Source organism: Streptomyces agglomeratus, from assembly GCF_001746415.1.
Classification (GTDB): Bacteria; Actinomycetota; Actinomycetes; order Streptomycetales; family Streptomycetaceae; genus Streptomyces; species Streptomyces agglomeratus.
The window spans coordinates 969,053-1,199,738 of record NZ_MEHJ01000001.1 but is presented as its reverse complement, the minus strand read 5'-3'; the positions used below and the strand labels follow the sequence as shown (position 1 = coordinate 1,199,738).

The window sequence follows — 230,686 nt, the reverse complement described above, 5'->3', positions numbered from 1 at the left end:
ACCGGGCGGGCGACGACGCCGGTGACATCGGCGCCGCTCTCCAGGAGCAGCTCTGCTACACACCGGACGCCCTGGGCGGCTCGGACTCCGGCCCGGCGTTCAACAACTTCTCCGCAGCGTGGCAGGCCGAGGCCAAGGTGCTGGAGAGCGCCCTGCACGAGCTGGCCGACAAGGTCCGCATCTCAAAGGCGAACTACCAGGGCGCCGACGTGCAGAGCATGAACGACCTCCAGGCGAGCGGCGGCGGACTGACGACCATGCCGGCCCCGGCACCCGCCGGTGCCGCGCCCGGCGTACGCACCATGCCCGCCCCCGGTTCGCCCCCGGTCGGCCTCGCCGACTTCGGCTGAGCACTGCCTCCTCCCTCCCCCCGTTGACTGCTCCGAACCGAATACCGGAGGCCGCGAAGCCATGCCCGCCGCAGGCGAATCCACCACCGACCGCCGGGAGAAGCTCGCCGGACACCAGCGGTCCATCGCCGGTGCCGACGACAAGAACACCCTCATCGAGGCCATCCGCGACGCCCTGAACGTCTCCGCGCCCGTCGGCTCCCCGAGCACCCTCGACGACATCGCCAAGCGGTACGCCAAGCAGGCCGACGAGGCGAGGGACGTCCAGGACCGCGTGGAGCAGGTCGCCCTCACGGGCCTGCCCGACGCCTGGGTGGGCAGCACCGGCGCCAGGGCCCAGGAGGTGGTCTCGGCGGCGGCGCGAGCGGCCGCGCAGATGGACGAGGCGATCCGCGGCGCGCGAAGGGCGCTGATCCTCCTCTCCGACGCACTGACCACCGCGCAGTCCGAGGACAAGGGCGGCCGCGAGCAGCTGCGCGAAGCGCTCGGCATGCTCGGCGGCGAGGACGGCTTCTTCGACGACATGGTCGAGAAGGACGCGGAGGAGGCAGAGCGGCTGCGCGCCCGCAACATCGCCTCCGCCGGTGCGAAGACCATGCACGCGGCGGCGGAGAAGGCCGACGACGCGGCCCGCGAGGCCGCCCGCGACCTCAACAAGTTCGCGGCCGAGGCCCGCGCCGGCAGGATGAAGACCGACAACATCTCCGCCGCCGACCGTCTCGTTCTGGCGGACATCGGGGTGGCGGGCAAAGACCCCGAGACCAACGAGCTGCTCACCGCCAACGACCTGGAGCGCTCGGGCAAGGCCATGGAGCGCATGAACGCCCAGGACCAGGCGAAGTTCGAGCGGATGCTCGCCGAATCCAAGAGTCCCCAGGAGCGCGCCTACCTGGTGAAGGCCCTGGCCGCCGGACACGACATGAACGCGGTCTCCGAGTTCCGCGACAAGATCCACGGCAAGGACCCGGCCTGGCTGCAACGGCACCTGACGCCGGTGACGACGGCGGGGGACAGCATGGACAACGAGGGCCTCAACCCCGACGGTTCGAACAAGAACACGGACCAGCACGCGTTCAAGGGGGAGAAGTGGTCCCAGGACGCCCCCACCTGTGTGCCATCGACCGTGGTCACCGGCCGTGCCGTGGTCGATCCTCTGTACGCCCTCGAACTCACCGGAGGTCCCTCGGGACAGGAGGACGACCCCGCCGCCTTCCGTGAACGGCTGCACGACGAGCAGATGCGGCTGCACGAGGACGGTGACGGTGCCAACGAGTACGACTTCCCCTTCGGCAGCACGCCGGCAGGCATGGACGAAGAGGGCAAGACCACCATCACCAACAATGAGATGAGCCCGCACACAGGCAGCGAGTACACGTACCAGGAGACGGCGAGCGCCGACGCCCGGCGTGAGGTCCTGACCGACGTCGAGAAATCGGTCGCGGAGGGCAAGCCCGTGCCCATTACCGTCGAGGGGAAGGACAAGAACGGTGACTACGTCGGCCACTCGATGATGATCGTCGGTCAGGAGGGCAACATACTTCAGGTCTACAACCCCTGGGGCACCACCACCTGGATCAGCGAGGACGACTTCATCAACGGGAACATGCAGAAGGCGTCCGACAACCGCCTGCCCAACGCCTCCGGCGTCCACCTTCCGGCCGAGTGAGGAACTCCGTCATGCGCAACCGACTGGCAGCCGCCCTCGCCCTGCCACTGTCCGCCCTGGCCCTGGCCGGCTGCGGCCTCTTCGGTCCCGAGACCTACGAGGTCGACGAGAGGTCGGTCGAGGTGGACGCGGGCGACGAGTTCACGCTGTCCCTGCCGGCCAGTCCCTCCATGGGCGAGAACTGGTACCTGGCCGACCCACGTCCCGACCGTGACGTCGTCCGGCTCCAGGGCCAGGACGAGGACTGGGAGGACGACGGCGGGAACACCGGCGGAGGCGGCGGAACCCAGTCCCTCACCTTCCGGGCGGTCGAGCCGGGCACCACCGAGATCAAGCTGCTGTACTGCCGGCTCGGCAGTTGCAAAGCCGAGTTCGGCGACCCCGCGCCGTCTCCCTCACCGTCGGAGTCGCCGTTCCCCGTCGCGAGCGGATCGCCCGGCGAGCACGACCACGAGTACTTCATCTACACGGTCACCGTCCGATGACCGGATCCGAGGGACCCATGGACTCCAACCCGCCCCGCCCCACCAAGACCGACGACGACTGCGCCCGCCTCGACACCGCCAGGATGCTGCGCTACGGCGTCCCCGCCGAAGGCCCGCACCGCACCGCCCTCTTCGGCGACGGCGCCGTCGGAGCGGCGGTCGTCCTGGACCGGCTCGGCGTCCTGCCGCGATCGGTCGCGTTCCTCGCCGAGGTGGTGCGCAGCGGCGGGGTGCGTTACGCGGCCCGGCTCCCCGAACTGCTCCCGGACCCGGCCGCCACGGACACCCTCCGCCCCTGGCTGGAGGCGGCCGGGACCGTCGCCCGCCCGGTCGTCGGCGACGAGACGACCGCCCGCTGGCTGGAGTCCGTGGCCGAGCTGATCGGACTGCGCCGCACCAGCCGCGCCCGCGGCCGCTGACCGGCGTTTCAGGACGGCCGGAGCTCCCGGGCCAGGTACGGCGCCGTGCGGCTGTTTGCCGCCCGCGCGACCTCGGCGGGCGGACCCGCCGCGACGATCCTGCCGCCCTCGTCGCCGCCGCCGGGGCCCAGGTCGATCACCCAGTCGGCGGCCGCCACCACGGCCATGTCGTGCTCGACCACCACCACCGTGTGGCCCTGGTCCACCAGCCCGTGCAACTGGCGCATCAGCACCTCCACATCGGCGGGGTGCAGCCCGGTCGTCGGCTCGTCCAGTACGTACACGGTGTGCCCGCGGCGGGTGCGCTGGAGCTCGCTCGCGAGCTTGACGCGCTGCGCCTCGCCGCCGGAGAGCTCCGTCGCGGGCTGCCCCAGGCGCAGATAGCCGAGCCCCACGTCCAGCAGGGCCCGGAGCGAGCGCTCGGCCGCCGGCGTACCCGCGAAGAACCCGGCCGCCGCCTCGACGGTGAGGTCGAGCACCTCGGCGATGCTGCGGCCCCGGTACGTGACCTCCAGCGTCCCGGGGTTGTAGCGCGCGCCGCGGCAGTCCGGGCACGGCGCGTACGTACTCGGCAGGAAGAGCAGCTCCACCGACACGAACCCCTCGCCCTGGCAGGTCTCGCACCGCCCGCCGGCCACATTGAACGAGAACCGGCCCGCCTTGTACCCGCGCGCACGGGCGTCCTCGGTGGCCGTGAAGAGCTTGCGCACGACGTCGAAGAGGCCGGTGTACGTCGCCAGATTGGAGCGCGGCGTACGGCCGATCGGGCGCTGGTCGACCTGCACCAGCCGGTCCACGGCTTCCAGTCCCTCGGCCGAGGCGCAGCCCGTTGTGCCGCCGGTGGCCCCGTCCGCCAGGACCCCCGCCAGCACCTGCCCGACGAGCGTCGACTTGCCGGAACCCGACACTCCGGTCACGGCCGTGAACACCCCGAGAGGGAACGCGGCGTCCACACCGCGCACGTTGTGCCGCTCCACGCCGTTCAGCCGCAGCAGACCCGACGGCTCGCGGACCTCGCGCGGGGGAGCGGGTTCACGGTCGAAGAGGAAGCGGCGGGTCGCCGATTCGGCCACCTCCGCCAGAGCTGCCGGCGGCCCGCTGTGCAGCACCCGGCCGCCGTGCTCGCCCGCGAGCGGACCGACGTCGACGAGCCAGTCCGCGCTGCGCACCACGTCCAGATGGTGCTCCACGACGAAGACCGAGTTGCCCGCGGCCTTCAGCCGGCCGAGCACGACCAGCAGGGCCTCGGTGTCGGCCGGGTGCAGCCCCGCCGACGGCTCGTCCAGGACGTACACGACACCGAAGAGGCCCGAACGCAGCTGCGTCGCCAGCCGCAGGCGCTGGAGCTCGCCGGAGGAGAGTGTCGGCGTCGTACGGTCGAGACTCAGATAGCCCAGCCCCAGCTCCGTGACGACCGCGATCCTCGCCCGCAGGTCACCCGTCAGGACGCGCGCCGTTTCGCTCCCGTCGGCCGCCGGGTCCAGTGCGCGCGCGAGCGCCGACAGGGGCAGCCCCGCCAGCTCGGCGATCGTGCGGCCGCCGAACGTCACCGCCAGCGCCTCGGGACGCAGCCTGCTCCCGCCGCACACTGGGCACGGCGCGGCGGTCAGGAAGCGCTCGGCGCGCGCCCGCAGGGTCTGGCTCTTGGAGTCCGCGAAGGTGTGCATGACGTAGCGGCGGGCGCTCATGTACGTGCCCTGGTAAGGGCGTTGGATACGCCCCGCGTCGCGCACCGGGTGCACCGTGACGACCGGCTGCTCGTCGGTGAACAGGATCCAGTCGCGGTCCCGTTGTTCCAGCTCGCGCCAGGGCCGGTCCACGTCGTACCTGAGCGCGTCCAGCACGTCGCGCAGGTTCTTGCCCTGCCAGGCACCCGGCCACGCCTCGATCGCACCCTCGCGGACGGAGAGCGACGGGTCGGGTACGAGCAGTTCCTCGCTGGTGCGGTGGATCCGGCCGAGGCCGTGGCATTCGGGGCAGGCGCCCGCCGCCGTGTTCGGCGAGAACGCGTCCGAGTCGAGGCGAGCGGCACCGGGCGGATACGTTCCCGCGCGGGAGAACAGCATGCGCAGGGAGTTGGAGAGGGTGGTGACCGTCCCGACCGAGGACCGTGAACCCGGCGCGGACCTGCGCTGCTCCAGCGACACGGCGGGCGGCAGGCCGCTGATCTCGCCGACCTTGGGCGCGCCCACCTGGTGGATCAGACGGCGTGCGTACGGCGCGACGGACTCGAAGTAGCGGCGCTGGGCCTCGGCGTAGATGGTGCCGAACGCCAGGGAGGACTTTCCGGAGCCCGAGACGCCGGTGAAGACGACGAGCGCGTCGCGCGGAATGTCGACGTCGACGTGCCGCAGGTTGTGCTCGTCGGCGCCGCGCACACGGACGTAAGGGTCATGGGCGGCATACGGGTCGTGGGGGGCGTACGGGTCGTGGGCACTGGGCATCGGCGGGACTCCGTACGCGGGACTGTTGCGACAAACGGTTCGATACTAGACCCGTACTTCGCGGGTGACCGTTTCAGGTCTGTGGCCAGCGGGTTTGCGTGATGTCGGTGTCGAGTAGGTCGAGGAGGTGGAGTTGGACGCCGCGGTTGATCTGGACGGTTGGCGGGTCGGTGACGTTGCCGATCCGCAGGGTGAGTTCGCCGAGCTGGTAGAGGATCATCCGGCCGGTGGGGCGGACGCGGCGGTTGTCCGGGTAGAGGCCGGGCATGGTCTCGTCGGGGCCGAGCGCGCGTCTAACCTGCCGCTCAATCAGGCAGAAGACGAGCAGGGCCAGGCAGATGACCTGGATCAGCGCGGCGACGCGCCGGTTGTGCTGCACGAAGACCGGTGCCACCGCGAGGGGGCCCTTGAAGTCGTGGTAACGCCGTTCGACGGTGCCCTGGCCCTTGTAATGGATCAGGACGTGGGCCGGGCCGGCTTTCTCGGCCGGGACGCTGGTGATCAGCGCCCACCAGCCGTCGACGGCTGTTTCGGCTCCCAGTACGTCCTGGTCGAAGTGCCAGGTGAGGCTGGGGGTGCCGTGCTCGTCGGTGGTGATGTGCCAGCGCAGGCAGGAGGTGACGCGGCGCTTGGTCGCGATGACGCCGATCCGGGCAACGATCTTCTCTCTGGTCTTGTAGTGCCGTCCGCCCGCCGCGGCGGTGAGCCTGTCGAGGTCTTCGGCGGCTTTGGCCAGTCGTTTGGCCCGGGCAGCCTGCTGGCCGGCCGCGACGGCGGTGGAGTGGACCAGGATCCGGCGCACGGTCAGCGGCGGATCGCTTTTGCGGCGGCCGGTCAGCGTGTGGGTGTCCTCCAGGACCCGGTAGGTCTCCCGTTCCGCCTCGGGTTTCCTCTCGTCCCGTCAGGCACCCGGTCGACGGGCTCGCCCCGCTGAGGATCCAGGACCGCGTAGACCTCGTCCTTGATCTGCGCGGCTGGGACGGGCGCGACGAACTCCACCCCGGCCTCAAGCAGGGCGGTGATGTTGGAGTAGGACACCAGCTTGGAGTCGGCGACCATCAAGAACTCGCGGGTGCCGGCCATCGCTTTGAGGTCGTTCATCGCGCCGACGACCTGACGGACCTCGGCGGCGGCGCCGTCGAAGACCCGGGAGTGCACGGGGATCCCGCCGTCGGCCGTCACCGCGAGCCCGGTCTGGATCTGCTTCAGGTCCAGCCGCCGGTCCTTGGGATGCCCGTTGCAGGCGATCAGCGGGTACTGCTCGTCCTGGTCCTGGGCGGGGAAGGCGCCGTGGACGGACATGCTGGTCATGTCCCAGTGCAGCCGCGAGACGTCGATCCCGAACTCGGTGATCGCCCGCGCGCCGACGGTGCCGGCGACGACTTCCAGCTTCGGGGCGATCGCGTCCAGCGCACGGGCCAGGCGATCGTCGTTGAGGAGGTCTGGTGTGATGCCGAAGACCTCCTCCACCGCCCAGGTGCGGGCCCAGTCCCCGACGCGCACCAGCGGTGCGGGCGAGGTCAGCCGGTTGGCCACCAGCGCCTCGATGACCTGCCCGTGCGTCAGATGCGCGCTCGCGCCGCCTGGACACACCTCGTCGACGATCCCGGCCACGTCCAGCCGGCGCAGAAACTCGGCAGCGACAGGCGAGCGCCCAGACGCTTTTCCACCACGGACGTCACCACCACTTCAAGGCGCTGACGCTCAGATCGTGGCCGCGGGGACCGGGAAGTCATCGACACATCCGGACCAACGCCATGCGACCGGCCCGGGACACTCCCGGACCGGTCACACCATACGAATCAACGACCCGCGAAGTACGGGACTAGACGGCGTCCGCTCCGGCGTCCGTGCCCCCGAGGCCCACCAGGCGGGCCAGCCGCCGGTAGGACTCCAGCAGTGCCCCCCGATCGTACGTACTCGTCGCTACCAGGTACTCGTCGGCGCCGCTGCGGCCGAGCACCTTCTCCAGGGCGTCGGCGACCTCGTCCTCCGTGCCGTGGATGTGCCCCCGCCGGGACTCGTCGAAGAGGCCCCGCTCACGGTCGCTCATCGGTCGGGCCAGGATCTCGTCGACGGGGGCGAGCGGCGGGAACGATCCGTGCGTGCGGGAGTACGCCGACGCCCACGCCTCCGGCACCAGGAGCCGCCGGGCCTCCTCCGTCGTACCCGCGACGGCCACCGTGCCCGACAGTACGACGTACGGCCGCTCGCCCCATACGGACGGCCGGAACTCCTCCCGGTAGCCGTCGACCGCCCGCAGCATCTCCTCCTCGCCGCGCGCCGCCGCGATCACCAGCGGCAGCCCGGCCGCCGCGGCGACCTGCGCCCCGGCGCCCGTGGCCAGTACGAACGCGGGGACGCGCAGCCCCTCGGCGGGGTGGGCGTGGACCTGCGGATGCGCGCTCTGGTCGCCGGTGAAGTAACCCAGCAGCTCACCGAGGCGCGTGGCGAAGTCCCCGGCGTCCTTCTTGTCGTGGCCCAGCGCGCGGCGAATCCCGTCGGTGAAGCCGACGGAGCGGCCGAGCCCCATGTCGACGCGTCCGGGGAACAGCGACTCCAGTACGCCGAACTGCTCGGCCACGACCAGGGGCTGATGGTTCGGCAGCATCACACCGCCGGTGCCCACCCGGATCCTCGACGTGGCGGCGGCCACGGCGGCGGCGAGCACGGTCGGCGCGGAACCGGCGACACCGGGCACGCTGTGGTGCTCCGACACCCAGAAGCGGTGATATCCGAGCGCCTCGGCCCGCCGTGCGAGGTCCACGGTGTCCCGCAGCGCCTGCGGGGCGTCGTGCGCCTCGCGCGTACGGGAACGGTCGAGTACGGAGAACCGGGTCTGCGCGATCACTGAGCTCACACCCCCTTCAACGCCTCACCCGCGCGAGGATTCCCCGCCCGCGCCCGCGCGTGGGCCGGACACGTCCTAAGGTGCCGGAATGACCTCCGGTACGACGCACAGCAGCAGGCCACTGGCCGTTTTCGACCTCGACGGAACCCTCGCGGACACGGCGCACCGACAGCGCTTCCTGGAGCGCACCCCGCGGGACTGGGACGGGTTCTTCGCCGCGGCGCCCCACGACCCGCCGATGCCCGAGGGACTGCGGATGGTCCGGGAGAGCGAGGAGGAGTGCGAGATCGTCTACCTCACCGGCCGCCCCGAGCGGTGCCGGCGCGACACCGTGGACTGGCTCGCCGCGCAGGGTCTTCCCGAGGGGCGGATCTGGATGCGCCGCGACCACGACCGGCGGCCCGCCCGGCATACCAAGCTGGAGATCCTGAAACGGCTGGCGGCGCGCGGCCGTGAGGTCCGCATGCTCGTGGACGACGACGAGCTGGTGTGCGCCGCGGCCGAACAGGCGGGCTTCACGGTCGTGCGCGCCCGCTGGGCCGCCGCGTCGGCGGCGCTCAGGGACGCGCAGGAGCGCGAGGGCCGTACCTGAGGCGTGCCGGCCTACCGCCTCACGCGGTGTCCTCGAGGCGGAAGCCGACCTTGAGACCCACCTGGTAGTGCTCGATCCGGCCGTCGACGATGTGGCCGCGCACCTGTGTCATCTCGAACCAGTCGAGGCCGCGCAGGGTCTGCGAGGCGCGGTCGATGCCATTGCGGATCGCCTGGTCGAGGCCCTCTGTCGAGGTGCCGACGATCTCGGTGACGCGGTACGTGTGGTCGGACATGCGGCGCTCCCTCTCTGCTCCTCGCGGCGCGGGGGCGTCCCGGCGCGCGCTTCTACCACCGTGCCCCAGCGGGCGCCGGGGCGCATGTCCGGCTTCCGGCGTCGTGCGTGGGCCCCGCGGGGCTTCGCCCGCACACGCCGGAGGGGCCGGACCTGCCCGAGGGCGGTGTCCGGCCCCTCCGGCGTTCGAGGAGCGTGGTGGGGACCGCTGGCCCCTACACCGCCACTGCCAGCGACAGCGCGAAGCGTTCCGCCTCGTCGGTCCACCACTCGCGCAGATCGAGGCCCGCCCCGGCGAGTTCCCGGCGTACCCCGTCCCGCCGGAACTTCGCCGAGATCTCGGTACGTATCTCCTCACCCGCCTCGAAGGACACCGCGAGGTCGAGCTCCCGGATCTTCACCGTCACATCGGTCCGCGCCCGCAGCCGCATCTCGATCCACTCGTGCCCGCGGTCCCACACCGCGACGTGGTCGAAGTCGTCGGGGTCGAAGTCCGCGCCCAGCTCCCGGTCGATGACCGCCAGGACGTTCTTGTTGAACGCCGCCGTGACACCCTGCGCGTCGTCGTACGCCGCGACCAGCGTCCGCTCGTCCTTCACCAGGTCCGTGCCGAGCAGCAGCGCGTCCCCCGGTGCCAGCAGCGACCGTACGGACTTCAGGAAGACCGTCCGCTCGTCCGGCAGCAGATTGCCGATCGTGCCGCCCAGGAAGGCGACCAGCCGCGGACCCGGCGTCCCGGGCAGCGCCAGACCGCGCGTGAAGTCCGCGATCAGCGCGTGTACGGACAGTTCCGGCCGCTCGTCGAGGAGCGCCGAGGCGGCGGCCGTCAGCGCGCTCTCGCTGACGTCGACGGGCACGTAACTGCCCAGCTCCGGGACCAGCGCGTCCAGCAGGTGGCGGGTCTTCTCCGAAGAGCCCGAGCCGAGCTCCACCAGCGTGCGTGCCCGGGTGGCGGCCGCGATCTCGGGCGCGCGGGCGATCAGGATCTCCCGTTCCGCGCGCGTGGGGTAGTACTCCGGCAGCCGGGTGATCTCCTCGAACAGGTCGCTGCCCCGGGCGTCGTAGAACCACTTCGGCGGCAGCACCTTGGGCGTGCGGGTCAGCCCGTGCAGTACGTCGGCACGCAGATCAGCGCCGGTCGCGTCCTCGGGCAGGGTGCGGGTCAGCAGGAACGGGCTCACGCAGTGGGCTCCTTGAGCGGTGTCAGCAGGACATCGGTGCGGGTGGCGGCGAGGAGGGTGTGGTCCGGGACCTCGCGCCAGTGCGGATCGTCGTCGTACGGCTCGGACGCCACGACCGTGCGGCGGCCCGGTTCGGCGTAGTACCAGAGCGTGTCGCCCCAGGCCGTCGCCGCGACCGTCTCGCCGTCCGTGAGGAGCAGGTTCAGCCGCGAACCCGGGGCGGCCTCGGCCAGCTCCAGGACCGTGTCGGCCAGCGCCTGCCCCAGTTCGTCGCCGTCGCGCAGCCGGTGCAGTACGAGCGCCCAGACCAGCGCCGAGTCGCACCGCGCCTCCAGCGCGAGCAGTTCGGCGGCGGGCAGTGCCCCGGCGAGCGCCGCGGCCGACCGGGGCCAGCCCCTGAGCGCCCCGTTGTGGCTGAACAGCCACGGTCCGGCGGCGAACGGCGCCGCCGCCGCCTCGCCGTCCGCGCCCGCCTCCGTGGCGTCGCGGACCGCGGCGAGCACCGCCCCGGAGCGGACGACCCGGGCCAGGTCGGCGAACGAGGCGTCGGCCCACATCGGCCCCGTGCGCCGGTAGCGGGCCGGCACCGGGTCGCCCTCGGCGTACCAGCCGACGCCGAAACCGTCCGCGTTGACGGTCCCGTACCGCTGGCGGCGCGGCGCCCACGCCTGCCGGTACAGACCGTGTGCGGGCTTCACGAGCAGGTCCCCCAAGGGCACCGCGGGCCCCAGGCAGGCGAAGTGACGGCACATCAGGACACCACCGCGCCGGGTACGCCCCTGGTGTCCGGTGCGTCCCGCGCCGTCCGGAAACCCGCGAAGATCTGGCGGCGTACGGGCAGGTCCCAGTTGCGGAACGTGCCCCGGCACGCCACCGCGTCGACTGCGAACGAACCGCCGCGCAGCACCTTGTGCGCGCTGCCGAAGAAGACCTCGGAGTACTCCCGGTACGGGAAGGCCGCGAAGCCCGGATAGGGCAGGAAGTCGCTCGACGTCCACTCCCACACGTCGCCGATCAGCTGCCGTACGCCCAGGGGCGACACACCGGCGGCGTACGCCCCCACGGGAGCCGGCCGCAGATGCCGCTGTCCGAGATTGGCCAGCTCCTGGGTGGGGTCGCCGTCGCCCCAGGGGTAGCGGAGCGAACGGCCCGACACCGGGTCGTGCCGGGCCGCCTTCTCCCACTCGGCCTCCGTGGGCAGCCGCCGGCCGGCCCACCGTGCGTAGGCGTCCGCCTCGTACCAGCTCACATGCAGGACGGGCTCGTCCTCCGGTACGGGCTCCACGACCCCGAAGTGCCTGCGCAGCCACTGGCCGCCCTCGCGGCGCCAGAACAGCGGGGCACTCAGCTCGTGCTTGCGGATCTGCGCCCACCCCTCCGGCGCCCACCAGCGTTCGTCGGTGTAGCCGCCGTCCTCCATGAAGCGCAGATACGCGCCGTTGCTCACCGGCACGGTGTCGATGTGGAACGCCGGGACGAAGCGGTGGTGCGCGGGCCGCTCGTTGTCGAGCGCCCACGGTTCGGTGGAGGTACCCATGGTGAACGGGCCGCCGGGGACGAGGACTTCGCGCGGCAGGTCCACCGTCGTCGCGGCCGCGGGACGCGGCGGCGGGGGCGCGGTGAGCACGACGGGCCCGCGCCGCAGCTGATGGGTGATGAGCATGGTCTCGTCGTGCTGCTGCTCGTGCTGGGCCACCATGCCGAAGGCGAACGCCGCGTCCAGCAGTGGCGTGCCGGTCAGCGGGCTGCGGTCCAGCACGTCGAGGGCCCGGCCACGTACGTCGGCGGCGTACCCGCGGGCCTCGGCGGGGGCGAGCAGCGGGAGCGAGGGGCGCTCGGAGCGCGGGTGCTCGAAGGCGTCGTACAGGGAGTCGATCCCGGGGCGCATCGCGTCCCGCCCGGCGACCGCCCGCAGCAGCCACAGCTCCTCCTGGTTGCCGATGTGCGCCAGGTCCCAGACCAGTGGTGACATCAACGGGGAGTGCTGAGCGACGAGTTCACCGTCATCCACGCAGTCGGTGAGCCCGGCGGTTCGCTCACGCGCCCTCAGCAGCGCGTCGACGGCGCGGGCGCGGAGCGACTCCGGGTCGGTGGCGGGACCGGCGGGCCCGGTGGGGGCGCTCATGTGTGAAGGTCCTTCCCGTGAGCGGGGTCGAGCAGATCGTCGGCGGGGCATCGCCCGTGTACGACGTACCGCTCGGTGAACGCGGCGACGGCGCACTGCACGGCGGTGGACGCGCCGAGGCGGGGCAGCGCTTCGAGCGCCACCTCGAAGCAGGTCTCGGCGGCCGTCCGCAGCTCGGCGTCGGCCAGTCCGTACCGTGCGGCATTGGTCCACAGGGGGTTGCGCGGCGCGGGCAGCGAACCCGCCGTCTCGGCGAGCGGCTTGACGCTCCGGTACGCGATCTCGGAGGCCGCCGGGTCGTCGAAGAGCGCGGTGGTGACGGCGAGCGGAACGATCCAGCCGTTCTCGCCCGGCTGCGCGTCGATCATGCGCAGTTCGAGGTGGCCGCGCGGCCGCACCGGTGGAAAGAGGGTGGTCAGGTGGTAGTCGAGGTCCGCGCGGGTCGGCGGCCGGGGCGCCCCGGTCCGCATCCAGGAACGGAACGACAGCCCTGCCGGTACGTCCCAGGGCCGGCCCGCGTCTCCCCTGACGCACATCACGGGAGCGTCCAGCACGCGGTCCGTCCACGCGCCGCGCGGCTCCGCGTCGAGCGGCGGGGCCAGGGAACGGCCGGGTTCGATCTCCGTCCACAGGGCCTGGCGGGTGGACCGCCAGCCGGTCCGCCGCCGGTGATGGAACGGGGAGTTGGCGAACGCTGCCGACAGGACCGCCCCGAGTAGGTGGGCGAGCCGCCAGCGCCGTCCGTAGCCGAGCGGCCCGGGCTCCTCGTGGCCGGCGTCCAGACACACCTGGACGGACGCCGACGAGCACATCATCGCCCGCCCGGCCGGACCCGTCCGGTCGAGGTACGCCTCCATGGCGTCGTAGCGGGGCTCGCGCAGAACGCGCTTCGGGGGGTGCCAGGGGTCGGTGCCGATACCGGTGAGGCCGAGGTCCCGGGAGCGCAGAACGGCGCGGACGGCGTCCAGATCGGCGGAGACGGAGTCGATGCACTCCGTCAGGGACGGGGCCGGAGGGGAACTGAGTTCGAGCTGTCCCCCCGGCTCGACGGTGAGGGACGAGAGCAGGGGCAGGGCCCGCAGAGCGGTCACGGCCGCTTCGAGGCGGGCGGGTGCGACGGGCAGTTCGGGGAGGTGCAGCTCGTGGACGAACCATTCGAGTTCGACGCCGACGGTGCTCGGCGGACCGGTCTTGAAACAGATGCCGCGCAGTAATGCTTCCGCACCGGCCTCGGTGACGGGAGCGCCTTCCTGTACGAAGTCGCCTGTGGGCATGGCCTGTTCCTCCTTGTCGTCTGTCGGTCGGTGGACGGTCGCGATCGTGCCTGAGCCCGCCCCGGCGACCGGGACGGGCATCGCCCTCCAGCTAAGCCACTGAGACCGGATCGCACAAGGGTGTCCTTGCAGCGCGGAAACCCCGTTGCGCCGGGGGCCGCCGGTCACCGACGATCTCACCTGTGAGTGCACGACTGCGCGGAATCGCGAAAGAGACCGAAGAGATCGTCCGGGCGGGCCGGTACACGGCCCCCGACGGCCGTGGCGTGCCGATCGGCGCGGAGGTGGCCGCCGCCCTCGCCGGGACCAGGCTCTTTGGTCCCGCCCCGGTCGCTGTCACGCCGGACACGGACCGTACGACGGTCTTCGAGGTCACAGGCGAGAGCAGCCTCGAGGCCGCGCGGAGGCTGACCGCCGCGGGGCCCGGCCCGGTGGCCGTGCTCACCTTCGCCTCGGCCCGGAACCCCGGCGGTGGCTATCTCAACGGCGCGCAGGCGCAGGAAGAAGCACTGTGCCGCGGGTCGGCCCTGTACGCGACCCTGCTGCGCGCCCCCGAGTTCTACGCCCACCACCGGGCGGACCGCAGCCCGTTCTACCTCTGATCTTGCGCAGTGCTTCACCCTTCAGGGTGGGGGTGAAGCGCATCGTTGCCCCGGAGGCGCGGAGCGCCAGAGTAGATCATCTGTGACAACCAAGCGGTGGCAGTGGAAGACCTGGCGGTCAAGGGACTGGCCCGTACACGCATGGCCAAGTCCGTACACGACGCAGGATGGTCGGCATTCGTCATGATGCTGGAATACAAGGCTGCGAAGTTCGGCCGTTGTTTCCACCGCGTCGGACGTTTCGAGCCGACCTCTCAGGTCTGCTCCGTATGCGGTGTCAAGGACGGACCCAAACCCCTGGGCATACGCGTGTGGGAAAGCGGAGCCTGCGGGGCTGTCCTTGACCGGGACATCAACGCGGCGGTCAACGTCGCCAAGGCCGCCGGACTGGCGGTATCAGCCTGCGGAGCGCGGGTAAGACCGGGACCCGTCCCGGCACAGCGCGAAGAAACAGGAACCCACCCGAAGCCCCAGCCGGTGACCACCGACAGGCAGGCGGGAATCTCCGCCCTTTAGGACCCCGTTGCTGATCTTTCATTTCGAGGGGCGCGCGAGGAGGCGGCATAAGTGGGTGGTGCGGGTGCGCTCAGGGCGGTGGCCTTGCTGCCAGGCATCGATCCGGATGAGGTTGACGGCCGTGGCGGCAAGGCAGTGTCCGAGGTGGGTGGCGGCTGCGGTCCGGTAGCGGCTGCGGCGTGCGCGGGTGCGGTGGATGATCTGGCAGACGGTGGCCTCGATTCCGGCGCGTCGGCGGTAGCGATCCCGCCAGGCGTCGGTTTCCTGTTCGCGGCGGCGCTGCTGGAGGGCCGCTCTCTGGGCGGGCTCGCGCAGGGTGAGTGCCCGCCCCCACTTGCCGTTGCCCGCTGTCGTGCACTGCGAGCGCAGCGGGCAGACACGGCAGGTCGCCGCGTCGAAACGGATCTGGACCAAGGGGACGCGTGTGCGGCGACTGCTGCGGGTGGCAGCCCAGGAGACGCTGGTGTGCCCACCCGGACAGATCGCCTCACGTCGAACGTCGTCGATCTGGAAGTGGTCGTGGCCGAACCGTTGGAGGCCGTCGCCTCCGGCGACAGGGCGTGCAGGGCCGACGAGGTCGATGCCGTGTTCCTGACGGGCGCTGACCAGGGTGCCGGCCGTGACGTAGCCGCTGTCGACGAGCTGCTCGGTGGGCAGCAGCTTCCGCTCGGCGAGGCGGGTATGGATGCCGGGCAGGGCCTCGCTGTCCCCGTCGGCCGCGGTAGCGGTCGCAACGTCCGTGATCAGCCGGGGTGTTTCGTCGTCGCAGGTCTCGGTCAGGTGCAGCCAGTAGCCCGTCCAACTGATGGTCTTCTTGGTGCCGTAGCGCGCCTCGGTGTCATAGGGGCTTACCAGCATCTGGTGCGCAGGGGGCAGGTCCTCGCCTTCACGGACGTGCACGCCGCCCGGACCACGGTGGTACTGCTGCACCCACACCTGGCGCAGGATCTGCAGGGCGGGGATGCGGCGCAGCCAGTCGGGCGCATCGGGCCTCCAGGTAGCCGTGAGCAGGTGGAATCCGTCCTCGCCGACCTGACGCAGCCAGCTGTCGCGGTCCTGGCCGTCGGGCAGCCCGTGCCAGGAGTCCACGCGCTCTCCGTACCGGCCCAGCCAGTCGGTCTCCCGTTCTGCCAGGGACTGCTCCAGCCAGTCCGGTGCAGCAGCGGCGAGCGCCTCCAGGGCAGCACGCAGGGTCTCGGCGACGAACTCCATCCGGTTCAGCAGGCGCACGTCGGCGACCACCCGGGTGGAGTCGGTGCGCTGGCGTCCGCCCCGGCGCAGCAGCCCCTGGCCCGCGGCGGCCTCCAACACCGCCTCCAGGACGCGCTCTTCAAGTCCGTGTGCGACCAGCCGGGCCCGGAACCGGGCCAGCAACGAGTGGTCGAACCCACTGTCGTCGAGATCCAGGCCCAGCAGGTATTTCCAGTCGATCCGCGCCCGCACGGCCTCGGCGGCCTGGCGGTCGGACAACCTCTCGGCGTACTGCATCACCGACACCATCGCCAGCGCGCCGGGCGAGGCTGCCGGCCGCCCATCAGCCGGGAACGCGGCCGCGAACAGTGCGTCATCGAAGATCTGTCCCAGACTGTCGCGCAGCCGTATCGCCAACGAGCTCTTCGGGAAGGCCCTGCGCGCCACCCGCCGGGTCAACTCCGGGATCTCTCCACCCGCCCACGACTCCAACGACACTTGAACATCACCGCCAACGAACTCGATCCTCCACCCCACCATCCCGCTTCCGCACCGGGTACGAGGGGAGATTTGAGAGATCAGCAACGGGGTCCTTTAGGGCGGAGAGGATGTCAAACCGACCGGGTCATCCACTCACCGGGAGTCCCCGTCTTCCGCGACGACCGCGGCGCGCTGCTCGGAGCGCCGTACACCGTGGGCTTCCTGACCTCGCCCGCGCCCAACGCGGGCGTGATCCGCAGCCGCGAGCCCGAACAGGCGCACCGCATCCCGGCGGCGCTCGCGACCCGCGCCGGGCGGGTCCTGGAGACGGCCGCCGCCCTCGGGTACGGCGGCTGGTGCTGGGGGCCTGGGGGTGCGGTGTCTTCATGAACGAGCCCGCCGCTGTGGCGGGCGCGTTTCACACGCACCTCATGGGAGAGGGCCGGTTCTCCGGCCACTTCGACGAAGTGGTCTTCGGCGTCCTCGACCGCACGCGCGGAGAGTCGGTGCTGGGCGCCTTCCGCGCGGCCTTCGCCCCGCCGGTACGGCCCGCCGCGCAGCGGTAGTCCCAGCCGGACGCGGAGCGCGCGGCCGTGACCCGGCGCACCCCTGGACTCGGTGGGCCCCCGGATTCCGGCGCGCGCAGGAGCGCGGGTGGCTCTCAGCTCCAGCCGTAACGCTGCCGCAGGCGCCGCACCACACCGTCGAAGCGCGGCCGGTCGAGGGCGCACGCCTCCCGGCGCATCCCTTCCTCGTGCACCCGGATCACCCGGTCGAGATCGACCCAGGACTCGCGCCCCCTCGCGTCCCACGGACCGGAACCGATCGCCACCCACTCGCGGTCGCGGTCGTGCCGCTTGCTGGACAGCCGTACGGCGAGCAGCGTGCCGGCGGCCTCGCGGGCGACCACGAGCACCGGCCGGTCCTTGCCGCGGCCGTCGTTCTCCTCGAACGGCACCCAGGTCCAGACGATCTCGCCCGGGTCGGGATCCCCGTCGCAGTCCGGCGCGTACGAGGTCCGTACCGGACCGGTCGCGCGGGGGTCGGCCTCGGTCGTCGCGGCCGGTCCGCGCCGGCCGGGCAGGTCGGTGATGCCGTCGGGAGAAGTCGTCACCCGGGTGAGGTTAGGGCCTGGACGGCCCAGTCCGCAGGGCGGCCCCCGCGACCGGACCACAGCTTCGGTCCATGGCCACACGCATCGTCATCGCCCTCCTCGCCGCCGGACTCGCAGGCACGGCGGCGCAGTTTCCGGACCCGGCCGGACGGAATCCCGCCGGACCGGAGCCCGCCCGAGCAGCCGCCGCCCAACCGGAGCCCGCCGGACCGGAGCCCGCCCGAGCGGCCTTCGCGCGAACGGACCCCGCCCGGTCGCCGTCCGCGTCGCCCCCCGGCGCCGTGGCCCCACCCCGTACCGTCTCCGGCTGGCTCCCCTACTGGGACCAGGAGGGGGCGTACGCCGATGCGCTGGCCCACGCCGACCAGCTGCACACCGTCAGCCCCTTCTGGTACCAGGCCGTCTCGGCCGGGCGGGTCGACGGCCATCCGGGCGCGGGGGAGCGGCGCATCGTCGACGGACTGCACGCGGCCGGCGTCAAGGTCGTGCCCACCGTGATGGAGACGATGAAGCCCGGCGCCCTGGGCTCGATCCTCACCAGCCCCACCCGCCGCGCGACCCACGTCCGTACCCTCCTCGCCCTTGCCGGGAGCCGCGACTACGACGGACTGGACCTCGACTACGAGAGTCTCGCCGCGTCCGGCGACGCCACCTACCGCAAGGTGCGCGCCGGGTACGCGAAACTGGTCGAAGACCTCTGCCGGGGCCTGCGCGCGCTGGACAAGCAGTGCGTCATCACGGTGTCGCCCAAGACGGCGACCACCGGCCGGATCTGGGACTACGCGGCCATCGGGCGCGCGGCCGACCGGATGCGCATCATGGCGTACGACTACCACTGGAAGGGCGGCAAGCCGGGCCCACTGTGCTCCCCGCAGTGGTACGACGAGATCCTGCGCATCGCCACCGCCGACGTCCCGGCCAGCAAGATCGAGGTCGATGTCCCGGGGTACGGGTGGGACTGGCCCGCCGACGGCAAGTCCCGGGCGAAGCACGTCACCTGGAAGGAGGCGGAGGCGCTGCGCGTCGCCAAGAACGTGCCGTACGCGCTCGATCCGGCCTCCCGGACACCCCACTTCGGCTACCAGGACGGGGAGCAACGGCGCGAGGTCTGGTACCAGGACGCGCGCGGTGTCGCCGAGCACCTGCCGGTGCTGCGCAAGTACGGCGTGGCCAACACCGCCCTGTGGGCACTGAACTTCGAGGACCCCGAACTGTGGCCGGTGCTGGCGCGCGGCTGACGCGGCGTACGCGTGTACGCCGCGTCCGTGCAAGGGTCATATCCAGCCGTCCAACGACGCCATGAAGGCGTCGAAGTCGTCCCGGTGGATGGTGTGGCCCGCGCCCCGGACCGTACGGACCTCGAATCCGCGCTCCGCCAGCACCGCGGCCTTCGCCGCGTCGATGAGGAAGCTCGGGTCCGCGAGCTGCACCAGCGAGGGCACGACGGGCTTGGCGGGCAGCAGATCGACGCCGGGCAGCGCGGCGAGGCCCAGCGCCGACGCCTCGTCCCAGACCCCGAGCGTCGCCAGTTCGATGTCGATGTCCTCGGCGTCCCAGCGCGGGTTCATCGCCGCTATCCGCTCCCGGGGCGCCGCCTTGAACCGGGCGAACAGCTCGGGACCGAAGCCCTCCTCCGCCGTGCCGAGGTGCCACGCCGGGTCGGAGAAGACCGCACGCCGTGGCCGCAGGCGGTCCACGGCGAGGGACAGGGTGAGGCCGCCGAGGGAATGGCCGATGGCGAGGTCGGCGCCGGCCGGGAGGGTCTCGACGACGTCGTCGGCGAAGAGCTCCGGTGTGTACTCACCACGACCGCTGGCGCCGTGTCCACGCAGGTCGACGGCGATGACCCGGTAGCCCTTGCCGGCGAGAGCGGGGCCGACTCGTCGCCAGGTGCGGTGGTCGGCCATGATGCCGTGGATCAGGAGCGCGAGCCGGTCGCCCTCGCCCCAGGTCCGGGTGTGTAGCTGCACGGTGATGCCTTTCTGACGGTGGGGAAAACGGGATCGGCGCACAGGACCGGCGCACGAGTCGGCGTAAATGATCCGGCGGAAGGCCCGCGCACGGAGTCGGCGCACGGAGTCAGCGCACGGAGCGGATCGGGCGTACGGCGAGTGCGCCGAGCACCGCGAGCCCCGCCGCGACCAGGAACAGGGTGGTGTACCCGCCGACGCCGACGATCACCGAGGCGATGAACGGGGCGACGATCTGCGGCCCGGCGTTGGCGATGTTCAGGACGCCCATGTCGCGGGCGGCGTCCTCCGCCTTCGGCAGGACCATCGTCACGAGCGCGGTGTCCACGGCCATGTAGCAGCCGAAGGCGAGGCCGTTGACGGTGGCGAAGGCGATCATCGCCGCCCAGCTCGTCGACACCGCGGGGATGACCAGGGCGACGGCGGACAGCGCGGCCGAAGCGCCGACGAACAGCTTGCGCCGGTCGAAGCGGTCCGACAGGTAGCCCCCGAGGACGGTGGACACGATCATGGCCACGCTGGTGACCGGCATCAGGACCGCCACCGCGTCCTCGGGCTCCAGCCCGCCGTGCAGGACGGTGTGGTCCTTGATGATGTAGAGGAGGAAGCCGTTGACGGCGAAGTACCCGAGGATCAGCAGGGCACGGCCGATGAAGGCCCAGCGGAAGTCGTGCGACTTCAAGGCCCCCGCGAACGCGGTCAGTTGTTCCCGTACGGGCAGTGGCCGGCGGGCGGGCATCCGCTGCTCGCGGGCACAGGTGGTGAACAGCACCGCCGAGGCGGCCACCAGCGCGCCGAAGAGGAGGTAGCCGGTCCGGTAGTCGTCCGAGAAGGCAGCGCCGATCAGCGCGCCGAGCGTACTGCCGAAGGGCAGCCCGAGGCCCACGGCGGCGGACGCCTTGCCGCGCGCGGTCATCGGCACGCGGTCGGGGACGACGGAGGTGATGGCGGCCTGGTAGACGTTCATCACGGCCTGGCCGAGACACCAGGCGATGGTGATCATCAGGACCGTGTGCACACTGCCGAGCAGGAACATCGCGGGTACGGCGAGCAGGGCGCCGCCGAGTATCCAGGGGTTGCGGCGTCCCGAGCGGTCGGAGAGGGCGCCGGCGACCGGGTTGAAGACGGTCGCGAAGATTGCGGAGACACCGGCGACCAGACCGAGGTTGGCCACCTTGTCCGCCGGGTCGACGTCCTCGACCTGGAGCGCGAGGAGTACGCCGCCGACGCCGATGTAGAGCGCGTACATCGCGGTGTTGCCGACCAGGAGCAGGGGCAGCAGCCCGCGGCTCGGCGGGGCGAGGGGTGGGACCGGCGGTGGTTCCGGCGGTGCCGGGGGATTCGGGGGTGCCGGGGGTGCCGGGCGGGGACAGGGCCACGCTGCCCTCCATGAGGAGTGTCGTGGGAGACGACGAGCGAATGGGAAAGCCGACGCGAGGGGGAAAAGATGTGAGGTGACACGTGTCAGTGACGCGTGTCAGCATTGTTAGCACTCAATTCCGGCCATCCGCCAGACCCTGTTCCGTACCGATCTGGAAAGATGCCGAACGCGATGAGCCAGCCACCAAAGCAGTCCGCCGACCATCCCGTCCCGACCAGCACCGATGTCGCGCGCCTGGCAGGTGTCTCGCGCGCCACGGTTTCGTACGTCCTGAACAACACCTCGGCGGTGCGGATCAGCGAGCCGACCCGCCGCCGGGTGCGGGAGGCCGCCGAGGAGCTGGGGTACGTACCGCACGCGGCGGCGCGCAGCCTGCGGGCGGGACACAGCCGGATGGTGCTGCTGCCGACGTCGCACGTCCCGGTCGGCCCGCTCTACAGCCGGTTCCTGAACGAGGTCCAGTGGGCTCTGCGGGCACTGGACTACACGGTCGTGCAGTACGGCAGCCTCGGGCTCGGAGCCGACGAGGCGGCCCGCGCCTGGGCGGAACTGCGGCCCGTGGCGGTCCTCTCCCTCGGCGAGATCGCGCTCAGCGCGCACGGTGTCCAGGTGCTCAAGCGCTCCGGCGCGAAGGCCGTGATCACGCTGGGCCCGCAGCGGGTCGAGGGCGCGCACGCCTTGGTCATGGACCAGCGGGCGATCGGCAGCGCGGCGGCGCGCCACCTGCTGGAGCGGGGCCGGCGCGCGATCGGCGTGGTGGTGCCGGCCGAGCCGGGCCTGGAACTCTTCTCCAGGCCGCGCCTGGCGGGCGTACGCAGGACGGTGACGACGGCGGGGGAGGCTTCCGGTGCACGGGTCGAGCCGCTCACGATGGCGTACGACGAGGAGTCCGCCGCGCGCCTCGCCGCGGGGTGGGGCGCGCTCGGCCTCGACGCGGTGTACGCGTACAACGACGAGTACGCGCAACTGCTGATGCGGGCGCTACAGGACGCGGGTGTCGACGTACCGGGGGAGTGCGCGGTGGTCGGCGCGGACGATCTGCTGCTGGGCAAGCTGCTGCGGCCACGGCTGAGTACGGTGCACATCGAGCTGCCGACGGGCCGCGAGATAGCGGAGCTGGTGGACCGGGTGGTGCGTGATCCGGACGGCGAGGTCGAACGCCACGACCTGATGGCGGCGCACACGGTGCCCCGCGAGTCCAGCTGACCGTCGACGACTGAGTACGTGAGGGGGCCGCGCAGCACCGCCCCCGCTCCCCACGCGGACGTGCGTCCGCTGCCGACGCAGCACCGCCCCCGCGTCCACGCTTCCCCGCGTCCACGCTTCCCCGCGTCCCCGCGCGCCCGCGTCCCGCGCGCCCGCGTCCCCGCGCGCCCGCGTCCCCGCGCGCCCGCGTCCCCGCGCGCCCGCGTCCACGCCCCGTCACACCCCCAGGGCAGGCCCGCCGTCCCAGGGCCCGCAGATCCGCCTCGATCAGTGCCGCCGTCTCCCGCAGCGCCGGCAGCAACGCCTCCCGCATCTCGTCCGGAGCCCCGTTCCCCGCGTGCCGGGCCACGTTCAGCGCGGCCACGACACGGCCCCGGCCGTCGCGTACCGGCACGGCCAGGGAGCGCAGGCCGTCCTCCAACTCCTCGTTCACCAGGGCGAATTCCTCGGACGCGGCCTGCTCGACGATCCGGTCCAGCTCGGCCGGCGAGGTGACCGTACGCCGGGTCAGCGCCGGCAGCGCCTCGGGCAGCGGCGGCCGCTCCCCGCGCGCCAGGCCCGCCAGCAGCACCCGTCCCATCGAGGTCGCGTACGCCGGGAAGCGCGTACCCACCGTGATGTTGACGCTCATGATCCGCACGGTGGGCACGCGCGCCACGTACCGGATGTCGGCGCCGTCGAGCACCGCCAGCGACGCCGACTCGCGCACGCGGCCCACCAGCGCCGCCAGATGAGGCTGGGCGACATCCGCGAGCCCCAGTCCGGACAGTCGTGCGCAGCCCAGTTCGAGCACGCGGGGCAGCAGCCGCCACCGGCGCCCGTCCGAGGTGACGTACCCCAGTTGTTCCAGCGTGAGCAGCGAGCGCCGCGCTGTCGCCCTGGCCAGCCCGGTCGCCTCGGCGACCGCCATCAGCGCCATCCCCTCGCCCCGGTCGGCGCCGAGCGAGCCGAGCACGGCGAGTCCGCGCGCCAGTGACTGGAGGAAGCCGGGACCCAGCTCACGCTTCGCCTCCAGCGAGCTGTCCCGTGCGGGCGCGCCCTCCGCCGCCGGTCGCGGCGCCGCCAGCGCGGCCTCCAACTCGCCCCTCACCGAAAGCAGCCGGGGAAGTACGGTCTCCCGCAGCGACTCCAGGGTGTGACGGCTGGTGTGGCTGACCACGCTCACCGCGCACACCGTCCGCCCCCCTTCGTCGCGTACGGGCACGGCGACCGCCACCAGTCCCGGCTCGATCAGCTGGTCGTCGCCCGCCCAGCCGTCCGCACCCGCCCGCGCCGCCCGCCGCTCGAAGACCTCCCGGCCCCCGGCGGCGCCCGGCGGTGGTGCGGCGAACCCCCCGCCCAGCGGATCTGCCTCCCGCCGCTCGTGCCACGCCCGCCATTCCCGCGCGTCCCACTGGGCCGCGAACAGCGCCCCGGGGGCGCACCGCTCGGCAGGCAGCAGGTCGCCGATCCGGAAAGCGAGCGACATCGTGCGCCGCCGCGTGGTCTGGAGGACGAACCGCGCCCCGGCGACGGCGTCGTCCGGCACCGCGACCGACACCGACTCGTCGAACTCGTCCGCGAGCCGCTCGGCCGCGGGCCCGAGCGCCGCCGGAATCCCGCACGCCGTGAGGTACGCGCCGGGCAGGGCCATCAGCGGTGGCGCGAGCGCGACCTCCCGCCCGTCGCCGCGCGCCAGTCCGAGGCGGTCGAGCGTGGACACCACCCGGTCGACCGTGGAGCGGGCCAGGCCGGTCGACCGTACGAGATCGCTGTGCCGCATCCGGTCCCCGGCGCCGGGCGCGGACAGGGCCCGCAGCACGGCGAGCCCGCGCTCCAGGGGGCCGACCGCGTCTCCCGGGCCGGTGGACGCGACGGACGCGGCCGTTGCGGCGGATTCGGTGGCTTCGGCGGATTCGGTGCTCGGCATGGGGGTCCTCCTGGCAGACCGTTGACACCGGGCGGCGCGCGGCAGAGACTTCGGAGCGAAGTCGGATGTGAACGATAGTTCACTGGGCGAACGGCCACCACCGGCGAACCACCAGCTACCACCGACCGCCGAGCAGTCCACGACTCCGGGAGAGACCCGATGAGCATCCGCGACGTCTACATCGTCGACGCCGTCCGCACCCCGATCGGCAAGTTCGGGGGTGCACTCTCCTCCGTACGCCCCGACGACCTCGCCGCCCACGTCGTCAAGTCGCTGGTGGCCCGCACGCCCGACCTCGACCCGGCGAGGATCGACGACGTCTACTTCGGCGACGCCAACGGCGCCGGCGAAGACAACCGGGACGTCGCCCGCATGGCCGTGCTGCTCGCCGGACTCCCCGTCTCCGTCCCCGGCGTCACCGTCAACCGCCTCTGCGGATCCGGCCTCGAGGCCGTCATCCAGGCCGCCCGCGCGGTGGCCCTCGGCGACGCCTCCGTCGCCGTCGCGGGCGGCGTCGAGTCCATGTCCCGTGCCCCCTGGGTGCTCCAGAAGCCCGAGCGTGCCTTCCCCGCCGGGCATCAGCAGCTGCACTCGACCACGCTCGGCTGGCGCATGACCAACCCGCGCATGCCCGACGAGTGGACCGTCCCGCTCGGCGAGGGCGCCGAGCTCATCGCCGACAAGCACGGCATCACCCGCGAGCAGCAGGACGCGTTCGCGCTGGCCAGCCACCAGAAGGCGGCGAAGGCGTGGTCGGACGGCCGGTACGACGGCGAGGTCGTCCCGTACGACGGCGTGGACCTCATCCGTGACGAGTGCGTCCGTGAGGGCTCGACCATGGAGGCGCTGGCCAAGCTGAAGCCGGTCTTCCGCAAGGACGGCAGCGTCACGGCAGGCAACGCCTCTCCCCTCAACGACGGCGCCGCCGCGCTCCTGCTCGTCGACGAGGAGGGCCTGCGCGCCACCGGCCGCGAGCCGCTCGCCCGCATCCGCACCTCCGCCGTCACCGGCATCGAGCCGCAGCTCTTCGGCCTGGGCCCGGTCGAGGCGGTCCAGCGGGCCCTCGCCAAGGCGGGCAGGTCCTTCGCCGACCTCACCACCTTCGAGCTCAACGAGGCCTTCGCCGCCCAGTCGCTCGGCTGCCTCGTCGAATGGCCGGACCTGGACCCCGCCGTCGTCAATCCGCGCGGCGGTGCCATCGCCATCGGCCACCCGCTCGGTGCCTCCGGCGCCCGCCTCGCCGGGTCCGTCGCCCATCAGCTCGCCGCCGCGGGCTCCGGCACGGGCCTCGCCGCCCTGTGCATCGGCGTCGGCCAGGGACTCGCACTCGTACTGGAGCGCTGAGCCGGTGCGTACCACTGTCGCGATCGTCGGAGCCGGCCCGGCCGGCCTTCTTCTCGCCCGTCTGCTGCGCAACGCGGGCATCGACTGCGTCGTCCTGGAGAACAGGACCCGCGCGTACGTCGAACAGCGCCAGCGCGCCGGCATCCTCGAACAGGGCACGGTCGACGTCCTCCGGGCCTGTGGTGCGGGCGCCCGCATGGACGCCGAAGGGCTCGTCCACCACGGCATCGAGCTGCGCTTCGACCGCCGGCGCCACCGCATCGGCTTCCCCGAGCTCACCGACGGCCGGTCGGTGACGGTGTACGCCCAGACCGAGGTCGTCAAGGACCTGATCGCCCTCCAGCTGGCCGAGGGCCCGCCCCTCCTCTTCGAGGCGCGGGCCCTCGCCGTGGAGAAGCCGGAATCCGAGCATCCGGTCGTCCGCTTCACGCACGAGGGCCGTGAGCGGACGCTCGACTGCGACTACGTCGTCGGCTGCGACGGCTTCCACGGCATCGCGCGCGCCGCGTTCCCGGACGAGGTCCGCCGCACGTACGAGCGCACGTACCCGTACTCCTGGCTGGGCATCCTCGCCGAAGTCCCGCCGTCCTGCGACGAGTTGATCTACGCACGCGGCGAGGGCGGCTTCGCGCTGCACAGCATGCGCTCGCCCAGCGTCTCGCGCCTCTACCTCCAGGTCCCGAACGGAACCGACCCCGCCGACTGGTCCGACGAGCGGATCTGGGACGAACTCGACCGGCGCTTCGCGACGGACGACGGCGACTGGAGCCTGGCGCGCGGACCGATCACCTCGAAGTCGGTCACACCGATGCGCAGTCACGTCACCGAGCCGATGCGCTACGGACGGGTCTTCCTGGCCGGCGACGCGGCGCACATCGTGCCGCCCACCGGGGCCAAAGGGCTCAACCTGGCGGTGTCCGACGTACGGATCCTGGCCCGCGCCTTCGATCACCACCACCGCACCGGATCGGACGAACTGCTCGACTCCTACTCGGACTTGTGCCTGCGACGGGTGTGGCAAGCCACCCGGTTCTCGTACGACATGACTACGATGTTGCATAGTCAACCGGGCGAGAACGCGTTCGACACCCGCGTGCATGTCGCACGGCTGCACCGTCTCGCGGCCTCCCGGTCCGCTGCCGGGGAACTGGCCGCGAACTACACAGGACTTCCTCTCTGACTGGAGATCCGCAATGCCCCTGCTCGACCCCAAGACCTGGCAGCCCGTCCGGCTCTCGGGCGGTGAGTCGGACGTCGTCGAGCCGGCCACGGGCGAAACGCTCGGCCGTGTCACCCTGGCCACCGCGGACGACGTCGGCACGGCCGCCCGGACCGCGGGGGCCGTACAGACGGCCTGGGCCCGTACGCCCCACTTCGTGCGGGCGGCGGTGCTCCGCCGGGCGGGCGACCTCTTCGCCGCACACGCCGACGAGTTGCGGGAATGGCTCGTACGGGAGTCGGGGTCCATACCCGGCAAGGCCGACTTCGAGCTCCATGTCGCCGCCCAGGAGTGCTACGAGGCCGCCGCGCTCGCCTCCCGTCCCGCCGGGCAGGTACTGCCGAGCGAGGCCCCGCGGCTGTCGTACACGCGGCGGGTGCCGGTCGGAGTGGTCGGCGTCATCGCCCCGTTCAACGCCCCGCTGATCCTCTCCATCCGGTCGGTCGCCCCCGCTCTCGCGCTCGGCAACGGCGTCCTGCTGAAGCCCGATCCCCGCACCGCGGTGTGCGGCGGCCTGTCCCTGGCCGCCGTGTTCGCCGAGGCGGGCCTGCCGGAAGGACTGCTGCACGTACTGCCCGGCGGCGTCGGGGCCGGGCAGGCGCTGGTCGCCGACCCGGACGTGCCGGTCGTCTCGTTCACGGGGTCCACGGCGGCGGGCCGCGCGGTGGGCGAGGCCGCGGGGCGCGGACTCAAGCGCGCCCACCTGGAACTGGGCGGCAACTCGGCCCTCGTCGTCCTGGAGGACGCCGACCTCGAAGGCGCCGTCGCCCAGGCGTCCTGGGGCTCCTTCTTCCACCAGGGCCAGATCTGCATCACCACGGGCCGCCACCTCGTGCACGCCTCGCTCTACGACGAGTACGTCGAACGCCTCGTGGCCAAGGCCGAGTCCCTCACGGTCGGCGACCCGCACCGCGAGCAGGTCCAGCTCGGCCCGATCATCGACCGGTCCCAACTGGACAAGATCCACGGCCTGGTGGAGGCCAGCACGGCGAGCGGCGCGAAGCTCCTGGCGGGCGGCACGCACCACGACCTCTTCTACCGGCCGACCGTGCTCGCGGGCGCCGACGACGACACCCCGGCGTACGCCGAGGAGGTGTTCGGCCCGGTCGCACCGGTCCGGTCCTTCGCCACTCTGGAGGAAGCCGCGGCCCTGGCGTCGGCGAGCCCGTACGGACTCTCCCTGGGCATCGTCACCCGCGACACCGCCCTCGGGATCCAGCTCGCGGACCGCATCCCCACCGGCATCGTGCACATCAACGACCAGACGGTGAACGACGAGGCGGTCGCGCCCTTCGGCGGGGTGGCCGCCTCGGGAACGGGTGCGCGCTTCGGCGGCGAGGCGAACCTGGACGCCTTCACGGTCATCCGGTGGACGACCGTACGCCGTGAGCCGGCGGACCACCCCTTCTAGAGGGCCCGGGCACAGACATGTCGGGCCCCGGCCGTTCGCGGCCGGGGCCCTTCACTTCCTCAGCTCACCACTGCGCGCCTAGCTGTTCTGCCCCGGGAGGTTGTGGACGGGTGAGCCAGGTCTCGGCTGAGGGATCTTGAAATGGGTGAGGGCCTTCCGGTTCGGTGTGGATTGCGACGTCTACACCTCGTGCCCCACCGTAATGCACCCCTGACCGAGACCGGACGGCTGCGTCTTGCCCGTTGCGTGGTCGAGGACGGCTGGCCCCTGCGCCGGGCCGCCGAACGCTTCCAGGTCTCGCCGACCACGGCCCAGCGCTGGGCCGACCGCTACCGCACACACGGCGAGGCCGGCATGAGGGATCTGTCCTCCCGCCCGCACACGAGCCCGCGCCGCACCCCGACCCGCACCGAACGGCGGATCATCAAGGTCCGCATCCTGCGCCGCTGGGGACCGGCCCGCATCGCAGGCCTGCTGCACCTGGTGCCCTCGACCGTGCACCGCGTCCTGACCCGCTACGGCCTGGCCCGCCTCACCCACCTGGACCGGGCCACCGGCCGCGTCATACGCCGCTACGAACGCGAGCGGCCCGGCGAACTGGTCCACGTCGACATCAAGAAACTCGGCAACATCCCCAACGGCGGCGGCCACAAGGTTCTCGGCAGACAAGAAGGCCGCAGCAAACGGCGCGGGGCCGGCTACAGCTATATCCACACGGCCGTCGACGACCACTCCCGCCTGGCCTACAGCGAGATCCTCACCGACGAGAGGAAGGAGACCGCCACAGCCTTCTGGACCCGTGCCCACGCGTTCTTCACCCAAGCCGGAATCACCGTGGAGCGGGTCCTGACCGACAACGGCTCCTGCTACCGCTCACGAGACTGGCGCAACGTCCTCGCCGAGGCCGGGATCACCCACAAGCGCACCCGCCCCTACCGGCCCCAGACGAACGGCAAGGTCGAACGCCTGAACCGGACCCTGCTCGACGAATGGGCCTACGCCCGCCCCTACCGCTCCGAGCAGGAACGACGCGACGTCTTCCCGAGTGGCTGCACACCTACAATCACCACCGCGGACACACCGCGCTGAAGGGCCAACCCCCCGCCAGCCGCGTCCCCAACCTCACAGGGCAATACACCTAGCCCGCTTCCTGGATGTCCTGCGCGCCCTGCGCGGCCTTCGCGTCCTCGACCGACTTGCGGACCTCGTCCATGTCGAGCTTGCGGGCCTGCCCGATGACGTCCTCGAGCGCCGCCTCGGGCAGCGCGCCGGGCTGGGCGAACACCGCCACGTTCTCGCGCACGATCATGAGCGTCGGGATGGAGCGGATCTCGAAGGCCGCGGCCAGCTCCTGCTGTGCCTCGGTGTCGACCTTGGCGAAGACAAGGTCGTCGTGACGCTCGGACGCGGCGTCGAAGACGGGAGCGAACTGCCGACAGGGGCCACACCAGGAAGCCCAAAAATCGATCAGGATGAAGTCGTTCTCGGACACAACCTGATCGAAGTTTTCCTTGGTGAGCTCGACGGTGGCCATGGTGTGCTCCTCTTTCCTGACATAACGGGCGAAGCCGTCCCGCACAACGGCATGCGGGCTCGCGATATTCCGCCTGCCCGGCTGGCCACGGCGCACACCCCCGACCAGACTGCCCGTATGACGAATGCAGCGGACGCGGTCGACGAGGCGCAGTACGACGTCGTGGTGGTCGGAGCCGGACCGGTCGGGGAGAACGTGGCCGACCGTGCCCGGGCGGCCGGACTGACGACGGCGGTGGTGGAGAACGAACTGATCGGTGGCGAGTGTTCCTACTGGGCCTGCATGCCCAGCAAGGCGCTGCTGCGCCCGGTGACCGCACGCGCCGACGCGCGCCGCGTGCCCGGACTGCGCGGATCGGTGCAGGGCCCGCTCGACGTGGCCGAGGTCTTCGCCCACCGCGACTACTACGCGTCGAACTGGAAGGACGACGGCCAGGTGAGCTGGCTGGAGTCGATCGGTGTGGACATCCACCGGGGCAGGGGCCGGCTGACGGGTCCCAGGCGGGTCACCGTCGAAGCCCCGTCGGGCGAGCGGTACACCCTGACGGCGCGGCACGCGGTCGTAGTGTGCACCGGCAGCCGCGCCGTCGTGCCCGACCTTCCCGGAGTGGCCGGGGCGAACCCCTGGACCAGCCGTGACGCGACCAGCGCCGCCAAGGTGCCCGGCCGGCTCGTGGTGGTCGGCGGGGGAGTGGTCGCCGCGGAGATGGCGACCGCCTGGCAGGCGCTCGGCTCGCGGGTCACCGTGCTCGTACGCGGAAAGGGCCTCCTCGCCAAGATGGAGCCGTTCGCGGGCGAGCTGATCGCCGAGGCCCTCACGGAAGCCGGTGCCACCGTACGGACCGGAACCTCCGTCGCGGCCGTGGAGCGGCGCGAGGGCGGCAGCGGTCCGGTCACCGTCGTCCTCGAAGACGGCGACCGCATCGAGGCCGACGAGATTCTCTTCGCCACCGGCCGCGCCCCGCGCACCGACGACATCGGGCTCGACACGGTCGGCCTGAAGCCCGGCTCCTGGCTGGAGGTCGACGAGAGCTGCCGCGTCGGCGGCACGGACTGGCTGTACGGCGTCGGCGACGTCAACCACCGGGCGCTGATGACCCACGAGGGCAAGTACCAGGCGCGCGTCGCCGGCGCCGCCATCGCCGCCAGGGCCCAGGGCGAGCCGCTGGACACCGCCCGCTGGGGCGCCCACTCCGCCACGGCCGACCACGCCGCCGTACCGCAGGTGGTCTTCACCGACCCCGAGGCCGCCGCCGTCGGCCTCACCCTCGCCGAGGCCGAGGCGACGGGCCGCCGGGTGCGGGCCGTCGACTACGACATGGCGTCGGTCTCGGGCTCCGGCCTGTACGCCGACGGCTACCGTGGCCACGCCCGCATGGTCGTGGACCTCGACCGCGAAACCGTACTCGGCGTCACCTTCGTGGGGCCGGGCGTCGCCGAACTCCTGCACTCCGCCACGGTGGCGGTGGCCGGCGAGGTGCCGATCGCCCGCCTGTGGCACGCGGTTCCGGCGTACCCGACGATTAGCGAGGTATGGCTGCGCCTCCTGGAGACCTACCGCGGCTGAGGCGTCCGCCCGGCCCACTGGACCGCCCCGGCGCGGGCCGCCAGCACCGCTGCCACCAGGGATGTCGCGGCCAGTACGAGGAAGAGTGCGGGAGAGCCGCCGAGGGGCGCGGCGAGGGCGGCGCCGGCCCAGGGCGACAGGGCTCCGGCCACGGTGACCGGAGCGGCCAGGAGTGCGGACAGGCGGGGGTACGCGCCGGTACCCCAGCGTTCGGCCACGGAGGTGGCCTGGAGGTCGTACGGGATCACCCGATGGGACGCCCGACTCGGTCCCTGAGGCTGCCGCGATCGCGCGGGCCGCGTCTCGGGCGGGCCGGCCCACGCCGATCAGCGTCGCCGACGCGGGGCCGGTCCAGTCGCCGTACCCGAGCAGGTGCAGGCGCGGCTCGTCGGCCGACCGCGTGCCCGCGGTCGGAATGTGCCCCCGCGCGCCCCGCAGTTCGAGCGGGGCGAGGTGCGAGAGGGCCGGCCGGAAGCCCGTGCACCAGATGACCGCGTCGGCCCCGGCACTCGTACCGTCCGCCCACTCGACGCCGTCGGCCGTGAGCCGCGCGAACACGGGTGACGCCTTGAGCAGCCCCGCGTCCCGGGCCTCGCGCACCGGCGGCACGGCGACGATGTCACCGAGCGACGCCACGCCGCCGCTGTCGGGCCCACCGCTGTCCAGCAGGCGCCGCCGCGCTGTCGCGGCGTCGAAGCGAGTCCCAGGCGTACATCAGCCGTCGTGGCCCGGGGTGGCGGCGGCCGTGGCCGTGAACTTCTTCCGCCAGGCCAGCGACACGTACACGAGCGCGATGAGCACCGGGACTTCGATGAGCGGGCCGACGACGCCGGACAGGGCCTGACCCGACGTCACGCCGAAGGTGGCGATGGCGACGGCGATCGCCAGCTCGAAGTTGTTGCCCGCCGCCGTGAAGGCGAGGGTCGCGGTCCGGTCGTACGCGAGACCGATGGCCTTGCCGAGCGCGAACGTGCCGAACCACATCAGGGCGAAGTACACGAGCAGCGGGACCGCGATGCGGACGACGGCCAGCGGCTGCGAGGTGATCGTCTTTCCCTGGAGGGCGAAGAGGATCACGATCGTGAAGAGCAGGCCGTACAGCGCCCAGGGGCCGATCTTCGGCAGGAACCGTGACTCGTACCGCTCGCGGCCCAGCTTCCGTTCGCCGATGCGCCGGGTGAGGAAGCCTGCCAGCAGTGGGACGCCCAGGAAGATGACGACGTTGAGGGTGATCTTCCCCGTCGAGATGCCGAGGTGCTCGCCCGCGCCGAGGCCCAGCCAGCCGGGCAGCAGGTCGAGGTAGAACCAGCCGAGGACACCGAAGGCGACGACCTGGAAGACCGAGTTGAGCGCGACCAGGACGGCGGCGGCCTCCCGGTCGCCACAGGCCAGATCGTTCCAGATGATGACCATGGCGATGCAGCGGGCGAGGCCGACGACGATCAGACCTGTGCGGTATTCGGGCAGGTCGGGCAGGAAGATCCAGGCCAGCGCGAACATGACCGCCGGTCCGGCGATCCAGTTGATGACGAGCGAGGAGACCATCAGCCGCTTGTCGCCCGTGACCGCGTCGAGTCTGTCGTAGCGGACCTTCGCCAGGACCGGATACATCATGACCAGCAGGCCGGCGGCGATGGGCAGCGAGACGCCGCCGATCTCCACCTCGGTCAGGGCGTCGTTCAGTCCGGGGATCAGACGGCCGAGGCCGAGGCCGAGCGCCATGGCGAGCAGGATCCATACGGCCAGGAAGCGGTCCAGGGTCGACAGCTTGGCGACGATCGAGGCGTCGTCGGGCGCCGCCGGGGCTGCCGGCGTGGTGGCGGGCGTCGTCATCAGCAGGCGCGCTTCCGGTCGGTGGCGGCCGTCGTGCGGGCCGTGGCGGCCAGGTCGGCGAAGGACGCGGCGAGGGCGTCGAGGAAGTCGGCGTGCAGCTTGTAGTAGGTGAACCGGCCACAGGGCTCGGTCTCGACCACACCCGCCTCGCGCAGGACTCGCAGATGGTTGGAGAGGTTGGTCTGCTTCGCGCCCGTCTCCTCCACCAGGTGGGTGGTGCACAGGGTCTCGTGGGCGAGCAGCGTCACGATCTGGAGCCTGAGCGGATCCGCGAGCACGCGGATCAGTTCAGTGCCGGCTGACGTCATCATGGGCTGATACTGCCACATCATTCGAGACTGACACCATCGGCTGCTGATGTCAGCCGCGGCTGAGCCGCATCGCCGCAGCCCGTCGTGAGACAAGAGAGACGCCCTGATGTCCGAGAAGCCCTCCGTGCTCTTCGTCTGTGTCCACAACGCCGGCCGCTCCCAGGTGGCCGCCGCCTGGCTCACCCATCTGGCCGGCGACCGCGTCGAGGTCCGCTCGGCGGGATCCAGCCCGGGTGACGCCGTGAACCCGGCCGCCGTCGAGGCCATGCGCGAGGTCGGCATCGACATCTCCGCCGAGACCCCCAAGATGCTCACGGTCGAGGCGGTGAAGGAGTCCGACGTCTGTGGGCTGCGGTGATACCTGCCCGGTCTTTCCTGGCAAGCGCTACCTCGACTGCGTGCTGGAGGACCCGGCGGGGCAGGGCGTCGCGGCCGTACGCCCGATCCGCGACGAGATCAGGACGCTCGTCGAGGGTCTGATCGCGGAGATCGCGCCGCGTTAGCCGCACACGCCCCGCACTCGCGGACCGCTCCGCGCCGCACGCCCGAGAAGGGGAAGCCCCCGGCGAGTCGGGGGGAGTTCCACCGACACGGAAAACAGGACGATTCGGAAGCCGGGTCGGGATGGCAAGGTGCAGGAGCCGCAGTTGCGACAGGACTGCGGCCGGCGCGGCGATGGTCGGGCCGTGGCACGGAACAAAGGATCGAACTGATGGCAACAGGCACTGTGAAGTGGTTCAACGCGGACAAGGGCTTCGGGTTCATCGAGCAGGACGGGGGCGGCCCCGACGTGTTCGTCCACTTCTCCGCCATCCAGTCCACGGGCTTCAAGGAGCTCCAGGAGGGTGACAAGGTCGAATTCGAGGTCACCCAGGGCCCCAAGGGACCGCAGGCGGAGCAGGTCACCGTCAGGTAGTCGCCCTGCTGGGGCGTAACGCCCTTCCGTGGTGCCCGGTTCCGCCGCTGACCGCCGGGGCCGGGCACCCCGTCCGCCGGGAAAACGCGTTGCCCGGCCGCCCGGCCCCTGCCAGGCTTCCGGTCATGTCGGACAACGAGACCCACGGGTCGCACGGGGTGGCTTCCCTCTTCTCCCACGGGCGCCTGACGGCGATCCCCCGCAAGGCGAACCGCCGCGAGCAGCTGCTCGTACACCTCGCGCGGACGCTGTTCGAGCCGGACCGCGCCTACAGCGAGCGCGAGGTCAACGAAGCCCTGCTCACGGTGCACGAGGACTCCGCGGCGCTGCGTCGCCACCTGGTCGTGGCCGGCCTGCTGACGCGCCCCCGGGACGGCAGCAGCTACCGGCGTGCCGAGGTCAGGCCGCGGTAGCCGCTGGAGGCGCGGGCCTGAGCACCGCGAAGGTCGCGCCGAACGGGTCGGCGAGCCAGGTGATCCTGCCGACGTCCGGGATGTCCGCCGCGGGCATGACCACCGAACCCCCGTTCGCCTGCGCCCTGGTGACGGTCTCGTCCGTGTCCTCCACCGCGAAGTACGGAATCCAGCGCGACTCCTCGGACGCGTCGCGCAACGGGGCGACACCGCCGAACGAGACGTCCTGCTGGTCGCCTTCGGCGGTGGAGAGCACCGTGTACGGCATGCCCGGCGCGTCCATCTCCCGCGCGCGCCAGGCGAACAGCGCGCCGTAGAAGCGCAGGGCGGCCGCCGGATCGGCGATGTGCAGCTCGGCCCAGCACAGGGTGTTGTTTTCGGAGGTCTTCTCCAGCCCCTTGACGGCGGTCGGCTGCCATACGGCGAACTCGGCGCCGCCCGGGTCGGTGAGACAGGCCATCCGGCCGGCGTTCATGACGTCGAACGCCTCGACGCGAACGACCCCGCCGTTCTGCTCGGCCGTCTTGACCGTGGCATCGGCGTCGGGCGTCTGGAAGTACACCGTCCACGCGGAGTTCGCCCCCGCCTCCGTCAGGGGGCCGAGCGCGGCGACCGTCCTGCCGTCCCGCTGGAAGAACCCGTAACCACCGGCCTCGGGGCCCGCCGACAGGAAGTCCCAGTCGAACACGCCGGCGTAGAAGACCGCGGCGGCCGAGGTGTCGGGACTGCCGAGGTCGAGCCAGTTGAGGGACCCGGTGACGAAGTCGGTGCTGAGCATGGTGGTACGCCCTGCCTCTCTGGAGGTTTCCCGCGGGGTGGCCGGTGGAGCACCTGCCAGCCTTGCCGATCGCTTCCGTGCGGGCGTCGGCCACCGCAGGGGCGGCCGTCCGGTTTCATCCTCATGGACCAGCGGGCGCGGCCGCCTCCCGCGCGGGCCTGACGGGGCGGGCCCGCGCGGACAAGGGCCTTGCGGGACGGGCCGGCGTACGGGCGCTTCCGGTCAGTGCGCGTGGCCCGGCTTCTCCTCCTGGTGCTCGTCGGCGGCGGGCCCGGCCGCCGGGCTCCTCCCCGCTTCGACCGTGAAGGCCGCGGTGCGCACCTTGCCGTCGTGCTGGAAGTCGAGGAAGAGGCGGTACGTTCCGGAACTCGGCGCGGTGGCGGTGAAGGAGATCTCCGGGCCCGGCTCGGTGGCGCTGTCACCGGGTTCGCCGTTGGGGTGGACGTGGAGGTAGGCGAGGTCGCCGGAGCGCAGGGCGACGAGGTGGCCGTACGCGCCGAGGTAGGGCTGGAGGTCGGTGACCGGCTCGCCGTTCTTCTCGACGTTCAGCCGCAGCTCGCCCGCCTTTCCGGGGCGCAGTCCGCCGGAGAGGGCGACCTCGTATCCGTCGACCTCCGCGGTGGCGGCCGGGGCGGGCAGGCCGGCCGGCGCGTACGTCCCCGAGACCGCCAGGTCGGCGCCGAGTGTCAGTGCCCCGGCCCCCTTCTTCGCCGGCTTGAAGTCGGCGAAGGCCCGGTAGGCGCCGGCGGCCGGCAGGTCGGCGGAGGTGCTCCAGGTGCCGTCGGCCGCGCGGGTCGGGTGCAGGTGGCGATAGACCGTCAGGTCGCGTGAGGCGACGATGAAGTGGAGTTCCTTGCCGTGCTCGCGCTCGTACGCCGTGACCTTGCGGCCGTGCTCGTCCTGGATGGAGAAACGGAGCTTCGTACGGCCGCCGGCGGCGACGCGGGGGGTTTCCAGGGCGAGGGTGTAGCCGCCCTCGGAGACCTGGAGGCCACCGGCGGCGGATGCCGCCTCGTGCCGACGGTGTCCGCCGCCGGTGGCATCCCGTTCCTTCTTCTCCCCGTGCCCGCCGTGGCCCACGCTTCGCTCCTCGGTCGTCGTGACGGGGCCGACGCCCTTGCCGACGCCGTACGCGGTACCGAACGTCGCGGCGACCGCTGCGGCGAAAGCTGTGATCTTCAGTCCGGTGTTCATGACGTTCCCCTGGAGACAGGAGCCGCTGCTGATGTGGTGCGGCTGATGCACTCCAACATACCCCAGGGGTATGAAGTCAAGAGGAGTGGGTCAGGCATCCGGGATGCCTCCGGCGCACTCCCGGGCCGCGCGCCGAAGGCGGCGACGCTCGCTCAGGCGGTCCGGCCGCGGTGGCCGGGCCCCTGGTCCGGCTCGCCGTCGCGGCCGCCCCGCGCGCGGGGCACGAGCGCGGGTGCGGCCTTGCCGAGCACGGTGTCGCGGTCGACCACCACGCGCGCCACGTCGTCCCGTCCCGGCACCTCGTACATCACGTCCAGCAGCAGTTCTTCGAGGATCGCGCGCGCCGCCCGGGCGCCCGTGCGGCGCAGCAGTGCCTGGTCGGCGATCGCGCCGAGAGCGTCCTCGGTGAACTCCAGCTCCACCCCGTCGATCTCGAACAGCCGCTGGTACTGCTGGATCAGCGCGTCGCGCGGCTCGGTCAGGATTCGTACCAGCGCCGCCCGGTCGAGCGGCTGCACGGCGGACATCATCGGGAGCCTGCCGACAATCTCCGGGATCAGGCCGAACTTCAGCAGGTCCTGAGCTTGACGTTTATCCAGCTCTGCTGCTTGTGATGGTTGTCGTGAGGTCCGGTTGGCCCTGTTTCCCGACGGTGCGTTCGCGTGCACGGTGCTTGTTCTTCGTGCCGATTGGTCGGCCTGGGCCTGCGGTGCTGGGTTTCGGTGCACCGGCCGGTTGAGGGGCCTTGCCGTGGAGGCGGCGAAATCCTCGGCGGACCCGTGCAGGGGTGAGACGTCCTTGGCGTGCGGGCCGCTCCCAGGGTCTGCGAAGGTCCTCGGCAAGGGGCCGGGCCAGGCGGAGTTGGGTGTGGGCGGCGATGACCAGCCAGGTCCAACGGTCAGCGGCGGCCGGCTCGCGGAGTTTGGGAGCCGTCCAGCCCAGCGTCTGCTTGAACATCCTGAAGGTGTGTTCCAGGTCGAATCTGCGCAGGAACGCCTGCCAGAGCCGGTCCACGTCCCCGGCGGTGGCATCGGTGGCCGACCACCACAGCCAGATCGGCCGGGGGTGGCGGTCGCCGCGAAGGTGGTCGACCCGCAGACGGATGACGGTGCCTTCGATGATCGGCAACTCTCCGGGATGGTCGGCCCAGGCCGAGCGCCGGGTCAGCAGTGGATGCAGGCGGTCCCACGCCGTGGCGACGGCCTGCCCGTAGTGAGTGGTGTCGGTCACCGTGGTGATGGACGGGACCGGCAGGGTGGCCGGGTACTCGAAGGTGAACTCTGCCCCGTGCTTGGGTTTACGCCCGCGCTTGCCCGCCGGCTGGGGCGTAGGCGGAAAGTACAGGACTCGGTCCGAACGCATCCGGCCCAGTAACTCCACGGGCAGGTCCGCGAGCAGGAAGGCCAGGCGGGTCACGTCGTAGCCGGCATCAAAGACGACGAGGACGGGCGGGTCGCCGATCTGCCACTGGCCTGCCACATACAACCGCTGGAACACCTCTCGGACCTGGCCGGCGGTGACGGCGATCGCGTCGTCCCAGGGCCGCAGCCGGAGCACGTCCAACACGGCCGTCCACGAGGTCCGGCCCGGCTCCACAGCGGCAACGAAGGAGTAGGGCCAACCGGGGATCATCTGGGCCGAGCCTCTGCCTCGCCCGTATGTGTGGCAGAACATCCGGTCCGGGCTGGTATTCGCGTCCGGCCGCAACCAGTTGCTCACATCGACCGCCAGGACCAGCCGCCCCGACGCCGTGCGGGGAAGCGGCAGCCCTGCCAGCGTCCTGCGCAGGCGTGCCACATCCAGATCCCCGCAGTTCAGGCCGCCGTACAAGGCGCCATGCCCACGCCGGTGCTCAGGCTCCAACGACAGCTCGACCAACGTCCTCACCGGACCATCCGCGCACAGCAGGGCATCACTCAGCTCGAACAGCGCATCGCGCCGCCCGGTCAGACAGGCATAGAGCTCCGTCCGGAAGCATGACAGTTCGGCAAACGCATCCCGCGGGACGCCGTGTTGCAGCACACTCATATCTACGGCCTTCGTGTTGATCCCATGCCTCTGTGACGGAGCACAGGATCAGGCGAAGGCCGCTCTTACGTCCGGAACTCAGGCAAACCCATCAGCAAGTTCGAGGCCGTGTTCGACGGCAGACCATAAACGCCAAGCTGAGGCATGACCGTGGCGAGGGACCCCTCCTCCCGGACCGCCCCGGAGGCCGGGGGCGCCGCGCCGAACCCGATGCCCCGGTGACCGGCCCGCTGCTCGACGATCCGCTCCAGACCGGCGAACGCCCCTCCCACGATGAAGAGCACGTTACTGGTGTCGAAGCTGATGAACTCCTGCTGCGGATGCTTGCGCCCAACCTGCGGCGGCACGCTCGCGGTGGTGCCCTCCAGGATCTTCAGGAGCGCCTGCTGTACGCCCTCACCGCTCACGTCGCGCGCCAGGGACGGGTTCTCGCTCCGCCGGGCGATCTTGTCGATCTCGTCGATGTAGATGATCCCGGTCTCGGCCCTGCGCACATCGAAGTCGGCCGCCTGGAGGAGCTTGAGCAGGATGTTTTCGACGTCCTCGCCGACATATCCGGCCTCCGTCAGGGCCGTCGCGTCCGCGATCGCGAACGGGACGTCGAGCATCCGGGCGAGGGTCTGGACGAGGTACGTCTTGCCACAGCCGGTGGGGCCCAGCAGGAGGACGTTGGACTTGCCGAGCTCGACCTCCTCCCGCCCCGCCGTCCGGGACGCCTCACCCCGGCCGCCGGACGTCTGCCGCGCCCGCCGCCGGGTGGCCGTCGCGGCGCCGACGCGCTTGTAGTGGTTGTGGACGGCGACCGCGAGCGCCGTCTTCGCGTCGTCCTGCCCGATGACGTACTGGTCGAGGAAGGTCCGGATCTCCCTCGGCGTCGGCCGTTCCCCGCGGCCCTTGCGGTCCGGTCCCTCCGGCCCGTCCGGTTCCTCGGCGACGAGTTCGTTGCACAGGCCGACACATTCGTCGCAGATGCAGATCCCGCCCGGTCCCGCGATGAGCTTCTGGACCTGCTTCTGACTCTTCCCGCAGAACGTGCACTTCAGCAGATCGCCGCTGTCACCGATACGTGGCACTCGGGAACGTCCTCACTCGTAACATCGAAATGCTCTCACCATATGGCGTTACCATCTGGATGCCGACGGTATCTTGAACCGACACGGACAGCAACGCGCAGGCAAGTGAGGACCATGGGCCGGCTCAGCAGGGCGGAGCTTCAGGAGCACAACCGCGCCAGGGTGCTCGAAGCGGCCAGGAGCGAGTTCACCGAGCGGGGCTTCCCCGGCGCGAAGGTCGACGCAATCGCCGAACGCGCCGGGCTGACCCGCGGTGCCGTGTACTCGAACTTCCCCGGCAAGCGCGCCCTGTACTTCGCCGTACTGGCCGATCTCGCGGAGCGCGTACCCGAACCCGCGCACCCCCAACCCGGTCGCACGGCCCCCGAGGCCCTCGGCGCACTCGCCCGCGCCTGGGTCGCGGAACTGCCGCTCCAAGGAGCGGGCGCCGGCGAGCGGCTCGGATCGGCGCGCCTGGGCAGGCACCTGATGGCGGAGGTGCTCTCCGAGGAGGCGGTCCGGCAGCCGTTCGCGCAACTGATGAAGCTGAACGCCGTCCTGCTCGGGCTGGCCCTGGAGGAACTGCGGCCGTCCGGCGCGCCGCCCGCCCGCATGGTGCGCCGGGCGGAGGCCGTCCTCACGACGCTGAACGGCGCGAGCCAGCTGGCCGACGCCGCGCCGGGGTTCGTCGACCCCTTCAACGTCGTCAGTGCCTGCGAGCGGCTGGCGGGCCTCGGCCTCGAGGACACCTGGCCGCCGCCTCACCTCCCCTACATCCCTCAGGCGCGTCCGGCCGGCGAGCCCTGGTCGCCGCCGCCCGCGACGGACGCCGTGCGCGGCGAGCCGGCGCGGCTGGACGGCGACGGTGTGGTGGCGGTCCTCGGGCTGCACCGGCTGGAGGCCGTCGAGGAAGCGGTACGGGCCGCACCTCCCGGGGCCGAGGTCACCGCCGTCCTGGTCACCGGAGAACCGGCCGAACTGCTCCCGCTCGCCCGGCTGACCGTCGCCGGCCTGTGCGGCTGCCTGCGCCGGGCGTTCCCGCCGTCGGCGTGGCCGCGACTCCAGGTGGTGTACGACGCGTCCGGCGCCCTCGCGCGGGCGGCCGGGGTACCGGCCGTGAGCGACGCCACCGAGGCCGCGGTTCGTGTCGAAGCCGGCCGGATCGTCGCCCGGGCCGACGGCCGCGGCGCCTGCCATGCGGCGGCGGCCGCGCCCGGCGCCGCCGGTCCGCCAGGGGCGGCCCGGCCGGTCAGCCCAGTTCGAGGCTCGTGACGCCGAACAGTCCCGAGCGGTCGATCGGCGGAACCGGACCCGTGTACATCCGCGCCGTCTCGAACGAGGGCGTCAGGCCGAGCTGTCCCATCAGGGGCCCGGCCGCCGGGTGCGTGTCCGGGACGTCGATCGCCACCGGCCCGCCCGGCACCGTCGCCGCGAGCGCGCTCACCAGGGCGCCCGCCACCTCCGGGCTCTCGGAGTAGAGCGGGCCGATGCGCGAGGCCGCCCGGCACTCGCGGACCACGCCGAAGCCGCACAGCTCGCCGTCGCGGACCGCCGCCAGCGCGGTGCGCCCCGGCGCCGAGATCCAGGCCGCGAGGAAGTGGTCGCGCGCCTCCGGGAAGAACCGGCGGTCGTACGCCGCCAGCCGGGTGAAGGGCAGGCCCTGGGCGTCCATCAGGCGGACGCCGGGCGGCGCGGTGACGTCCCCGGCCGGGACGCCTTCGTACCGGATGTTGTTCCAGGCGGAACGGAACCCTGACTTGCGGTAGTTCTCCTGCTGCTCGACGACGCCGTCGAGCCCGACATTGCGCCCGTCGAGCCGCGCCATACCGGCCTGCCAGAGCTGCATGCCGTAGCCCTGGCCGCGCAGTGGCGGGCGGGTGATGTAGAAGCCGAGGAAGCCGGAGCCGGTTCCGTAGCGCACGACCGAGACGCATGCCGCCGGCCGGCCGTCGAGCCGGCCCATCAGGAAGCCGTGCGGGTCGGTGGCGAAGAAGGTGAGGCCGTCGCCGACGCCGGGATTCCAGCCCTCGGCGCCGGCCCAGTCGCCCATCAGCGCGATGTCGTCGGCGCTCGCGACCCCGATCTCGAATGCGGGCACGTATGGCTCCCCGAGCGTTCGTCGGCCCGGGGACGGCGACCCGGACGGGAGCCTCGACCTCGAGCGCGGTTGATGTCCAACAGTGATCCCGAACCCGGCCGCAGGCGCGAACCGGTGAACACATCAGGAGCGTATGACACGTGCGCGATGCGACCGCACGCTTTCGGCCCGCTCGGAAACCCGCGCTACGGGGAGGGTTCCGGGCCGGTCCCGGGCGAGGGGGAGGTGCGGACCGACGTGCGGCCGGGCGGAGTTCGCACTGCCGTGCGCTCCTGCCGGCCGCCGCCGCGCGAACCGGCTAGCCGGCCGCCTGCGCCCCGGCCACCAGGTGCATGGTGAACCAGTCCCGGGCGAGCTCGGCGACCTTGTCCAGCGCCCCCGGCTCCTCGAAGAGGTGTGTGGCGCCGGGGACGACTTCGAGGCGGTTCTCGCAGCGCAGCTCCGCCTGCGCCTGCCGGTTGAGGTCGAGCACGAGGGTGTCGCGGCCGCCCACGATGAGCAGGGTGGGTGCCCGTACGTCGCCGAGTCGTGGCCGGGCGAGGTCGGGCCGGCCGCCGCGCGAGACGACGGCCCCGACCTCCGCGTCCGTGTCCGCCTCCCTGTCCGCGGACGTACCGGCGGACGCGGCGGCCCGCAGCGCGGCGGCCGCCCCGGTGCTCGCCCCGAAGTAACCGATGGGGACGGGCGTGCGGCGGCGCAGCCAGCGGGTGGCGTCACCGAGTCGTCCGGCGAGGGTCTCGATGTCGAAGACGTTCGCCCGGTGCGCTTCCTCGGCGGGCGTGAGCAGGTCGAAGAGCAGCGTGCCCAGACCCGCGCGGTTCAGGGACTCCGCCACGGCCCGGTTGCGGGGACTGCGGCGGCCGCTGCCGGAACCGTGGGCGAACATGACTACCGCGGCGGCGCCCACGGGCAGCATCAGATCCCCGGCGAGCCGGACGCCACCGGCGTCCACCTCGACTTCCTCCTCGCTTCCCTCCGCGAGGTCTTCCGCGACGTCTTCCGTGCCGTTCCGCGCGACCGTACGGGCCGAACTCCCCGCCGGGGCCGCGGCCCTCGCCAGCAGTGCGACGACCTCCTCGTCGGAGGTCTGGGTGAAGTTCTCGTACCACTCGCCCACCGCGCGGAACATCTGCGGTACGGACAGGCACACCAGTTCGTCGACCGTACTGCTCAGCCGGGCGACGGCGTCGGGCGCCGCCACCGGAACCGCGAGCACCACGCGCGCCGCCCCCTGCGCCCGTACGACCTCGCACGCGGCCTGTGCCGTGGCGCCGGTCGCGATCCCGTCGTCGACCACGACGGCGGTCCGCCCTTCCAGTGCCAGCCGGGGCCGGTCGCCACGGAAGCGCAGCGCCCGCCGTTCGAGCTCGGCGATCTCGGCGCGTTCGACCGCCGCCACGTCGTCGGGCCCGACCCCGGCGCGGCTGACGATGTCGTCGCTGATGACCCGCGCCCCGCCCTCACCGATGGCGCCGAACCCCAGCTCCCGGTGGTACGGGACGCCGAGTTTGCGTACGACGACCACATCGAGGGGTGCGCCGAGCGCCCGTGCCACTTCGTAGGCAACCGGAACCCCGCCGCGGGGCAGGCCCAGTACAACGGGCCGCTCGTCCTCCAGATGGCGCAGGGCCAGGGCCAGCCGCTTCCCCGCGTCGGCGCGGTCGGTGAACAGCACAGCGGTTCACCCCCAAACCAGGGGAGACAGAAACCACGTCCGCACTTTCTTCGAAACAACCCCATGTGGCGCTGTCGCGCAAGTCGGTGCGTTCCGGCAGTCGGAGTAGCCGTGCACGGCGGCCGGACCGGCCCGGCCGCCGTGTTCCCTGGGCCGCACCGGTTGCGGTGCGCGCATCCGGGGGCCACGATGTCCCTGACCCAATGGTGACTATCGCTCACTCTTCGTGTTCGGGGGTCGTTGCTGCAACGAGGTGAAGCATGTGGGCCTCGCGGTAAGGAGCCACGGCCATGACACTTCCCAGCGGCCGGTATTACGCGGTCGAACTGCACGTATCGGCGGAGCGCGTCTCGCAGATCCGGCGCATTCTTGCCGCACACCTGCGGCACTGGAATCTCGAGCTGCACATCCAGCCGGTGTGCAGGGGTGTCGAGGAACTTCTGACCAATGTCCACCGGCATGTCGGCGACGACAACTGGTGCGTCGTCGAACTGCGCTGGACCGGCAGGCATCTCACGGCTTCGGTGGCCGACAACGGCCCCCCGATGCCGCGCCTCACCTCCGCCGGCGGAGGCGGCCTCGCCGCTGTCGCCCGGCTGTGCGACAGCTGGGGAACCTGCGGCACCGCCGACGGCAAGGTCGTGTGGTTCACGCGGCGTGTGGAGGACGCGCGCAACAGTCCGCTGATGCCGCGCCCGCCCGTTCCCGGTGTGGGCGACACCAAGGGGCAGCCGGAACCGGTTCCGGCGCCCGACGTGGCGCCGGCGCCTGCCCCGGTTCCGGCGCCCGACACGGCCCCGGCGCCTGCCCCGGTTCCGGCGCCCGACACGGCCCCGGCGCCTGCCCCGGCTCCGTCCCCCGCGGCTGCCCCCGTCCCCGTGGCGGTTCCCGCGCTCGTCTAGCCCGGGAGATGCCCGGGCCAGGGGGTTAGTCGGGGAAGTCCCCGGACAGCGCGGCGGCGAGCCGCAGATGCGGCGCCGCCTCGCTGCTCCGGCCCTGACGCTCCAGGGTGCGTCCCAGCATCAGCTGGGCGTAGTACTCGACCGGGCTGCGCTCCACTATGGAGCGCAGCTCGGTCTCCGCCTTGCCGAGCTGCGCGGAGTGGTAGTACGAGCGGGCGAGCAGCAGGCGGGGTGCGAGCTGCTCGGGGACCTCGCCGACCAGACCGGTCAGGACGCGCGCGGCCTTGTCGTACTCCTTGGCGTCGAAGAAGAGCCGTGCCCGCGCCCAGCGTTCGGCGGCGGTGCCGTGGCTGTAGTAGGCGTCGTTCAGATTCGTCCGCGCGGTCATCGGGTCCTCCTGTCGGCGCCCCCGGGCCGGGGGCCGTGCGACGGCCTCAACCGTCCGCATTAGTTGAATATTCCACCAAGCGTGGGTGCGGTGTCAGTCGGCCGTTCGGCGGCTCTCGTCCAGGCCGGAACCCAGTCGGTGCGCGGCTTCCCCCGGCGCGAGGTGCTCCACCACCTCGGCCAGCTCCTGGCAGGCCAGCTCGATCTTCAGGCGGACGTGCTGCTGCTCGGTGATGATCGCCGCGAGCAGCAGCGCGGTGAGCGCCGCCGAGCCATTGAGCGCCTGGAGGGTGAGCATGACCTCGAACAGGCTGTGGTCCGCGAAGGGTCCGTCGCGGTCGATGGCCGACGAGATCGCCAGTACGGAGACGAACACCGCGCACGGCGCGCTCCCGGCGAGCTGGAACCGCAGGGCCGCCCAGATGAGCAGCGGGAAGACGAGGAAGAGCACGGACATCTCGCTCCGGGTAGCCAGGGAGGCCACCACCGCGGCCGTGACCGCCAGAGCCAGCACCTCCGCCCACCGGGAGGCGTCGTGCGGCATCCGGACCCGCCGCAGGACGGCCAGGAGCGGTGTGACCACGAGCACGCCCATGGCGTCCCCGGCCCACCACGCGGCCCACACGGGCCAGAAACTGCTCAGGGGCAGATTGCCGCTGAGGACCAGCACGCAGGAGCCCACCGTGGCGCTGATCAGCATCCCGCCGAGGGCCCCGAGGAAGACCAGCGCCACCCCGTCCCGCAGCCGGTTCAGCTCGGCGTGGTAGCCCACGCGGCGCAGCATCAGGTACGCGCACACCGGAGCCAGCGTGTTGCCCGCCATGATGCCCAGCTCGGCGAGTCGGAACGACGTGAGCGACAGGACGACGAGGAGGGTGCCGAGCGCGATCCCCGGCCAGACCCGCAACCCCATGTACAGAAGGGAGCTGAGGGCGATGCCGGTGGGCGGCCACAGGGGCGTGACGACCGAACCCTCGACGGTCACCTGTTCCAGCAGACCGACCTGTCCGGCCGCGAAGTAGGCGCCGGCCACGCCGAGTGTCCGGAGAACGGCTCCGGCCACGCGTCGGATCTCCTCGGTGCGCATCACACCAGCCATCAGACAATGCCTCCGGCCGCGCACGGGCCGTGACACGCCCCCGCGGGGCCGCTTGCCTCAGCCGGGCCGCTCCGCCGACGGCGCCGGGCCGTCGTACGTCAGGACGAGCACGGCGGCGTCGTCCGCGTGGCCGGTGGAGTCCGCCACCTTCATCACCTCGGCGGCCAGAATGTCCGGATCGCCGCCGCAGCCCGCCGCGACCAGGGCCGCCACCTGCTCCAGCCCGTCCTCTATGGGAAACGACGGCCCCTCGACCACTCCGTCCGTCACCAGGACGTACGACCCCGGCTGTGTAAGCCGGCGGCGGACGACCGGGTAGTCCTCGCCCAGCATCAGACCGAGCGGCAGTCCGCCCTCGTCCTCGGCGATGCCGCTCCGGCCGTCGGCCGATGCCCAAACCGTGGGCACATGGCCGGCGCGGGCGCTCTCGAGCTCCTGGGTGGCCGGATCGAAGCGCAGGAACGTACAGGTCGCGAAGAGGCTGCTGTCCACCGACAGCAGCAGCTCGTTGGCCCGGCGGAGCACCTCGCCGGGGTCCGCGGCGGCCACGGCCACCGCACGCAGGCCGATTCTGACCTGTCCCATGAAAGCGGCCGCCTCGGCGTCGTGGCCCTGCACGTCGCCGACACAGAACGCCAGTGAACCGTCGGGGAGCGGGAAACCGTCGTACCAGTCGCCGCCGATGTCCAGGCCGTGGCGGGCGGGCGAGTAGCGGGCCGCGGTCCGCAGGCCGGACGCTGACGGCAGCTCGGCCGGCAGCATCTCGCGCTGGAGCGCCTCGGCCAGCTCCACCCGCGCCTGCTGCGCCTCCGTGCCTGTACGGACTTGCGCCGTGAGCCGCCCGAGCCGGGTCAGCAGGTCGTCGGCGCTCGTGGGACGACGCCGGGTCATGGACCGCTCCGAGATTCATGGGCTCAAGCTCGCGAACCACTGACGGAAACCGCGCGCAGCGGCACGGCCCATCGTATTTCCGGGAGGCGAGTTCCGCTCAGCGAAGGCCCTCGCACGGCGTATCCGGCCGGCTCGCGTCGCCCCGGGGAGGTGGCGGGGAGCGGTTTTCCGGAGCGCCAGGACGCGAACGAGTAGGTTGGGCGGCATGAGCAATCTCGAGCGCCGGGCGGTGCCCTCCGTCTGCGGCGGCCGCGGCTTCGTCGTAGCGGAGCCGGTACGTGAACTCCTCACCGCCCGCAAGGTGCAGCTCGGTGAGTCCACCCAGGTACGCAGACTGCTGCCGAACCTGGGCCGCCGCATGATCGGCGCCTGGTGTTTCGTCGACCACTACGGTCCCGACGACATCGCCGACGAGCCCGGCATGCAGGTACCGCCGCACCCGCACTTCGGCCTCCAGACGGTGAGCTGGCTGCACGACGGCCAAGTGCTGCACCGCGACAGCCTGGGCAGCCTCCAGACGATCCGGCCGCGCGAACTGGGCCTGATGACCTCGGGCCGGGCCATCAGCCACTCCGAGGAGAGCCCGAAACCGCACGCCCGCCTTCTGCACGGCGCCCAGCTGTGGGTCGCGCTCCCGGAGAGCCACCGCGACACCGAACCGCACTTCCAGCACCACGCGGACCTCCCGGCCGTCACGGCGCCCGGTCTCACCGCCACCGTCATCCTCGGCTCCCTCGACGGCGCCGCGTCGCCCGGTACGACGTACACACCCATCGTCGGCGCCGACCTCGCACTGACACGCGGCACGGAGACCCGGCTGCCGCTCGACCCGGACTTCGAGTACGCCGTGCTTTCCATGTCCGGCGAGGCACACGTCGACGGCGTCCCCGTGCTCCCGGGCTCGATGCTCTACCTCGGCTGCGGCCGCACCGAACTGCCCCTGCGCGCCGACTCCGACGCGGGCCTGATGCTCCTCGGTGGCGAGCCCTTCGAGGAGGAGCTGGTCATGTGGTGGAACTTCATCGGGCGTTCCCACGAGGAAATCGAACTGGCGCGCAAGGACTGGATGGAAGGCACCCGCTTCGGCGAGGTCCACGGCTACGCCGGTGACCGCCTCCCGCCCCGAACTCCCGCCGGTGGCGCTGAAACCACGGGGCCGGGTGCGCTGACCCGCGCTGACGCGCGACGGCAGAGAGGCATGCACACGCTCGGCGGAGGCCGTCACCGGCCCGTCGTACGCGGATCAGGCGTCGGCGGCCGGATCGGCGGCCACCGTCCGGTCATGTGCGCGCCTCCCGGCGGCGCGATCGCCGGCACGCTGCTCCTCGCCACTCCGCCCCGCCGCCGCGCGCCCTGCGGTCAGGTCCGGTGGGCCGGGGAGAGGAGGTCCAGGACGACAGCGGCGGTCCAGCTGAAGTTCGTTGTGCCGCACGCCTTTCCGGTCCGGGGATCGACGTATTCGGCGAAATCCGATGCACCGGCCGCGTCAAGGACGGCCTGCCGCACGGCGTCGGCCTGATCGGACATGCCGTGCTGCCGCAGGCCACGCTCCAGGAGCCAGTTGATGTTGAACCAGGCCGGCCCGCGCCAGTAACGGGAGGCGTCGAAGGCCCGACCGCGCAAGTCGTAGCTGGGCACCAGCCGAGTCGTCGCACCCAGCCCGAAATGCGGACCCGTCATGGTCCGCACGAGGGCGCGGGCCGTACGCTCCGGCAGTTCGGGAAGCATGAGCGGCAACAGGCCCGTGACGCTCTTGTCGGGAAGTGCGGTCCCCGTGCGTACGTCCCGGCAGAGGAACAGCCCGGCGTCCTCGTCCCACAGCCGCCGCATCAGCGCCGTGGTCAGCCGGCGCGCCCGCGAACGGTGGGGCTCCGCGTCCTGGCCCAGCTCCTCGGCGATGTCGGCCAGGGCGTACTCGGACATGATGAGCAGGGCGTTGAAGCCGGGGTCCTCGACCACGAACGAGTGCTCAGTGCCCGTGTCGCGGTAGCCGTGGTCCCTGTACTGCGTGGCCAGGCTGACATAGCGGCCGTAGTCGAGGTCGGTGGGCCGGTCCGAGGCATCGCCGAAACTCAGATCGGCGCGGCGGAAGGAGCCGGCGGGAGCGGGCTCGACCCTGCTGAGCGGCTCGTCCCAGCAAGGGCTGTTGTCCATGCCCGTCTCCCACGGGTGGAGTACGGCCGCGAGCCCGTGGCCGCCGAAGTCGCGGCGGCCGGTCAGGTATTCGTGCCATGCGACAAGTCCCGGGCGTACCCGCTCCAGGAACCGTTCGCGGCGTGAGGTGCCGGGATCGCTGCGGTGGACCATAAGGGCAGCCAGGGCGTGAACGGGTGGCTGCACGATGCCTGAAGTCTCCAGGGCGGCAGGTGCGCCCGCGGCCCTGCCGACGGTGGAGGACCGCCAGAAGTCGGGGCTCGGAAAGTATGCGCCGTGTGACACCGCGGGATTGAAGACGATGTGGGGGATGCGCCCGTCGGCCCACTGTGCACCGAGGAGCGTCTCCAGTTCGCGTCGGGCACGCTGCGGCGACAAGTGCCGCAGCCCGATAGCGACGAAGGCGGAGTCCCAGCTCCACTGGTGGGGGTAGAGGCTGGTGGAGGGAACGGTCGACGCGCCGGTCCAGTTGTCCAGCAGGACCTGGGCGGCTGCCTGCCCCAGCATCTCCCGGTCGGCGGTACCCGGCAGGGGAGGCGCGGTGGGGGAGGGGGGACCGGCCTGAGCGGGGACGAAGGCCGTGGGGACTCGGGGAGTGGTCACGGTGCGCTCACTGGAAGTGAGCGCCTCGGAGGACGCTTGCCCGGGGACAAGCGGGTCGCGGGTGACGCCTTCCACTTCAGGAGCTCCAGTTGCTTGGACAGCGCACAGGTAGCGACAGGCTACGCATTCACCCCGGGTAAGCGAACGGGTCTGGAGAGTGATATATCCGACATCGGACCCGTAGTCGCCCGAAGACGGCTCCCGCCCGCAGGCGGCTCGGGCAACGGGTGGGCCCGGAACGCGGGGGAGTTCATGCGCCGGATGCGGCGGGCCGGGCATTGCCACCTCGCCGCCGATCTCGGGGTGTCCGTCCCCGACGTGGGCTCTCTCACGTCGGGAGCGGGGGCCACCGCCCGCGAGTCCGGCTCCACAGCCGAGTGGTGAATCCACAGGCGAGCGGGAAACCACGTCGCCCGCACCTGCCTAGTCCGGCCGCAGTGCCGCCAGCTGCTGCTCGAAGGGCACCGCCGTCACCGACGGCCACCCCGCCGAGGGTCTGCACCCGTTCGGCGAGCGTGTCGACGATGTCGAGCTGTTCTCCCGCGTGCTTGCCCAGGACCAGGTGGAGTTGGTGGAAGTTTGACGGTTCCGAACTCCTGGATCACCGCGCTCTTCTGGTGCAGCCACGGCTGGCTGCTCAAGGGCTGGGACTCGGTGGTCACGATCGGCCTCCTGGGGTGTGCTCCGGTTGCTTAACGGATCGCCTCGGTTCCGGGGCTGGGGACGACTCCGTACTGGACCAACCGGGACGCCATGGCGGCCAAGGAGCTGCCCGCGTCCCTGCTGGTCCTCGGCGGCGGCGTCATCGGCGTCGAACTCGCCCAGGTCTTCGCCCGCTTAGGCTGCGCGGTCACCGTCCTGGAAGGCCGGGAACGGCTGCTGCCGGCGGAGGAACCGGAAGCCGGGGAACTGGCCGCCGACGTGCTGCGGGTGCCCGCGGAGACAAGCCGGTTGGCGGCCTCGCGGTGCAGGGCCTTCCGCGCCGACGGCGGGATGTCGACGTAGACCGCCTGGCGCAGCAGGTCGTGCCGGGAGCACAGGTGGTCGCCGTCGTCGTCCAGGAGTCCGGTGCGCACCACCTCGTCGAGTGCCGCGATCAACTCGGCGGAAGGTTGGCCGCACAGCGCGGCGGCGTCCGCGAAGCCGAACCTGCGGCCCAGCACCGCTCCCATCCGGAGGAAGCGCAGAGTGCCGGGCCGGAGGGACTTGAGTCTGCCGGGCACGCCCACCACGAGCCCCGGGGGCACAGTCTCACCCGGGGCATCGGCGGACCGCAGTCCAGTGAGCATCTCGACGGCCAGAAACGGGTTTCCGCCGGCGCCGTCGAGCAAGCCCCGTACGTGCGTCTACGGCTGCTCCGAGTGTGTCGTCGGCCAGTTGGCCGATGGTCGCGCCGGACAACGGCCGCAAGGGCACGGTGATCGCCGGGATCGCGTCGCTCGCGGCCGCGACGATCTACTCCGCCGGACCGGCGGGGTCCGTCGCCCGGCCAGCATCCACAGGACCGGCGAGCTCCGCAAACGCGTCGGAAGCTGCTCAGGGGCTCTGCGGGTCGGCTCACTGCACGTCGTCCGGGCGATCAGCAACGGCACGCTGCCGGCTCTGGCCTCCATCGCCTCCGCCAGGCGCTCCACCAGCCAGATCCGCTGATCGTGACTGCGCGCGAGATCGCCAAAGGCGTCGCCGGAGAGCAGCGGCTGATCGCCGTGCAGGACGCAGGCCGCCAACGACGAGAGCGGCACAACGCGATGCAGCTCGTCGGCCTCGCCGAGACCGACTGAGAATCCGGCCGGTCGCCGGGCCGCCGGTCAGTCCGGCTCGGCGGCGCTCACCGGACTCCGCCCGGCCACGCCCTCTCCCTGGACGGGGGCGGCCGTCTGCGAGCCGCCGTGCCATTCGCAGAGCAGGACGGTGGCGTCGTCGTTGAGGTGTCCGTGGTGATGCTCGAGTACGGCGCGGACGAGCCGGCGCAGTGTTTCGGGGGTGGCCAGGCCGTCGGCCTGGTGGCGGATGACGAAGTCGACGAAGCGGTCGCGGCCGAACTCGCGTCCTTCGGCGTCGCGGGCTTCGATGATGCCGTCGGTGTAGAGCAGCAGCTGGTCGCCGGGTTCCAGCTGCTCGCGGCACAGGTTCGCGGGAAGTCCCAGGTCGGTGCCGACCGGGTGGCTCGGGGTGCAGCCCAGGTGGGTGGTCCATCGTCGGCCGCGGATCAGGACCGGGGAGTGGTGACCGCAGTTGATCCAGGTCGCCACACCCGACTCCAGGTCCAGGTCGGCCAGCACGGCGGTCGCGTAGCGGGACTGGGTGAACTGTTCGATCAAGGTGGATTCGATGGCATCGCGGGCTTCGGTGAGGCTCTTGCCCTGGCGCCGCTGGTTGCGGCAGGTGGCCATGGCGAGATTGGCGGTCAGCCCGGCGGAGGTGTCGTGGCCCATGGCGTCGAAGACCGCCAGGTGGGCCGTGTCGCCGGCCAGGGCGTAGTCGAAGGCGTCGCCGGCGGTGGCGTAGGCGGGCTCCATGGCCGCGGCGATCGTCACCCGCCTGTTCGCGAACGTGCGCGGCGGCATCAGCGTCCACTGCATCTCCGCGGAAACCGACATCGGGCTGCCCCGGGTCAGGCGGGCGTACGAGTCGCTATGGTGGCGTTTGGAGACCAGCAGCAGACCCACCAGCGACGCGAGATCCTCCATGGCCACCCGCGTGGGCTCGTCCGGCTCGCCCTCGGTCTCGACCCGCAGGACACCCAGGCGTTCCGTGCCGTCCAGCACCGGCAGCCAATGCTGCACTCGGCCGTCGGCAGGCATCGGGTGGGACTGCCCGTCGCGGAAGGCCCGGCCCGGCAGCGTGGCGTCTATCCGCAGTTCCTGCCCGCCGGCTCCGGCGTCCAGGCCCCGCCCCGTGGCTTCGCGCAGTACCACTTCCTGGATGTCGGCCACGTAGATGCGCGCACGCAGGAGTCCCGCCTCGCCGGCGTGTCGCTCCACGAGGTCAGGCAGCTCCTCGAACGCGGACAGATGGCTGGCCCGCAACAACGCGTGGAGCATACGGGCGCTGTCCATGAGCGAAGCCATACCGGTCGACCTGTCGGACACTGACGGCCCGCGTCCGCCCGTCGGCCTCACGATGCGAAGGGCCGCGGGGCACGGTGCTCGGCAGACGAAAACGAGAAGCCCGAACGAATGTCACGACCAGCGTACGACTCGGTCGGTCGTCACGGGGCGATGCGCGGACGAGTGCCGCGTGCCCGGTTTCCCGCAGTCACCGCTCTGTCCGAAGCGGGGCGAGTGTCATAGTGGAAAGAGGCCGCCTGCCCTTTCTTCGCCTCGCCGACGGGGCCGGGGCGGGTGGAGCGCTGGAGGAATTCCCCTGCGGGACCGGAGCCTGGGGCCCCCGGCGGGCGTGCACGGCCGACTGAGGACGTTCGGTCCGAACGAAGGGTACCCACCGTGGCTGACGGGGCATTCGAGGCACCGGATCTGACGGCGCTGCTGCTGGAAACGAACTCGCTGGACGGGTTCTTGTCCGCCCTGGCGGACAGTGCGCTGGCGCATACGCCCGAGGCAGAGGGATGCGGCATCACTCTGGAGCGGCACGGTCGTCCCCTGACCGTGGCGAGCGCCGGTGGCAGTGCGCTGCCGCTCGACGAGAGGCAGTACGGCCAGGACGACGGACCGTGTTTGCAGTCATTGCGCCGCAGCGAGGAAATCGTCGTCACGGACATGCTCAGCGAGCCGAGGTGGGGGGACTACCCGCCCTACGCGGCCGCGTCCGGGACGCGCTCCTCCTTGTCGCTGCCGATCGCGGTTCCCACCGATTCCGCTCATACCGCGGGAGCACTGAATCTGTACTCGCCGAAGCCGGACGGCTTCGCGACCGCCGATCTCGTCTTCCTGCGGGGAAGGGCGGCCCGCGCCGCAGGGGCGATCGCGCTGGCGCAGCGGATCTCCGACGCGCAGGAGTTCGCCGAAGACCTGCACAACGCGCTGAAGTCGCGCACAGTCATCGATCAGGCCATCGGCGTGATCATGGGGCAGCGCAAGTGCTCCGCCGACGAAGCCTTCGCCATCCTGCGGACCGCCTCGCAGCATCGCAATGTGAAACTGCGTGATCTGTGCGCCGATCTGCTGTCCGGCATCGCGGGCCGGCCGCCCCGGGAACCGGGCCTGCGGCCCCGCCCCTGACCAACGGGGCGCGGGCAGTGCCCGCGCCCCGTGTGTGTGCCCCGGTCGTGCTCAGGCGTGTGCCCCGGTCGTGCTCAGGCGGCCCGGTAAGCGGCGGTCAGCTTGGCCACCGCTCCCCGCAGGTCACCGCTGAGCAGCAGATGATCCGCCTCGGCGAACGGCTTCGCCGACGCCTCGCTGATGGTGCCGGCCATTTTCGCCTGCACGATCAGCCGTGCCACGGCGACCAGTTCGCTGCCCTGTGCGGAGCCGCCGAGGCCAGCTGCCTGGAGTGTCCTGGCCGCGCTGCCGATGGCCTTCAGAGCGGCCTCTCCGTTCCCGGCCGGGGGCTTGACCAGGGTGGTCAGGCCCCAGCCGTAGGGGAACGGGGGGTCGTAGGCGGCGTCGCCCACGTTGATGGGCAGCTGCGCCTGCGACTTGGGCCAGGTCACCGGAAGCCGGCCGGTGAAGCGGCGCTTGCCGTACAGGACATCGGCGACGCCGTCACCCTCGGTCCCCGGCAGCCAGGAGGCGACGAGCGCGTCGATGCCGTCCAGCCGGTCCCCGATGAGCTGAGGACGGCCGGAGACGACCAGTACCGCGCACTTCATCGCCGCGCAGACCTTGTCGACGGCGGCCTTGTCGGCATCGGTGAGCTCCAGGTCGTTGCCGTTGCCGACGTCACCGAATCCCTCGGCGTACGGTGTCTCGCCCACGACGACCACGCCTACGTCGTAACCGTCGGTGGCGGCCGAAGCGTCCTTGGAGTAGGTGATCCCGGCGTCCGGGGCGGCCTTCCGCATGCCCTGGAGGATCGTCGTGCCCGTCGTGATCGCGCCGGAGGAGCCCTGCCAGCTGATGGTCCAGCCGCCGGCCTGGTTGCCGATGTCGTCGGCGTTGGAGCCGGCGACGTACACCTTCTGCGACTTCTTGAGCGGCAGTACCGCGCCGTCGTTCTTCAGCAGCACCTGGGACTTGGCGACGGCCTCGCGGGCCACCGCGCGGTGCTCGGCGGAGCCGACCCGGCCGAGGTTCGTCGTGTCCGCGTAGGGCTGCTCGAAGAGGCCCAGCTTGAACTTCTGCGTCAGGATCCGGGACACCGCGTCGTCCACACGCGCCCTGTCGACGCGCCCCGCCGTCACCTCCTCCTGGAGCGTCCGCGTGAAGCCCCGGTAGTCGGTCGCCACCATGATCATGTCGAGCCCGGCCTTGACGGATGTGCGCACATCGCTCGCGTAGTCACCGGGGATCTGGTCGATCGCCTGCCAGTCGCTGATCACGAAGCCGTCGAAGCCCATGCGGCCCTTGAGGACCCCGTTGATCATCTCGGCGTGGGCGTGCATCTTCACCGGTCCCTGGCCGTCGCCCAGGATGTCCAGTGAGGAGTACGACGGCATGACCGTGCCGGCGCCCCGCTCGACGGCCTCGGCGAACGGTGCGAGGTGCACCGCCTCCAGTTCCCGGCGGGTGACCTTGGTGACGCCCTGGTCGATCGTGTACGACCCCGTGGCCGACGAGCCGAACTCGGTGCCGCCGTCGCCGACGAAGTGCTTGGCGCTGGTGAGCACCTTGTCGTTGCGGTCAAGGTCCTTGCCGTTGCGGGCGCCCTGCATACCGGTGATCACGGTCTCCATCGCCGTGACCAGAGCCGGGTCCTCGCCGAACGCCTCGTAGGAGCGGCCCCAGCGCTCGTCCCGGGTGACGCACAGGCACGGCGCGAAGTCCCACGGAATGCCGGTCGCGCGTACTTCCCTGGCCGTCACCGCACCGGTCTTCTCGGCGAGCTTCGGGTCACGTCCGGCGCCGATGCCGATGTTGTGCGGCATGATCGTCGAGCCGATGACGTTGTTGTGGCCGTGCACGGCGTCGACGCCGTAGATGAGCGGGATCTGAAAGCGCGTCGCCCGGGCGCGCAACTGGTAGGAGTCGACCATCTTCGCCCACGCTCCGGCCGTGTTCGGCGTCGGCACGGAGCCGCCGCCGGAGAGCAGCGAGCCGAGGTCGTACGAGGCGATGTCGCCAGGTGTCTTGAGGGCGTTGCGCTCGGCCTGTGTCATCTGGCCGGCCTTCTCCGCGAGGGACATCCGCGAAAGCAGGTCCGCGACGCGCTTCTTGACCGGGAGTTTCCTGTCCAGGTACGGCAGCCCGTGGGCGTCGACGACGACATGCGGCGTCTCGGCGGGTGCCTTGGCGCCGCTGACGGTCAACTTGAGCGGAACGGTCTCGGCCGACTCGGCCGCGCCGTCCTTCCTGGTGCCGACCGCGATCGTACGGCTCTCGCCGGACGCCGTGCCCGCCGGGAAGGTGACGCTTCCGGAGACCGGCCGGTAGTCGTCACCGGAGGTCGCGCTGCCGCCCTCGGTGCTGTACGCGACGGTGACCGGCTCGTCGACCGGGCCGGAACCGGTGGTCGCGACGGAAACCTTCACCTGCGCGGTCCCGCCCTCCGCCACGGGGTACACGGCGGCGTCGGTGACCACCCGGGCGGTCAGAGCGGGTTCGGCCTTCCCGTACAGCTCGATGCCGTCGATCGCGAAGGAACCGGGCGCGCCGGTCGGCAGGGTGAGCGCGTACCCCCACATCTCCTTCAGTCCGAGGACCTGGTCGATGCCGCCGACGGGCTGGTAGTCGGCCCGGTAGACGAAGTCGGAGAACGGGATCTCGACGAGGTGCCAGCCCTCCCAGTCGTCGGTGAAGGACGTCGTCCACAGCTCGGACGCCTCGCCGTTGGCGCCACCGTCCTTGATCTCGAAGTTGACGCGTTTGCCCGAACCGGGCGGGAGGGGAGCGGTGTTCTGGCCGTACCACCAGAAGCGGATGCCCTTGTGGGCGGTCCAGTCCTGGGCCGGCTCGTCGAAGGCGAAGTCGTGGCTGACGCCGCCCCAGCCGCTGATGTCGTACGTGCCCTGGAGCACCTTGGCGCCCTCCGGGGCGTCGGCCCGTTCCTTGATCTCCAGCTTCGGCTGGTCGTCGGCGTCGCTGCCCCAGGTGAAGATCCCTTCGGCCGGCGGGTTGGCGAAGGGGACCTCGCCTTCGAAGCGGTCGATGAGGCGTGGGGCCGGTTCGTCCGCGGCGGCGGACGGGAGGCCGCCGGCGAGCAGACCGCATAGTACGGCGGCTGTGGCCAGCACCGCCGTTCCCGCTCTGAACGGGCGACGTGGTCGTGGCATGACAACTCCTTGACGAAGGGGACGGGAAGGGGGCGGGGAGGAGGCCGGCAGTGCGCTTCTGCCGCAACAGCCGGAACAGACGTAACAGCCGGATCAGCCAGATCCTGCTGATCAGCCGGACCGCCGTATCAGGCTGAGGAGCGGCCCCTCAGGGGCAGGGCGCGGAGCGTCGGACGACCAGCTCGGTGGGCAGCACCACGGGCACCGCGGGGAGTGTCTCGCCCCCGAGTCCGGTGAGGAGGAGCCGGGCGGCTGTTTCCCCCATCTGCCGCATGGGCTGGCGAACCGTGGTCAGGGGCGGCTCGGTGTGACGGGCGATCGGGAGGTCGTCGAAGCCGACGACGGCGATGTCGTCGGGGACGGTGCGGCCGGTTTCCCGCAGGGCCCGCAACGCGCCTGCGGCGATCAGGTCGTTGTGCGCGAAGACGCAGTCGAAATCCCGCCCTTGGGCGAGGGCCCGCTCGACACCGTGGCGGCCGGACTCCTCAGTGAACTCGCCTTCGACGACGAGGTCGGTGGGCAGGACCCCCGAGAACCCGGCCAGTCGGTCGCGTACGCAGCCGAAGTCGCGGCGGCCGGTGAGGACCAGGGGTTTGGTGCGGCCGGAGTCGAGCAGATGCCGTGCGGCGGACGCGCCGCCTTCGCGGTTGGTGGTGGCCACGGACGGGAACGCCGGGTGGCGGCCGCGGTCGTCGATGAGGACGACGGGCAGCCCCTTGCGGTACATCTCGGCGATGGTGCCGAGGGTGTTCTCCGGTTCGATGACCAGGAGCCCGTCGAAGGCACGGGCGGAGACCTGACCGGTGAAGTGCCTGACGGAGTCGGCGCCCCGGTTGCAGCTGAACAGCAGCAGTCCGTAGCCGGCCGCCTCGACGGTGTCGGCCACACCCTGGAGCACCTCGCCCATCCACGGCCAGGTGAGGGGCGGCGTCAACATGGCGATGGTGCGGCTGCTGCCGCGGGCCAGGCCCACGGCCCCGGAGCTGGGGACGTAGCCGAGTGCGTCGATCACTTCACGAACACGGGCGGCGGTACTGGCGTCGACGTCCGCCCGGGTGTTGAGCACACGGGAGACCGTTGTCTTGCTGACTCCCGCCTGACGTGCGACGTCGGCGATGGTGGCTCGCATGCGTGCGCCTTTGCGTCGGGTTCCGGTACCGGTTCCGGTACCGGTTCCGGCTGGTGCGGCGAGTCAACATGCGGGCCGCCCTGTCGTCAAGACTTCACACAGGACATCGAAAAATTCCCAAGTCCCCGCGCGGCAAAGGACCTTGTGCGTTCAGGAAATGAATGTGCGGAGTCTTGACGCGCGTACGCATCGGGAGTTCACTCACGCCTCGATCCGTGGCACCACTTCCCACGCCCCCCACCGTGCCGAGAAGGGCAGTTGACCATGATCAGATCGACGGGCAAGCCGGTTCGGAGACCGGCCCGGCTGACGCGACTGCTCCTGACGGGTGTTCTCACGACCGCGAGCCTCACCGGCCTCACCGGCCTTTCCGAAGGCACCGCCCAAGCCGCCGGTGAGCAGGTGGGCATCTGGCTCACGACGACCGACGACAGCGGCGGCCGCCACGTGACCCGCGGTCTCCAGCAGCAAAGCCCCGTGACCTTCCAGTCCGGCAACGGTGGTGGCGGCACGAACATCACCGTCGACGAGAACACGCGCTATCAGACCTTCACCGGCGGCGGCGCGTCCTTCACCGACACCGCCGCCTGGCTGATGAAGGGCTCCGGCGCGCTGTCGCAGACGACGCGCGACGCCACGATGAAGAAGCTGTTCTCGCCCACCGAGGGCATCGGCCTGTCCTTCGTCCGCAACCCCATGGGCGGCTCGGACCTGGCTCGCTTCGGCTACACGTACAACGACCTGCCGCCCGGCCAGAGCGACCCCACACTGGTCAGGTTCTCGCTGGCGCACGACCTTCAGGACGTGCTGCCGCTGACGAAACAGGCCAAGCAGCTCAACCCCGCCCTCACCACGGTCGCCTCTCCCTGGACGGCTCCCGCCTGGATGAAGGACAGCGGACAGCTCAACGGAGGCTGGCTGAAGGCCGAGAACTACGGCACGTACGCGGACTACTTCGTGAAGTACCTCCAGTCATGGCGCGACCACGGCGTGCCGGTCGACTACGTCACGCCCCAGAACGAGCCGACCTGCTGCGCCGGCTACCCGTCGATGAGCTGGAACGCCTCGGGTCTCGCGTACTTCACCAAGGAAGAACTGCTGCCCGGGCTACAGGCGGCCGGCCTGCCGACCAAGGTCCTGGCGCACGACTGGAACTGGGACACCTACGACGCGTACGCATCCCGGACCGTCGACGATCCGGCGGTGCGCAGCCACCCCAACTTCGGCGGGATCGCCTGGCACGGGTACGGCGGCAGTGTCACCAGGCAGAGCGAAGTCCACGATCAGTACCCGCAGCTGGACGCCTTCCAGACCGAGCACTCCGGCGGAACCTGGATCGCGAACCAGCAGCGCGAGGACATGATGAACATCATCGACTACACCCGCAACTGGGCGAAGTCGGTGACCAAGTGGTCCCTGGCGGTCGACCAGAACAGAGGCCCGCACAACGGCGGCTGCGGCACCTGCGACGGCCTGATCACCGTCCACAACGGCGACGCGCGCCACGGACAGGTCGACTACACCGTCGAGTACTACACGATGGGTCACCTCACCAAGTTCGTGCGGCCCGGCGCCCACCGGATCGCCTCCACGGCGAGCGCGACCGTCCCGAACGTGGCCTGGCGCAACCCCGACGGCTCCAAGGCGCTGATCGCGTACAACGACTCCTCCGCCGCGCAGACCATGACCGTCAACTGGGGCGGTCAGCGTTACACGTACTCCCTGCCGGGCAGGACGTCGGCGACCTTCACCTGGACGGGCGCGCAGACCGGCGGCACGGAGCGGACCGGCGCCCTGGTGGGCCTCGGCGGCAAGTGCCTAGACGTGGCCGGCGGTTCCGGCGCCGACGGCACGCCGGTCCAGCTGTGGGACTGCAACGGTTCCGCCGCGCAGCGCTGGACCGTTCGTTCCGACGGCTCCGTGCAGGCCCTCGGCAAATGCCTGGACGTGACATCGGCCTCGACGGCGGACGGCGCGAAGGTCCAGCTCTACGGCTGCAACGGCTCGGGGGCGCAGCAGTGGCACCACGCGGCTGCCGCCGGGGACCTGGTGAACGTACCCGCCGACAAATGTCTGGACGCCTCCGACAACTCCTCCGCGAACGGGACCCGGGCCCAGATCTGGACCTGCACAGGCGCCGCCAACCAGAAGTGGCAGCTGCGGTAGGGCGCCGCTCCCGACGACGTTCCTCCTCCGCGCACGGAGGAGGAAAGCCACATCCCGCGCACCCCACAGCACGTCGATGAGGAGGACACAGTTGATCAGCAGCTCGCGGATTCGCCGGACATCGCTCGTCCTCGGCAGCACCCTCGCACTCGTCCTCGCCCTCCCGGGCAGCGCCCGAGCCGCTCCGCCGCCGGCCCTGCCCGCCGCCGCGGACGGCCTGGAGCAGACGTTCCAGCCGGCCTTCGACTACGACACCGACGGCTGCTATCCGACGCCCGCCATCGGCCCGGACGGGACCGTCGCCACGGGCCTCAACCCGAGCGGCGCGCTCAACGGGCAGTGCCGCGATTTTTGGGACCTCGGCAGCACCAACGGATACGCGCGCCACAAGTGCAACCACGGCTGCTGCGCCATCATGTACGGCCTCTATTTCGAGAAGGACCAGGCCGTGGCCGGAAGCGGGCTCGGCGGCCACCGTCACGACTGGGAGCACGTCGTCGTCTGGGTCCGGGACAACCAGGCGCAGTACGTCTCCACCTCCGCCCACGGCAGGTTCGACATCCACAGCCGTGACCGGATCAGGTGGGACGGAACGCACCCCAAGGTCGTCTACCACAAGGACGGAGCCGGCACCCACTGCTTCCGCCCCGCGAACGCCGCCGACGAGCCGCCGGAGAACCACCACCGCAGTTGGCAGTTCCCCGGCCTGGTCGGCTGGAACGGCTACCCCGCCGGTCTCCGCGACAAGCTGAGCCGGGCCGGTTTCGGCAGTGCCGTCTTCGGCCTGAAGGACGGCAACTTCACCTACCACCTGGAGAAGGCCAAACCGGCCGGCATCCCGTTCGACCCCCACGCCTGATGCCCGGCGCCCGGGACGGCTCGCCCCGGCGGACCGTCCCAGCCCTGATCACACAGTGAAGCAAGGGAGAGTCATGCACCCCCCACGCCTGCCCCGACGCCTGCTGCTGTCCTTCGTCTCGGTCCTCGCACTCGCATCGCTGTCCACCGGACTCGCACAGGGTGCGCCCGCGCCGTCCGTGCGGCCCTCAGCTCCCTCGGCGGCCACCCAGCCCCCCGCGCCCGCGGCGGCGGCCGCCGTCACCTTCTCCGACGAGTTCGACGGGCCCGCGGGCTCCGCCGTCGACGGCGGCAAGTGGCAGACCGAGACCGGAGACAACGTCAACAACCACGAGCGGCAGTACTACACGGCGGGCAGCCGCAACGCCGCCCTCGACGGCCAGGGACACCTCGCCATCACCGCCCGCCGTGAGAACCCGGGCAACTACCAGTGCTGGTACGGAAGGTGCGAGTACACCTCCGCGCGACTCAACACGGCCGGCAGGTTCACCACGACGTACGGCCGTGTCGAGGCCCGGATGAAGATCCCGCGCGGACAGGGGATGTGGCCCGCCTTCTGGATGCTGGGCAGCGACATCGGCCAGGTGGGCTGGCCCGCCTCCGGTGAGATCGACGTCATGGAGAACGTCGGCTTCGAACCCTCCACGGTCCACGGCACGCTCCACGGCCCCGGGTACTCCGGCTCGGGCGGCATCGGCGCCGGGTACACCCTGCCCGGCGGCCAGGCGTTCGCCGACGCCTTCCACACCTTCGCCGTCGACTGGAGCCCGAACGCGATCACGTGGTCCGTCGACGGGACCGTCTACCAGCGGCGCACACCCGCCGACCTCGGTGGAAAACAATGGGTCTTCAACAAGCCCTTCTTCCTGATCCTCAACCTCGCGGTCGGCGGCTACTGGCCCGGAGACCCCAATGGGAGCACCGTCTTCCCCCAGCAGCTCCTCGTCGACTACGTCCGCGTCAGAACCGACAGCGGTCAGCCGGGCGGCGGCGGTCCCATCACCGGCATCGGCGGCAAGTGCGTGGACGTGCCCGGAGCCAACACCGCCAACGGCACCCCCGTGCAGCTCTACGACTGCAACGGCACCGCCGCCCAGCGCTGGAGCGTGGGCTCCGACGGCACCATCCGCGCGCTCGGCAAGTGTCTGGACGTGGCGTCGGGAGGTACGGCCGACGGTACGCCGGTCCAGCTCTGGGACTGCAATGGCACCGCCGCCCAGCAATGGGCCACCCCCGAAGCCAGGGACATCGTCAACCCACGGGCCGACAAGTGCCTCGACGCCTCCGGCGGCAGCTCGGCCAACGGCACGCGGTTGCGGATATGGACCTGCACCGGGGCCGCCCACCAGAAGTGGACGGTGACCCGGTGACCCGGTGACCACGGGGTCGCTGCCGCTCCGGGAGTCCTCGGACCGGTACCACCTCACCGCCCGGCACGGCGGCGGGGCCCTGAGCCCCACCGCCGTGCCGTTCGGCATGCCTGCATCGGTCCGTTGACGGGCCCCGGCCATCCTCTTGGGAGAGCGCTCTCCCAAGAGCGCGGGGGAGGCGGACACATGACGGAAGAAGAGATCGACCGGCTGCTGGACAAGCTCGACCTCGGGCAGAAGGTGCGCCTGCTCACGGGGGCCACCACCTGGCGCACCCGCGCCGAACCGGCGACGGCCCTGGGGCACATGACGGCGTCCGACGGGCCCGCCGGTGTCCGGGGCGAGGCCTGGGACGAGAGGAAGACGTCCGTACTGCTCCCGTCCGCCTCGGCGCTCGGCGCGATGTGGGACGAGAGTCTCGTCGAGGCGTTCGGCGGCCTGCTCGCGGCCGAGGTCCGCCGGAAGGGCGTGGACATCGTGCTCGCGCCCACGCTGAACCTGCACAGATAGCCCCTGGGCAGCCCCGGCCGGTGGGCGCTCGGGACGAGGCCCACCGGAAGCCACCCGGCCGCCGGCCCGTACTCAGGGGCAGCGGTGCGTCTTCCCGGCCGTCCCCCAGGTGCCCGGGTTGTTCCGGCCGGGGGGCCGGTCGGGCAGAAGCCCGCACGCCATCAGCGTGGTGACGCTCTTGTCGACGTGCGGCTCAAGGATGTAGACGGCCTTGTTCGGCGGGTACTTGTGCCGGCTGTCGAGCGAGAGCAGCCCGGACGCACCCGAGAAGTCCTGGATGCCGGGGTTCGACAGTCGCGCGTACACGTCCGTCGGCTGGAAGCGGGCATCGGTGTTCTCGACGGTCTTGTAGTTGGCGTAGACGGAATTGATCACTTCGGAGGTCACGCGGAGTGCGTCGTAGGCTCCGGCCGCGTTTCCTTCCGGCACCTCCCCGTCCGTGAAGACGCCCCGGAAGTGCGAGGTGAACTCCGAGTAGGGGCTGCCCGGGGTCTCCTTGCCGTTGGAGTCGTTGAGCATCAGGTAGTACGGCTTCAGTACGGCGTGCTTCTTCAGCATGTCCGCCGGATCCTGGAGGTACTTGGCGGCCGTGCTCTCGGAGAGGACGGCGACCTGCCTGCCGTCCTCCTTGCGGCAGTCGGCGCTGCCCTGGAGCGCGTCGAACAGCTCCGGCATCTCCCCGGAACGTCCCGCGTAGACGATGAAGCCGTCCGTGGCGCGGATCTCGGCGCAGATGTTCCTGGCCACGTCCGAGGCGATCTGCCCGTTCCGGTTCTCGTAGTACGGGACGGTCACCGTCTGGCCGCCCTTGTACTTCTCCGTGAACTTCGCCCCCAGATCCGCGCTGAAGAACTCGTCGTCCGGGTCGTAGACCACGACCGCCGTCCTGCCGCCGTCCGCCTTCGTCGTCAGCGCGCCGATCTGCTCGGAGTGCGTGGAGAACTCGGCCATGATCTCCGCGATGCGCTCGTTCGTCGGGGAGACCTGGAAGTACGAGGACGAGGATTTCGCGTCGACCATCCTGCTGCCCGTGACGGAGTTCCCGATCACGGGGATGTTCGCCGCGGACAGCGCCTCCACGGCGGCGAACGACGCGGGACGGCTCTGCGTGATCCCGATGACCGCCGCGATCTTGTCCCGGTCCTTCCGGTCGATGATCTGCCGGGCGACATCGGGGTCGCCCGGTGAGCCCTTCGAGCCGTAGGCGAAGTACTTGCCGGAGTTGGCGATCAGGAGGCGGATCTGCACGATGTCGCCCTCGCGGCCGTTCACCTGGGCCTGTGCGGCCAGGGCGCCCCGCAGGCTCTGGATGCTGACCGGGGTGGAATCACCCGGCTCCGCCGTCAGCGGCGCGAAGAACACCACGGAGCGGTAGGGCCGTGCGCTGTTCACGGCCGCCTCGTTCTGTTTCGCCGCGAGCTTCTCCAGCGCCAGCAGTTCGTCGTCGCGGCCGGCGACCCCCAGATGGCACTCCCGTCCGTCCGTGACACCCACGATCTCGCCACTCTCCACGGCATGGCACGACGGCGGCCGCCCGGGTTCGTCCCTGATGAACAGCGTCACACCGGCCAGGAGCGCGAGCACCAGGACCGGCGCGCCCACAGCGCGTACGTAGTCGCCCCTGCCGTTCGCCCGCACGGAGACCTTCGGATTCGTGTCCAGCCACCGGTCCGCCGGGCCGTCGTCGTCGCTCGCGGACAGCGGGACGAGGTAGACGGCGGACGCGGAACTCCGGGCGTACAGCGCGTGCACCTTGTCGGCCACGCCCGTCACGCTCCGGGGGTCGGCCACCACCGCCTTGGCGTAGGAGGGGGGATCACTGGCGAGGGCGCCGAGCACCATCAGCGGGGCCGGCGGCTCGGTCCGCAGGATGTCCGCATACGTGTCGAGCAACTGGCGTACGGGAGTGCCCTCTTCCCCCACCGCGGGCAGCAGCAGCACGAACGGCCACTGGCGACGGGCCCGGTAGACCCACAGTCTGGACGGTCTGGCGGCCCTCCTCAGGTCGTTCAGCAGAGCCATGAGCAGCATGCGCTGGACCAGGGCGTGGTTGTCCCGGGAAGTGCCCGACCTGGTGAACGCCAATGCCATGCGCAGGAAGTTCGGCCCCTTGGGGCGCCGGGAGCCGACCCAGCGCAGGCTGCGTCGCCGGCTGAGCCACAGTCCGTAGATCCGGCGGGGGAGGCCGACGACGAGCAGCTGGAACAGCGAGAGCCAGATGTTCACCAGGAAGCTGCCGCCGGTGGCGCCGGCCAGCCGTGCGAGGGTTCCCAGGAGCGGCCGCCGGACGAGGAGTTGGTGATAGAGCTCGTCCCGCAGTCGCCGCCGCTTGCCGGCGGCCGAACCGGCGCCCACGGAGATGTCCACCACCGCCCGGCAGGTGTGGAAGCGGGGGAGCCTGAGTTCGCCGGCGTCGAGCGGCATGGAGTTCTCCAGCTGGTCGACGATGCTGTCGAGCAGGGCGACGTGCGGTTCCGTCACGTCGGCGGGGTCTTCGTCGGGTTCGGGGGCGCGCGGGGCGAAATCGCCGTCCTCGATCAGTGCGTGCGGGACCAGGTCGGTCGTACGGTCGAGGTCCTGTTCGCAGAGGCGGTCCCGGTAGCCCACGATGACGGACCGCGGACCTGCTCCGGTGGTGCCGGTCGTGTCGGCGGTGTCTGTGGTGCCGGTCGCGTCCCCGGTCGCGGCAGCGGCTGTGGCTTCACCGGAAGCACCGGAAGCACCGGAAGCACCGGAAGCACCGGAAGCACCGGAAGCGGTCCCCTCGCGGCGCAGCAGCACCACGGGTATCCGCCGCCCGCTGTTCCGGCTTCCCGCGAAGGCGTCGAACTGCTCGATCAGGTACTCGATCCCCTGGGGAAGCGGCCGCTGCACACATGCTCCTTCGAGCCTCGAAGCGGCCGAGGCCGCTGCCTGGCGGGCATCGGAGGACGCCGGCCGTGAAGCACGCCGCCGAACGCGGCGGTCCCGGCCGTCGGGCCTCGCGGTGGCGGCGATCCGGCCACGCTAGTGGTAACCGTCCGATCGCGGAGGGTAAATGAGTGGGTTGCAGAAGTCGGCCCGACGGGCGGGTGCGCAGCCGGTGGGGGCGAGCGGCAGCGCGCGGCGCCGGGGACGGACGGCCTAGGCTTCCACCGGCACCAGCCCCCACCCCAGGAGCGCACATCGTGTTCGACCCCGCACCGGAGCAGCATCCGTACCCCGACGCCCACCGAGCGGACGAGGCGCCCGCCCCGCACGCCCTGCTCTCGCCCGTGACCGGCCTGCTGGGTACCTGGCGCGGCCGGGGCCACGGCGGGTACCCCACGCTCGAAGCGGACTTCTCGTACGCGCAAGAGGTCACCTTCAGCCACGACGGCCGTCCCTTCCTCCACTACGAGGCCCGCGCCTGGCTGCTCGACGCGGACGACGCACCGCTGCGTCCGTCGGCCAGGGAGAGCGGCTGGTGGCGACTCCTGCCCGACGGCCGGGTGGAGGCACTGATCACACAGCCCACCGGCATCGCGGAGATCGCGGTCGGCCGTGCGGCCGGCAATGAGGTGGACCTCTCCACCCACGAGGTGGCCTCCACGCCCACGGCTAAGGAGGTCAAGGCGACCCGCCGCCGCTACACCCTGACGGACGACGGCACGCTCGACTTCGTACACGAGCTCGCGGCGGTCGGCCGGCCGCTGCAACAGCACCTCGTGGCCCGGCTTCGACGCACGGGCGGAAGCTAGGCGTCCTTGGCGCGGCGAGGGCACGCGGTTTCCTCGGCCGCCCCGTCCCGGGTGCTGCCGCTCGCTGCGGTTAGCGTGGTGGCACGGCTGTCCGCGGCGGCAGCGGGACCTTCGGCAGGAGGAGGCGGCGTGAAGGCTGCGGTGCGCAAGTGGGAGGCGGTACGGGCGTTCGCTCTCGGGCTGCCGGGGGCGGCGGAAGAGTTTCCGTGGGGTCCGGAGGACTGCGTGGTGAAGGTCAACAAAAAGATCTTCGTCTTCCTCGGGAACACGGACGGGCCCCAGCCGCCCGGTGTCTCCGTCAAACTCAAGGACCCGGCGCTGCACGAACACGCGATGACCGCGCCGGGTGCCGAGCCCACCGGTTACGGTCTCGGAAAGGCCGGCTGGGTCTCCGTACCACTGGGGGAGAAGGGGGCGCCGACGGCCGAGGTGCTGTGCGAATGGGTGGAGGAGAGCTACCGGACCGTCGCCCCCAAGCGGCAGGTCAAGGAACTCGACGCACGGGTGGAGGCCGACGGCTAGACGAACGCCGGGGGCGCGGTGTCATCGCCGAGGCAGTTCGACGGAGAGGTGCGCGGACAGCGCGCGGAGCATGCCGGGCGCGTCGAAGATCTCGCCGGCTGAGGCGACGCCCACCGCCCTGGTCCGCCCCGTGAGGATGCGGTGAACCGCTTCCACCACGAGCGGCGCGGTGACGGCGTATATGTCCCGGCCCCTCGCCACCGCGCGGCGTTCACTGCCGCCGGAACGCACGACCACGTCGACGCAGAACGTCTGCGCGGACCGCCCGAGTTCGTCGACCGCGGCCGGCGCCGGAGTGTCCGGGCCCGACACTTCCCTCGCCGCCTCCGTCGTCATGTAGGTGGACACCTCGGGGATGGGCAGGTGGCTGGGAACGGTGACCACGTCGGCCATCGTGAACCCGCCGACGACGGCCTGGGTGCCCATGGGGTCGGGGAAGGGCCACTCCAGGACGCGCGGGTCGTCGTTGTGGTACTCCAGCCGCCCGTTCGTGAACCGGACGCCCCGGCCGTCGCGCCGGTCCCGGGAGACCTTGCCTGCGGCGCGCGTCCCGGCGGTGGGGTGCCAACTGCTCAGCCCGTACGCGATGTGCGCCTCGTCGGCCGCCGTCCAGTCGCCCATCGCCGCCGAGACCAGCAGGTCTCCGAGGCCCCCGTAGAAGGCCATCGCCGGGACGACGATCGCCTCCGCCGCGCGGGCGCGGTCCGAGAAGTGCGCGAACGTGTCGACGTTGGCCTCGATCTCCGCCGCCACATCCACGTACGGGATCCCGGCCCGCAGTGCCGCCTCGATCACGGGGGCGGCCGTCGTGGCGAAGGGCCCGGCGCAGTTGATCACGGCGGCCGCACCGTCCAGTGCGCGATCGAGCGAGGTCGCGTCACCGGCTGAGGCCGCCCGGACGTCGAGTCCGGGACAGGACGCCGCCAGCGCCCGCAGCTTGTCGGTGTCGCGGCCGGCGAGAACCGGGACGAACCCGCGCTCCCGCAGCTCTGCCACCACGAACCGTCCGGTGTGCCCGTACGCGCCGAACACCACGACCCTGTGCCCCGGTTCCATCACTTCTCCCCCTCGCTCGGATGTTCCTCTGCGGACATCCTGACGTCCGGGGACGTCCGCCACGAGTGTCCGGAACGACATGGCGCATACAATTTCGGACATGGGTACTGTCGCGCTGGCCGTCACCGACGGAATGCTGCACTTCGAACTGTCCGTGGCGTACGAGGTGTTCGGCGCCGCCCCGGCCGCGGTCGCCGTCCCCTGGTACGACGTCGCCGTCTGCGGGCCTCACGCCGTGCGGGTCGGCCGGTTCCTTCTGGAGCCGGACCACGGGCTCGACCGGCTCCGCCGCGCCGACACCGTGATCGTCCCCGGCTGGGCGGACGTCGACGAGGACCCGCCCGCCGATTTGGTCGACGCGGTGCGTACGGCCCACGAGGCGGGCGCCCGGGTGGCCTCCCTCTGCACGGGTGCTTTCGTACTGGCAGCAGCCGGCCTGCTGGACGGACAGCGCGCGACCACGCACTGGGCGCACACCGGGGCCCTGGCCGCCCGCTACCCGGGGGTGGAGGTCGACCCGGACGTGCTCTACGTGGACAACGGCAGTGTGCTCACCTCCGCCGGCAAGGCCGCCGCGATGGACTTGTGCCTGCACCTCGTCCGCCTCGACCACGGCTCGTCGGTCGCCAACGCAGTCGCCCGCCGCCTCGTCGTGCCGCCGCACCGGGCCGGAGGCCAGGCCCAGTTCGTCGCCGCCCCGGTGCCGGCCGGGGACGACCACCCGCTCGCCGCGCTCCTCCCCTGGGCGATCGAACGCCTTGAACACCCCCTGACGGTGGAGGACCTGGCACGCCGGGCACGGATGAGCTCGCGCAACCTGGGCCGCCACTTCAAGGCGGCCACCGGCACCACTCCGCTGCAATGGCTGCTGACCCAGCGCATCCGCCGCGCCCAGGAGTTGCTGGAAACCACCGACGCGAGTGTCGACGCCGTGGCGGCGGCCACCGGCATGGGCACCGCCACGACGCTGCGCCGGCACTTCAACCGTACGGTCGGCGTGCCTCCGGACACCTACCGCCGCACCTTCCGCTCACAGCCCCGCCTCCGGTCGCCGTGCGAGTGATGTTCGAGTCGCACGGCCCTGTCGTCCGTGCCGTCCCGGCCTCACGGCGTCCGGCCCGAGCCGCGGGGCGGGAGCGCGACGACGCAGCGGCTACCGGCCCCGGTCGCCGGCTCCGACGGGGACGGTGAGGAGGACGAGTCCGGTCCCGAGCACGGCCAGCCCGCACCAGGAGGCGGCGGGGAGCCGTTCACCGAGAACGGCGACCCCCAGGACCGCTGCGACGGCCGGCTCCGCCAGAGTCAGCGACATGGCAACCGACGCGGGGGTGCGGCGCAGCCCGTACCCGAAGAGCCGGTAGGCCAGGCAGACGGTGAACAGGGCGAGGTAGACGGCCACGGCCGCGCCGCGGGTGGTGGCGAGCCAGTGCGTGCCGACGGACAGTACGAGTGGCACCACGAGCAGCCCGGCCGCGCCGAACAGCACGCCCATCACCGCGTCCGAAGGATGTCCGCGCGTAATGAGACGGCCGCCGATCAGCGAGTAGGCGGCGTACGACAGTCCGGAGCATGCGGCGAGCACGACGCCCGTCGGGTCCATCGGCGTGGCATGCCCGGCGAGCCGCGGGCCCAGCACCAGGAGCGCGCACCCCAGCACGGCGGCAGCGGTGGCGCCGGTCCAGCGCGCGGTCGGCCGGGACCGACCGGTGATCCAGGACAGCAGTCCGGCGAAGACCGGCGCACTGCCCAGCGCGATCACGGTGGCCACGGCCACGCCGCTCCGGGCCACCGCCGGGTAGAAGGTGACCGGATACCCCGCCACCGCGAGCGCACCGAACACGAGCAGCCACCGCTCGGGGCGTGTGCAGGTGCCGGGCAACGAGCGGGCGCCGCGGGCGGTGAGGAACAGCAGGACGCCACCGAGGGCGAGACCGGCACAGCCGATCGCCGCCGCCGGTGCGCCGGCCGGTGCCAGGGAGCCCGCCGTCCCGGTCGTACCCCACAGCACCGCCGAGAGGAGGATGGGCGCGGGACCGCCGAGGGAACCCGTACGAGGAGGGCGCGGGCCGGCTGCGGCCGGGCGCGCGGGAGTCAGGGGGCAAGTGCTGTGCGGCACGTCGTGATCTTCCGTCGTCGAATGCGTCTGGGACTCGATCCGAAACGGGCGCACGACACAGCCCTGCCACCGCCCTCGCGGGGCGGCCGGGGCCGGGGAAATCAAACCGTCGGTGTCCGCGCCCGGTCAGGCGTGGAGCGGCGGCAGAACGACGTGCCAGTAGGTGTTCACCCCGCGATCGTACCGGGCAGGGACGCGCACACCCGGGACGCGCACACCCCGGACGGGCCGCGAGGGGCCGGCCCGCGCATCCCGTGCCGGCCGCCGCTACCCGAAGTCCGCCCTGACCTCGTCCGCGATGGTGGTTGCCCGTGAGCCGTCGGCCCGGGGGGCGGCGGGGGACTCCGTGGCGCTGGAGACCGTGAGGTCGTGCGCGGTCTTCGACAGGAGTGAGACGTAGAAGGGGAGATCGGGCAGCGACGGGGTGGTGAGGCTGAGGACGAGGAGTCTGCCCATGCGGGTGAGGGGGAGGTAGACGTCGGCCCTGGCGAGCGGCATGGACGGCGCGGTGTCGTCCCCCGGCTCGGACTGCCATTCGAGTCCGCACAGTACGAGCACGCCCGGCCCGGCCGGTACGCGGATGTCCTCGACCGTGTTGTTCTCGTTCGCGGAGAGCGCCTCGAAGAGGCCGCGCGCGGACAGCTCCGCGTCGGGCTCGTTCAGCGGGTCGAGGCGGGCCAGCAGGGAGGCCGTCGTGAGCCGGCCGTCGGGCGCCTCGTCCAGGCAGAAGCCCGCGTAGAAGGAATTGCCGGCCAGCGCGTGATCGGCCATTTCGCGGTAGGTGTGGAAGGTGACTTCGCGTTGGAAGTCGCTGCCGGTCGGCCAGATCTCCTCCGCGACGGACCAGATCTGTTCCAGGCGCTCTTCTTCGTCCAGGTCGAGCCCCAGGGAGTGGAATCCGCCGGGTATGTCCAAGTGCAGCTCAGCGCTCGGTGCGGTTGTCACATGTTCTCCCACTGGGCCGGCCTCAGACTCACGCTGGGGCGGATGCTGTTGGGCGTCGGTGTATCCAGAATCAGGCGGTGCCGGTGTGCGATGCCCCGCATCACGTTGAGCGGAACTCCCCGGTACTCGCGGCAGCCCACCATGACACCGACCAGGGGGCTTTCGCTGTCCCTGGCGCCGGTCACCCACCTGGCTCCGACGTAGTGGTAGAACCTGGTTCTCCAGCCGTACTTGCCCTTCTGCATCTCCGTAGAGATCCGGCCGAACTCCCGGTCCAGATATCTTTCGTGGTTCGCCGGATCATGTGACATGCGGAGCATGAGCTTGGCCGGGGAGAGGAATCGCCTGGGAGCCTCCAAGATCCGCTCAGTGTAAGACTCACCGCCCAGGAAAAGAATCAGCAGCCAGAGGGGGCGCGTGACGCATTGCACCGGGATCATCACCCACTGAGCGAAAAACCATACGACAAGGCCGATCCTCGAAGCATGGGGAAGAACAGGATCGGCGGATCCTCCGGTGAGCGCGCCGCTCGCGGATTGCATTAAAACGTGTTCCTTTGTGCCAGGCCCACCATCACACCGTCGGTGAGGCGCGATGAGGCCGCGAGTTCGAGGCCGTGTGCTGAGGCGAGGCGGGTCAGGGTACTGAGCGGTACGCCTCGGTACTCCCGCGGAGGCAGGTCGACGCACTTCTCGCTACCGCCCTCGGACAGCCCTACGAGTCGCACCTCGTGATGGATGTACGTACGCCAGCTGAAACTCTGTCGCCTGCACTCCTGCGACAAACGGCTGAACTCCCGGTCCAGGTGGGCTTCGTGCCTGGCCGGACGGTGGGACATCCGGACCAGGAACTCGCGCGGCGAGAGGAAACGCGCCAGTGCGTTCAGCGGGCGCAAGTACACGTCGTCCGTACCGTCTCCGAGGACGAGAGCGACCAGCCAGAGGACCCGGGCGACGAACTCCACGGGGATCAGGACCCATTGCAGGACGAACCACAGCATGAGGCCCAGCCGCGAAGGATGCGGAAGAACCGGGTCGGCGGACGCTTCGGGGAGCGTGCGGGCCATCCCTAGTCTCCCGTCACACTGTCGTAGATGCCGCTCGCCGCTCCGGGCACCGCAGCTGCGAGCAGAGGCCCCTTCGACCACCACGAGAGGGGATCGAGCGTTTCGTCGGCGCGGATGGCTTGCTGGAGACCTGGGAGGCTGCGCAGGCCCGGAGTGTTCGTGATGAGCGCGCCCAGCCCCTTTTCGCCGAAGGACGCTCCGAGGTTCGTCGCCACCGAGTTCTCCCAGGCGAGGGACAACCGGTTCCCGATGCCGCCTGCGGCTTTGAAGGTGTGGATGTCAGCTGCGCCTTGGAAACGGCCGGCAGCTCGGGCGGCTTCGGTCACTTCCGCGGCTCCCTCGGAGACGAGGCGGTTCAGCCGGGTGACCTTGGCCACGTCGTCGATGTGTGCCACCACCCCGTCCCCTACCTTGACCGCGACCTTCACGGATCCGGTGATCGCGGTCTTCGCGAATCCCGCGCCCGGGATGATGCCGATCGCGTCACCGGCGAGGGTTCCCCATCCGACGTCGGCCCCGCCGATCTTCGCCGCGCCGTGCGCGAGGAGGGCTCCCGCCGAGAACCCCGCGCTCGCCAGCGCGAGCGCGCCGGACAGCGGGGGGCACCACAGGGTCAGCAGCGCCAGGATGCCGAGTACGGCGGAGATGTTTCCCAGCCAGTCGCCGATCTTGTTGAGCAGGTCCTTGTTACGGGCGCACCACTCCTGGATCGAGTGCCCGATCTCTTTGAACTTGTCACCGAGCCGGTCCCAGAAGCCGGGGTCGGGCGCGGCGTCGGTGGCCTTGCGCATGTGTCCCGCGACGCCGCGCGCCTCGGCCTGGTGCTCCTCCAGCAGCCGCTCGGCGCGCTTGATGATCTCTTCGAGTTCACGCTGCGCCTGGTCCAGCTGATGGGAGGCGGAGGCGAGTTCGCTGTCGGCCTGCTTGAGCCGGCTGCTCGCCGCGTCGACCTTCGCCTGGGCGTCCTGGAGGGCCGGTCCGGTGAACATCTGGCCGGCCAGCCGGAAGGCGGGGTCGTTCGCCGCCTGGTTGTAGCGGCCTGCCGCGGCGTCGTTGGACTTCTCCGCCGAGGCCACCTTGCCCTTCGCCTGCGCGGCCTGCACCTCGTACGTACGGGCGGTGCTCTGGTAGTGGGTGAGTGCTTCGCGCCACTTCGACAGCTCCGAGGACGCGGTCTGCATCGCCTCGTGGCTGTCCTTGAGATAGCGCGGCAGCTCGCCGACCTTCTGGGAGAAGGCGGAGGCGGCGTCGCCGGCCCAGCTCACGTTGCCCGTCAGGCGCTTGATGCTGTTCTGCGCGGTGTCGAGCGCTGTCGCGGCCGTCTTGGTACGCGCGGCGAGCGTACCCACGTTGCCGGAGTCACCGGGCGCGGGGTCGAAGCCGAGGGAGGGGTACTTGTCGCTCACTTCGCGCCGCCCTTGCCGGCGAAGCCGTCCCGGATGGCCGCCTCGGCGTCCCGGTAGGTGTCGCGGGTCTGCTTGAGCTTGTCCTCGATGACCTGCGTGCCATCGGCGATCTTCTTGATCGCGTCGTCCCAGCTGTCGTGGAACTCGTCGCAGGCGTTGTCGAGTTCCTTGCTCCCCGTGGTCTTCGGGCCGGTGTCACGCAGCGCGTTCAGGGCCGCGCGCATCTCCTCCTGGCTCCGGTGGAGCTCTCTGACGAGCCCGTCGAGCTCACTGACCTCGACCTTGAAGCCTGCCCCCATGGCGTCGTGCACCCCACTCGTGTCGGAAATTCGCAGTCGTCAACCGGTGGAACACGTTAGCCAGCAGGTGCCACGGGGGGTGCGCGTGGGTCCTTCCCGTTCGCCAAACCTTCACAGCGCGCGGCCGGAGGGTTCACGGGTGTGTTGTCGGCGTCCCACCGCCTGAGCCGGGGACGAGGCTCAGTCGGCTCCGGGGGACGCCAATAAGGGCGAAAGAGCCTCAGTGGGTTTGGCCGGCCGCCGGTTCGTTCGCCCCGGGGTCCACCACTTCGTCGAGGACCTTACGGACCGCCTCGTACACGGAGTGGAGGATCTCCGCTGTACGCGGCCCGTTCTCGTCACCCGCCGGGGACGCCTCCGACCGGTGGGCCGACCAGTGCTGCTCCTCCCGCGCCGCCCAGTCCCGTGCGCGGCGAATGCGCCGCAAGAGCTCATCTGCGTCTACGACATCAGCCATGCGCAACGCATACCCAATGGAGCCTCCTGGAAGCCACGCGCCGGCGAAATGGACCCGGCCGGCCGCTCGGGACCCGGCCCACGACCCGGCGTCGCCCGCCGCCCGGTGCGAGCCGGCGCCACCGCGTGCCCGGCGCGCGAACGCGGCAGGTGTCAGCGGTACGTCAGCCGTACGTCAGCGGAACGGCAGAGCGCGGCCCGAAGCTGTGAGCAGACCGTACTGATCGCATGACACGGGAAGCCGTCGCCACGTGCACCTCCGTCCGCACCGGGCGCTTGCCCACCCGATGGTGCTGGCCAGTACTTCCCGTTCCCGCAGGAGGCATCATGCAACGACGCACGTTTCTCACCGGCACCCTGCTGGGCGCAGCGGTCGCCGCTGTGCCGCTCGACGCCCTGCTGTCGACCCGCGCGTCGGCGGCCGTAACGGCGCCCGTCACTTCCCTGGACGCGCTCCAGAACGCCATCGACCGCGCGGTGCCCGGCGATCGGATCGTGCTGGCCGACGGCACGTACACCGTCCCGTCGGGACGCGCCGTCAGCGTCTCGGGCAAGCACGGCACCAGTAGCGCACCGATCACCATCGTCTCGGAATCTCGCGGCGGTGCGGTGCTCCAGGGCGAGCGCAGCTTCGTCCTGAGTAACTCCAGCCACATCACCCTCAGCGGATTCGCCTTCCGCCAGAGCACCACTCTGGAGATCCCCGCGAGCTGCCCCGGTGTCCGGCTGACCCGGAACGACTTCCGGTTCGCCGACATCAGCGGTCTCGACTGGGTCGTCGTACGGGGCGACGACGCCAAGATCGACCGCAACCGCTTCCACGACAAGACGACCGAAGGCATCTTCGTCGTCGTCGACGGGCCGGGCTCGACCGCCATGGCCCAGCGCCTCCACATCTTCAGGAACCACTTCTCCGGCCACAGCTTCGCCGGCGCCAACGGCGGCGAGCCGATCCGGCTCGGCGTCAGCAGCCGGGCGCTGTCCAGCGCCCACGCGGTCGTGGAGTACAACCTGTTCGAGCGGTGCGACGGGGACCCCGAGACCATCTCGGTGAAGTCCTCGGACAACACCGTCCGGCACAACACGATTCGAGACAGCCGCGGCGGAATCGTGCTGCGCCACGGCAACCACACGACGACGGAGGGCAATTACCTGATCGGCGGTACCGAGGGGGTGCGCGTCTACGGCAACGACCACCTGGTCGTCAACAACTACCTCAGCGGTCTGTCGGGCCGTGCCCTGGTGATCGGCAGCGGCACCACGCGCGACCACCACCCCGGCGAGACGACCGAGGAGAGGCGCGGCAACGACGCGTGCGACCGTGCGGTGATCGTGCACAACACCCTGATCGGCAACGCCGGAACGCTCTCGGGCGAGACACGGGACTACGAGCCGCGGGACGTGGTCGTCGCGGACAACCTCCTGGTCGCCGCCGCCGGCAGCCTGGTGGCGATGGGGAAGACGACCGGCTTCACCTGGCAGAGCAACATCCTGTGGGGTGCGGCGTCCAACGGCAACATCCCCTCCGGCGGCTACCGCCGGATCGACCCGCTCCTCCGGCAGGAGTCCGACGGGATCTCCCGGCTCACGGCGGGCAGCCCGGCCATCGGCGCGGCGACGCTGGTGAGCGCCTCGGTGGCCGATGACATCGACGGCCACCAGCGCGGCACCGCCCGTGACATCGGCGCCGACGAGTACACGACACTGCCGCCCGTCCGACGTCCCCTCACGGCGGCCGACGTGGGTCCGAACGCCGCGTGAGCGGCCCCCGCTGACCGGCGCCGGTGAGGCGGACATCCGCCTCGCCGGCTCGGGTCCTCCGGCGGCACTACCAGCGGCGCGCACCGACGGGTGCACCCCTGACACCCCATCAGCGGGCGCTCCGCTACTGTGCGGGCGTGAGCCTTCATCTCGTCATAGGTTACGGAGCCGCCGGTGCGGCCACTGCCCGACTGCTGACCGAGAAGGGGCATGCGGTACGCGTCGTCACCAGGTCGGGCCGGAGCGCGGAGCCCGGCATCGAGCACCTGGCGCTGGACGCCACGGACAGCACGCGGCTGACCGAGGCCGCACAGGGCGCGGCGGCGATCTACGGCTGCGCCGCACCGCCCCTCCATCGCTGGACGAGTCAATGGCCGCCGCTGGTCTCGTCGCTCTGTACGGCGGCCGAGGCGACCGGGGCCGTCCTGGTCATGCTGGGCAACCTCTACGGTTACGGTCCGGTCGACGGTCCCATGACCGAGGCACTGCCGCTCGCGGCGACCGGCCCCAAGGGCCGGGTGCGCGCCGCCGGCTGGGAGCGGGCGCGGGAACTCCACGAGCAGGGGCGTATCACGGCGGTCGAGGTGCGGGCCTCGGACTTCTTCGGTCCCGGTGTGACCGACGGCGGCCACCTGGCCGCGCGGGTCGTGCCGCGACTGCTGCGCGGCAGGCCGGTCTCCACGCTCGGCGACCCGGACGCCCCGCACAGCTGGAGCTACCTCCCCGATGTGGCCAGTGCCCTGGCCGAGGTCGCGGTCGAGGAACGGGCCTGGGGGAGGGCCTGGCACGTTCCGACGGCGCCCGCACTGTCCGTTCGGGAGATGGCCGGCCGCCTCGCCGCTCAGTCGGGAACGGGGCCGGTCGCGGTGCGCAGGATGCCGCCGGCCGTATTGGGCGCGCTGTCCCTGTTCTCGCCGCTGATCCGTGAACTCAAAGAGACCCGGTATCAGTTCGACCGCCCGTTCGTCGTCGATTCGAGCGCGTACGAAGCCGAGTTCACCGTACGGGCGACCCCCGTCGACGAGCAGGTCAAGGCAACGCTGGACTGGTGGCGGGAGCGACTGGCCGCCACCGCGGCGGCGCCTCGTCGGACCGGCCGTGGCCGGGCCTGACGAGGTGGAGCGGGGAGCCGTCGACGCGGTGGCCGGAGGAGAAAAGCGTTTGCCGTTCCCCGGCGTCCGGGGGTCGGATGGCTGCCCATGAGCGCAGCGCAGTCGTATCCCGGCCCGCACCCCGTCGACGACGACCTCGTACGGAGGCTGATCGCCGGCCAGTTCCCGCAGTGGGCGGGGCTGGCGGTGGAGCGGTTTCCGTCCGGGGGCACGGTCAACGAGGTGTACCGGCTGGGCGACCGCATGTCCGTACGGCTTCCGCTGAGGGAAGGCGGCGCCGGGGACGTGGCGCTGGAGCGCGAGTGGCTGCCCCGCCTCGCGCCCCGGTTGCCGGCCGCAGTCCCCGAGGTGCTCGGGGCCGGGGAGCCCGCCGAGGGGTATCCGTGGCCGTGGTCGGTGTACGGGTGGCTGGCGGGGGAGAACCCCGAGGCGGGGGCGCTGAGCGAGCCGGTGGCGCTGGCCGGGGACCTTGCCGGGTTCGTGACGGCGATGCGGAGCGTCACCCTGCCGGGGGCGCCGGAGGCCCACCGCGGCGGGCCGCTCGCCTCGCTCGACGCGTCGACGCGGGCGGCGATCGAGGAGCTGCGCGGGATCCCGCAGGAGGGCATCGACTGTGATGCCGTGGCCGCCGTATGGGAGGACGCGCTGCGGGCCCCGGCCTGGGACGGGCCGCCGGTGTGGCTGCATGCCGACCTGATGCCGGGCAATCTGCTGGTGCGCGGCGGCAGGCTGACCTCGGTGATCGACTTCGGGTGCGTGGGAGTGGGCGATCCGGCCTGCGACCTGTTCCCGGCGTGGAATCTTCTCCCGCCGCCCGCGAGGGAGGTCTTCCGCGAGGCGCTGTGCGTGGACGACGCGACCTGGGAGCGCGGCCGGGGGCGGACGCTCTCGCAGGCACTGATCGCCCTGCCGCACTACCGGACGACGAACCGGGCGATGGCGCACAACGCCCGGCACGTGATCCGGGCGGTGCTGGAAGAGGACCAGCACGACGTTGCCCCGAACCCGGCCCCGCACTAAGGTCGTTCGGGTGACTGCCGGGTCGGCCATGGGCCATGCACGAGTGAGGCTCCCGGCCTCGGCGTGAGCCCGAGGCGGGCCAGAGCCCCGCCCTGCTCCGTGTTCTTGCTGCCGGCGCCCGTGTGGCGCCCCCCTCCCAGCGGATTCGAAGTCACGGAGACACACCCACTGATGTCGTACGCACAGCAGCACCCGCACGCCTCCGAGCGGTCGGTGACCGCCGTAGAGCTGAACCACACCGTCGTTCACGCCAGTGACCGGCACCTGTCGGCGGAGTTCATCGCAGTGATCCTGGGACTGACGGCCGGCGCCCCGTTCGGGCCCTTCCTGCCCGTCGATCTCGGCAACGGCGTGACGCTCGACTACTACGAAATGAGAGACGAGCCGATCCAGTCGCAGCACTACGCGTTCCTCGTGCCCGACGCGCAGTTCGACGCCGTGATCGCTCGGCTTGAGGCGGTCGGAGTCACCTATTACGCCGACCCCGGTCACACCGAACCCGGCAAGATCAACCGTCTCTTCGGCGGCCGCGGCGCCTACTTCGACGACCCGGACGGCCACAACATGGAGATCATGACCCGCCCCTACGTCCGCCCGTAACAGGATCCGGCGGCGATCCGTCGAGCCTCCCCGCCGGGGTGGCCCGGATCGCCGCGGACCGTCGCCCCACCAGGGCCCTTCGGATGCCGTGGGAGTTCATCACGGGCGCGATGGCGTTCCCGGTCGCGGTGTCCGGCCGCCCGGACGTGGCCGCCCGGCCATTGACCCCGGGTTCGGGGCCGCCTTACGGTCTGTCCGGGGAGCCGTTCAACGTCCGGTATGCCGAACCTGGTTGAGGGAGTCATGACCCGTCCCGCGCGCTTCACCCTGCACCCCGACTACACGGTCGGCGACGTGGACCCACGGCTCTTCGGCTCCTTCGTCGAACACCTCGGCCGCTGCGTCTACACCGGCATCCACGAGCCCGGCCACCCCTCGGCCGACGAGGAGGGCCTGCGCACGGACGTACTCGCACTCGTCCGCGAGCTGGGTGTCACCGCCGTCCGCTACCCGGGTGGCAACTTCGTGTCCGGCTACAAGTGGGAGGACTCCGTCGGCCCGGCCGGCGAACGGCCACGCCGCCTCGACCTGGCCTGGCGGTCCACCGAGAGCAACCGCTTCGGGCTCAGCGAGTACATCGCCTTCCTGAAGAAGATCGGGCCACAGGCCGAACCGATGATGGCCGTCAACCTCGGAACCCGGGGCGTGGCCGAGGCCCTCGAACTCCAGGAGTACGCCAACCACCCCGCCGGCACGGCGCTTTCCGACCTGCGGGCCGCCCACGGAGACAAGGACCCCTTCGGCATCCGGCTCTGGTGCCTCGGCAACGAGATGGACGGGCCCTGGCAGACGGGCCACAAGACGGCCGGGGAGTACGGGCGCCTCGCGGCCGAGACCGCACGGGCGATGCGCCAACTGGACCCGTCCGTCGAGCTGGTCGCCTGCGGTTCGTCGGCACAGTCGATGGACACCTTCGCCGAGTGGGAAGCGACCGTACTCGCCGAGACGTACGACCTCGTCGACTACATCTCGCTGCACGCCTATTACGAGGAACTCGACGGCGACCGGGACTCCTTCCTGGCCTCGGCCGTCGACATGGAGTCCTTCATCGAGAACGTCGTCGCGACCTGCGACCACGTCGGGGCGCGGCTGAAGTCGAAGAAGAAGATCAACCTCTCCTTCGACGAGTGGAACGTCTGGTACCTCTCCAGGGCACAGCGCGAGGCCGAGGAGAACCCCCTCGACTGGCCCGAGGCGCCCCGCCTCCTGGAGGACAACTACTCCGTCACCGACGCCGTCGTCTTCGGCTCCCTGCTGATCGCGCTGCTGCGCCACGCGGACCGGGTCACCGTCGCCTGCCTCGCCCAGTTGGTGAACGTCATCGCGCCGATCCTGACGGAGCCGGGGGGACCGGCCTGGCGGCAGACGACCTTCTACCCCTTCGCGCAGGCGTCGCGGCACGGGCGGGGGCGCGTGCTGGACGTGCGGGTGGACGCGCCGGTGCACGGGACGAGGAAGTACGGCGAGGTGCCGTTGCTGCACGCGACGGCGGTACGCGCCGACGACGGCACGGTGACCGTGTTCGCGGTCAACCGGAGCCAGAGCGAGCCGATGCCGCTCGAAGTGGCGCTCCAGGGAACGGGCCTGACGGCGGTCGTGGAGCACAGCGTGCTGGCCGACGCCGACCCCGAGGCCCGTAACACCCTCACCGATCCCGAGCGCGTCACGCCGCACGACGCGACGGGCACGACGCTCCGGGGCGGCACGCTGAGCGCCACCCTGGAGCCGCTCTCCTGGAACGTGATCCGGCTGGGCTGAGGGACCCGGCCGGAACACGGCGACGGTGGGCCGGGCGCGGACCGGCCCACCGCACGGCGCCTCACACGGAAGAACGGCGAGGGGCCGGTATCACCTCGCCGGACAGCGGCAGACCGAGTGTGGACACGGCCCTCGCGACCAGGCGTGACATCTCGGTGGCTCCCTTCGTCTGGAAGTGGGTGTTGTCCTGGACGCCGTTCGGGAAGTTGGGGTACTGCCCCGGGGCCAGCCACAGGAAGAGGCCCTTGGACGCCTCCGCGCCGAGCCTCGTCAGGAACACCCGGCTGAGCTCCGAGAGGTCGACCAGCGGGGCTCTCTCCTCGGCCGCGACGGCGCGCGCGGCGTTCACGTACGCGGGGAAGGAAACGTTGAACTCACCGGTCGACATGTTGTACGAGCAGCGCGACACGGGCGTGACGACGACCGGTGTCGCGCCGCGCGCACGGGTGGCCCTGATGTAGTCGTTGCGCAGGTACTCCTTGTAGTCCGCGGGTGAGGTGTAGCGCTCCGGGTTGCCCACGGTGGCGTCGTTGTGCCCGAACTGCACGAACAGGTAGTCGCCCGGCCGGATCGCCCGGTGGATGGCGGCCAGCCGTCCCTGCTCGACGAAGCTCCGCGAACTGCGTCCGCCTATGGCGTGGTTGGCGATCGTGATGTGCGGGGTGAAGAAGCCGGGAAGCGTTTGACCCCAGCCCGCCTGCGGGTGGTATCCGGCGCGGTACGTCTGCGCGGTGGAGTCACCGGCGATGTACACGGTGGCGGTGGCCGCTGTGCCGGTGGCCGTACGCCGCGAGTCCGCCGCCGCGGTGCCGGTGAGGCACAGTCCGGCGCCGAGTACGGCGGTGGCACCGGTGAGAAAGCGTCTGCGGCTCGTGGCCGTGATCGGAGTCGGGCGGTCGTGGTCGCCGCTGGGGCTCATCTGGCGCTCCTGACGGTGGAGGTAGGGGGACATGCGTCCGACCTCTTGTCGCCGCCGCTCACGCAATGCGTTGCCGGGCACGACGGAACGCAGTCCCCGTCAGTCCTCCAGGGTGAGCGGCGGGGTGGCCCGGTGCAGCACTTCGCCGCGGAAGAACTCCGGGCTGCGACGCCGCATCAGCAGCATGATCACCGCACCGAGGAGCAGCAGACCCACGCCGATGACGAAGACGCTGCCGACGCCGGCGACCGAGCTGCCGCTGCCGTAGGATGGCTCCCAGCTGTCCCTCATTGTGCGGAGGAACACGCCGGCGAGCATCAGGCCGCCGAGGCCCGGCAGGACGCCCTTCATCAGCAGGCTTCCCGGCGAGCGCCGCAGTTCGCCGCGGAAGAACCAGACGCACGCGAAGGCCGTGATCCCGTAGTAGAAGCTGATCATGAGCCCGAGCGCGAAGACGGTGTCCAGCAGGACGTTCTCACTGACCAGGGTCATCAGGGTATAGAAGGAGCCGGTGACGACGGCCGCCGCGACGGTGGCACGGGCGGGGCTCCTGAAGCGAGGATGCACGACGGCGAACGTCGCCGGCAGGGCCTTGTAGGTGCTCATCGCCAGGGCGGTGCGGGCCACCGGGATGAACGTGGTCTGGAGGCTGGAGGCGGCGCTGGTCAGCACCGCGACGAAGAGCAGCACTCCGGTGCCGGAGCCCATGACCGGATAGGCGAGTGCGGCGAAGACGTTGTCCGAGGTCTCGGGGTTGCCGAGACCGGTGCCCTCGGTTCCGATGCCCGCGTACATCTGGGCGGCGACGGCGACGAGCAGGTAGGTGCAGAGGATGATGACGACCGAGAGCAGCGCGGCGCGGCCGGGAGTCCTCTCGCTGCCGACACTCTCCTCATTGACCGTCAGGCAGGAGTCCCAGCCCCAGTACATGAACATCGACAGGGTCACGCCTGCGGTGAAGGCGGTGAAGGACCCGACGCCGAACGGGTCCAGCCAGGACCAGGAGAAGTCGAGCGCCCCTGGATCCTCCCCGGCTGTGGAGATCGCCATGACGATGAACAGGGCGAGTACGGCCAGTTGCAGGCCGACCAGTACGGACTGGAGCCACTCGGTGACGGTGATGCCGCGGTAGCTGATGACGGTGGCGGCGGCGATGAAGGCCAGGGTGGTCAGGACATGGACGGCCTTGTTGTCGTTGAGGTCGGTGAGATCCGGGTTGCCGGCCACCTCGCCCAGAAAGAGGTAGAGGAACGACGCGGCCACCCCGGCGAGGTTGGAGAGCACCACGACGGACGCCATCAGCAGGCCCCAGCCGCACATCCAGCCGGTGCTGGGGCCGAACGCCTTGACCGACCAGGCGAAGGAGGTGCCGCAGTCGGGCAGCACCTTGTTCAGCTCGCGGTAGGCGAAGGCCACCAGCAGTATCGGCACGAACCCGGCGAGGAAGACCGCGGGCATCCGCAGCCCGGCCTCGCCGACGCTCGGTCCGAGTGTGGCGGTGAGGCTGTAGGCGGGGGCGACGGTGGAGACACCGATCACCGTGCCGCCGAGCAGGCCGAGGGTGTTACGGCTGAGGCCCTTGGACTTGAGGTCCTCACGATCCCCGGCGTGCTCGGCTCCCTGATCCATTACCCCAGTCTGGTCGATATCGCCGCAAGAACCCTGAACGTCCCCGGTTCCGTTTCCTGGTGGCGTCAGGCCGACGGCATCCGCGGCACCCGGCACGGGCTCGACCGCTCCCCGCGTGCTACCGGCTTGCGCAGCGGCCGGCCGACGTGCCGCCACGCGTACCGCTTACGCCATCCCGGTCGAGGTGCCGCCCGTCCGGACCCCGTTCGAGGTCCGGGCCCCCGCCCGCTCCTACCTTGGCGTTACGCCGAACATCCGGGGAGAGTGACATGACCGAAACGAACAACGCCGCCGAGGCCGACCGCGCGGTCAAGGCCAAGCACCGCAAGATGTGGGCGCTGGGTGACTATCCGGCCGTGGCCACGCAGCTCATTCCGGAGCTGGGCCCGACCCTGGTGCGCGCGTGCGACGTCCGGAGCGGCCAACGTGTCCTGGACATCGCGGCCGGGTCGGGCAACGCCGCGATCCCCGCGGCTCTCGCCGGGGCGAGCGTCGTGGCGTCCGACCTCACGCCCGAGCTGCTGGAGACCGGACGCGGGTTCGCGGCCGAGCGCGGCGCGGAGCTGGAGTGGCGTGAGGCCGACGCGGAGGCGCTGCCCTTCGCCGACGGCGAGTTCGACACCGTCATGTCGACCGTGGGGATCATGTTCGCCCCGCATCACCGTGCCGCTGCCGACGAGCTGCTCCGGGTCTGTCGCCCGGGTGGCACCATCGGCCTGATCAACTGGACTCCGGAGGGCTTCATCGGCCAGATGTTCGCCACGATGAAGCCGTACGCACCGGCGCCGCCGCCCGGAGCTCAGCCCCCGCCGCTGTGGGGCCGGGAGGACCATGTCCGGGAGCTGCTCGGTGACCGGGTCACGGACGTCGAAGCGCACCGCCGGACCGTACGCGTGGACCGTTTCGCGAAGCCGGAGGACTTCCGGGAGTACTTCAAGACCAACTACGGCCCCACCATCGCCGCGTACCGGAACATCGGGGACGACACCGAGCGGGCCGCCGCGCTCGACCGCGATCTCGACGCCCTCGCGCAGCGCCACGGCGGCGGCGGGGGCACCTTCGTCATGGAGTGGGAGTACCTGCTGTTCACGGCCCGTAAGCGGGGCTGAGGGCCGGGCCGCGGCGGGCGGACGCGGCCCGGATCAGGGCGGCGGGGCGGTGCTGTCGCGTACCACCAGCCGGGTGGGGACGAGCGTGGTGCCGTGCGCCGTCGCGTCGTGACGCATCTGCCGCAGGACGCCCTCGACGCAGCGCCGGCCCACTTCGGCGAAGTCCTGGTGGACGGTGGTCAGGGGAGGCAGGAAGGAACCGGACTCGGGAATGTCGTCGAAACCGATGACACTGACGTCGTCCGGCACCGTGCGGCCCCGCTCGTGCAGGGCGCGCAGAAGGCCCAGCGCCATCTGGTCGTTGGCGGCGAAGACCGCTGAGCAGTCCTCCAGGGAGGCGAGTTCCAGTCCGGCCCGGTAGCCGGACTCCGCCGACCAGTCGCCCCGCACCAGGGGCGGCGGGGTGCGGCCCGCCCGGGTCAGTTCCGCGCGCCACGCGTCGGCGCGGCGCTGCGCCGCGTAGGACTCCTCGGGGCCCGCGAGGTGCCAGACCGTGCGGTGGCCCAGGTCCAGCAAGTGGCGTACGGCGGTACGGGTTCCGCCCGCCTGGTCGGTGTCGACCACGGTGTACCGGTCTCCGGCGTCCGAGTCGGCCACGACGACCTGGACGTTCGGCGGCAGGTCGAGGGGCACCGCGTCGAGCAGGTGCACCTCCTGGATGACGATGACCGCGTCGACGGCCAGTTCCCCCAGCCGCGAGAACGCCCCGCGCACCTCGTCCTGCGTGGGCACGGCGACGGGCAGGAGCGTGACGGCGTAGCCCTCGTGCGCCGCCGAGGTGGCGATGGCTTCGAGCGTACGTACGTTGCCCGTGGTGGAGAGGCCGAAGGTGATGACGCCGATGGTGCGGAACTCGCCGCGCTTGAGTGCCCGCGCGGCGCTGTTCGGCCGGTAGCCCAGCTCCTTCATGGCCGCCAGCACCTGCTGCCGGGTCTCTTCCGTCACGCCCGCGTAGCCGTTCGCGACACGGGAGACCGTCTGCGAGGAGACCCCGGCCACGCGCGCGACGTCCGCCATGGACGCGCTCTGTGCCCGGCCCGCGGGCCGCTTCCCGGTGCGTGTCCGCTGCCGTGGCCTGCCCGCCGAGGTGCCGTCCGCTGTTTCCACCCGTATCCCTCGCTGCCCGAGCCGCTGTTACCGCAGCGACCCTTGACCACCGTCTCCGGGGCAGTGTAGACATGCCGCCACCGGATGTTTACGTAAACATAACAGCCCCGAGCTGCTCACGGCCGGGGATGTTTGCGTAAACATCAGGGCGGCACGAGACGCCGGTTCCGAGAGGACGACGAGGAACGACATGACGACGCTGCAACCGCCGGTGGCCGCGAGACGGCGCCCGGCTCCGGCCGGGGTGAGGAAGAGCCGGCGCTCCTGGACGGCATGGGGCTTCATCGGCCCCTTCGCCGCGGTCTTCACCCTGGTCTTCCTCGCCCCCGTCGGCTACTCCGTCTACCTCAGCCTCTTCCGCGACCGGCTGATCGGCGGCACCGCCTTCGTCGGCCTGGACAACTACCAGCAGGCACTCCAGGACGGCCAGTTCTGGTCCTCCCTGGCCCGGGTCTCGGTGTTCCTGGCGGTGCAGGTGCCGATCATGCTGGGCCTCGCCCTGCTCGTCGCCCTCGCGCTGGACAGCGGCCGTCTGTACGGCAAGGACTTCTTCCGGATCGCGATCTTCCTGCCGTACGCCGTGCCCGCCGTGGTCGCCACTTTGATGTGGGGCTTCATGTACGGCACCCGCTTCGGCCTCGTGGGTGACATCGAGGACACCTTCGGGGTCCCGCTGCCCGACCCGCTCTCTCCCGATCTCGTCCTGGCGTCCATCGGCAACATCGTCACCTGGGAGTTCGTGGGCTACAACATGCTCATCTTCTACTCGGCGCTGCGGGTGATCCCGCACTCCCTGTACGAAGCGGCGGAGATCGACGGAGCCGGCCAGATCCGCGTGGTCACGGCCATCAAGCTGCCCGCGATCCGCGGGGCCCTCGTGATCGCGACGATCTTCTCCGTCATCGGCAGCTTCCAGCTCTTCAACGAGCCGAGCATCCTGCGGAACCTGGCGCCCAACGCCATCACCACCGACTACACGCCGAACTTCTACACGTACTCGCTCTCCTTCTCCGGCCAGCAGCACAACTACTCCGCCACGGTAGCCATCGTCATGGCCCTGATCACCATGGTGATCGCCTATGTCGTCCAGCTGCGCGGCATGCGCAAGGGAGCGTGAACGATGAGCAGCCCCGCCACCACCGCCTTCCGGCCCACCCCGCGGCCGGCCGGCGACCCGCCCCCCTCCGCGCCCCGCCTGTGTACCCCCCGCCGGCACACCGCCGGCCGCCGGCCCCGTCGCAGTGTGCTCCTCACCGTCCTCACCGGCCTGGTCCTGCTCTACGCCCTGGTGCCCCTCCTGTGGCTGGCCGTCAGCGCCACCAAGACCCAGGAAGGACTGGCCGGTTCGTCCGGTCTCTGGTTCGGCGGCGACTTCGCCCTGTGGGACAACATCAGCACGACGTTCACGTACAACGACGGCGTCTTCACCCGCTGGCTGCTGAACACCCTGCTGTACGTCGGTCTCGGCGCCGGCGGCGCCACCTTCCTGGCGGTCCTCGGCGGCTACGCGCTGGCGAAGTTCGACTTCCCCGGCAAACGCGCCGTGTTCGCCGTGGTCATCGGCGCCGTCGCCGTGCCGGGCACCGCCCTGGCCGTGCCCACCTTCCTGATGTTCAGCGGGATGGGCCTGACCGACACCCCGTGGGCGGTCGTCATCCCCTCCCTCATCTCGCCGTTCGGCCTGTACCTGATGTGGGTCTTCGCCACCGAGGCCATCCCCACCGAGCTGATGGAGGCCGCCCGCATCGACGGCGCCGGCGAGGTGCGCACGTTCTTCCAGGTCGGCCTGCCGCTGCTGGCACCCGGCATCGTGACCGTGCTGCTGTTCACGATGGTCGCGACCTGGAACAACTACTTCCTGCCGCTGATCATGCTCAAGGACCCGGACTGGTTCCCGCTGACCCTGGGCCTGAACAGCTGGAACGCGCAGGCCGCGACCGCCGGCGGCGAAGCCGTCTTCAACCTGGTGATCACCGGTTCGCTGATCACCGTCCTGCCGCTGATCGCGGCGTTCCTGCTGCTCCAGAAGTACTGGCAGTCCGGCCTCGCCGCCGGAAGCGTCAAGGAATAGTCCATTCCGCCACGAAGAAGTGGAAGCGCCACCATGCCCATGAACACCCGCCGCCTGCTGCGCGGCATCGGTATCGTCTGCGCCCTCGGCCTGGGGGCGACCGCCTGCGGCGGCTCGGCGGACGGCGGCTCGAACAGCAAGCGGGTATCCGCCCAGGACATCCGGGCGGCCCTGAAGAAGGGCGGCACGATCACCGTCTGGGCGTGGGAGCCCACGCTCAAGCAGGTCGCCGCCGACTTCCAGAAGGAACACCCCGCCGTCAAGGTCGAGCTGGTCAACGCCGGTACGAACAAGGACCAGTACACCGCACTCCAGAACGCCATCGCGGCGAAGAAGGGCGTCCCCGACGTCGCGCAGATCGAGTACTACGCCCTGGGCCAGTACGCGCTGACGAAGGGCCTGACGAACCTCGCGCCCTACGGGGCCGGCAAGCTCGCCACCGCCTACTCGCCCGGTCCGTGGAACGCCGTGAAGACCGGTGAGGAGATCTACGGCCTGCCGATGGACTCCGGTCCCATGGCCCTGTTCTACAACAAGAAGGTCTTCGACAAGCACAAGGTCAAGGTGCCGGCCACCTGGGACGAGTACGTCGAGGCGGCCCGCGACCTGCACAAGGCCGACCCCGAGGTCTACATCACCAGCGACACCGGTGACGCGGGCGCCACCACCAGCCTGCTGTGGCAGGCCGGTTCACGCCCGTACGAGGTCGACGGCACCAAGGTGCGGATCAACCTCGCCGACGAGGGCGCCACCACGTACACCGACACATGGCAGCAACTCCTCGACGAGAAGCTGCTCGCACCGGTCAACCCCTGGACCGACGAGTGGTACAAGGGGATGGGCGACGGCACCATCGCGACCCTGGCCGTCGGTGCCTGGATGCCCGCCAACCTCGCCTCCGGCGTGAAGAGCGCCGCGGGCGACTGGCGGGTGGCGCCGCTGCCGCAATGGACCGCCGGTGACAAGGCGAGCGCCGAGAACGGCGGCAGCTCCCTGGCCCTGCCCGAGCTCGGCGAGAACGAGGAACTCGCCTACGCCTTCACCGAGTACGCGAACGCAGGCAAGGGCGTGCAGACCCGCCTCAAGGGCGGCGCCTTCCCGGCGACCACCGCGGACCTCCAGTCGGACGCGTTCCAGAACACCGCGTTCCCCTACTTCGGCGGGCAGAAGGCCAACAAGATATTCGCCGAGTCGGCCGCGAACGTCGCCGACGACTGGTCGTACCTGCCCTACCAGGTGTACGCGAACTCCGTCTTCAACGACACCGCAGGCAAGGCGTACGTCTCCGACACGCCGCTGTCCGAGGGCCTGAAGGCCTGGCAGGACGCCTCCGCCAAGTACGGCACGGAGCAGGGCTTCACCGTCGAGAAGTAACCCCGCACACCACGCCGCGACCCCCACACGTCGCGCCGCGACCCCCGCACATCACGGCGCGACCCCCACACGTCACGCCGTGATCCCGCATCCCGTGCCGCCCGGGCGGCACGCCGGAAGGAATCTCAATGATCGTGTCAAGCCGTCTGCGTGACCGGTGGGGCGGAGGTGAAGTGCCTTCCGTCACGCAGCATCGCCCAGAGCACGTCGATCCGGCGTCGGGCGAGCGAGAGCAGGGCCTGGGTGTGCAGCAGCCCTTCGCCGCGCTTCTTGAGGTAGTAGTCCCGGGAGGGGCCGGGCCGCATCATCGCGGTCTGCGCGGCCATGTAGAAGATGTGCCGCAGGCGCCGGTTGTAGCGCTTGGGCCGGTGGTAGTTGTTGGTGCGGCGGCCGGAGTCCCGGGCGACCGGAGCCAGGCCGGCATGCGAGGCAAGGCGGCCGGCGTCACGGTAGCCGGACAAGTCGCCGACGATGGCGACGAACTCGGCACCGAGGATCGGGCCCATGCCGGGCATGGACTCGATGATCTCGGCCCGCTCATCGGTGCGGAAGGTCTCGCGGATCTCCCGGTCGTTGTCCTTGATCCGCTCGTCCAGGGCCAGGAGCTGGTGAGCGAGATCGCAGACCAGCTTCGCCGCCCGCTTCTCGCCGGGCAACACGATCTGCTGGGACCGGGCGGCCTCGACGGCCTTGGCCGCGACAGCGTCGGCGCCGCGGACCTTGCGGCGTTCCAGCCAGGTCGTCAGCCGCTTCACGCCGATCCTTCGCAGGGCGGCCGGGGTCTGGTACTCGGTCAGCATGACCACCGGACCCTTGGCCGCGGAGTAGTCGAAGGCCCGCTCCAGAGCGGGGCAGATGCCGACCAGCAGGTCACGGAGCCGGTTGATCAGCCTGACCCGGTCGGCGATCAGGTCGGCCCGGTAGTTCGTCAGCACCCGCAAAGTGGAGACCAGCTCGGGGGGTGTGTCCAGCGGAGCGAAGTCCCGGCGCATGCGTGCCTGGTCCGCGATGACCCGGGCGTCCCTTGGCATCGGTCTTTCCCTCGCCCTTGTAGGCACCGGTCATCCGGTTGACGGTCCGGCCGGGCACGTAGACCACCTGCTGGCCGTGCGCGACCAGCAGGGCCACGAGCAGGGTGGAGGCCCGTCCGGAGATGTCCGCCGCCCACCGCACCTCGTCCGCCTTCTCACGGGCCGTTTCGATGAGAGTGAGGATCTGCGTCTCGTCGTTGATGACCTTCGTCGAGAACAGCGCTTCGCCGTCCGCGTCCAGGGCCACGGCCCAGTGGTGCCCCTTGCCGGCATCAACGCCGACCCATATCCGCCTGCCAGACGTACTCAAAGCCGTCGCTCCATGTCCCTCGTGACCAGCACTGCATGGTCCGAAGAACACCCCGCCGACAGGTCCCTAACCAGCGATGACCGCAGTTCTCAATCAGTGGTCGGAGCGTCCCGGAGAACCGGGCGGCCAGTCCTTCCGAGCCATCAACGACAGACCGCCATCAGCCACACCCGGTCCTCCCGGACCGCCAACCATTCTTAGGGACCACCATGATCTCCACCCTCCTGTCCCACCTGCCGCACGGGCCGGACGGCGACTCCGTCCCGCGCCTCGCTTACGGCGCGGACTACAACCCCGAGCAGTGGCCGCGCGAGGTGTGGGAGGAAGACGTCCGGCTCATGCGCGAGGCCGGCGTCAACATCGTCTCCCTCGGGATCTTCTCCTGGGCCCGTATCCAGCCGGCCGAGGACGTGTGGGACTTCGCATGGCTCGACGAGGTCATGGACCTCCTGCACGCGCACGGCATCGGCGTCGACCTGGCCACCGCCACCGCGTCCCCGCCGCCCTGGCTCACCACGGCGCACCCGGAGATCCTCCCGGTGACCGCCTCCGGCGAGACGGTGTGGCCGGGGGCGCGGCAGCACTGGCGCCCGACCTCCCCGGTCTTCCGCACGCACGCGCTGCGCCTAGTGCGGGAGATGGCCCGGCGGTACGCAGGCCACCCGGCCCTGGTGGCCTGGCACATCTCCAACGAGCTGGGCTGCCACAACATCTACGACTACTCCGACGACGCCGCCACCGCCTTCCGGGGCTGGCTGCGCACCCGCTACACCACCGTGGACGCCCTCAACCACGCCTGGGGCACGGCGTTCTGGTCGCAGCGCTACAGCGGCTGGGACCAGATCCTGCCGCCCCGGCTGGCCGCCTCCCACCCCAACCCCACCCAGCAGCTCGACTTCAAGCGCTTCTCCTCGGACGCGCTGAAGGAGTACCTGCGCGCGGAACGCGACGTCCTGCGCGAGACCACCCCGGACGTACCCGTCACCACGAACTTCATGGTCATGGGCGGCACCAAGGGCATGAACTACGCCGACTGGGCCGGTGAGATCGACTTCGTCTCCAACGACCACTACGTCCACCCCGGCCCCCAGGACCGCGACGAGCTGTCCTTCTCCGCCAACCTCACCAGCGCGGTCGCCGGCGGACGCCCGTGGTTCCTCATGGAGCACTCCACCAGCGCCGTCAACTGGCAGCCCGTCAACGCGGCCAAACGCCCCGGCGACCTCGCCCGCGACTCCCTGCTGCACGTCGCGCACGGCGCCGACGCCGTGTGCTTCTTCCAGTGGCGCCAGTCGGCGGCGGGCGCCGAGAAGTACCACTCGGCGATGGTGCCGCACGCCGGTCCCGACAGCGACGTCTTCCGTGCGGTGGTCGGCCTCGGGCGCACGCTTCGGGCGCTGGCGCCGGTCGCGGGCACCGAGCGGGAGCCGGCCCGGGTGGGGATCGTCTTCGACTGGGAGTCGTGGTGGGCGAGCGAGCAGGACTCCCACCCCACCTCCCGGCTCGACTACCGCCAGGAGGCCCTCGACTGGTACTCGGCTCTGCTCGCTCTCGGGGTACGAGCCGATGTCGTCACCACCGAGGCCGAGATCGGCCGGTACCAGCTCCTGATCACGCCCGTACTGCACGTGGTCCCCGCGGCCCTGGCCAAGGAGCTCACGCGGTACGTCGAGAACGGCGGCCACCTGGTCACCACGTACTTCTCCGGTGTCGTCGACGAGAACGACCACGTCTGGCTCGGTGGCTATCCGGGCGCTCTGCGCGACCTGCTCGGCATCCGCATCGAGGAGTTCGGCCCGCTGCTCGACGGCGACACCGTCGCACTCGACGACGCGAGCACGGGTTCACTGTGGACCGACCGGATCAGCGTCACGGACCCGGAGGTGGAGGTCCTGGCCCACTACCGCACGGGCGAGTACGCCGGCCGCCCCGCCGTCACCCGCCGCGCCGTGGGCGGGGGCTCGGCCGCGTACGTCTCCACCCGGCTGGGAACGGACGGCCTGGCCGCCCTGCTGCCGCGGCTGCTGGACACCGCCGGAGTGCGGAGCGAGCTGCCCCCAGCGGCGCGAGGACGCGTCGAGCAGGCCGTACGCCGCGGCTCCGGCAGCCGCTACCTGTTCCTCGCCAACCGGACCGACGAGCCGGTTCCGCTGCCCGGACTCGCCGGGGACATCCTGACCGGCCGGGCGGACGCCGACGGCGCGCTCGTGCTGGCCCCCAGAGAGGTCGCCGTACTGCGCCAGCCCGCCCCTGACACCCCCGTACGACGAGTTGGGAGCACACGATGGCACACCGCACCCGCACGCGACGACTCCTCGGGGTCATCGGCATCACCGCCCTGGCCACCGGGGCCGCCCTGATCACCGTCCCGCCGCAGGAGGCCCGGGCGCGGACCGCCGCGGCGGCCTTCGCCGCGGACTCCACCGTCACCGTCCGGCCCGACCCCTCCTACCGGCACGAGAGCTTCCAGGGCTGGGGCACCAGCCTCGTCTGGTTCGCCAACGCCACCGGTGACTATCCGGAAGAGATACGTCAGAAGCTCGCCGGCCTCCTCTTCGGTGACGACGGCCTCGCCCTGAACATCGCCCGCTACAACATCGGCGGCGGCAACGCGCCCGACGTCAAGGACTACCTCCGTGCCGGGGGAGCGGTCGAAGGCTGGTGGAAGGCGCCCGAGGGCACCACCCGGGAGGACACCGACTGGTGGAGCGCCGAGGACCTCGCGGACTGGAATCCGCGGGCCGACGCCACGCAGCGCTGGTGGGTGGACCGGATCAAGAAGGACATCGACCACTGGGAGACGTTCAGCAACTCACCACCGTGGTTCATGACCCACAGCGGCTATGTCTCCGGCGGCTTCGACTCCTCCACCGACCAGCTCAAGGACGGATCCGCCGACGACTTCGCCGCCTACCTGGCGGGCGCGACCGAGCGGCTGGAAAAGGCGCACGGCATCAAGGTCGGCACACTCGACCCGTTCAACGAACCCAACACCACCTACTGGGGGACCCGCTTGGGAGCCGACGGCCAACCGGTCGGCGGCCGCCAGGAAGGGGCACACATCGGGCCCGAGCTCCAGCAGAAGGTGCTCCGCGCACTGGCTTCCGCGCTGGAGAGATCCCGTACGGACGCGAAGATCTCCGCGATGGACGAGACCAACCCCGGCATCTTCGCGCAGAACTGGAACACGTATCCCCGGGAAGTGCGCGACCTCGTCGAGCAGATGAACGTCCACACCTACGGCACGGCCGGCCGCACCTCGGTACGCGATCTCGCCAAGGCGGAGGACAAGCCGCTGTGGATGAGCGAGGTCGAGGGCGACTGGGGCGACGGGCAGGACTTCGAGGACATGTCGCCCGGCCTCGGACTGGCCCAGCACATGGTCGACGATCTCCGCGAACTCGAACCGCGGGCCTGGATGTTCTGGCAGCCCGTCGAGGACTACGACAACATGAAGCCCGGCGGGGAGTCGGCCAGGGGCGGCAACTGGGGGAGCATCCAGCTCCCGTTCAGCTGTACGCCGAAGGACACGCTCGCCACATGCCCCATCCGTACCAACACGAAGTTCGACACGGCCCGCAACTTCACGCACTTCATCAAGCCCGGTGACCGGCTGATCGGCGTCGACGACACCTCCAGCGCCGCCACGGTCTCCGGGAAGGGCGACTCGGCGACAGTGGTTCACGTCAACAGCACCACCGGCGCCCGTACCGTCACGGTCGACCTGTCCAAATTCGGCCACCTCGCCCGCCATGCCACCGTCACCCCCGTCGTGACCAGCGCGGCAGGCAAACTACAGCGCCACGGGGCTGTCGCGGTCAGCGACCGGAAGGCCACTTTCACCGTACCCGCCGAGTCGGTGACCTCCTTCGTCGTGAAGGGCGTCTCCGGTGCCGCGAAGGATGCCGCCCTGCTGCGGAAGGGGCACACGTACCGGCTGACCGGAGTGCAGAGCGGCAAGGTGCTCACCACCGCCGCCAACGGCACGGGCCTCGTCATTAGGACCGCGAGCACGGACGCCGCCGATCCGGCCCGGCAGTGGCAGCTTCGGCAGATCAGCGGTGACACCGGCAACCGGCAGCGGTACGTGTTCACCAACCCGGCGGAAGGCAAGCGCCTGGCCGTGCGCGACGGCGCCCCGTTGCTGGAGGCCGACAGCGGCCCCCGCGACAAGGCCGCCCAGTGGATCATGTCGACGACCGGCGACGGCACCTGGACCCTCGTCAACGCAGCCACCGGCAGGCTGCTGGAGGTGGGCGGACAGGCCACGCACGACGGGGCAGCGGTGACGCTGTGGACGCCGAACTCCGGTGCCAACCAGCGCTGGAAGGTGTCCGACGTGACGGCCCGCACGACTGCCCGGCCGGAGTAACCGCTCGGGCACACCCGGGTGCCGTCCCCGCGCGTACGCCCCCGTCTCCGCGCGCCCGTCCCCTTCTCCGCCGTGAGTCCACGGCGGAGAAGGGGACACGTGTCGCCGGGGGAGTCGGCCGGGCGCTCCACCGGCCCGTTACGGGTTGGCCGTCACCTCGAAGCCCCCGCCGTAGATGTCGGCGGGGTCGGCGGCGTCGCGGGCACGGAGGTCGGCGAGGATGTTCGCCGAGCTGGTGTAGACGTAGGGCGGGATGCCGAGGATGCGCGCCTTGGTGATTCCGGCCCACGGCCCCTGGGCCCGGAAGCCGTTGGCCTCGGAGGGGTACGCGCTGCCCGGCACGTGCCAGACGGCCGGGCCGCCCGAATCACCCGCCTGGTGCGGGGCATGGGACTGGTAGATGCCGGACGAGTTGTTGGTGATGCGTCCGTACCAGACCCCCGACTGGCCCGACACCACGAGCTCGTTGTTGTCGAAGAGGCCGGCACCGAGCAGGCGCTCGTTGCTGAGCGCGGGCTTCAGGGCGTTCGGACTGGCGGCGCCGGACGGGACCTCCACCATGCCGGTCTGCTTCAGATGCGGCCCCTGGGAAGAGAGCGTGACCTCGGGGACCAGCTCGATGACCATGTAGTCCTTGGTCGCGTGCCCCGTCATGGAGCCCTCGGGGCTCTTGAAGTACCGCATGTATCCGATCGGGCCGAACGCGAAATCGTGCCGGTCGTAGACGGGCGCGACGTTCTCGTGGATCTCGCGGTCCGCGTACTCCGTACCCCCGGCGCAGTGTCCCGCCGAGATGGCTATCTTGCGCCCGTAGTCGTCCGTACCGACCGCGCCGATCGTGCAGAAGGCGTCGGGGGCGGAGGGGTGGGCGAACTGCATGGCGTTGTAGACGCGCTTCGTCGGTGTGTCGGCGCGGCCCTCGGCCTGAGCGGTGCCGGCACCCGTGGTCACGGTGACCACCAGGGCCGCGACAAAGGTGCACAGTCGTCTGAGCATGCGTGATCCTTCTTTCGGCGCGTCGAGGGCCCGCGGTGAGGGCCGGCGGCTCATGATGACAGTGACGACGACTCGGCCGGCCCGCGAACTGGCCGAACTGGCACCCTCGTTGTACTCGCTGTCAGTCGGCCGGACAGCCCTTCCGCGCCATGCGCCCCGCTGAACCCCGCCGTGCCAAGTTGGCCGGTTCGGCGTACGTGCGACTACCTGGGCTCCGCCTGCGCGGCCGAGAACTCGACGGCTACGTCGTACAAGCCCGGGTTCGATGTGATCGGCACCTGCGAACTGTCACGGGCGGCCTGGGTGCGCGCCCGGAACTCGGTGTCGGCGGTGGCGGCCTCCCACGCCTCCCGGCTCTCCCAGTGGGCCACGTTGACGAGCTGGAACCGGCTCTCGGACGCTTGGGCCCGGTGCAGCCGGGAGTCGAGGAATCCGGGCTTGGTGCTCATGATCGCCGCCCGCTGCCGCCACTGGGCGACGAACGCGTCGAGCTGTCCGGCCGCCACTTCGAAGATGTTGATGAACGTGACGGACGAGGCCGGCTCGGGCACCGGCTGGCTGTCTGTGGTCATGGCAAAACCCTATAGGCGCTGGCCAACTGACCACTCATAAGCCCCGGTTGGGGACGGCGGCCGTTCGCCGCGCAGTGGCGAAGGGGCACGGCGACGACAGCTGCGCGCGTCTGATCGAGCCCTTCGGGAAGGGGGAGGGGCCGGGCGCACCGGCGCCGCCTCGGCCGTGATCGCGGCCGGCCCGCGCCCACGCTCGTGTACGAGCGGGATTGCCGGGCAGTGGACCCTGCATGCGAGCTCTCCTGATCAACTGCACCCTCAAGCCTTCGCCGGAGCCCTCGAACACCGAGGCGCTGGCGCAGGTAGTCACCGCGGAACTGGTGTCCGGGGGGGTGAGCGTGGAGTCGGTACGGGCGGTCGACCTCAATCTGCTGCCCGGTGTGAAGTCGGACATGGGCAAGGGGGACGACTGGCCGCGGGTGCACGCCCAGCTGCTGCACTCCGAGATACTCGTCATCGCGTCCCCGACCTGGCTCGGCCGGCCTTCATCGGTCGCCCAGCGGGTGCTGGAGCGGATGGACGCGATGATCTCGGAGACCGACGACCAGGACCGGCCGGTGGCGTACAACAGGGTCGCCGGCGTCGTCGTCACCGGCAACGAGGACGGCGCCCACCACGTCATCAGTGAGATCGGCGGCGCCCTCGGCGACATCGGCTACACGATTCCGGGCCAGGCATGGACGTACTGGCACCTGGGCCCCGGCGCCGGCCCCGACTACCTCGACGACGACCGCGGGCACGAATGGGCCCACCGGACCGCCCGCGCGATGGCCGCCAACCTGCTCGCCACGGCCGAGGCGCTGGCCGCGCACCCCATGCAGGCACCGCCGGCCTGACACGGGCGAAGCCGTACCGGAGCCGTTCGGCCGTCAGGCCCTGTTCCTGCCGAGCCAGCCGCGCAGCAGCCGGCTGACGGCGGGCATGGCCACGTACGTCATGGTGATGCTCAACACGGCCGATATCACTGCCGTGTTGAGCAGGAGCGGCAGCGCGGTGGCGAGCGGCGGGACGAACGTGACGTTGGCCGCCAGCGAGATCGGGTAGACGGCGAGCGACGAACTGATCGCCATCTTCCAGCGGGGCGGGGCCGGCTCGACCGATCCGGGCTTGGCGAACCACGTTTCCATACCGGTCAGTTCGCGCCGGGCGATCTCGGTGTGGTGGTGCCCCTCGCAGTGGTCGAACCACGCTGCCCGTTCCGGGGACTCCTGCCAGGTCCGGCACGCGGCGGCATCGCGGAAGCGGTGGACGAGGAACCACGGGTTGCCGTCGGCCGACGGCCGGAACAAGCCGTATCCCAGGTGCCCGGGGAAGCGGGCGGCTGTCGAGGATGCCCGAGGCCCACTTCTCGAAGGCGGCCTCGTGGCCGGGCTCCACCTGCCGGGCGATGAGCAGCGTCACCTCGCCCGTGTCGGCCGGTACGGCGGCGTGCTCAAGACTGATCGCGGTCACCAGGTGTCTCCTCGTCGTGCCGTGCCGTGCCGCGCCGGGCCCCACCCTAGGCGCTGTACGCCGAAGGGGTCGCGCCGAGTCCCGCGGGCACAAGCCGGGGCGAGCCCGGGGCCGGGCACCGGTGAGGGCGTGCGGCGCAAGGGGGCGAGTCCGTCCGCCTTCAGCACTCACCGGGCAACAGGTCAGCGGCGGCGTCCCGCACCTCGAAACCGCCATGGCCGTCGAACCGCACTTCCCGTACGGCGTCGAACCCGTCCGAGAGCACCGGCTTGCACAGCCGGGCGAACGTGGCACGCACACCCACGTCCGGTACACGGCTTCGTCCTTCCCGTTCGGCGTTGCGCCGCAGCGAGTCCCCGATGTCGGGCGGGAACCAGTACGCCGTGACCGTGGCGCCGTGGGCGTGCCCCAGGGCCACCAGCGGGCCCCACTCCCGCGGCGACGGGTTGGTGTTGTCGACCGCCACCGACTGCCCGGCGGCGAGGGCCGCCTCCATGAGCCGCATCTGGCGTCCCTGCTTGTTCCGCGCGGCGCGGGGGAAGAGGTCCTTGCTGACCAGCGCGTAACGGCCCGCGAGGCACTGCTCGTAGAACGAGGACTTACCGGAAGCCTGGAGTCCGACGAGCACCGCCACGGCCGGCTCTGTCCCGTCCGGGCATGGCATCCGGCCGGCACCTCCTCGGGGGAGCGGAGCGGCCCCGGCGCCGGCGAACCGGTGAGGAACGGGTGCCGAGGGGTGAGGACGTACCCATCATGACAGCAGGGCGGCCGCCCCACCCGTCCGGTCCAAAGTGCCGCGCCGGCTGTGTGGGCGTGCGCGAGCGGGTGGGAGAAGTTCCGCCGGTGGGGAAGGGGAAGAGCAGCGAGTAACGGCGGCGGCCGGACGGGGGTGCACGAGCACCGCGACGAACGCCGGACGGACGGAGGCGCCCCACCCATGACGCACGTGAACGGAACACCGCCCTTCCGGTGCCTGGTCACCGGCGCCACCGGCTACATCGGCGGCCGCCTCGTGCCCGAGCTGCTCGACGCCGGGCACCAGGTGCGCTGCCTGGCCCGTTCCCCGGGCAAACTGCGCGACCACCCCTGGGCCGGCGGCGTCGAGGTGGTGCGCGGCGACGTCACCGACGAGGCGTCGGTGCGCGAGGCGATGGAAGGCATCGACGTCGCGTACTACCTGGTCCACGCCCTCGGTACGGGCAAGGACTTCGAACGGACCGACCGGCGCGCCGCCGAGATCTTCGGCGCACAGGCCCGCGCCGCGGGTGTGCGGCGCATCGTCTACCTCGGCGGGCTGACACCGCGCGGCGTGCCGGAACACGAGCTGTCGCCCCATCTGCGCTCACGCGCCGAAGTGGGCGCGATCCTGATGGCTTCGGGCGTCCCGACGACGGTCCTGCGCGCCGCGGTCATCATCGGTTCCGGCTCCGCCTCCTTCGAGATGCTCCGCTACCTCACCGAGCGCCTTCCCGTCATGGTCACCCCCAGCTGGGTGCGTACACGCATCCAGCCGATCGCCGTGCGCGACGTCCTGCGCTACCTCGTCGGCAGTGCGGGGATGCCGTCTGAGGTGAACCGCGCGTTCGACATCGGCGGCACCGACATCGTTACGTACCGGGACATGATGCGCAGGTACGCGGCCGTGGCGGGGCTGCCCCGGCGCCTCATCGTCCCCGTGCCGGTCCTGACCCCCGGGCTGTCCAGTCACTGGGTCGGGCTGGTCACCCCGGTGCCGCACTCGATCGCACGGCCGCTGGCCGAATCGCTGCGGCACGAGGTGGTCTGCGACGAGCACGACATCGCCTCATACGTCCCCGATCCGCCCGGCTCCCCGATCGGCGTGGACAGGGCACTCGCTCTCGCGCTCCAGAGGGTCCGGGACGCCGGTGTCACGACGCGCTGGTCGTCGGCGTCGGTGCCCGGAGCGCCCAGTGACCCGTTGCCCACGGACCCCGACTGGGCCGGCGGCAGCCTCTACACCGACCTGCGGGAACTGGCCGTCGACGCGACACCGCAGGCCCTGTGGAGGGTGATCGAGGGGGTGGGCGGCGAGAACGGCTGGTACTCCTTCCCCCTCGCGTGGGCCGTACGCGGCTGGGCCGACCGCCTGGTCGGCGGTGTGGGACTCAGGCGCGGCCGGCGCGACGCCCACCGGCTGCGCGTGGGCGACTCGCTGGACTTCTGGCGGGTCGAGGAGATCGAGCACGGGCGGCTGCTCCGGTTGCGGGCGGAGATGCGGCTGCCCGGTCTGGCCTGGCTGGAGATGTACGCCGAACAGGACGGGGACGGCCGCACCCGCTACCGGCAGCGGGCCCTCTTCCATCCGCACGGTCTGCTCGGGCACGCGTACTGGTGGAGCGTCTCGCCGTTCCACGCCGTCGTCTTCGGCGGCATGGCCCGGAACATCGCCCGCGCCGCGGCGGACCTGCCGGCCGAACGGACCCCCGCCCACCAGGTGTGACGGGCGGGACCGTGCCGCCCGCGCACACTCAGCCCACCACCCCGCGTGCGATGCCCAGCTCCACCAGGTCCTCGGGGCGCAGGCGCAGTTGGCCGGCGGTCTCCGGGACGCGGTCCGGGGTGCGTTTGAGGATGGCGGCCGCCGCCTCCGGCGCGATCACCGAGAAGTAACTGTCGCGGGCGGCCCAGAGGTTGCCGGGCGCGGCCAGGGCGAGCGCGCCGCCCGAGCCGCCCTCGCCGATGAGGAGGGTGGTGAGCGGTACGCGCGCCGTCGCCATCGCGCCGAAGAGGTCCGCTATGGCGGCGCCCGCGCCCGCCCGTTCCGCCGCGGCGTCGTTGGCCGCGCCGGGCGTGTCGACGAGGGTGAGCACCGGGATGCCCAGGCGGTCGGCGAGGCGGACCAGGCGCGCCGCCGTCCGGAAGTCGGCCGGGAGCGTCGCGGTGCCGCACTGGGCGGCGTACGCGATCACGCGGCCCTGCCGCAGTCCGAAGCCGCACCGCACACCGGGGTCCGTGCCGCCGCAGCGGTCACCGCTGATCTCCCGTACCTCGTCGAAGTACGCGGCGAGGTACGCGCCGGCGCGCGGCCGTTCGGGCGAGCGGGCCCGGGTCACCGCCTCCCAGCCGGTCGGGGTGGCCGGGCGGTTCGCGTACGGTGCCGGCGGGCCCGGAGGCTCGGGCGGCCCGTCCCAGGGGGCCGCGGTCAGGTGGCGCAGCCACCCGGCGAGCGAGCCCGCCACCTCGTCGCGGCGTACGACGGCGTCGATCTGGCCCGCCGCCCACTGCCCCTCGGCCGTGTACGCCGCCGGATCGGCGCCCGGCGGCCGTACCCTCGACCCGGCGAAGCCGACCTGCGCGCCGGGCAGCGCCAGGATCACGTCCGCGCCCGCGCCGAGCGTCGCCCAACCGCCTCCGGTAGTCGGGTCGCGCAGGACGGCGAGCTGCGGCACCCCGGCGCTCCGCAGCAGGGCCGACTGGCGGGCCACGCGCTGGAGCTGGACCAGGGCGCGCATGCCCTCCTGCATGCGGCTGCCCCCGGTGGCGATCAGGGAGACGAGCGGGCGGCGGCGCTCGCGGGCGACGGTGTAGGCGGCCTCCAGGCGGTCCCCGGTGCGCTCGGCGAGGGAGCCGCCCAGGAACCCGAACTCGAAGGACACGACGACCGCTTCGGTGCCGCCGACCGAGCCCGTCCCGCAGACCACGGACTCACCCTCGCCGGTGCGCTCCCCGGCGCGGGCGAGGAGCGCCCCGTACCCCGGCCAGCCGATCGGGCCGTCGGAGTCCCCGGTCCGCGCGGAAGGACCGCCCCCGTCGTCGGGCAGTTCCGTGAAGCTTCCCCGGTCCACCACCGCGGCGATCGCCTCGCGGGCCGTCCAGTTCTCAGCCATGCAGCGCCCGCTTCATGACCTTGCCCATGTCGTTGCGCGGCAGCGCGTCGAGCAGCCGCAGTTCGCGGGGCCGCTTGTGGGCGGAGAGCTGGCCCGCCACGTGACGCGCCAGCTCGTCGAGCGCCGGCGGGTGCTCACTGTCCGCCGGGACGATCCAGGCGACGATCCGCTCGCCCAGGTCCGCGTCCGGTTCCCCCGTGACCGCCGCCTCCCGCACGCCCGGATGGTCGAGGAGCGCGTTCTCGATCTCGCCGGCGCCGATCTTGTAGCCGCCGCTCTTGATGAGATCGGTGGCCTTGCGGCCGACGATCCGTACGTACCCGTCCGGATCGCGCGTCGCCATGTCACCGGTACGGAACCAGTCGCCGTCGAAGGCCGCGGCGGTCGCGTCCGGCCGGTTGAGGTACTCCGTGAACAGGTTCGCGCCCCGCACCTGGATCTCGCCGATGCTCTCGCCGTCGTACGCCGTGATCTCATCGCCCGACTCCCCGACGAGCCGTACCTCCACCCCGTCGAGCGGCAGGCCGACCGTGCCGGGCCTGGGCTCGCCGTCGGCGCGGACGCTCGTGTTCATCAGGGTCTCCGTCATGCCGTACCGCTCGACGACCCGTCGTCCGGTCGCGGCGGCGATGCGCTCGTGGTCGTGCACAGGCAGCGCGGCGGACCCGGAGACCAGGAGGCGCGCGCCGGACAGCGCCTTGCTGAGCGCCGGGTCGTCCGGCAGCGCCTCGGCGATGCGGTGGTACATGGTCGGGACGCCGAAGAACATCGTGCCGCCGGCGGCGAGTTCGCGTGCCACGGCGTCCGTCGTGAAGCGGCCGAGGTGGTGGACGGAGCCGCCCCGGCGCAGGGGGCCGAGTACGCCGAGGATCAGTCCGTGCACGTGGAAGAGAGGCAGGGCGTGAACCAGCACGTCGTCCGCGGTCCACTGCCAGGCGTCGGCCAGCGCGTCCAGGGTGGTGGTGACCGCCCGGCGGGGCAGGACGGCTCCCTTCGGCGGCCCGGTGGTGCCGGAGGTGTAGACGACGAGGGCGGGTGACCCGGCGGACGGCTCCGGGAGCGGGGCCCCGTGCCCGCTCCCGTCGCCCGTGCCGACGCCGATGCCGACGCGGACGTCGGTGCGGTCCAGGCCCGCCAGCCTCGGCGGCAGTTCGTCCCCCGGGGCGGCCAGCACCAGGGACGGCGCGCTGTCGGAGACGATGTGCTCCAGCTCGCGTGCGCCGGTCTTCGGGTTGACCGGTACGGCCGGTACGCCCGCCAGGAGCGCGGCGACCACGCCGACCGCGGTCTCCAGCGTGGGCGTGGCCCAGACCGCGACCCGGTCCGCCCCGCGGAGCCGTCCGGCCAGCGCGCCGGCGGCGGTGGCGAGCTCGGCATGGCTCAGACAACGGTCGCCGAAGCGCAGTGCCTGCCGGTTCGATCCCGCGGCCAGGGCCGGAAAGAGAGAGGACACGCCTTCGTACTCCTTGTCGTCGGAACTTCGTCCTGACCGGGCGGTGGTACCTGGAGACATCATCACCTCACCGGAGGACGGGCGGTGCCCACTGGCCGGTATCCGCCGCGGTGCGGTGAGAGAGCGCTTCCTCCGCCTTCGCCCGCCTCCCTCCGCCTTCGTCCCGCGGAGGGCCGTGGGAGCCGTTGCCCGGCTCCGTCCAGGCGCATGCGCGGCTACGGACCCGAGTGATCGCACCCCGCGGACGACGGGAGCGGCTAAGGTGATTTTGTACGAAATGCGCCCTCCCGGGGTTAGGTCGATGCGTTGGACACACACCAGTCGGCGGGCGACGCGCCGGGACAGCCCCCGGGGGTTGTCGGGTACGCGGGCGTGCTCCGTGAACTGCTGCCCATCGCGCTCTGGCGTGAGGACGCGGAGGGGCACGTCGTGGAGTGGTCGCTCGCCGCACGCGACCTGCTCGGCCATCAGCCCGAGGACGTCCTCGGCCGCCCCGCCTCGCGCGTCCTGGTCCCCGACGCCAACCGGGACCTCGCCCAGCGCCTGACCCGGCGTGTCCGGGCGGGCGAGACCGTGGTCGGAACGCTGCCCGTGCGCCATCGTGACGGCCACGATGTGACGATGGAGATGTGGATCGTCCCCGCCACCGACCCGCAGGGCCGGCCCGGCACCCTGCTGATCGCCGTGGAGACCTCCGAGGTCCTGCACATGCGGGACTCCCTGGCGGCCCTGGAGAGCCTCTTCACCCAGTCGCCCATCGGCCTGGCCACCCTCGGCCCCGACCTGCGGTTCCTGCGCGTGAACGACGCCCTGGCTCGGATGAACGGCGTCTCCGCCGCCGAGCACCTCGGCAAACGGCTCACCGAAGTGGTGCCCGGGGTCAACGCGGCGGCCCTGGAGTCGATGATGCGGCAGGTACTGGACCGCGGCGCGCCCGTCGTCGACGCCCGCCGGACCGGCCGGACCGCGGCCGACCCAGACCGTGACCGGACCTGGTCGTGCTCGTACGCCCCGCTGCTCGACAACGCCGGCCGGAGACTGGGGCTGATCGCCTCCCTGATCGACATCACCGAGGGCCAGCAGGCGCATGCCGACGCCGAACGGGCCCGGCGCCGCTTCGCCCTGCTCGCCGAGGCCGGCACCCGCATCGGGACGACGCTGGACCTGCGGCAGACCGCCGAGGAGATGGTGCAGCTGCTCGTGCCGCAGCTCGCGGACTCGGCCGACGTACAACTGCTGGAAGAGGTCCTGGAGCCGGACGAGGCCGCCGCGTCCACCCGTGGTGTCGTCCGCCGGGTGGCGGCGGCCTTCCCCGACCCGTCCGCTCCCACGGCGAAGCTCACGGCGGGCATGAGGTTCCAGATCCCGCTCGGCTCGGTGTACGAACGCGTCATCGCCGACGGGCGGCCCATGAACCTCTACCAGTCCGACATCCCGGCGCTGATCACCGACCCGCACGCCGACCGGCTGCGCGCGTACCTCACGTCCCTCGGTTCCGCGCGGCTCATCCCCCTGGTGGCCCGCGGCAAGGTGCTCGGCGCCGTGGTGGTGACGCGGCAGCGCTCCCGGGAACCGTTCGACGAGCAGGACTGCGTACTCGTCGACGAACTGGTCGCCCGCGCGGCCCTGAACATCGACAACGCGCGCATGTACACCACCCAGCGGGAGGCGGCCCTCACCCTGCGCCGCAGCCTGACGAACAGCGCGCTGCCCGCCGTCACCGGTCTGGAACTCACCGGGCGCTACCTCCCCGCCAGCGACCACGACGTCGGCGGCGACTGGTTCGACGCCATCTCGCTGCCGGACGGCAGGACCGGGCTCGTCATCGGGGACGTGATGGGGCACGGGATTCATTCGGCGGCCGTCATGGGGCAGCTGCGCACGGCCGTACGCACGCTCGCCCGCCACGACGTCTCTCCGGCGCGGATGCTCCGCTCCCTCGACGCCGTGGTGACCGACCTGGGCGAGGACGAGATGGCGACGTGCGTGTACGCCGTGCACGACCCGGCCGCCGCCGAATGCGTGATCGCCAGGGCCGGCCACCCACCGCCCGCCGTGGCCACGGCCGGCGGGGACGTCACCTTTCTCGGCGGTTCACCGGGCGTGCCGCTGGGGACGGGCGGACGCGACTTCAGGACCCAGCGCGTACCGCTGCCCCCGGGCAGCCTGCTGGTGCTGTACACCGACGGCCTGATCGAGGCCCGTGACCGGGACCTCGACGAGGGGCTGGAGCAGCTCGCACGGGCGCTGGTCCACCGTGAACAGCCGCTGGAAGCCCTCTGCGACGGCATCCTCGAACAGCTGCTGGCCGCCCGCCCGGTGCAGGACGACGTGGCGGTGCTCCTGGCGCGCACCCGGCGGGGCTGAGCCCCGGCTGGCCCGGGCCCTGTAGACCCGGTAGCAGGTTGACAGTCAGAGGGTGTCGATGCCGATCTCGTCGATGTCGAAGAAGCCGAGAAGCTCCTGCTCCGGGTCGCCCGAGGGGCCCGGCAGCGCCTGCTCGGCCCAGATGACCTTGCCCGCCGACGTGTACCGGGTGCCCCACCGCTGGCTCAGCTGGGCCACCAGGAACAGGCCCCGTCCTCCCTCGTCCGTGGTGGCGGCGTACCGCAGATGGGGCGACGTGCTGCTTCCGTCGGACACCTCGCAGGTCAGGGTGCGGTCACGCAGCAGTCGCATCCGCACCGGAGCGGAGCCGTAGCGGATGGCGTTGGTGATCAGCTCGCTGAGGATCAGTTCCGTGCCGAACGCGAGCCCCGACAGGTCCCACTCGTCCAGCTTCTTCGCGACGACCGCTCGCATGGCACCGACCGCGCTCGGTTCGAACGGCACATCCCATTCGGCGACACGGTCCGGGCCGAGCGTACGGGTCCGGGCGACCAGCAGAGCCACGTCGTCGCGCGGACGAGCCGGCAGCAGGACGTCGAGAATCGCCCGGCAGCTCTCCTCCGGGTGCCGGTCCGGGTGGTTCAGGGCCGAGCGCAGCAGCTCCAGCCCCTCGTCGATGTCACGGGTACGGTCCTCCACCAGGCCGTCCGTGTAGAGCACGAGCTGGCTGCCCTCGGGCAGCAGCAGCTCGGCGGTTTCGAACGGCATCCCGCCCAGCCCCAGCGGCGGCCCGGTCGGCAGATCGACGATCTCCACCGGTCCGTCGGGTCGGACCACCAGCGGTGGCGGGTGTCCCGCCCGCGCCATGACGCAGCGCCGGGACACCGGGTCGTACACGGCGTACAGACAGGTGGCGCCCAGCATGCCGTCGTCGTCGGCGTTCGCGCCGTCCTCGCCGTTGTGGTCGATGCGCTGCACGAGGTCGTCGAGGCGGGACAGCAGCTCGTCGGGCGGCAGGTCGATGGACGAGAAGTTGTGCACCGCCGTACGCAGCCGCCCCATGGTGGCCGCCGCGTGCAGCCCGTGGCCGACCACGTCACCGACGACGAGGGCGACGCGGCTGCCCGACAGCGGGATCACGTCGAACCAGTCGCCGCCCACCCCGGACTGAGCGGGCAGGTAGTAGTGCGCCACCTCGACGGCGCTGTGCTCGGGGAGGCCGCGCGGCAGCAGGCTGCGCTGGAGCGCTACGGCCACGGTGTGTTCGCGGGTGTAGCGGCGGGCGTTGTCGATGCTGACCGCGGCCCGCGCGACCAGCTCCTCGGCCAGGGACAGGTCGTCGTCGTCGAAGGGCTCCGGCTTCTCCATGCGCCAGAAGTTGACCAGTCCGAGGACGACGCCCCGCGCCTTGAGGGGCGCCGTGATGAGGGAGTGGATGCCGTACTCGACGATGCTCCGCGCCACGGGCGGGTCCTGGGCGAACCAGCCCGGTGCGTCGGACAGGTCCGGCACCAGCTCGGCCTGGCCGCTGTCGAGCCCGCGGGCCTGCGGAGTGGACGGCAGGAAGTCGATCAGTTTGCCGCGCGGATAGAGGGGCTGGTCGTCGCGGATGCCGCTGACCGCCGTACGCCGCAGGTCCGCGCCCGAGCCGGTCGGCTCGTCGCCGTGCAGCACCTGGTCCGCCAGATCGACGGTCACGAAGTCCGCGAACCGGGGTACGGCGACGTTCGCCAGCTCCTCGGCCGTCCGTTCCACGTCGAGCGTGGTGCCGATGCCGCCCCCCGCGTCGTACAGCAGCTTCAGCCGCCGGCGAGCCGCTTCGGCCCGGCCCGTGAGGACGCGCATCTCGGTGGAGTCGCGGATGGTGACGGCGGTCCCCTCGGGCTGACCGTGGGGTTTCGTCGGCCGCTGGTTCACCACCAGCAGCCGGTTCCCCGCCGCCAGGACCTCGTCCGTGGCCTCCCGGCCGGACAGCAGGAGACCGGCCATCCGTTGGTCGAGGCGGGACAGCTCCCCGATGTGCCGCCCCTCGGCGTCGGCCGGAAGGTCGAGCAGCCGCTTCGCCTCGTCGTTCGCGAGCAGGAGGCGGCCGTCCCCGTCGGTGATCAGGACGCCCTCCCGGACGGCGTGCAGGACCGCGTCGTGGTGTTCGTACATCCGGGTCATCTCCAGGGTCCCGAGCCCGTGGGTCTGCCGCCGCAGCCGTCTGGTGACCAGGGCCGTGCCGATGGTTGCCACGGCCAGGCCGGCCGCGCTGACGCCGAGGATGACCGGGAGCTGCCGCTCGACGACACCGGTGACGTTCTGCACCGTGAGACCGGCCGAGACCAGCGCCACGACCTCGCCGTCGTCGGCGGTCACTGGGACGATGGCCTGGATCTCCTGGCCGAGCGGCCCTTCGACGCTCTCGGTGTGCACCTGGCCGGCCAGCGAGGGTTCTATCGTGCCGACGAACCGCTCGCCGATCCGGTCGGGCTGGGGATGTGTGTAGCGGATGCCGCGGGTGTCCATCACCACGATGAAGTCGACACCCGCCCGTTTGCGCGTCTCTTCCGTGAGCGGCTGGAGGATCTTGGACGGGTCCGGGGCCCTCAGCGCCTCACGGAGCCCGAGCGAGTGGCCGAACGTCTCGGCGACCGCGACGGACCGGTTGCGGGCCTCACGGTCGCCGTCGTGGCGCGACTGCAACACAAGGGCCAGTACGGCACCGGCCGCGAGCAGCAGCACGATCGCCACCTGGAGGACGAAGACCTGTCCGGCGACGCTCCGCGGGCGCTTCCTGGTCAGTGACCGCACCGGCACGCCCGGCAAGGGGGAAAACGATCGACCACATTGTCATTTGTACTCCCGCGCGGGCTCCCGCGCCTAGGTGGCGCACGGAGCCGCCCGTGTACGGGTGCGTACGCGCGGCGGGTGAGCCGTGTCTCACCCGCGCCGTGGCGCTTGTCTATGCAACGAGTTGCATAGAAGGATCGGGGCATGGCCCTCGAACACGCGATCCTCGTCTCCTTGCTGGAGAAGCCGGGCTCCGGCTACGAGCTGGCCCGGCGGTTCGAGCGGTCCATCGGGTACTTCTGGAACGCCACCCACCAGCAGATCTACCGCGTTCTCAAGCGCATGGAGAGCGACGGCTGGATCGACGCCCGCGAGGTGGCGCAGCAGGCCCGGCCGGACAAGAAGGAGTACTCCGTCGCCGCCCTCGGCCGGGACGCCCTCGCGCAGTGGCTGCACGAGCCGATCGAACCCGAGAGCGTGCGGCACGACCTCGCGGTGAAGATCCGCGGCGCGGCGTTCGACGACCCGGCCGCGCTGATCGGCGAGGTCGAGCGGCACTACCGGGCCCACACCGACCGGCTCGCGCACTACCTCGCGGGGGAGCGGCGCGACTTCACCGGCCCCGAGGCGCCCCGGGCGCCCGACCCGGGGCGGGAGCTCCAGCACGCCGTGCTGCGGGGCGGCATCGCGTACGAACGGATGATGCTCGCCTGGCTGGACGACGTACTGGCCACACTCCACCGGCTCGCCGCCGGGCGCGGACCCGGACCGGCGGGCGCGCCTCCCGCACCGGCCTGACCCCCGGCGCCTTCCAGCCACCGTCGGCCGTACCCCACCCGTCGTACCCCACCCCTCGTACCTCACCCTCCTGCCTCATCCCTCACCCCTCATCCCAAGCCGGAAAGGCGGACATATCCATGGCCGACCCGCTGCTGTTCAACCCGCGCACCTACGACCCGGTGCACTTCGACCCCGAGACCCGCAGGCTGCTGCGCGCCACCGTCGACTGGTTCGAGGACCGCGGCAAGCGCAGGCTGATCGAGGACTACCGCTCCCGTGCCTGGCTCGCGGACTTCCTCGCGTTCTCCGCGAAGGAAGGGCTGTTCGCGACCTTCCTCACGCCCGCCTCCGCCGCCGGCGGCGAGCAGGACAAGCGCTGGGACACCGCCCGGATAGCCGCCCTCAACGAGATCTTCGGCTTCTACGGACTCGACTACTGGTACGCCTGGCAGGTCACCGTCCTCGGTCTCGGCCCGGTCTGGCAGAGCGACAACGCCACCGCCCGCGCCCGCGCCGCCGACCTCCTCGCCCAGGGCGAGGTGTTCGCCTTCGGCCTGTCCGAGAAGTCGCACGGCGCGGACATCTACTCCACCGACATGCTGCTGGAGCCGGACAGCGACGGTGCCGGCGGCTTCCGCGCGAGCGGCTCGAAGTACTACATCGGCAACGGCAACGCCGCCGGGCTCGTCTCCGTCTTCGGCCGCCGCACCGACGTCGAGGGCCCGGACGGGTACGTCTTCTTCGCCGCCGACAGCCGCCACCCGGCGTACCACCTGGTGAAGAACGTCGTCGACTCCTCGAAGTACGTGAGCGAGTTCCGCCTCGACGACTACCCGGTCGGCCCCGACGACGTGCTGCACACCGGCCGCGCCGCCTTCGACGCCGCCCTCAACACCGTCAACGTCGGCAAGTTCAACCTCTGCACGGCCTCCATCGGCATCTGCGAGCACGCGATGTACGAAGCCGTCACCCACGCGAGCAACCGCATCTTGTACGGCCGCCCCGTCACCGCCTTCCCGCACGTGCGCCGTGAGCTGACCGACGCGTACGTCCGGCTCGTCGGCATGAAGCTGTTCAGCGACCGCGCCGTCGACTACTTCCGCTCCGCCGGACCCGACGACCGCCGCTACCTCCTCTTCAACCCCATGACGAAGATGAAGGTGACCACCGAGGGCGAGAAGGTCATCGACCTGATGTGGGACGTCATCGCGGCCAAGGGCTTCGAGAAGGACACCTACTTCGCTCAGGCCGCCGTCGAGATCCGCGGGCTGCCCAAGCTGGAGGGCACGGTCCACGTCAACCTCGCGCTCATCCTCAAGTTCATGCGCAACCACCTGCTGGACCCGGCCGGGTACGCGCCCGTGCCGACGCGCCTCGACGCGGCGGACGACGACTTCCTCTTCCGGCAGGGACCGGCGCGCGGCCTGGGCTCCGTACGCTTCCACGACTGGCGCACGGCCTACGACGCGTACGCCCACGTCCCGAACGTCGGCCGCTTCCGCGAGCAGGCGGACGCCCTGTGCGAGTTCGTCACCACCGCCGCCCCGGGTGAGGAGCAGAGCCGTGACCTCGATCTGCTGCTCGCCGTCGGCCAGCTGTTCGCGCTGGTCGTGCACGGCCAGCTGATCCTTGAGCAGGCGCGCCTGACCGGCCTGGACGAGGACGTGCTGGACGAGCTGTTCTCCGTTCTCGTACGCGACTTCTCCGCGCACTCCGTCGAGCTGTACGGCAAGGATTCGGCCACCGAGGAGCAGCAGAGCTGGGCGCTGGGCGCGGTGCGGCGTCCGGTCGTCGACGACGCCCGCTCGGCCCGGGTCTGGGAGCGCGTGGAGGCGCTGTCCGGGACGTACGAGATGAAGCCCTAACCGCCCGGCCGGCGCAGTACGGCGTCGACCGTCTCGGCGATCGCCGCGCAGTAGCGCTCGATGCCCGGTGAACGCACCGGGCACGCTCGCGGGTTCTTCGTGGTCGGCGCGAGGCAGAAGTGCAGGTGGTCATCGTCCCGGTGCAGCGGGGTGAGCCCGCCGCGGCAGTCGCCGGGGCGGGCCCGCTCGGCTTCGTTGCAGGGCAGCCGCTGCGCCCAGGTGTAGCGGGCGTCCGCCGGGCTCACCGCCCGGCCGGCGTCCGCGACCACGTCCCGGCCGGCGGCCGCCCGGTCCCGGTAGATGTCGTTGACCCGGCGCACCCGGTCCGGGGAGAAGGCGTCCGGGCCCTGTAGCACCCAGACGATCCTGGGCCGTTCGATGCCGGCGCTGCTCGCCGCCGCCGCGATCTGCTCCGTGAGGGCCTTCGCGTCGGCGGCGTACCGCGTGTAGTAGCGGGAGCCGCCGTCCTGCGGGATCGAGTCCATGCAGGGTGTGTACGCCCACGCGTTGCCCCAGAACTGGAGCACCACGACCTGCGGCCGCTGCGACCTGACCAGGGCGGCCGCCTTGTGCCCGGCCGGTACGAGGGAGTCGCGCGCTGTTCCCTCCAGGTAGTCGCACAGCGTGGTACCGGAGTACGGCGCGCTGTGTACGGTCGCCCGCCCCCCGGCGGCGACACGGTCGGCGAGGACCTGCCGGCTCTCCATGGCCAGCGAGTCCCCGAGGTAGAGCACGCGCGACCTGGCGTGCGGCGGTTGTGAGTCCGGAGCCGCCTCGGAGGGAGGGGCCGGAACAGGCGCCGCCGCCCGGGCTCCGGGCGGGGGAGCGGCGGCCGTGGTGGTGTCCGAGGGGTCCGAGCAGCCGGTCACCCAGGCCAGCGCCAGCGCCAGCGCGGCGAATACCGTGAATCGTCCGCACCTCACGCCTCTCCCCTTCCAGCCGGTGAACGAGACACCACCCTTCACCCGCGCGGGACGGAGGTCCAGACGGCGTACGCGCCAAAATGCGGCAGCGGTGCGGCCGGCCGGTCAGCCCGCCGCTCGCGGTGCCACGGCCGAAAGCACCCGGGGCAGGGCACGCCAGTCGGCGGAGACGACGCTCGCGTGCCGGCCCGCCAGCAGGGAGAGGCGGGCGAGGGCCTCGGCCTCGGTCGGGTTCGTCCCGTCGATCGCCGGGGCGACCTTGTGGGCGTCCGTCATCACGAGGAGGTACTGGTTGCGGGCGTACCAGCCGGTGTCGATGCCGCCGCCCGTGTACGCCGACGCGTCGCCGTCGAAGACCACGAACCAGGGCCGGACACCCGCGTCCGCGTACCGTGACCGAGGGTCGCCGCCCTCGGCCCGGTGCACCGCGGGGAAGGCCGCCGCGTCGCGGAGGCGTCCGGCCGCGGCCAGGTCGCGCAGGTGCCCGGCGTACTCGCGGTCCGTCCACAGCTTGTCGGCCGGATTGCCCTCCTCGACGGTCCCCGGGATGAGCTCCACGACGAACCGGCCCGCGAGTGACGACCGCTGCGGCCAGCCGTCGGCCCGTACGGCGGCGTCGAGCGTGGCGTGGCCGCCAGCCAGATGCGCCGGACGGTAGAGGGCGTCGCCGAGCTTCTCGGACAGCAGCGTGTCCAGTTGGGCCGGCCCGCGGCCGTTCCGCGCCTGGAAACCGTCCTTGAGTTCGACCTTCAGGACCACGGGACGGTGGCCGGGGTGGGCGTCGTGCCAGGCCCGGATGTCCGCCAGGCAGCCGGCCAGGTTCTGATTGCGGGGCTTGGAGCGCAGCTCGTTGGCGTTCGCCGCGTTCACGCAGTTGTTGTCGTTGCCGACGGGGTTGCTGTGGGAGACGCGCCAGGAGCTGCCGAAGACGTTGGTCCATACGTCCAGCTCCAGCATGGCGGCGCCGGAGTCCAGCGCGTCGGCGAAGTAGGGGAAGGCGGCCTTCTCGTACGCGTTGTGCACTCCAACCCCTGTGGTGGCCGAATACGCCGCCACGGTGTCGGCCGCCCCGGTGTCCGCCGCCACGGTGTCGGCCGCCCCGGCACCCACGGCCAGGAGCGCTGCCGCAAGGGCCGTCGCCGGTCTACGCCATATCGCTCTCATCGGTTCCCGCTTCCGTCCGTGAGCCCTGAATCACAACGGGGCGCGACGATACGGGAGTTGGCTGAACAAGAGGAGTACGCGAAGAGGCATTCGCACTGCCGGGTCCCACCCTGTGCGGCCTCACCGTCCCGGACGCGGGGCGCGCCGGGGCCGCGCCTGTACGAGTCACCGGCCACGGGCGGTGTGCTGACCTCGGCATACGTGAGCGGCGCCGCGCGGCCGCGGAACCGGAACAGATCGTTCGCCGCTTATTCTGCGCGCATGACGACGGAACCGACTCAGCAGCCCCAGCAGCTCCAGCCCATGCCCTCCGACTGGCAGCGCGCCCTCGCCGTAGTGGCCCACCCGGACGATCTCGAATACGGGTGCGCCGGAGCCATCGCGGGATGGACCGACGGCGGCCGCCAGGTGGCGTACCTGCTCGCCACCCGTGGCGAGGCCGGGATCGACAGCCTGGAGCCGGACACGTGCGGCCCGCTGCGGGAGCGGGAGCAGCGGGCGAGTGCGGCGGTCGTCGGCGTCACGACGGTCGAGTTCCTGGACCACAAGGACGGTGTGATCGAGTACGGGACCGCTCTGCGCCGGGACATCGCGGCCGCCATCCGCAGGCACCGCCCGGAACTCGTCATCACTCTCAACCACCGTGACACCTGGGGCGGCGTTGCCTGGAACACGCCCGACCACCGGGCGGTCGGCCGGGCGACCCTGGACGCGGCGGGCGACGCGGGGAACCGCTGGATCTTCCCCGAGCTGATCGAACAGGGTCTCGCGCCCTGGGACGGGGTGCGCTGGGTCGCGGTCGCGGGCTCCACCACGCCCACCCACGCGGTGGACGCCGCGCCGGGCCTGGAGCGGTCCGTACGGTCGCTGCTCGAACACCGGGCCTACATCGAGGCATTGACGGACGAGGACCCCGAGACGTACTGCCGCACGTTCCTCACCCAGAACGCGCAGCGGGAGGCGGGTCGCTTCGGCGGGAAGCCCGCGGTGGCCTTCGAGGTCTTCAGCCGCTGAGAACGGGGAGCGCCGGGCGGGTCGGCGGTGAGGGGCAGACGCCGGCGGACGGACGGCCGGACGGCTGTCCGCCCGCTCAGGATTCGGTGAGCATCCCGGCGCGGAGCCTGGTGAGGGTGCGGGTCAGGAGACGGGAGACGTGCATCTGCGAGATGCCCAGCTCCGCGCCGATCTCCGACTGCGTCATCTCCTGGCCGAAGCGCATCTCGATGATGTGCCGCTCCCGGTCGTCCAGCTCCCCGAGCAGCGGTGCCAGGGCGTGCAGGTCCTCGACCGTCTCCATGGCGGGATCGGTCTCGCCCAGTACGTCGGCGAAGGTGCGCGACGACGTGGCGCGGCCGTCGTCGCCGGGATCGCTGGGCATGTCCAGGGAGCCGGCGGTGTAGCCGTTGGACGCCACCAGGCCCTCCACGACCTCGTCCTCACTGAGCTTCAGGTGCCCGGCGAGTTCCTTGACCGTCGGGTCCCGGTCCAGCGCGGTCGCGAGCTCCTCCCGGGCCTTGGCGAGTTCGACGCGCAGCTCCTGGAGCCGGCGCGGGACGTGGACGGCCCAGGTCGTGTCCCGGAAGAACCGCTTGATCTCACCGACGATGTACGGCACGGCGAAGGTGGCGAACTCCACCTCCCGGGACAGGTCGAACCGGTCGATGGCCTTGATCAGCCCGATGGTGCCGACCTGGATGATGTCCTCCATGTCGCCGCCGCCGCGATTGCGGAAGCGGCCGGCGGCGAACCGCACCAGGGACAGATTCATCTCGATGAGCGTGTTACGGGCGTACTGGTGCTCGGGCGTGCCTTCTTCGAGCACCTGGAGCTGGTCGAAGAACACCTTCGACAGACTGCGGGCGTCCCTCGGGGCCACCTTCCCCGCGTCCTCGATCCACGGCAGCTCGCTCGCGCCGGGGAGTGCCCCGGTCCGCGCCGCACTGGTCGCGACCTGCGTCCGCGGAACCCGCGAAGTCCGCACCGGCGTTGTCGTCATGTTCCCGCCTCTCTCTGATCGCTCCGTCCCCTCCGCCTTCCCCGGCATCCGCTTTGTATGTCTCCCGCCGCCGAATGGCGGACGGAAGGCTCATCGGGTGCGGCTATCCGGCCGAAAGTTGACTGGGCGCGGGCGCCGCGCGGAATCGTCCTGATTAGACGTGCGCGCCATTGACAGCCTGTCAGGCCCCAGGAGGATTCTGTGGCGTTGAGATGCGCGACTGCCCACAGTTTTCGCCGGGACCCCTGGAGGACGTGTGACGCTCCGCCCGCGCCCGCTCGCCATGCTCGCCTGCGCTTGTGCCCTCGCTCTCGTTCTCGGTGTCCCGGCCGCCGGCGCGGCCCCCGGACCGCCGGGCCCCGAGACCAGGAGATCCGCCCCCATCATCACTCCGACCCCGCAGGACCTCCGTCAGCGCGACGACCGCGCCACGATCACTCCGACCGTGACCCTCGTCGCGGGCGACAAGGCCGACGCCACCGCCCTGAAGGTGACCCAGCAGGCACTTCTCGACGCCGGGGCGCACCGGGTCGTACGCGCCGAAGGCCCCGTCGCCGGCCGGCTGACCGTCTACGCCGGAGGTCCGGGGGAGACCCCGCAGACCGCCGGGGCGCTCACCGCCCTCGGCGTCGAGGGCCCCGGCCAACTCCCTCCCGAGGGGTATGTGCTGGCCGTCGGTGAGCGGAGTATCGCGCTCTCGGGCCAGGACACGGCCGGTACGTACTACGCCGCCCAGTCGCTTCGCCAGCTGCTGCCGGAGCGCAAGGGCCCCGGTGCGAAGGTCGCGGGGGCCGAGATCCGCGACTGGCCCACCACCGCCGTCCGCGGCGTCATCGAGGGCTTCTACGGCATTCCGTGGACCCACGCGGCCCGCCTCGACCAGCTCGACTTCTACGGCGAGCACAAGATGAACATCTACGTGTACTCGCCGAAGGACGACCCGTACCTGCGCGAGCGGTGGCGGGAGCCGTACCCCGCGGCCCAGCTCGCGAAGATGAAGGAGCTCGTCGACCGGGCCCGCGCCCGGCATGTGGAGTTCACGTACGCGCTGTCGCCCGGCCTGAGCGTCTGCTACAGCTCCGAGGCGGACATCAAGGCGCTGACCGACAAGTTCGAGACGGTCTGGGAGCTCGGCATCCGCACCTACGCCGTACCGCTCGACGACATCAGCTACACCAAGTGGAACTGCCAGGCCGACCAGGAGAAATGGGGCACGGGCGCGGCGGCCGCCGGCGCCGCCCAGGCGTATCTCCTCAATCGGGTCAACCGGGACTTCATCGCCACCCACCCGGGCGCCGCGCCGCTCCAGATGGTGCCGACGGAGTACTACAACATCACCCCGTCCCCGTACAAGAAGGCGCTCGCGGAGCTGCTCGACGAGGACGTGGTGGTCGAGTGGACCGGGGTCGGTGTCATCGCGCCGGTGATAACGGTGGCGCAGGCCAAGGCGGCGCGGAGCGTCTTCGCGCACCCCATCCTGCTCTGGGACAACTATCCCGTGAACGACTACGTCACCAACCGGCTGCTCCTCGGTCCGTACAACGGCCGGGAGAAGGGGATGCCCGCGGAGCTCGGCTCCGGCATCACCGCCAATCCGATGAACCAGGCGTACGCCTCGAAGATCCCGCTGATCACGGTCGCCGACTACACGTGGAACGACGCGGCCTACGATCCGCGCACGTCGTGGCAGACGGCGATCTCCCTGTACGCGGACGGCGACGCCAGGACCGAAAAGGCCCTGCGGATCTTCTCCGACGTCAACTACAGCTCCCGCATCAACGCGCAGCAGGCACCCGATCTGGCCGCCGACATCGCGCGGTTCTGGGAGTCGGGGGGCGTGGCCGCGCTGGACCGGGCGCTGGCGGGTCTCCAGAAGTCCCCCGACGTACTGCGCGACCGGATCGCCGAGCAGGAGTTCGTCACCGAAAGCGAGCCGTGGCTCGACGCCGCCGAGGCGTGGGGCGTCGCGACGCGCGCGGCGCTGCGGATGGTGCGGCTGGCCCGCGACGGTGAGGGCGCGGCGGCATGGGACCAGCGGCAGCGGCTGCCCGGGCTCGTGGCCGCGGCCAGGTCCTTCACGTACACCGACCTCGACGGGCGCAAGATCCCGGTCGTCGTGGGCGAGGGTGTGCTCGACAGGTTCACCGAGGACGCGGCCGCCGAGCACGACCGGCTGCTCGGCGTCACCGGCACGGTCAAGGGCCTCACCAACCTGCCCACCTACCAGGGCAACCTGATCGCCCGCATGCTCGACGGCGACAACAGCACGTTCTTCTGGAGCAGCCGCGCGACGGCCGCCGGTGACCACGTGACGGTCGACCTGCGCAAGGCACGCGAGATCGGCGGCATCTCGCTCGCCATGGGCAAGCCGGGCAGTGCAAACGACTACATGCGTCAGGGCGTACTGGAGTACTCGTCGGACGGCGCTTCCTGGGAACAGCTCGCGACGTTCTCCGGCAAGGCGGTGGTCACGGCGACCGCCCCGGCGGGAACGCAGGCCCGGTACGTGCGGGCACGGGCCACGGCGGGGCAGACGAACTGGCTCGTCGTGAGGGAGTTCGCCGTCGAGACGAAGGACGGGTCCGTGACCGGCGGACCGCCCGCCGCGGCCGGCAGCAGCCTGCGGGCGGCGGCCGACGGGGACGTGACGAGCGTCTACCGCGCGGCGCGCGCGCCCGAGCCGGACGAGGCGCTCCTGGTGGACCTCGGCGGTGAGCGGGAGGCGGCGTCCGTCACCGTGCTCCAGTCGCGGGGCGGCTCCGCGCAGGCCGTCGTGCAGGTACGCGGCGGGGACGGCGACTGGAGCACGGCCGGCGAGCTCGAAGACGCGTACGGGGAGTTCACGCTGGACGGTGAACGGGTTTCCGCCGTACGGCTGCTCTGGAGCGAGGGCGACGGTGCGCCGCAGATCGCGGAGGTGGTCGTGCGGTAGCGGTCCGCGGCGTGCACAGCGGCGCGGCCCCCGGAATCCGCCGTCGGTCCGGGGGCCGCGCCGTGTCCGGCCGGACACCGCCGTGTCCGGCCCGCTGGGACGGCCGCCACCTGACACCGCTTTGCGCTCCCTTTACTATCGGGGGCAGGGTTTCACGACCCCGCCCGTACACCTGAACCGAGAAGGAGTTGCAGTCTCGCAATGGGTGAGCCTCCCAGTACGAACCGTGCCATTCCCGTCCCGTCGCACCCCGGGGCGGAGGTGGCACGGTGACCGAAGTACTTCTTCTGCTCCTCGCTCTCGCCCTCACTGTGGCGTGCGCGGTGTTCGTCGCGGCGGAGTTCTCGCTGACGACGATCGAGCGCGGCGAGCTGGAGCGGGCCGCGCGGGCCGGTGAACGGGGCGCCGCCGGCGCCCTGAAGGCCGCGAAACGCCTCACCTTCCAGCTCTCGGGCGCCCAGCTCGGCATCACCGTGACCTCGCTGGTCATCGGCATGCTCGCGGAGCCCTCGCTGGCCGTGCTGCTGCGCGGCCCGCTGGCGGCGGCCAGACTGCCCGACGGCGCTGTGTCCACCGCCGCGACGCTGCTCGGCGTCGCTCTGTCGACCGTGGTGCTGATGGTCGTCGGCGAGCTCGTCCCGAAGAACTGGGCGATCTCCAGCCCGCTGGCCGTCGCCAAGGTCGTGGCCGGGCCGCAGCGCGCGTTCACCGCCGCCTTCGGGCCCCTGATCCGCCACCTCAACGACACGGCGAACCGCACGGTCCGCCGCTTCGGCCTGGAGCCCGCCGAGGAACTGGCGTCCGCCCGTACGCCGCAGGAACTCGTCGCACTGGCCCAGCACTCCGCGCGCGAGGGCGCCATCGAGCAGGACGCCGCCGAACTGTTCGTCCGTACGCTGCACCTGGGTGAACTGACCGCGGAGAACGTCATGACGCCGCGCGTGGACGTCCAGGCCCTGGAGGCCCGCGCCACCGCCGCCGACGCCGCGAACCTCACGCTGGCCACCGGCCTGTCCCGGTTCCCGGTCTACCGCGAGACCCTGGACGAGGTGATCGGCACGGTCCACATCCGCGACGTACTCGCCCTGGACGAGACGAAGCGGGCCCGGACCCCCGTCACCGATCTGGCCACCGAGCCGCTGCTCGTACCCGCGTCCCTCCCCGTGGACCGGATGCTCCAGCAGCTGCGCCGCAGCCGCACCATGGCGGTGGTGATCGATGAGTACGGAGGTACGGCGGGAATCGCCACGGTCGAGGACGTCGTCGAGGAGGTCGTCGGCGAGGTCCGCGACGAGCACGATCCGCACGAGCGTCCCGGCCTGGAGGCCGGTGCCCCGTCGGCGGACGGCCACGCGGTGTGGGAGGCGGACGGCAGCGTACGCCTCGACCAGCTCCAGGAGATCGGCTTCAGCGCCCCCGACGGCCCGTACGAGACGCTGGCCGGGCTCATCGCGACCCGCCTGGAGCGCATCCCTGCGCCCGCCGACCGGCTGGACGTCGACGACTGGACGATCGCCGTCCTGGACGTGGAGCACCACCGGGCCGACCGGGTACGGATCACCGCACCGGCGTCCGTGTCCGTGGCCCTGTCCGCGTCCGCCGCCGCGTCGGGCTCCGGGCCCGGGGCGGCGCCCGGCACCGGCTCAGGGTTCGCTTCCGTCCCCGCCCCCGTTTCCGCAGTGAAGATCGCGGAGGAAGCCCGATGACCGCGCTCCAGCTCGCCATCGGCGCGCTCACCCTGCTCACCAACGCGTTCTTCGTCGGCGCGGAATTCGCCCTCGTCTCCGTACGGCGCAGTCAGATCGAGCCGGCCGCCGTCAAGGGCAGCCGTCGCGCCCGGAGCACGCTGTGGGGCCTGGAGCACCTGTCCGCCGTGATGGCCACCGCCCAGCTCGGCATCACCATCTCCTCGCTTGTCCTCGGCGCGGTCGCCGAACCCGCCGTCGCGCACCTGATGGAACCGCCGTTCCAGGCCGTCGGCGTACCGGAAGCGCTGATCCACCCGATCGCTTTCGTGATCGCGCTGATGCTGGCGACGTACCTGCACATGCTCGTCGGCGAGATGATTCCGAAGAACGTCGCGCTCGCCGCCCCGGCGCCCACCGCGCTAGCGCTGGCACCGTCTCTGGTGGCCCTGACGCGTGCCCTGAAGCCGGTCGTCTTCGGTATCAACGCGTTCGCGAACCTCCTGTTGCGGATGCTCGGCGTCGAGCCGAAGAACGAGGTGACGTCCGTCTTCACCGAGGACGAGCTCGCCCGCCTCGTCAAGGATTCCAGTGAGGCGGGGCTGCTCGCGCCGGCCGACGGCGAGCGCCTGCGTGACGCACTGGACCTGGGCAAGCGACCGGTGGGCGAGGTGATGGTGCCGCTCGGCAGGATCGTCACCGTCGACCACACCACCACCCCGCAGCAGCTGGAGCGGGCGGCGGCGACCTGGGGATTCTCGCGGCTTCCCGTCACCGGTCCGGGGGACGAGGTGCTGGGTTACCTGCACATCAAGGACGCCCTCGGGGTCGTCGAGCGCACCCGCCCGTTCCCGCGCGGGGCGCTGCACCCGGTGATCCGGGTCGAGATCGACACGCCGCTCGACGACACGATGACCGCCATGCGGGCCGCGGGCACGCATCTGGCCGCCGTCACCGGCGGCCGGGGCACGGTCATCGGCTTCGTCACCATGGAGGACGTACTGGAGGAACTCGTCGGCCCGGCAGCGGAGTCCGGCAGCGCGGTGGCGGTCCGGGAAAGGCCGCGGGTTTGACAAGTGGCCTTGCCGATTCTGCAATGACCGTATGGATGTCACGGGCGAAGAGCAGAATTTCGACGGCGTACTGAACGGCGTGGGTCCGCGGCTGCGCAAACTCCGCAAGGAGCGCGGAGCCACGCTCGCCGGGCTCTCCGAGGCGACCGGGATCTCGGTCAGCACCCTGTCCCGGCTGGAGTCCGGCGGGCGCAGGCCCAGTCTCGAACTGCTGCTGCCCATCGCCCGCGCCCACCAGGTTCCGCTCGACGAACTGGTGGGCGCGCCCCCGGTGGGCGACCCGCGCGTGCGGACGAAACCGATCGAGCGCGGCGGGCAGACCTACCTTCCGCTGACCCGCAGCCCGGCGGTCTCCAGGCGTTCAAGGTGATCTCCCGGCGGACGGGTGAGGAGCCCGAACCGCGCACGCACGAGGGCTATGAGTGGCTGTACGTCCTGTCGGGCAGGCTGCGGGTGGTGCTGGGTCCCCACGACCTGGAGATCGGAGCCGGCGAGGCGGTGGAGTTCGACACGAGGGTGCCGCACTGGTTTGGTCCGGCGGGGGACGGGCCGGCGGAGTTCCTCAGCCTCTTCGGGCCGCAGGGCGAGCGGATGCACGTACGGGCCAGGCCGAAGGCGGGCTGACGCAGCCGCACTGACGCGGCCGGGAGGCCGCGCCGAGGAGCCGGGTCGTGGCCGAGATGTGGCGCCGGCTGTTCCCCTCAGGGCAAGCGACCGCTTAGTATGCGCCGAGCGCGGTACTGCCTACGGTGTTGTGGAGGATCTCGGATGCAGGCATGGCGAGTGCACGAGAACGGCGAGCCCGGCGAGGTGATGCGGCTCGACGAGGTCGGGAAACCCACGCCCGGCGAGGGGCAGCTTTTGCTGAAGGTGCTCGCCGCGAACATCAACTTTCCCGACGCCCTGCTCTGCCGCGGCCAGTACCAGGTGCGGCCGCCGCTGCCCTTCACCCCGGGCGTGGAGATCTGCGGCGAGACGGAGGACGGCCGCCGCGTGATCGCCAACCCGGCGCTGCCGCACGGCGGTTTCGCGGAGTACGTGGTCGTCGACGCGGCCACGGCGCTCCCCGCCCCCGAGTCGCTGGACGACGCCGAGGCGGCGGCCCTGCACATCGGTTACCAGACGGGCTGGTTCGGCCTGCACCGCCGGGCGCGCCTGCGGGCGGGGGAGACCCTGCTGGTGCACGCGGCGGCGGGCGGCGTCGGGAGCGCCGCCGTACAGCTCGGCAAGGCGGCCGGTGCCACCGTCATCGGCGTCGTCGGCGGCCCCGAGAAGGCCCGTATCGCCCGGGAACTGGGCTGCGACCTGGTGGTCGACCGGCGCAGCGAGGACATCGTCGCCAAGGTCAAGGAAGCCACCGGCGGGCGGGGCGCGGACGTCGTCTACGACCCGGTGGGCGGTGACGCGTACGCCAAGTCGGTCAAGTGCGTCGCCTTCGAGGGCCGCATCGTGGTCGTCGGCTTCGCGAGCGGCTCCATCCCCTCGCCGGCGCTCAATCACGCCCTCGTGAAGAACTACTCGATCGTCGGCCTGCACTGGGGCCTCTACAACACCATGGACCCGGCCGCGATCCTCGCCTGCCACGAGGAGCTGACCAGGCTGGCCGCCGAGGGCGCCATCAAGCCGCTCGTCAGTGAGCGGGTCGCCATGAAGGACGCGGCGGACGCCGTCCAGCGCGTCGCCGACGGCACGACCACCGGACGCGTGGTCGTCGTACCCGAGGGGGCGGCCCGATGACGGACACGACGGAAGTACGAAGCCTGACGAAGGAGTTGCTGGCCTCCCACCCGCCGGCCACCACCGACCGTACGGACTTCCTCAAGGCGCGCTTCGACGCCGGACTCGCCTGGGTGCACTACCCGGTGGGCCTCGGCGGCCTCGGAGCCCCCCGCTCCCTCCAGGCCGTCGTCGATGCTGAACTGGCGGCGGCCGGGGCGCCCGACAACGACCCGCGGCGCATCGGAATCGGCCTCGGCATGGCCGCGCCGACCATCCTGCGCTTCGGTACGGACGAGCAGAAGCGCCGCCTGCTGCGGCCGCTGTGGGTCGGCGAGGAGGTGTGGTGCCAGCTGTTCAGCGAGCCCGGCGCGGGCTCCGACCTCGCGGCGCTCGGCACGCGCGCGGTGCGCGACGGTGACCACTGGGTCGTCGACGGGCAGAAGGTGTGGACCTCCAGCGCCCATGTGGCGCGCTGGGCGATCCTCATCGCCCGTACGGACCCCACTCTGCCCAAGCACCAGGGCATCACGTACTTCCTGTGCGACATGACCGACCCCGGTGTGGAGGTCAGGCCGCTGCGCCAGATCACCGGCGAGGCCGAGTTCAACGAGGTCTTCCTCACCGGCGTACGCATCCCCGACAGCCGGCGTCTCGGCCCCGTCGGCGAGGGCTGGAAGGTCGCGCAGACCACGCTCATGAACGAGCGCGTCTCGATCGGCGGTTCCCGCATCCCGCGCGAGGGCGGCATGATCGGCCCCGTCGCGAAGACCTGGCGCGAACGCCCCGAACTGCGCACCCACGAACTGCACCGGCGCCTGCTGGACCTGTGGGTCGACGCGGAGGTCGCGCGCCTCGCGGGCGAGCGGCTGCGCCAGCAGCTCGTGGCCGGGCAGCCGGGCCCCGAGGGCTCGGGCATGAAGCTGGCGTTCGCCCGTCTCAACCAGGAGATCAGCGGCCTGGAGGTGGAACTGCGCGGTGACGAGGGCCTGTTGTACGACGACTGGACCATGCGCCGGCCCGAACTCGTCGACTTCACCGGCCGCGACGCCGGTTACCGCTACCTGCGCTCCAAGGGCAACAGCATCGAGGGCGGTACGAGCGAGGTGCTGCTCAACATCGTCGCGGAGCGCGTACTCGGCCTGCCGTCCGAGCCGCGCAGTGACAAGGACATCGCCTGGAAGGACCTCTCCCGATGACAGCGCAGACCGCTCAGCCCGATCTGCTGTACTCCGAGGCCGAGGACGACCTGCGCGCGGCCGTACGCTCCCTCCTCGCCGACCGCTGCGACGCCGCGGCCGTTCTCACCCGCGCGGAGTCGGACACTCCGTACGATCCGCGACTGTGGGCTTCGCTGGCCACCGAAATGGGCCTGGCCGGGCTCCTCGTGCCCGAGAAGCTCGGCGGCCAGGGCGCCTCCCACCGCGAGGCGGCGGTGGTGCTGGAGGAGCTGGGGCGCAGCGTCGCCCCGACTCCGTACCTCACCGGAGCCGTCGTCGCCGCCGAGACGCTCCTGGGGTGCGTCACCGAGAACGCCGGGAGCCCCGAGAACGCCGCGGCCACGGAGCTGCTCGGCGCGCTCGCGGGCGGCGGTACGGTCGTAGTGCTCGCCGTTCCGCTGTCCACCGCTCCCGGCGGCGAAGTGCCGCGCGCGGTACGGGCGGACGACGGCTCCCTCGGCGGACGCATCGCCGCCGTCGCCGACGCGGCCGCCGCCAAGGTGCTGCTCGTACCGGCCGAGGACGGGCTGTACGCGGTGGAGGCCGGGGCGCCCGGCGTCACCGTCGAATCGCTGACGCCCTTCGACCTGACCCGGCCGCTCGCCACGGTCACTCTCGACGGTGCCCAAGGCCGCCGGCTCACCGGCTCGGCGGCGGCTCCCGTACGGCGCGGACTGCTCGCCGGCGCCGGGCTGCTCGCCTCGGAGCAGCTGGGGCTCGCGGAGTGGTGCCTGGAGGAGGTCGTCCGGTACACCCGCGACCGCAAGCAGTTCAACCGCCCCGTGGGGTCCTTCCAGGCACTCAAGCACCGCATGGCACAGCTGTGGCTGGAGGTCGTCTCGGCCCGTGCCGCCGCCCGCAACGCCGCCGACGCCCTGGCCACCGGCAGCGCCGACGCACCGCTCGCGGTGGCGGTCGCGCAGACGTACTGCTCGCGGGTCGCCGTGCACGCGGCCGAGGAGTGCGTACAGCTGCACGGCGGTATCGGCATGACCTGGGAGCACCCGGCGCATCTCTACCTCAAGCGAGCCAAAGCCGACTCGATCGCGCTGGGCGCGCCCGGCCGGCACACGGACGCGGTGGCGGAACTCGTCGGACTGCCCGCGCCCGGGCAGGGCTCTGACCTGCCCCGGTAAGGGTCAGTGGATCTAGCACCCCTTTACGTGCGGTTTAATTGCGACCGGTTCGCAATAACTGTTGATCTTGTTTAGGGGTGTGGAGAGCCATGCTGTCCCGATCGATACGTGGGGCGGCCGCCGCGACGCTGGCCGGAACACTGGCCATCACCGCGGCGGCCTGCTCGAAGCCGGGCGAGAGCGGCACCGCGCACGGCGCCGGGGATTCCGCTGTCGTCGGCATCGCGTACGAGCCCGAGACGCTCAGCCCGCTCCTCGGCTACGGCAAGGACGGCAACTCGAAGATCTTCGACGGGCTGCTCACCTTCGACGACGATATGAAGCTCCGGCCCGCGCTCGCCGCCGAACTGCCCCAAGTCTCCGACGACGGCCGCACGTACACGTACGCGCTGCGTGAGGGCGTGCAGTTCAGCGACGGCGAGCCCTTCACGTCGAAGGACGTGGTCTTCACCTACCGGACCATCCTCGACAAGAAGACGAACAACGCCTCCAAGACGGAACTCGACGCCGTCAAGGACGTCAGGGCGGAGGGTGACCACAAGGTCGTCTTCACGCTCAAGTACCCGTACGCGCCGTTCGCCGAGCGCACGGTGCTTCCGATCGCTCCCGAGCACGTCGCCGGCGAGCAGGACGTCAACAGCGGCTCCTTCACGACGAAGCCGGTCGGCACCGGGCCGTACATCCTCACCGGCTGGTCCAAGGGCGAGAAGCTCAGCTTCAAGGCCAACCCCGGTTACTGGGGCGGCGCGCCCAAGGTGAAGAAGTTCACCATGGCGGTCATCAAGGACGACGACGTGCGCGCCACGCGGCTGCGCACCGGCGACCTCGACGGCGCCATCCTGCCGCCCGACCTCGCCAACACCTTCAAGGACGACGACGGCAGGACGACGTACGCCGCCAGGTCATTCGACTACCGCACCGTGACGCTGCCGACGCACAACAAGGTCGCGGGCGACACGGACGTACGACGCGCACTCGACGTCGCCGTCGACCGCCGGGCCATGGTCGACAAGATCCTCGACGGCGCGGGCAAGCCGGCGTACGGCCCCGTGCCGACCGACAGCCTCTGGTTCGCCAAGGGCACCGAGCGCACGCACGACCTCGCCGAGGCGAAGCGGATCCTCGACGAGGCCGGGTGGAAGCCGGGCGCCGACGGCATCCGCGTCAAGGACGGCGTACGCGCCCGGTTCCCCCTCTGGTACCTCTCCGGCGACAAGCTCCGCCAGGACCACGCCCTCGCGTACGCGTCCGACGCGAAGAAGGCCGGCATCGACATCAAGACCCAGGCCGGCACCTGGGAGGTCATCATGCCGCGCATGAAGCACGACGCGGTGCTCGCGGGCGGCGGCGCGCCCGGCGACCCCGACTTCGACCAGTACACGCTGCTCCAGTCGTCCCTCGCGGGCGACGCCTTCAACAACATGGCGTGGTACGACAACCCCGCCGTCGACAAGGCGCTCAAGAAGGGCCGCGAGAGCGGAGAGACGGCCGACCGCAGGGCCGCGTACGACACCGTCCAGCGCGAACTCGTGAAGAACCCCGGCTACACCTTCCTGACCCACATCGACCACCTGTACGTCGTCGACGACAAGTGGTCCGGGCTCACCACGCAGACCGAGCCGCACGACCACGGCCTGGCATCCGGCCCGTGGTGGAACGTCGAGGACTGGACGCCGAAGAAGTGACACACCTCCACCCGAGCCGGAAGCTTCCCTGGGGGCCGATGGCGAGGATGGCGGGGCGGCGGACCCTGTTCGCCGCCCCCGTCCTGCTGGTCGTGACCTTCGGCGTGTTCGCCGTCGCCGCCGCCTCGCCCTTCGACCCCGTCAAGGCGTACGCGGGCACCGCGGGCCTCACCGCCTCGCAGGAGAACCTCGACCAGCTCCGGGCCAACCTCGGCGTCGACCAGCCGCTCGTCGAACGCTGGTGGCGCTGGCTGACCTCCGCCGTCACCGGAGACCTCGGCGACTCCAGCGTCATGCGTCAGCCCGTCACCGACGTCATCACCGAACGCCTCGGCTGGTCGGTACTGCTCGCCGTCACCGCGTTCCTCGTCGCGATCCTGCTCGGTACGTCGCTGGGCGTACTGGCCGCGAGACGGCCGGGCGGCTGGCTGGACCGCGCGGTCAGCTCGGCGGCGTACACCCTGGAAGCGGCGCCCGCCTTCTGGCTCGGCCTGCTCGCCATGTGGTTCTTCGCGCTGGAGCTCGGTGTGCTGCCGGCGGGCGGACTCACCGACACCGACAGCGACGTGGTGACGTTCGGGCAGGTCGCCACGCACCTGGTGCTGCCGGCGGCCGTTCTCGGCGTCTCGCAGCTTCCCTGGTTCTTCCTCTACGTGCGCCAGGGCGTCGCCGACGCGCTGGACGAGGACCCGGTACGCGGTGCACGCGCGCGGGGGCTGAGCGAGCGCACCGTGCTCCTCGGACACGCCCTGCGCTCGGGAATGCTCCCGACGCTCACGCTCGTCGGCTCGCGGGTGCCCGAACTCATCACCGGGGCGCTGCTCGTGGAGACGGTCTTCAGCTGGCCGGGCATCGCGGCGGCGGCCGTACAGGCGGCGACGTCGGTGGACTTCCCTCTGCTCGCCGCGCTGACGGTGCTGGCCACCGCGGCGGTTCTCGCCGGCAACCTCCTCTCCGACCTGCTGTACGGACTCGCGGACCCGAGGGTGGGCTTCGATGGCTGAACCCGCTTCCGAGGCGGCCGTGTGGCGCTCGCACGGCCGTACCCGCCGCTCCACACGCACGGTCCGCGTCCGTACCTCGGCGGTGATCGTGGTGGCGGTGGTCCTCGCCGTTCTCGTGGTACCGCCGCTGGCCAACCTCGACCAGCAGGCCGTGGACCTGTCGATGAAGCTCCGGGCACCGTCCCCGGCGCACCCCTTCGGCACCGACGACGTCGGCCGCGACCTCCTGCTGCGCTGCGTGTACGGGCTGCGTGTCTCTCTTCTGGTCGGGCTCGTGGCGGCGCTCGTCGCGACGTTCATCGGAACGGCCGTCGGCGCGGCGGCGGCGGCGTTCGGCGGCTGGACGGACCGCGTGGTGATGCGGCTCGTCGACACCTTCTCGTCCGTCCCGCACCTGCTGCTCGGCATCTTCGTCGTCGCGATGTTCCGGCCGGGGGTGTGGCCGGTGATCGTGTCGGTGGCGCTGACGCACTGGCTGTCCACCGCCCGCATCGTCCGCTCGGAGGTGCTGTCGCTGCGCTCGCGGCCGTACATCGACGCGGCGGTCTCGGGCGGTGCGTCGCGGTGGCGGGTCGCCGTACGGCACCTGCTGCCGGGGGTGCTGCCGCAGGCGGGGCTCGCGGCCGTGCTGATGGTGCCGCACGCGATGTGGCACGAATCGGCGCTCTCGTTTCTCGGCCTCGGCATGCCGACGCACCAGGCGAGCCTGGGCAACCTCGTCCAGTCGGCGCGCAGTTCGCTGCTCGCCGGGGACTGGTGGCCGACGCTCTTCCCCGGTCTTCTCCTGATCATACCGACCCTCGCCATCGCGGGCCTGGCCGGCGCCTGGCGGGAGCGAATCAATCCCCGCCGCCGATCGGAGCTGATGCTGTGACGACGCCCCAGAACACCGAGCCGGCCGCCTCCGCGACGACGGAGCGTTCTCGTGTGGCACCCGACGCCGTTCCAGGGAACGCTCGGACGACGGAGCGTTCCCGTGTGGCACCCGACGCCGTTCCAGGGAACGCTCACCAGGGGCGCGGAGACGGTGCTGCTTCGGAGCGTTCCATGGAGCCCTCCGCAGGCGTTCCCGGGAACGCCCGTAACACCGTGTACGCCCCCGGCCGGTCCGCGCCGGAAGGAAGCCCCCGGACGCCCCTGCTGTCCGTGCGGGGGCTCTCCGTGCGGTTCCGGATGCGGGGGGGACGGCACATCGCCGCCGTCACCGACGCGGACTTCGACCTGGCGCGGGGAGAATGCCTAGCCCTCGTGGGCGAGAGCGGGTGCGGCAAGTCGGTGCTCGCCTCCGCCCTGCTCGGGCTGCTCCCGGGCAACGCGCAGACAGCGGGTTCCGCGCTCCTCGGGGACGTCGACCTCCTCACCGCCGACGAACGCACCCTGGCGCGTACGGTGCGGGGCCGCCGTATCGGACTCGTGCCGCAGAGTCCCGCCGCCCACCTCACGCCCGTACGGACCGTCGGAACGCAGCTCCAAGAGACGCTGCGCGAGCTGACGGGTACGCGAAAGCAGGACCTGCGCGGGGCGGCCCACGCGGCGGCCGAGCGGGCCGCGTTCCCGCTGGACCACCTCGACCGCTACCCCCACGAGCTGTCCGGCGGACTCGCGCAACGCGCCGCGACGGCGCTCGCCCTCGTCGGTGACGCGCCACTGCTGCTCGCGGACGAGCCGACCACCGGCCTCGACCGCGACCTCGTCGACCGCACCGTCGACGAGCTGCGCCGGCACGTCGACGAGGGGCACGCCCTGCTGATGATCACCCACGATCTCGCGGCCGCCGAGCGCGTCGCCGACCGCGTCGCGGTGATGTACGCGGGACGGATCGTCGAACTCGCGGACGCCGCCCGCTTCTTCGGAGCGCCCGGTCCCAGGCACCCCTACGCGCGGGGCCTGCTGAACGCCCTTCCCGAGCGCGCTTTCACACCGATCCCCGGCATGCCGCCCGAGCTGGGCGACCTGCCCACGGGGTGTGCCTTCGCCGCCCGCTGTACGCACGCCACCGACGCCTGCGCCGTACAGCCGCACTTCACCGGCGGCGCCGCCTGCCACCACCCGACCGCCGAGGAGCGTGCCCGTGCTTGAACTCGACGCCGTCACCGCGGGCTACGAGCGCGGGAAGCCGGTCGTACGCGACGCGCACCTCGTCGTCGCGCCGGGTGAGGCGGTCGGACTGCTCGGACCGAGCGGCTGCGGCAAATCGACGCTCGCCCGGGTCGCCGCGCTGCTGCACCGCCCCGACGCCGGCACCGTCACCCTCGACGGCCGCCCCGTCACGGGCTGGCGTCACCGGGCCCCGCGCGAACAGCGCACCGCGATCGGTGTGGTCTTCCAGCAGCCCCGGCTGTCCGCCGACCCCCGGCTGAGCCTGCGCGACCTGATCGCCGAACCGCTGCGCGCCACCGGACGGCGTGCCGAAGCGGCCACCGCCGTGCGCGAACTGTCCCGCACCGTGGGCCTCGGCGACGACCTCCTCGGCCGGCGCCCGCACGAGGTGAGCGACGGCCAGCTCCAACGCGCCTGCCTGGCGCGCGCCCTGGTACTGCGGCCGCGCTGGCTGGTGTGCGACGAGATGACGGCGATGCTGGACGCGTCGACGACGGCGGCCCTGGTCGCGGTGGTGGAGGAGTACCGGCTCGAGCACGGCGCCGGCCTGCTGGCCGTCGGCCACGACCGCGTCCTCCTGGAGCGCTGGTGCGACCGCACGGTCCGCTGGGAGGACGTCGCGGCCGCCTGAGCCGGACCGAGGGAACCACGGGGACTCCGGCAGCCCCCCCACGCGGCGTCATGCGTGCGCGCAGGCCCCTGAACCCCTGGCGACGGATGGCCGAACTCTTGTCCGGGCCCTGCCTCTTGACGGTGTACGGAGCGGATACTCGCCGGAGTCCCGAACGCCCCGTACACCACCGGAGGCACCATGGCCGTCGCCGCGCCCACCCGTCGCAGAGCCGTCACCACGCTCGCCGCCGCCCTCGCGGGAACCGTCGCCGTTCCCGCGTACGCCCGGGCCGCCGAGCGGAAGCCCGGGCCGAGCCCGCTGCGCCGTGCCCACGCGCACAACGACTACGAGCACGAGCGTCCCCTCCTCGACGCGCTCTCCCACGGCTTCACAAGCGTCGAGGCGGACATCTTCCTCGTCGACGGACAACTCCTCGTCGCCCACGACCCGGTCGACCTCGACCCCTCCCGCACCCTCGAATCGCTCTACCTGGCCCCGCTCGCGGCCCGTGTCAGGGCCAACCACGGCTCCGTGTACCGCGGACACCGGCGTCCGGTGCAGCTGCTCATCGACATCAAGAACGACGGCGCCGCTGCCTACCTCGAACTTCACCGCCAGCTGCGCCGCCACCGCCACATGCTGAGCACGTACACGCACGGCCGTGCACGCCCCGGCGCGGTCACCCCCGTCGTCTCCGGCGACCGTGCCGCCCGTGTCCCCATGGAGGCCCAGCGGACGCGTTACGCCTTCTACGACGGGCGGCTCGACGACCTCGGCGCCGCGGACCCCGCCCCCGCCTCCCTCATCCCGCTGATCAGCGGCAACTGGACGCACAGCTTCACCTGGCAGGGCACCGGGCCGTTCCCCGAGGCCGAACGGACGAAACTGCGCGCCATCGTCTCAACAGCCCACCGGCGCCGGCAGCGCGTCCGGTTCTGGGCCACGCCCGACCTGCCGGGGCCGGCGCGGGACGCCGTCTGGAGCGAACTGCTCGCCGCGGACGTGGACCACATCAACACCGACGACCTCGCCGGCCTGGAGCGTTTCCTCCGTACCCGCCACAGGCACGACACGTAACCGGTCATCACACCCAGTCAACACCCGTACGGCGGACACTTCTTCCGCCCGGATGGGCCCTCCGCTACGCCAGACTGACGGCCGAATGCCGCAATCCAGGCGCGGCGGAGGAGGTTGACCATGGCCATTTCGATCTCGTTGGTGCTGCTGCTGCTCATTCTCGCGGTGATCTTCCTGCGCAACGGGGGACTGAAGGTCTCCCACGCACTGGTCTGCGCCCTGCTCGGCTTCTTCCTGGCCGGTACGAGCATGGGGCCGACTATCCAGAACGGGATCGCCGCCACCGCCGACGTGGTCGGCGACATCCGGCCCTGACGACCGCCTCCGCGCGCCGCGACATTGCGCGCGGATGACGGGACCGTCACGCCGATGGCGGGGTGATGAAACCGGGCGGCTTTCCATGGACACTTCGAGGGGCCGGCTCTAGCGTCTGGCGGCGGCGCGACCAGCCCCCGTCGAAGGAGCCCGATGTCCCGGTCCTACAGAGCGCACGCCCGCGTCCTGGCCCTCGCTCTCGCCCTCGTCGTCCCGGCGGTCCTGCCGGCCGGCGCCGTCAACGCCGAGGAGATACCCAAGGCGCCCGGTCACCGGCTCGTCAGCTCGTACGAGGGCGAGCCGGCGACCGCGCGGCCGGTTCCCGGCGACGCACCTCCTCAGCACCCCCACCTCGCCCCGAACGGCCGCAGTGGCATGCACGCCGACGCGGCGGGCAGCGGCACCCACCCGTACCCGGGCCCCCTGGGACGCGACCCGCGGGTCACCAGTGAACGGATCGCCGCACTGGGCGGCGAGTGCGCGACCGCCACCTTCGACGCGGCGGGCCGCCTGATCACCGTCTGCGGCACCTTCCAGGGCTTCCTGCTCAAACTGCTGCACCCGCGAACGCTCGCCACCCTCGCCGAGTACAAGCTGCCGCAGCGTTCGTCGACGGTGGAGGCCATCACCCGGCTCGACTTCGAGAAGATCTTCAAGGACACCTCCGGCGGTGCGTACTTCTACCTCGACGACCAGGACCGGGTGGTGCTCGCCGACTCGCGCCAGCACGTGCTCCTGATCGCGCAGGAGCGGACGGCTGACGGTGGCCGGCGCTTCGTCGTCGAGGACGACTGGGACCTCACCGCGCACGTCCCGCACGACTGCGTGACGTGGACGAACCTCCGCCCCAGCGGGACGTGCGACCCCGTGACCTCCGTCATGCCCGACTGGCAGGGGCGCATCTGGTGGGTGACCCGGCTCGGCCTCGTCGGCACGGTCGACCCCCGGACGTCCCGAATCCGCGCGATCCGGCTGGAAGGGGAGGAGATCCAGAACTCCTTCTCGGTCGCCGAGGACGGCGTCTCGATCGTCTCCGACCACGCCCTCTACAGCTTCCGCGCGGACGCCGACGGCACACCCCGGGTGCAGTGGCGTCAGACGTACGACCGGGGAACGGGCACCAAACCGGGCTCCGTCAACCAGGGATCGGGCACCACGCCCGACCTGTTCGGCGACGGCTACGTAGCGATCACGGACAACGCCGACGACCGGATGAACGTCCTCGTCTACCGGCGCGGAACGAACGTTCCCGGGAACGACCGGCTGGTCTGCAAGGTGCCGGTCTTCGCCGCGGGCAAGTCCACCACCGACAACTCCCTCATCAGCTGGGGCAACAGCCTGGTCGTCGAGAACAATTACGGATACGAGAACCCGTCCTCGCTGCTCCTCGGCCGCAGCGTCACGGGCGGCGCCACGCGCATCGACGTACGCGAGAACGGCAGCGGCTGCGACACCGTCTGGGAGAGCGGCGTACGGTCGCCGTCCACCGTTCCCAAGCTCTCCACCGCGAACGGACTGCTCTACTTCTACGCGAAGGAGCCGAACGCCCTCGGCATCGACGCCTGGTACCTGACAGCCGTCGACTTCCGTACGGGAAAGACCCGCTGGCGGCAGCTCACCGGCACGGGCCCGGCGTACGACAACAACTGGGCGCCCGTCACCATCGGCCCCGACGGAACCGCGTACGTCGGCGTCTTCAACGGCATCGTCGCGGTGCGCGACGGGGACCGGGACTGACGCGCACGGCACCCGGCCACCGCCCCCGCCGCCGGCCGCCTCACGGACGGCCGGCGGCGGCCGGCCGTCCGGCAGGGGCTGCTCGGTCCAGATGACCTTGCCGTCCCCGGTGTACCGGGTTCCCCAGCGGTCGGCGAACTGCGCGACGAGAAAGAGGCCGCGGCCCCCCTCGTCCGTGTTCGCCGCCTGGCGCAGGTGCGGCGAGGTGCTGCTGCCGTCCGAGACCTCGCAGATCAGGCTGCGGTCCCGGATCAGCCGTACCCGGATCGGCCCGGCCGCGTAGCGAATGGCGTTGGTGACCAGCTCGCTGAGGATCAGCTCGGTGGTGAACGCCTCCTCCGCCAGGTCCCATTCGGTCAGCTTGGCCGTCACCGCCGCCCGCACCCGTGCCACGGCCGACGGATCGGGCGGCACGTCCCAGTCGGCCACCCGGCTCGAGTCCAGGACGCGGGTACGGCTGACGAGCAGGGCGATGTCGTCGCGCTGCCGCTCGGGCAGCATCGCGGCGAGCACCTCCTCGCACGTCTCCTCCGGCGTCCGGCCGGCGTGGTCGTCGAGCGTACGCCGCAGGAGCGCCAGCCCCTCGTCGATGTCGCGGTCCCGGTCCTCGACGAGCCCGTCGGTGTAGAGGACCAGACGGCTGTCCTCGGGGAGCTTCACGTCCAGCGTCTCGAAGGGCAGCCCGCCGAGTCCGAGCGGCGGGCCCCCCGGCACGTTCGCGAAGACCGTCGTACCGTCCGGACGGACGATCGCCGGCTGGAGGTGGCCGGCCCGCGCCATGGTGCAGTGCCCGCTGACCGGATCGTAGATCGCGTACAGACAGGTGGCTCCGGTGACGCCCGCGTCCGCGTTGTCGCCGGTCTCGTCCTGGTCGATACGGGCGACCAGTTCGTCGAGGTGCCACAGGAGTTCGTCGGGCGGCAGGTCCAGGGTGGAGAAGTTGTGGACGGCGGTACGCAGCCGCCCCATCGTGGCGGCCGCGTGGAGCCCGTGCCCCACGACGTCGCCCACGACGAGCGCCACGCGGGCGCCCGGCAGCGGGATGATGTCGAACCAGTCCCCGCCGACGCCGCCGAGCCCGCCGAGGCCCGCCTGGGCGGGCAGATAGCGGAAGGCCACGTCGACGGCGTTCTGTTCCGGCAGGCCGCGGGGCAGCAGACTGCGCTGGAGCGTCACCGCCATGGTGTGCTCGCGCGTGTAGCGGCGGGCGTTGTCGACGCTCACCGCTGCGCGGGCCACCAGTTCCTCGGCGACGGACAGGTCCTCCTCCTCGAAGGGCTCCGGCTTCTGGGAGCGCCAGAAGATGGCCAGGCCGAGAATGACGCCCCGGGCGCGCAGCGGCACCGCGATCATCGAGTGGATGCCGTGCTCGACGAGCCGACGGGCCCGCTCCGGGTCCTGCTCCTGCCAGCCGGTGAAGCCGGCGAGGTGTGCCTGGAGGACCGCCTCACCCTTGCCGAGGCTGAACCCGACCGGCGTGGACGGCACGAACCGGATCGTTTTTCCGAGCGGGTAGAGCGACGTCTCCGCGCTCAGGCCGCTGAACGCCACCCGGCGCAGGTCGACCCCCGTGCTGCTGGTGGCGGTCGGCTCCTCGCTGCGCAGTACGGCCTCCACCAGGTCGACGGTGGCGTAGTCGGCGAAACGGGCGGCGGCGAACTCCGTCAGCTCCTCGCAGGTGCGCACCACATCGAGAGTGGTGCCGATCTCCGTTCCGGCGTCGTACAGCAGCTTCAGGCGCTCCCGCGCCACGTCGGCCTTTCCGGAGAGGGCCCGGAGCTCGGTGGTGTCCCGCAGCGTGGTGACGCTTCCCGGCGGCCCGCCGTGCTGGTCCGTGGTCCGCTGGTTGACGGCGAGCAGGCGGTCCCCGACCGGGTACACCTCGTCGGTCACGTGGTGGCCGGAGGCAAGCAGCCGGGCGGTCCCGGCGTCGAGGCCAAGGTCGCTGACGGGGCGTCCCTCCACGTCGTTCGGCAGACCGAGCAGGCGGCGCGCCTCGTCGTTGGCGAGCAGCAGACGGCCGTCGCCGCCGACGATGAGCACGCCCTCGCGCACGGCGTGCAGAACGGCGTCGTGGTGTTCGTACATCCGGGTCATCTCGGCGGGCCCGAGGCCGCCCGTCTGGCGGCGCAACCGTCGGCTCACCAGGGCCGTCCCGCCCGTGGCCAGGAGCAGTACGGCGGCGGCGGCACCGAACAGCAGCGGGATCTGCTCTTCGACGACGCCGCTGACCTTCTCGATGGTGATACCGGCGGACACCACACCGATGACGGAGCCGTCACGGCCGACGACGGGAACCTGGGCCTGTACGAGGGGACCGATCGTGCCGATGATCTTCTCGGTGACGACGCGGCCCGCCAGCGCGGGCTCCAGATTGCCGACGAACTTCTTCCCGATCCGGTCGGGAAGGGGGTGCGTGTAGCGGGTTCCGTCCCGGTTGAGTACGACGATGAAGTCAACTCCGGAGCGCTTACGGGCTTTCTCGGCCGGACCTTGCAGCTCCGCGGTCGGATCGGGACTCTTCAGGTCCTCCTCGATACCGGGTGCGTTGGCGAAGGTCTCGGCGACGGCGACCGACCGGTTGCGGGCCTCTCGTTCGCTGTCGCTCCGGGACTGCAGAACCAGAACCGCCATGGCGCTGGCCACGAGCAGGACGACGATCGCCACCTGGAGGAGAAAGACCTGACCGGCGACAGTTCGCATCCGCAAAACCGAGCGCGGGCGGCCGTTGCGTCCGGCCATGACCTCTTTGTACACCTCCCGCACAAACCGGGCGAACCGCGCGCCGCCGATGCCATGGCTGCTGGTGAGCCGTTCAGGGGTCACATTTAAGCCCGGAAAGGGGCGTGGGGGACAGATGCCCGCCGGTACGGGATCCCGGCGTTGCGCCGGACCGGCGCCCGACGGAGCGGCGACGCGCGGGCAGGAACGTCTATGCGGGCCGAGTGGGCCGCGACGAGGTGCCATGGCCCCGCCATGAAACCGAGGGAAGGGCCGCCTGTGTCTACGTCGTCTACACCGTCTTCACCACGTTCACCGTCTTCGCCGTCCTGGTCGCCGTCGTCGCGGCCCTCGTCTGCGGCGGACTCCGGTCCCGTACGCGTACTGGACGTCTCCACCGCCGCGTACCGGCGGGCGTTCGAGCTGTTCCTGGCCGGTACGGACGAGAAGGCCGTCACCCACGCCCACCTGGCCCGCCTCGTCTCCAGGCTCGCGCGCCGCCGGGTGTTCCTGGACGTCGGCGCGGGGGAGGGGGCGACCACCGCCCATCTCGGGCGGCATTTCGAGCGTGCGGTCGCCCTCGAACCCAGTGCCGCCATGCGGGAGAAGCTGCGTGAGGTGTGCCCGGACGCCGTCGTCGTGGCCGAGCCCGTCGACGGCGTCGACCTCGGGGAGGAAGCGGACCTGGTCCTCCTCTCGCACGTCCTGTACTACCTGCCGGAGGACCGCTGGCTGCCCACGCTCAGTCGCGTACTGCACTGGGTGGCGCCGGGCGGCACGCTGCTGGTCATGTTGCAGAGCCCGGACAACGCGTGCATGCGCATGGTCGAGCACTTCACCGGTACCCGGTTCGATCTGCGTCCTTCCGTCGGCCGGCTCGAAGCGAGGGAACCGGAGAAGGTGGCGGGCTGGTCCCTGGAGACGCTCGATGCGCGGTACCGGACCGACTGTTTCGCCGACGCCGTGGACGTGGCGGAGTTCATGGTCAACGTGCCCGGGCTGCCCGGCCTCGACCCGCTGCCGGCCCGGGCGGACCTCGCCGCGTACGTGGACAGGCACTTCGCCCGGCCGGACGGCACTTACGTGATCGGTCACGCTCACGACGTCCTGTGCGTCCGGCGCGCCGCCACCGCCGCTTAATGACAACGAATGTCATGTGCTAGTTTCACTTTCACCTACCCGCGATCGTCCGCACCGCCCCCGGAGTATCCGTGCACCAGCGCATATCCCTGTCCGCCACCGCCCTGGCGGCGGCCTCGGCCCTGCTCCTGACCGGCTGTTTCGCCCCGGCAGGCGACAGCGCCACCCGCGACGGCGACGGCGACGACGACGGCGGCGGCCGGATACGGCTCGCGATGCTCCAGCCGCCCCGCTCCGGCCTGTCGCCGCTCAGTGACGACGCCTTCAAACTCTCGCGCTGGTCCACCGCCGAGACGCTGATCAGCCTCGACGACGCGGGCGACGCCCGACCGGGGCTGGCCACCGGCTGGGCGCGGAAGTCCGCCACCACCTGGGAGTTCACCGTCCGCGACGGCGTGACCTTCCACGACGGCAGCGAACTCACCGCCGAGGTCGCGGCCCACAGCCTCACTCGCGCCACCAAGGCTTCCCCCAAGCCGCGCATCCTCGACGGCGTGGAACTGACCGCGAAGGCCGACGGCGACAAGGTCGTCGTCACCACCGCGGTCCCCGACCCCCTGGTGCCCCAGCGCCTGTCCTCGCCGCAGCTGGCCGTGCTCGCCAAGAGCGCGTACCGGAAGTCCGGCACGGTGAATCCGGTCGGCACCGGCAGCGGACCGTACGAGCTGGTGAAGGTCGGCGGCACCTCGACCGCCGCGCTCGACCGGTACGACGGCTACTGGGGCAAGAAGGCCAAGGCCGCAGGGATCGATGTCTCCTTCGTACCGGACGGCGCCGCCCGGGCCGCCGCCATCCGCAGCGGCGAGGCCCACATCGCCGAAGCGGTGCCCGTCTCCCAGGCTTCGCTCCTCGACGAGAAGACGATCACCGAGGTGCCGATGCCGCGCACCAACACCCTGTATCTGAACACCAGAAGGGGACCATTCAAGGACGCCGGACTGCGGGCCGCCGCGCGCGAGGCGATCGACGCCCGGGAACTGGTCGAAGGCGTGTACGAGAACCGGGCCGACCGCGCCGAGGGGCTGCTCGGCCCCGCGCTGCCCTGGGCCGCCGAAGGGCGCGCCGCACTGAAGGGGCGTACGAAGGGCGAGGCCCCACACGGGGCGGCCATCACGCTCGCCACCTTCTCCGACCGGGCGGAGCTGCCCGAGGCCGCCTCCGTCCTGCAACAGCAACTGGAGGAAGCGGGCTTCGAGGTGAAGCAGGTCGTACGGGAGTACGCGCACATCGAGGAGGACGCGCTCGCCGGGAAGTTCGACGCGTTCGTCCTGTCGCGGGCCACCGTTCTCGACTCCGGCGACCCGGCGGCGTACATGCAGTCCGACTTCACCTGCGAGGGATCCTTCAACCTCGCCCAGCTGTGCGACAAGAACGTCGACAAGGCCGTGCGGAAGGCCGCGGCCACCGCCGCCGGAGACGCCCGCCGCGCCGCGATCCTGGACGCCGAGGCGGCGGTACTGAGGACCGACGCGGCCATCCCCATGCTGCACGAGCGCGTCGTCCAGGGTGACGCCCCCTCCGTCACCGGCTCCACGAAGGACCCGCGTGAGCGGACCCTCGTCACCGCCGACACCCGTCTGAAGTGACGGCCGTGCCGGTTCCGCGGCGCGCCGGCGTGCTCGTCTCACGCGCCGGCGCCCTCGCCCTGATCGTCGCCGTGGTCGGACTGCTGCCCTGGCTCTCCGGACGCGACCCCGCACTGTCCGTACTGCGTGCCCGCTCCGCCGAACAGGAGCCGACCCAGGAGGCGCTGGACGCCGTACGCCGGGAACTCGGCCTCGGCGCAGGGCCCTTGTCGCTGCTCGGAGACTGGTTCCGCGACGTACTGCGCGGCGACTTCGGACGCTCCTGGGCCAACGGCGCCGAGGTGCTGCCCTCGGTACTGTCCGGCCTCGGTGTTTCCCTGACGCTGATGGCCGTGGCACTGCTGATCGCCTGCGCGCTGTGCGCTCCCACGCTGGTACGGGGGGCACGGGGCACCCTGCGCGGCGACGCCGGAACGGGCGCCCCGGCGGCGGCGCTGGCCGCGCTGCCCGAATTCCTGCTCGCCACACTGCTGCTCGTGGCGCTCTCGGTGTGGCTGGGCTGGTTCCCGCCGTACGGGTGGCAAGGACCCCGGCACCTAGTGCTGCCCGCGCTAGCGCTCGGTATTCCGGCGGGCGGCATCGTGGGCAGGCTGGTCGACGACGCGCTGCCCGCCGTGTTCGAGGAGCGGTGGGCCGGGTTGTGGCGGTCGTCGGGCTGTACGCCCGTCGTCATCGGCCGGGCGGCGCTGCGCCGCGCCGTGCCCGCGGTCCTGCCCCAGCTCGGGCTGGTCGCCGTCGGCCTCACAGGCGGCGCCGTCGCTGTGGAGACGGTCTTCGCGGTGCCCGGCATCGGGCGTACCGCGCTCGGCGCGGCGGAGTCGCAGGATCTGCCGCTGCTCCAGGGCTCCGTTCTGGCCCTCGTACTGCTGGGCCTGGTCGCCGGGGTGCTGACACAGGCAGCCCGGCGCCGGATGCTCGGCCCCGGGCTCCGTGACGCCGCGCTGTCGCTGCCCGCGCCGGGTGAACGGAAGGCGGGGCGGCTGCGGCGTGCGGTGCCGGTCGTCTGCGGACTGACGCTCATGACCGTGATCTGCTGGGGCCTGCTGCTCGATCCGCTGCACGTCGACACGGCGGCCAGGCTCGGCGCTCCTGACCTGACGCATCCGCTGGGCACCGACTCGCTCGGCCGTGACGTACTCGCCCGGGCCGGGCACGGGGCGGCGGCCACGGTGGGCATCGCCGTGCTGGTCTGCGCCAGTTCGTACGTCGTCGCCGTCGCCGCGGGATTCCTGCCGGGCATCGCGGCGGGCGCCGCCGAGACCGCGAACGCGGTGCCGCCGGTGATCGCCGGCATCCTCGTCGCGGCGGTCCTCGGCCCCGGCATCCCCGGCGCCTCCGTCGCGGTCGCCCTCGTCTCGTGGCCGCCGCTCGCCGCGCACGCGGCCGCGCTGGTCCAGGAGACCCGTGCCTCCGCCCACCTCACCGCGCAACGCGCCATCGGCTCCCCGCCGTTGTGGATCCTGACCCGCCACATCCTCCCGGCGGTCGCGGCCCCGGTCGCCCGCCACGCCGTCCTGCGGCTGCCCGGCATCGCTCTGGCTCTGGCGTCGCTGGGGTTCCTCGGCCTGGGCGCCCGGCCACCGGCGCCCGAGTGGGGGCTGACCCTGGCCGAGTCGCTGCCGTACGTGGAGCGCGCGCCCTGGGCCGCGCTGGTGCCCGCGGCGATGCTGTTGCTGCTGGCCGCGATGGCGGTGTCCCTGTCCACCCTCCCCGCGCCGAAGCCGGGGCGGCAACTGATCGCAGGCGTGCGGCGCCGGCTGCCCGGCGGCCGTGCCATCGTCCCGGAAGGAAACCCCGCACGATGAGAGCGACACCGGCGATACCCCCGCGCGCCCCGGAACGGGCTCTGCTCGACGTGCGGGACCTGCACATCACCGTGCGCGGCCTGCACGCCGTGCGCGGGCTGTCGTTCTCGGTGCGGGCGGGCGAGGCGCTCGCCGTCGTCGGCGAATCGGGGGCCGGCAAGTCGCTGACCGCGCGGGCCGTGCTCGGACTGCTGCCGGCCGGCACCGAGGTACGGGGGAGTGTGCGGTTCGACGGCCGCGAGTGGGTGGGGGCGCCGCAGTCGGCGTACCGGGAACTGCGAGGCCGGCGGACGGCCTTCGTACCCCAGGACGCCCTGTCCGTCCTCAGCCCCGTACACACCGTCGGCGATCAACTCGCGCTCGCCGTACGGTCCGTGCGGCACGGCAGCCGGGCGGAGGCCACCCGGGCCGCGGTCGCCGCGCTCGAACAGGTCGGCATCGCGGACGCGGGCCGGCGCGCCCGGGCGTACCCGCACGAATTCTCCGGCGGCATGCGCCAGCGGGCCGTCATCGCGATGGCCGTGATCAACCGGCCGGAACTGATCGTCGCCGACGAACCGACCACCGCCCTCGACCCCACCGTGCAGGACCGGATCCTCCACCTGCTCGGCGACATCAGGAAGGAGACCGGCGCGGCGCTCCTCCTGGTCACCCACGACCTGGGGACCGTCGCCGGGCAGGCCGACAGCGTGCTGGTGATGTACGCGTGCCGGCCGGTGGAATCGGGTCCGGTGACGGAGGTCTTCGAGGACCCCCGCACCCCGTACACCGCGGGCTTGATCGCCTCTGTGCCGCCCGCACGTGCGCCGCGCGGGGCCGGCCGGCGGCTGCCCTCGATCGCTGGCGCCCCGCCCTCCCCCTCGGCGCTGCCGGCGGGCTGCGCCTTCGCCCCCCGCTGCCCGGCCGCCGACGAGATCTGCGGTACGGCCCCGCCCGAGCCGGTCGCCGCCGCGGCCGGACGAACGGCCGCGTGCCACCGCCTGGGCGCACTGCCCGTGCCCCTCACCCGGCTGTTCGAGGAGAGCGCGGCATGATTCCACTTCTGGCGGTGCGGGACCTGACGGTGCGCTATCCGGGGCGGGGGCGGCGGGGTGAGCCGGTGCGGGCCGTGGACCGGGTGTCGTTCGAGGTCGGCGCCGGCCAGACGCTGGCTCTCGTGGGGGAGTCGGGCTCGGGAAAGTCGAGTACCGCCGCGGCGGTACTGATGCTCCGCCGCCCCGAGGCGGGCTCGGTCCGTTTCGAGGGGCGGGAGCTGACGACGCTGGGCGAGCCCGCACTGCGGGCCCTGCGCCCCGCGTTCCAGCCCGTCTTCCAGGACCCGTACGGATCGCTCAGCCCCCGCCTGCGCGTACGGGACGCCATCGCCGAACCCCTGCGGGTACAGGGCCGCTGGGACCCGGCGACCGGCCCGGCCAGGGTCGCGGAACTGCTCGGACTCGTCGGCCTCGACGGTTCCCTGGGCGCCCGGCTGCCGAGGGAACTGTCCGGCGGCCAGTGCCAGCGGGTGGGCATCGCCCGCGCGCTGGCCTGCGACCCCAAGGTGCTGGTGCTCGACGAACCGGTCTCGGCGCTCGACCCTTCGGTGCGGGCCGGGGTGATGAATCTGCTGACCGGGCTCCAGGACGAGCTGGGTCTCGGCTGTCTCCTCATCTCCCACGACCTCGCGCTCGTACGGCATGTGGCGCATCGCGTCGCGGTGATGCACCGGGGCCGGATCGTGGAGCAGGGCGCGGTCGCGGACGTGTGCGAGACGCCCTCGCACGCCCGCACGCGCGAGCTGCTGTCCGCCGTGCCCGGCCTCGGCGCCGTCCGATGACCGGCACCGGGCCCGCCGCCCCGGCCGCCGGCCTGCTGCGCGGGCTGCCGCCGCTGCCACGGCTGCTGATCGGCACCCAGTTCGCGTTCAACATCGGCTTCTTCGCCGTACTTCCCTTCCTCACCGCCCACTTGGGCGGCACGCTGGCGCTCGCCGGCTGGCTGGTGGGGCTGGTCCTCGGCCTGCGCACCTTCAGCCAGCAGGGCCTCTTCGTGGTCGGCGGGACCCTCACCGACCGCTTCGGCCCGCGTCCGGTGGTCCTCGCCGGCTGCGCGCTGCGGGTGGCGGGCTTCACCTGGCTGGGGTTCGCCCAGGACACCTGGGCGGTGATCGGCTCGGTGCTGCTGGTGGGCTTCGCGGCGGCGCTGTTTTCGCCCGCCGTGGAGACGGAGACCGTACGGCAGGCCGTACTGCACGAGGCGGCGACCGGTGTCGCGCGCACCCGCGTACTGGCCCTCTTCAACGCGGCCGGGCAGGCGGGCGCACTGCTCGGGCCGCCGCTGGGGGCTGCCCTGCTCCCCATCGGCTTCCGAGCCGCCTGCCTGGCCGGGGCCGGCGTCTTCGTCGTGGTGTTCCTGGGGCACCTGCGGCTCATGCCCTGCACGCCCGCGAAGTCACCGGCCGACACGCTCGCTTCGGCTCCGGGCGGCGCCCGGGCGGTGCTGCGCAACCGCCGTTTCCTGGCGCTGTGCGCCGCGTACGGCGGCTATCTGATCGTATACAACCAGTTGTATCTGGCCCTCCCTCAGGAGGTCGAGCGGGCCACCGGCGGGCAGGCCGCGCTCGGCTGGCTCTTCACGCTCTCCTCCGTGCTGGTGATCGCCGGTCAGCTCCCCGTCTCCCGCTGGGCGGCACGGCGGCTGTCGCCGCGTACGGCGATGCTGCTGGGCCTGCTGCTGATGGCGGCCGGCTCGCTGGCTGCGGCCGCGCTGCTGCCGGTGCGGGCGTTCGGCGGGCTCGGTCCCTCGCTGGTCTTCGTCGTCCTGCTGTCCGTGGGGCAGATGCTGGTGGTCCCGGCCGCCAGGGCCTGGGTGCCCGATCTGACCGACGGGCATCTCGGACTGGGCGTGGGCGCCCTGTCGTCCTCGGCCGGACTGCTGGTGCTCGTGGGCAGCGCCCCGCTCGGCGCCCTCTTCGGCCGGGGCGGGGTGCTGCCCTGGCTGGCCCTCGCCGCGGTGCCGGCGGCGGCCGCGCTGTGTCTGCCCGGCCGGAGCGGGCCGATGCGCCCGGGATTTTCGAAAGTGGGTGCGAGTACCGCCGGTAACCCTCGCTGAACTCCTTTCCTGGGTGAATGAAGATCACTCGATCTCCTTGTTTCTCATGAGTCACTTGTGCGAGGGTGAACTCCCTCAACAGAGGCATTGGTCCAAGCCATTCACTCCTCAGGGAATTCCGCACCGGCTGACCTGATAAGCGCCTCAGTGACGATTTCCCCGTGCTGGGCCGCCTTTCTGCTGAGCGGAAACTCTGTGTTCCATCCATCCGGTGCCCTGGAAGGAATCAGTTCCGTGTACACCCCCCACCCCCCTCGACCGTCCTACCCCCCCAGTGCCGGTGCGGCTCCCCTGGAGTCGGACGAGAGCCTCACCGCCCAACTGGCGGGCCGTGCACAGGGCGAGGCCGCCCGTCCGCTCGCCCTGCTGCTCGCGCGGCACTGGCAGCCGACGTACGACTACGCGGTCATCTGCCTCGGCTCTCCCGGGAAGGCGGCCTCGATGGCGGCCACCGCGACCTTCCGTCAGGTGCTGGAAGATCTGCGGCGAAGGGAGTCGGGCGACGCGCTGCGCCCCCGGCTCCTGGTCGCCGTAAGGGAAACCGTCACGGCCTGGTCCGGCGACAACTGCGTATCCGCTGTTCTGCCGGAACTGGGGAAATCCTCCGGTGCGCGCGGCATGCGGATCGCCCAGTCCAACCCGCCCGGAAATCGTGTGCTCGCCGAGCGGTCTTTCCGTGCCCTCCCGGGGGCCGCCCAGTGTCTGCTGTGGCACACCGAGGTCGAAGCCGAGCCCATATCCGTACCGGCCGGTCTGCTCGGCATGGATGCCGGCACCGCGACCGCCGTGCTGGAGCAGGCGCGGGAGCAATTCCGGGCCGGCTGTGTGCGCGCCCACAGAGATCTCGCCCCGGCCGCCGAATGCCGGTTCTACAACCGCCTGCTGGACATACCGATCCGCCGCGGCGGCGCCTTGCTGCCCGATGTCCGCAAGCACGTACTGGAGTGCCGGTACTGCCGGCACGCCGCCGAACAACTCGGGCTCTGCCGCAGCGGTCCGGGTGTTCTGCTCAGCGAAGCGGTACTGGGCTGGGGCGCCAGGCGCTACCTCGACTCGCGACCGGGCCGCGGTGCGCAGCGGACGCGGGCCGGCGACCCGGGCGGCCGCCGCCCGGAGGGCGGACGCCACCGGCTGCTGTCCCGTACGAACGCGACGGGCGGGCGCCTCACGCCGTCGCGGCTGCCTTCGAAGTCCGTCGGGGCGGGGGCCGGGCTCGTCGCGGCCGCCGTACTCGCGACCCTTCTCGTCGTCGGCCTCTCCTCGGGCGACGGCCGTGGCGCCGGGGGCGCGGCCTCCACGGGCCCGACCGGCGGCCAGGTGGAGCCGTCCGGCCCGGGCTCCCTCGTCCCGTCGGCCGTACCGCCGGCCGCCTCGGCGGGCTTCCCGGGCGTCTTCGGCCATGCCAGGCTGCGCAACGCGGGGTCGGATCTGTGCCTCGACATCCGCGGCGGCGACGCGAGGCCCGGAGCCGGTACGGCGATGAGCGACTGCTCCGCCGGGAAGAACCAGCAGTGGTCGTACGGGACCGACGGTCTGCTCCGGAGTTTCGCGGACCCCGAACTGTGCCTCGACTCCCGCGCGGGCGACGGCATGGTCACCCTCGCCGGATGCGCGGGCACCAAGGAGCGGGACGTCGACGGCCTGCGCTACGACCTCACCGTGCAGGGCCAGTTGCTGCCCCGCCGGCGTGACGGACTCGCCGTGGTACCCGCGTCCCCGGAGAAGGGCGCGGACGTGGTGGTGAAGGTCCGTAACGGCTCCGTCGGGCAGAAATGGGTGCTCGACTCCTCGACGGCCGCGCCACGGGCGGGTGCCGGAACCGGCGACCCCTCGGCGAAGTCCGCCTCGGACGTGCCGCCGGAACGCGGGCCGGGAAGGGCCCTGCCGCCGGAGCGGAAGGCCGGATGAGGCAGGCATGCGCAGACGTCTCTCCTGGTGTGTGCGTGGGGGAGCTCGACGGACGAGCAGGGAACCAGTGGGAGCGCTCCCAAAGTTGCTCGACGACAGAAGAGTGTCAAGAGCTTCCGCGTGAATCACGGTGTCGAATTAATTCGACAGTGTGTTTTCGAAAAAGCTCGTGACCCTTTCTGTTCCCCACGGCTACTCGGTGCTAGCTTCCAGAACACCAGTGGGAGCGATTCCGTCAGTTGATCCCGACCGACAAGGAGTCGCTCATGCGACACACCATGACCTCCCGCGCCACCACACCGTCCCGAAGGCGCGCCGCCCTGATCACGGCCTGTGCCGTGATCGCGGCGGCCGGCGGGACCGCCGCCACCCTGAGCACGCCGGCCGGCGCCGCCGCTCCCGGCTGCACCGTCGACTACAAGGTCACCAACCAGTGGAGCACCGGCTTCGGAGCCGCCGTCACGGTCACCAACACCGGTGACGCGGTGAACGGCTGGAAGCTGGAGTGGTCCTACGCCGGGAACCAGCGGGTCACCCAGGGCTGGAACGCCGACATCACCCAGTCCGGGGCCGCCGTCACCGCCAAGAGCCTCTCGTACAACGGCACCCTGGCCACCGGAGCCTCCGCCGGCTTCGGCTTCAACGCCTCGTACAGCGGCAGCAACGCCTTACCGGCGACGTTCAAACTCAACGGCGTGACCTGCAACGCCGGTCCGACCGACCCGACCGATCCCACCGACCCGCCGGACCCGACCGACCCGCCCGGCGGCCGCGTGGACAACCCGTACGCCGGTGCCAAGGTGTACGTGAACCCCGAATGGTCCGCCAAGGCCGCGGCCGAGCCGGGCGGCAGCAGAATCGCCGGCCAGCCGACCGGAGTCTGGCTGGACAGGACCGCCGCCATCGCGGGTGCCAACGGCTCCATGGGGCTGCGCGCCCACCTCGACGAGGCCCTGAGGCAGAAGGGCGCCGGCGAACTCGTCGTCCAGCTGGTCATCTACAACCTGCCGGGCCGCGACTGCGCGGCGCTCGCCTCCAACGGGGAGCTCGGCCCGACCGAGATCGACAAGTACAAGACGCAGTACATCGACCCGATCGCCGCCATACTCGCCGACCCCAAGTACGCGGGCCTGCGGATCGTGAACACCGTCGAGATCGACTCGCTGCCGAACCTGGTCACCAACGTCACGCCCCGCCCGACCGCCACCCCCAACTGCGACACCATGAAGGCCAACGGCAACTACATCAAGGGTGTCGGCTACGCGCTGAACAAGCTGGGAGCGCTCCCGGGGGTCTACAACTACGTGGACGCCGGTCACCACGGCTGGCTCGGCTGGGACGACAACTTCGGGGCCTCCGCCGAACTCTTCAAGCAGGCCGCGACCGCCGAGGGCTCCAGCCTCGCCAAGGTGCACGGTTTCATCGTCAACACGGCCAACTACAGCGCGCTGAAGGAGGACCACTTCACCATCGACGACAGTGTGAACGGGACGTCCGTACGGCAGTCCAAGTGGGTGGACTGGAACCGGTACACCGACGAGCTGTCGTACGCCCAGGCCATGCGGGCCAAGCTCGTCTCGCTCGGCTTCGACTCCGGCCTCGGCATGCTGATCGACACCTCCCGCAACGGCTGGGGCGGCACGGCCAGGCCCACTGCCCCCGGTGCGCGGACCAGTGTCGACACCTATGTCGACGGCGGCCGTTACGACCGGCGCATCCACCTCGGCAACTGGTGCAACCAGTCGGGCGCGGGCCTCGGTGAGCGGCCCCGCTCGGCGCCCGCTGCGGGCATCGACGCGTACGTCTGGATGAAGCCGCCGGGCGAGTCCGACGGGTCGAGCAAGGCGATCCCGAACGACGAGGGCAAGGGCTTCGACCGGATGTGCGACCCGACGTACACCGGCAACCCCCGGAACAACAACAACATGTCGGGCGCGCTGGCGAACGCCCCGGTCTCCGGGCACTGGTTCTCGGCCCAGTTCCAGGAGCTTATGAAGAACGCCCACCCGGCGCTGTAGCGGCGCCTGCGGCGCGGCGAGGCGCCCCCGCACCGCCCGGCCGTGGCCCGGTGGTGCGGGGGCGTCGTCACCTCCCGGCGTACTACCCGCCCGCCGGCCGGAGCCGGCCGGTGGGCGCGGGCGCCCAGTCACCAAGGTAGGTGTCGCGGGTGTGCGCGCGGGCCGCCTCCGCCGTCAGCTGCGGCCGCTCCGCGGGGACGGTGACGCGCGCGCCCGGCCCGGTGTTGCGGTACTCCGCGAAGCGCTGGTCCTGCCACGGGTGGGCGTCGCGCATGTTCGCGTACGGGGCTCCGGCATCGACACCGGGACCCAGCCAGGTGTCCCGTACGACCAGGGAGGGGTGGGCCGCGGGGTCGGAGCTCGGCACCCACGGGCGGGCCAGCTTGTACGCCCGGTCCGGTGCGGCGCTGGTGACGCGGCAGCGGGTGGCGAGGTAGCCGAGCGCGGTGGTCCGCGCCGTCGACGGTGCGAAGACGAAGCCGTACGGGGTGAAACCGACGTCCCGGTCGAGGGTGTGGAAGCGGCAGTGGTCGAAGACGGCGGTGGCCCGGCCGAAGACGAAGTCCACGTCGCCCTCGATGTGGCAATGGGTGTAGTACTGGCGGGCCGTGACGCCGAGCGAGCGCGTATCGGCGTACAGCGTGTCCTGATGGCCGAGGAAGCGGCAGCCGTGGAACGCGCCGCGGTCGCCCAGCACGCGGATCGCGACCGCCTGGGTGCCCGACGTGATGTCGGGGTGTTCGGCGCGCAGCCAGTCGTTGGCGAAGGTGATCCGGCGGGCGGTGAAGCCGTCGGCCTGGACGAGGGTGGTGGCCGAACCACCGGTCCCGTACGGCGTCCCGTCGGGTTTGAGCGTGCCCGCCGCGTTGTCGTACACGATGACCGTGTCGCGGGGATCGGACGACGCCCCGAGGAACGTGAGTCCGGTGCGGTCGGCGGGAACGGTCACTGTCTCGCGGTACGTCGCCGGGGCGAGCACCAGGGTCCAGCCGTCCCCCGTGGTCGCGCCGACCGCGGCGGACACGGTGGTGTGGTCCCCGCGCCCGTACGGATCGACGTAACGGGTGCGCGGGCCTAGCCGCCGGGCGGGGGAGCCGTACGGGCCGAACGGGCGCGGTGCGGCGGACGCGGGCCCGGCGCCGGCGAGGGGGAGCGCGGCACCGAGGCCGATGGAGGCGGCGGCGAGGAGGGCGGTGCGGCGGGTGGGATGGGGTGGGGGCATGCGGGGCTCCTTGGCGGGAGGGGGAGGTTCGGCCGGGTCGCCGCTCGTGGCGGTCAGCGCCGGTGGGGCGCGCCCGCCCGGCCCGTGACCAGGGCCGGAACGACTCGCGGGCTGTCGACGCGGGTGCGCAGCACCGGGGTCCAGCCCGCGCCCGCACGCAGCGGGTTGGCGGGGTTGGCGGCATTGTGGGCGGCCAGCAGATCCACCGGAGCGCCGTTGACGTAGTTGTGCCGCGTGGTGACCGGGGCGTCCTTCCACTTCTTCAGGATCTTCGCCGCGCCCACCCCGTCCGGCAGCGCGAAGGTGTTCTTCTCCGCCACCAGCTGGGACTCGATCCCGATGCCGAAGGAGTACGCGTACCCGTGCTGTGCGACCACGAAATGGTTGTTGTACGCGTCGACCCGGCCGAACCGCACGCGCGGCGCCCGCTCGACCACATCGCGGAAGAGGTTGTGGTGCAGGGTGACCCGCAGCTTCCCCCGGTCGGTCGCACCCGCGCCGTCGCTGTTGCCGATCATCAGGGTCTTGTCGTGGTCGGTGAAGGCGTTCCAGGACACGGTGACCAGGTCGGCGCCCCTGACGACGTCCAGCTCACCGTCGTGCTGCTGGTACAACTGGCCGTAGTGCAGCGGTTGTCCGCTGTCCGGGCGGCGGCCGTCGGTGAACGTGTTGTGGTCGATCCACACGTGCGTCGAGCCGTGCACCACGAGGTTGTCGTACTCCGAGTTCCAGGCACCGCTGTCCCCGTCCGTGGGGTCCCACTGCGGGAAGCAGTCGAAGGCGTCCTCGAAGGTGATGCCGCGCACCACGACGTTGTCGGTGTCCTTGATCTGGAGGGACCCGCCGAGCACCCGGGCGCCGTGCCCCAGGCCGACGATCGTCGTATTGGCCGGTACGTACGCCCTGACCTGCTCCCCCTGGGCGGCGGCGGAGGCGGCGCGGGCCTCCTCCTGCGGGCCGGAGGGCGGGGCGGTGCCCCAGGTCCTGGGGTCGTACGCCGCCAGGTAGGCGTCCAGGGTGTAACCGCCTACGGCGTAGTCTTCGCAGCTCCTGCCGCCCATGCCGTCGAGCGTGCCGCGCACCTTGACCACCTTGGGCGCGTCCCCGCCGTCCTTGAGCGCCTGCTTGAACTCGTCCCAGGTGGCGACGGTGTACGTGTGCGCCGCGTCGGCCCCGGCGCCGCCCGTGGTGCCGCCGTCGGCCGACGCCCACCCGTCGTTCGCGGGAAGGACATGGGCGCCGCGTACCGGCGACGGGTGCGCTGCCCCGGCCGGGGCGGCCGCGAGCAGGCCGGGCGTCAGCGCGGCGGCGGCCAGGGCCATGAGGCCGGTGCGGGGTGTGGGTCTGCGCATGTTACGACTCCTCGTGCCAGGTCAGCCAGGACTCGGGAATGTCCGCGCTCAGGCGGCGCACCTCGTGCGCGCCGAGCACCTGTTCGCTCCGCAGCGCGCGCGCCGTCATCCGGGCCACCTCGATGGCGCCGGGCGGATGGAAGTGGGTGTTGTCCGATACGCCGTCGGGGTAGTTGGGGGACTCTCCCGGCGCCAGCCAGTGGAAGTACCTCTTGCTCGGCTCGGGCCCCAGCTTCTGCCACAGGGCGAGCGAGAGCGCCGCGATGTCCAGCAGCGGTACGCCGTGCTCCGCCGCCAGCGCCCGCACGGCCCGCGGGTACGCGCCGTGCGTGGCGAGCGCCGTACCGGCCGCGTCGAACCGCCGGCGCTCCACGGACGTCAGCAGCACCGGGCACGCCCCACGGGCCCGCGCCCCGGTGACGTACTGGAGCAGGTGCTCCTGGTAGCTCGTCCACGGTTCGGTGTGGCGGGCGGGGTCCTCACGCTTCTGGTCGTTGTGGCCGAACTGGACGAGCAGGAAGTCGCCCGGCCGGATCGCCTCCAGAATCGGAGCGAGCCTGCCCTCGTCGATGAAGCTCTTCGAACTGCGGCCGTTCACGGCGTGGTTGGCCACCGCCAGGTGCTCGTGCAGGAAGAAGGGAAGTGCCATGCCCCATCCGGTCTCGGGCGCGGCCGAGACGGACTTGCCGGCGGCGGTGGAGTCCCCGGCAACGAAGACGGTGCGCATACGGTGAGCTCGGCTCCTTCGGGATTCCTGAACGCCCGCCACGGCCGGCGCCCCGCCGACCACGGCGAGCGGCAGCGCGGCGGCGGTCGCCGCCAGGGCGCGCCGACGGCTGATCACTTGTTCTGCTGCTTCCACTCGGCCTGCGCCGCGTTCAGCTCACCGGCGAGCTTGTCCAGGAACGCCTCGGGCGTCTGCTTCCCGAGCAGGACCTTCTGGAACTCGGGCTCGTTGCCGGCCTTGGTGATCGAGTTCCAGTCGGGCAGGTAGTACGGCAGTTGCACGATTTTGGTGCTGCCGTCGGTCAGGGACCGTGCGGCGAGCTTCGTCGGCTCGGACTCGCCGATCCACGGGTCCTTCGCCGCCCCGGTGTTCGCCGGGATCGCACCGGCCGCCTCGTTCCACTTGCTGTTCGACGCGTGGGACGCGGCGAACTCGATGAACTTCCACGCGGCGGCCTTGTTCTTGCTCGCCTTGAACAGACCGAGACCGTCCACCGGATTGGACACCTGGACGCGCACGCCACCGGGACCCGTCGGATTCGGTATGCCGGCGAACTTCTCCTCACCCAGCGCCTTCACGTGGTCCTGGTACGAGCCGAGATTGTGGCTCAGCATCCCGATCGTGCCGGAGTCCCACTGGGCGACCATCTTGGCGAAGTCGTTGTTGACGTCGGCCTCGGGCGTCGTCTTCTTGTACAGCCCGACGTACTTCTTCAGCGCCGCGACATTCTTCGGATCGTCGACGGTGGTCTTGTCGCCCTTCCAGAACGTGGTGATGGCCGACTGCCCGTACATCGCGTCCAGCGCCTGCGCCACCGAACCGGCCCCACCGCGGATCGTGTACCCGAAGGCGTTCTTGTCGGCGTCGGTCAGCTTCCCGGCCGCCGTGTAGAACGCGTCCCACGTCGTCGGAGCCGCCAGCCCCGCAGCCTTGAACAGGTCGGTCCGGTACCAGAGCGTGCCGTTGTTCGCGGACGTCGGTACGGAGTACATCTCGTCCCCGCGCCCGCCGGCCGTCCTGACACCCTCGACCATCGACTCCACCAGCTTGCCGTTCAGCGCGGAGTCCTTGATCCGGTCCCCGACCGGCTCCAGCGCGTTCTGCGCGACGATGCCGGAGAGGTACGCGGTGCCCACGCCTCCCACGTCCGGCAGACCACCGCCCGCGATAGCGGTGTCGTACTTCGACTGCACGTCGGTGATGGGGATGGGGACGTACTTGACCTCGATGTCCTTGTTCGCGGCCTCGAAGTCCTTGATGATCTCCTTCCACACGGCGGTGCGGGGCCCGCCGTTGTTGTCCCAGAAGGTGATCTCGCCCTTGCCCGACCCCTCGTCACCCGTACTGCCACTGCCGTCGTCCCCGCAGGCGGCGGCGGTCAGCGCCAGCACGCCGGCCATGACGGCCGCGGCGGCGGTACGCCCCCTGCGGCGCCCGGTGGAAGTTCTCATGGGCTGCTCTTCTCTCTCGGTCCGTGTCATTGCGGCTCTCTCCTCGCGCATGGGTGGGGCTTCGGTCAGGCGTTGATACGGAAGTCGCTGAACAGGGCCGTGCCGGCGGGCTTCGTCCCGGGCGGAGCGGTGGCGAACAGTGCGAGCTGCGCCCCGACCCAGCGCCACGGCACGGCCGCGAAGACCTCCCCCGAGGGCCGGAAACCGTCCCCCGTGTCGGCGGAGAACCGGCAGCGTGCTCCGGCCGAGACCTCGATCCGCAGGCGCACCCGGCCCGTGCCGGGCACCGGCCGGCTGTAGGCCGCGTCGCGTTCCCTCTCGGCCACCTCCTCGGCGTACCGGTGCACCAGCCGTACGCCGCCGTCGGCTCCCCGTTCCAGGCCGATCCAGGAGAAGGCGTCGCCCAGCACGGCGAACCCGGCCTTCGCCCCCACCGCCCGGCTCCTGAGCGCCAGTCCGACCGTCGCGGTGAACTCCGGTGCCGGAAACCGCTGCACCAGCACGTTCGCCACCCGGCGCAGATCGTGCGCGTCGGCCGTCCGCACGCAGGTCGCCGACAGCCCGTCCCCGGAGTGCGGCACGGTCCAGCCGGCTCCCGGTCCGGCCGTCCACTGCCACTGCCGTCCGTGGCGCCCGCCGGGGAAGCTGTCGTCGGTGACCGGGGCGGTGACGGGCTGCGCGGGCAGATCCGGCTTCGGATGTACGGACACGGGTTCCCCCGCCTCGCCCATCACCGGCCACCCCGCCTCGTCCCAGCGCATCGGCTGGAGGTGCACCACACGCCCGTACGCGCCGCGCGACTGGAAGTGCAGGAACCAGTCCTGTCCGGTCTGGGTGCGCACCCAGCCGCCCTGGTGCGGGCCGTTGACGTCGGTGCGCCCCTGCCGCAGGACGGTTTTCTCCTCGTACGGGCCGAAGAACTCCCGCGACCGCAGTGCCCCCTGCCACCCGGTCTCGACCCCGCCGGCCGGAGCGAAGATCCAGAACCAGCCGTCGTGGCGGTACAGCTTGGGGCCTTCGAGGGTGAACCAGCCGGGGATCCGGTCACCGTCGACGATCACCTTGCCCTCGTCGAGCAGGGTGCGCCCGTCGGGACTCATCCGGTGGCCGGTCAGCCGGTTCTTCACCCCGGAGCGGGACTTGGCCCAGGCGTGCACGAGGTACGCCTCGCCGCTCTCCTCGTCCCAGAGCGGGCAGGGGTCGATCAGTCCCTTTCCCGCCTTCAGTAGATGCGGTTTCGTCCAGGGCCCCCGGATGTCCCGCGCGCTGATCAGGTGGATGCCGCGATCCGGGTCGCCCCAGAAGATCCAGAACCGGCCGCCGCTGTACCGCAGCGACGGCGCCCACACCCCGCAGTCGTGGCGCGGGCCGCCGGACCCACCCGTCGGCTCCTCCAGGGCGTGCCCGATCAGCGACCAGTTGACGAGATCGCGCGAGTGCAGCAGCGGCAGACCCGGCACGCGGCCGAAGCTGGAAGCCGTGAGGTAGTAGTCCTCGCCGACCCGCACCACGTCCGGATCGGACCAGTCGCCGGCGAGCACCGGATTGCGGTACGTGCCGTCCCCGAGGTCGGCGGTCCACGCCCGGCTCACGCGCCCACCGCCTTGCGGACGTACGCCGCCGAGGCCGCCCGGTCCAGGACGCTGTCCGCCACGACCGTGACCACGCGGCGTACGACCGTCTCCCCGGCGGCGACGGGCAGCCGGTCCGCCCAGGCGAGCGCCGAACCGACCCCGGGATACTCCCCGGTCCGTACGAACCACGGATCGCGGCGCGTCCGCGCGGTCGCCCCGGCGAACACCAGCGTCCAGCCGTCGCCCGCCAGGCCCAGCCAGTCGGCCGTACGCCCGTGCACCGCCTCCTCGCCCTGCCCGGCCGCCGTGAACGCCAGGGGCGCCGCCCGCTGCTTGGGGGCCCGCCAGAAGAACCCGCCGTAGCCCGCCCCCGCCCGGCCGTTGGTGGCCGGGCTGCCGATGGACAGGTCGCCGCCCGAGGTGTTGGTCAGCGAGAAGGTGAAGTCCAGCGCCCAGGCCGTGGCATCCAGCGCGGTGGCGGCGACCGTGCGGTGCTCCCGCAGCAGCTCGGTCGTACGCTCCGGGCCGGCCCGCCAGCTCAGTTCCTCGACGAAGCCGTCCGGGTCGCACAGCTTCCACGCCCGGTGCACCTGGACACCGTGGTTGTCGAGCTCCACGGACCCCTGGTCGCGTACGTAGGTCCGCCCGCCCCAGAAGTTGGCGCCCGCCACATCGGGCACGGCGACCCCCGCCCCCAGGTGGTGCCTGTGGTCGTCGGGCATCTCCTCGGTGACCGGCACTCCGCCGAGCGTGGAGACGGGATGAAGGTAGGGGCGCGCCGAGAAGTGGGCCCCGAGCGCGGGAACGAAGGTGTAGCGGCCGACGGAACGTCCCGAACAGCTCAGGGTCAGCGTGGAGTTCACGGTGTACTCACCTCGGTGGCGGACACCCAGGGGGCGCCCAGTTCGGAGAAGAGGGCCAGAGTCTCGGCGCTCGCGGCGACCGCGCCGTCCACACCGGTCACGACCCGGCGCGGGGCCGACGACTCGCCGGGGACGGTGCGCCAGGCGGAAGCGGGCAGTACGACCGGATCGGGAGCGAGCCGGACCGCTTCGACGACCCGCATGAAAGCGCCGGTGTCCTCCGGCGGCACCAGCAGCGGCGCGTCCCCGGCCAGATGGCGGACCAGGTTCTCCAGCAGATCCGTCCTGCCGTGCAGGACCTCCTCCGGGCCGTCCCCCGCGCGCTGCACGAGCACCCGGTCCTGCCGGTACCAGAAGGTGATCCGGCCGAGGTCGCCGTGCACGACCACGTACGGTTCACCCGGCTCCTCGGCGCACAGCGTCGCGGCCACGGTGACCGGCAGCCCGGCCGTCGTGGTGACCCGTACGCAGGAGGTGTCGTCGGACTCGATGTCATGGGCGCGGAACAGCTCCGGCTCGACGCCCGCGACATCCTCCGACCGCGTACTCCCGCCCACGGCGAGAGCGGTGGCGACCGCGTGCGCCAGGGGATTGGTCAGCGCCCCGTCCACCACGTCGACCGCCCCGATGCGGCGGCGCCCCGACCACGGGGCGCGGGTGAAGTAGGCGGTGTCGCGTACCCAGGCCCCGGCCGCGCCGATGCCCAGCAGCTCGCCGATCGCGCCCTGCCCGATCAGCTCGCGGATCGCGGGCACGGCGTGCGAGCCCAGGGACTGGAAGCCGACCTGACAGACGGTGCCGGCCGCCCGTACGCCTTCCGCCATCCGCTCGAACTCGGCGTACGACGGCGCGGGCGGCTTCTCCAGCAACAGGTGCACGCCGCGTGCGGCCGCCGCCAGCGCCAGGTCGGTGTGGGTGTGGATGGGCGTGCACACGATCGCGACGCGGGCGCCCGTGGAGTCGAGCAGCGCGCCGAAGTCGGCGGACTGCTCCGGGCTGCCGAAACCCTCCAGCTCCTGCGCGTCCAGTGGCCGCAGCTCGCATATCCCGGCCAGCCGGGCAAGACCCAGATCTTCCAGACGGCGGATGTTGTACAGATGGGACCGGCCGTGGCCGCGCGCCCCGGCGAGTACGACGGGCAGGCTCGTGCGGCTCATCCCTTCACCGCCCCCGAGCTGAAACCGGTGATCAGCCACTTCTGGATGAAGGCGAACACGATCACGACCGGCACCGCGGCGATGACCCCGCCCGCAGCCAGCGCGCCCAGGTCCACGCTGTCCGCGCCGATCAGGGTGTTGAGGCCGACGGGGATCGTCTGCTTGTCCTGCTCGCTGAGGAACATCAGCGCGAACAGGAAGTGGTTCCAGCTGTGCACGAAGGCGAACGAGCCCACGGCGATCAGACCGGGCCGCAGCAGCGGCAGCACCACGGCGCAGAACGCCCGGAAGCGCGAACAGCCGTCCACCCAGGCGGCCTCCTCCAGCGTGACCGGCACGTTCTTGATGAAACCGCTGATGAGGATGATGGACAGCGGCAGCTGGAAGACCGTCTCCGCGATGATCACGCTGCCCAGCGAATTGATCATCTGGAGGTTCTTGAAGATCTCGAAGAGCGGTACGAGCATCAGCGCGCCCGGGATGAACTGCGAGCACAGCAGCGCCAGCATGAACCCGCTCTTGATCCGGAACTCGAACCGGGCCAGGGCGTAGCCTCCCGCCAGCGCGATCCCCGTCGTCATCACCAGCGTGGCAACCCCGACGATCATGCTGTTCTGGAAGAACATCCCGAAGCTGCGCTCGTTCCAGACCTTGCCGAAGTGCTCGAAGGTCAGCGGCCAGGGCACCAGGGCGGTGGACCCGGCGGGCCGCAGCGCGAAGAGCAGCATCCAGTAGAAGGGGACGAGAGTGAAGAGCAGGTAGAGGGCGAGCGGCAGGTAGATCTGCCAGCGGGGTACGTCGTCGAAGGCCCGCTCGCGTCGCGGCCCTCGGCCGGGTATGCCCCGGCGGGGTGGCGCGGGGGAGCCGGTGGTGGCGGAAGGGGGCGCGGGGGAGCGGCCCTTCTCCGCGAGTGCTGCGGTCACTTGGAGTCGCCTCCGAACTTGCTCAGGCGCAGGTAGAGGATCGAGCAGAAGAGGAGGATCACGAAGGCCACGGTGGTCAGCGCCGAGGCGTAGCCGAAGTCGTGGCCCTCGATGCCGGTGTTGGCGACGTACAGCGGAAGCGTGGTCGTGACGCCGGCCGGTCCGCCGCCGGTCAGGGTGTAGAGGAGGTCGACGTTGTTGAACTCCCAGACCCCGCGCAACAGCGTGGCCAGGACGATCGCGTCCCTCAGGTGCGGCAGCGTGATGTGGAAGAACTGCCGCGCCCGCCCGGCCCCGTCGACCGAGGCCGCCTCGTACAGCTCCTTCGGGACGGACTGGAGGTCGGCGAGGATGAGGATCGCGAAGAAGGGCACACCGCGCCAGAGTTCGGCGACGACCGCCGCCCAGAACACGGTGCCGGTGTCGGAGAGGACGGATGTGCCGTACGAGCCGATGCCCGCGTCCGCCAGATAACGGCTCACGCCGGTGGACGGGTTGTACAGCAGCATCCAGATGGTGGTGGTCAGCACTCCGGACACGGCCCACGGGGAGAAGACCATCGCGCGGGCGATGCCCCGCCCCACGAACGTCTGGTTGACCAGGAGCGCGAGGACCAGCCCGAGGGCGAGTTGCAGGCTCACCTGCACGACGACCCAGCGGGCGCTGAAGCCGAGGGTCGTCCAGAACTGCGGGTCGTCGGTGAAGATCCGGACGAAGTTGTCGAAGCCCGCGAAGCCGTCGCGCCACGGCTTGGTGACGTTGTAGTTCCGCAGGCTGTAGTAGAAGACGCTGATGACCGGATAGGCGATGAAGCCCAGCATCAGCAGGCCGGCGGGGGCGATGAGCAGGTACGGAAGGCGGCGCGGCGGTGCTCCCGCGCGGCGGCCCGGCGCCCTGGGCACTCTGGCCACGGCTGAGGCCATGACTGCTTCTCCGTTCTGGGTGCGGGGGGTGAAGCGCTTGCCGGATGGCGTTCGGGATATCGGCCAAATGGAGAGAGGGGCGGAGGGTCAGCCCGCGTAGGGGTCGGGAACTTCTCCCGGCCGGGACAGGAACGCGAAGTCGCACCCGGTGTCGGCCTGGGTGATCTGCTCGCTGTACAGCGCGCCGTAGCCACGCTCGTACTTCGCGGGCGGCGGCGTCCATGCGGCCCGGCGGCGTGCCAGCTCCTCGTCGGACACCTCCAGCCGCAGTGACCGGGCCGCCACGTCGAGGGTGACCGCGTCTCCGGTCCGTACGAGGGCGAGCGGCCCGCCGACGTACGACTCCGGGGCGACGTGCAGCACGCAGGTGCCGTAACTCGTGCCGCTCATCCGGGCGTCGGAGATCCGCACCATGTCCCGGACCCCCTCCTTGAGCAGGTGGTCCGGGATCGGCAGCATCCCGTACTCGGGCATTCCGGGGCCGCCCTTGGGGCCCGCGTTGCGCAGGACCAGCACCGTGTCGGCGGTGATGCCGAGGGAGGGGTCGTTGATCGTCCGCTGCATGGTCCGGTAGTCGTCGAAGACGACCGCCGGCCCCGTGTGCCGGAGCAGACGGGGCTCGGCGGCGATGTGCTTGATGACCGCCCCGTCCGGGCAGAGGTTGCCCCGCAGGACGGCGACCCCGCCCTCCTGGGCGAGTGGCCTGGAACGCGGCCTGATCACCTCGCGGTTGTGCACCCGGGCGCCCGCGAGCTGCTCACGCAGCGAGTCGTGCGCCACGGTGGGCCGGTCCAGGTGCAGTACGTCCTCCAGCTGCGCCAGGAACGCCGGAAGACCGCCGGCGAAGTGGAAGTCCTCCATCAGGTACTGGCCGCCCGGCCGCAGGTTGGCGAGCACCGGAACCGTGCGCGCGATCCGGTCGAAGTCGTCGAGGGTGAGCGGCACCTGGGACCGACCCGCCATCGCGATCAGATGGATCACGGCGTTCGTCGAACCCCCCAGTGCCAGCACGGTCGCGACGGCGTCCTCGTAGGCGGCCCACGTCAGAATCGCCGACAGTTTCAGCTCGCGGTGTACGAGTGCGACGATCCGGCGGCCGGAGGCAGCTGCCATCCGGTCGTGCCCGCTGTCCACGGCGGGGACGGAGGAGGCGCCCGGCATGGTGACGCCCAGCGCCTCGGCCGCGGCGGTCAGTGTGGAGGCCGTTCCCATGGTCATGCACGTGCCGGGGGAGCGGGCGAGCCCGTTCTCCAGCTCAGCGAGTTCGGCGTCGCCGATCAGCCCCGCCCGCCGGTCGTCCCAGTACTTCCACATGTCCGTACCGGAGCCGAGCACCTCGTCTCGCCAGTGGCCCGGCAGCATCGGCCCGGCGGGCACGAAGACGGCCGGCAGATCGACGGACGCGGCGCCCATCAGCAGCGCGGGCGTCGACTTGTCGCAGCCGCCGAGCAGCACCGCCCCGTCGACGGGATAGGAGCGCAGCAACTCCTCCGTCTCCATGGCCAGCATGTTGCGGTAGAGCATCGGAGTCGGCTTCTGGAACGTCTCGGAGAGCGTGGACACCGGGAATTCGAGCGGGAAACCCCCGGCCTGCCACACGCCGCGCTTCACCGCCTGCGCGCGGTCACGGAGGTGGACATGGCACGGGTTGATGTCCGACCAGGTGTTGAGCACCGCGATGACGGGCTTGCCCAGGTGCTCCTCGGGGAGGTAACCGAGCTGGCGGGTGCGGGCGCGGTGACTGAACGACCGCAGGCCCTCGGTCCCGTACCACTGGTGGCTGCGCAGGCTTTCCGGGTCCCTCGTGCGGTCGGTCATACGGACCACCCGGCTATCAGCTCCGCGATCTCGGCGCGCCGGTCGTCGGGCAGGACCCGGCTCGGCGCCCGCACATCGCGACGGCACAGTCCGAGAGACGCCAGCGCCTCCTTGACGACCGTGACGTTGTCGGCGGACTGGCGGGCCGCCCGCAGCTCCTCGAAGACGCGGATCTGCTCCCACGTCTTCATGGCCGCGGGATAGTCCCCTGCGCGCAGCGCGTCGAGCATGCCCAGCGAGACGGAGGGGGCGACATTGACCAGCCCCGAGGTGAAGCCGGTGGCGCCGGTCGCGAAATAGGCGGGGGCGTACAGCTCGGCGAGTCCGGCGATCCACACGAAGCGGTCGAGACCGGCGTCGCGGGCGAAGGCGGCGAAGCGCGCCGCGTCCGGCACGGCGTACTTCACCCCGATGATGTTGGGGCAGGCGTCGCCCAGCTCCGCCAGAACGCCCCCGCTCAGCAGCGGGTTGCGGATGTACGGCACGATCCCGAGGCCGGGGACGGCTTCGGCGATGGCCCGGTGGTAGTCGGCCCAGCCGTCCTGCGATACGTACGGGTGGACCGGTTGATGCACCATCAGCATCCCGGCGCCGGCGTCCCGCGCGTGCTCGGCGGCGGCGACGGCGGTCGGCACGTCGTGCCCCACACCGACGAGGACGGCGGCGCGGCCGTGGGCCTCCCCGACGGTCAGTTCGGTGACGGTCCGGCGCTCCGCCGGGGTCAGCGCGTAGAACTCGCCGGTGTTCCCGTTCGGCGTCAGCGTGCGTACGCCGCCGTCCAGCAGCCGGCCGAGCAGGGCGCGGTGGGCGGCGATGTCGAGGGAACCGTCGGCGGCGAACGGTGTCACCGGGATGGCCACGACATCGGCGAGCGCGCTCCGCAGGTGCGAGAAGTCGTCGCTGGTCATACGGGGTCCCCCTCCGGGAAGGCGCGCTGTACGAAGTCGGCGATGTGCGCGTGCAGGGCGCGGGCCGCGCCCTCGGCGTCACCGTCGAGCGCGAGCCGCAGAATCTCCAGGTGCTCACCGGCCTCGCGCTGCCAGGACGGGACGGCGGCCCAGGCCACGGTGGAGACCAGGGCTGCCTGGTCGCGCACCTCGTCCAGCATCCTGGCGAGCAGCGGATTGCCGCAGGGCAGGTACAGCGCACGGTGGAACTCGCGGTTCGCGAGCGATCGTTCGGCCTGGTCGGTCGCCTCCTCGGCCCGTACGAGGGCTTCGCGCGCGGTTTCCAGGGATGCCCGCGAGGCGATGGTGCGGCGCAGTGCCTCCGGTTCGAGCAGCAGCCGTACGTCGTAGACCTCGCGGGCCATGGCGGCGTCGACCGTCCGTACCGTGACGCCCTTGTACTGGTTCATCACGACCAGACCAGTGCCGGCGAGCGTCTTGAGCGCCTCACGCACCGGAGTCTTCGACACGCCGAACCGGGCGGCGATTTCGGTCTCGACCAGAGCCTGGCCGGGGCTGAGGCCGCCGGTGAGGATGGCGTGTTTGATCCCCTCCAGCACGTACTGCGTGCGGGAGGGGATCGGGCTCGGAGCGAAAGCCATGGGGACTCACATATCTCGCGTATCGCGTCTCATATATGACGTACGAAGTACGACGCGATGAAGCTAAGTCCCCGCCCATGTTTCGTCAATGCTTCGGGCGTGACAACTTGCCTCCCTGTGCGTTGAGTTGAGGTCACGGGGCGGCGTACGCGGCCAACAGCCGGTCGTACTCCGCCCGGGTCACCGGCAGCACGGTGCCGTGCCGGGGGCTCGCCGGCAGCGCGAAGTTCTCGGACATGGTCCAGCGGCCCGAGGCGAGGTCGGTGGTCTCGAACGGGATGTAGCCGCGCCCGCCGAACTCGTCGATGAACAGGTACCACTTATCCTCGGTGTTGGACTTGAAGACGGTCGGCCCCTCGCCGCGCGCGACCGACCCCTTGCCGATGCAGTCGGCGACGAAGCCGTACGCGGGGGAGCGCAGGTCGGCCGACTTCTCGGCCGTGATGAACTTGGAGCACGGAGTCGTCGAGGAGTTGTTCCGCTCGTCCTTGGTGAAGCGGTAGTAGCTGTCCTCGTGCCGGATCACGGTCGAGTCGATGACCGAGTAGCCGGGGTCGTTCCACACGCGGGGCTCGCTGAACGTGTGGAAGTCCCGCGTGGTGGCGTACAGCATCTTGTTGTAGGTGCTGCCGGTGTGCGCCGGGTCGTCGGCCGCGTAGACCTTGGACGCCCAGAAGACGACGTACGCTCCCAGCTTGTCGTCGTAGTACGCCTCCGGCGCCCACGTGTTGCCCGCCGTGTCCGGCGAGACCTTCACCAGGCGCTGGTCGGTCCAGTGGACGAGGTCCGTGGACTCCCACACCATGACGGACCTGCTCCCGGTGCGCTGCACCTGGTCCCAGCTGCCGCCACCGCCGCCGTACATGCGCAGGTCGGTGGCCACTTGGTAGAACTTGTCGCCCTCGGGGGAGCGGATGATGAACGGGTCGCGCAGGCCCTTGGTGCCGAGGGCGGAGGTGAGCACCGGCCTCCCGCCGTTCAGGTCCTGCCAGTGGAGGGGGTCGTTGCCGCGGCTGAGAGCCATGCGGATCTGCTCACCGTCGGCGGTGCCCTCGCCGGTGAAGTAACTGAAGGCGTAACCGGTGTACTTCCGCTTCTTCGGCAGCTCCGGAACGGTCGCCGTGAACACGCGCCCGGTCCGCGCCGCACCCCGGGTGACGGTGGCGGTGAGCCGCACGGTACGGGTCCCCTTGCCGTGCTTCGGCCGGTGTACGAGACCGGTCGCGTCGACGACGGCGGGATCGGCGGACGCCCAGCGGACGGCGGTGCGGTGGGCTCCGGCCGTGGGGAGGGTGAGGTTTCCGCGTACGTCGTCGAGATGGTGGACGGTGAGTTCGCGGGCGGCGAGAGCGGTGGCGGCGGTGTCGTCCGGGGCCGGTGAGGGTTCGGCGGCGTGGGCGGGACCGGGCGGTGCGGCGACGAGGCCGGCCAGCAGGGCCAGCAACGGCAACAGGGTGCGGGCGTGTCGCAAGGGGTGTCCTCTCGGGTGGGTGGGCGCGCTGTGGCTCTGCGGGCCTTTCCTGACCCGCCCCCTTCCCGAGCCGGGGGCAGCCCCCTTGCCGCTGGGTCCTCCGGGGGTGCCTGCCGGGAGCGCTATCGAGCACCGGACGGGCCGGATTTGCCGCGCGTGGACGGATGTTGCCGCTTGCGGAGACCTTTCGGCCCTGACGGCGATTGAGGAGCAGGGGCCTGGGGCGGACGGGCGGAGCCCCAGTTCGGGCAGGGGCGGGAGGAGGAGACCCGCGAGGAACGCCCCGCGTGAAAGCGCCCCAAGCGTCCGCAGGGAAGTGCTCCGCAGGGAGCACCCGCAGCAGTGCCGGACGCTAGTCCCACCCCGCGCCTCCCACAAGACTCCGGGACGCAGTACGTTCGAAATCAAGTTCGGCGTTCGAGATGTCGAACATGAATCCCCACGCCCGCACCCACAGGGTCTGGTGCCCGAGCCGACACCCCATTACCGTCTCCGCTGCACAGGATCTCGTACGCCATTCGGTATGTCGAACAACCGGAAGGAAAAGCCACTGTGACCCCAAGTCAGAAGCCCTCGCCCAACCGCCGGGGCGTGCTGCGGGGCGCCCTCGCCCTGGGTGCCGCGGCCGCCGTGCCCGCCGTCGCGACAGCCGCTCACGCCGCCCCCGCCGCGGCCCCCGCCAACCCCCTCGTCCGGCAGCGCGCCGACCCGCACATCCACCGCCACACCGACCGGCGCTACTACTTCACCGCCACCGCGCCCGAGTACGACCGGATCATCCTGCGCCGCTCCGCCACCCTCGCCGGCCTGGCGACGGCCGAGGAGGCCGTCATCTGGCGCCGGCACACAACCGGCGACATGGCCGCGCACATCTGGGCGCCCGAGATCCACCACATCGACGGCGCCTGGTACATCTACTTCGCCTCCGCCCCCGCCGACGACGTCTGGAAGATCCGCATCTGGGTGCTGGAGAACAAGAACGCCAACCCCTTCCGCGGCACGTGGACCGAGAAGGGCCGGCTCGCCACCGCCTGGGACACCTTCTCGCTCGACGCCACCACCTTCACCCACCAGTCCCACCGCTACCTCGCCTGGGCGCAGCACGAACCCGGAATGGACAACAACACCGGTGTCTTCCTGTCCCGGATGGCGAACCCCTGGACCCTCACCGGCCCCCAGGTCCGCCTCACCACACCGGAGTACGCCTGGGAGCGCATCGGATTCAAGGTCAACGAGGGGCCTTCGGTGATCCGCCGCAACGGCCGGCTGTTCATGACGTACTCCGCGAGCGCGACCGACGCGAACTACTGCCTCGGCCTGCTCACCGCCGACGAGAACGCCGACCTGCTCGCGCCCGGCACCTGGCGAAAGTCCCCGGTGCCGGTCTTCACCAGCAGCGACACCACCGCCCAGTACGGCCCGGGACACAATTCCTTCACCGTCGCCGAGGACGGGCGCACGGACGTGCTCGTCTACCACGCCCGCCAGTACAAGGAGATCACCGGCGACCCGCTGCACGACCCCAACCGCCACACCCGCGTCCAGCGGCTCGGCTGGAAGCCGGACGGCACCCCCGACTTCGGCGTGCCCGTGGCCGACGGCCCGCTGCGGATCCTCGGCAAGGGGCGGGGCTGATGCGCCGCGCGTCCACCGCGGGCGCCCTGGCTCTGGTCACGGCGACGGCCACCCTCATGACCCTCGCCGCCGTACCCGCCGAAGCCGCCCCCACCCCTGTCCCCGTGCACTGCACGCCCGCCGCCTGCCATGTCGACGTCGCGCCCGGCACCTACCGGGTCACTGTCACACTCGGCGGCGCGGACGCCGGAAGTACCTCCGTCGCGGCCGAGACCCGCCGCACCCTCCTCCCCGAGACGCCCACCGCCCCCGGGCAGCGGATACGCCGGACCTTCACCGTCGACGTACGCGAACCCGAGGGCGAGCCCACGGGACCGGCGGGCAGCCCCGGTCTCGATCTCGCCGTCGGCGGTACGTCGCCACAGCTCGCCGGCCTGCGCGTGACCCCGGCGCCGCGCGCCCGCAAAGTCGTCCTGGTCGGCGACTCGACCGTCTGCGACCAGCCGGGCGCGCCGTACGCGGGCTGGGGGCAGCAGCTTCCCCAGTACCTCGGGCGGGGTCTCGTCGTCGCCAACTACGCCGACTCGGGGGAGAGTACGCAGTCCGTGCTCGACAACCCCTCGCTGTTCCCGGCCGCCCTGGCGCGGGTGCGCCGGGGCGACCTCGTCCTCGTCCAGCTCGCCCACAACGACAAGCAGACCCCCGCCGCCACCTACCGTGCCAACCTGGCCCGCATGGTCGACGCGGTGCGCGCGCGGGGTGGCCGGCCCGTCCTCGTGACCCCGCTCGTACGCCGCTGGTTCAACGCCGACGGCACTCTGGACAACGGCACGGCGCTGCTCGTCAACAGCCTCGGTGTCGACCTGCCGGCCGAGATCCGCGCCCTCGCGGCCGATGCGGACGTACCGCTGGTCGACCTGACCGCCCTCACCAGGCGGCGCGTCGAGGAACTCGGACCGCAGGCATCGAAAGCCCTGTATCTGTACGACGAGAAGCGCGACAACACCCACACGTCCGTGCGCGGCGCCACCGAGTACGCCGCGCTCGTGCACGGTGAACTGCTCGCCCAGGGCCTGATCCGCTGACAGCGCGGCCCGCAGCCGCGTCGAACCGCTTCCGCTCCTCCAGCTGTCCAAACCGTTGACGGGCCCTTGGGGCACTCGTACATTGCCCAGCAAGCGCTTTCCTAAAACGATTCAATCGTCAGACGAAGAGGTGAACCATGCGCACGTCCAGGCATGTTGAGAGGCGTTCCTTCCTCAAGGCGGCCGGAGCCTCACTGGCGACCGTCGGGCTCACAGCGGCAGGCTGCGGGGGCACAAGCGGTTCGGCCGGCGGCGGTCCCGTCACCATCAGGTACGCCTGGTGGGGCGCCGACGACCGGGCCAAGAGGATCAACGAGTCGATCGCGCTGTTCGAGAAGAAGTACCCGAAGATCAAGGTCAAGACGGACTTCCAGCCCTACCTCGACTTCTGGAAGAAGTTCAACACCCAGGCGGCGGGCGGCAATCCCCCGGACGTCATCCAGAACGCCGTCACCTTCCTGCGCAAGTACGCCGCCCGCAATGTGCTGCTCGACCTCCGACCGCAGGTCGAGGCGGGCAACCTCAGCACCGACAACTTCCGTTCCGGCCTGGAGAAGTTCGCCGAGATCGACGGCAAGCTGCTCGGTCTGCCGGTCGGTTCGAACTCGATGGGCTACATCATCGACGAGAAGCTCTACGACAAGGCCGGCGTCACACCCGAGCCCGGCTGGACGTGGGACGAGTGGTACGCCGGAATGCGGAAGATCAAGAGCAGGACGGGCGTCGCCGGCGACTCGGGACCGCATTCGATCATGTACTACTACGACCTGAGACTCCGCCAGCAGGGCAAGGCGTTCTTCACCGAGGACGGCCTGGGATTCACCGAGAGCGACCTCACGGCCGAGTGGACCGAGGCGATGAAACACATCAGGTCCGGTCTCTTCACCAGCCCCAAGCGAGCCGACCAGGTCAAGCCCAAGTCCGCTACCGCGGCCGGGCTTTCGGCGGGCGAGTTCACCTGGGACAACTTCACTGTGCGCTACGCCGCCGAGGGCAAGAGCTCGTACGGCATCGCTCCCATACCGACGACCGACGGAAAGAAGACGGGCCAGTACCTCGGCTCGCTGATGCTCAGCGGGACCGCCCGCACGAAGCACCCCAAGGAGGTCGCCACCTTCATCGACTTCATGGTCCACGACCCGGAGGTCGGCCGGATCATGGGGTACGACCGGGGCGTCCTCTCCACCACCGAGCAGTTCGAGGCATTCGAGCCCACCGACAGGGTGAGCAAGCAGATCGCCGCCTACGAGACGAGGATCGCCGAAACCGGTGTGCTCGAACCCATCACCCCCCATCCCGCGGGCGCCGATGTGGTCGAGAGCGCCTTCCTGCGCCTCGCCACCGAGATGAGCCTCGACAAGGCGTCCCCGGGCGAGGCGGTCGAGAAGTTCTTCACGGAGGCGAAGACGGCCTTCACCGCGAACGCCTGAGGGGAACGGCAGTGACGTACACGGGACACGCCCCGCCCGAGGCCCGCGCCGATCCCCCCGCGGCCACCGGCGGCCGACGGCCACCCCCGCGCCCCGCCGCACGGCGGAGCGTCGCAAACCGCGAGAACCTGGCCGGCTACCTCTTCATGTCGCCGTGGATCGCCGGGTTCCTCCTCCTCACGGCAGGCCCCATGGCCGCCTCGCTCTACTTCGCCTTCACCGACTACAACCTCTTCGACGCGCCCCAGTGGGTCGGCCTCAAGAACTTCACCGACATGTTCGCCGACCCCCGCTGGCAGAAATCGGTCGAGGTCACGGTCAAGTACGTGCTCATCGGTACGCCGCTGAAGCTCGTCGCGGCACTCGGCGTCGCGCTCCTCCTCGCCCAGAGCCGCCGGGGCCAGTCCTTCTACCGGGCGGCGTTCTACGCGCCCTCGCTGATCGGCGCCAGCGTCTCCGTCGCCATCGTCTGGCGGGCGATCTTCACCGAGGACGCCGTGGTCGACCGTGCGCAACGGCTCTTCGGCATGAACGTCGGCGGCTGGGTCGGCGACCCCGACTGGATCCTGTACGCCCTCGTCGCCCTCACCGTCTGGCAGTTCGGCGCTCCCATGGTCATCTTCCTGGCGGGGCTCAAGCAGGTACCCCGCGAGCTGTACGAGGCGGCCGAAATGGACGGCGCCGGGCCCTGGCGCCGGTTCTGGAACATCACGCTGCCGATGATCTCCCCGGTGCTCTTCTTCAACGTCCTGCTGGAGACCATCCACTCCTTCCAGATCTTCGGCTCCGCGTACATCCTCGGCGGCCAGGGCAACCCCTGCGGCCCCGCCGACGCCACGCTCGTCTACACCTGCTACCTCTACCAACAGGGCTTCGAGAACAGCCGGATGGGCTTCGCCTCCGCCATGGCCTGGATGCTGCTGATCGCAGTGGGCCTGGTGACGGCGGTGCTCTTCCGCTCGCAGAAGCGCTGGGTGCACTACGAGGAGAACGCCCGGTGACCCCGACCCCCGGCCCCGCCACAGCGGGCCCCCGCAAGAGCGCCGGATCGTTCGGCTGGCACCTGGGAGCACTCGCGGTGCTCGCCGTCGTGCTCTACCCCGTGATCTGGGTGATCGGCGGCTCGTTCAAACCCGGCGACGAGATCGTCGGCAGCCTCCAGCTGCTGCCCACCGATCCGATCGCGGCCAACTACACCCGGCTCACCGAAGGCATCGCGGGCATCCCCGTCTCCACCTTCTTCCTCAACTCCACCGTCCTGGCGGTGGGGTCGGTCGGCGGCGTACTCATCTCCTGCTCGCTGGCGGCGTACGCCTTCGCCAGGATCAGCTTCGCCGGGCGCAACCTTCTCTTCGCCCTGATGATCGGCACCCTGCTGCTGCCGTACCACGTCCTCATGATCCCGCAGTACGTCCTGTTCCAGAAGCTGGAACTGATCAACACCATGGTGCCGCTGCTGCTCGGCAAGTACCTCGCCGTCGACGCGTTCTTCGTCTTCCTCATGGTCCAGTTCATGCGGAACCTGCCGAAGGAACTGGACGAGGCGGCGCGCCTCGACGGCTGCGGGCACCTGCGGATCTACTGGTCGATCACACTCCCGCTGTGCCGCCCCGCCCTGATCACCAGCGCGATCTTCACGTTCATCAACGCCTGGAACGACTTCATGGGCCCGCTGCTCTATCTCAACGAGCCCGAGAACTACACCGTTTCACTGGGGCTCAAGATGTTCGTCGACCAGGACGCGGTCGCCGACTACGGCGGCATGATCGCCATGTCACTGGTGGCGCTGCTGCCCGTGCTGGCGTTCTTCCTGGCCTTCCAGCGCTACCTCATCGACGGCATGGCCACGTCCGGGCTGAAGGGCTGAGCGATGGCACGCTTCCACGAGCGTTTCGGCGTCTTCGCCGAGTGCCTGCTGACCGGCGTCTGGATCGTGCTGTGCTCGCTCCCGGGGGTGACGGGACCGGCCGCGCTCGCCGCCGGGGCCCGGCATCTGCGACGCCATCTGGTGGGCCGGGAGCCGGCCGGGTGGCGGGAGTTCGCCGCCGACTTCCGTGCGGCCGCCCGCCGCGGCTGGGCCGTGGGCCTCGCCGGGTGGGTGGCGGCCTGGCTGCTGTGGCTGGACCTCGCGGCCGTACGGGCCGGACTGCCCGGCGGCGCCCCGGTAGCAGCCGTGGGCGTCCTTGCGTTCACCGGCTGCGCGGTGACGGTGCTGCGGGCCGCCGCGGGCTGGGAGCCCGGGGTGTCCTGGCGCGCCCTGCTCGGGGCGGCGGGCCGGCGTACGGTCCTGGACCCCGCCGGGTCGTTCCTGATCGTCGGCGGATTCGCGGTCGTCGCCGCCTCCGCCTGGTTCGCGGCGCCGCTGGCGGTCCCGGTGGTCGGAGCCGTCACGGCGGCGGCCGTCGCCGTCGAGCAGCGGTACGCCGCCCGCTGAGCCGGCGCCCTGTCCCGCAGCACCTTTCTCTCTTTCACACACATCCTCCCTACCGAAGGGCACAGCCATGTCTCCGATCCCCCGCAGATCCCTGCTCAGGGCGGCAGCGGCGGCCGGCGCCGCCGCCCAGTTCAGCTGGGCGCTCGGCGCCACCAACGCCCATGCCGCCGCGTCGGGGACCGAGACCGCCACCGGCGCGGACGCGGACCCCGTGACCCTGAAGTGGCTGGAGGAGGAAGCGGGGCTGGGAGCCGCGCCCGGGTCCACGCTCGGCGTCCCCTGGCCGAAGGGCGCGTACGCCCCGGACCAGACCTTCGCCCTGACCACCGCCGACGGCAGGGCCGTCCCCGTCCAGTCCTGGCCGCTCGCCCACTGGCCCGACGGCTCGCTGAAGTGGACCGCGCACGCCGTCGGCCCGGAGGCCACGGCCGCCGCCTTCACCCTCGGCGCCGGGACCCCGGCCGCGCCCGCCCGCGAGGTCACCGTCGCCCACCGGGGCGGCGCCGTCGAGATCTCGACGGGTGTCATCACCGCCCGGATCGGCACGTCCGGCTCCTCGCTCGTCAAGTCCGTCACCCGGGGAAGCACCGAGATCGCCAAGAACGGCCGTCTCGTCCTCCTGCGCCAGGGCGAGATCGAGGACGGCGACCAGGGCAGCGCGACGTACGAACGCTTCGAGAGCGCGATCGCGGAAACTGAGGTGGAGCAGGACGGTCCGGTCCGCGCCGTGGTCCGCGTCGACGGCAAGCACCGCCGTGGCAACCGCGGCTGGCTGCCGTTCTCCGTCCGGCTCTACTTCTACGCGGGCGCCGAGTCGTTCCGGATGGTCCACACGATCACGTACGACGGCACCCAGGAGCCCGGCAAGGCGAGCGGCGACTTCATCCGCGGTCTCGGCGTCCGCTTCACGGTGCCGATGCGCGACGAGACGTACGACCGGCACATCCGCATCGGCGGTGACGGCACCGGCCTGCTGCGCGAAGCCGTGAAGGGCGTCACGGGCCTGCGCCGCGACCCCGGAGCCGCCGTCCAGGCGGCGCAGTTCGAGGGCCGGAAGCTGCCCGACCCGGCCACCTGGGACCAGCGCGTCACCAGCCGGCTGCACCTCGTCCCGGCCTGGGGCGACTACACCCTCAGCCAGCTCTCCGCCGACGGCTTCACCCTGCGCAAGCGCACAAAACGGGGTCACGGCTGGATCCCGGCCGGCGGCGGACGCCGGGCTTCCGGCTTCGGTTACGTCGGCGGTGCGAGCGGCGGACTCTCCTTCGGGCTGCGCGACTTCTGGGAGAAGCACCCCGCCGGGCTCGACATCCGGTCCGCGCACACCGACGAGGCCGAGGTCACGCTCTGGCTCTGGTCACCCGAGGCTCCGCCCATGGACCTGCGCTTCTACCACGACGGCCTGGGCCAGGACACGTACGCCGAACAGCTCGAAGGTCTCAACATCACCTACGAGGACTACGAGCCGGGCTTCGGCACCCCGTACGGAATCGCCCGTACCAGCGAACTCCTCTTCTGGGCGCACGCGTCCACCCCCGACGCCGAAACGCTGGCGCGCGAGGTGACGGCCGTCCGCACCCCGCCCCAGCTCGCCGCCCCGCCCAGGCAGCTCGTCAAGGCGAAGGTCTTCGGCGGCCTCTTCTCCGAGCCCGACCGGTCCGTGCCCGCCAAGGCGAGGATCGAGGACCATCTGGACTTCCTCCTCACCTATTACAAGGACCAGGTGGAGATGCGGCGCTGGTACGGATTCTGGGACTACGGCGACGTCATGCACTCCTACGACCCGGCCCGCCACCAGTGGCGCTACGACGTCGGCGGATACGCCTGGGACAACTCGGAGCTGTCGCCCGACCTCTGGCTCTGGCACGCCTACCTGCGCTCGGGCCGCGCCGACATCTTCCGCTTCGCCGAGGCCATGACCCGCCACACCGGCGAGGTCGACGTCTACCACCTCGGTACGTGGGCCGGCCTCGGAACGCGGCACGGCATCCAGCACTACGCCGACAGCGCCAAGCAGCAGCGCATCGCCAACACCACCTACCGGCGCTTCTACTACTTCCTCACCGCCGACGAACGCACCGGCGACCTCATGCACGCCAACGTCGACTCCGACGAGACCTTCCTCGCCCTCGACCCCATCCGCAAGATCCGCACCGAGCCGTACACGCCGGACCGGCACGCCCTGTCCATCGGCTTCGGCACCGACTGGAGCGGACTGGTCTCGGCCTGGCTGACCGAGTGGGAGCGCGGCGGGCCCAAGGCCGCCAAGGCCAAGGCGCGGGTGCTGTCCACCATGGAGACGATCGCCGCCCAGCCCAACGGCTTCGTCCAGGGCAGCGGCCTGTACGACCTCGACACCGGCCGGTTCGCCGTCGCGAAGGAGGCCAAGGTCGGCGTGTCGCACCTGTCGGCGGTCTTCGGCCTCAACGAACTGTGCGCCGAGCTGATCGATCTCATCGACATGCCGGAGTTCCGGGACGCGTATCTGGACTACTGCCGCTACTTCAACGCCACCAAGGCCGAACAGGCCGCCCGCTACGGCACCCACTTCGGTTCGCTGATCCTCTTCCAGGGGCACTCGCGCCTCGACGCGTACGCGGCCGTCCAGACGGGTGACGCGAAGCTGGCCAGGCGGGCGTGGGAGAAGTTCTACAACAGCGACGGCTACAAGGAGTCGTCGCCGTGGCGGACGGAGAAGGTGGGCGGACCGGTCACGCTCGTACCCGGCAGTGAGGCGGACTGGGTGTACACGAACGACACCGCCCTGTACGGTCTCGCCGCCATCGAGAACCTGGCGCTGATCGGGGACCGCATGCCGTGACGGCGTGCGGCGGCGGAACCGGCCGCCGCCGGTTCCGCCGCCGCGTCAGGCGGTGTCGGTCACCTGTAGACGATGTCCGAGGCCGTGTAGTTGCAGTGGGTGCCGTCCGGGCCCGAACCGTTCGTCTTCGGCTCGGCTCCCGTGTTGTTCCCGATGTACTTCTGGCACGGCACGATCTTCCTGCCGGCGTCGCCGACGATCGTGATGTTGCGCAGCGCAGCGGTGTCACCGTAGTTGGTGTTGATGCCGACGAGCCGCGAACCCGGATACGTCACCTCGACGCTGTCGAAGATCGAGGTGCGCTTGTACTGGGACGAGCAGTTGCCGCAGGAGCGGTAGAGCGTCTTGAAGTCCTGGACCGCGAACTTCGAAACGACCAGCTTGCCACCGCCGTTGTGCTGGAAGACCTTGTCCGCGGCCTTCTTCGCGCCGCCGCCGTACACCGTGTAGACGGCCGAGTTCCCGCCCTTGAAGGTGGCGGCGTCCTCGCCGACGTCCTCCCACCACACGTTCTGCAACGTGCAGCTGCCCTTGCAGTGGATGCCGTCCGCGCCGGGGGCGCCGATGATGACGTTCTTCAGGGTCGCGCCGTCGGCGAGCTCGAAGATCGGGTCCTGGCCCTCTTCCTGGCCGTCCCCGGCCAGTTCGCCCGATCCGTAGTACTTCTTGTAGCCGCCGTCCTTCACGCCGGAGACGGGGATGGTCGCCGGCACCGCCTGGCTGCCGGTCGGCGTCGGCCAGGTCGCGGCGGAGGCGGTGGGGGCGAGGGAGCTGAAGCCCAGGAAGCCGGCCGTCAGCGCGAGAGCGGACGCGCCTCCCGCCAGGGTGCGCCTGCGTGACTTCTTGTTCGTGTGCGCGTGAGCCATGAGTGGTGATTCCTCTCGGTGGACACAGTGGGGCAGAGGTCAGGGGGTGTAGACGGACGGGCGGGGGGCGGTGGGCATGCCGCCGCCGATGAAGAAACTGGTGTGCGGGGGCTGGTTGTAGGCGGTGTTCTGCCAGGCGAGCCCGGTGCGGTACATCGGGTCGTGGAGCAGCGTGGTGATCCGTGTGCCGGTCTCGTGCGGGGTGGAGTAGACGCGCAGCGCGGTGTTGTCCGACGTACGCCACACCACTTCCTCGCGCCAGTCGCCGAGGATGTCGCCGGACAGGGCCGGGGTGGCCTTGGTGCCGTTGTTGGACGCCACCGACGCCCCGGTCAGCAGCCGGGTCTCGCCGCCGGTGCCGTACTTGTCGATCCTGGTGCCGTCCAGAAGTTCACGCGTGAGGTCCCCGTCCCACCAGCTGACGAAGTTGACGCTGCCCGGTTCGCGGCCGAGCGTCGCGCCGGTCGCCGAGCGGAGTGCGGTGTCGGACGCGGACCAGGACTCGGCGCCGGGCGAGCCCGCGTGGACATCGGCCGAGACGCCCCGGCCGTTGTCGCCGCCGGCGGCGGTCTGCCACAGGATCTGGCCCGTGCGGGCGTCGGCTATCCAGGAGCCGGGCTTGGAGCTGTCCTCGGAGACCTTGAAGTACTCCAGCCCCGCGCGGGACGGGTTCAGGTCGCCGACATGGCCCGCGTCGCCATGGCCGAGTCTCGTCGTCCACAGGCCGTTGCCGTTGTCGTCGACGGTCATCGCTCCGTACACGATCTCGTCCCGGCCGTCGGCGTCCACGTCCGCTACGGACAGGCTGTGGTTGCCCTGGCCGTCGAACCCCTTGCCGGCGTTGGTCGACGAACTGCTGTCGAACGTCCAGCGCCGCGTGAACTTTCCGCCGCGCCAGTCCCACGCCGCGATCACCGACCGGGTGTAGTACCCGCGCGCCATGATCAGCGACGGCCGGGAACCGTCGAGATACGCCGTCCCCGCGAGGAAGCGGTCCACCCGGTTTCCGTAGGAGTCGCCCCAGGCGGAGACCGTCCCGCGGGCCGGGACGTAGTCGACGGTTCCCATGGCCGCGCCGGTCCGCCCGTTGAACATGGTCAGGTACTCGGGCCCGGAGAGGATGTAGCCGCCGCTGTTGCGGTGGTCGGCGCTCGCGGCGCCGATCGCCGCGCCGCGCCCGTCGACGGTGCCGTCGGCCGTCTTCATGGCCACTTCGGCCTGGCCGTCACCGTCGTAGTCGTACACCTGGAACTGCGTGTAGTGCGCGCCCGAGCGGATGTTGCGGCCGAGGTCGATACGCCACAGCCGGGTGCCGTCCAGCTTGATGCCGTCGACGACCGTGTTGCCGGTGTAGCCGGACTGCGAGTTGTCCTTGGCGTTGGTCGGCTGCCACTTCAGTACGAAGTCGAGGGCGCCGTCCCCGTCGAGGTCGCCGACGCTCGCGTCGTTGGCCTCGTAGGTGTACGCCACCCCGTCGGGTGTCCGGCCGCCCGGCGGGGCGGAGATCGGCACGTCCTTGTAGCCCGCGCGGAACTGCACCGCGTGCGGGGAGTCACCCTGCTCCACGCCGTTGACGACGGCGCGAACGGTGTAGTCCGCCGAGTTCGGAGCCCCGGCGTGGAAGTAGTTCGTCGAGCCGGTGACCGGCGCGGAGTTCACCTTCGTACCGGCGCGGTAGACGTTGAAGGAGACGTCGCCGGGGTCGGTGCCCAGCCAGCGCCAGCCGACCAGGTTGCCGCTGCCGTTGTGGACGCTGACGACGCCGCGGTCGAGCGCCTCGGCCTGGCGGGCGGTCGCGGCGGCGCCGGCCACCGGGGAGAGTGCGACCGGTCCGGCCGGGGTGGGCGTCGCCGCCGCGAGCGTACCGAGGGCGACGAGGGCGCCGAGGACGAGGGCGGTGGGTCTGTGCCGGTGAGTTGCGGGGGGTGTCACTGGCTCCTCCTGGGGGGGGTGAGGTGGCGGAGGCCACCCTCCAGTTGCCGCCGGGTCACGTGAAGGTTGCCGCCGGCGTGCGGTCCGGCGGGAGCACCGTCACTGGAGCCGGTCGAGGGGCCTCGGGGTGGGGGGAAGGCGGTACACACTGAACGGAGTTCATCGCGCTGACTGCTGTTCCGTACTACGGACAAATAGCCGCCACAGAGCAGCCTTTGTGCGAGTGAATGGATCACGGTCACATCACTGAACGGAACGTAGGATCGAAGCGCTTGCGCGTCAACGCCCTGCACCGATCACATTCGGCCAATCGGACTCTGTCGAGCTGTCGAAGCGCTTCGACAGCCTCATAGACAGGCGACAGGCTCCGCGTTAAGCTTGTGAGGCCGTACTGTCGAAGCGCTTCACCTGGTCAGCCTTGGAGAGCCGAATGGTCACCCTTGCCGATGTCGCTCAGCATGCCGGAGTCTCCGCCAGCACGGTGAGCTACGTCCTCAGCGGCAAGCGGTCCATCTCCACCTCGACCCGGGAGCGGGTCGAGCGCAGTATCGACCAGCTCGGCTACCACCCCAACGCGGGTGCCCGCGCGCTCGCCAGCAGCAAGTCCAACATCATCGCCCTGATGGTGCCGCTGCGCACCGACATGTACGTGCCCGTGCTGATGGAAATCGCCATCTCGGTCGCCACCACAGCCCGCGCCCACGGCTACGACGTACTCCTGCTCACCGGCGAGGAGGGCCCGGCGACCGTGCGCAGGATCGAGGGCAGCGCACTGGCCGACGCGATGATCCTGATGGACGTCGAACTCCACGACGACCGGCTGCCGCTGCTGCGCGAGACCGGCCGTCCGGCCGTGCTCATCGGACTGCCGGCCGACCCCGCCGGGGTCAGCTGCGTGGACCTCGACTTCGCGGCGGCCGGCGCCCTGTGTGTAGAGCATCTGGCCGGGCTCGGCCACCGCGAGATCGCCGTCATCGGCGAGGCGCCGGCGGTCTACGAACGGCACACCGGCTTCGCCGAACGCACGGTCGCCGGACTGCGCGAGCGCGGGCGTGAACTGGGCGTGCGGCTGCTCCACCGTCCCTGCGAGGGCAGTTACGCCGCTGTCGCCGCGACCCTCGCGCGCATCCAGGAGGAACGCCCCGGCACCACGGCCTTCGTCGTACAGAACGAGGCTGCCACCGATCCCCTGCTCGCGCTGCTGCGCCAGCAGCGCCTGGCCGTCCCGGAGGACGTGTCCGTCATGGCCATCTGCCCGGACCAGGTGGCCGCGCACGCCTCGGTGCCGCTCACCGCGGTCGCCGTACCGGCCCAGGAGATGGGGCGGTACGCCGTCGAACAGGTGGTCGCCAAGATCGAGGGGCGTGGCTCCGACGAGGTCGTCCTGCTCGCGCCCGAGCTGACGGTGCGCGAGAGTACGGGCCCCCGGCCGTGACCGGGGACCCGACGAGAGCACTGGGATCAACTGCTGGAGACCGAGAACGCGTTCGTGCGGAAGTCGAGACCGCCCGGTGACGACGTGATCTCGTATCCGAACTGCACGTCGCCGATGGTCTCGTTGCCCCACCAGCCCTTCGTGTCCTTGATCCAGCGCAGCACCGGCAGGATGTTCACCGTCCCCGCCGACGAGTCCGAGGTACGCAGGAACGAGAAGACCTCATTGGCCCCGTTGTCGCCCTTGTAGACCGTCCAGGTGTGGCCCCCGAGCGTGACGGTGCCCTGGGACGAGCCGAGCGCACCCACGTCGCCGTTGAAGTTCATCCAGAGCATGACCTCGTAGTCGTAGTCGGAGTCCCAGATGTCGTACGAGGTGTTGTAGTCGCCGGACGACGGCACCGTGACGTTGTAGCTGCTCGTGAGCGAGGTGAGGGCGGAGAGTGGCTTGTTCACCACCTTCTTGGCGTTCGGGTACGACTTGATGCCGCCCGTGTCGGGGTGGGCGGCCCACACGCCCCAGTTGGAGGAGGAGTTGGCCCAGATGGTCTGGGAGCCGGCGCCCGAACCCCAGATGTTGTTGTAGAGCGTGTAGCCGTTCGAGGTCGTGTACGTACCCCAGCGCTCCGAGGAGGACCAGACCGCCGCGTGCGCGGGGGCGGCGGCGTATCCGATCAGGGTGGCGAACGCGGCTGTCGGGGCGATCAGCCAGGTGCGCAGAGTGCGTCGTGCCATGGTGTCCCTTCCATGGGTGGGGGGATCGCCGCGTTCCCGGAGCGGGAACGCGGCCCGCCGTCCGGCGTCGCTGTCCGCGAGGACCGGGGATGCGGCGCCGACGGGGAGTCCGTGGGTCAGGGCGAGGTTTCGCCGAGGACGGCGACGCCGTGACGTTCCAGGGTGAGACCGCCGCTGACGCGCGTGCCGGTCAGCAGTTCCCGGTGAACGCCGGGCAGGGGGACCGTGACGGGTTCACGGTTGTGGTTGAGCAGGAAGAGCAGCTCACCGCGGCGCACGGCCTCGACCCCGGCGGGCAGCCCGGCGAGTACGGGCTCGGCGCCGGCGCCGTCCGCGATCCGGCCGAGCAGGGCGCGCAGCGCGTCCGGCTCGGGGAGCGTCGACACGTACCAGGCGCGGCCGTTGCGGACGACGGCCGGCATCCCGTCGAGTTCACCGCCCCTGTACGCCGCGACGACCTCTCCGCCCGCCACCTCGAACTCCTCCGACCACAGCGTGCCGAGGAAGCCCTCGCACGCGACGCGCTCACCCGCGTCCAGCGGCCACCACTCGTGCAGGGTGCCGATGCCGAACAGCGCGCGCAGCCGGGCGTCCATGCCGCCCGGTCGCACCCGGTCGTCCCCGTCGGCCACCCCCGTCAGGAAGCCGCTGACGAGGGTGCCCCCGCCCCGTACGTAACGGAGGAGATTGCCGATCGCCGTGTCGGTGAGCAGGTAGAGGTGCGGGACGACGACCAGGCGGTAGCCGGTCAGGTCGTGTTCGGGGTGGGCGAAGTCCGTCGTACGGCCCGACTCCCACAGGGCCCGGTGCCAGGCCCGGACGACGTCGGTGTACTCCAGACGCACGGACGGGCGGCCGTCCTGCTGGTCGGCCCACCAGGAGTTCCAGTCGTGGAGTACGGCGATGTCCGCCTCGATCCGGCTGCCCGCCACATGTGCGCCGAGTGCGCCCAGTTCGGAGCCGATGCGACAGGTCTCCCGGAAGGTACGTCCCTCCTCACCCGCGTGGCCGAGCATCCCCGAGTGGAACTTCTCGGCGCCCTGCCGGGACTGCCGCCACTGGAAGTAGCAGACGGCGTCCGCGCCACGGGCGACCGACTGGAGCGACCACAGGCGGTTGAGCCCGCGCGGCTTCGGGTGGTTGACACCGCGCCAGTTGACCGCGCCCGCCGACTGCTCCATCAGCATCCAGGGACCACGCGCCTGGGAGCGGGTCATGTCCCCGAGCATCGCGTTGTACTGCCCGCCGAGCGGGTCCTTCGGGTCCGGGTAGATGTCGACGGAGACGACGTCCTCCCGCTCGGCCCACCGCCAGGCGTCCTGCCCGCTCCACAGCGGCATGAAGTTGGTGGTGACGGGGATGTGCGGGGTGTGGCGCGCCACGATGTCGCGTTCGGCGGTGCAGCACTCCATCAGCGCGTCGGAGGTGAAGCGCTTGAAGTCCAGCAGCTGCGCCGGATTGTGCAGGTACTGGGCGTGGCGCGGCGGGATGATCTCCTCCCAGTCGTCGTAGCGCTGGCTCCAGAAGGCCGTACCCCACGCCTCGTTGAGGGCGTCGAGCGTGCCGTGCCTGGTCCCCAGCCACCGGCGGAAGTGGCGCGCGGTCTCGTCGCACCAGCAGTGGGTGCAGTACTCGTTGTTGATGTGCCACATGGTGAGGGCCGGATGACCGGCGTACCGCGCGGCCAGGTCCTCGGTGATGGCTGCCGCGTAGGCGCGGTACGTCGGCGAGCTGGCACAGAACTGCTGGCGCGAACCCCACCAGACGGTTCGTCCCTGCTCGTCGCGCGGCAGCGTCTCGGGGTGGCGGGCGCCCATCCAGGGCGGCGGTGACGCGGTCGGGGTGGCCAGTACGACACCGATGCCGTTGGCGTGCGTGAGGTCCATGAGCCGGTCGAGCCAGCCGAACTCCCGTGCCCCGGGGCGTGGTTCGATCTTCGACCAGGAGAAGACGCCAAGGGTGACGGAGTTGACGCCGGCCCGCTTCATCAGCCGTACGTCCTCCTGCCAGGTCTCCTCCGGCCACTGCTCGGGGTTGTAGTCGCCGCCGAAGAGGATCCGGCCTCGGGTGGAGTCGTCGAGGGAGGGCATCAGGCCGGGTCTCCGTACTGGATGCCGCGGCCGTTGGTGCCGAGGTAGACGCGGCCGTGGATGCGGGGATCGCCCGTGATGACTTCGCCGGTCCAGCCCCACTGGTGGCTGTCGTCGTTGATCCGCATCCAGGTGCGGGCCTCGTCGTCGGAGCGCAGTACGCAGACGGGGCCGTCGGTGGCCCCGGTCTGGAAGAGCGCCGGGTAGCCGCCGGCCGTCGCCGCCCTGCCGAACCCGAGGGCGTGCGAGGCGCGGCAGCCGGCGACCCGGCCGAAGTGCGCGCCGCCGTCGGTGGAGCGGTGCAGACCCTGGTCTTTGGCCGAGAGCCACAGGTCACCGGTGCGCCCGGGGGCCGCGGCGATCTTGAACTGCGGGTCTCCGGAGGGCAGCCCGGCGGCCCGGGCGGTGAAGGAGGCGCCGCTGTCCGTGCTGGCGTACAGGGTGCCGGTGGCCGTGTCGTACGCGTAGAAGCGCGCCGGATCGACGGGGTCGGCCACGGGGGTGGCGCCCCTGGGGAAGGAGGGCACCTCGGCCCAGGTGGCGCCGTTGTCCGTGGAGCGGTGGGCCGGGTGCCCGGTGCCGTCCCAGTGGACGAACGACCACAGCAGCGTCCGGCCGTTCGCACTGGTCGCGAGGGGCCCCGGCGCGCTGCTCGCGACGGACGGCTGGGCGGCGAACGGCGCCCAGGTCCGGCCGCCGTCGTTCGAGTACGCGCCATTGCCGTGGTCGCCCCAGCCCGCCCGTACGACGTACGACGGTGCGAGCGCGGCCTGGGCGAGTCCGGTGGACGATCCCATGACCGGGTTGGCGGCCATGCCCGACGGCGGGGAGGCCGTCAGCTGCTCGTGGTACATCACGCCGATGTCACCGAGCCCGCTGATGAGATGGGCGGCGCCGGACGGCGGGGAGATCAGCTGACGGACGGCCGATTCCTCCAGGCCCCGGATCTGCGGCGCCCAGCGGACCAGGTCGCGGGTGCCGTAGAGGGTGGCGCCCGTGCCGTACACGATGTGCTTCGAGTCGTACGGATCGATGGCGAGGGCCTGGATCCACCAGCCGAACTTGGGGCTCGGCCCGCCCCACTTGAGGTACGGCGTCTCGGTGACGTCGAGTACGGCGGTGTCCTTGAGCGAGACCCAGCCGCGTCCGCCGTCCGTGGAGCGGAACAGTGTGTCGACGGCCGACCAGCGGTTGTTGGTGGAGACGACCACCGTGCCGCCGCGCGAGGCATCGACCGAGAGGCCGCCGTATCCGAACGCGCCCCTCTCCGGGGTCACGTCGGTCCAGACGCCGGTCACGGTGTCCAGGCGGTGGACGGAGCCCGCGCTCTGGTTGTTGGGGCCGGGGGCGTCGGCGTAGCTGACGTACAGCGCGCGGGTGCGGGCGTCGTACGCGGCGTGGACGGGCACCCTGGCCGCTTCGCCCGCCGGCTGGCCGGGTACGGCCTCCCAGCCCGTGGCCGTGGTGCGCAGCAGGGCGGCGCCGCCGTCGCCCCAGCCCGCGTACACGACGCGCCCGGCGGCGGCGAGGAAGGTGATGCCCTGGCCGGTGGCCGAGGGCTGCGCGGGGAAGGGGGCGGGCGCCCACGTGATCCCGGCGTCGGCGGACTTCAGCAGGCCGTCGTGGCGGGTGCCGAGCCACAGAGTGGCGCTGTCGCGCGGGTCGACCAGGAGCCGCTCGCCGGTGCCCCGGCCGTCCTCGTTGGCGCCGAGCTTGACGGTCAGGTCGCTACGGCGCCAGGTGGCGCCCCGGTCGGTGGAGCGCAGTACGGCGCCGTTGCCGGCCCAGGGCTGGGCGTACGTACCGAGGGCGAGATACAGCCGCTCGGGCCGGGCGGGGTCGACGGCCATGGCCTCGACCCCGAGCAGGTTCCAGTCGTCCCAGCCGAGATGGTCGGTGAGCGGGGTCCACGAGGCGGTCCTGTCGTCCCAGCGGTAGGCGCCGCCGATGTCGGTCCTGGCGTACGCCAGCCCGCGCACGGCGGGGTGGAACAGCACTCCGGTGATGAAGCCGGTGCCGCCGATGACGGCGTTGCGCCAGCGGTATGCCCGGGCCGCCACGGCGCCGGCGCCGCCCGCCGCGTGCGCCGGAGCGGTCAGGGCCGGCAGTGCGGTGAGGGCGGCGGCCCCGGCGGCTCCGGCGAGCACGGCTCGTCTGCCGGGGGGCGGAACCGCGATTAAGCATGTCCATGACAGTCATCGCTTCCTGGTGGGGGAGGGGCGGGGCAGAGGAGATCAGCCCTTGACGGCGCCGATCAGCATGCCCTTTTGGAAGTGCTTCTGGACGAACGGCGACATCACGGCGACAGGGACCAGCGCCAGGATCATCACGGCCATCTGGACGGAGAGGCTGCTGAGCGCGCCGCTGCTGACCGCCTGGCCCATGGCGCCCGGCGGCACCTGGTGCTGGAGCACCAGCTGACGAAGGATCATCTGCAACGGGTACTTGTCGCTGTCCTGGATGTAGAGCATGGCGTTGAACCACTGGCTCCAGTAACCGACGGCGTAGAAGAGCGAGATCACCGCGACGACCGCGCGGGACAGCGGCATCACGATCGTGAACAGGATGCGCCACTCCCCGGCGCCGTCGATGCGGGCACTCTCGATCAGCTCCGGAGCGGTGCCCGTGAAGAAGGCGCGCAGCACCAGGATGTTGAAGACGCTGAGCGCGCTCGGCAGGATCATCGACCAGTAGCTGTCCTGGAGTCCGATCCCGGTGACCAGGAGATACGTCGGGATCAGCCCCGCGCCGAAGAACATGGTGACCATCAGCAGCATCAGCAGGGGCCGGTGGGCGAATGATCCCGGCCTGGACAGACCATAGGCGCACAGTACGGACACGGCCATGCTGAAGAGGGTGCCGACCACGGTGATCCCGACGCTGACGAGCGCCGCGCGGGTCACCGCGCCACCGCTCAGCAGCGCCTCGTACGCCTCGAAGGTGATCGTCCCGGGCCACACGACCAGGCCGCCGGCCTCCGTGATGGTCTTCTTGTCCGAGAGGCTGGTCACCAGGACCACCCACAGCGGTCCGAGCACCAGCAGGCAGATGGCGACGAGCGACAGACCCTTGAGCCCCTGCCCGATCCTGGTCGGCTCCTCCTCCCACACCGGGCGGCGGCCGGTACGGTCGATTCTCTGGAGCGGGGTCTCCCGCACGCCCTGCGGATCCACGAGTACGGCGGTCATTGTTTCGCGTACACCCCCTGCTCACCCAGCAGATGAGCCACCTTGTTGGCCAGCAGCACCATGAGCACGCTGAAGACACCCTTGAAGATCCCGGCGGCGGTCGCGTAGCCGAAGTCACCGGTCCTGACACCCGTCCACCAGATGTACGTGTCCAGCACCTCCGCCGCGCCGGCCCCGACCTGGTCGCGCTGGAGCAGGATCTGCTCGAAGTCGAGGTTGAGGGCGCTGCCGACGCGCAGCACCAGCAGCAGGGCGATCACCGGCCGCAGGGCGGGCAGCGTTACGTGCCACATGCGCCGCCAGCGCCCGGCGCCGTCGACGGCCGCCGCTTCGTACAGCTCGCTGTTGACGGCTGCGAGCGCGGCCAGGAAGACGATCACTCCCCACCCGGCGTCCTTCCACACCGACTGGGCGGTCAGCAGGAACTTGAAGAACCCCGGGTCGGTCATCAGGTCGAAACCGCCGAAGCCGCGCTCGCGCAACTGCTGCGCGATCAGTCCGGCGCCGCCCAGCATCTGCTGGAAGACGGTGACGACCAGGACCCAGGAGAAGAAGTGCGGGAGGTAGATGATGCCCTGCACCCAGGCCCGGACGCGGTCGTTGAGAACGCTGTTGAGCAGCAGGGCGAGCGCGACGGGGATCGGGAAGAAGAGCACCAGCTGGGTGAAGAAGATCACCAGGGTGTTCACCAGGACTTCCCAGAACCGGTTGTCGAGGAAGAGCCGCTCGAAGTTGTACGTCCCCACGAACGGGCTGCCGGTGACCCCCGCGCCGTACGGGTCGTACTCCTGGAACGCGACGACGTTGCCGAGCAGCGGAACGTAACTGAAGACCAGCAGCAGCACGACGGCCGGCAGGGTCATCAGCAGCAGCGTCCGGTCCCGCAGGAATCTCTGGCGGCGGGTGATGCCACCGGCGGGCCGCGGGGCTCTCACTGGCCGGAGCCCTGCTTCTCGAGGATGTCGGCGTACCACTTGCGCAGTTCCTCGCCGCCGCTCTTCTTCCAGGTGTTCACGGCCTCCTCCACGTCGCTGACCTTCTTGCGGCCGCGCCGGATGTCCTTCTGGAGGTCGTCGAAGGGCGTGTAGAGGGAGGCGTAGCGCTGCGGCTCGACGATCTGCATGCCGAAGAACAGCGGCTTCCTGATATGCGGCGCCTGGCGGGCCATCCAGCCGGCGTACTCCTTGACGAGCTCGGGGAAGTCGGGGAAGGCGATGACGCTCGGCGGGGAGGCGAAGAAGAGGTACGTGGAGGGCTGGGCCTCCTGGACACCCTGGTCGGTGCGGACCGGGACGCCGTCCTTCTTCTTGTAGTGGGTGCCCTCGACACCGAAGTTGATGAGCTGGAACTCCTTGGTCCCGTACGGGGCGGCGGTGTAGTCGACCAGGGCGAGCAGCTCCTCGATCCTCTCCTTGGGCAGGTTCTTGTTGATGAAGGAGAAGATCCCGGCCGGCGGGTCCTGGTAGAGGACCGGCTTGCCGCCGTCGGAGCCGAAGAGGTCGAGCGCCCGCATGTCGAATTCCGGGTTGGCCTTGGACTGTTCCGAGACCATGCCCTGCCAGGCGCCGGTGCCGTCGTTGTACATCAGCGTCCGGCCACCGGTGAAGCGGATCTTGGCGTCGGCGTCCTTGTTGGCCTCGGCGTCGGGATGGACCACGCCCGCGTCGTGGAGCTTGCGGGCGAAGGCGAGCGCTTCCCGGTACTCGGCGGTCTCGATCTTGTGCACGAGTCTGCCGCCGTCGAGCCGCCAGTAGTGCGGGGCGTCGGGGAGGACGCCGTAGATCTTCTGGACGCAGGTCCACAGGTCGTCGAAGGCCCAGACCTTCTTCCTGGCGTCGGTGTACTCCTTGCCGAACGCAAGCAGTTCCGCGGCGTTCGCCGGCAGCTTCGCACCGAGCCCGTCGAGAAGGTCCTTCCGGTAGAAGATCGCGTTGCCGATGACCGGCGCGGGCATCGGCAGTCCGCGCAGCTTGCCGCCGAAGACCGACATCTGCCATGCCCCGGTGGGGATGTTGGCGAGGTTCGGGTACTTCTCGGCCTTGTCGCCGGAGAGGTACGGGCCCAGGTCGGCGAACTTGCTGACGATGGCGTTGCGTATCTGGCCCTGCATGTTCCAGCCGGGGATGGTGACGATGTCCGCGATGTCCGATCCGGCGAGTACGGCGCCGATCTTCTCCTGGTACGTGTTGCCGTCCTGCGGGTCGAACCGGACCGTGGCGCCGAGAGCCTTGTTGACGGCGGTGTAGTAGGCGTTGTCCTTCTTCGGCACGGTTCCCCAGATGGGGGTCATGGCCCTGAACGTGCCGCCCCTGCCCGGCGTCCCCTTGACCGAGGTCGCCAGTGGGTCGGGCAGCTCGGTGTAACCGGCGCTGGAGCCGTTGACGCTCGGGATGTCCGGTTCCACGAGGTGGGTGGGGAGGTACTTCGGGAGGATGGCTTTGAGCGCCTTGCCCCCGGTCGCGCCTTCCCTGCCGCTCTGAGCCGGGCCGCCGCAGGCGGCGAGCAGCGGCATCCCGCCGGCCACCGCTGCCGCGGCGACCGCCGTGGAGGCGAGGAAGCTTCTCCGGCTCGGGGCGGAGGGGGAGTTCGGCGTCATTGCGTCAACCCTTCATGGCGCGCCAGGACACCCGGCGGAGGGCCGCCGGTCGGCTGCGGTAATCGGCTCACGACAGAAGCGGGCGCCGAGGAGACGGAACCGGTCCTCCGGCTTGGTCATCGCGCGGCGCTTGTCGAAGCGCTTCGATGTTGCTGCGAGGTTAAGTGAACGGTTCGGAGCACACAAGGGTCGAAGCCAACATTGGCCGTTGTGGTGGCGCGTCTTGACACTTGAGCTCCGAGGGCAAGAGCATCGAAGCGCTTCGAATGCCCGGCCTCGTCCATTGTCAAGGGGAACCGCACGTGACCGCAGACGTGACCGCACACCAGCCGCCGTTCCGTGACCCGCACTTGCCCTTCGGCGAGCGCGCGGACGATCTGCTCGGCCGGCTGACGCTCGATGAACGGATCGCGATGCTGCACCAGTTCACGCCTGCCGTGGACCGGCTCGGCCTCCCGGCCTTCCGCACCGGCCAGGAAGCGCTGCACGGTGTGGCCTGGACGGGCCCCGCCACCGTCTTCCCCCAGTCCGTCGGGCTCGGCGCGAGCTGGAACGAGGACCTGGTGCGCCGGGTCGGCGAAGCCGTCTCCCGCGAAGCGCGCGCCATGCGCGCGCGTGACGACCGCGTCGGCCTCAACGTGTGGGCCCCCACGGTGAACCTGCTCCGCAACCCCCTGTGGGGCCGGGGCGAGGAGGGGTACTCCGAGGACTCCTTCCTGACCTCCACGACAGCCGTCGCGTACACCCGGGGCCTGCGCGGCGACCACCCCCGCTACTGGCGAACCGCGCCGGTCCTCAAGCACTGGCTCGCCCACAACAACGAGACCGACCGGGACACCTCGTCGGCCTCCGTCCGTCCGCGTCCTGCGCGAGTACGACCTGCGCGCCTTCCGCGGAGCCGTGCGGGCCGGCGCCGTCGCCGGTGTGATGCCCGCCTACAACCTGGTCAACGGACGGCCGAACCACCTCTCGCCGTACCTGCGCGAGGAACTGCGCTGCTGGACCGGACAGGAGCTGCTGGTGTGCTCGGACGCGGGCGCCCCCAGCAACCTCGTCGACTCGGAGCACTACTTCGACACCCACGAGGAGGCGACGGCCGCGGCGCTGCTGGCCGGCGTCGACAGCTTCACCGACCACGGCACGGACGGATCGCTGATCACCGCCCGCGTACGCGCCGCCCTGGACCAGGGGCTGATCGACGCGTCCGACATCGACAGGGCGGTACGCAGGCAGCTTCACGTACGCCTGATGCTGGGGGAGTTCGATCCGGCACTCGACCCCCACGCGCGGGATGCGCACTTCGACACCCCGGCCCACCGCCGGCTGGCCCTGGAGGCCGCCGAGCAGGCGGTGGTCCTGCTGAAGAACGACGGCCTGCTGCCGCTCGACCCGGCCGCCGAGCCGCGGATCGCGGTCGTCGGACCGCTCGCCGACGAGTGCAAACTCGACTGGTACAGCGGCACACTGATCCGCAGGTCCACACCGCTCGACGGCCTGCGGGAACGATTCGGCGCGGACCGGGTGACGTACGCGGAAGGCGCGGACCGGGTACGGCTGCGCTGCGCGGCGGGCGCGCTGCGCGTCCCCGCCGGCGACGCGCCCACCGAAGTGCGGGGAGCCGGGGGCGCGCTGGACCCGGCGCTGCTCGCCGGCCGCACCGACCTGCCACCGCTCACCGCCGACGCCGAGGGCACCGGGTTCGCCCTGACCGACTGGGGCGGCGGGGTGCTGACCCTGCGCGCTCCCGACGGCCGGTACCTGTCGGTCGCCGACGACGGCTTCGTACGGGCCTCCGCCGACCAGCCGGGCGGCTGGGTCGTCCAGGAGACGTTCCGGCTCGAACCTCATGGCGGCGGGCATCTCCTCAGGCACATCGCGACGGGTGGCTACGTCTCTGTCGCCGCCGGTGGCGTGAAGGTTGCCGCCGAGGGAGACGTCTTCTCGGCCGACGTGGTGGAGCGCGGCGAGGAGGAGGCGGCCCGCGTGGCGGCGGCCGCCGACGTGGTGATCGTGGCCGTCGGCAACGACCCGCACATCAACGGCCGCGAAACCGAGGACCGCACGACGCTCGCCCTGCCGGACCACCAGGACCGGCTGTGGCGCGCCGCCCGCGCCGCGAACCCGCGCACGGCGCTGGTGCACGTCTCGTCGTACCCGTACGCCGTTCCGGAGGCCGCCGAGGAGCTGCCCGCCCTGCTGTGGACGGCGCACGGAGGCCAGGCGGCGGGAACAGCGCTGGCGCGCGTGCTGGCCGGTGACGTGTCCCCGGCCGGCCGGCTGCCGCAGACCTGGTACGCCGCCGACTCCTGCCTGCCGGATCTGCTCGACTACGACATCATCGGCAGCCGCCAGACGTACCTCTACTACGACGGCACACCGCTCTTCCCCTTCGGCCACGGCTTGTCGTACTCCTCCTTCGCGTACGCGGACGTGTCCGCCGCTGTCGAGGGCGGCACGGTACGAGCCGGTCTCACCCTCACCAACACGGGCGCCGTGGCCGCGGACGAGGTCGCGCAGCTGTACGTGCGGGCGCTCGACGCGCGCGTTCCGCGCCCGCTGCGCGAGCTCGTCGGTCACCGCCGCGTCCACCTCGCGCCCGGAGAGGCGCGGCGGCTGGAATTCGAGGTCCCCGTCTCCGCGCTCGGTTTCTGGGACGTGGCGCACGGCTGCTGGACGGTCGCTCCCGGCCGTTACGAGTTCCTGGCCGGCGCCTCGAGTACCGACATCCGCGGCACGGCCGCCGTGCACCTCGGCGGAGAGCCGCCCGCCCCGCGCCCGGTCATGACGGCGGGCCTCGCGGCGGCGGACTACGACGAGCAGCGCGGCACGCGGATCGTGGACCGGTCGAAGGCCGCGGGCGACGCGGTGGCCCCGGTGGCGGGCGCCGAGTCGGGCGAACTCGCCTTCCTGGACTGCGACTTCGGGGGCGGAGCGGCGGAGGTCGCGGTCACGGTCTCGGCCACGGCGCCCGGCACTGTCAGCCTGGCCCTGGCGGACGGCACGGTCCTGGCGGCGGTCGCGGTCCCCGCGACGGGCGGTCCGTACATGTACGAGGAACTGCGCGCCGCGATCGCGGTGTCCGGCGTCCAGGAGCTCCGGGCGCACCTGCGCGGCCCGGTCCGCCTGGCCGGGCTGACCTTCACCGCCTGACGCCCGAGATCGCTGCTGAGCGCGGCCCGCTTCGAGCCGCGCTCAGCCAGATCCAGCCCGTACGGCGTTCGAGGACACGCCCGGAGGCACCCGGGAGCCCGGGGACCTGCCCCCGGCACGGGAAGGGCGGGCCGAGGGGACGCCGCAGACGCACGTACCCCCACACCCCCGCCAACGTCACTCCGTCCTGATCACCACTTCCCCCGCGCCCTCGGCGCAGGCCGCGCCCCACTCCACCCGGAACGGCCGCTCCGAGCCCTCCGCCGTGACCCGCACGGTGTCCCGGACCGCACGACCCGGAACACCGCCGCGTCCGCGCCCGTCCGGTCCGGCACCGTCACCGCGCGCTCCAGTGCGGCGGGCGGCGCGTACAGCCGCAGCGTCAGTCCTTCCAGCCACTCACCGTCCGGCCGCTGGTCGTCCGCGCCCAGCGGCAGCACCGCCCCCGGCCGCACGAGCAGCGGCAGGCTGTCGAAGCCGTGCGTCTCCTGCCGCCACCCCGGCCCCGTCACCGTCTCGCCGGTCAGCAGACGCGTCCACGTACCGGCAGGCACGTAGTACTCGACCGATCCGTCCGTACTGAACACCGGCGCGACCAGCAGATCCGGACCGAGCATGTACTGCCGGTCCAGCGGCCGGCACGCCGGGTCGTCCGGGAACTCCAGCAGCATCGGCCGCATCACCGGCACACCCGTGCGGTGCGCCTCGACAGCGGCGCCGTACAGGTACGGCATCAGCCGGTGCTTGAGCAGCGTGAACCGCCGCGCCACGTCCACCGCTTCTTCGCCGAACTCCCACGGCACGCGGTACGAGACATTGCCGTGCAGCCTGCTGTGCGACGACAGCAGCCCGAACGCGAGCCAGCGCTTGAAGACATCGGGGTCCGGCGTCCCCTCGAAGCCGCCGATGTCATGGCTCCAGAAGCCGAACCCCGACAGACTCAGCGACAGACCGCCGCGCAGCGACTCGGCCATCGCGTTGAAGGAGGCGAAGCAGTCGCCGCCCCAGTGCACCGGGAACTGCTGGCCGCCCGCCGTCGCCGAGCGCGCGAACAGCACCGCCTCGCCGCCGCCGCGTTCCTTCTCCAGCAGCTCGAAGACCGTCCGGTTGTACAGGTGCGTGTAGTAGTTGTGCATCCGCTGCGGGTCGGAGCCGTCGTGCCACACCACGTCCGTCGGCACGCGCTCGCCGAAGTCCGTCTTGAAGCAGTCGACACCCTGGTCGAGCAGGGTCCGCAACTTGCCCGCGAACCATTCGCGGGCGGCCGGACTCGTGAAGTCCACCAGCGCCATGCCCGGTTGCCACAGGTCCCACTGCCAGATGTCGCCGTTGGCCCGGCGCACCAGATGGCCGGCCTCCGCGCCCTCCGCGAACAGCGCGGACTTCTGCGCGATGTACGGGTTGATCCACATGCTGATCCGCAGGCCGCGTTCCTTGAGCCTGGCCAGCATGCCGTCCGGGTCGGGGAAGACCTCCGGGTCCCAGCGGAAGTCCGACCACTGGTACTCGCGCATCCAGAAGCAGTCGAAGTGGAACACCGACAGCGGGATGCGCCGCTCCGCCATGCCGTCGACGAAGGACGTGACGGTGTCCTCGTCGTACGCCGTGCAGAAGGAAGTGGTGAGCCACAGCCCGAACGACCAGGCGGGCGGCAGCGCGGGCCGGCCGGTGAGGGCGGTGTAGCGGGTGAGGACGTCCTTCGGTGTGGGACCCGCGACGACGTAGTACTCCAGCGAGTGGTCCTCGACGCTGAACTGCACCTGCCCGACCGACTCGGAGCCGACTTCGAAGGAGACCTTGCCGGGGTGATTGACGAAGACGCCGTAGCCGCGCGAGGAGAGGTAGAACGGGATGTTCTTGTACGCCTGCTCACTGCTCGTACCTCCGTCGGCCTGCCAGATGTCGAGGCTCTGGCCGTTCCTGAGGTACGGAGTGAAACGCTCCCCGAGTCCGTAGATGTTCTCGCCCACGCCCAGGGCGAGCTGGGCGACCATGTGGTGCCCCCCGTCGGGTGTCGTCGCGAACGCGGTGCCCTTGCTCTCGACGGCGGTGAGCCGGCGCCCCTGCGCGTCGAGGAACACCGGCCCCCACGGCCGCGCGGTGTCGAGCCGCAGCGTGAGCGGCCCGCTCGTCAGCTCGGTGACCGTACCGTCCTGCCGGGTGGTGGCAGCCGTGCTGCCGTCCGCGCCGGGCAGCTCGAAGTCGGGCCCGCGGTGGGCCTTCCCGGCGTGATGGGTGGCGCGTACGCCGATGACGCCTTCGGCCGGTGAGAAGCACTCGACCGTGATGAGCGGGCTGTTGAGGGTGGCACCGCGGTGTTCCACGTTTCTGACGGCGGCGTACGCGGTGACGTGGTCGGAGCTGGTGTGCAGATCGCGCACTTCGGTGGCGTACGACGCGTGCACACCTTCGCGCATGAGCCAGAAGCCGTCGGTGAACTTCACAGGGGTTCCTTGCGGGGATCAGGCGCGGCAGGGAGGCTGCCGTTCTCCGGCACCATTTTGGTCGTGCGCCGAACAAATTACGTGACGTCACGTCCCGGGGCCAGAGGACCCGGCCCTCAATTGGGCCGACGACCAAACAAATTGGCGGTACGCTTCTCTGCTCGCGCCCCGCGAGGAGAGCAGGGGACGGACGTCGACGCAGGGCAAGGGGAGGCCGATCGTGGACAAGGGCGCGCCGGACGCCGCCGCGGAGTTCCATGACTTCTTCGAGCGCCACCACGTCGGACTTGCCCGCCTCGCCCACCTCCTGACCGGCGACGCCGACGCCGCCGACGACCTGGCCGCCGACGCGCTCGTCGCGATCTGGCACCGCTGGGACCGGGTACGGGCCGCCGAACACCCCGCGGCGTACGCCCGTGGAGTCGTCGCCCATCTCGCGCGCAGCCGGATACGCAGCGCCGTACGGGAACGCCGCCGGGTCGCGCTCTTCTGGCCGCACCGGTCCGAGCACTGGAACGGCCCCGACGTACCCGCGGTCGTCGACGTCCAGCAGGCGCTGCGCACCCTGCCCTTCCGCAAGCGCGCCTGCGTCGTGCTGCGCCACGCCTTCGACCTGTCGGAGCGGGACACGGCGCTGGCTCTCGGCATCTCTGTCGGTACGGTGAAGAGCCAGACGTCGAAGGGCATGGCGCAGCTGGAGAAGCTGCTGGGCGGCGACATCGCCGCGGAACTCGTGGGAGGCAGGCGCTGATGGAGGAGCTCCGCGGACGACTGCGCGAAGCGGCCGACGCGCACTGCCCCGACCGCGCGCGGATGCTGGCCAGGGTGGAGCGCGCCATGGCCGCACCGCCGGCCGGTGCGCCCGCCCGGCGCACCGCGTCCCCGGCGGCCTGGCTCCGCGTCACGGGAACGACGGCCGCCGTGGCCGGGGTGCTGGTGGCGGGCGGCTACGCGGTGGCCTCCGCGACGCGGGACGTGAAGCCGTCGCAGGTCACCGCGCCACCGGCCCCGGCGGACACGGACCGCGCCCGGCGTGTCCAGCTGTGGGCCGACGGCCGGGTCGACCCGCACAGCAACCGCTACTGGGCGCAGAGCAACATCACGCTGAAGACCCGTGAACCGCTCACCGCGCTCACGGTCGAACTGCGCGTCGCCCAGACGGGCGGTGTCACGGACACCGGCAGTTGGCGCTCCCTCCCGGAGCGCGACTTCACGGTCTCCGTACGCGAGGAGGCCGGCGCCCTGGTCTTCCGCTGGTCACTCAGGGCGGGGCGCACGGTCCCGGCCGGACAGCACGTCTTCGCCGCCCAGTACAACCACGCGGAGGGCAGCAGGAACGCGGGCGGCGACACGTACACCGCGTCGGCGGCCGCGGGGCCGGCCAGTGAAAGAAGCACGCTGCGCGGCGACTTCACCGATCCGGCCCCCGGGACACCGTGAGCCCCGACCGGACCGGAGCCCGCGCCTACTCCGGCGTCCGTCGTACGCCGACCGCGGCCAGGACGGCACCGGCCACGCACAGCACACCGGTGACGAGCGCGGCGGTGTGCACGCCGTTGATGAACGCCTGGCCACTGCCCTCGACCACCGCCGCCCTCAGTTGTGCGGGCATGTCACCGGAGACCGGCGAAACCCCCATCGCGACCGCGTCCTTGGCCTCGCTCATGCCCCCGGCCATGGCCGCCGGCACCCCGGCGGAGGTGAGTTCGCCGGTCAGAGTGGAGCCGACCCGGCTGCTGATCAGGGACACCAGGACGGAGGTTCCCAGTGCGCCGCCGATCTGAAGCGCCGTGGCCTGGAGACCGCCCGCCACACCCGCGTCCTTGACGGGCGAGTTGCCCACGATCGCGTCGGAGGAGGCGGCCATCACCATGCCGACACCCAGGCCGAGGGCGACGAAGGGCGGCCACATCGCGCCGTACGAGGAGTGCACGCCCCACGCGAGCATCCCGAACGCGGCGCCGGCTTGCAGCACCATGCCGAGCGGCATGGACAGCCGGGCGCCGAACTTCTCGGTGAGCTTCGCGCCGAGCGGCGAGGCGACGACGGAGGCCAGGCTGAGCGGCAGGGTGCGCACACCTGCTTCGACGGGAGTGAAGCCCCGCACGTTCTGCAAGTACAGCATCACGAAGAAGATCACGCCGAGCAGGACGAAGAAGTTGACCGCCGTGATGATCGTGCCGATGGTCAGCGCGGGGCTGCGGAACAGCCGCATCGGCAGCAGCGGGTGCTGCACCCGCGTCTCGTACCAGCCGAACACCAGCAGAAGCACGACGCCGACGGTGAGAGTGCCCAGCGTCGAACCCGAACTCCAGCCCCACGTCTCGCCCTTGACCACACCGAAGACCACCACGAGCAGACCGGCCGCGAGCAGGACGACGCCGGGCACGTCGAAGCGCTGGTGACCGGTGGTGTTCCTGCTCTGGGGCAGCACCAGCGCGCTGAAGACGAGCGCGACGATCCCGATCGGAGCGTTGATGTAGAAAACGGACTCCCAACTGACGTGCTCGACCAGCAGGCCGCCCACGATGGGACCGAGCGCGGTGGAGACCGAGGACACCATGGCCCAGATCCCCACCGCCATCCCGAACTTCCCGGGCGGGAACACCGCGCGCAGCAGCCCGAGCGTGTTCGGCATCAGCAGTGCCCCGAACAGGCCCTGCACCGCGCGGAACGCGATGACGCCCTCGATCGAGCCCGCGAGCCCGATGGCGACGGAGGCGACCGTGAAGCCCGCCACGCCGATCATGTAGTACGTACGCCGGCCGAAGCGGTCACCCAGCTTTCCGCCGAGGATCAGTGCGGCGGCCAGGGCGAGCAGGTAGGAGTTGGTGACCCATTGCAGGTCGGCCGTGGACGCGTTCAGGTCCCGGCCGATCTCGGGGTTGGCGATCGCGACGACGGAGCCGTCCAGGCCGACCATGAACAGGCCGAAGGCGACCGCCACGAGCGTCAGCCAGGGATTGCCGCGCCGGCCGCGCGGGGGCGGTGGCGGGGAGTGTGCGGGCAGGGGTGAGTGATCCACAACGGTGGAGGGCATGGAAGTGCCTTGCTTCCTGAAAGAGAGGGGTGGTGCGCTGCCGATACGCGGGAGACCGCGCTCGGAGCCGTCAGTCGGCGGCGGGGTGAATGTGCCGCGCCAGTCCTTCGAGGGCGCCCAGGGCGGACCCGATGGCGTCGAGATCCGCGTCGGTGAGGGCGTGCAGTGCCTCGATGAGGTACCCGTCCATGAGCTCACCGACCGCCGCCGTGCGGCGCCGCGCCTCCGCCGTGAGATGCAGGTGCGCCACCCGCTTGTCGGCCGCGTCCTGCCGGCGCTCCAGCAGGCCGAGTCCGGCCAGCTGGGTGACCAGCGCGCTCACGTTGTTCGGCTTCATGAGGAGTACGTCGGCGGCCTCACGCACGGTGATCCCGTCGCGCCTCCCGACCAGCCGCAGCAGCGCCAGCTGGCCTTCGGGCAGCCGGGGGAAGGGAAGGTCCGGGACGAGGCGCCGGTCGAGCGCCCGGTGCAGCGCGGGCAGGAGGGCCGCGAGCCCGGAGGCGATGCGGCGGGGGTCCTGTGCGGACGCGCTGGAGGAGGGCATGCGCCCACTGTAAGTATGGCAACATACCTATGTCAACATACGTACTTGCGGCTGCCGCCCCTGCCGCCCCTGCCGCCGCCCCCCGCCGCTCCCTGCGTCTCCCCACCCCTCCGGGCAGCCGGACCGGCCACGGCATGGCGTGACCGCCGGGCACAACTGCCCGTTACCCGGCGGGGGAGGGCTCAGGCCGATTCCCGGCGCACCAGCTCGGTGGGGAGGATCACGGCCGCCGGTTCCTCACCCCCGATCCGGGCGAGCAGCATCCGTACCATCTCCGTGCTGATCCGGTCCCACGGCTGGCGGATCGTGGTGAGCGGCGGACGCGTCGACAGGGCGGCCGGCGAGTCGTCGAAGCCGCCGACGGCCACGTCCTCGGGCACCCGCCGCCCCGCGCGCGCGAGCGTGTCGAGCACACCCTGCGCCATCAGGTCCGACGCCACGAACACCGCGTCCAGGTCCGGGGCCCGCTCCAGCAGCAGTCCGGCCGCCGCCTCGCCGCTCGCCCGGCTGTAGTCGCCCGCCGCGATCAGCGACTCGTCGACGGGCAGGCCGTGTTCGGCGAGCGTCTCCCGGTAACCGGCGAGACGCTCGACGCCGCCCGGCGTGTCCGCGGGACCGGTCACCGTGGCGATCCGCCGGCGGCCCGACGCGTACAGGTAGCGCACCATCTCGCGCGCCCCGTCCCGGTCGTCCGCAGCCACGTAACTGACCTTCGCGCTCTGCCCCAGCGGCTTGCCGCAGGCGACCACCGGGACGCCCGCCTCGTGCAGGTCGCTCACCACGGGGTCGCCCCGGTGGCTGGAGACCAGCAGCACTCCGTCCACGTGCCCGGCCGCGATGTACCGCAGATTGCGCCGCCGTTCGGCCTCGGTGCCCGCGATCATCAGCAGCAGCGGGATGTCCTGGGCGGCCAGCGCCTGCGTGCAGGAGCGCAGCAGCACATTGAAGTTGGGGTCTTCGAAGAAGCGCTCCTGCGGCTCGGTCAGCAGGAAGGCCACCGAGTCGGACTTGCCCGTGATCAGCGAACGGGCGTGCCGGTTGACGACGTAACCCGTCCTGCGAATCGCGTTGTTGACCGCGGTCTGCGCCGCCGGGCTGACGTAGTGCCCGCCGTTGAGGACGCGCGAGACGGTGCCGCGCGAGACCCCCGCCTCGCGCGCCACGTCATGGATCGTCACCGGCCGGCGCTTGCCCTCTGGGCCGCGGTTCATGTTCTTGTCCCCTCTTCCCCTGCGCTCAGGACTTTACGGCGCCGGAGAGCAGGTCGAGGCTCCAGAACCGCTGGATGACGAGGAACAGGGCGATGAGCGGGACGATCGCCAGCAGCGCGCCGGTGATCACCAGCGTATAGAGGGCCGGTGTGTTGGAACCCTGCGCGAGGAGGGTGAACAGACCCACCGTCATCGGGAACTTCGCGTCGTCGCCGAGCATGATGTACGGCAGCAGGAAGTTGTTCCAGATCGCCACGAACTGGAAGAGGAAGACCGTCACCAGGCCCGGCGACATCATCGGCACGGCGATCCTGACGAAGATCCGCCACTCGCCCGCGCCGTCCATCCGGCCGGCCTCCACGAGCTCCGTGGGGACGGCGGCCTCCGCGTAGATCCGGCTCAGGTAGACGCCGTACGGGGAGAGGATCAGCGGCAGCAGTACGGACAGGTAGGTGTCCGCCATGTCGGCCTCGGCCATCAGCAGGTACTGCGGAATGGCGAGGATGACCGGCGGCATGAGCACGCCCGCGAGCAGCACGTTGAAGACGGCTTCCCGGCCGCGGAAGCGGTAGACCGCCAGTGCGTACCCGGAGACGGCGGAGACGACCGTGGACAGGAGGGCGCCCAGACCGGCGTACAGCGCGGAGTTGGCCATCCACCGCCAGTAGATGCCGTCCCGGTACGCGTCGAGGTCCGCGACGTTGTCCGCGAAGCCGCTGCCGGGCAGGAACGTGAAGGTGGAGAACAGCTCCCCGCCGGACTTGGTGGAGGCCATCAGTACCCAGGCGACCGGCAGCAGGCAGTACAGCGCGCCGAGCAGCAGGACCGCGGTGGGCAGCAGGGCGGTCCGGCGTGGGCGCCGGGGCGGACCGTGGGAGGTGCCGGGAGTCGACCCCGCCGCCGGGGCGGACTTGCGGTCCGCCGCGGGGGTGGTGAGCGCGCTCATCGGGCCCCTCCTTTCTTCGTACGGGAGCCGGAGGCTCTGAGCAGGCCGAACGAGAGGGCGAAGGTGGCGGCGGCGAGGACCACGGTGGTGGCCGAGGCCGCGTACACGTTCCCGTTCACGAAGGCGTCGTTGTAGACCTTCATGAGCGGACTCCACGTGGTGGAGATGCCGTTGGTCAGCGGCTTGAGGGTGGTCGGCTCGCTGAAGACCTGGAGGGTGGCGATCACCGAGAAGAAGAAGGTCAGCACGAGCGAGGGCGCCACCATGGGGATCTTGATGCGCAGCGCGATCTGCACCGGCGAGGCGCCGTCGAGCTTCGCCGCCTCGTAGACCTCGGCCGGGACGGACCGCAGCGCGGTGTAGATCACGATCATGTTGAAGCCGGTGCCGCCCCAGACGGCGATGTTCGCCAGTGCCGCGAAGAGCGGCCCGCCGTCGAAGAGGTCGGGCCGCGGCAGCCCCAGCTTCCCGAGCGTGTAGTGGAAGGGGCTGACGTCCGGCAGGTACAGGAAGCCCCACAGCAGGGCCGCGACGACACCGGGAATGGCGTACGGAAGGAAGATCGCGAGCCGGGAGAAGGGGCGCGCCCGTACCCGCTCGGTGTCCAGCAGCAGTGCGAACAGCAGCGCCAGGCCGAGCATGACGGGCACGACGATCGCGCCGTAACCGAGGACGCGCAGGGCGCCGTGGCCGAGTTCGGCGTCGGTGAGAGCGGCGGTGTAGTTCTCCAGTCCCGCCCACACCTCTTCACGGGCGCCCTTGCCCAGGCCGAGGCCCTTGACCTCGACTTTGTGGAGGCTGAGCCACAGTGCGTACCCGATCGGCAGGGCGAAGAACACGGCGAAGAGAACGGCGGCGGGGAGGAGGAAGCCGTACGGGGCGGCCTTCACCCCGTACGACTTCCGGACAGTGCTGGTCACCGAGCGACCTCGAAGCCCTGCTTCTCGAGGTCCGTGACAGTGGCGTCCCGCATCCCGGTCAGCGCGGGCCCGAAGTCCGACCTGTTCTTGGTGGCCTTGCCGAAGCGGTCCTTGAAGGCGGCGTACGCGACGTTCACGTTCGGGCCCCAGGCGGCTGGAGCGGTGGTCTTCGCGATCTCGGCGGCCCGGCTGTAGAAGTCGGGCTGACCGGCGAAGAACTCCGGGGCCCCGGTGAGCGCGCCGCTGGTCTGGGCGGCCGTGGCGGCCGGGTAGATGCCACCCTCCTTCACCAGCGCGGCCAGCGCCTGCGGGTCGGTGTTGAGCCAGGTCGCGAACTTCGCGGCGGCCGCCCGGTGCTCGGAGTCGGTGGTGACGGCGGTGCTGGAACCGCCCCAGTTGCCGGTGGCGTTCTCGCCCTTCTTCCACTGGGGGAGCGGGGCCATCGCCCACTTGCCCTTGGTGTCGGGTGCGGCGGTGGTCAGGGTGCCGGGCGCCCAGACGGCGCTCACCCAGGCGATCTGCTTGCCGGTGTTCAGGGCCTTGTTCCAGGCCGGTGTGTACATCGGCTGGTTGTCGATGGCCCCCTCCTTGACGAGACCACCCCAGAAACCGGCGACCTTCCTGGTGGCCGCGTCGTCGATACCGACCTTCCACTTCTCGCCCTCGACGGTCCACCACTTGGCGCCGGCCTGCTGGGCGAGCCCGGCGAAGAGGCCGGAGTCGTTGGAGGAGAACGTGGTGAGCGCCTTGTCCGGCGCCTTCGTCTTCAGCGCGCGGGCACTCTTCGCGAACTCGTCCCAGGTCGCGGGGACCTCGAGCCCGTACTTCCTGAACAGGTCGGCCCGGTAGTAGAACATCATCGGCCCGGAGTCCTGGGGCACCGCGTAGACGGCGTCCGTGCCCAGCGTGGTCTGCTCCCACACGCCCGGCGCGAACCGGCTCTCGGCGTCACCGACATCCTTCGCTATGTCGGCGAGGGCGTCGTTGCTGACCAGGGTCGGCAGCGCCTGGTATTCGGCCTGGACGAGGTCGGGTGCCTGGTGGGCCTTGGACGCCGTGATGATCTTGGTGACCAGGTCGTCGCCGGACGCCTGCTTCTGCACGGTGACCTTGATGTCCGGGTTCTGCTTGTTCCAGAGGCCGGCGACCTTGTCCATACCGGGCGCCCAGGCCCAGTAAGTGAGCGAGACGGGGCCGGAATCGGCCTGGTCGCCGTCCTCGGACGAGCCGCAGGCGGTGAGCGCGGTCGCGGCGATGACGACGGAGGTGGCGGCGGCCGCGAGGCGGCGGTACGACGTGTGGGGCATGGGTGCTTCTCTCTGACCGAAGGGGCCTCCCGCTCCAACGGGGAGACCTGCCATGCATCTGTGAGCGTTCACAGTAGAGAAACGTTCCCGACACTTGTCAATGGTTGTTCCTGTGCGGTTATGTTGCACTGCCGTATCGATCGGCGTCTGTGCACGTTCACAGTTATGGCCCCACTTCCCCACACTTCAGGAGACTTTCAATGCCGGAGACCACTCCCCAGGGCCGGCTCCGGCTCGCCTTCGGCGGGGACTACAACCCCGAGCAGTGGCCGGAGAGTGTCTGGCAGGAGGACGTCCGGCTGATGCGCGAGGCCGGGGTCACCATGGTGAGCGTCGGCATCTTCTCCTGGGCGCTGCTCGAACCGGAGCCGGGCGCCTACACGTTCGGCTGGCTCGACCGGCTCCTGGACCTGCTGCACGAGCACGGCATCAGCGCCGACCTCGGTACGCCGACGGTCGCCCCGCCCGCGTGGTTCTACCGCGCCCACCCCGACGCCCTGCCCCTGAACCGCGAAGGCGTGCGGTACGCGTTCGGCTCGCGCGGCGCGATCTGCCACAGCAGCCCCGCCTACCGCGAGGCCGCCGCCGGGATCACCACCGAGCTCGCCCGCCGTTACGCCACGCACCCCGCCCTCGCGATGTGGCACGTCCACAACGAGTACGGCGTCCCGGTCAGCGCCTGCTACTGCGACACCTGCGCCGCCCACTTCCGCCGCTGGCTCGACGCCCGCCACGGATCGGTGGAGGCGGTCAACGAGGCGTGGGGCACGGCGTTCTGGGGCCAGCGTTTCGCCTCGTACGAGCAGATCGACCCGCCGCGGCTGACTCCCACCACCGGCAACCCGGCCCAGCAGCTCGACTACCGCCGCTTCGCCGACGCGACCATGCGCGAGAACTTCGTCAGCGAACGGGACATCCTGCACCGCCTCGCACCCGGTGTCCCCGTCACCACCAACTTCATGACGGCGCTCAGCCAGTGCGACACCGTCGACTACTGGGCCTGGGGCCGCGAGGTCGACCTCGTCACCAACGACCACTACCTGATCACCGACGGCCGGCGGACGCACGTCAACCTCGCCATGGCCGCCGACCTCACCCGATCCGTCGCGGGCGGCGCCCCCTGGCTGCTGCTCGAACACTCCACCAGCGGGGTCAGCTGGCAGCCCCGCAACCCGGCCAAGCGCCCCGGCGAAATGGCCCGCAACTCCCTCGCCCATGTGGCACGCGGCTCCGAGGGCGCCCTGTTCTTCCAGTGGCGCCAGTCCCGGCGCGGCGCCGAGAAGTTCCACTCGGCGATGCTGCCGCACGCCGGCACCGACTCCCGCGTCTGGCGCGAAGTGGTCGCCCTCGGCGCCGACATCGGCTCGCTGGCCCCCCTGCGGGGCACGCGCACCGTCCCGGACGTGGCCATGCTCTGGGACTGGCAGTCCTGGTGGGCGCAGGCCCTGGAGTGGCGGCCCAGCGAGGACCACGACGCCCGCGAGCGCGCCGACAGCTTCTACGAAGCGCTCTACGACCGGCACCTGACCGTCGACTTCGCCCACCCCGAAGCCGACCTCTCGGCCTACCCGCTGGTCGTCGTACCGGCGCTCTACCTCACCACCGAGGCGGCGGGACGCAACCTGCGGACGTACGTCGAGAACGGCGGCACCCTCGTCGTCTCCTACTTCTCCGGCATCGTCGACGAGCACGACGCCGTCCACGAGGGCCCGTACCCCGGCGCCCTGCGGGACGCCCTCGGCCTGACCGTCGAGGAGTGGTCACCGCTGGGGGAGGGCGAGACCGTACGGATCGCCGGCCCGGGGGAGGCGTCGCTCACCGCCGACGTCTGGACCGAGTTCGTCGTGCCGCGCGGCGCCGAGACCGTGTGGACGTACGCCGACGGACCGGCCGCCGGCGGCCCCGCCGTCACCCGCCACCGCCTGGGCGAAGGCACCGCCTGGTACGTCTCCTCCCGGCTGGACCCCGCCGCGCTGGACACGATCCTCGGCGCCGCGGGCGAGGACGCGGGCATCGCGCCCCGTACCGGACTGCCCCGCGACGTCGAGGTGGTACGCCGGTCCGGCGACAGCGGCGCGTACCTCTTCGCCGTCAACCACACCGCGCACGACACCAAGGTGCCGCTGGACACGCCCGGCACCGAACTGCTCGGCGGAGAGCACGTCAGCGGCCACCTGGCCGTGCCCGCGGGCGGCGTCAGGGTCGTACGGCTCGACGCCTGAGCCCCACAGAACCCCCGGGAGCGGCCGTCCACCCGCCGGCCGCCCCCGGGCGCACCGCAACCCCGCGCCCCTCGCGCACCTCATCCCGCGCCCCGAGCGCACCGCACCACCCACGCCCTCCACCGTCGAAGGGACAGCGACGATGCACGCACCACCGAGAGGTACCTTCCGCACCCTGCTCAGAGCCGCCGCCCTGCCCGTGCTCGGCGCCCTCCTGGTCACCGCGCTGCCCGGGCAGCAGGCACACGCCGCGTCCACGCTCACCAACCCCGGCTTCGAATCGGGCACCTCGGGCTGGTCCACCTACTCCGCCACCGGTCAGGAATCCGCCGCGTACGCCGAAGCCGGCGGACACGGCGGCAGCAGCCGCCTCGCCCACTGGTCCTCGACCGCGTACAAGGCCGAGACGTACCAGTACCTGTCGGGCCTGACCAACGGCAACTACAGACTGAGCGCCTGGGTGCGGTCGAGCGGCGGCCAGAACTCCGCGTACCTCGCGCTGCGCAACTGCGGCAGCCCGGAACAGCGCACCGACCTGCCCCCCACCCCCAACGGCCAGTGGATACGCCTCGTCACCTCGGTCAGGGTGACCGGCGGCCAGTGCACGGTCAGCATCAACTCCGACGCCAAAGCCGGGAACTGGCTCAACGTCGACGACCTCACCTTCACCCCCGGCACGACCGGGCTCCCCGTCAAGGGCGTCGACGTCTCCACGCTCAGGAAGAGCGAGGACCTCGGCGGCGTCTACCGGACCAGCGGCGGCACCCCGGGCGACGGGCTCGCGATCCTGAAGTCCGCCGGCGCCAACTACGGACGGCTCAAGGTCTGGGTGAACCCCGCCGACGGCTACAACAACAAGGCCCGCGTCCTGGAGGCGGCCAAGCGCATCAAGGGCCAGGGCATGAAGCTCCTGGTCGACTTCCACTACTCCGACACCTGGGCCGACCCGGGCGCCCAGACCAAGCCGGCGGCCTGGGCCTCGCACTCGTACAGCCGGCTCACCACGGACGTCTACGACCACACGTACGACGTGCTGTCCGCCCTGAAGGCCCAGGGCACCACCGCCGACATGGTGCAGATCGGCAACGAGATCAACACCGGACTTCTCTGGCCCGAGGGCTCGACGGACGACTGGAGCCGGACGGCGGGGCTTCTCAAGTCGGGGATCTCAGCGGCGAAGGCGGTCTCGTCCTCGACGCAGACCGCCCTCCACCTGGCCCACGGCGGTGACAACAGCCTCTACCGCTGGTGGTTCGACAACGCCACGGCGCAGGGCGTGAACTTCGACGTCATCGCCCTGTCCTTCTACGGGTACTGGCACGGGCCGCTGTCCGGCCTCCAGGCCAACCTCGACGACATCTCCGCCCGCTACGGCAAGCCCGTCATGGTCGCGGAGACGGCGTACGCCTTCCGGCTGGACAGCGACGACAGCCACGAGAACATCATCGACACCACAGGTGAGCTGATCTCCGGCTATCCGGCGAGTCCGGCCGGGCAGGCGGCGTGGCTGCGCGACGTCATGAACGTCGTCGAGGCCGTGCCGAACGGCCGGGGCCTGGGCGTCGTCTACTGGGAGCCCACCTGGACCGCCGTCCCGGGCAACGGCTGGGACCCGGCCGACCCGTCCTCCGGCAACGGCTGGGAGAACCAGGCGCTGTTCGGCTACGACGACAGGCTGCTGCCCGCGGCGAACTGGTTCGGCCACCGCTGAACCCCGCCGGACCGAACGGTCCGCCGCACCGCCCGGAAGCGGCTTCCGGGCGGTGCGGCGGACCTGTTCCCCGGAAGCGGCTTCGCCCGCCTGCGTAAGATTCCACCGCAGGCCGGGAGAGTGGGGAACATGGTCGGTATCAAGGACGTGGCGCGCGAGGCCGGCGTCTCCGTCGGCACGGTCTCCAACGTCCTCAACAACCCGGGGACCGTCAAACGGGAGACGCTGGAGCGGGTCCGCGCCGTCATCAGGGACCTGGGCTACGTACGCAGCGAGTCGGCCCGTCAGCTGAGATCGGGCAGCAGCAGGATCCTCGGGCTGCTGGTCCTCGACATGGCCAACCCGTTCTTCGTCGACATGGCGGCGGGCGCCGAGACCGCCGCCGAGGCCGCCGGTCTCGGCGTCATGCTGTGCAACAGCGCCCAGAGCCCCGCGAAGGAAGCCCGCTACCTTTCCGTCTTCGCCGAGCAGCAGGTGCGCGGCGTGCTCGTCACCCCCGCCGACGAGACGGGAGGCACACTCGCCGACTTCGCCCGGCACGGCATCCCCTTCGTGTCCGTGGACCGGGTGGTGCCGAGCACGGAGGGCTGTTCCGTCGGCGTGGACGACGTGGTGGGCGGCGAGCTGGCCGTCCGCCACCTGCTGGAGCGCGGCCACACGTCGCTGGTCTACGTCAGCGGTTCCATGCGCCTCACCCAGTGCCGCGACCGGCACACTGGAGCGCTCGGTGCGCTGCGCGCGGCCGGCCACGACAGCGGGGCGCTGCGCCACATCGAGGGCGAACTGCTCGACGTGGCGGCGGGACGGGACGCCGGCGCCAGGCTCCTGGGGATGTCTCCGCGCCCCACCGCCGTCTTCTGCGCCAACGACCTCCTCGCCCTCGGAGTCCTCCAGGCCCTGTACGCCGCCGGGGTCTCGGTGCCGGACGACATGGCGCTCGTGGGGTACGACGACATCGAGTTCGCCGCGGCCGCCGCCGTCCCCCTCACCTCCGTACGGCAGCCCGCGCGCCGCATGGGCGAAACCGCCGCACAGTTGCTGCTGACCGAGGTCGACGCGGCGGCCGGCGCCGGCGGCCACACGCACGAACGCGTGGTCCTCCAGCCCGAGCTGGTGGTACGCCGCTCCAGCCTCTGACCGGGCCGGGACCGGCCGGGACCGGCCGGGCCCGACCGGGGCCCGGCACGGCCGTCGCGCCCCTTGCCGCCGCTCAGCGAGCCGACAGCTCCGACGGTGCCTCCTGGACCACCCAGCCGTTGCCGTCCGGGTCCTCGAAGGACATGAACGAGTTCCAGGTGTCGCCCTTGCCGTCCTCCCAGCCCGTCGCACCGACGTGGCGGACCGGGGAGACGTCCACGCCCCGGCCGAGCAACTCCTCACGGGCCGCCTCGATGTCCGTCACACAGACCTGGAGTCCCTGGAGCGTCCCGGGTTCCATCGTCTTCATACCGGGAGCCGTGGGCATCCCGTGGAGCATCGCGATCGAACACCGGGAGCCGGGCGGTGTCAGCTGGATGATGCGCATACCGGGGGCGACCTCGTCGTCGAGGTCCACCTTGAAGCCGACCTTGTCGGCGTAGAACTCCTTGGCCCGGTCCATGTCGGTGACGGGGACCGGGATCACTTCGAGCGTCCAGTTCATGGAAGTCTCCTCAGAAACGCCAGTGGGTGCTGCCGGACGGAGCGCGCCCGGCGTAGCCGACGACCGAGCGGGGCGACGGCGGACACCAGGAAGTGCCCACCGTCGCCCATGAGGAAGCCGCCACGCACGCCGACCCGCCCATCGGGTCGGCACCGGGCTGTGCGCACGCCTGCCCGGCCCGCCGACCCGTCAGCTGTGGCCGTCGGCCGGATACGGCCGGAGAGTCGTGCCGATGCGGGCGGTCAGCAGGGCGATGTCGTCGTCGGCGGACGCCGGGACTAGGCGGGTGATCAGCGAGTCGCACAGGTGGTCGAGCGGTCGCTGCGGTTCGGTGAGCAGCCGGGTGAGGTCGGTGAGGCGTTGGTCTATGTCGCTGCCGCGGGCCTCGATCAGGCCGTCGGTGTAGAGCACGAGGACGCTGCCCCGGGGCAGGACGACGTCGGTCGTGGTGAAGTCGATGCCGCCGACCCCCAGCGGGGCGCCGGGCGGGGTCTTGAGCAGGCGGACGGTGCCGTCGGGCGCCGCCGCGGCGGGCGGCGGGTGTCCGGCGCGGGTGATGGTGCAACGCCCCGTGGCGGGGTCGCAGACCGCGTACAGGAAGGTGGCGAGCATCGGCTCTGCGAGGTCGGCGAGCGTGGCCTCCAGGTGGTGCAGCAGGTCTGTCGGAGGCATGTCGAGCCGGGCGAGGGCCCGGACGGTGGCGGAGAGCCGGCCCATGACGGCGGCCGCCGCGATGCCGTGCCCCATGACGTCGCCGATGAGGAGGGCCGCCTTGCCGTCGGGGAGGTGCAGCACGTCGTACCAGTCGCCGCCCACCTCGTTCACGTCGCTGGCGGGCAGGTAGCGGTGGGCCACTTCGACGCCGGGCGGCGGGGTGATGTGCTGCGGCAGCATGCTGCGCTGGAGGACGACCGCGGTCTCGTGTTCACGGTGGTAGAGACGCGCGTTGTCGATGCTGACGGCGGCCCGGGCGGCGAGCTCCCCGGCGAGGGTGACGTCGTCGGACCCGAAGGGGCCGGCGGACCCGGTGCGGTAGAAGGTGGCGACGCCGAGCACCAGGTCGCGGGCCACCAGTGGAACCATCATGAACGAGTGCACGCCCGCCCTGAGCAGTTGGGCCGGTGCGGTGGAGTGGCGGGCCGCGGGGGCGATGGCCCGCTCGTCGAGGCGGGCGATCAGGAACGGCTGGCGGGCGGCGAGCGCCTGGGTGTACGGGGCCGCCGCCGGGAAGGCGAGGGTCCTGCCGAGCGGGGCGAGGATGTCGGTGATGTCCGAGCCGGTCAGCGGAGCCTTGCCCAGGCGCCGCAGCGCGACGCCGCCGCCCAGGCCCATGCCCGGCTCGTCGCCCCGGGCGAGGGTGTCCAGGATGTCGACGGTGACGGCGTCGGCGAGGTCCGGGGCGGCGAGGTCGGCCAGCTCCTGGGCGGTGCGCTCCAGCTCCAGGCTGGCCCCCATGCGGACGCTGGCCTCACTCAGCAGCGCGAGCCTGCGCCGGCCCGCCTCGGCCTCGGTGTGGGCCCGCTGCTGCTCGGTGATGTCGAGCAGTGAGGCGATCACACCGATGGGCCGGCCGCCGGGGTCCTCCACCCGTACGTACGAGCACGACCACACCCGGTCGTGCTCCGGATCGGCGGGCGTTCGCCCGACGCGGCGGCGGTCGAGGACCGGCTCCCCGGTGCTCAGCACCTGCCGCATCGCCTCCTCCATCTCACCCGCGTTCACCTCGGGCAGCAGCTCGGCGAGGCGACGGCCCACGTGCGCCGACTCGGGGAGCCCGTTCATGGCTTCCAGAGCGGGGTTGACCTGCAAGAACCGCAGATGCGTGTCGAGTACGGCGATACCGACCGGTGAGCGGGAGAACAGCCCGTCCCACACCGCCGACGACCCTCGGATACGGCGCGCCGCATGGGCATCGGCGGCGAAGACCAGCACCGACGAGGCCCCGAGCCGCCCACTGTGCACCGGGCAGGCCCAGATCTCCAGCTCCAGCGGGTGCCCCTCGCGGTGCCAGGCGGTCACCGTGCCCATCACGCCCCGGCCGGTGGCGGCCGTCTCCCACAGCGACCGGCCGAGGCTGCGGTCGGCCCCGGGGTGCAGAAGGTCGGCGATGTGCCGTCCCATGACCTCGGGCGGGGTGTAACCGAGGAGTTGCTGCGCGACGTGGTTCCACCGCACGATCGTCCCATCGGGGCTGGTGGCCACCTGTGCGACCTCCAGGGCACCCAGCCACCCTCCGGCGTCCTGGGCCGCCCCGCTGATCAGCTCCCCGATCGGCGTCTGCTCATCCATCCGCGACCCGCCCCCTCTCGAACGGCCGGGAGTACGCGTTTCGGCCCGGACCCGGGCTCAGGCCTACCGCACCGGGCGGCGCGCCCACGCCCCCGGGGCACCGGCGGCGGACTGCCCCGGCGCCGGCCCGGCGCGAGGCACTCCACATACCCATCCTCGCCCTGCCGGTCCGGGACCGCTCTTCGGCACTGCGCGGAGGCCGGGGGCGACCGGGTCGGCGGAGGCGACCGGGCGGCCGGAGTCCACCTGGCCGCCGGAGTCCACCTGGCGGCCGGACGCCCGGACCACCGGACTCCACCGCCCCGATGATCACCGGGTGAGGCCCCGGTACGGGGACCGGCTCGCCTGCCCGCCTGCCCGCCTGCCCGGCTTGCCCGGCTGCCCGGTGGTCTCGTGCCGTACGACGACCGAGGCGGTATCCAGGGGGCGCATTCGTTGTCGGCGCCGGGGCACTAGGGGCACGTACGGCAACTCGTAGGCATGGAAGCAGAGATGAGTGTGATGGCGTGTCCTTCTCCAACCACCCCCAGACGCCGAACGACTACGGGCAGACTTCCCCGGACCCGGCCGTGAAGCGGAGCAACGGCCTGGCGGTCGCCGCGCTGGTGCTCGGCGTCGCTGCGATCCTCCTCTTCTGGACCGTCTTCGGCGGGATCGTGCTGGGCCTGCTGGCAGTGATTTTCGGGATCATCGGCGCACGCAAGGCACGTGGGGGCCGGGCACCCCACGGCATGATGTCGATCATCGGTGCGGTGCTCGGCGCACTGGGACTGATCGCGTCCGTCGTGATCATCGCGATCGGCGCGTCGATCCTCAACTCCGAGGAGTTCAAGAACTTCGACGACTGCGTCAAGCAGGCCGAGACGCAGAGCGAACGTGAGGCGTGCGAGAACGACTTCAACCAGGAAGTCGACAACTGAGCGGTCGGCGTCCACAGGACCGCACCGCGTCCGCGGGAGACGATACGGCGGCTTCGCGCCCCGGAATGGGAGCGCGCTGTCGCCGTGTCGGGCTGGGCGGGAAGCGTGGGCCGGCGGGAAGTGCGGGTTGGGCGGGAAGCGCCAGCCAGGCGGGAAATGCGGGCCGGGCCCACCGCCCCCAGCCCGTCAGGTCGCTCTCAGCAGGTCGGCGCACTTCTCGCCGATCATCATCGTCGTGATGCACGGGTTGACCGCCGGCAGGAACGGCATCACGGACGCGTCGGCCACCCGCAGTCCCGTGACCCCCTTGACCCGCAGCTGCGGATCGAGCGGCGAGCCGGCGTCGTCGACCGCGCCCATCCGCACGGTGCCCGCCGGGTGGTAGACGGTGTTGTGGGTCTGGCGGATGTACGCGAACAGCTCGTCGTCGGTCGTGGCCTCCGGGCCGGGTGCGAGTTCGGCCCCCGTCCAGCCGGCCATCGGGGCCTGGGCGGCGATCTCGCGCGCGAGCCGCAGACCGTGCGTCATCACGCGGATGTCGTGCTCGTGCGTGAAGTAGCGCGGATCGACCTTCGGCTTGTCCCGGTAGTCCCGGGTACGCAGCCGGACCGTTCCCGTGGAACGCGCCCGTGTGACGTTCGGCGTGAGACAGAAGGCGTTGTCCGTCGTCGGATAGCCGCGCCGGTACGTGTTCAGGTCGAACGGCACCGAGCCGTAATGGAACATCAGGTCAGGCCGGTCGAGCCCCGGTTCGGTGTCCGCGAAGATTCCGATCTCCCACCACTGGGTGGACGACGTGACCATGGGCTGCTTCGCCTCCCACATGATCACGCCCTCCGGGTGGTCCTGGAGGTTGGAACCGACGCCGGGGGAGTCGACCCGCACCTCCACACCGCACTCGCGCAGATGCCCGGCCGGCCCGATGCCCGACAGCATGAGCAGCTTCGGCGAGTCGATGGCGCCGCAGGCCACGATCACCTCGCGCCTGGCCGTGACCGCGCCGGTGTGAATGGTGTCGGGCTCCAGGTACTCGACGCCCGTGCAGCGCCGGCCGGCCGAGCCGCTGCCCGTGCCGTCGTCGGGGCCGTCGTCGAACAGCAGCCGCCTGGCCTGGAGACCCGTACGTACCTCCAGGTTCGGCCGCTTGCCGAGGACCGGGTGGAGGTACGACACCGATGCCGACGAACGGGTGCCGTCCGGACGGCAATTGATCTGGAACCAGTGGGCGCCGCGCACGACCGTGGTACCGCTGTTGAACGGCGTGGTGGGGATGCCGGCGGCCACGCACGCTTCGAGCAGCGCCGCGCCGCACGGGTCCTTGGGCGGGACGGTACGGATCGTCACGGGGCCCGAGCGGCCGTGGTGGTCGCCGGGCGCGTCGTTGGTCTCCAGGCGGCGGTAGAGGGGGAAGCAGTCGGCGGCGCTCCAGCCCGTGCAGCCCAGCGCGCCCCACTCGTCGAGGTCCTCGGCCGGTGCCCAGAAGGCGATGCAGGAGTTGTGGGAGGAACAGCCGCCGAGCACCTTGGCCCGCGCGTGCCGCATGTAGCTGTTGCCGTTCTCCTGGGGCTCCACCGGGTAGTCCCAGTCGTAACCCGACTCCAGCAGGGCCATCCAGCGGTCCAGCCGCAGGATGTTGTCGTCGCCGACGTCCGAAGGCCCGGCTTCCACCACGCAGACGGTGACGTCCGGGTCCTCGGTCAGCCGCGCGGCGACGACGGCGCCGGCTGTTCCGCCGCCGACCACCACGTAGTCGTACGCGGCCAGGGGGCTCTCTGCGCGCATCGCTTCTCCAGGCGTACAGGTTCGGTGGTCCGGTGGGTTCAGGGTGCGGAGGACGGGGGCGGCGGCGGTGCCTCGGCCGTCTCGAAGCGGTGCTCGTCCAGTACGCCGGTGTTGTGCCGCTGTACGAACCAGTAGTACGCGAAGCCGCCGAGCGCGACGATGCCGATGAAGAGGAACGCGCCCCACCGCAGGTACCAGTGCTGCGGTCCCGTGGCGTTGTACACCTCCGCGCGGGGCCATGCGAGGTTGATCGACATGGCGGCGCCCCACAGCACGGCGACGATGTTGACGGGAAGCCCGAACCTCCCGAGCGTGAAGCTGCCCTCGGCCGGGTGCCAGTCACCGCGCAGTCGCTTGATCAGCATGGGACCGGTGACGAGCAGATAGGCCAGGTAGATCATGATGATCGCGATGCTCGTGATCACCGAGAAGATCTGTGGCTGGTTGATGTTGATCACCAGGATGACCACACCCACGACACCGATCAGGACGGCGGGAACGACGGGCGTCTGGAAGCGGGGGCTGACCCGGGCGAGTACCGAGCCGGCGGGCAGGTTGTTGTCCCGCGCCATGGCGAACATCAGCCGGATGCCCGCCGCATGGACCGCCAGCACGCACACGGTGATGGCGATGACGACGCACCACAGGAAGATCTCACCGATGGTCGAGCCGAGGGTCTCCAGGACGACGTACTGGAGACCGCCCGAGGACAGCTCCTCCGCCTCCAGGTCCGGTACGGCCATCAGGGCGAACAGCAGGATCAGCCCGCCGATGAGGAAGGAGGCGACGAGGGCCCGGAGAATGGCGCGCGGCGCGTTGCGGCTCGGGTTGTGGGACTCCTCGCCCAGCGAGGACGCCGTGTCGAAGCCGTACATGACGTACGCGGAGGCCAGCGAGGCGGTCAGAAAGGCACCGAAGTACCCGAGGCTCTGATCACCGCCCAGTCCGTACGTCTCCGTCAGGACGCTGCTGGGGCCGCGGGTGATGTGCGCGGCCAGGAAGATGATCAGGGCGACGGCGGCGATCAGTTCGATGAACACGCCGGCCGAGTTGATCCGGGCCATGAGCTGCACACCGAAGGCGTTGACGACGGTGGAGAAGAGGATGAGCATCGTACCGAGGAGGACGGCGTTGGCGGCCGCGTCGTTCTTGCCGCTGCCGTCGCCCACGAACTGGAACCAGCTGTCGATCTGGGGAAGGGTGATCTGGTAGGCGAGCGCCACGGCCGAGAGGGTCACCATGGTGGCCGTCATCATCATCCAGCCGCCGAGCCAGCCGACGTGCGGGCCGCCCATGGTCTTCGCCCAGTTGTAGACGGAGCCGGCGACCGGATAGCGGGCGGCCAGCTCGCAGAAGCACAGGGCCACCATCAGTTGGCCGGCGAAGACCATCGGCCACGACCACCAGTAGGCGGGTCCGCCGAAGCTGACGCCGAAGTAGAACAGCTGGAAGGTGCCGGTCAGGATCGAGATGTAACTGATCCCGGCGGCGAAGGTGTGGAAGTTGCCGAGGGTGCGCTTGAGCTCCGGGCGGTAGCCGAGCTCCCCCAGGGCGTCGTCGTCCTGCTGGGTCTGGGTCCGGGACGGGATGTCGGGCTCCGGATCTCCCGGACCCCTGCCGGCGGTTTCCGCGCTCATTCGAACCACCTCAGCGGGCTGGGCGCGAGGTTGCGCCAGATGTGTTTGGCCTCCTGGTATTCGGCCAGCCCTGCGGGGCCGAGTTCCCGGCCGAAGCCGGACTGCTTCATTCCGCCCCATTCGGCCTGGGGCACGTACGGATGGAAGTCGTTGATCCACAGGGTTCCGGCCCGCACCCGGGACGCCACCCGTTGACCGCGCGCCACGTCCTCGGTCCAGACCGCGCCGGTCAGCCCGTAGACGGTGTCGTTCGCCAGCGCGACAGCCTCCGCCTCGTCGCGGAACCGCTCGACGGTGAGCACCGGGCCGAACGACTCGTCGCGTACGACCGACATGTCCGGGGTGCAGTCGTCCAGCACGGTCGGCAGGTAGTAGAAACCGTCCTGAAGGGCCGGGTCGTCCGGCCGGGCGCCCCCGCAACGCAGTACCGCCCCTTCGGCCAGCCCCGCCGCCACGTACGCCTCGACCTTTTCGCGGTGCGCGGCCGAGATCAGCGGTCCGGTGCGGGCGTTCTGGTCGAAGGGGCCACCGAGCGGGATCGCTCGGGCGCGTTCGACCAGTTCGTCGACGAACGCGTCGTGCAGCTCGTTCTGGACCAGCAGCCGAGCCCCTGCCGAACAGACCTGGCCGGAGTGCAGGAAGATCGCCATGAGGGCGTAGTCGACTGCGGCCTCGAAGTCGGCGTCGGCGAAGACGATGTTCGGGTTCTTGCCGCCCAGCTCCAGAGCGACCTTCTTCACCGTCGGGGCGGCGGCCGCCATGATGCGCCGTCCGGTGACGAGTCCGCCGGTGAACGACACCATGTCGACCCGCGGGTCCTCGGTCAGGGGCGCGCCCGCGGTCGGTCCGGCGCCCAGCACGAGGTTGGCCACTCCGTCCGGCAGGCCCGCCTCGGCCAGCAGCTTCATCAGCATGACTGCGGTGTGCGGCGTCAGCTCGCTGGGCTTCAGGACGAACGTGTTGCCTGCGCCGATCGCGGGAGCGACCTTCCAGGCGGTCTGGAGCAGCGGGTAGTTCCACGGGGTGATCAGCGCGCACACGCCCACCGGTTCGTGCACCACTCGGCTGTCGACGCCCGTGTTGCCCGTGTCGACGATCCGGTCGGCGCCGCCGGAGGCCGTCAGGTTGCCGAAGTAGCGGAAACAATGGGCGATGTCGTCCATGTCGTACCCGCTCTCGACGAGCCGCTTCCCGGTGTCCAGGGATTCGGCTCGTGCGAACGCGTCCTTGTCGCGTTCCAGCAGCTCGGCCACGCGCAGGAGCAGCTGTCCGCGCTCGTCGGCCGGAGCCGTCGGCCAGGGGCCTCGGTCGAAGGCGTCACGGGCGGCGGCGATCGCCGCCGACACGTCCTTGGGGCCGGCCTCGTCGACAGTCGCCACCAGGGTGCCGTCGGCCGGGCAGCGGATCTCGCGAACCCCCCCGTCGGCGGCGGCGGTCCACTTGCCACCGATGAACAGCTCCGGCATGGGGGCTCCTCAGGGTCGGATGGGCGGGCACCCGGGCGGCGCCCTGTCGGGTCACGCCCTCGCGGTGCTTGACCGACAGACAGCGCCCTGGGAACGACAGTAAGGAGGCGCGGCCCCGTCCGCAGTACGGAAGCCGTCATCCGGCGGAACGGTCACCGGGAGACTGGTCCGCGCACACGCCCGCCAGGCGTCCCCCATCCTGTACGGGACGTGTGCTGGAACGGTGCGGGAGCGCGTACGGGAACGGTGCGGGAGCGCGTGCGGACACGGATACGGATGCAGCAGGTGCCCGCTCCCGTACGCCGCACAGCGCGCCGTGCGGGAGCGGGCACCTGCCGGACGTCCGGTGGCATCGCAGCACGGCATCCGGTGGTGCGAGCGGCTGCGGCGCTTCTGGCGACGTTCCGGAGGCCCCCCGGCGACGGGAGGGCGTCGCCGGGAGACCGGCAGTCCGTCAGCCGACGCTCAGCAGTACGGTGGCGAGTGCCGCCGCCGGATCCTGGCAGGCCGGGCCGGCGGGCGTCCACCGGCCCCGCTCCTTTCGGTACGGCCACCAGCGCCCGTGACGCCCGTACCGCAACTGGGCGTCCGTACCGACGACGGTCCAGCGGTTCAACCGGGCACGCAACCGCGGGCGTGCCTCTTCCTCGTCCTCGTCCCAAGCCTCCGCGAGCTGCGTACGGGCGCGCGCGAGCGCCTCGGGCTCCGGCGACCACTCCTCCTCCAGCACGGCGAGCGCGGCACGGCCGCCGTACTGCCAGGCCCGTACCGCCAGGGCGAGGTCGGCCCGGTCCCGTCCGGAACCCGACGCAAGCCGGGCGGCGATCCGCGCTCCGGGCCCCCCGGCCGCCAGCCGTACGGCGTCCTGCTCCGCCGGCAGTTCCTCCTCCACCGGGTGCTGTTCGTGTCCGGCGGACAGTGCCGCTGCCAGCAGGCGGTGCGCACGCAGCGCCGCGTCCGAGGCCAGAAACTCCAGCGCCGCGACGTCGATCCCGGGCGCGGGTGGCGTCTCGGTGTCCAGGGTGGGCGGCCTGCCCGGCTCGCAGGGGAGCAGTGGCGGAGCGGGCAGCGGCGGCAGCGTGTCGCGTGCCGCGAACGCCCGCTCGGCCCGTACGCCCTCCGGCGCGCGCGCCGCCGCGCCCCCGGGTGGCCCTCTGCGGCGACGCCAGGGCGGCGCTGCGTACCTGTAGCTCGTCTAGCAGTTCCCGCTCGCCGCGCCCGCGTATCAGGAGCAGCACGAAGGGGTCCAGGTCCAGCAGGCGCGCCACCTGGTAGCAGAGCGCCGCGGTGTGCGGGCAGTGGTCCCACGCGTCGCACGAGCACTCGGGCTCCAGATCTCCGATGCCGGGCAGGAGATCGACGCCGGCCGCTGCCGCGTCCTCCACGAGATGGGGCGGCATGTCCCGGTCCAGGAGCGCCGCGACATGACCGGCCCGCTCGACCGTCATACCGAGGAAACGGTCCCAGTCGTCGCCGCTCAGCCGCTGCAACAGGACGTCGGCGCGGTACGCCGTACCGTCCAGCTCCCGTACGACCGCCGTGATCCGTCCCGGGCGCACCGACACGGCGCCGACCGCTCCCTCACGCGCGTACTTACGGCCCCTTCTGAGCTGTTCGCCGTCGAGCGCGGTGTCCTCCAGCGCCTTCATCCACGCACGGCCCCACCAGGTCCGCGCGAAACCGCGACCCCGGGCGGGAGGCATGGCGTCGAAGGTGCGCTCCTCCGCGCGCCGTTCACGTGTGCCGTCCCTGCTCCCGCTGCCTTCGCCCCTGTCGAGGTCCCGGCCTTCGTCCCGGCCGTCGTCCCGGTGGTCGTCCCAGTGGTCGTCGCGGTCGTTCATCGCGTGCCCCCTCGCAGCTCCACCAGATCCGCCAGCTCGGCGTCGGTCAGTTCCGTGAGCGCGGACTCGCCGTTCCCGAGAACGGCGTCCGCTAGCTCATTCTTGCGCGCGAGCATCGCCGCGATCCGGTCCTCGATGGTCCCCTCGGCGATCAGCCGGTGCACCTGCACCGGCTGGGTCTGTCCGATGCGGTACGCCCGGTCCGTGGCCTGCGCCTCGACCGCCGGGTTCCACCACCGGTCGTAGTGCACGACATGCGCGGCCCTCGTCAAATTGAGCCCCGTACCGGCCGCTTTCAAGGACAGCAGGAAGACCGGCACCTCACCGTCCTGGAACTGCCGCACCATGACATCCCGTTCGGGCACGGGCGTACCTCCGTGGAGGAACCGGGTGGCCGTGCCGCGCGCTGCCAGGTGTTTCTCCAGCAGCCTCGCCATCTGCACGTACTGCGTGAACACCAGCACGCTCGCGCCCTCGGCCAGGATGGTCCCGAGCAGCTCGTCCAGCAGCTCCAGCTTCCCTGACCGGCCTGCGATCAGGGGCTGCGGCTCCTTCATGTACTGCGCGGGGTGATTGCAGATCTGCTTAAGCGCGGTGAGCAGCTTCACGACGAGCCCTCGCCGGGCGAACCCTTGCGCCTGCGAGATCTCGGTGAGCGTCTCACGGACTACCGCCTCGTACAGGCCGGCCTGTTCCGTTGTGAGCGAGACGGCGTGGTCGGTCTCCGTCTTCGGCGGCAGTTCCGGGGCGATCCCGGGATCGGACTTGCGGCGCCGCAGAAGGAACGGTCGTACGACCTTGGAGAGGCGCTCGGCGGCGGCGGGGTCGTCGCCGCCCTCGACGGACTCCGCGTAGTGCCTGCGGAACGTTCCGAGCCGGCCGAGCAGTCCGGGTGTCGTCCAGTCGAGGATGGCCCACAGCTCGGACAGGTTGTTCTCCACCGGCGTGCCGGTGAGCGCCACGCGCGCGTGGGCGTCGATGGTGCGCAGTTGCCTCGCGGTCGCGGAGAACGGGTTCTTGACGTGCTGCGCCTCGTCGGCGACGACCATGCCCCACGGCTCCCTCCCGCCCAGCCGCGCGGCGTCGAGCCGCATCGTGCCGTACGTCGTGAGGACGAACTCCCCGTCGGCAAGGGCGTCGAGCGTGCGCGAGGCGCCGTGGAACCGGCGTACCGGGGTTCCGGGAGCGAACCTCTCGATTTCGCGCTGCCAGTTGCCCATGAGGGACGTGGGGCACACCACCAGAGTGGGACCGGCGGTGCGTTCGTCGGTCTGGCGGTGCAGATGGAGGGCGATGAGGGTGATGGTCTTGCCGAGGCCCATGTCGTCGGCGAGGACGCCGCCGAGACCCAGGGACGTCATGCGGTGCAGCCAGTTCAGTCCGCGCAACTGGTAGTCGCGCAACGTCGCCGCCAGGGCGGCGGGCTGTGCGACCGCCTCGTGTCCCACCCGCTCCGGATCGGCGATGAGCTCCCGCAGGCGCGCCAGCCGGCCCGTGGCCTGTACTTCGACCTGCCGGCCGTCCAGCTCGGTGCGGCCCGTCAGCGCGGCCCTGAGCGCGTCGATGGGGCTGACCTTGCGGTCCCGGCTCTCCCGCGCGCGGCGGGCGTCGTCGGGGTCGACGAGCACCCACTGATCGCGCAGCCGGACCACCGGCCTGGTGGCCTCCGCCAACCGGTCGAGGTCCTGCCGCGTGAGCTGTTGACCGCCCAGCGCGAAACGCCAGTTGACCGCGAGCAGGGCGTCGGGCGACAGGAGGGACGGCATGCCTGAGTGCGGCCTCTCCGGATGTCCGGGCCCCTCGTCCTCGTCCTCGCCGGGCAGCCCCACGACGGCGCGCGCCGTCAGTTCCCGTGCCAGGTCCTTAGGCCAGTGCACCTGCACTCCGGTGGCGGCGAGTGCCCGTGCGGCCCCGCCGAGGAGTTCGGTGATCTCCTCGTCCGCCGGTTCGACGGCGTCCGGTACGGCAGCCGACAGCAGCGGGGCCAGCGGCGGCCAGGCGCGGGCGGCGCGGCGGAGCGCCAGCAACGCGTCCATGCGGGCGCGCGGCCCGAACGCCGCACCGGCGTGTCCTGTGCCGGCCCATACCTCGGCGGTGTCCGCGACCAGCGAGGGATCGCTGACACTGTGCATCTGGGGAACGACACGGAAGGCGGGCCGCGCGCCGTCCTGAAGGCCGTTCCCGAGTCTGTCCTCAGGTCCGCTCGCAGGGTCCCCAGGTCCGTGCTCCGGAGCGTTCCCGTGTTCGTCTCCGGCGCGGCCCGGTGCGAGCCCGGACAGCTCCACCCTCAGGGAGATCCGTACGCCCGCGTCGTGCCCGGCGGCGACATCCGCGGCCCAGGCACGCTGCTCGGGCAACCGCTGCGGCTCTGCACCGGCGTACGCGGGACCGGCGGCGGCCGTCGCCGCGGCCGGCGTTCGCGGCAGCCCGTCCGCGACCGCGTCGAGGAACGCGCGCAGGAGCCGCTCGGGAACGGGCAGCCGCAGCGGCCGTTCCGAGGCATCGACCGGTACGGCGTGCGCGCCGGGCGGCATCGAGGCCGCCAGCCGGCGCACCCGTTCCTGGTCCTCGGGGGTGAGCGGCCCGGCCCGCCAGGCATCGTGGTCGCCGGGGCTCAGCCCCGGCAGGAGCAGCCCGCGAGCGGCCAGCTGAAGTGCCACGAGTGCGGCCGCCCCCCAGAACGCCGCGGCGGGGTCGGCGCCCGCGTACGCGCGGGCCCTCGTGAGGACCGGCAGAGCGTCCCGTACCGGCAGGAGCAGGGCCGGCACGGTCCGCGGCGTGGCGCCGTCCGTGACGACGGTCAGCTCCCCGACCGTGCCGGGAGCGGCGGGAGGCGCGCTCCCGTCGGCGCGCCAGAAGGCCACCGCGCCGGTGCGTGCCGGATCCCCCGGGAGGAAGACCACGGAGCATCGGGCGAGTTCGGAGATCTCGAAGAGCTTCGCAGCAGGAGGCTGGTGCACAGCGATGCCGAATTCCTCAAATTTGACTAGTCGGTTCCGAGGTCGCGAGAGTACAGCATCCCGACGGCGGACGTGCACCTGCCCCCACTGCGTGCGGTTGGTGCTGGCACCACCGGAACCCGGGTGCTGACACCATGGTCATCAAGGTGCCCGGTGCGTAGTTTCATGAGCTCAGAGCCAGGTCCTACACACCGGAGACCCCCATGCCCCAGGCCGCCACTGTCGCGGAACCCACGACAGGCACCTCGGGGAGCGACTTCGCCCCGCTCCTGCGCAGCGCCAGAGAGCAGGGGCTCCTGAAGCGGCGCACCGGCTGGTACGCGCTGGGAATCGCGTCCAACCTGCTCGCCATGGCCGTCGTCGTCGCCGGCATGGTGCTCGTCGGTGACTCCTGGTGGGTGCTCACGTTCGCCCTTCCCCTGACCGTGTTGTGGGCGCGTACCGCCTTCGTCGCCCACGACGCGGGCCACGCGCAGATAACCGGCAGCCGCAGGGTGAGCCTCGCTGTCAGCCTCGTCCACAGCAATCTGCTGCTCGGCATGAATCAGGCGTGGTGGAACGACAAGCACGTACGCCACCACGCGAACCCCAACCACATCGACAAGGACCCCGATGTCGGCGTGGGAGCACTGGTCTGGACGCAGAAGCAGGCCGAACAGCGCGAGGGGTTCGCCCGCTGGCTCACCCGCAATCAGGCGCGCCTGTTCTTCCCGATGCTGCTGCTCGAAGGCTTCGCCCTGAAGATCTACGGCTTTCAGTACCTGCGCCGCCAGCCGGTGCGTGCACGCGTACTGGAGGGCTCGCTGCTCGTGGTGCACCTCGCCGGGTACTTCGCGTTCCTGCTCGCCGTCATGTCGCCCGGCAAGGCCGTCGTGTTCGCGCTGCTGCACCACGCGCTGTTCGGCCTCCACCTGGGCATGGCGTTCGCGCCCAACCACAAGGGCATGGAGATGCCGGACCCCGACGGCGAGCGCTGGGGCCACCTGCGCCGGCAGGTCGTGACTTCCCGCAACGTGCGCGGCGGGATACTCACCGACTGGTTCCTCGGCGGCCTGAACTACCAGATAGAGCACCACCTCTTCCCGAGCATGGCGCGACCGAATCTGCGGCTCGCCCAGCCGCTGGTGCGTGCGCACTGCGAGGCGCTCGGGGTGTCGTACGCGGAGACCGGCCTGATCGATTCCTACCGGCAGGCACTGACGCACATGCACGATGTCGGCGCACCACTCAGGACCGACGGCACCGACGGGACGGACGGGACCGACAGGTCGCCGCAGGAGGCGGCCGTCTAGCGGTCACGCGCGGCGGAACTGTGGCGCGGGCGCGCACGTTACCGGAGCATGAAGCGGCAACAGCCGCGAAGGAGGCGTCGAAGATGTCGAAGAGCGCGAAGGTGGCCGCCGGCGGGGTGGTCGTGGGGATCGCCCTGATGATCCTAGTCGGGTTCTGGCCCGGCTTGCTGATCATGATTGGTGTGCCGGTCGCGGCGTATCTGATGCTGGACAGCTCCCAGCGCCGCCGGCTGCGCGGGATCTCCCGCAAGCAGATCGGCCGCTGAGCCCGCTCGGCCGCTGAGCCCGCTCGGCGGTTGAGCCCGCTCGGCGGTTGAGCCCGCTCACAACCGTGCCGGGACAGGGTCTGGGACGGATCAAGTACCGGCACGGAAGAGGGGAGTTCCGCACGATGAGCGGCACAGTCACGGCGGTCAGCAGCAACGGCGAGTACTCGTTCACCAAGCCGAACAGGGACAGCATCACGCTGCTGGCCGGTCTCGGTGTGGAAGGCGACGTGCACGCGGGAATCACGGTCAAGCACCGTTCCCGGGTCGCGCAGGACCCCACTCGGCCGAACCTGCGCCAGGTGCACCTCATACATGCGGAACTGTTCGCCGAGCTGCTCCGGGAGGGCTTCACGGTCGAGCCGGGGCAGCTCGGCGAGAACATCACCACCAGTGGAATCGACCTGCTCGGGCTTCCGGAAGGCACCCTGCTGCACGTCGGTGAGCAAGCCGTCGTGGAGGTCACGGGCCTGCGCAACCCGTGCCTCCAGATCGACGCCTTCCAGGACGGCCTCCTGAAGCAGGTCGTCGGCCGGGACGAGGCGGGCAACATCGTGCGCAAGGCCGGGATCATGAGCATCGTCCGGACGGGCGGCGAGGTGCGGCCCGGCGACCAGGTCCGGGTGGTCCTGCCCGCGGAGCCGCACCGTCCCCTGGAGCAGGTCTGAGCTCAGGCTCGGCTCAGCTCAGCGCACAGGTGTTGACCACGTCGCCGCCCGCCGGCCTGGCGATCGTCCGGTCCGTGGGCGGAACGGACCCGTCCTCCACCCAGGCCACGAGCGCGGTGAACGCGGAGCGGTAACAGGGCAGGACCGGCCGCAGACGGTCGGGATACGTGTCGTGGAGCGAGTCGACATGGGTCCCGCCCTCGACGGTGTAGTAGCGGTGCAGCCGGGACCGGCCCCGCTGCGTCACCATCCGCTCGTAGACGTCGGAGTCGGTGGCGATCGGCAGGAGGGTGTCCAGGTCACCGTGCAGCGTGATCATCGGCCTGCCGATCCGCCCCGTCAGCGCGACCCGTCCCACCGCGCGGTGCACGGACTCCGGACGTGCCGCGTAGTCGTAGTCCGCGTCCGACGCACAGGGCGCGAGGATCTCGGGCAGCGTCGCACCGGCCGACGGCCCGGGGCAGGCCGGGTCGTACGACGGATCGAACTCCGCGCGGTAGATCTTCTGCGTCAGACCCCAGTACGCCTTCTCGTGGTACGGCCACAGGAACCGCGAGCCGGGAGCGAACCCGGCCTTCAGCAGATCCTCGTCCTGTGCGCGGCCCAGGCTCCGGGCCACGGTGACCGGCAGCGAACCGAGGAGACCACCGCCGTCGGCGGTCCACAGGGCACCCTCCCAGTCGACCCCGCCGTCGTAGAGCCCGGGGTGGTTCTCCAGCTGCCAGCGGGTCAGGTAGCCACCATTGGAGATGCCGGTCATGTACGTACGCCGGGGCGCGTGTCCGTACCACTGCGCGAGGGTCCTGCGGGCGGCGCGCGTCAGCTCCGTCGTACGCCGGTTCCACTCCGCCACCGCGTCGCCGGGCCTGCGGCCGTCCTTGTAGAAGTCCGGGCCGCTGTTCCCCTTGTCGGTCGCCGCGTACGCGTAACCCTGCGCCAGCACGTGGTCGGAGATGAGAGCGTCCGTCGCGTACTGCCTGCGCGTACCAGGTGCACCGGTGACCACGAGACCGCCGTTCCAGCGTTCCGGCATCCGGATGACGAACTGGGCGTCGTGCCGCCACCCGTGGGTGGCGTTGAAGCGCGAATCGTCGGGGAAGTAGCCGTCGATCTGCGTCCCCGGCACACCGGAGGGGTTCTTCGTGCCCTTCGCGGACAGCCCCGCCTGGTCGGCGATGTCGGTGTACGCCGTGCCGGCCAGCCCCGCGGTGGTCAGGTCGGGAAGGCATGCCACCCGTTGATGTTCTGCTCCCGGCACGCGGGGAAGGTCCGGCCGCGTACAAGAGCTGGTCTCGGTGACAAGGGCCTCCGCGTCGGTGGTGCCGACGGTGGTCAGCACCATGAGAAGTGCGGCGGCGAGCGGGACGCCTCTGGACAGGCGCATGGGAAGCCTCCGGGTTTGCTGCGGGAAGAGGGGCGCAGCGCCACATCGTGCTGCCGTATCGCCGGGTACGGCCATGGGCCCGGCCCACACGCCGCGAGGCACCGGCATGGGTGCCGTCCACCGAAGCGCCCCTGCCCGCAGGCCGGTACGCGCTGCGGGCGGACGCAAGGACGTGAGGCGGACGGGCACCGGCAGGGCGGTGCCCGTCAGGCGGGGCGTACGGCGATCTTGTCGAGCGCCGCCAGCAGACCGGGGAGCTCGGGCCCCCGGCCGACCGGCAGTACCTCACCGGGTTCGTCGTCCAGCAGAACGAACGCGATGTCGTCGGTCCTGGCGACCACGGACCAGCCGGGACCGTCGGCCCGAAGGGTGCGCGCCTGACCGGACGCGAAGGTCGAGCGCACCCGCCCCGGCGGAGGCGGGGCGTCCACGTAGCCGTGCAGATCCTCGATCACACGGCGCACCCCGGCGTGCGGGTTGTCGCCGGGGGCCACGAACGTCTCCGCGTCGTCGATCTGCTCGCGCCAGGCCGCCCACTGGAGCGCGATCTCGTCGGCACCGAGCCGCCGCTGGGCCGGGCCCCAGGTGTCGGTGTCGGGCGGCGTGAGAAGGGACGGCTCGTTCGCGCCGTCCGCTCCGTTCCCGGGAACGGGGTCGTGCGGGTCCGGTATGCCCGGAGCGGCCACCGCGAGCGGGAGCGGCCAGCCCGGCAGACCGGCCACTACGGTGCGCTCGTCGGGCGACAGGTCGTACTCCATGCCGCAGTCCCAGGACGCGATGGCGACCGCCACCAGCGACACGTCGTCGATCACCACCGTCCACCGCGCCCCGGTGCCGTCCTGGCCGAGCACCAGGCCGTACCCGTCGGCGTACGGCTCGAGACCGAGCGCCGCACATGCCTGCGGATAGTCGTCCCCGAGGACGCTCGGGAACTGCGCGGGCGTCAGCAGCACCGCGGTCAGCACGAACAGTGCGTCCTCGGCGTCCTCGGCACTCGCGGCGGTGTCGGTGTCGGTGTCCGGCCCGGTCACGGCGCCCTCCTTCGGATCGGTCGTCGGCGCACCCTAACCAGTGAGTAACCCCGTCGTCGAGGTCCCCGGCCGACCGGCGTCAGGCGGCCGGGAGGCCCAGGAGAGACCGGGCCACGTTCTGGGGTGTCTCGTCACGCTCCCGCGCGAGCGCGATGACCGCCCGGCACGCCAGTTCGTTGACACCGAACGAGAGCGCCTCCGGCGACACCCAGCCGGCCGCCTCCTCGATCCGCGGTTCGTCGTCCTCCGCACACGCGGACACGTACACCGCGGCCGCCTCGAAGATGTTGTGCTGACGCGTCGGAGGGGGCACCCGCTGCGCACCGCCCGGACGCGGTCCCAGATGCTTGCGAAGTCTGTTCCGTACGGTGTCGAACACGCGGACCACCTTCCACCTGCGTGGTTGGATCACGGATCCTTCATGTGTGCCCTCCCAACGTAGAGTTGGACACCCGGCGACAGAAGGGGGACGGTGCGTTGAAGCGATACGACCGGCTGAAAGAGATCCGGCGGCTCGACCCGGAAACGGACTTTCTGACGATCTACCGGCTCACAGCGACGTACGAGTTCCCCTGGGACTACACCCGCGCACTGGAGCTCGCCCTCTACCGCACGTACGCCGTCCCCAGCATCGGCCGTCTCCTGGCCGAGACGGCGGAGCTGACCGGCCGTTCCCAGAAGCGCTACGACGACACCGCGCTGCTCCTGGACACCGTTGTGGAGCACGGTTTCGACAGCGAGGACGGTCGCACCGCCATCCGCCGCATCAACCAGATGCACCGCAGCTACGACATCAGCAATGAAGACATGCGTTATGTGCTCTGCACGTTCGTCGTCATGCCGAAGCGCTGGATCGACTCCTACGGCTGGCGACGGCTGTCGGACCACGAGCTGCGGGCTTCCGCCACGTACTACCGCGTGCTCGGCAAGCACATGGGCATCACCGATCTCCCGCGGTCCTTCGAGGAGTTCGAGCGCTGCCTCGACACGTACGAGGCCGAGCACTTCGGCTGGGACGAAGGGGCGCGTACGGTCTCGGACGCGACCCTCGCGCTCATGGCGTCCTGGTATCCCCGCCCCCTCGCGCCCCTGGTACGCCGCGCAAGCATCGCTCTCCTCGACGACGCGCTCCTGCGAGCCTTCCGCTATGACGCACCGCCGCCGGCCGCCCGGGCGGTGGTCCGGGGCGCGCTGCGGCTGCGCGCCCGCGCCGTGCGCCTGCTGCCCCCGCGCGGCACGCCGCACTACGCCCGTCAGAACCCCGAGATCAGGAGCTACCCCGGCGGCTACACGGTCGCGAATCTGGGGACGTTCCCGACTCCCGGGACGGGCGGCTGCCCAGTCCCGCGCACCCGGCCGTCGGCTGCCGCCGCCGAGTGACGACGCGGCCGGGGCGCTGCGGTTCCTTGCTCACTCCTCGCGCAGGGCGAGTGCCAGGAACCGGTCGTCCTCGTCGGTGTACGACGTCATCCGCCACCCGGAACCCGCCAGCAGCGGGCGGAGCCTGGGCTCGGCGCGCAGGTCGTCCGCGGTGATCTGCCGCCCCTGGCGAGCCGCGAGGGCCGCCCGGCCGATGGGATGGAACAGCGCAAGCAGTCCGCCGGGCCGCACCACCCTGGCCAGCTCGCGCAGATCCTCGGCCGGCCGGGGGAGGTGGGAGATCAGCCCGGCACCGAAGACGGCGTCCAGGGCGCCCGTGCGCACAGGCAGCCGGGCCACATCGGCGACGAGCAGCCGCGCGGCGCTGTGGCGGCCCGCGTGCACGGCCGCCTCCAGCATCGCCGGGGTCAGATCGACGCCCAGCACCGAGCCCGCGGGGCCCACGGCTTCGCGCAGGAAGGGCAGCGCACGCCCCGTGCCGCAGCCGGCGTCGAGCACGGCGTCACCCGCCCGCAGCCCGAGGCCGGACACCGCGGCGGCGTAGGCCGGTCCGTCGTCCGGGAAACGGGTGTCCCAGTCCGCGGCGCGGGCCGTGAAGAATTCCTGAACGTGCGTGTGGTCGTCGGCCATGCGCACATCGTCCCCCAGATCCTTCGGTTCCTCTGAAAATCCGGCGACTTCAACGCAGGTGCGGTGCGCACGTTCGAGCGCGGTGCGGTCGTTCGGGAACGTATCTCTGTCATATTCGGGCAGCTTTCGAAATGCGCTCCCGGAACGCGCCCCCTTCAGGACTAGCGTCCCTGGGCCATGGGACACCTGGACCACGCCACCTTCGGCTGGCTGACACCCGTGCTGTCGTACGCGATGGCCGTCATCGGCGCCGCCCTCGCCCTGCGGTGCACCGTGCGAGCGCTCGATGCGAGCGGGCGCTCGCGTCGCAACTGGCTGATCACCGGGGCCTCCGCCATCGGGACCGGCATCTGGACCATGCACTTCGTAGCGATGCTCGGTTTCGGCGTCACCGGCACCGAAATCCACTACAACGTGCCCCTGACGGTCCTCAGTCTGCTCGTCGCGATGCTCGTCGTCGGCGCCGGAGTGTTCGCGGTCGGGTACGGCCGCGACCGCGGCAGGGCGCTGCTCCTCGGCGGCCTGACCACCGGGCTGGGCGTGGCGAGCATGCACTACCTCGGAATGGCCGCGCTGCGCCTCCACGGCTCGGTCTCGTACGACCCGGCGCTCGTCGCCCTGTCCGTTGTCATCGCGATCGTCGCCGCGACCGCCGCCCTGTGGGCGGCCCTGAACATCAAGTCGCCGGTCGCGGTCGCTGTCGCCTCCCTCGTCATGGGAGCGGCGGTCAGCAGCATGCACTACACGGGAATGGCCGCCGTCAGCGTCCGGGTCAGTCCCTCGGGCCAGGACCTGCCGGGGGCCACGGCCATGCAGTTCGTCTTCCCCCTCGCCGTGGGACTGGGGTCGTACCTCTTCCTCACCGCCGCCTTTGTCGCACTCTCGCCCACGGCGCGCGAGCGCGCCGCCTACGTCAACGCCTCCGCCGAACGGCCGGCAGAAACGGCCGTTCCCTAGAACACCGCCGGGCGCTCGCCGTACCGCGTCACCCAGCAGCACGACCCGTATCCGGAACGAGGAGGCCATGCGCAGACCCCGCAGGACCCCGGGCGCCGAAACACCCTCCCGGCCCGCGCCGCCGGCGCGTGGACGACGGGCGCACGCGGGTCCCCCCGCCGACGAGCACACCGACGCGTCCCTCGGCGCGCAACAACGCGCCGACACCCGGAAGCACACGGCAGCAGCCCCCCGGGAGCGGTGGCGACTGCGCCCGAGAACCGTGCGGGCGAAAATCGTCTCGCTCCTCATGGTGCCCGTAGTCTCCCTGCTCGCCCTCTGGGCCTTCGCCACCGTCACGACCGCGCAGGACGTGGCCGCACAGCAACAGCTGCGGCGCGTCGACGAAGACGTCCGCGTACCCGTCGCCACCACCGTCGCCGAACTCCAGGCGGAACGCCGCGCCGCCGTTCGCTTCCTGGCCGCCCCTGACGACGACCGCGCGGACACGCTGGAGCAACAGGCCGGACGCACCGACCGCGCGGCGGACAGACTCCGGCTCGGCGACGGACACACCGTCGCCGACGGCGCGGACCTTCCGGACACGGTGGCGACCAGACTCCGCACCTTCGTGTCCGGTACGGAACGTCTTAGCGCCCTGCGCACCCGTGTCCTCGACCGCACCGCCGACTGGGACACGGCGTACGCGCAGTACACGCGGACCATCCAGGACGCGTTCGGCGTCACAGGGGCGCTCACCGGCATCCAGGACGCCCGGCCGGGGACCGACGCACGTGTCCTCCTCGAGTTCGCACGGGCTGGTGAAATGCTGGCACGCGAGGACGCGCTGCTCTCCTCCGCCCAGCTCGGCCGCACCTTCGACGCGCAGCGGCAGAGCCAGTTCACCGGAGCGGCGGAGACGCGCAGGAACCTGACCGAATCCTCCGTCGCCGACCTGCCGGACACCGAGCGCGCGTCCTGGCGTTCACTCACCGGTGAGAGCGCCTACGGCGAGCTACTCGCCGCCGAGGACAAGGTGATCGCCGCGCCGCCCGGCCGAAAGGCCGCCCGGGCCGTCCCCGCCGCCACCTGGGAACGCGCGTACACGGCCGTCCAGCGCTCCATGCGCGAAATCGGGACGCAGGCCGACAGGAACGCTCCGGTGCGCGCCGATCCGCTCGCCCACGGTGTGCTCACACCCGCCGGAGCGGCCGTGCTCCTGGGACTCGGGGCCGTCGCCGCCTCCCTCGTCATCTCCGTACGCATCGGCCGGGGGCTCGTCGTCGAACTCGTCAGCCTGCGCAACAGCGCACTGGAGATCGCCCGGTGCAAGCTGCCCGACGCGATGGACAGGCTCCGTGCCGGTGAAGAGATCGACATCGGGACGGAAGCCCCCCGGCGGCCGCCCGCGGACGACGAGATCGGCCAGGTCGGCGAAGCCCTCGACACGGTGCACCGCGCGGCCGTCGGCGCCGCCGTGGAACGCGCCGAACTCGCCAGCGGTGTATCGGGAATCTTCGTCAACCTGGCAAGGCGCAGCCAGGTCCTCGTCCACCGCCAGCTCAACCTGCTCGACGCCATGGAACGCCGCGCCGACGATCCCGGCGAGCTCGGCGACCTCTTCCGCCTCGACCACCTCACCACCCGGATGCGCAGACACGCGGAGAGCCTGATCATCCTGTCCGGAGCCGCTCCGGGACGTGCCTGGCGCATGCCGGTACCGCTCACCAACGTCGTACGCGCCGCCGTCTCCGAGATCGAGGACTACGCGCGCGTGGAGGTGCGTCCGCTGCCGGAAGCGGCTGTCGCGGGCACCGCCGTCGCCGACCTCACCCACCTTCTCGCCGAACTCGTCGAGAACGCCGCCCAGTTCTCCCCGCCGCACACCAAGGTGCGCGTCACCGGCGAACCGGTGGGCAACGGGTACGCCCTGGAGATCGAGGACCGCGGTCTCGGCATGGGCAAGGAATCCCTGTCCGCGGCGAACCGGAGGATCGAACAGTCCGAAGCGCTCGACCTCTTCGACAGCGACAGGCTCGGCCTCTTCGTGGTCAGCCGGCTCGCCTCCCGGCACGGCATCAAAGTCCAGCTGCGCGACTCCCCGTACGGTGGTACGACGGCCGTCGTACTACTGCCCATCGCGCTGCTCCAGAGCCCCGCCACCAAGGGAGGGGCCGCGCAACGGACATCGGTTCGCACGGAACACGAGAACGGCCTTCCGCGCAAGGATGAGAGGGCGCCCCGGCCGGGACCGGTTCTCGTGCCCGGTCCGAGCCCTTCCCGTACGGACGCGTACGCCTCCACCGCACAGGCGCCGCGCCCCGCCCTCGCGGTCCAGCCGCCACCGGAGCCGCAACCACAGCAGCCGTCCGGAGCCAGGGCACTGCGCCTGCACAGCCGCATCGCGGAACCGGACGTTCCCGGGAACGACGAAAGCGGCCTCCCGAGAAGGGTCCGGCAGGCCAGCCTCGTCCCACAACTGCGGGAAGCACCGCCGCCGCCCGATCCGTGTCCGGCGGGCCCTGCCGACGGTGACGACGAACCGGGACGCACCCCGGAACAGGCAAGGGACCGAATGACGGCCTACCGCAGCGGGTGGACCCGCGGCAGCGAAGGAGACCACGAATGATCGAGCACGAGAGGACGACCGGCACCACCGATGGTTCCGGCGAACTCGACTGGCTGCTCGACGACCTGGCGGCCAGGGTCAGCGAAGTGCGGCACGCGGTCGTGCTGTCGAACGACGGCCTGGCCGTAGGCGCGTCGAGCGCGCTCAACCGGGAGGACGCCGAACATCTGGCAGCCGTGGCGTCGGGCTTCCACAGCCTCGCCAAGGGGGCGGGACGTCACTTCCGCGTGGGTGACGTACGCCAGACGCTGGTGGAGATGGACGACGGCCTGCTGTTCGTCGCCGCGGCCGGCGACGGGTCCTGCCTGGCCGTCCTGAGCTCCGCCACAGCCGACATCGGCCTCATCGCCTACGAAATGGCCCGGCTGGTCAAGCGGGTCGGCGAGCACCTGTACACGCCGCCGCGCATCACCGCGCAGCCACCGGCCGCGGGCTGACCGTACGACCGCACAGAAGGCGGGCACCGCACATGACCGAGGACAGAGCCACCGACCCCACCCATCAGGGAAGCCACTGGTACGACGCCGAAGCGGGCCCCCTGGTGCGCCCGTACGCGATGACCGGCGGCCGGACCGAGCCCGGCCCCGGTGGGGCGCGGTTCGACTTCATCGCGCTGGTCGACCTTGCCGGGAACGCGCCGGGCAGCGCCGAGGAGTCGCTGCTCGGCCCCGAACACCGCGCCCTGGTGGAGCTTTGCCGCCTGGAGACCCAGTCCGTCGCGGAACTCTCGGCCGGCGCTGACCTGCCGGTCGGCGTGGTCCGCGTGCTCCTCGGAGACCTCCTGGAAGCCGGTTACATCGAGGTCAGCAGGCCGGTGCCGCCCGCGCAGCTGCCGGACGAGCGGATCCTGAAAGAGGTGATCGAGGGCCTGCGAGCGCTCTGACCCCGACCGTGCCCACCCGTACCGATCCCGTCTACCGCCTGACCGCCTTGACTGCCCCGACTCGTGCGGACCGCACGTAATCCCCTTCACACAGACTTTGTTGACGTGCCGGGGACGTACCGATGCCGACTGTTCTCCTGAGAGAAGTGATCGATGGGTTCCGAGCACTCTGACGACAAGGCCGACTCGTCGGCCGCCCTCGCGTTGAAGATCCTGGTCGCCGGCGGCTTCGGGGTCGGCAAGACCACCCTTGTCGGCGCCGTCAGCGAGATCCGCCCACTGCGTACCGAAGAACGGCTCAGCGAGGCCGGCCAGACAGTGGACGACACGGGAGGCGTCGACCACAAGACAACCACGACCGTCGCCATGGACTTCGGGCGCATCACCATCAGGTCCGGGCTCTCGCTCTATCTCTTCGGCACGCCGGGGCAGGACCGGTTCTGGTTCCTCTGGGACGAACTGTCCCAGGGCGCTCTGGGGGCCGTCGTCCTGGCGGACACGCGCAGGCTGGAGGGCTGCTTCCCGGCCGTGGACTACTTCGAGCACCGCCGTATCCCCTTCGTCGTAGCGGTCAACTGCTTCGCCGGATCACGGACGTACGGCGCGCACGACGTGTCGCGCGCCCTCGACCTCGACCGGGGGACACCGGTCGTGCTGTGCGACGCGAGGGACCGCGATTCGGGAAAGGAGGTACTGGTGCGTCTTGTTGAGTACGCGGGAAGGATGCACACCGCCCGGCTCCTCGACACCGTCGGCTGAACCGTCCCCAGTACGCCCAATTCCCCACCACTCCCTCCAGCTCAGGTGAAACACGTGCTTGCCGCGACGACCTCCGTGGGGAAGTCTGGTCAGCGACCAGGACAACGGGGAACAAATGAACGGGGAGGCCGCGACATGGCGTTGGACAAGGGACTCGACTGGCTTCTGGACGACCTGACCAGCCGGGTCGAGCACGTACGACACGCACTGGTGCTGTCCAATGACGGCCTGGTGACCGGGGCGAGCACAGGGCTGGCACGGGAGGACGCCGAGCACCTGGCCGCCGTGTCGTCCGGACTGCACAGCCTCGCCAAGGGGTCGGGCCGGCACTTCCACGCCGGAAAGGTCCGCCAGACGATGGTCGAGTTCGACGAAGGAGTTCTCTTTGTCACCGCGGCGGGCGACGGCAGCTGTCTGTGCGTGCTGAGCGCCGCCGAAGCCGACATCGGTCAGGTCGCGTACGAGATGACGCTCCTCGTCAACCGCGTCGGCGAGCACCTGGGCGTTGCCGCGAGGCAGCCGGGACTCGCTGCCGGAAGCGAGCTCTGACCTGCGCGTACTCGCCCGGCCCGGAAGTTGTCCACAGGCCGGGCGGGCAACGCGCCGATCAGGTTACGGTCGTCACCGAGAGTATTCGCATCTCACGGGGAGACGATCATGTCCGTACAGGAAGCACACCGCACCGCTGTCGCGGCACAGGCGGGCAAGCCGCTGTCCGTGGTCCGCGCCCTCCATGAACTCGGTTTGAGGCGGAGTGAGTTCGACCTCGCCGTCCTGCTGGGTCACGTCCGCACCACGGTCGACGCCGACGGCAGCCACCGTCGGATCGCCCGCGAGGAGGTGGACCGGCTTCAGGCGGCGGACCGGAATCAGGAAACGCTGCGTGAGCGCGTGCGGACCGTGGGCACCACTGACGCACAGCTGATGGACATCAGCCCCGTCCGCTTCGGCAAGCCGGCACGCGCCGGATACATCACGCCCGTGCAGTTCTACCTCAATCGCTACCGGGCGGTCGTGTGGCTGTATCTCGCCGAAGAATTGCAGGAGTTCGCCACCCGGCAGCCCGGGCTGCTCACCGGCCGGACGCCGCCGAAGATGCGCGCTGTGCTCGACGCGGGGGAGGACCGCCGGGCCCGCAACTGGCGGAGCCGGCGTCTGAGCCTGCTGACGCGACAGACGCAAGACCCCTGGGAGCAGGCGGCGATCACCAGTTCCGTCCTCGACCCCTTCCAGCTCGCGGAGGTCGTCGACGACCCCTACGAGCGCGCCTACCTCAACAAGCTCCGGCCGGGACTCGTGGAGCGCCACGGAGAATCACCGGCCGCCCGCGAGGCCATGGACCGGCTGCTGCCGGCTGACGACCCGGACGAGATCCTCTGGCAGCGGGTGAGTCTCGCGCTGCTCCTGGACGAGGCGCGCGAGGACCGCGCCGCGCCCGGAGACCGGCCGGCCGCTTCCTCCGCCCCACTCCGAAACGTCCCAGGGGCTGCGCGCTTGGCTGCGCCGCAAGAAGGCGTCCCGTGATCCGGCAGCGTCATGACGATGCCTGATCACGGGAGCGGAAGGGGCTCTGACCACGGCTCAAGCTCGCCCGAACGCTGAGAGGCGGTGGCGGGGCGGTGGGACGCGGCCGGGCCCGGACGCGTTCTGCCTGAGCAGTGAGACGACGACTGGTTTCTCGCCCCCTCCCTAAAGCCAACGCCACATCGGCGACCCATTTATCGGCCGATAAAACGTGTTGGTCTGAGCTACGATCGGATCGGATCGGATCGGATCGGTGCGGAAGGAACAAGAGCAAGGCACGGGACGGGGGAGTGGACGGATGCTCGCGGTGGACGTGAGGCAGTCGCTTCGTCGGGGCCAGACCGTGGCGGAAGGAGCGGCCCGCTGGTGGCGCTTCTCCACGCAGACCATCGGGAAGCACGGTGACTTCCTGCTGGCCTTCGTCGACGGCGGCGTCTGCGTCGGCGCTTTCCGGATCGTCGGGTCCGAGCCGGACGCCACCGCGGGCGGCAAGTACGCCTTCGACCTCGCCCCCGCCGCCCGGTTCCAGTGGGCTCTGGGGCGCCGGCTTCCGCTGCCCCCGGGCCGCAATCCCGCCCGTATCCTCACAGGCCGGCACTTGCGGGAGTTCCTCGACGCCGCCCCGCAGCGCACATCCGCGACCGACAACGACTGAGACCGAAGGAGCGAGCACCGTATGGCGAGCAAGCCCGACCCCGTCGACGCCCTCCTGAAGGCCGGGCCGCGCCGCACTCACCTGCCCGAACCCGCCGAGCGCGCCCGGCTGCGCACCGCGTACGGCCTCACGCAGACCGAGATCGCCGGCGCGCTCGACGTGACCCGGA

177 protein-coding genes and 19 pseudogenes (2 of these 196 cut by a window edge) are annotated in these 230,686 nt (G+C 71.4%); 98 read left to right on the top strand and 98 right to left on the bottom strand.

Annotated elements, in window-relative coordinates; translation table 11 throughout:
• The 4 genes from AS594_RS04995 to AS594_RS04980 all read left to right on the top strand — a co-directional run.
• A protein-coding gene (locus AS594_RS04995; protein WP_069925846.1) for a type VII secretion target crosses the window boundary here: on the top strand, nt 1–350 show its 3' portion. 73 nt of this gene lie to the left of the window's left edge; only the last 350 of its 423 coding nucleotides appear in the window; the start codon falls outside the window, past its left edge; it ends in the stop codon at nt 348–350.
• Nucleotides 351–411: 61 nt separating this feature from the next.
• Nucleotides 412–2,016, top strand: coding sequence for a cysteine peptidase family C39 domain-containing protein (locus AS594_RS04990; RefSeq protein ID WP_069934961.1), 1,605 nt, complete (start codon nt 412–414; stop codon nt 2,014–2,016).
• A gap of 11 nt (nt 2,017–2,027) precedes the next feature.
• Nucleotides 2,028–2,501, top strand: coding sequence for a protease inhibitor I42 family protein (locus AS594_RS04985; RefSeq protein WP_069925844.1), 474 nt, complete (start codon nt 2,028–2,030; stop codon nt 2,499–2,501).
• Entirely contained in the window at nt 2,498–2,920 is a 423-nt protein-coding gene (locus tag AS594_RS04980; RefSeq protein WP_240508936.1) for a hypothetical protein, read from the top strand. Before AS594_RS04985 ends, AS594_RS04980 begins: the two co-directional genes overlap by 4 nt.
• Before the next feature lie 8 nt (nt 2,921–2,928).
• On the opposite strand, the gene uvrA is transcribed toward AS594_RS04980, so the two are convergent.
• From uvrA to AS594_RS04960, 4 genes are all read right to left on the bottom strand, one after another.
• Nucleotides 2,929–5,364 carry an excinuclease ABC subunit UvrA gene (gene uvrA, locus AS594_RS04975; protein WP_069925843.1) on the bottom strand — a complete coding sequence of 812 codons (2,436 nt, stop codon included), beginning with the start codon at nt 5,362–5,364 and terminating at the stop codon, nt 2,929–2,931.
• A gap of 73 nt (nt 5,365–5,437) precedes the next feature.
• Nucleotides 5,438–6,202 (bottom strand): IS1634 family transposase, encoded by a 765-nt coding sequence (locus AS594_RS45985; protein WP_420877882.1) that lies wholly within the window; start codon nt 6,200–6,202, stop codon nt 5,438–5,440.
• Nucleotides 6,199–6,978 (bottom strand): IS1634 family transposase, encoded by a 780-nt coding sequence (locus AS594_RS45375; protein ID WP_069934960.1) that lies wholly within the window; start codon nt 6,976–6,978, stop codon nt 6,199–6,201. The genes AS594_RS45985 and AS594_RS45375 overlap by 4 nt, the downstream gene beginning before the upstream one ends.
• Nucleotides 6,979–7,189: 211 nt before the next feature.
• Complete coding sequence (locus AS594_RS04960; protein WP_176742720.1) at nt 7,190–8,224, bottom strand: MsnO8 family LLM class oxidoreductase; 1,035 nt, start codon at nt 8,222–8,224, stop codon at nt 7,190–7,192.
• 79 nt (nt 8,225–8,303) lie between these two features.
• Between AS594_RS04960 and AS594_RS04955 the strand changes: the two genes are divergently transcribed.
• On the top strand, nt 8,304–8,807 hold the full coding sequence (locus AS594_RS04955; RefSeq protein ID WP_069925840.1) for a phosphatase domain-containing protein: 504 nt from the start codon (nt 8,304–8,306) through the stop codon (nt 8,805–8,807).
• A gap of 19 nt (nt 8,808–8,826) precedes the next feature.
• On the opposite strand, the gene AS594_RS04950 is transcribed toward AS594_RS04955, so the two are convergent.
• From AS594_RS04950 to egtA, 5 genes are all read right to left on the bottom strand, one after another.
• On the bottom strand, nt 8,827–9,042 hold the full coding sequence (locus tag AS594_RS04950) for a dodecin (protein WP_069925839.1): 216 nt from the start codon (nt 9,040–9,042) through the stop codon (nt 8,827–8,829).
• Between the two features lie 214 nt (nt 9,043–9,256).
• Nucleotides 9,257–10,222 carry an L-histidine N(alpha)-methyltransferase gene (gene egtD / locus AS594_RS04945; protein ID WP_069925838.1) on the bottom strand — a complete coding sequence of 322 codons (966 nt, stop codon included), beginning with the start codon at nt 10,220–10,222 and terminating at the stop codon, nt 9,257–9,259.
• Nucleotides 10,219–10,974 (bottom strand): ergothioneine biosynthesis protein EgtC, encoded by a 756-nt coding sequence (gene egtC / locus AS594_RS04940; protein WP_069925837.1) that lies wholly within the window; start codon nt 10,972–10,974, stop codon nt 10,219–10,221. The genes egtD and egtC overlap by 4 nt, the downstream gene beginning before the upstream one ends.
• Nucleotides 10,974–12,347, bottom strand: a complete 1,374-nt coding sequence (egtB, locus tag AS594_RS04935; protein WP_069925836.1) for an ergothioneine biosynthesis protein EgtB — start codon at nt 12,345–12,347, stop codon at nt 10,974–10,976. The genes egtC and egtB overlap by 1 nt, the downstream gene beginning before the upstream one ends.
• Complete coding sequence (gene egtA / locus AS594_RS04930) at nt 12,344–13,621, bottom strand: ergothioneine biosynthesis glutamate--cysteine ligase EgtA (protein WP_069930284.1); 1,278 nt, start codon at nt 13,619–13,621, stop codon at nt 12,344–12,346. Before egtA ends, egtB begins: the two co-directional genes overlap by 4 nt.
• 182 nt (nt 13,622–13,803) lie before the next feature.
• Between egtA and AS594_RS04925 the strand changes: the two are divergent.
• Nucleotides 13,804–14,217, top strand: a pseudogene (locus tag AS594_RS04925) (TIGR02452 family protein); the annotation flags it as partial.
• Between the two features lie 81 nt (nt 14,218–14,298).
• Nucleotides 14,299–14,739, top strand: a pseudogene (locus AS594_RS04920) (RNA-guided endonuclease InsQ/TnpB family protein); the annotation flags it as partial.
• An 18-nt stretch (nt 14,740–14,757) separates the two neighbouring features.
• Here AS594_RS04920 and AS594_RS04915 read toward each other — a convergent pair.
• Complete coding sequence (locus AS594_RS04915; protein ID WP_079144794.1) at nt 14,758–16,428, bottom strand: IS1182 family transposase; 1,671 nt, start codon at nt 16,426–16,428, stop codon at nt 14,758–14,760.
• A 117-nt stretch (nt 16,429–16,545) separates the two neighbouring features.
• On the opposite strand from AS594_RS04915, the pseudogene AS594_RS45980 reads away from it, so the two are divergent.
• Nucleotides 16,546–16,976, top strand: a pseudogene (locus AS594_RS45980) (TIGR02452 family protein); the annotation flags it as partial.
• Nucleotides 16,977–17,071: 95 nt separating this feature from the next.
• Here AS594_RS45980 and AS594_RS04905 read toward each other — a convergent pair.
• Entirely contained in the window at nt 17,072–17,524 is a 453-nt protein-coding gene (locus AS594_RS04905; protein WP_069925835.1) for a type II toxin-antitoxin system PemK/MazF family toxin, read from the bottom strand.
• Between the two features lie 71 nt (nt 17,525–17,595).
• On the opposite strand from AS594_RS04905, the gene AS594_RS04900 reads away from it, so the two are divergent.
• Nucleotides 17,596–18,762 carry a glycosyl hydrolase family 18 protein gene (locus AS594_RS04900; protein WP_079148284.1) on the top strand — a complete coding sequence of 389 codons (1,167 nt, stop codon included), beginning with the start codon at nt 17,596–17,598 and terminating at the stop codon, nt 18,760–18,762.
• Nucleotides 18,763–18,798: 36 nt separating this feature from the next.
• Here AS594_RS04900 and AS594_RS04895 read toward each other — a convergent pair whose 3' ends face one another.
• Both AS594_RS04895 and AS594_RS04890 read right to left on the bottom strand, forming a co-directional pair.
• On the bottom strand, nt 18,799–19,494 hold the full coding sequence (locus tag AS594_RS04895) for an alpha/beta fold hydrolase (RefSeq protein ID WP_069925834.1): 696 nt from the start codon (nt 19,492–19,494) through the stop codon (nt 18,799–18,801).
• Nucleotides 19,495–19,603: 109 nt separating this feature from the next.
• Nucleotides 19,604–20,743, bottom strand: coding sequence for an MFS transporter (locus tag AS594_RS04890; RefSeq protein WP_070343305.1), 1,140 nt, complete (start codon nt 20,741–20,743; stop codon nt 19,604–19,606).
• A 303-nt stretch (nt 20,744–21,046) separates the two neighbouring features.
• On the opposite strand from AS594_RS04890, the gene AS594_RS04885 reads away from it, so the two are divergent.
• Nucleotides 21,047–22,081 carry a LacI family DNA-binding transcriptional regulator gene (locus tag AS594_RS04885; protein ID WP_069930282.1) on the top strand — a complete coding sequence of 345 codons (1,035 nt, stop codon included), beginning with the start codon at nt 21,047–21,049 and terminating at the stop codon, nt 22,079–22,081.
• 238 nt (nt 22,082–22,319) lie between these two features.
• Here AS594_RS04885 and AS594_RS40845 read toward each other — a convergent pair.
• Nucleotides 22,320–23,990: pseudogene (locus AS594_RS40845) on the bottom strand (IclR family transcriptional regulator domain-containing protein); the annotation flags it as partial.
• 159 nt (nt 23,991–24,149) lie between these two features.
• On the opposite strand from AS594_RS40845, the gene AS594_RS04870 reads away from it, so the two are divergent.
• From AS594_RS04870 to AS594_RS04855, 4 genes and pseudogenes are all read left to right on the top strand, one after another.
• Nucleotides 24,150–25,334, top strand: a complete 1,185-nt coding sequence (locus AS594_RS04870; protein WP_069933466.1) for a thiolase family protein — start codon at nt 24,150–24,152, stop codon at nt 25,332–25,334.
• A gap of 4 nt (nt 25,335–25,338) precedes the next feature.
• Nucleotides 25,339–26,514: a 4-hydroxybenzoate 3-monooxygenase gene (locus AS594_RS04865; RefSeq protein WP_069925832.1), complete on the top strand. Its 1,176-nt coding sequence runs from the start codon at nt 25,339–25,341 to the stop codon at nt 26,512–26,514.
• A gap of 13 nt (nt 26,515–26,527) precedes the next feature.
• Nucleotides 26,528–27,964, top strand: coding sequence for an aldehyde dehydrogenase family protein (locus tag AS594_RS04860; RefSeq protein ID WP_069934957.1), 1,437 nt, complete (start codon nt 26,528–26,530; stop codon nt 27,962–27,964).
• 189 nt (nt 27,965–28,153) lie between these two features.
• Nucleotides 28,154–29,106, top strand: a pseudogene (locus tag AS594_RS04855) (IS481 family transposase).
• Here the strand turns inward: AS594_RS04855 and trxA are convergent.
• Nucleotides 29,103–29,498: a thioredoxin gene (trxA, locus tag AS594_RS04850; RefSeq protein WP_069925829.1), complete on the bottom strand. Its 396-nt coding sequence runs from the start codon at nt 29,496–29,498 to the stop codon at nt 29,103–29,105. The pseudogene AS594_RS04855 and the gene trxA overlap by 4 nt on opposite strands.
• Nucleotides 29,499–29,615: 117 nt before the next feature.
• On the opposite strand from trxA, the gene AS594_RS04845 reads away from it, so the two are divergent.
• Nucleotides 29,616–31,064 carry a dihydrolipoyl dehydrogenase family protein gene (locus tag AS594_RS04845; RefSeq protein ID WP_079148286.1) on the top strand — a complete coding sequence of 483 codons (1,449 nt, stop codon included), beginning with the start codon at nt 29,616–29,618 and terminating at the stop codon, nt 31,062–31,064.
• Here the strand turns inward: AS594_RS04845 and AS594_RS04840 are convergent.
• The 4 genes and pseudogenes from AS594_RS04840 to AS594_RS04830 all read right to left on the bottom strand — a co-directional run bounded on the left by AS594_RS04840 (nt 31,052) and on the right by AS594_RS04830 (nt 33,208).
• Entirely contained in the window at nt 31,052–31,312 is a 261-nt protein-coding gene (locus AS594_RS04840; RefSeq protein ID WP_069925828.1) for a hypothetical protein, read from the bottom strand. The two genes, AS594_RS04845 and AS594_RS04840, sit on opposite strands and share 13 nt — an antisense overlap.
• A 22-nt stretch (nt 31,313–31,334) precedes the next feature.
• Nucleotides 31,335–31,760, bottom strand: a pseudogene (locus AS594_RS45975) (pyridine nucleotide-disulfide oxidoreductase); the annotation flags it as partial.
• A gap of 18 nt (nt 31,761–31,778) precedes the next feature.
• Nucleotides 31,779–32,897, bottom strand: a complete 1,119-nt coding sequence (arsB, locus tag AS594_RS04835) for an ACR3 family arsenite efflux transporter (protein WP_069925827.1) — start codon at nt 32,895–32,897, stop codon at nt 31,779–31,781.
• Nucleotides 32,897–33,208, bottom strand: coding sequence for an ArsR/SmtB family transcription factor (locus AS594_RS04830; protein WP_069930279.1), 312 nt, complete (start codon nt 33,206–33,208; stop codon nt 32,897–32,899). Before AS594_RS04830 ends, arsB begins: the two co-directional genes overlap by 1 nt.
• Nucleotides 33,209–33,314: 106 nt before the next feature.
• Between AS594_RS04830 and AS594_RS04825 the strand changes: the two are divergent.
• The 3 genes and pseudogenes from AS594_RS04825 (at nt 33,315) to AS594_RS04815 (ending at nt 34,537) form a co-directional block, all read left to right on the top strand.
• Nucleotides 33,315–33,711: pseudogene (locus AS594_RS04825) on the top strand (arsenate reductase ArsC).
• Between the two features lie 209 nt (nt 33,712–33,920).
• A complete protein-coding gene (locus AS594_RS04820; RefSeq protein ID WP_069925826.1) occupies nt 33,921–34,124 on the top strand; it encodes a cold-shock protein in 204 nt (67 codons plus the stop codon).
• A gap of 125 nt (nt 34,125–34,249) precedes the next feature.
• A complete protein-coding gene (locus AS594_RS04815; protein ID WP_069930278.1) occupies nt 34,250–34,537 on the top strand; it encodes a DUF2087 domain-containing protein in 288 nt (95 codons plus the stop codon).
• On the opposite strand, the gene AS594_RS04810 is transcribed toward AS594_RS04815, so the two are convergent.
• The 5 genes and pseudogenes from AS594_RS04810 to clpX form a co-directional block, all read right to left on the bottom strand.
• Nucleotides 34,524–35,315: a VOC family protein gene (locus AS594_RS04810; RefSeq protein ID WP_069925825.1), complete on the bottom strand. Its 792-nt coding sequence runs from the start codon at nt 35,313–35,315 to the stop codon at nt 34,524–34,526. The two genes, AS594_RS04815 and AS594_RS04810, sit on opposite strands and share 14 nt — an antisense overlap.
• Before the next feature lie 222 nt (nt 35,316–35,537).
• The gene (locus tag AS594_RS04805; protein WP_069925824.1) at nt 35,538–36,509 is read right to left on the bottom strand and encodes a hypothetical protein; all 972 of its coding nucleotides are present in this window, start codon (nt 36,507–36,509) and stop codon (nt 35,538–35,540) included.
• 152 nt (nt 36,510–36,661) lie between these two features.
• A pseudogene (locus tag AS594_RS42815) lies at nt 36,662–37,087 on the bottom strand (ATP-dependent Clp protease ATP-binding subunit ClpX); the annotation flags it as partial.
• Nucleotides 37,088–37,100: 13 nt separating this feature from the next.
• Nucleotides 37,101–38,537, bottom strand: a complete 1,437-nt coding sequence (locus tag AS594_RS04795; RefSeq protein WP_069774663.1) for an NF041680 family putative transposase — start codon at nt 38,535–38,537, stop codon at nt 37,101–37,103.
• A 137-nt stretch (nt 38,538–38,674) separates the two neighbouring features.
• Nucleotides 38,675–39,610 (bottom strand): annotated as a pseudogene (gene clpX / locus AS594_RS04790) (ATP-dependent Clp protease ATP-binding subunit ClpX); the annotation flags it as partial.
• Nucleotides 39,611–39,724: 114 nt separating this feature from the next.
• Between clpX and AS594_RS04785 the strand changes: the two are divergent.
• Nucleotides 39,725–40,861, top strand: coding sequence for a TetR/AcrR family transcriptional regulator (locus tag AS594_RS04785; protein WP_069925822.1), 1,137 nt, complete (start codon nt 39,725–39,727; stop codon nt 40,859–40,861).
• Here AS594_RS04785 and AS594_RS04780 read toward each other — a convergent pair.
• Entirely contained in the window at nt 40,839–41,687 is an 849-nt protein-coding gene (locus AS594_RS04780) for a GNAT family N-acetyltransferase (RefSeq protein ID WP_069925821.1), read from the bottom strand. The genes AS594_RS04785 and AS594_RS04780 overlap by 23 nt on opposite strands.
• A gap of 298 nt (nt 41,688–41,985) precedes the next feature.
• Nucleotides 41,986–43,362 carry a phosphoribosyltransferase gene (locus AS594_RS04775; protein WP_069925820.1) on the bottom strand — a complete coding sequence of 459 codons (1,377 nt, stop codon included), beginning with the start codon at nt 43,360–43,362 and terminating at the stop codon, nt 41,986–41,988.
• 290 nt (nt 43,363–43,652) lie between these two features.
• On the opposite strand from AS594_RS04775, the gene AS594_RS04770 reads away from it, so the two are divergent.
• Nucleotides 43,653–44,264, top strand: coding sequence for an ATP-binding protein (locus tag AS594_RS04770; protein WP_069925819.1), 612 nt, complete (start codon nt 43,653–43,655; stop codon nt 44,262–44,264).
• A gap of 25 nt (nt 44,265–44,289) precedes the next feature.
• Here the strand turns inward: AS594_RS04770 and AS594_RS04765 are convergent, their stop codons facing one another.
• The 3 genes from AS594_RS04765 to AS594_RS04755 all read right to left on the bottom strand — a co-directional run bounded on the left by AS594_RS04765 (nt 44,290) and on the right by AS594_RS04755 (nt 46,641).
• Entirely contained in the window at nt 44,290–44,634 is a 345-nt protein-coding gene (locus tag AS594_RS04765) for a tetratricopeptide repeat protein (RefSeq protein ID WP_069930277.1), read from the bottom strand.
• A gap of 111 nt (nt 44,635–44,745) precedes the next feature.
• Nucleotides 44,746–45,741: an MASE1 domain-containing protein gene (locus AS594_RS04760; protein WP_069930276.1), complete on the bottom strand. Its 996-nt coding sequence runs from the start codon at nt 45,739–45,741 to the stop codon at nt 44,746–44,748.
• A gap of 66 nt (nt 45,742–45,807) precedes the next feature.
• Nucleotides 45,808–46,641, bottom strand: a complete 834-nt coding sequence (locus AS594_RS04755) for a PP2C family protein-serine/threonine phosphatase (protein ID WP_069925818.1) — start codon at nt 46,639–46,641, stop codon at nt 45,808–45,810.
• Between the two features lie 205 nt (nt 46,642–46,846).
• Here AS594_RS04755 and AS594_RS04750 point away from each other — a divergent pair.
• Nucleotides 46,847–47,810: pseudogene (locus tag AS594_RS04750) on the top strand (pirin family protein).
• Between the two features lie 190 nt (nt 47,811–48,000).
• Here the strand turns inward: AS594_RS04750 and AS594_RS04745 are convergent.
• The 3 genes and pseudogenes from AS594_RS04745 to AS594_RS48365 form a co-directional block, all read right to left on the bottom strand.
• Nucleotides 48,001–49,302, bottom strand: a complete 1,302-nt coding sequence (locus AS594_RS04745; RefSeq protein WP_107382725.1) for an MGH1-like glycoside hydrolase domain-containing protein — start codon at nt 49,300–49,302, stop codon at nt 48,001–48,003.
• A gap of 565 nt (nt 49,303–49,867) precedes the next feature.
• A pseudogene (locus AS594_RS45970) lies at nt 49,868–50,021 on the bottom strand (DNA starvation/stationary phase protection protein); the annotation flags it as partial.
• Between the two features lie 69 nt (nt 50,022–50,090).
• Nucleotides 50,091–50,729: a hypothetical protein gene (locus AS594_RS48365; RefSeq protein WP_425314836.1), complete on the bottom strand. Its 639-nt coding sequence runs from the start codon at nt 50,727–50,729 to the stop codon at nt 50,091–50,093.
• Nucleotides 50,730–51,050: 321 nt separating this feature from the next.
• Between AS594_RS48365 and AS594_RS47195 the strand changes: the two genes are divergently transcribed.
• A complete protein-coding gene (locus tag AS594_RS47195) occupies nt 51,051–51,179 on the top strand; it encodes a hypothetical protein (RefSeq protein ID WP_256096976.1) in 129 nt (42 codons plus the stop codon).
• Between the two features lie 27 nt (nt 51,180–51,206).
• Here the strand turns inward: AS594_RS47195 and AS594_RS04735 are convergent, their stop codons facing one another.
• Nucleotides 51,207–52,442 (bottom strand): PP2C family protein-serine/threonine phosphatase, encoded by a 1,236-nt coding sequence (locus AS594_RS04735; RefSeq protein ID WP_107358133.1) that lies wholly within the window; start codon nt 52,440–52,442, stop codon nt 51,207–51,209.
• Nucleotides 52,443–52,844: 402 nt separating this feature from the next.
• Between AS594_RS04735 and AS594_RS04730 the strand changes: the two genes are divergently transcribed.
• The gene (locus AS594_RS04730; protein ID WP_069925815.1) at nt 52,845–53,579 is read left to right on the top strand and encodes a GAF and ANTAR domain-containing protein; all 735 of its coding nucleotides are present in this window, start codon (nt 52,845–52,847) and stop codon (nt 53,577–53,579) included.
• A 74-nt stretch (nt 53,580–53,653) separates the two neighbouring features.
• On the opposite strand, the gene AS594_RS04725 is transcribed toward AS594_RS04730, so the two are convergent.
• Both AS594_RS04725 and AS594_RS04720 read right to left on the bottom strand, forming a co-directional pair.
• Complete coding sequence (locus AS594_RS04725) at nt 53,654–56,728, bottom strand: glycoside hydrolase family 3 protein (protein WP_069934954.1); 3,075 nt, start codon at nt 56,726–56,728, stop codon at nt 53,654–53,656.
• A gap of 148 nt (nt 56,729–56,876) precedes the next feature.
• On the bottom strand, nt 56,877–57,857 hold the full coding sequence (locus tag AS594_RS04720; protein WP_069925813.1) for a LacI family DNA-binding transcriptional regulator: 981 nt from the start codon (nt 57,855–57,857) through the stop codon (nt 56,877–56,879).
• Nucleotides 57,858–58,121: 264 nt separating this feature from the next.
• On the opposite strand from AS594_RS04720, the gene AS594_RS04715 reads away from it, so the two are divergent.
• The 4 genes and pseudogenes from AS594_RS04715 to AS594_RS04700 form a co-directional block, all read left to right on the top strand.
• A complete protein-coding gene (locus AS594_RS04715) occupies nt 58,122–60,023 on the top strand; it encodes a ricin-type beta-trefoil lectin domain protein (RefSeq protein WP_069925812.1) in 1,902 nt (633 codons plus the stop codon).
• Nucleotides 60,024–60,114: 91 nt separating this feature from the next.
• Entirely contained in the window at nt 60,115–60,882 is a 768-nt protein-coding gene (locus tag AS594_RS04710; protein ID WP_069925811.1) for an NPP1 family protein, read from the top strand.
• Between the two features lie 73 nt (nt 60,883–60,955).
• Entirely contained in the window at nt 60,956–62,251 is a 1,296-nt protein-coding gene (locus AS594_RS04705; RefSeq protein ID WP_069933467.1) for a glycoside hydrolase family 16 protein, read from the top strand.
• A gap of 186 nt (nt 62,252–62,437) precedes the next feature.
• Nucleotides 62,438–62,758, top strand: a pseudogene (locus AS594_RS04700) (glycoside hydrolase family 3 N-terminal domain-containing protein); the annotation flags it as partial.
• A 75-nt stretch (nt 62,759–62,833) separates the two neighbouring features.
• Here AS594_RS04700 and AS594_RS04695 read toward each other — a convergent pair.
• Nucleotides 62,834–65,635: an ABC transporter substrate-binding protein gene (locus AS594_RS04695; RefSeq protein ID WP_069934953.1), complete on the bottom strand. Its 2,802-nt coding sequence runs from the start codon at nt 65,633–65,635 to the stop codon at nt 62,834–62,836.
• A 293-nt stretch (nt 65,636–65,928) separates the two neighbouring features.
• Here AS594_RS04695 and AS594_RS04690 point away from each other — a divergent pair, with 293 nt between their 5' ends.
• On the top strand, nt 65,929–66,480 hold the full coding sequence (locus tag AS594_RS04690) for a nitrobindin family protein (RefSeq protein ID WP_069925806.1): 552 nt from the start codon (nt 65,929–65,931) through the stop codon (nt 66,478–66,480).
• Between the two features lie 129 nt (nt 66,481–66,609).
• Nucleotides 66,610–67,002, top strand: coding sequence for an MmcQ/YjbR family DNA-binding protein (locus AS594_RS04685; RefSeq protein WP_176742721.1), 393 nt, complete (start codon nt 66,610–66,612; stop codon nt 67,000–67,002).
• A 21-nt stretch (nt 67,003–67,023) separates the two neighbouring features.
• Here the strand turns inward: AS594_RS04685 and AS594_RS04680 are convergent, their stop codons facing one another.
• Complete coding sequence (locus AS594_RS04680) at nt 67,024–68,058, bottom strand: saccharopine dehydrogenase family protein (RefSeq protein WP_069925805.1); 1,035 nt, start codon at nt 68,056–68,058, stop codon at nt 67,024–67,026.
• Nucleotides 68,059–68,158: 100 nt separating this feature from the next.
• On the opposite strand from AS594_RS04680, the gene AS594_RS04675 reads away from it, so the two are divergent.
• Nucleotides 68,159–69,121 (top strand): helix-turn-helix domain-containing protein, encoded by a 963-nt coding sequence (locus AS594_RS04675; protein WP_069925804.1) that lies wholly within the window; start codon nt 68,159–68,161, stop codon nt 69,119–69,121.
• 90 nt (nt 69,122–69,211) lie between these two features.
• On the opposite strand, the gene AS594_RS04670 is transcribed toward AS594_RS04675, so the two are convergent.
• From AS594_RS04670 to AS594_RS04640, 7 genes are all read right to left on the bottom strand, one after another.
• Nucleotides 69,212–70,174 carry a DMT family transporter gene (locus tag AS594_RS04670; RefSeq protein WP_069925803.1) on the bottom strand — a complete coding sequence of 321 codons (963 nt, stop codon included), beginning with the start codon at nt 70,172–70,174 and terminating at the stop codon, nt 69,212–69,214.
• A gap of 267 nt (nt 70,175–70,441) precedes the next feature.
• Nucleotides 70,442–71,119, bottom strand: coding sequence for a hypothetical protein (locus AS594_RS04665; RefSeq protein WP_141746866.1), 678 nt, complete (start codon nt 71,117–71,119; stop codon nt 70,442–70,444).
• Nucleotides 71,116–71,661, bottom strand: a complete 546-nt coding sequence (locus AS594_RS04660; RefSeq protein ID WP_069925801.1) for a hypothetical protein — start codon at nt 71,659–71,661, stop codon at nt 71,116–71,118. The genes AS594_RS04665 and AS594_RS04660 overlap by 4 nt, the downstream gene beginning before the upstream one ends.
• Complete coding sequence (locus tag AS594_RS04655) at nt 71,661–72,185, bottom strand: hypothetical protein (RefSeq protein ID WP_069925800.1); 525 nt, start codon at nt 72,183–72,185, stop codon at nt 71,661–71,663. Before AS594_RS04655 ends, AS594_RS04660 begins: the two co-directional genes overlap by 1 nt.
• A gap of 2 nt (nt 72,186–72,187) precedes the next feature.
• On the bottom strand, nt 72,188–73,591 hold the full coding sequence (locus tag AS594_RS04650; RefSeq protein ID WP_069925799.1) for a putative T7SS-secreted protein: 1,404 nt from the start codon (nt 73,589–73,591) through the stop codon (nt 72,188–72,190).
• The gene (locus tag AS594_RS04645; protein WP_069930273.1) at nt 73,588–73,890 is read right to left on the bottom strand and encodes a WXG100 family type VII secretion target; all 303 of its coding nucleotides are present in this window, start codon (nt 73,888–73,890) and stop codon (nt 73,588–73,590) included. The genes AS594_RS04650 and AS594_RS04645 overlap by 4 nt, the downstream gene beginning before the upstream one ends.
• Nucleotides 73,891–74,110: 220 nt before the next feature.
• Nucleotides 74,111–74,347: a hypothetical protein gene (locus tag AS594_RS04640; protein ID WP_069925798.1), complete on the bottom strand. Its 237-nt coding sequence runs from the start codon at nt 74,345–74,347 to the stop codon at nt 74,111–74,113.
• Between the two features lie 326 nt (nt 74,348–74,673).
• Here AS594_RS04640 and AS594_RS04635 point away from each other — a divergent pair, with 326 nt between their 5' ends.
• From AS594_RS04635 to arfA, 5 genes are all read left to right on the top strand, one after another.
• A complete protein-coding gene (locus tag AS594_RS04635; protein ID WP_069925797.1) occupies nt 74,674–76,107 on the top strand; it encodes a polysaccharide lyase 6 family protein in 1,434 nt (477 codons plus the stop codon).
• A 137-nt stretch (nt 76,108–76,244) separates the two neighbouring features.
• On the top strand, nt 76,245–77,219 hold the full coding sequence (locus AS594_RS04630; RefSeq protein WP_069925796.1) for an NAD-dependent epimerase/dehydratase family protein: 975 nt from the start codon (nt 76,245–76,247) through the stop codon (nt 77,217–77,219).
• Nucleotides 77,220–77,306: 87 nt separating this feature from the next.
• Complete coding sequence (locus AS594_RS04625; protein WP_069925795.1) at nt 77,307–78,239, top strand: aminoglycoside phosphotransferase family protein; 933 nt, start codon at nt 77,307–77,309, stop codon at nt 78,237–78,239.
• 171 nt (nt 78,240–78,410) lie between these two features.
• On the top strand, nt 78,411–78,839 hold the full coding sequence (locus AS594_RS04620) for a VOC family protein (RefSeq protein ID WP_069925794.1): 429 nt from the start codon (nt 78,411–78,413) through the stop codon (nt 78,837–78,839).
• 243 nt (nt 78,840–79,082) lie between these two features.
• Nucleotides 79,083–80,597 carry an arabinosylfuranosidase ArfA gene (gene arfA / locus AS594_RS04610; RefSeq protein ID WP_069925792.1) on the top strand — a complete coding sequence of 505 codons (1,515 nt, stop codon included), beginning with the start codon at nt 79,083–79,085 and terminating at the stop codon, nt 80,595–80,597.
• A gap of 61 nt (nt 80,598–80,658) precedes the next feature.
• Here arfA and AS594_RS04605 read toward each other — a convergent pair whose 3' ends face one another.
• Nucleotides 80,659–81,549, bottom strand: a complete 891-nt coding sequence (locus tag AS594_RS04605; RefSeq protein ID WP_240508934.1) for a rhamnogalacturonan acetylesterase — start codon at nt 81,547–81,549, stop codon at nt 80,659–80,661.
• A gap of 66 nt (nt 81,550–81,615) precedes the next feature.
• The gene (locus AS594_RS04600; protein ID WP_069925790.1) at nt 81,616–83,145 is read right to left on the bottom strand and encodes an APC family permease; all 1,530 of its coding nucleotides are present in this window, start codon (nt 83,143–83,145) and stop codon (nt 81,616–81,618) included.
• A 269-nt stretch (nt 83,146–83,414) separates the two neighbouring features.
• Here AS594_RS04600 and AS594_RS04595 point away from each other — a divergent pair, with 269 nt between their 5' ends.
• Nucleotides 83,415–84,254 carry a class I SAM-dependent methyltransferase gene (locus AS594_RS04595; protein ID WP_069925789.1) on the top strand — a complete coding sequence of 280 codons (840 nt, stop codon included), beginning with the start codon at nt 83,415–83,417 and terminating at the stop codon, nt 84,252–84,254.
• Between the two features lie 33 nt (nt 84,255–84,287).
• On the opposite strand, the gene AS594_RS04590 is transcribed toward AS594_RS04595, so the two are convergent.
• On the bottom strand, nt 84,288–85,271 hold the full coding sequence (locus tag AS594_RS04590) for a LacI family DNA-binding transcriptional regulator (RefSeq protein ID WP_167367982.1): 984 nt from the start codon (nt 85,269–85,271) through the stop codon (nt 84,288–84,290).
• Nucleotides 85,272–85,551: 280 nt separating this feature from the next.
• On the opposite strand from AS594_RS04590, the gene AS594_RS04585 reads away from it, so the two are divergent.
• The 3 genes from AS594_RS04585 to AS594_RS04575 are packed head-to-tail and all read left to right on the top strand — an operon-like array spanning nt 85,552 to nt 88,806.
• Nucleotides 85,552–86,478, top strand: coding sequence for a carbohydrate ABC transporter permease (locus tag AS594_RS04585; RefSeq protein ID WP_069925787.1), 927 nt, complete (start codon nt 85,552–85,554; stop codon nt 86,476–86,478).
• Between the two features lie 3 nt (nt 86,479–86,481).
• Nucleotides 86,482–87,432 carry a carbohydrate ABC transporter permease gene (locus tag AS594_RS04580; protein ID WP_069934952.1) on the top strand — a complete coding sequence of 317 codons (951 nt, stop codon included), beginning with the start codon at nt 86,482–86,484 and terminating at the stop codon, nt 87,430–87,432.
• 33 nt (nt 87,433–87,465) lie between these two features.
• Nucleotides 87,466–88,806, top strand: coding sequence for an ABC transporter substrate-binding protein (locus AS594_RS04575; protein WP_069925785.1), 1,341 nt, complete (start codon nt 87,466–87,468; stop codon nt 88,804–88,806).
• Between the two features lie 137 nt (nt 88,807–88,943).
• Here AS594_RS04575 and AS594_RS04570 read toward each other — a convergent pair.
• Nucleotides 88,944–90,147, bottom strand: a pseudogene (locus AS594_RS04570) (IS110 family RNA-guided transposase).
• Nucleotides 90,148–90,356: 209 nt separating this feature from the next.
• On the opposite strand from AS594_RS04570, the gene AS594_RS04565 reads away from it, so the two are divergent.
• Nucleotides 90,357–92,507 carry a beta-galactosidase gene (locus AS594_RS04565; RefSeq protein ID WP_079148686.1) on the top strand — a complete coding sequence of 717 codons (2,151 nt, stop codon included), beginning with the start codon at nt 90,357–90,359 and terminating at the stop codon, nt 92,505–92,507.
• Nucleotides 92,432–94,519: an RICIN domain-containing protein gene (locus AS594_RS04560; protein WP_069925783.1), complete on the top strand. Its 2,088-nt coding sequence runs from the start codon at nt 92,432–92,434 to the stop codon at nt 94,517–94,519. Before AS594_RS04565 ends, AS594_RS04560 begins: the two co-directional genes overlap by 76 nt.
• Nucleotides 94,520–94,657: 138 nt before the next feature.
• Here AS594_RS04560 and AS594_RS04555 read toward each other — a convergent pair whose 3' ends face one another.
• On the bottom strand, nt 94,658–95,515 hold the full coding sequence (locus AS594_RS04555) for a hypothetical protein (protein WP_069925782.1): 858 nt from the start codon (nt 95,513–95,515) through the stop codon (nt 94,658–94,660).
• Between the two features lie 203 nt (nt 95,516–95,718).
• Nucleotides 95,719–96,087, bottom strand: a complete 369-nt coding sequence (locus AS594_RS04550; protein WP_069933472.1) for an antibiotic biosynthesis monooxygenase family protein — start codon at nt 96,085–96,087, stop codon at nt 95,719–95,721.
• A 230-nt stretch (nt 96,088–96,317) separates the two neighbouring features.
• Between AS594_RS04550 and AS594_RS04545 the strand changes: the two genes are divergently transcribed.
• Nucleotides 96,318–96,923 carry a flavodoxin family protein gene (locus tag AS594_RS04545; protein WP_069934951.1) on the top strand — a complete coding sequence of 202 codons (606 nt, stop codon included), beginning with the start codon at nt 96,318–96,320 and terminating at the stop codon, nt 96,921–96,923.
• Between the two features lie 33 nt (nt 96,924–96,956).
• On the opposite strand, the gene AS594_RS45965 is transcribed toward AS594_RS04545, so the two are convergent.
• Nucleotides 96,957–97,376 carry a putative antibiotic biosynthesis monooxygenase gene (locus AS594_RS45965; RefSeq protein WP_240508933.1) on the bottom strand — a complete coding sequence of 140 codons (420 nt, stop codon included), beginning with the start codon at nt 97,374–97,376 and terminating at the stop codon, nt 96,957–96,959.
• A 323-nt stretch (nt 97,377–97,699) separates the two neighbouring features.
• Nucleotides 97,700–98,203, bottom strand: coding sequence for an ATP-binding protein (locus AS594_RS04535; RefSeq protein ID WP_069925778.1), 504 nt, complete (start codon nt 98,201–98,203; stop codon nt 97,700–97,702).
• A 273-nt stretch (nt 98,204–98,476) separates the two neighbouring features.
• Here AS594_RS04535 and AS594_RS04530 point away from each other — a divergent pair, with 273 nt between their 5' ends.
• Nucleotides 98,477–100,000: an SDR family oxidoreductase gene (locus AS594_RS04530; RefSeq protein WP_069930272.1), complete on the top strand. Its 1,524-nt coding sequence runs from the start codon at nt 98,477–98,479 to the stop codon at nt 99,998–100,000.
• A gap of 28 nt (nt 100,001–100,028) precedes the next feature.
• Here the strand turns inward: AS594_RS04530 and AS594_RS04525 are convergent, their stop codons facing one another.
• Together AS594_RS04525 and AS594_RS04520 are read right to left on the bottom strand one after the other, a co-directional pair.
• Nucleotides 100,029–101,387 (bottom strand): carboxyl transferase domain-containing protein, encoded by a 1,359-nt coding sequence (locus tag AS594_RS04525; protein WP_069925777.1) that lies wholly within the window; start codon nt 101,385–101,387, stop codon nt 100,029–100,031.
• Entirely contained in the window at nt 101,380–102,840 is a 1,461-nt protein-coding gene (locus AS594_RS04520; protein ID WP_069925776.1) for an acyl-CoA synthetase, read from the bottom strand. The genes AS594_RS04525 and AS594_RS04520 overlap by 8 nt, the downstream gene beginning before the upstream one ends.
• A 306-nt stretch (nt 102,841–103,146) precedes the next feature.
• Here AS594_RS04520 and AS594_RS04515 point away from each other — a divergent pair, with 306 nt between their 5' ends.
• Nucleotides 103,147–105,207, top strand: a complete 2,061-nt coding sequence (locus AS594_RS04515; protein ID WP_069925775.1) for a SpoIIE family protein phosphatase — start codon at nt 103,147–103,149, stop codon at nt 105,205–105,207.
• 45 nt (nt 105,208–105,252) lie between these two features.
• On the opposite strand, the gene AS594_RS04510 is transcribed toward AS594_RS04515, so the two are convergent.
• Nucleotides 105,253–107,970 carry a SpoIIE family protein phosphatase gene (locus tag AS594_RS04510; RefSeq protein ID WP_069925774.1) on the bottom strand — a complete coding sequence of 906 codons (2,718 nt, stop codon included), beginning with the start codon at nt 107,968–107,970 and terminating at the stop codon, nt 105,253–105,255.
• 177 nt (nt 107,971–108,147) lie between these two features.
• Between AS594_RS04510 and AS594_RS04505 the strand changes: the two genes are divergently transcribed.
• On the top strand, nt 108,148–108,741 hold the full coding sequence (locus tag AS594_RS04505) for a PadR family transcriptional regulator (RefSeq protein ID WP_069925773.1): 594 nt from the start codon (nt 108,148–108,150) through the stop codon (nt 108,739–108,741).
• 119 nt (nt 108,742–108,860) lie between these two features.
• A complete protein-coding gene (locus AS594_RS04500) occupies nt 108,861–110,588 on the top strand; it encodes an acyl-CoA dehydrogenase family protein (protein WP_069933473.1) in 1,728 nt (575 codons plus the stop codon).
• On the opposite strand, the gene AS594_RS04495 is transcribed toward AS594_RS04500, so the two are convergent.
• Both AS594_RS04495 and AS594_RS04490 read right to left on the bottom strand, forming a co-directional pair.
• Entirely contained in the window at nt 110,585–111,511 is a 927-nt protein-coding gene (locus tag AS594_RS04495) for a hypothetical protein (protein WP_069925771.1), read from the bottom strand. The genes AS594_RS04500 and AS594_RS04495 overlap by 4 nt on opposite strands.
• A 105-nt stretch (nt 111,512–111,616) precedes the next feature.
• Nucleotides 111,617–112,675, bottom strand: coding sequence for a phosphatidylinositol-specific phospholipase C domain-containing protein (locus AS594_RS04490; protein WP_069925770.1), 1,059 nt, complete (start codon nt 112,673–112,675; stop codon nt 111,617–111,619).
• Nucleotides 112,676–112,936: 261 nt separating this feature from the next.
• Here AS594_RS04490 and AS594_RS04485 point away from each other — a divergent pair, with 261 nt between their 5' ends.
• Nucleotides 112,937–113,689 (top strand): PIG-L deacetylase family protein, encoded by a 753-nt coding sequence (locus tag AS594_RS04485; protein ID WP_069925769.1) that lies wholly within the window; start codon nt 112,937–112,939, stop codon nt 113,687–113,689.
• Nucleotides 113,690–113,765: 76 nt separating this feature from the next.
• Here the strand turns inward: AS594_RS04485 and AS594_RS04480 are convergent, their stop codons facing one another.
• Complete coding sequence (locus AS594_RS04480) at nt 113,766–114,671, bottom strand: RNA polymerase sigma factor SigF (protein ID WP_069925768.1); 906 nt, start codon at nt 114,669–114,671, stop codon at nt 113,766–113,768.
• Nucleotides 114,672–114,954: 283 nt separating this feature from the next.
• On the opposite strand from AS594_RS04480, the gene AS594_RS04475 reads away from it, so the two are divergent.
• The 15 genes and pseudogenes from AS594_RS04475 (at nt 114,955) to AS594_RS45960 (ending at nt 132,964) form a co-directional block, all read left to right on the top strand.
• Nucleotides 114,955–117,603 (top strand): glycoside hydrolase family 84 protein, encoded by a 2,649-nt coding sequence (locus AS594_RS04475; RefSeq protein WP_069930271.1) that lies wholly within the window; start codon nt 114,955–114,957, stop codon nt 117,601–117,603.
• Nucleotides 117,604–117,872: 269 nt separating this feature from the next.
• Nucleotides 117,873–119,309, top strand: coding sequence for a hemolysin family protein (locus AS594_RS04470; protein ID WP_079148290.1), 1,437 nt, complete (start codon nt 117,873–117,875; stop codon nt 119,307–119,309).
• Nucleotides 119,306–120,361, top strand: a complete 1,056-nt coding sequence (locus AS594_RS04465; RefSeq protein ID WP_069925767.1) for a hemolysin family protein — start codon at nt 119,306–119,308, stop codon at nt 120,359–120,361. Before AS594_RS04470 ends, AS594_RS04465 begins: the two co-directional genes overlap by 4 nt.
• Before the next feature lie 31 nt (nt 120,362–120,392).
• Nucleotides 120,393–120,985, top strand: a pseudogene (locus AS594_RS04460) (helix-turn-helix domain-containing protein).
• A gap of 144 nt (nt 120,986–121,129) precedes the next feature.
• Complete coding sequence (locus tag AS594_RS04455; RefSeq protein ID WP_069925766.1) at nt 121,130–122,098, top strand: NADPH:quinone oxidoreductase family protein; 969 nt, start codon at nt 121,130–121,132, stop codon at nt 122,096–122,098.
• Nucleotides 122,095–123,276, top strand: coding sequence for an acyl-CoA dehydrogenase family protein (locus AS594_RS04450; protein ID WP_069925765.1), 1,182 nt, complete (start codon nt 122,095–122,097; stop codon nt 123,274–123,276). Before AS594_RS04455 ends, AS594_RS04450 begins: the two co-directional genes overlap by 4 nt.
• Complete coding sequence (locus tag AS594_RS04445) at nt 123,273–124,433, top strand: acyl-CoA dehydrogenase family protein (RefSeq protein ID WP_069925764.1); 1,161 nt, start codon at nt 123,273–123,275, stop codon at nt 124,431–124,433. Before AS594_RS04450 ends, AS594_RS04445 begins: the two co-directional genes overlap by 4 nt.
• Nucleotides 124,434–124,522: 89 nt before the next feature.
• Nucleotides 124,523–126,118: an ABC transporter substrate-binding protein gene (locus AS594_RS04440; RefSeq protein ID WP_069925763.1), complete on the top strand. Its 1,596-nt coding sequence runs from the start codon at nt 124,523–124,525 to the stop codon at nt 126,116–126,118.
• A gap of 38 nt (nt 126,119–126,156) precedes the next feature.
• The gene (locus AS594_RS04435) at nt 126,157–127,122 is read left to right on the top strand and encodes an ABC transporter permease (RefSeq protein WP_069925762.1); all 966 of its coding nucleotides are present in this window, start codon (nt 126,157–126,159) and stop codon (nt 127,120–127,122) included.
• Nucleotides 127,115–127,996: an ABC transporter permease gene (locus tag AS594_RS04430; RefSeq protein WP_069925761.1), complete on the top strand. Its 882-nt coding sequence runs from the start codon at nt 127,115–127,117 to the stop codon at nt 127,994–127,996. The genes AS594_RS04435 and AS594_RS04430 overlap by 8 nt, the downstream gene beginning before the upstream one ends.
• Nucleotides 127,997–128,295: 299 nt before the next feature.
• Nucleotides 128,296–129,201: an ABC transporter ATP-binding protein gene (locus AS594_RS04425; protein WP_069930270.1), complete on the top strand. Its 906-nt coding sequence runs from the start codon at nt 128,296–128,298 to the stop codon at nt 129,199–129,201.
• Entirely contained in the window at nt 129,194–129,853 is a 660-nt protein-coding gene (locus AS594_RS04420) for an ABC transporter ATP-binding protein (RefSeq protein ID WP_069925760.1), read from the top strand. Before AS594_RS04425 ends, AS594_RS04420 begins: the two co-directional genes overlap by 8 nt.
• Before the next feature lie 180 nt (nt 129,854–130,033).
• Nucleotides 130,034–130,912, top strand: coding sequence for a phosphatidylinositol-specific phospholipase C/glycerophosphodiester phosphodiesterase family protein (locus AS594_RS04415; protein ID WP_069925759.1), 879 nt, complete (start codon nt 130,034–130,036; stop codon nt 130,910–130,912).
• 120 nt (nt 130,913–131,032) lie between these two features.
• Nucleotides 131,033–131,227, top strand: coding sequence for a hypothetical protein (locus AS594_RS04410; RefSeq protein ID WP_069925758.1), 195 nt, complete (start codon nt 131,033–131,035; stop codon nt 131,225–131,227).
• 153 nt (nt 131,228–131,380) lie between these two features.
• On the top strand, nt 131,381–132,964 hold the full coding sequence (locus tag AS594_RS45960) for a hypothetical protein (RefSeq protein ID WP_069925757.1): 1,584 nt from the start codon (nt 131,381–131,383) through the stop codon (nt 132,962–132,964).
• A 63-nt stretch (nt 132,965–133,027) separates the two neighbouring features.
• On the opposite strand, the pseudogene AS594_RS04405 reads toward AS594_RS45960, so the two are convergent.
• Nucleotides 133,028–135,706, bottom strand: a pseudogene (locus AS594_RS04405) (SpoIIE family protein phosphatase); the annotation flags it as partial.
• Between the two features lie 258 nt (nt 135,707–135,964).
• Between AS594_RS04405 and AS594_RS04400 the strand changes: the two are divergent.
• From AS594_RS04400 to AS594_RS04365, 8 genes are all read left to right on the top strand, one after another.
• Nucleotides 135,965–136,825 carry a class I SAM-dependent methyltransferase gene (locus tag AS594_RS04400; protein WP_069925755.1) on the top strand — a complete coding sequence of 287 codons (861 nt, stop codon included), beginning with the start codon at nt 135,965–135,967 and terminating at the stop codon, nt 136,823–136,825.
• Between the two features lie 71 nt (nt 136,826–136,896).
• Complete coding sequence (locus tag AS594_RS04395) at nt 136,897–138,411, top strand: ABC transporter substrate-binding protein (RefSeq protein WP_069925754.1); 1,515 nt, start codon at nt 136,897–136,899, stop codon at nt 138,409–138,411.
• A gap of 5 nt (nt 138,412–138,416) precedes the next feature.
• Nucleotides 138,417–140,216 carry an ABC transporter permease subunit gene (locus AS594_RS04390; protein WP_107393262.1) on the top strand — a complete coding sequence of 600 codons (1,800 nt, stop codon included), beginning with the start codon at nt 138,417–138,419 and terminating at the stop codon, nt 140,214–140,216.
• The gene (locus tag AS594_RS04385; RefSeq protein WP_069925752.1) at nt 140,213–141,250 is read left to right on the top strand and encodes an ABC transporter ATP-binding protein; all 1,038 of its coding nucleotides are present in this window, start codon (nt 140,213–140,215) and stop codon (nt 141,248–141,250) included. The genes AS594_RS04390 and AS594_RS04385 overlap by 4 nt, the downstream gene beginning before the upstream one ends.
• Nucleotides 141,247–142,032: an ABC transporter ATP-binding protein gene (locus AS594_RS04380; protein WP_069925751.1), complete on the top strand. Its 786-nt coding sequence runs from the start codon at nt 141,247–141,249 to the stop codon at nt 142,030–142,032. Before AS594_RS04385 ends, AS594_RS04380 begins: the two co-directional genes overlap by 4 nt.
• A complete protein-coding gene (locus AS594_RS04375) occupies nt 142,029–143,306 on the top strand; it encodes an MFS transporter (RefSeq protein ID WP_069925750.1) in 1,278 nt (425 codons plus the stop codon). Before AS594_RS04380 ends, AS594_RS04375 begins: the two co-directional genes overlap by 4 nt.
• Before the next feature lie 234 nt (nt 143,307–143,540).
• Nucleotides 143,541–145,214 carry an RICIN domain-containing protein gene (locus tag AS594_RS04370; RefSeq protein WP_069925749.1) on the top strand — a complete coding sequence of 558 codons (1,674 nt, stop codon included), beginning with the start codon at nt 143,541–143,543 and terminating at the stop codon, nt 145,212–145,214.
• Between the two features lie 278 nt (nt 145,215–145,492).
• The gene (locus AS594_RS04365) at nt 145,493–147,232 is read left to right on the top strand and encodes a glycoside hydrolase family 6 protein (protein WP_167368120.1); all 1,740 of its coding nucleotides are present in this window, start codon (nt 145,493–145,495) and stop codon (nt 147,230–147,232) included.
• An 82-nt stretch (nt 147,233–147,314) separates the two neighbouring features.
• Here the strand turns inward: AS594_RS04365 and AS594_RS04360 are convergent, their stop codons facing one another.
• The 13 genes and pseudogenes from AS594_RS04360 to AS594_RS04300 form a co-directional block, all read right to left on the bottom strand.
• Nucleotides 147,315–148,454 carry a pectinesterase family protein gene (locus AS594_RS04360; protein WP_069925748.1) on the bottom strand — a complete coding sequence of 380 codons (1,140 nt, stop codon included), beginning with the start codon at nt 148,452–148,454 and terminating at the stop codon, nt 147,315–147,317.
• Between the two features lie 53 nt (nt 148,455–148,507).
• On the bottom strand, nt 148,508–149,806 hold the full coding sequence (locus AS594_RS04355) for a pectate lyase family protein (protein ID WP_069925747.1): 1,299 nt from the start codon (nt 149,804–149,806) through the stop codon (nt 148,508–148,510).
• A gap of 1 nt (nt 149,807) precedes the next feature.
• On the bottom strand, nt 149,808–150,650 hold the full coding sequence (locus AS594_RS04350) for a rhamnogalacturonan acetylesterase (protein WP_069925746.1): 843 nt from the start codon (nt 150,648–150,650) through the stop codon (nt 149,808–149,810).
• Nucleotides 150,647–151,984, bottom strand: coding sequence for an ABC transporter substrate-binding protein (locus AS594_RS04345; protein WP_069930268.1), 1,338 nt, complete (start codon nt 151,982–151,984; stop codon nt 150,647–150,649). The genes AS594_RS04350 and AS594_RS04345 overlap by 4 nt, the downstream gene beginning before the upstream one ends.
• 65 nt (nt 151,985–152,049) lie before the next feature.
• On the bottom strand, nt 152,050–153,576 hold the full coding sequence (locus tag AS594_RS04340; RefSeq protein WP_069925745.1) for a glycoside hydrolase family 43 protein: 1,527 nt from the start codon (nt 153,574–153,576) through the stop codon (nt 152,050–152,052).
• On the bottom strand, nt 153,573–154,421 hold the full coding sequence (locus AS594_RS04335; protein ID WP_069934949.1) for a DUF6807 domain-containing protein: 849 nt from the start codon (nt 154,419–154,421) through the stop codon (nt 153,573–153,575). The genes AS594_RS04340 and AS594_RS04335 overlap by 4 nt, the downstream gene beginning before the upstream one ends.
• Nucleotides 154,418–155,578, bottom strand: coding sequence for a Gfo/Idh/MocA family protein (locus AS594_RS04330; protein ID WP_069934948.1), 1,161 nt, complete (start codon nt 155,576–155,578; stop codon nt 154,418–154,420). Before AS594_RS04330 ends, AS594_RS04335 begins: the two co-directional genes overlap by 4 nt.
• Entirely contained in the window at nt 155,575–156,501 is a 927-nt protein-coding gene (locus AS594_RS04325) for a carbohydrate ABC transporter permease (protein WP_069925742.1), read from the bottom strand. The genes AS594_RS04330 and AS594_RS04325 overlap by 4 nt, the downstream gene beginning before the upstream one ends.
• Entirely contained in the window at nt 156,498–157,424 is a 927-nt protein-coding gene (locus AS594_RS04320; RefSeq protein WP_069925741.1) for a carbohydrate ABC transporter permease, read from the bottom strand. The genes AS594_RS04325 and AS594_RS04320 overlap by 4 nt, the downstream gene beginning before the upstream one ends.
• Before the next feature lie 87 nt (nt 157,425–157,511).
• The gene (araD, locus tag AS594_RS04315; protein WP_069925740.1) at nt 157,512–159,242 is read right to left on the bottom strand and encodes an L-arabinonate dehydratase; all 1,731 of its coding nucleotides are present in this window, start codon (nt 159,240–159,242) and stop codon (nt 157,512–157,514) included.
• The gene (locus tag AS594_RS04310) at nt 159,239–160,150 is read right to left on the bottom strand and encodes a dihydrodipicolinate synthase family protein (protein ID WP_069925739.1); all 912 of its coding nucleotides are present in this window, start codon (nt 160,148–160,150) and stop codon (nt 159,239–159,241) included. The genes araD and AS594_RS04310 overlap by 4 nt, the downstream gene beginning before the upstream one ends.
• Nucleotides 160,147–160,791, bottom strand: a complete 645-nt coding sequence (locus tag AS594_RS04305; protein ID WP_069925738.1) for a GntR family transcriptional regulator — start codon at nt 160,789–160,791, stop codon at nt 160,147–160,149. The genes AS594_RS04310 and AS594_RS04305 overlap by 4 nt, the downstream gene beginning before the upstream one ends.
• A 145-nt stretch (nt 160,792–160,936) precedes the next feature.
• Nucleotides 160,937–162,169: pseudogene (locus AS594_RS04300) on the bottom strand (immunoglobulin-like domain-containing protein); the annotation flags it as partial.
• 645 nt (nt 162,170–162,814) lie between these two features.
• On the opposite strand from AS594_RS04300, the gene AS594_RS04295 reads away from it, so the two are divergent.
• The 7 genes from AS594_RS04295 (at nt 162,815) to AS594_RS04265 (ending at nt 171,607) form a co-directional block, all read left to right on the top strand.
• Nucleotides 162,815–163,897, top strand: coding sequence for a glycoside hydrolase family 43 protein (locus tag AS594_RS04295; RefSeq protein WP_069925736.1), 1,083 nt, complete (start codon nt 162,815–162,817; stop codon nt 163,895–163,897).
• Nucleotides 163,897–164,922, top strand: a complete 1,026-nt coding sequence (locus AS594_RS04290) for a rhamnogalacturonan acetylesterase (protein ID WP_069925735.1) — start codon at nt 163,897–163,899, stop codon at nt 164,920–164,922. The genes AS594_RS04295 and AS594_RS04290 overlap by 1 nt, the downstream gene beginning before the upstream one ends.
• Before the next feature lie 137 nt (nt 164,923–165,059).
• The gene (locus tag AS594_RS04285; RefSeq protein ID WP_069925734.1) at nt 165,060–166,352 is read left to right on the top strand and encodes an ABC transporter substrate-binding protein; all 1,293 of its coding nucleotides are present in this window, start codon (nt 165,060–165,062) and stop codon (nt 166,350–166,352) included.
• Nucleotides 166,353–166,363: 11 nt separating this feature from the next.
• Nucleotides 166,364–167,353, top strand: a complete 990-nt coding sequence (locus tag AS594_RS04280) for a carbohydrate ABC transporter permease (RefSeq protein ID WP_240508932.1) — start codon at nt 166,364–166,366, stop codon at nt 167,351–167,353.
• The gene (locus AS594_RS04275; RefSeq protein WP_069925733.1) at nt 167,350–168,219 is read left to right on the top strand and encodes a carbohydrate ABC transporter permease; all 870 of its coding nucleotides are present in this window, start codon (nt 167,350–167,352) and stop codon (nt 168,217–168,219) included. The genes AS594_RS04280 and AS594_RS04275 overlap by 4 nt, the downstream gene beginning before the upstream one ends.
• A 3-nt stretch (nt 168,220–168,222) precedes the next feature.
• A complete protein-coding gene (locus tag AS594_RS04270; RefSeq protein ID WP_069925732.1) occupies nt 168,223–168,786 on the top strand; it encodes a hypothetical protein in 564 nt (187 codons plus the stop codon).
• Between the two features lie 67 nt (nt 168,787–168,853).
• On the top strand, nt 168,854–171,607 hold the full coding sequence (locus AS594_RS04265) for an exo-rhamnogalacturonan lyase family protein (protein ID WP_069925731.1): 2,754 nt from the start codon (nt 168,854–168,856) through the stop codon (nt 171,605–171,607).
• 59 nt (nt 171,608–171,666) lie between these two features.
• Here the strand turns inward: AS594_RS04265 and AS594_RS04260 are convergent, their stop codons facing one another.
• Nucleotides 171,667–172,473, bottom strand: a complete 807-nt coding sequence (locus tag AS594_RS04260) for a pectate lyase (RefSeq protein ID WP_069925730.1) — start codon at nt 172,471–172,473, stop codon at nt 171,667–171,669.
• Nucleotides 172,474–172,512: 39 nt separating this feature from the next.
• Nucleotides 172,513–174,405, bottom strand: coding sequence for a rhamnogalacturonan lyase (locus AS594_RS04255; protein WP_069925729.1), 1,893 nt, complete (start codon nt 174,403–174,405; stop codon nt 172,513–172,515).
• Between the two features lie 430 nt (nt 174,406–174,835).
• Here AS594_RS04255 and AS594_RS04250 point away from each other — a divergent pair, with 430 nt between their 5' ends.
• Nucleotides 174,836–175,840 carry a LacI family DNA-binding transcriptional regulator gene (locus AS594_RS04250; RefSeq protein ID WP_069925728.1) on the top strand — a complete coding sequence of 335 codons (1,005 nt, stop codon included), beginning with the start codon at nt 174,836–174,838 and terminating at the stop codon, nt 175,838–175,840.
• 26 nt (nt 175,841–175,866) lie between these two features.
• On the opposite strand, the gene AS594_RS04245 is transcribed toward AS594_RS04250, so the two are convergent.
• From AS594_RS04245 to AS594_RS04220, 6 genes are all read right to left on the bottom strand, one after another.
• Nucleotides 175,867–176,574 (bottom strand): GH12 family glycosyl hydrolase domain-containing protein, encoded by a 708-nt coding sequence (locus tag AS594_RS04245; RefSeq protein WP_069925727.1) that lies wholly within the window; start codon nt 176,572–176,574, stop codon nt 175,867–175,869.
• Between the two features lie 116 nt (nt 176,575–176,690).
• Nucleotides 176,691–178,664, bottom strand: coding sequence for a beta-galactosidase (locus AS594_RS04240; protein ID WP_069925726.1), 1,974 nt, complete (start codon nt 178,662–178,664; stop codon nt 176,691–176,693).
• On the bottom strand, nt 178,664–180,811 hold the full coding sequence (locus tag AS594_RS04235; protein WP_420877766.1) for a beta propeller repeat protein: 2,148 nt from the start codon (nt 180,809–180,811) through the stop codon (nt 178,664–178,666). The genes AS594_RS04240 and AS594_RS04235 overlap by 1 nt, the downstream gene beginning before the upstream one ends.
• Nucleotides 180,812–180,898: 87 nt before the next feature.
• A complete protein-coding gene (locus tag AS594_RS04230; protein ID WP_069925725.1) occupies nt 180,899–181,852 on the bottom strand; it encodes a carbohydrate ABC transporter permease in 954 nt (317 codons plus the stop codon).
• On the bottom strand, nt 181,849–182,787 hold the full coding sequence (locus AS594_RS04225; protein ID WP_240508931.1) for an ABC transporter permease: 939 nt from the start codon (nt 182,785–182,787) through the stop codon (nt 181,849–181,851). The genes AS594_RS04230 and AS594_RS04225 overlap by 4 nt, the downstream gene beginning before the upstream one ends.
• A complete protein-coding gene (locus tag AS594_RS04220) occupies nt 182,784–184,448 on the bottom strand; it encodes an extracellular solute-binding protein (RefSeq protein WP_069925724.1) in 1,665 nt (554 codons plus the stop codon). The genes AS594_RS04225 and AS594_RS04220 overlap by 4 nt, the downstream gene beginning before the upstream one ends.
• 314 nt (nt 184,449–184,762) lie before the next feature.
• On the opposite strand from AS594_RS04220, the pseudogene AS594_RS04215 reads away from it, so the two are divergent.
• Nucleotides 184,763–187,598 (top strand): annotated as a pseudogene (locus tag AS594_RS04215) (glycoside hydrolase family 3 C-terminal domain-containing protein).
• 177 nt (nt 187,599–187,775) lie between these two features.
• Here the strand turns inward: AS594_RS04215 and yicI are convergent.
• Nucleotides 187,776–190,042 (bottom strand): annotated as a pseudogene (gene yicI / locus AS594_RS04210) (alpha-xylosidase).
• Between the two features lie 220 nt (nt 190,043–190,262).
• Here yicI and AS594_RS04205 point away from each other — a divergent pair.
• Nucleotides 190,263–190,793 (top strand): SigE family RNA polymerase sigma factor, encoded by a 531-nt coding sequence (locus AS594_RS04205; protein WP_069925721.1) that lies wholly within the window; start codon nt 190,263–190,265, stop codon nt 190,791–190,793.
• Entirely contained in the window at nt 190,793–191,482 is a 690-nt protein-coding gene (locus AS594_RS04200) for a hypothetical protein (protein ID WP_079148294.1), read from the top strand. Before AS594_RS04205 ends, AS594_RS04200 begins: the two co-directional genes overlap by 1 nt.
• A 25-nt stretch (nt 191,483–191,507) precedes the next feature.
• On the opposite strand, the gene AS594_RS04195 is transcribed toward AS594_RS04200, so the two are convergent.
• From AS594_RS04195 to AS594_RS04170, 6 genes are all read right to left on the bottom strand, one after another.
• A complete protein-coding gene (locus AS594_RS04195) occupies nt 191,508–193,082 on the bottom strand; it encodes an MFS transporter (RefSeq protein WP_069925719.1) in 1,575 nt (524 codons plus the stop codon).
• Nucleotides 193,083–193,152: 70 nt separating this feature from the next.
• The gene (locus AS594_RS04190) at nt 193,153–193,626 is read right to left on the bottom strand and encodes a MarR family winged helix-turn-helix transcriptional regulator (RefSeq protein WP_069925718.1); all 474 of its coding nucleotides are present in this window, start codon (nt 193,624–193,626) and stop codon (nt 193,153–193,155) included.
• 182 nt (nt 193,627–193,808) lie between these two features.
• Nucleotides 193,809–194,837, bottom strand: coding sequence for a LacI family DNA-binding transcriptional regulator (locus tag AS594_RS04185; RefSeq protein ID WP_069925717.1), 1,029 nt, complete (start codon nt 194,835–194,837; stop codon nt 193,809–193,811).
• Nucleotides 194,838–194,862: 25 nt separating this feature from the next.
• On the bottom strand, nt 194,863–195,783 hold the full coding sequence (locus tag AS594_RS04180) for a carbohydrate ABC transporter permease (RefSeq protein ID WP_069925716.1): 921 nt from the start codon (nt 195,781–195,783) through the stop codon (nt 194,863–194,865).
• A complete protein-coding gene (locus tag AS594_RS04175) occupies nt 195,780–196,703 on the bottom strand; it encodes a carbohydrate ABC transporter permease (protein ID WP_069934946.1) in 924 nt (307 codons plus the stop codon). Before AS594_RS04175 ends, AS594_RS04180 begins: the two co-directional genes overlap by 4 nt.
• On the bottom strand, nt 196,700–198,010 hold the full coding sequence (locus AS594_RS04170; RefSeq protein WP_069925714.1) for an ABC transporter substrate-binding protein: 1,311 nt from the start codon (nt 198,008–198,010) through the stop codon (nt 196,700–196,702). Before AS594_RS04170 ends, AS594_RS04175 begins: the two co-directional genes overlap by 4 nt.
• A 200-nt stretch (nt 198,011–198,210) precedes the next feature.
• Here AS594_RS04170 and AS594_RS04165 point away from each other — a divergent pair, with 200 nt between their 5' ends.
• The 3 genes from AS594_RS04165 to AS594_RS04155 all read left to right on the top strand — a co-directional run bounded on the left by AS594_RS04165 (nt 198,211) and on the right by AS594_RS04155 (nt 203,080).
• Nucleotides 198,211–200,232: a beta-galactosidase gene (locus AS594_RS04165; protein ID WP_069933479.1), complete on the top strand. Its 2,022-nt coding sequence runs from the start codon at nt 198,211–198,213 to the stop codon at nt 200,230–200,232.
• A 142-nt stretch (nt 200,233–200,374) separates the two neighbouring features.
• The gene (locus AS594_RS04160) at nt 200,375–201,943 is read left to right on the top strand and encodes a glycosyl hydrolase 53 family protein (RefSeq protein ID WP_069933480.1); all 1,569 of its coding nucleotides are present in this window, start codon (nt 200,375–200,377) and stop codon (nt 201,941–201,943) included.
• Nucleotides 201,944–202,063: 120 nt separating this feature from the next.
• Nucleotides 202,064–203,080 (top strand): LacI family DNA-binding transcriptional regulator, encoded by a 1,017-nt coding sequence (locus AS594_RS04155; protein WP_107357985.1) that lies wholly within the window; start codon nt 202,064–202,066, stop codon nt 203,078–203,080.
• Between the two features lie 73 nt (nt 203,081–203,153).
• Here AS594_RS04155 and AS594_RS04150 read toward each other — a convergent pair whose 3' ends face one another.
• Together AS594_RS04150 and AS594_RS04145 are read right to left on the bottom strand one after the other, a co-directional pair.
• Complete coding sequence (locus AS594_RS04150; RefSeq protein ID WP_069925710.1) at nt 203,154–203,585, bottom strand: VOC family protein; 432 nt, start codon at nt 203,583–203,585, stop codon at nt 203,154–203,156.
• Nucleotides 203,586–203,774: 189 nt separating this feature from the next.
• Entirely contained in the window at nt 203,775–205,874 is a 2,100-nt protein-coding gene (locus AS594_RS04145) for a SpoIIE family protein phosphatase (protein WP_069925709.1), read from the bottom strand.
• Nucleotides 205,875–206,380: 506 nt separating this feature from the next.
• Between AS594_RS04145 and AS594_RS04140 the strand changes: the two genes are divergently transcribed.
• Nucleotides 206,381–206,794 carry a DUF4190 domain-containing protein gene (locus tag AS594_RS04140; RefSeq protein WP_069925708.1) on the top strand — a complete coding sequence of 138 codons (414 nt, stop codon included), beginning with the start codon at nt 206,381–206,383 and terminating at the stop codon, nt 206,792–206,794.
• A gap of 186 nt (nt 206,795–206,980) precedes the next feature.
• Here AS594_RS04140 and AS594_RS04135 read toward each other — a convergent pair whose 3' ends face one another.
• The 5 genes and pseudogenes from AS594_RS04135 to AS594_RS04115 all read right to left on the bottom strand — a co-directional run bounded on the left by AS594_RS04135 (nt 206,981) and on the right by AS594_RS04115 (nt 216,480).
• The gene (locus AS594_RS04135) at nt 206,981–208,576 is read right to left on the bottom strand and encodes a GMC family oxidoreductase (RefSeq protein WP_069925707.1); all 1,596 of its coding nucleotides are present in this window, start codon (nt 208,574–208,576) and stop codon (nt 206,981–206,983) included.
• 38 nt (nt 208,577–208,614) lie between these two features.
• Nucleotides 208,615–210,213, bottom strand: a complete 1,599-nt coding sequence (locus AS594_RS04130) for an APC family permease (protein ID WP_240508930.1) — start codon at nt 210,211–210,213, stop codon at nt 208,615–208,617.
• Nucleotides 210,210–211,679: an aldehyde dehydrogenase family protein gene (locus AS594_RS04125; protein ID WP_069925706.1), complete on the bottom strand. Its 1,470-nt coding sequence runs from the start codon at nt 211,677–211,679 to the stop codon at nt 210,210–210,212. Before AS594_RS04125 ends, AS594_RS04130 begins: the two co-directional genes overlap by 4 nt.
• A gap of 454 nt (nt 211,680–212,133) precedes the next feature.
• A pseudogene (locus AS594_RS04120) lies at nt 212,134–213,382 on the bottom strand (SWF or SNF family helicase).
• Nucleotides 213,383–213,516: 134 nt separating this feature from the next.
• Nucleotides 213,517–216,480, bottom strand: coding sequence for a DEAD/DEAH box helicase (locus tag AS594_RS04115; protein WP_069925705.1), 2,964 nt, complete (start codon nt 216,478–216,480; stop codon nt 213,517–213,519).
• Between the two features lie 203 nt (nt 216,481–216,683).
• Between AS594_RS04115 and AS594_RS04110 the strand changes: the two genes are divergently transcribed.
• The 3 genes from AS594_RS04110 to AS594_RS04100 all read left to right on the top strand — a co-directional run bounded on the left by AS594_RS04110 (nt 216,684) and on the right by AS594_RS04100 (nt 218,706).
• Entirely contained in the window at nt 216,684–217,772 is a 1,089-nt protein-coding gene (locus AS594_RS04110; RefSeq protein ID WP_069925704.1) for a fatty acid desaturase family protein, read from the top strand.
• A gap of 83 nt (nt 217,773–217,855) precedes the next feature.
• Nucleotides 217,856–218,038 (top strand): hypothetical protein, encoded by a 183-nt coding sequence (locus tag AS594_RS04105; RefSeq protein ID WP_069925703.1) that lies wholly within the window; start codon nt 217,856–217,858, stop codon nt 218,036–218,038.
• A gap of 125 nt (nt 218,039–218,163) precedes the next feature.
• Complete coding sequence (locus AS594_RS04100; RefSeq protein ID WP_069930264.1) at nt 218,164–218,706, top strand: MOSC domain-containing protein; 543 nt, start codon at nt 218,164–218,166, stop codon at nt 218,704–218,706.
• Between the two features lie 13 nt (nt 218,707–218,719).
• Here the strand turns inward: AS594_RS04100 and AS594_RS04095 are convergent, their stop codons facing one another.
• The 3 genes from AS594_RS04095 to AS594_RS04085 form a co-directional block, all read right to left on the bottom strand.
• Nucleotides 218,720–220,090, bottom strand: a complete 1,371-nt coding sequence (locus AS594_RS04095; RefSeq protein ID WP_069933481.1) for a tannase/feruloyl esterase family alpha/beta hydrolase — start codon at nt 220,088–220,090, stop codon at nt 218,720–218,722.
• 206 nt (nt 220,091–220,296) lie between these two features.
• On the bottom strand, nt 220,297–221,121 hold the full coding sequence (locus AS594_RS04090; protein ID WP_069925701.1) for a hypothetical protein: 825 nt from the start codon (nt 221,119–221,121) through the stop codon (nt 220,297–220,299).
• A gap of 79 nt (nt 221,122–221,200) precedes the next feature.
• The gene (locus tag AS594_RS04085) at nt 221,201–221,464 is read right to left on the bottom strand and encodes a hypothetical protein (protein ID WP_069930263.1); all 264 of its coding nucleotides are present in this window, start codon (nt 221,462–221,464) and stop codon (nt 221,201–221,203) included.
• Nucleotides 221,465–221,598: 134 nt separating this feature from the next.
• Between AS594_RS04085 and AS594_RS04080 the strand changes: the two genes are divergently transcribed.
• Complete coding sequence (locus AS594_RS04080) at nt 221,599–222,501, top strand: oxygenase MpaB family protein (protein WP_069925700.1); 903 nt, start codon at nt 221,599–221,601, stop codon at nt 222,499–222,501.
• Between the two features lie 30 nt (nt 222,502–222,531).
• Here the strand turns inward: AS594_RS04080 and AS594_RS04075 are convergent, their stop codons facing one another.
• The gene (locus tag AS594_RS04075; RefSeq protein WP_069925699.1) at nt 222,532–223,131 is read right to left on the bottom strand and encodes a class I SAM-dependent methyltransferase; all 600 of its coding nucleotides are present in this window, start codon (nt 223,129–223,131) and stop codon (nt 222,532–222,534) included.
• A 177-nt stretch (nt 223,132–223,308) separates the two neighbouring features.
• On the opposite strand from AS594_RS04075, the gene AS594_RS04070 reads away from it, so the two are divergent.
• The 9 genes from AS594_RS04070 to tap form a co-directional block, all read left to right on the top strand.
• Entirely contained in the window at nt 223,309–224,088 is a 780-nt protein-coding gene (locus tag AS594_RS04070; RefSeq protein WP_069925698.1) for an MHYT domain-containing protein, read from the top strand.
• A gap of 67 nt (nt 224,089–224,155) precedes the next feature.
• Nucleotides 224,156–226,696, top strand: a complete 2,541-nt coding sequence (locus AS594_RS04065; protein ID WP_079148295.1) for a sensor histidine kinase — start codon at nt 224,156–224,158, stop codon at nt 226,694–226,696.
• Nucleotides 226,693–227,133 carry a roadblock/LC7 domain-containing protein gene (locus AS594_RS04060; RefSeq protein WP_069925696.1) on the top strand — a complete coding sequence of 147 codons (441 nt, stop codon included), beginning with the start codon at nt 226,693–226,695 and terminating at the stop codon, nt 227,131–227,133. Before AS594_RS04065 ends, AS594_RS04060 begins: the two co-directional genes overlap by 4 nt.
• A gap of 32 nt (nt 227,134–227,165) precedes the next feature.
• Nucleotides 227,166–227,579: a DUF742 domain-containing protein gene (locus AS594_RS04055; protein ID WP_069925695.1), complete on the top strand. Its 414-nt coding sequence runs from the start codon at nt 227,166–227,168 to the stop codon at nt 227,577–227,579.
• A 153-nt stretch (nt 227,580–227,732) separates the two neighbouring features.
• Nucleotides 227,733–228,338: a GTP-binding protein gene (locus tag AS594_RS04050; RefSeq protein ID WP_069925694.1), complete on the top strand. Its 606-nt coding sequence runs from the start codon at nt 227,733–227,735 to the stop codon at nt 228,336–228,338.
• A 135-nt stretch (nt 228,339–228,473) separates the two neighbouring features.
• Entirely contained in the window at nt 228,474–228,887 is a 414-nt protein-coding gene (locus tag AS594_RS04045) for a roadblock/LC7 domain-containing protein (RefSeq protein WP_069925693.1), read from the top strand.
• 108 nt (nt 228,888–228,995) lie between these two features.
• Nucleotides 228,996–229,862 (top strand): DUF6397 family protein, encoded by an 867-nt coding sequence (locus AS594_RS04040; protein ID WP_069925692.1) that lies wholly within the window; start codon nt 228,996–228,998, stop codon nt 229,860–229,862.
• Between the two features lie 298 nt (nt 229,863–230,160).
• Nucleotides 230,161–230,517 (top strand): hypothetical protein, encoded by a 357-nt coding sequence (locus AS594_RS04035; protein ID WP_069925691.1) that lies wholly within the window; start codon nt 230,161–230,163, stop codon nt 230,515–230,517.
• A gap of 21 nt (nt 230,518–230,538) precedes the next feature.
• On the top strand, nt 230,539–230,686 hold the beginning of the coding sequence (gene tap / locus AS594_RS04030; protein ID WP_069925690.1) for a telomere-associated protein Tap. 2,039 nt of this gene lie beyond the right edge of the window; 148 of the gene's 2,187 nt are visible here — the first part of the coding sequence; the start codon lies at nt 230,539–230,541; the stop codon falls past the right edge of the window.

Coding starts and splice junctions, on each gene's coding strand:
- AS594_RS04990 (WP_069934961.1), top strand. CDS start 412: ATGCCCGCCGCAGGCGAATCCACCACCGACCGCCGGGAGAAGCTCGCC.
- AS594_RS04985 (WP_069925844.1), top strand. CDS start 2,028: ATGCGCAACCGACTGGCAGCCGCCCTCGCCCTGCCACTGTCCGCCCTG.
- AS594_RS04980 (WP_240508936.1), top strand. CDS start 2,498: ATGACCGGATCCGAGGGACCCATGGACTCCAACCCGCCCCGCCCCACC.
- uvrA (WP_069925843.1), bottom strand. CDS start 5,364: ATGCCCAGTGCCCACGACCCGTACGCCCCCCACGACCCGTATGCCGCC.
- AS594_RS04955 (WP_069925840.1), top strand. CDS start 8,304: ATGACCTCCGGTACGACGCACAGCAGCAGGCCACTGGCCGTTTTCGAC.
- AS594_RS04950 (WP_069925839.1), bottom strand. CDS start 9,042: ATGTCCGACCACACGTACCGCGTCACCGAGATCGTCGGCACCTCGACA.
- egtC (WP_069925837.1), bottom strand. CDS start 10,974: ATGTGCCGTCACTTCGCCTGCCTGGGGCCCGCGGTGCCCTTGGGGGAC.
- egtB (WP_069925836.1), bottom strand. CDS start 12,347: ATGAGCGCCCCCACCGGGCCCGCCGGTCCCGCCACCGACCCGGAGTCG.
- egtA (WP_069930284.1), bottom strand. CDS start 13,621: ATGCCCACAGGCGACTTCGTACAGGAAGGCGCTCCCGTCACCGAGGCC.
- AS594_RS04900 (WP_079148284.1), top strand. CDS start 17,596: ATGGCCACACGCATCGTCATCGCCCTCCTCGCCGCCGGACTCGCAGGC.
- AS594_RS04890 (WP_070343305.1), bottom strand. CDS start 20,743: ATGTACGCGCTCTACATCGGCGTCGGCGGCGTACTCCTCGCGCTCCAG.
- AS594_RS04885 (WP_069930282.1), top strand. CDS start 21,047: ATGAGCCAGCCACCAAAGCAGTCCGCCGACCATCCCGTCCCGACCAGC.
- AS594_RS04870 (WP_069933466.1), top strand. CDS start 24,150: ATGAGCATCCGCGACGTCTACATCGTCGACGCCGTCCGCACCCCGATC.
- AS594_RS04860 (WP_069934957.1), top strand. CDS start 26,528: ATGCCCCTGCTCGACCCCAAGACCTGGCAGCCCGTCCGGCTCTCGGGC.
- trxA (WP_069925829.1), bottom strand. CDS start 29,498: ATGGCCACCGTCGAGCTCACCAAGGAAAACTTCGATCAGGTTGTGTCC.
- AS594_RS04845 (WP_079148286.1), top strand. CDS start 29,616: ATGACGAATGCAGCGGACGCGGTCGACGAGGCGCAGTACGACGTCGTG.
- arsB (WP_069925827.1), bottom strand. CDS start 32,897: ATGACGACGCCCGCCACCACGCCGGCAGCCCCGGCGGCGCCCGACGAC.
- AS594_RS04830 (WP_069930279.1), bottom strand. CDS start 33,208: ATGATGACGTCAGCCGGCACTGAACTGATCCGCGTGCTCGCGGATCCG.
- AS594_RS04820 (WP_069925826.1), top strand. CDS start 33,921: ATGGCAACAGGCACTGTGAAGTGGTTCAACGCGGACAAGGGCTTCGGG.
- AS594_RS04815 (WP_069930278.1), top strand. CDS start 34,250: ATGTCGGACAACGAGACCCACGGGTCGCACGGGGTGGCTTCCCTCTTC.
- AS594_RS04810 (WP_069925825.1), bottom strand. CDS start 35,315: ATGCTCAGCACCGACTTCGTCACCGGGTCCCTCAACTGGCTCGACCTC.
- AS594_RS04805 (WP_069925824.1), bottom strand. CDS start 36,509: ATGAACACCGGACTGAAGATCACAGCTTTCGCCGCAGCGGTCGCCGCG.
- AS594_RS04795 (WP_069774663.1), bottom strand. CDS start 38,537: ATGAGTGTGCTGCAACACGGCGTCCCGCGGGATGCGTTTGCCGAACTG.
- AS594_RS04785 (WP_069925822.1), top strand. CDS start 39,725: ATGGGCCGGCTCAGCAGGGCGGAGCTTCAGGAGCACAACCGCGCCAGG.
- AS594_RS04770 (WP_069925819.1), top strand. CDS start 43,653: ATGACACTTCCCAGCGGCCGGTATTACGCGGTCGAACTGCACGTATCG.
- AS594_RS04755 (WP_069925818.1), bottom strand. CDS start 46,641: ATGACCCGGCGTCGTCCCACGAGCGCCGACGACCTGCTGACCCGGCTC.
- AS594_RS04745 (WP_107382725.1), bottom strand. CDS start 49,302: ATGCTGGGGCAGGCAGCCGCCCAGGTCCTGCTGGACAACTGGACCGGC.
- AS594_RS04735 (WP_107358133.1), bottom strand. CDS start 52,442: ATGCTCCACGCGTTGTTGCGGGCCAGCCATCTGTCCGCGTTCGAGGAG.
- AS594_RS04725 (WP_069934954.1), bottom strand. CDS start 56,728: ATGCCACGACCACGTCGCCCGTTCAGAGCGGGAACGGCGGTGCTGGCC.
- AS594_RS04720 (WP_069925813.1), bottom strand. CDS start 57,857: ATGCGAGCCACCATCGCCGACGTCGCACGTCAGGCGGGAGTCAGCAAG.
- AS594_RS04715 (WP_069925812.1), top strand. CDS start 58,122: ATGATCAGATCGACGGGCAAGCCGGTTCGGAGACCGGCCCGGCTGACG.
- AS594_RS04705 (WP_069933467.1), top strand. CDS start 60,956: ATGCACCCCCCACGCCTGCCCCGACGCCTGCTGCTGTCCTTCGTCTCG.
- AS594_RS04680 (WP_069925805.1), bottom strand. CDS start 68,058: ATGGAACCGGGGCACAGGGTCGTGGTGTTCGGCGCGTACGGGCACACC.
- AS594_RS04675 (WP_069925804.1), top strand. CDS start 68,159: ATGGGTACTGTCGCGCTGGCCGTCACCGACGGAATGCTGCACTTCGAA.
- AS594_RS04660 (WP_069925801.1), bottom strand. CDS start 71,661: ATGCAATCCGCGAGCGGCGCGCTCACCGGAGGATCCGCCGATCCTGTT.
- AS594_RS04655 (WP_069925800.1), bottom strand. CDS start 72,185: ATGGCCCGCACGCTCCCCGAAGCGTCCGCCGACCCGGTTCTTCCGCAT.
- AS594_RS04645 (WP_069930273.1), bottom strand. CDS start 73,890: ATGGGGGCAGGCTTCAAGGTCGAGGTCAGTGAGCTCGACGGGCTCGTC.
- AS594_RS04640 (WP_069925798.1), bottom strand. CDS start 74,347: ATGGCTGATGTCGTAGACGCAGATGAGCTCTTGCGGCGCATTCGCCGC.
- AS594_RS04635 (WP_069925797.1), top strand. CDS start 74,674: ATGCAACGACGCACGTTTCTCACCGGCACCCTGCTGGGCGCAGCGGTC.
- AS594_RS04625 (WP_069925795.1), top strand. CDS start 77,307: ATGAGCGCAGCGCAGTCGTATCCCGGCCCGCACCCCGTCGACGACGAC.
- AS594_RS04620 (WP_069925794.1), top strand. CDS start 78,411: ATGTCGTACGCACAGCAGCACCCGCACGCCTCCGAGCGGTCGGTGACC.
- arfA (WP_069925792.1), top strand. CDS start 79,083: ATGACCCGTCCCGCGCGCTTCACCCTGCACCCCGACTACACGGTCGGC.
- AS594_RS04605 (WP_240508934.1), bottom strand. CDS start 81,549: ATGTCCCCCTACCTCCACCGTCAGGAGCGCCAGATGAGCCCCAGCGGC.
- AS594_RS04600 (WP_069925790.1), bottom strand. CDS start 83,145: ATGGATCAGGGAGCCGAGCACGCCGGGGATCGTGAGGACCTCAAGTCC.
- AS594_RS04595 (WP_069925789.1), top strand. CDS start 83,415: ATGACCGAAACGAACAACGCCGCCGAGGCCGACCGCGCGGTCAAGGCC.
- AS594_RS04590 (WP_167367982.1), bottom strand. CDS start 85,271: ATGGCGGACGTCGCGCGCGTGGCCGGGGTCTCCTCGCAGACGGTCTCC.
- AS594_RS04585 (WP_069925787.1), top strand. CDS start 85,552: ATGACGACGCTGCAACCGCCGGTGGCCGCGAGACGGCGCCCGGCTCCG.
- AS594_RS04580 (WP_069934952.1), top strand. CDS start 86,482: ATGAGCAGCCCCGCCACCACCGCCTTCCGGCCCACCCCGCGGCCGGCC.
- AS594_RS04575 (WP_069925785.1), top strand. CDS start 87,466: ATGCCCATGAACACCCGCCGCCTGCTGCGCGGCATCGGTATCGTCTGC.
- AS594_RS04565 (WP_079148686.1), top strand. CDS start 90,357: ATGATCTCCACCCTCCTGTCCCACCTGCCGCACGGGCCGGACGGCGAC.
- AS594_RS04560 (WP_069925783.1), top strand. CDS start 92,432: ATGGCACACCGCACCCGCACGCGACGACTCCTCGGGGTCATCGGCATC.
- AS594_RS04555 (WP_069925782.1), bottom strand. CDS start 95,515: ATGCTCAGACGACTGTGCACCTTTGTCGCGGCCCTGGTGGTCACCGTG.
- AS594_RS04550 (WP_069933472.1), bottom strand. CDS start 96,087: ATGACCACAGACAGCCAGCCGGTGCCCGAGCCGGCCTCGTCCGTCACG.
- AS594_RS04545 (WP_069934951.1), top strand. CDS start 96,318: ATGCGAGCTCTCCTGATCAACTGCACCCTCAAGCCTTCGCCGGAGCCC.
- AS594_RS04535 (WP_069925778.1), bottom strand. CDS start 98,203: ATGCCATGCCCGGACGGGACAGAGCCGGCCGTGGCGGTGCTCGTCGGA.
- AS594_RS04530 (WP_069930272.1), top strand. CDS start 98,477: ATGACGCACGTGAACGGAACACCGCCCTTCCGGTGCCTGGTCACCGGC.
- AS594_RS04525 (WP_069925777.1), bottom strand. CDS start 101,387: ATGGCTGAGAACTGGACGGCCCGCGAGGCGATCGCCGCGGTGGTGGAC.
- AS594_RS04505 (WP_069925773.1), top strand. CDS start 108,148: ATGGCCCTCGAACACGCGATCCTCGTCTCCTTGCTGGAGAAGCCGGGC.
- AS594_RS04500 (WP_069933473.1), top strand. CDS start 108,861: ATGGCCGACCCGCTGCTGTTCAACCCGCGCACCTACGACCCGGTGCAC.
- AS594_RS04490 (WP_069925770.1), bottom strand. CDS start 112,675: ATGAGAGCGATATGGCGTAGACCGGCGACGGCCCTTGCGGCAGCGCTC.
- AS594_RS04485 (WP_069925769.1), top strand. CDS start 112,937: ATGACGACGGAACCGACTCAGCAGCCCCAGCAGCTCCAGCCCATGCCC.
- AS594_RS04480 (WP_069925768.1), bottom strand. CDS start 114,671: ATGACGACAACGCCGGTGCGGACTTCGCGGGTTCCGCGGACGCAGGTC.
- AS594_RS04475 (WP_069930271.1), top strand. CDS start 114,955: ATGCTCGCCTGCGCTTGTGCCCTCGCTCTCGTTCTCGGTGTCCCGGCC.
- AS594_RS04465 (WP_069925767.1), top strand. CDS start 119,306: ATGACCGCGCTCCAGCTCGCCATCGGCGCGCTCACCCTGCTCACCAAC.
- AS594_RS04455 (WP_069925766.1), top strand. CDS start 121,130: ATGCAGGCATGGCGAGTGCACGAGAACGGCGAGCCCGGCGAGGTGATG.
- AS594_RS04450 (WP_069925765.1), top strand. CDS start 122,095: ATGACGGACACGACGGAAGTACGAAGCCTGACGAAGGAGTTGCTGGCC.
- AS594_RS04445 (WP_069925764.1), top strand. CDS start 123,273: ATGACAGCGCAGACCGCTCAGCCCGATCTGCTGTACTCCGAGGCCGAG.
- AS594_RS04440 (WP_069925763.1), top strand. CDS start 124,523: ATGCTGTCCCGATCGATACGTGGGGCGGCCGCCGCGACGCTGGCCGGA.
- AS594_RS04435 (WP_069925762.1), top strand. CDS start 126,157: ATGGCGAGGATGGCGGGGCGGCGGACCCTGTTCGCCGCCCCCGTCCTG.
- AS594_RS04430 (WP_069925761.1), top strand. CDS start 127,115: ATGGCTGAACCCGCTTCCGAGGCGGCCGTGTGGCGCTCGCACGGCCGT.
- AS594_RS04425 (WP_069930270.1), top strand. CDS start 128,296: ATGCGGGGGGGACGGCACATCGCCGCCGTCACCGACGCGGACTTCGAC.
- AS594_RS04415 (WP_069925759.1), top strand. CDS start 130,034: ATGGCCGTCGCCGCGCCCACCCGTCGCAGAGCCGTCACCACGCTCGCC.
- AS594_RS04410 (WP_069925758.1), top strand. CDS start 131,033: ATGGCCATTTCGATCTCGTTGGTGCTGCTGCTGCTCATTCTCGCGGTG.
- AS594_RS45960 (WP_069925757.1), top strand. CDS start 131,381: ATGTCCCGGTCCTACAGAGCGCACGCCCGCGTCCTGGCCCTCGCTCTC.
- AS594_RS04385 (WP_069925752.1), top strand. CDS start 140,213: ATGAGAGCGACACCGGCGATACCCCCGCGCGCCCCGGAACGGGCTCTG.
- AS594_RS04380 (WP_069925751.1), top strand. CDS start 141,247: ATGATTCCACTTCTGGCGGTGCGGGACCTGACGGTGCGCTATCCGGGG.
- AS594_RS04375 (WP_069925750.1), top strand. CDS start 142,029: ATGACCGGCACCGGGCCCGCCGCCCCGGCCGCCGGCCTGCTGCGCGGG.
- AS594_RS04365 (WP_167368120.1), top strand. CDS start 145,493: ATGACCTCCCGCGCCACCACACCGTCCCGAAGGCGCGCCGCCCTGATC.
- AS594_RS04360 (WP_069925748.1), bottom strand. CDS start 148,454: ATGCCCCCACCCCATCCCACCCGCCGCACCGCCCTCCTCGCCGCCGCC.
- AS594_RS04355 (WP_069925747.1), bottom strand. CDS start 149,806: ATGCGCAGACCCACACCCCGCACCGGCCTCATGGCCCTGGCCGCCGCC.
- AS594_RS04345 (WP_069930268.1), bottom strand. CDS start 151,984: ATGAGAACTTCCACCGGGCGCCGCAGGGGGCGTACCGCCGCCGCGGCC.
- AS594_RS04330 (WP_069934948.1), bottom strand. CDS start 155,578: ATGAGCCGCACGAGCCTGCCCGTCGTACTCGCCGGGGCGCGCGGCCAC.
- AS594_RS04320 (WP_069925741.1), bottom strand. CDS start 157,424: ATGGCCTCAGCCGTGGCCAGAGTGCCCAGGGCGCCGGGCCGCCGCGCG.
- araD (WP_069925740.1), bottom strand. CDS start 159,242: ATGACCGACCGCACGAGGGACCCGGAAAGCCTGCGCAGCCACCAGTGG.
- AS594_RS04310 (WP_069925739.1), bottom strand. CDS start 160,150: ATGACCAGCGACGACTTCTCGCACCTGCGGAGCGCGCTCGCCGATGTC.
- AS594_RS04305 (WP_069925738.1), bottom strand. CDS start 160,791: ATGGCTTTCGCTCCGAGCCCGATCCCCTCCCGCACGCAGTACGTGCTG.
- AS594_RS04290 (WP_069925735.1), top strand. CDS start 163,897: ATGCGCCGCGCGTCCACCGCGGGCGCCCTGGCTCTGGTCACGGCGACG.
- AS594_RS04285 (WP_069925734.1), top strand. CDS start 165,060: ATGCGCACGTCCAGGCATGTTGAGAGGCGTTCCTTCCTCAAGGCGGCC.
- AS594_RS04270 (WP_069925732.1), top strand. CDS start 168,223: ATGGCACGCTTCCACGAGCGTTTCGGCGTCTTCGCCGAGTGCCTGCTG.
- AS594_RS04265 (WP_069925731.1), top strand. CDS start 168,854: ATGTCTCCGATCCCCCGCAGATCCCTGCTCAGGGCGGCAGCGGCGGCC.
- AS594_RS04260 (WP_069925730.1), bottom strand. CDS start 172,473: ATGGCTCACGCGCACACGAACAAGAAGTCACGCAGGCGCACCCTGGCG.
- AS594_RS04250 (WP_069925728.1), top strand. CDS start 174,836: ATGGTCACCCTTGCCGATGTCGCTCAGCATGCCGGAGTCTCCGCCAGC.
- AS594_RS04245 (WP_069925727.1), bottom strand. CDS start 176,574: ATGGCACGACGCACTCTGCGCACCTGGCTGATCGCCCCGACAGCCGCG.
- AS594_RS04240 (WP_069925726.1), bottom strand. CDS start 178,664: ATGCCCTCCCTCGACGACTCCACCCGAGGCCGGATCCTCTTCGGCGGC.
- AS594_RS04230 (WP_069925725.1), bottom strand. CDS start 181,852: ATGACCGCCGTACTCGTGGATCCGCAGGGCGTGCGGGAGACCCCGCTC.
- AS594_RS04220 (WP_069925724.1), bottom strand. CDS start 184,448: ATGACGCCGAACTCCCCCTCCGCCCCGAGCCGGAGAAGCTTCCTCGCC.
- AS594_RS04200 (WP_079148294.1), top strand. CDS start 190,793: ATGGAGGAGCTCCGCGGACGACTGCGCGAAGCGGCCGACGCGCACTGC.
- AS594_RS04195 (WP_069925719.1), bottom strand. CDS start 193,082: ATGCCCTCCACCGTTGTGGATCACTCACCCCTGCCCGCACACTCCCCG.
- AS594_RS04190 (WP_069925718.1), bottom strand. CDS start 193,626: ATGCCCTCCTCCAGCGCGTCCGCACAGGACCCCCGCCGCATCGCCTCC.
- AS594_RS04185 (WP_069925717.1), bottom strand. CDS start 194,837: ATGAACCGCGGCCCAGAGGGCAAGCGCCGGCCGGTGACGATCCATGAC.
- AS594_RS04180 (WP_069925716.1), bottom strand. CDS start 195,783: ATGAGCGCGCTCACCACCCCCGCGGCGGACCGCAAGTCCGCCCCGGCG.
- AS594_RS04170 (WP_069925714.1), bottom strand. CDS start 198,010: ATGCCCCACACGTCGTACCGCCGCCTCGCGGCCGCCGCCACCTCCGTC.
- AS594_RS04165 (WP_069933479.1), top strand. CDS start 198,211: ATGCCGGAGACCACTCCCCAGGGCCGGCTCCGGCTCGCCTTCGGCGGG.
- AS594_RS04160 (WP_069933480.1), top strand. CDS start 200,375: ATGCACGCACCACCGAGAGGTACCTTCCGCACCCTGCTCAGAGCCGCC.
- AS594_RS04150 (WP_069925710.1), bottom strand. CDS start 203,585: ATGAACTGGACGCTCGAAGTGATCCCGGTCCCCGTCACCGACATGGAC.
- AS594_RS04145 (WP_069925709.1), bottom strand. CDS start 205,874: ATGGATGAGCAGACGCCGATCGGGGAGCTGATCAGCGGGGCGGCCCAG.
- AS594_RS04135 (WP_069925707.1), bottom strand. CDS start 208,576: ATGCGCGCAGAGAGCCCCCTGGCCGCGTACGACTACGTGGTGGTCGGC.
- AS594_RS04130 (WP_240508930.1), bottom strand. CDS start 210,213: ATGAGCGCGGAAACCGCCGGCAGGGGTCCGGGAGATCCGGAGCCCGAC.
- AS594_RS04125 (WP_069925706.1), bottom strand. CDS start 211,679: ATGCCGGAGCTGTTCATCGGTGGCAAGTGGACCGCCGCCGCCGACGGG.
- AS594_RS04110 (WP_069925704.1), top strand. CDS start 216,684: ATGCCCCAGGCCGCCACTGTCGCGGAACCCACGACAGGCACCTCGGGG.
- AS594_RS04105 (WP_069925703.1), top strand. CDS start 217,856: ATGTCGAAGAGCGCGAAGGTGGCCGCCGGCGGGGTGGTCGTGGGGATC.
- AS594_RS04100 (WP_069930264.1), top strand. CDS start 218,164: ATGAGCGGCACAGTCACGGCGGTCAGCAGCAACGGCGAGTACTCGTTC.
- AS594_RS04095 (WP_069933481.1), bottom strand. CDS start 220,090: ATGCGCCTGTCCAGAGGCGTCCCGCTCGCCGCCGCACTTCTCATGGTG.
- AS594_RS04075 (WP_069925699.1), bottom strand. CDS start 223,131: ATGGCCGACGACCACACGCACGTTCAGGAATTCTTCACGGCCCGCGCC.
- AS594_RS04070 (WP_069925698.1), top strand. CDS start 223,309: ATGGGACACCTGGACCACGCCACCTTCGGCTGGCTGACACCCGTGCTG.
- AS594_RS04065 (WP_079148295.1), top strand. CDS start 224,156: ATGCGCAGACCCCGCAGGACCCCGGGCGCCGAAACACCCTCCCGGCCC.
- AS594_RS04060 (WP_069925696.1), top strand. CDS start 226,693: ATGATCGAGCACGAGAGGACGACCGGCACCACCGATGGTTCCGGCGAA.
- AS594_RS04055 (WP_069925695.1), top strand. CDS start 227,166: ATGACCGAGGACAGAGCCACCGACCCCACCCATCAGGGAAGCCACTGG.
- AS594_RS04050 (WP_069925694.1), top strand. CDS start 227,733: ATGGGTTCCGAGCACTCTGACGACAAGGCCGACTCGTCGGCCGCCCTC.
- AS594_RS04045 (WP_069925693.1), top strand. CDS start 228,474: ATGGCGTTGGACAAGGGACTCGACTGGCTTCTGGACGACCTGACCAGC.
- AS594_RS04040 (WP_069925692.1), top strand. CDS start 228,996: ATGTCCGTACAGGAAGCACACCGCACCGCTGTCGCGGCACAGGCGGGC.
- AS594_RS04035 (WP_069925691.1), top strand. CDS start 230,161: ATGCTCGCGGTGGACGTGAGGCAGTCGCTTCGTCGGGGCCAGACCGTG.